General features: G+C 72.1%; 174 protein-coding genes, 3 tRNA genes and 3 pseudogenes. 106 read left to right on the forward strand and 74 right to left on the reverse strand.

Translation table 11 applies throughout. From position 1 onward, the window contains the following. Positions 1–169 precede the first annotated feature (169 nt). The 11 genes from A4V12_RS00750 to A4V12_RS34110 all read left to right on the forward strand — a co-directional run bounded on the left by A4V12_RS00750 (position 170) and on the right by A4V12_RS34110 (position 14377). Positions 170–1357, forward strand: coding sequence for a MinD/ParA family ATP-binding protein (locus A4V12_RS00750; protein ID WP_234372026.1), 1188 nt, complete (start codon positions 170–172; stop codon positions 1355–1357). Between the two features lie 14 nt (positions 1358–1371). Beyond that, positions 1372–5352: a type VII secretion protein EccCa gene (gene eccCa / locus A4V12_RS00755; protein ID WP_064067183.1), complete on the forward strand. Its 3981-nt coding sequence runs from the start codon at positions 1372–1374 to the stop codon at positions 5350–5352. A gap of 31 nt (positions 5353–5383) precedes the next feature. Next, positions 5384–6802 carry a DUF6177 family protein gene (locus tag A4V12_RS00760; RefSeq protein ID WP_064067184.1) on the forward strand — a complete coding sequence of 473 codons (1419 nt, stop codon included), beginning with the start codon at positions 5384–5386 and terminating at the stop codon, positions 6800–6802. A gap of 126 nt (positions 6803–6928) precedes the next feature. Next, on the forward strand, positions 6929–7261 hold the full coding sequence (locus tag A4V12_RS00765) for a hypothetical protein (protein WP_064067185.1): 333 nt from the start codon (positions 6929–6931) through the stop codon (positions 7259–7261). A 30-nt stretch (positions 7262–7291) separates the two neighbouring features. Beyond that, a complete protein-coding gene (locus A4V12_RS00770; RefSeq protein WP_064067186.1) occupies positions 7292–7606 on the forward strand; it encodes a pore-forming ESAT-6 family protein in 315 nt (104 codons plus the stop codon). Positions 7607–7629: 23 nt separating this feature from the next. Beyond that, positions 7630–8055, forward strand: coding sequence for a DUF6507 family protein (locus tag A4V12_RS00775; RefSeq protein ID WP_064067187.1), 426 nt, complete (start codon positions 7630–7632; stop codon positions 8053–8055). After that, positions 8052–11120, forward strand: coding sequence for a hypothetical protein (locus tag A4V12_RS00780; RefSeq protein ID WP_064067188.1), 3069 nt, complete (start codon positions 8052–8054; stop codon positions 11118–11120). Before A4V12_RS00775 ends, A4V12_RS00780 begins: the two co-directional genes overlap by 4 nt. Then, complete coding sequence (locus A4V12_RS00785; protein WP_064067189.1) at positions 11117–11977, forward strand: immunity 49 family protein; 861 nt, start codon at positions 11117–11119, stop codon at positions 11975–11977. The genes A4V12_RS00780 and A4V12_RS00785 overlap by 4 nt, the downstream gene beginning before the upstream one ends. A gap of 88 nt (positions 11978–12065) precedes the next feature. Further along, positions 12066–12929 (forward strand): immunity 49 family protein, encoded by an 864-nt coding sequence (locus A4V12_RS00790; protein ID WP_064067190.1) that lies wholly within the window; start codon positions 12066–12068, stop codon positions 12927–12929. A 287-nt stretch (positions 12930–13216) separates the two neighbouring features. Next, the gene (locus A4V12_RS00795) at positions 13217–14044 is read left to right on the forward strand and encodes an immunity 49 family protein (protein ID WP_234372027.1); all 828 of its coding nucleotides are present in this window, start codon (positions 13217–13219) and stop codon (positions 14042–14044) included. Between the two features lie 174 nt (positions 14045–14218). Next, entirely contained in the window at positions 14219–14377 is a 159-nt protein-coding gene (locus A4V12_RS34110) for an Imm49 family immunity protein (RefSeq protein ID WP_079136739.1), read from the forward strand. Between the two features lie 49 nt (positions 14378–14426). Here the strand turns inward: A4V12_RS34110 and A4V12_RS00800 are convergent, their stop codons facing one another. Continuing rightward, a complete protein-coding gene (locus tag A4V12_RS00800) occupies positions 14427–14918 on the reverse strand; it encodes a hypothetical protein (RefSeq protein ID WP_064067191.1) in 492 nt (163 codons plus the stop codon). 58 nt (positions 14919–14976) lie between these two features. Further along, the gene (locus A4V12_RS00805; protein ID WP_064067192.1) at positions 14977–15426 is read right to left on the reverse strand and encodes a lamin tail domain-containing protein; all 450 of its coding nucleotides are present in this window, start codon (positions 15424–15426) and stop codon (positions 14977–14979) included. A 172-nt stretch (positions 15427–15598) separates the two neighbouring features. Here A4V12_RS00805 and A4V12_RS00810 point away from each other — a divergent pair, with 172 nt between their 5' ends. Next, positions 15599–16855: a cytochrome P450 family protein gene (locus A4V12_RS00810; protein ID WP_064067193.1), complete on the forward strand. Its 1257-nt coding sequence runs from the start codon at positions 15599–15601 to the stop codon at positions 16853–16855. A 145-nt stretch (positions 16856–17000) separates the two neighbouring features. On the opposite strand, the gene A4V12_RS00815 is transcribed toward A4V12_RS00810, so the two are convergent. Beyond that, positions 17001–17771, reverse strand: a complete 771-nt coding sequence (locus A4V12_RS00815) for a DUF2470 domain-containing protein (protein WP_064067194.1) — start codon at positions 17769–17771, stop codon at positions 17001–17003. Positions 17772–18189: 418 nt separating this feature from the next. Here A4V12_RS00815 and A4V12_RS00820 point away from each other — a divergent pair, with 418 nt between their 5' ends. Next, complete coding sequence (locus A4V12_RS00820; protein ID WP_064067195.1) at positions 18190–19170, forward strand: DMT family transporter; 981 nt, start codon at positions 18190–18192, stop codon at positions 19168–19170. Between the two features lie 110 nt (positions 19171–19280). Here the strand turns inward: A4V12_RS00820 and A4V12_RS00825 are convergent, their stop codons facing one another. Next, the gene (locus A4V12_RS00825) at positions 19281–19661 is read right to left on the reverse strand and encodes a hypothetical protein (protein WP_064067196.1); all 381 of its coding nucleotides are present in this window, start codon (positions 19659–19661) and stop codon (positions 19281–19283) included. A gap of 17 nt (positions 19662–19678) precedes the next feature. Then, a complete protein-coding gene (locus tag A4V12_RS00830) occupies positions 19679–20254 on the reverse strand; it encodes a hypothetical protein (protein WP_064067197.1) in 576 nt (191 codons plus the stop codon). A gap of 336 nt (positions 20255–20590) precedes the next feature. Between A4V12_RS00830 and A4V12_RS00835 the strand changes: the two genes are divergently transcribed. Continuing rightward, the gene (locus tag A4V12_RS00835; protein ID WP_159028801.1) at positions 20591–22405 is read left to right on the forward strand and encodes a PspA/IM30 family protein; all 1815 of its coding nucleotides are present in this window, start codon (positions 20591–20593) and stop codon (positions 22403–22405) included. Positions 22406–22475: 70 nt separating this feature from the next. Here A4V12_RS00835 and A4V12_RS00840 read toward each other — a convergent pair whose 3' ends face one another. The 3 genes from A4V12_RS00840 to A4V12_RS00850 all read right to left on the reverse strand — a co-directional run bounded on the left by A4V12_RS00840 (position 22476) and on the right by A4V12_RS00850 (position 23663). Beyond that, positions 22476–22739 (reverse strand): hypothetical protein, encoded by a 264-nt coding sequence (locus A4V12_RS00840; RefSeq protein ID WP_064067409.1) that lies wholly within the window; start codon positions 22737–22739, stop codon positions 22476–22478. Between the two features lie 89 nt (positions 22740–22828). Next, positions 22829–23095 carry a hypothetical protein gene (locus A4V12_RS00845; RefSeq protein WP_159028802.1) on the reverse strand — a complete coding sequence of 89 codons (267 nt, stop codon included), beginning with the start codon at positions 23093–23095 and terminating at the stop codon, positions 22829–22831. A 4-nt stretch (positions 23096–23099) separates the two neighbouring features. Further along, the gene (locus tag A4V12_RS00850) at positions 23100–23663 is read right to left on the reverse strand and encodes a DUF5994 family protein (RefSeq protein ID WP_064067200.1); all 564 of its coding nucleotides are present in this window, start codon (positions 23661–23663) and stop codon (positions 23100–23102) included. Between the two features lie 253 nt (positions 23664–23916). On the opposite strand from A4V12_RS00850, the gene A4V12_RS00855 reads away from it, so the two are divergent. From A4V12_RS00855 to A4V12_RS00875, 5 genes are all read left to right on the forward strand, one after another. Beyond that, positions 23917–24441 carry a DUF5994 family protein gene (locus A4V12_RS00855; RefSeq protein WP_064067201.1) on the forward strand — a complete coding sequence of 175 codons (525 nt, stop codon included), beginning with the start codon at positions 23917–23919 and terminating at the stop codon, positions 24439–24441. A 333-nt stretch (positions 24442–24774) separates the two neighbouring features. Next, positions 24775–26073, forward strand: a complete 1299-nt coding sequence (locus A4V12_RS00860) for an ice-binding family protein (protein ID WP_064067202.1) — start codon at positions 24775–24777, stop codon at positions 26071–26073. A gap of 113 nt (positions 26074–26186) precedes the next feature. Beyond that, entirely contained in the window at positions 26187–26954 is a 768-nt protein-coding gene (locus tag A4V12_RS00865) for a DUF5819 family protein (RefSeq protein ID WP_064067203.1), read from the forward strand. 85 nt (positions 26955–27039) lie between these two features. Beyond that, positions 27040–28110 (forward strand): HTTM domain-containing protein, encoded by a 1071-nt coding sequence (locus A4V12_RS00870; protein WP_064067410.1) that lies wholly within the window; start codon positions 27040–27042, stop codon positions 28108–28110. Between the two features lie 273 nt (positions 28111–28383). Continuing rightward, positions 28384–29427 (forward strand): SMI1/KNR4 family protein, encoded by a 1044-nt coding sequence (locus A4V12_RS00875; protein ID WP_159028803.1) that lies wholly within the window; start codon positions 28384–28386, stop codon positions 29425–29427. A 1017-nt stretch (positions 29428–30444) separates the two neighbouring features. On the opposite strand, the pseudogene A4V12_RS34115 reads toward A4V12_RS00875, so the two are convergent. Together A4V12_RS34115 and A4V12_RS00880 are read right to left on the reverse strand one after the other, a co-directional pair. Then, positions 30445–30594 (reverse strand): annotated as a pseudogene (locus A4V12_RS34115) (DUF664 domain-containing protein); the annotation flags it as partial. Between the two features lie 281 nt (positions 30595–30875). Further along, entirely contained in the window at positions 30876–31340 is a 465-nt protein-coding gene (locus A4V12_RS00880; protein ID WP_064067205.1) for a hypothetical protein, read from the reverse strand. 252 nt (positions 31341–31592) lie between these two features. Here A4V12_RS00880 and A4V12_RS00885 point away from each other — a divergent pair. Both A4V12_RS00885 and A4V12_RS00890 read left to right on the forward strand, forming a co-directional pair. Continuing rightward, a pseudogene (locus tag A4V12_RS00885) lies at positions 31593–32258 on the forward strand (replication initiator); the annotation flags it as partial. Further along, positions 32258–32845, forward strand: a pseudogene (locus tag A4V12_RS00890) (tyrosine-type recombinase/integrase); the annotation flags it as partial. The pseudogenes A4V12_RS00885 and A4V12_RS00890, both read left to right, overlap by 1 nt. Before the next feature lie 51 nt (positions 32846–32896). On the opposite strand, the gene A4V12_RS00895 reads toward A4V12_RS00890, so the two are convergent. Then, positions 32897–32970 (reverse strand) — tRNA-Gly (locus tag A4V12_RS00895). 228 nt (positions 32971–33198) lie between these two features. Between A4V12_RS00895 and A4V12_RS00900 the strand changes: the two genes are divergently transcribed. The 3 genes from A4V12_RS00900 to A4V12_RS00910 all read left to right on the forward strand — a co-directional run bounded on the left by A4V12_RS00900 (position 33199) and on the right by A4V12_RS00910 (position 34532). Next, entirely contained in the window at positions 33199–33384 is a 186-nt protein-coding gene (locus A4V12_RS00900; RefSeq protein ID WP_064067206.1) for a hypothetical protein, read from the forward strand. A gap of 72 nt (positions 33385–33456) precedes the next feature. Then, positions 33457–34032 carry a dCTP deaminase gene (gene dcd / locus A4V12_RS00905; RefSeq protein ID WP_064067207.1) on the forward strand — a complete coding sequence of 192 codons (576 nt, stop codon included), beginning with the start codon at positions 33457–33459 and terminating at the stop codon, positions 34030–34032. Between the two features lie 2 nt (positions 34033–34034). Further along, positions 34035–34532 (forward strand): phosphoribosyltransferase, encoded by a 498-nt coding sequence (locus A4V12_RS00910; RefSeq protein ID WP_064067208.1) that lies wholly within the window; start codon positions 34035–34037, stop codon positions 34530–34532. A gap of 100 nt (positions 34533–34632) precedes the next feature. Here A4V12_RS00910 and A4V12_RS00915 read toward each other — a convergent pair whose 3' ends face one another. The 3 genes from A4V12_RS00915 to A4V12_RS00925 all read right to left on the reverse strand — a co-directional run bounded on the left by A4V12_RS00915 (position 34633) and on the right by A4V12_RS00925 (position 38743). Then, the gene (locus A4V12_RS00915) at positions 34633–35577 is read right to left on the reverse strand and encodes a Yip1 family protein (RefSeq protein ID WP_064067209.1); all 945 of its coding nucleotides are present in this window, start codon (positions 35575–35577) and stop codon (positions 34633–34635) included. A gap of 293 nt (positions 35578–35870) precedes the next feature. Then, on the reverse strand, positions 35871–38132 hold the full coding sequence (locus A4V12_RS00920) for a (Fe-S)-binding protein (protein ID WP_064067210.1): 2262 nt from the start codon (positions 38130–38132) through the stop codon (positions 35871–35873). An 86-nt stretch (positions 38133–38218) separates the two neighbouring features. Further along, positions 38219–38743 carry a sugar transferase gene (locus tag A4V12_RS00925; RefSeq protein WP_064067211.1) on the reverse strand — a complete coding sequence of 175 codons (525 nt, stop codon included), beginning with the start codon at positions 38741–38743 and terminating at the stop codon, positions 38219–38221. A gap of 254 nt (positions 38744–38997) precedes the next feature. Here A4V12_RS00925 and dnaK point away from each other — a divergent pair, with 254 nt between their 5' ends. The 5 genes from dnaK (at position 38998) to A4V12_RS00950 (ending at position 43975) form a co-directional block, all read left to right on the forward strand. Next, a complete protein-coding gene (dnaK, locus tag A4V12_RS00930) occupies positions 38998–40851 on the forward strand; it encodes a molecular chaperone DnaK (protein ID WP_064067212.1) in 1854 nt (617 codons plus the stop codon). Next, on the forward strand, positions 40848–41522 hold the full coding sequence (grpE, locus tag A4V12_RS00935) for a nucleotide exchange factor GrpE (RefSeq protein WP_064067213.1): 675 nt from the start codon (positions 40848–40850) through the stop codon (positions 41520–41522). The genes dnaK and grpE overlap by 4 nt, the downstream gene beginning before the upstream one ends. Positions 41523–41555: 33 nt before the next feature. Continuing rightward, entirely contained in the window at positions 41556–42746 is a 1191-nt protein-coding gene (gene dnaJ / locus A4V12_RS00940) for a molecular chaperone DnaJ (RefSeq protein WP_064067214.1), read from the forward strand. A gap of 1 nt (position 42747) precedes the next feature. Continuing rightward, positions 42748–43200, forward strand: a complete 453-nt coding sequence (locus tag A4V12_RS00945; RefSeq protein WP_064067215.1) for a heat shock protein transcriptional repressor HspR — start codon at positions 42748–42750, stop codon at positions 43198–43200. 100 nt (positions 43201–43300) lie between these two features. After that, positions 43301–43975, forward strand: coding sequence for a DUF4232 domain-containing protein (locus A4V12_RS00950; protein WP_064067216.1), 675 nt, complete (start codon positions 43301–43303; stop codon positions 43973–43975). 34 nt (positions 43976–44009) lie between these two features. Here the strand turns inward: A4V12_RS00950 and A4V12_RS00955 are convergent, their stop codons facing one another. Continuing rightward, complete coding sequence (locus A4V12_RS00955) at positions 44010–44990, reverse strand: helix-turn-helix transcriptional regulator (RefSeq protein ID WP_079136714.1); 981 nt, start codon at positions 44988–44990, stop codon at positions 44010–44012. 335 nt (positions 44991–45325) lie between these two features. Between A4V12_RS00955 and A4V12_RS00960 the strand changes: the two genes are divergently transcribed. Next, positions 45326–45643 carry a hypothetical protein gene (locus A4V12_RS00960; protein WP_064067217.1) on the forward strand — a complete coding sequence of 106 codons (318 nt, stop codon included), beginning with the start codon at positions 45326–45328 and terminating at the stop codon, positions 45641–45643. 180 nt (positions 45644–45823) lie between these two features. Here A4V12_RS00960 and A4V12_RS00965 read toward each other — a convergent pair whose 3' ends face one another. Next, positions 45824–46237 carry a pyridoxamine 5'-phosphate oxidase family protein gene (locus tag A4V12_RS00965; protein WP_064067218.1) on the reverse strand — a complete coding sequence of 138 codons (414 nt, stop codon included), beginning with the start codon at positions 46235–46237 and terminating at the stop codon, positions 45824–45826. 124 nt (positions 46238–46361) lie between these two features. On the opposite strand from A4V12_RS00965, the gene clpB reads away from it, so the two are divergent. Continuing rightward, positions 46362–48947, forward strand: a complete 2586-nt coding sequence (gene clpB, locus A4V12_RS00970; RefSeq protein WP_064067219.1) for an ATP-dependent chaperone ClpB — start codon at positions 46362–46364, stop codon at positions 48945–48947. A gap of 132 nt (positions 48948–49079) precedes the next feature. Then, on the forward strand, positions 49080–49613 hold the full coding sequence (locus A4V12_RS00975; RefSeq protein WP_064067220.1) for a YbjN domain-containing protein: 534 nt from the start codon (positions 49080–49082) through the stop codon (positions 49611–49613). 59 nt (positions 49614–49672) lie between these two features. Here the strand turns inward: A4V12_RS00975 and A4V12_RS00980 are convergent, their stop codons facing one another. Together A4V12_RS00980 and A4V12_RS00985 are read right to left on the reverse strand one after the other, a co-directional pair. Next, positions 49673–50833 (reverse strand): hypothetical protein, encoded by a 1161-nt coding sequence (locus A4V12_RS00980; RefSeq protein ID WP_064067221.1) that lies wholly within the window; start codon positions 50831–50833, stop codon positions 49673–49675. Between the two features lie 170 nt (positions 50834–51003). After that, a complete protein-coding gene (locus A4V12_RS00985; RefSeq protein WP_267893174.1) occupies positions 51004–51489 on the reverse strand; it encodes an aminotransferase class I/II-fold pyridoxal phosphate-dependent enzyme in 486 nt (161 codons plus the stop codon). On the opposite strand from A4V12_RS00985, the gene A4V12_RS00990 reads away from it, so the two are divergent. Further along, on the forward strand, positions 51388–51942 hold the full coding sequence (locus A4V12_RS00990) for a Uma2 family endonuclease (protein WP_064067223.1): 555 nt from the start codon (positions 51388–51390) through the stop codon (positions 51940–51942). The genes A4V12_RS00985 and A4V12_RS00990 overlap by 102 nt on opposite strands. 113 nt (positions 51943–52055) lie before the next feature. Here the strand turns inward: A4V12_RS00990 and A4V12_RS00995 are convergent, their stop codons facing one another. The 4 genes from A4V12_RS00995 to A4V12_RS01010 form a co-directional block, all read right to left on the reverse strand. Further along, positions 52056–53285: a pyridoxal phosphate-dependent aminotransferase gene (locus A4V12_RS00995; RefSeq protein WP_064067224.1), complete on the reverse strand. Its 1230-nt coding sequence runs from the start codon at positions 53283–53285 to the stop codon at positions 52056–52058. Continuing rightward, positions 53278–54555 (reverse strand): hypothetical protein, encoded by a 1278-nt coding sequence (locus tag A4V12_RS01000; protein ID WP_064067225.1) that lies wholly within the window; start codon positions 54553–54555, stop codon positions 53278–53280. The genes A4V12_RS00995 and A4V12_RS01000 overlap by 8 nt, the downstream gene beginning before the upstream one ends. Then, positions 54555–55952 (reverse strand): N-6 DNA methylase, encoded by a 1398-nt coding sequence (locus A4V12_RS01005; RefSeq protein ID WP_234372028.1) that lies wholly within the window; start codon positions 55950–55952, stop codon positions 54555–54557. Before A4V12_RS01005 ends, A4V12_RS01000 begins: the two co-directional genes overlap by 1 nt. A 104-nt stretch (positions 55953–56056) precedes the next feature. Further along, entirely contained in the window at positions 56057–56248 is a 192-nt protein-coding gene (locus A4V12_RS01010) for a hypothetical protein (RefSeq protein WP_064067227.1), read from the reverse strand. A 381-nt stretch (positions 56249–56629) separates the two neighbouring features. On the opposite strand from A4V12_RS01010, the gene A4V12_RS34120 reads away from it, so the two are divergent. The 15 genes from A4V12_RS34120 (at position 56630) to A4V12_RS01085 (ending at position 71253) form a co-directional block, all read left to right on the forward strand. Then, on the forward strand, positions 56630–56872 hold the full coding sequence (locus tag A4V12_RS34120) for a hypothetical protein (protein WP_079136715.1): 243 nt from the start codon (positions 56630–56632) through the stop codon (positions 56870–56872). Positions 56873–57504: 632 nt separating this feature from the next. After that, on the forward strand, positions 57505–58023 hold the full coding sequence (locus A4V12_RS01020; protein WP_064067228.1) for a DUF2617 family protein: 519 nt from the start codon (positions 57505–57507) through the stop codon (positions 58021–58023). A 54-nt stretch (positions 58024–58077) separates the two neighbouring features. Continuing rightward, positions 58078–59673: a polyamine aminopropyltransferase gene (locus A4V12_RS01025; protein WP_423563385.1), complete on the forward strand. Its 1596-nt coding sequence runs from the start codon at positions 58078–58080 to the stop codon at positions 59671–59673. Between the two features lie 61 nt (positions 59674–59734). After that, entirely contained in the window at positions 59735–60658 is a 924-nt protein-coding gene (locus tag A4V12_RS01030; RefSeq protein ID WP_064067229.1) for an SRPBCC domain-containing protein, read from the forward strand. A 10-nt stretch (positions 60659–60668) separates the two neighbouring features. Continuing rightward, positions 60669–61463 (forward strand): aldose epimerase, encoded by a 795-nt coding sequence (locus A4V12_RS01035; RefSeq protein WP_064067230.1) that lies wholly within the window; start codon positions 60669–60671, stop codon positions 61461–61463. A gap of 10 nt (positions 61464–61473) precedes the next feature. Next, complete coding sequence (gene pyrE / locus A4V12_RS01040; RefSeq protein WP_064067414.1) at positions 61474–62022, forward strand: orotate phosphoribosyltransferase; 549 nt, start codon at positions 61474–61476, stop codon at positions 62020–62022. Between the two features lie 166 nt (positions 62023–62188). Beyond that, complete coding sequence (gene fbaA, locus A4V12_RS01045; protein WP_267893175.1) at positions 62189–63229, forward strand: class II fructose-bisphosphate aldolase; 1041 nt, start codon at positions 62189–62191, stop codon at positions 63227–63229. A 107-nt stretch (positions 63230–63336) separates the two neighbouring features. Then, complete coding sequence (locus tag A4V12_RS01050) at positions 63337–63750, forward strand: DUF3151 domain-containing protein (protein ID WP_064067232.1); 414 nt, start codon at positions 63337–63339, stop codon at positions 63748–63750. Between the two features lie 252 nt (positions 63751–64002). Beyond that, positions 64003–64848 carry a tryptophan 2,3-dioxygenase family protein gene (locus tag A4V12_RS01055; protein ID WP_064067233.1) on the forward strand — a complete coding sequence of 282 codons (846 nt, stop codon included), beginning with the start codon at positions 64003–64005 and terminating at the stop codon, positions 64846–64848. Beyond that, a complete protein-coding gene (gene kynU / locus A4V12_RS01060) occupies positions 64841–66043 on the forward strand; it encodes a kynureninase (RefSeq protein ID WP_064067234.1) in 1203 nt (400 codons plus the stop codon). Before A4V12_RS01055 ends, kynU begins: the two co-directional genes overlap by 8 nt. A 91-nt stretch (positions 66044–66134) precedes the next feature. Next, positions 66135–67001: an alpha/beta hydrolase family protein gene (locus A4V12_RS01065; RefSeq protein ID WP_064067235.1), complete on the forward strand. Its 867-nt coding sequence runs from the start codon at positions 66135–66137 to the stop codon at positions 66999–67001. A 141-nt stretch (positions 67002–67142) separates the two neighbouring features. Next, positions 67143–67985, forward strand: a complete 843-nt coding sequence (locus tag A4V12_RS01070; RefSeq protein WP_423550085.1) for an NAD(P)H-binding protein — start codon at positions 67143–67145, stop codon at positions 67983–67985. A gap of 123 nt (positions 67986–68108) precedes the next feature. Then, positions 68109–69386 carry a sensor histidine kinase gene (locus A4V12_RS01075; protein ID WP_064067236.1) on the forward strand — a complete coding sequence of 426 codons (1278 nt, stop codon included), beginning with the start codon at positions 68109–68111 and terminating at the stop codon, positions 69384–69386. Beyond that, positions 69383–70042, forward strand: a complete 660-nt coding sequence (locus A4V12_RS01080) for a response regulator (RefSeq protein WP_064067237.1) — start codon at positions 69383–69385, stop codon at positions 70040–70042. Before A4V12_RS01075 ends, A4V12_RS01080 begins: the two co-directional genes overlap by 4 nt. 11 nt (positions 70043–70053) lie before the next feature. Further along, positions 70054–71253 (forward strand): cytochrome P450, encoded by a 1200-nt coding sequence (locus A4V12_RS01085; RefSeq protein ID WP_064067238.1) that lies wholly within the window; start codon positions 70054–70056, stop codon positions 71251–71253. Between the two features lie 27 nt (positions 71254–71280). On the opposite strand, the gene A4V12_RS01090 is transcribed toward A4V12_RS01085, so the two are convergent. Both A4V12_RS01090 and A4V12_RS01095 read right to left on the reverse strand, forming a co-directional pair. Further along, positions 71281–72780 (reverse strand): ABC transporter permease, encoded by a 1500-nt coding sequence (locus tag A4V12_RS01090; protein WP_234372039.1) that lies wholly within the window; start codon positions 72778–72780, stop codon positions 71281–71283. Between the two features lie 56 nt (positions 72781–72836). Then, complete coding sequence (locus A4V12_RS01095; protein ID WP_064067240.1) at positions 72837–73727, reverse strand: ABC transporter ATP-binding protein; 891 nt, start codon at positions 73725–73727, stop codon at positions 72837–72839. Positions 73728–73789: 62 nt separating this feature from the next. Here A4V12_RS01095 and A4V12_RS01100 point away from each other — a divergent pair, with 62 nt between their 5' ends. Then, positions 73790–74281, forward strand: a complete 492-nt coding sequence (locus A4V12_RS01100) for a GbsR/MarR family transcriptional regulator (RefSeq protein ID WP_064067241.1) — start codon at positions 73790–73792, stop codon at positions 74279–74281. Between the two features lie 21 nt (positions 74282–74302). Next, the gene (locus A4V12_RS01105) at positions 74303–74545 is read left to right on the forward strand and encodes a hypothetical protein (protein WP_159028804.1); all 243 of its coding nucleotides are present in this window, start codon (positions 74303–74305) and stop codon (positions 74543–74545) included. A 3-nt stretch (positions 74546–74548) separates the two neighbouring features. On the opposite strand, the gene A4V12_RS01110 is transcribed toward A4V12_RS01105, so the two are convergent. Continuing rightward, positions 74549–75352, reverse strand: a complete 804-nt coding sequence (locus A4V12_RS01110) for a hypothetical protein (RefSeq protein WP_064067243.1) — start codon at positions 75350–75352, stop codon at positions 74549–74551. 174 nt (positions 75353–75526) lie between these two features. Here A4V12_RS01110 and A4V12_RS01115 point away from each other — a divergent pair, with 174 nt between their 5' ends. Then, positions 75527–76810: an adenylosuccinate synthase gene (locus tag A4V12_RS01115; protein ID WP_064067244.1), complete on the forward strand. Its 1284-nt coding sequence runs from the start codon at positions 75527–75529 to the stop codon at positions 76808–76810. Between the two features lie 34 nt (positions 76811–76844). Here the strand turns inward: A4V12_RS01115 and A4V12_RS01120 are convergent, their stop codons facing one another. Next, positions 76845–78866 (reverse strand): serine/threonine-protein kinase, encoded by a 2022-nt coding sequence (locus A4V12_RS01120; protein WP_064067245.1) that lies wholly within the window; start codon positions 78864–78866, stop codon positions 76845–76847. 228 nt (positions 78867–79094) lie between these two features. On the opposite strand from A4V12_RS01120, the gene A4V12_RS01125 reads away from it, so the two are divergent. The 5 genes from A4V12_RS01125 (at position 79095) to A4V12_RS01145 (ending at position 85093) form a co-directional block, all read left to right on the forward strand. Then, positions 79095–79994, forward strand: a complete 900-nt coding sequence (locus tag A4V12_RS01125; RefSeq protein WP_064067246.1) for a glycoside hydrolase family 19 protein — start codon at positions 79095–79097, stop codon at positions 79992–79994. Positions 79995–80198: 204 nt separating this feature from the next. Then, entirely contained in the window at positions 80199–83204 is a 3006-nt protein-coding gene (locus A4V12_RS01130) for an FG-GAP-like repeat-containing protein (RefSeq protein WP_079136716.1), read from the forward strand. Positions 83205–83469: 265 nt separating this feature from the next. After that, positions 83470–84312: a hypothetical protein gene (locus tag A4V12_RS01135; protein ID WP_064067247.1), complete on the forward strand. Its 843-nt coding sequence runs from the start codon at positions 83470–83472 to the stop codon at positions 84310–84312. Between the two features lie 107 nt (positions 84313–84419). Then, positions 84420–84686, forward strand: a complete 267-nt coding sequence (locus tag A4V12_RS01140) for a hypothetical protein (RefSeq protein WP_234372029.1) — start codon at positions 84420–84422, stop codon at positions 84684–84686. After that, positions 84683–85093 (forward strand): hypothetical protein, encoded by a 411-nt coding sequence (locus A4V12_RS01145; RefSeq protein ID WP_064067249.1) that lies wholly within the window; start codon positions 84683–84685, stop codon positions 85091–85093. The genes A4V12_RS01140 and A4V12_RS01145 overlap by 4 nt, the downstream gene beginning before the upstream one ends. A gap of 49 nt (positions 85094–85142) precedes the next feature. Here A4V12_RS01145 and A4V12_RS01150 read toward each other — a convergent pair whose 3' ends face one another. Genes A4V12_RS01150 through A4V12_RS01160 form a run of 3 tightly spaced genes read right to left on the reverse strand, consistent with a single transcriptional unit; the run spans position 85143 to position 86636 of the window. Continuing rightward, a complete protein-coding gene (locus A4V12_RS01150; RefSeq protein WP_064067250.1) occupies positions 85143–85589 on the reverse strand; it encodes an SRPBCC family protein in 447 nt (148 codons plus the stop codon). Between the two features lie 34 nt (positions 85590–85623). Beyond that, positions 85624–85860, reverse strand: a complete 237-nt coding sequence (locus A4V12_RS01155) for a DUF397 domain-containing protein (protein WP_064067251.1) — start codon at positions 85858–85860, stop codon at positions 85624–85626. Beyond that, positions 85857–86636 (reverse strand): helix-turn-helix domain-containing protein, encoded by a 780-nt coding sequence (locus tag A4V12_RS01160; protein ID WP_234372030.1) that lies wholly within the window; start codon positions 86634–86636, stop codon positions 85857–85859. Before A4V12_RS01160 ends, A4V12_RS01155 begins: the two co-directional genes overlap by 4 nt. Positions 86637–86850: 214 nt before the next feature. Here A4V12_RS01160 and A4V12_RS01165 point away from each other — a divergent pair, with 214 nt between their 5' ends. Further along, positions 86851–87285, forward strand: a complete 435-nt coding sequence (locus A4V12_RS01165) for a hypothetical protein (protein WP_079136717.1) — start codon at positions 86851–86853, stop codon at positions 87283–87285. Here A4V12_RS01165 and A4V12_RS01170 read toward each other — a convergent pair. The 3 genes from A4V12_RS01170 to A4V12_RS01180 all read right to left on the reverse strand — a co-directional run bounded on the left by A4V12_RS01170 (position 87230) and on the right by A4V12_RS01180 (position 89320). After that, on the reverse strand, positions 87230–88054 hold the full coding sequence (locus A4V12_RS01170) for a putative protein N(5)-glutamine methyltransferase (protein ID WP_064067254.1): 825 nt from the start codon (positions 88052–88054) through the stop codon (positions 87230–87232). The two genes, A4V12_RS01165 and A4V12_RS01170, sit on opposite strands and share 56 nt — an antisense overlap. Positions 88055–88238: 184 nt before the next feature. Beyond that, positions 88239–88718, reverse strand: coding sequence for a MarR family winged helix-turn-helix transcriptional regulator (locus A4V12_RS01175; RefSeq protein WP_064067255.1), 480 nt, complete (start codon positions 88716–88718; stop codon positions 88239–88241). Further along, the gene (locus A4V12_RS01180) at positions 88715–89320 is read right to left on the reverse strand and encodes a type 1 glutamine amidotransferase family protein (RefSeq protein WP_064067417.1); all 606 of its coding nucleotides are present in this window, start codon (positions 89318–89320) and stop codon (positions 88715–88717) included. Before A4V12_RS01180 ends, A4V12_RS01175 begins: the two co-directional genes overlap by 4 nt. 224 nt (positions 89321–89544) lie before the next feature. On the opposite strand from A4V12_RS01180, the gene A4V12_RS01185 reads away from it, so the two are divergent. The 3 genes from A4V12_RS01185 (at position 89545) to A4V12_RS01195 (ending at position 92421) form a co-directional block, all read left to right on the forward strand. Beyond that, complete coding sequence (locus A4V12_RS01185; RefSeq protein ID WP_064067256.1) at positions 89545–90927, forward strand: aspartate aminotransferase family protein; 1383 nt, start codon at positions 89545–89547, stop codon at positions 90925–90927. A 66-nt stretch (positions 90928–90993) separates the two neighbouring features. Further along, positions 90994–91674 (forward strand): GntR family transcriptional regulator, encoded by a 681-nt coding sequence (locus tag A4V12_RS01190; RefSeq protein ID WP_064067257.1) that lies wholly within the window; start codon positions 90994–90996, stop codon positions 91672–91674. Between the two features lie 96 nt (positions 91675–91770). Further along, positions 91771–92421 carry a hypothetical protein gene (locus A4V12_RS01195; RefSeq protein WP_064067258.1) on the forward strand — a complete coding sequence of 217 codons (651 nt, stop codon included), beginning with the start codon at positions 91771–91773 and terminating at the stop codon, positions 92419–92421. A 24-nt stretch (positions 92422–92445) separates the two neighbouring features. Here the strand turns inward: A4V12_RS01195 and A4V12_RS01200 are convergent, their stop codons facing one another. Further along, positions 92446–93195: an SLATT domain-containing protein gene (locus tag A4V12_RS01200; RefSeq protein WP_064067259.1), complete on the reverse strand. Its 750-nt coding sequence runs from the start codon at positions 93193–93195 to the stop codon at positions 92446–92448. 304 nt (positions 93196–93499) lie between these two features. Here A4V12_RS01200 and A4V12_RS01205 point away from each other — a divergent pair, with 304 nt between their 5' ends. The 7 genes from A4V12_RS01205 (at position 93500) to A4V12_RS01235 (ending at position 100218) form a co-directional block, all read left to right on the forward strand. After that, positions 93500–93841 (forward strand): YbaB/EbfC family nucleoid-associated protein, encoded by a 342-nt coding sequence (locus A4V12_RS01205; protein ID WP_079136718.1) that lies wholly within the window; start codon positions 93500–93502, stop codon positions 93839–93841. A gap of 127 nt (positions 93842–93968) precedes the next feature. After that, positions 93969–94568, forward strand: a complete 600-nt coding sequence (gene recR, locus A4V12_RS01210; RefSeq protein WP_064067261.1) for a recombination mediator RecR — start codon at positions 93969–93971, stop codon at positions 94566–94568. Beyond that, on the forward strand, positions 94561–95220 hold the full coding sequence (locus A4V12_RS01215; protein WP_064067262.1) for a DUF5063 domain-containing protein: 660 nt from the start codon (positions 94561–94563) through the stop codon (positions 95218–95220). Before recR ends, A4V12_RS01215 begins: the two co-directional genes overlap by 8 nt. 331 nt (positions 95221–95551) lie before the next feature. Next, entirely contained in the window at positions 95552–96823 is a 1272-nt protein-coding gene (locus A4V12_RS01220; RefSeq protein ID WP_064067263.1) for an aspartate kinase, read from the forward strand. 142 nt (positions 96824–96965) lie between these two features. Continuing rightward, a complete protein-coding gene (locus A4V12_RS01225; RefSeq protein WP_064067264.1) occupies positions 96966–98024 on the forward strand; it encodes an aspartate-semialdehyde dehydrogenase in 1059 nt (352 codons plus the stop codon). Positions 98025–98320: 296 nt separating this feature from the next. Further along, on the forward strand, positions 98321–99031 hold the full coding sequence (locus A4V12_RS01230; protein WP_079136720.1) for a SigE family RNA polymerase sigma factor: 711 nt from the start codon (positions 98321–98323) through the stop codon (positions 99029–99031). Further along, on the forward strand, positions 99028–100218 hold the full coding sequence (locus A4V12_RS01235; protein WP_234372031.1) for a hypothetical protein: 1191 nt from the start codon (positions 99028–99030) through the stop codon (positions 100216–100218). Before A4V12_RS01230 ends, A4V12_RS01235 begins: the two co-directional genes overlap by 4 nt. Positions 100219–100634: 416 nt before the next feature. Here the strand turns inward: A4V12_RS01235 and A4V12_RS01240 are convergent, their stop codons facing one another. From A4V12_RS01240 to A4V12_RS01260, 6 genes are all read right to left on the reverse strand, one after another. Continuing rightward, the gene (locus A4V12_RS01240; RefSeq protein ID WP_064067265.1) at positions 100635–101432 is read right to left on the reverse strand and encodes an SURF1 family protein; all 798 of its coding nucleotides are present in this window, start codon (positions 101430–101432) and stop codon (positions 100635–100637) included. Between the two features lie 22 nt (positions 101433–101454). Further along, a complete protein-coding gene (locus A4V12_RS01245) occupies positions 101455–103275 on the reverse strand; it encodes a S9 family peptidase (protein ID WP_064067266.1) in 1821 nt (606 codons plus the stop codon). Between the two features lie 123 nt (positions 103276–103398). After that, positions 103399–103872: a DUF7144 family membrane protein gene (locus A4V12_RS01250; protein WP_423544132.1), complete on the reverse strand. Its 474-nt coding sequence runs from the start codon at positions 103870–103872 to the stop codon at positions 103399–103401. Positions 103873–104052: 180 nt separating this feature from the next. Next, positions 104053–104126, reverse strand: a tRNA-Pro gene (locus tag A4V12_RS01255). A gap of 28 nt (positions 104127–104154) precedes the next feature. Next, positions 104155–104289 (reverse strand): hypothetical protein, encoded by a 135-nt coding sequence (locus tag A4V12_RS39640; protein ID WP_350497991.1) that lies wholly within the window; start codon positions 104287–104289, stop codon positions 104155–104157. A gap of 256 nt (positions 104290–104545) precedes the next feature. Next, complete coding sequence (locus tag A4V12_RS01260) at positions 104546–105484, reverse strand: metallophosphoesterase (protein ID WP_064067268.1); 939 nt, start codon at positions 105482–105484, stop codon at positions 104546–104548. A 78-nt stretch (positions 105485–105562) separates the two neighbouring features. Here A4V12_RS01260 and A4V12_RS01265 point away from each other — a divergent pair, with 78 nt between their 5' ends. After that, the gene (locus A4V12_RS01265) at positions 105563–106027 is read left to right on the forward strand and encodes a GatB/YqeY domain-containing protein (RefSeq protein WP_064067269.1); all 465 of its coding nucleotides are present in this window, start codon (positions 105563–105565) and stop codon (positions 106025–106027) included. A gap of 277 nt (positions 106028–106304) precedes the next feature. On the opposite strand, the gene A4V12_RS01270 is transcribed toward A4V12_RS01265, so the two are convergent. Further along, entirely contained in the window at positions 106305–108557 is a 2253-nt protein-coding gene (locus A4V12_RS01270) for a transglycosylase domain-containing protein (RefSeq protein ID WP_064067270.1), read from the reverse strand. 646 nt (positions 108558–109203) lie between these two features. Here A4V12_RS01270 and A4V12_RS01275 point away from each other — a divergent pair. Continuing rightward, entirely contained in the window at positions 109204–109548 is a 345-nt protein-coding gene (locus tag A4V12_RS01275) for a WhiB family transcriptional regulator (protein WP_058940833.1), read from the forward strand. A gap of 210 nt (positions 109549–109758) precedes the next feature. Here A4V12_RS01275 and A4V12_RS01280 read toward each other — a convergent pair whose 3' ends face one another. Beyond that, positions 109759–111039, reverse strand: coding sequence for an ArsA family ATPase (locus A4V12_RS01280; protein ID WP_064067271.1), 1281 nt, complete (start codon positions 111037–111039; stop codon positions 109759–109761). After that, complete coding sequence (locus tag A4V12_RS01285; RefSeq protein ID WP_064067272.1) at positions 111036–111998, reverse strand: ArsA family ATPase; 963 nt, start codon at positions 111996–111998, stop codon at positions 111036–111038. The genes A4V12_RS01280 and A4V12_RS01285 overlap by 4 nt, the downstream gene beginning before the upstream one ends. A 343-nt stretch (positions 111999–112341) precedes the next feature. On the opposite strand from A4V12_RS01285, the gene A4V12_RS35990 reads away from it, so the two are divergent. From A4V12_RS35990 to A4V12_RS01305, 5 genes are all read left to right on the forward strand, one after another. After that, entirely contained in the window at positions 112342–112500 is a 159-nt protein-coding gene (locus A4V12_RS35990) for a DUF4177 domain-containing protein (protein WP_019992579.1), read from the forward strand. Continuing rightward, positions 112497–112967 (forward strand): RidA family protein, encoded by a 471-nt coding sequence (locus tag A4V12_RS01290; RefSeq protein WP_064067273.1) that lies wholly within the window; start codon positions 112497–112499, stop codon positions 112965–112967. The genes A4V12_RS35990 and A4V12_RS01290 overlap by 4 nt, the downstream gene beginning before the upstream one ends. 103 nt (positions 112968–113070) lie before the next feature. Further along, positions 113071–113940 (forward strand): NUDIX hydrolase, encoded by an 870-nt coding sequence (locus A4V12_RS01295; RefSeq protein WP_064067274.1) that lies wholly within the window; start codon positions 113071–113073, stop codon positions 113938–113940. Beyond that, positions 113937–114767, forward strand: a complete 831-nt coding sequence (locus A4V12_RS01300) for an MBL fold metallo-hydrolase (RefSeq protein ID WP_064067275.1) — start codon at positions 113937–113939, stop codon at positions 114765–114767. The genes A4V12_RS01295 and A4V12_RS01300 overlap by 4 nt, the downstream gene beginning before the upstream one ends. Positions 114768–114893: 126 nt before the next feature. Then, positions 114894–115778, forward strand: coding sequence for a prohibitin family protein (locus A4V12_RS01305; RefSeq protein WP_064067276.1), 885 nt, complete (start codon positions 114894–114896; stop codon positions 115776–115778). Positions 115779–115873: 95 nt separating this feature from the next. Here A4V12_RS01305 and A4V12_RS01310 read toward each other — a convergent pair whose 3' ends face one another. Further along, a complete protein-coding gene (locus A4V12_RS01310; RefSeq protein WP_014046869.1) occupies positions 115874–116548 on the reverse strand; it encodes a Crp/Fnr family transcriptional regulator in 675 nt (224 codons plus the stop codon). Positions 116549–116800: 252 nt separating this feature from the next. Here A4V12_RS01310 and nth point away from each other — a divergent pair, with 252 nt between their 5' ends. From nth to A4V12_RS01325, 3 genes are all read left to right on the forward strand, one after another. Continuing rightward, positions 116801–117865 carry an endonuclease III gene (gene nth, locus A4V12_RS01315; RefSeq protein WP_234372033.1) on the forward strand — a complete coding sequence of 355 codons (1065 nt, stop codon included), beginning with the start codon at positions 116801–116803 and terminating at the stop codon, positions 117863–117865. A gap of 639 nt (positions 117866–118504) precedes the next feature. After that, complete coding sequence (locus A4V12_RS01320; RefSeq protein ID WP_064067421.1) at positions 118505–119158, forward strand: NUDIX hydrolase; 654 nt, start codon at positions 118505–118507, stop codon at positions 119156–119158. 74 nt (positions 119159–119232) lie between these two features. Further along, a complete protein-coding gene (locus A4V12_RS01325) occupies positions 119233–120432 on the forward strand; it encodes a MarP family serine protease (protein WP_199831198.1) in 1200 nt (399 codons plus the stop codon). Positions 120433–120517: 85 nt separating this feature from the next. Here A4V12_RS01325 and A4V12_RS38210 read toward each other — a convergent pair whose 3' ends face one another. The 6 genes from A4V12_RS38210 to A4V12_RS01350 form a co-directional block, all read right to left on the reverse strand. Then, entirely contained in the window at positions 120518–120697 is a 180-nt protein-coding gene (locus tag A4V12_RS38210) for a hypothetical protein (RefSeq protein ID WP_079136721.1), read from the reverse strand. A 287-nt stretch (positions 120698–120984) separates the two neighbouring features. Next, positions 120985–121917 (reverse strand): alpha/beta fold hydrolase, encoded by a 933-nt coding sequence (locus tag A4V12_RS01330; RefSeq protein WP_064067278.1) that lies wholly within the window; start codon positions 121915–121917, stop codon positions 120985–120987. Next, positions 121914–122408, reverse strand: coding sequence for a phage holin family protein (locus A4V12_RS01335; RefSeq protein WP_064067279.1), 495 nt, complete (start codon positions 122406–122408; stop codon positions 121914–121916). Before A4V12_RS01335 ends, A4V12_RS01330 begins: the two co-directional genes overlap by 4 nt. Before the next feature lie 40 nt (positions 122409–122448). Beyond that, a complete protein-coding gene (gene nhaA, locus A4V12_RS01340) occupies positions 122449–123984 on the reverse strand; it encodes a Na+/H+ antiporter NhaA (RefSeq protein WP_079136722.1) in 1536 nt (511 codons plus the stop codon). A 328-nt stretch (positions 123985–124312) separates the two neighbouring features. Then, on the reverse strand, positions 124313–126268 hold the full coding sequence (gene acs, locus A4V12_RS01345) for an acetate--CoA ligase (protein WP_064067280.1): 1956 nt from the start codon (positions 126266–126268) through the stop codon (positions 124313–124315). A gap of 259 nt (positions 126269–126527) precedes the next feature. Further along, positions 126528–129218 (reverse strand): bifunctional SulP family inorganic anion transporter/carbonic anhydrase, encoded by a 2691-nt coding sequence (locus tag A4V12_RS01350; protein ID WP_423563401.1) that lies wholly within the window; start codon positions 129216–129218, stop codon positions 126528–126530. Positions 129219–129516: 298 nt separating this feature from the next. On the opposite strand from A4V12_RS01350, the gene A4V12_RS01355 reads away from it, so the two are divergent. After that, positions 129517–131028, forward strand: a complete 1512-nt coding sequence (locus tag A4V12_RS01355) for a hypothetical protein (RefSeq protein WP_234372034.1) — start codon at positions 129517–129519, stop codon at positions 131026–131028. Here the strand turns inward: A4V12_RS01355 and A4V12_RS01360 are convergent. After that, positions 131016–132005 carry an ATP-binding protein gene (locus tag A4V12_RS01360; RefSeq protein ID WP_064067281.1) on the reverse strand — a complete coding sequence of 330 codons (990 nt, stop codon included), beginning with the start codon at positions 132003–132005 and terminating at the stop codon, positions 131016–131018. The two genes, A4V12_RS01355 and A4V12_RS01360, sit on opposite strands and share 13 nt — an antisense overlap. A 112-nt stretch (positions 132006–132117) precedes the next feature. Between A4V12_RS01360 and A4V12_RS01365 the strand changes: the two genes are divergently transcribed. Then, positions 132118–132984, forward strand: coding sequence for a hypothetical protein (locus tag A4V12_RS01365; protein WP_064067282.1), 867 nt, complete (start codon positions 132118–132120; stop codon positions 132982–132984). A 421-nt stretch (positions 132985–133405) separates the two neighbouring features. On the opposite strand, the gene A4V12_RS01370 is transcribed toward A4V12_RS01365, so the two are convergent. Then, a complete protein-coding gene (locus tag A4V12_RS01370; protein WP_064067283.1) occupies positions 133406–134236 on the reverse strand; it encodes an HAD family hydrolase in 831 nt (276 codons plus the stop codon). Positions 134237–134930: 694 nt separating this feature from the next. On the opposite strand from A4V12_RS01370, the gene ssd reads away from it, so the two are divergent. From ssd to A4V12_RS38215, 7 genes are all read left to right on the forward strand, one after another. Further along, positions 134931–136034 carry a septum site-determining protein Ssd gene (gene ssd / locus A4V12_RS01375; RefSeq protein ID WP_064067284.1) on the forward strand — a complete coding sequence of 368 codons (1104 nt, stop codon included), beginning with the start codon at positions 134931–134933 and terminating at the stop codon, positions 136032–136034. Then, positions 136031–137179 (forward strand): TadA family conjugal transfer-associated ATPase, encoded by a 1149-nt coding sequence (locus tag A4V12_RS01380; RefSeq protein ID WP_064067285.1) that lies wholly within the window; start codon positions 136031–136033, stop codon positions 137177–137179. Before ssd ends, A4V12_RS01380 begins: the two co-directional genes overlap by 4 nt. Then, entirely contained in the window at positions 137179–138027 is an 849-nt protein-coding gene (locus tag A4V12_RS01385; RefSeq protein ID WP_064067286.1) for a type II secretion system F family protein, read from the forward strand. Before A4V12_RS01380 ends, A4V12_RS01385 begins: the two co-directional genes overlap by 1 nt. Beyond that, a complete protein-coding gene (locus A4V12_RS01390) occupies positions 138024–138788 on the forward strand; it encodes a type II secretion system F family protein (RefSeq protein ID WP_064067423.1) in 765 nt (254 codons plus the stop codon). The genes A4V12_RS01385 and A4V12_RS01390 overlap by 4 nt, the downstream gene beginning before the upstream one ends. Before the next feature lie 26 nt (positions 138789–138814). Then, entirely contained in the window at positions 138815–139021 is a 207-nt protein-coding gene (locus A4V12_RS01395; protein ID WP_079136744.1) for a DUF4244 domain-containing protein, read from the forward strand. Next, positions 139008–139373 carry a TadE family type IV pilus minor pilin gene (locus tag A4V12_RS01400; protein WP_064067288.1) on the forward strand — a complete coding sequence of 122 codons (366 nt, stop codon included), beginning with the start codon at positions 139008–139010 and terminating at the stop codon, positions 139371–139373. The genes A4V12_RS01395 and A4V12_RS01400 overlap by 14 nt, the downstream gene beginning before the upstream one ends. A 281-nt stretch (positions 139374–139654) precedes the next feature. Then, complete coding sequence (locus tag A4V12_RS38215) at positions 139655–139999, forward strand: Rv3654c family TadE-like protein (RefSeq protein WP_350497992.1); 345 nt, start codon at positions 139655–139657, stop codon at positions 139997–139999. On the opposite strand, the gene A4V12_RS01410 is transcribed toward A4V12_RS38215, so the two are convergent. Beyond that, a complete protein-coding gene (locus tag A4V12_RS01410; protein WP_079136725.1) occupies positions 139929–142418 on the reverse strand; it encodes a DEAD/DEAH box helicase in 2490 nt (829 codons plus the stop codon). The two genes, A4V12_RS38215 and A4V12_RS01410, sit on opposite strands and share 71 nt — an antisense overlap. A 78-nt stretch (positions 142419–142496) precedes the next feature. Between A4V12_RS01410 and A4V12_RS01415 the strand changes: the two genes are divergently transcribed. The 11 genes from A4V12_RS01415 to A4V12_RS01465 all read left to right on the forward strand — a co-directional run bounded on the left by A4V12_RS01415 (position 142497) and on the right by A4V12_RS01465 (position 158969). Further along, complete coding sequence (locus A4V12_RS01415) at positions 142497–142850, forward strand: STAS domain-containing protein (protein WP_003967428.1); 354 nt, start codon at positions 142497–142499, stop codon at positions 142848–142850. Positions 142851–143214: 364 nt separating this feature from the next. After that, positions 143215–143673, forward strand: a complete 459-nt coding sequence (locus A4V12_RS01420) for an ATP-binding protein (RefSeq protein ID WP_064067290.1) — start codon at positions 143215–143217, stop codon at positions 143671–143673. Positions 143674–143910: 237 nt separating this feature from the next. Further along, positions 143911–146301: a sodium-translocating pyrophosphatase gene (locus A4V12_RS01425; RefSeq protein WP_064067291.1), complete on the forward strand. Its 2391-nt coding sequence runs from the start codon at positions 143911–143913 to the stop codon at positions 146299–146301. Positions 146302–146546: 245 nt separating this feature from the next. Continuing rightward, the gene (locus A4V12_RS01430; protein WP_064067292.1) at positions 146547–147218 is read left to right on the forward strand and encodes a hypothetical protein; all 672 of its coding nucleotides are present in this window, start codon (positions 146547–146549) and stop codon (positions 147216–147218) included. A 118-nt stretch (positions 147219–147336) separates the two neighbouring features. Next, positions 147337–148875, forward strand: coding sequence for a DUF7059 domain-containing protein (locus A4V12_RS01435; RefSeq protein ID WP_064067293.1), 1539 nt, complete (start codon positions 147337–147339; stop codon positions 148873–148875). Positions 148876–149258: 383 nt separating this feature from the next. Then, entirely contained in the window at positions 149259–149456 is a 198-nt protein-coding gene (locus A4V12_RS01440; RefSeq protein WP_064067294.1) for a hypothetical protein, read from the forward strand. A 260-nt stretch (positions 149457–149716) separates the two neighbouring features. Continuing rightward, positions 149717–152566, forward strand: a complete 2850-nt coding sequence (gene topA / locus A4V12_RS01445) for a type I DNA topoisomerase (protein ID WP_064067295.1) — start codon at positions 149717–149719, stop codon at positions 152564–152566. Positions 152567–152779: 213 nt separating this feature from the next. Continuing rightward, positions 152780–155938 carry a dTMP kinase gene (gene tmk, locus A4V12_RS01450; RefSeq protein ID WP_064067296.1) on the forward strand — a complete coding sequence of 1053 codons (3159 nt, stop codon included), beginning with the start codon at positions 152780–152782 and terminating at the stop codon, positions 155936–155938. 82 nt (positions 155939–156020) lie between these two features. Further along, positions 156021–157226, forward strand: coding sequence for a DNA polymerase III subunit delta' (locus tag A4V12_RS01455; RefSeq protein WP_064067297.1), 1206 nt, complete (start codon positions 156021–156023; stop codon positions 157224–157226). 53 nt (positions 157227–157279) lie between these two features. After that, on the forward strand, positions 157280–158818 hold the full coding sequence (locus A4V12_RS01460; RefSeq protein ID WP_064067298.1) for an alpha/beta hydrolase: 1539 nt from the start codon (positions 157280–157282) through the stop codon (positions 158816–158818). Between the two features lie 77 nt (positions 158819–158895). Then, positions 158896–158969: transfer RNA gene (locus tag A4V12_RS01465), tRNA-Thr, on the forward strand. A gap of 45 nt (positions 158970–159014) precedes the next feature. Here the strand turns inward: A4V12_RS01465 and A4V12_RS01470 are convergent. The 13 genes from A4V12_RS01470 to A4V12_RS01530 form a co-directional block, all read right to left on the reverse strand. Next, positions 159015–160412, reverse strand: a complete 1398-nt coding sequence (locus A4V12_RS01470; protein ID WP_064067425.1) for a tyrosine-type recombinase/integrase — start codon at positions 160410–160412, stop codon at positions 159015–159017. Positions 160413–160475: 63 nt separating this feature from the next. After that, entirely contained in the window at positions 160476–160679 is a 204-nt protein-coding gene (locus A4V12_RS01475; protein WP_064067299.1) for a helix-turn-helix domain-containing protein, read from the reverse strand. 468 nt (positions 160680–161147) lie between these two features. Further along, complete coding sequence (locus tag A4V12_RS01480; RefSeq protein ID WP_064067300.1) at positions 161148–162623, reverse strand: hypothetical protein; 1476 nt, start codon at positions 162621–162623, stop codon at positions 161148–161150. Positions 162624–162626: 3 nt separating this feature from the next. After that, positions 162627–163463 carry a bifunctional DNA primase/polymerase gene (locus tag A4V12_RS01485; RefSeq protein ID WP_064067301.1) on the reverse strand — a complete coding sequence of 279 codons (837 nt, stop codon included), beginning with the start codon at positions 163461–163463 and terminating at the stop codon, positions 162627–162629. After that, entirely contained in the window at positions 163460–164191 is a 732-nt protein-coding gene (locus A4V12_RS01490; RefSeq protein ID WP_064067302.1) for a DNA cytosine methyltransferase, read from the reverse strand. The genes A4V12_RS01485 and A4V12_RS01490 overlap by 4 nt, the downstream gene beginning before the upstream one ends. 89 nt (positions 164192–164280) lie before the next feature. Further along, on the reverse strand, positions 164281–164709 hold the full coding sequence (locus A4V12_RS01495; RefSeq protein ID WP_064067303.1) for an NUDIX domain-containing protein: 429 nt from the start codon (positions 164707–164709) through the stop codon (positions 164281–164283). Between the two features lie 28 nt (positions 164710–164737). Then, positions 164738–165190, reverse strand: coding sequence for a hypothetical protein (locus tag A4V12_RS01500; RefSeq protein ID WP_064067304.1), 453 nt, complete (start codon positions 165188–165190; stop codon positions 164738–164740). Between the two features lie 203 nt (positions 165191–165393). Continuing rightward, positions 165394–167520 (reverse strand): FtsK/SpoIIIE domain-containing protein, encoded by a 2127-nt coding sequence (locus A4V12_RS01505; protein ID WP_064067305.1) that lies wholly within the window; start codon positions 167518–167520, stop codon positions 165394–165396. Between the two features lie 114 nt (positions 167521–167634). Continuing rightward, on the reverse strand, positions 167635–167952 hold the full coding sequence (locus A4V12_RS01510; protein WP_064067306.1) for a hypothetical protein: 318 nt from the start codon (positions 167950–167952) through the stop codon (positions 167635–167637). Position 167953: 1 nt separating this feature from the next. Next, entirely contained in the window at positions 167954–168301 is a 348-nt protein-coding gene (locus A4V12_RS01515) for an RRQRL motif-containing zinc-binding protein (protein WP_064067307.1), read from the reverse strand. Then, positions 168301–169419, reverse strand: coding sequence for a hypothetical protein (locus tag A4V12_RS01520; protein WP_064067308.1), 1119 nt, complete (start codon positions 169417–169419; stop codon positions 168301–168303). Before A4V12_RS01520 ends, A4V12_RS01515 begins: the two co-directional genes overlap by 1 nt. Then, positions 169416–169862, reverse strand: coding sequence for a Pycsar system effector family protein (locus tag A4V12_RS01525; RefSeq protein WP_064067309.1), 447 nt, complete (start codon positions 169860–169862; stop codon positions 169416–169418). The genes A4V12_RS01520 and A4V12_RS01525 overlap by 4 nt, the downstream gene beginning before the upstream one ends. Beyond that, the gene (locus A4V12_RS01530) at positions 169859–170128 is read right to left on the reverse strand and encodes a DUF6284 family protein (protein WP_064067310.1); all 270 of its coding nucleotides are present in this window, start codon (positions 170126–170128) and stop codon (positions 169859–169861) included. Before A4V12_RS01530 ends, A4V12_RS01525 begins: the two co-directional genes overlap by 4 nt. 653 nt (positions 170129–170781) lie before the next feature. On the opposite strand from A4V12_RS01530, the gene A4V12_RS01535 reads away from it, so the two are divergent. Both A4V12_RS01535 and A4V12_RS01540 read left to right on the forward strand, forming a co-directional pair. Beyond that, positions 170782–171540, forward strand: coding sequence for a helix-turn-helix domain-containing protein (locus A4V12_RS01535; RefSeq protein WP_064067426.1), 759 nt, complete (start codon positions 170782–170784; stop codon positions 171538–171540). 2 nt (positions 171541–171542) lie between these two features. Continuing rightward, complete coding sequence (locus A4V12_RS01540) at positions 171543–172016, forward strand: NUDIX domain-containing protein (RefSeq protein ID WP_064067311.1); 474 nt, start codon at positions 171543–171545, stop codon at positions 172014–172016. Here A4V12_RS01540 and A4V12_RS01545 read toward each other — a convergent pair. Continuing rightward, entirely contained in the window at positions 172004–172570 is a 567-nt protein-coding gene (locus A4V12_RS01545) for an HD domain-containing protein (RefSeq protein WP_107415285.1), read from the reverse strand. The genes A4V12_RS01540 and A4V12_RS01545 overlap by 13 nt on opposite strands. A gap of 1 nt (position 172571) precedes the next feature. Then, complete coding sequence (locus A4V12_RS01550; RefSeq protein WP_064067312.1) at positions 172572–173033, reverse strand: GntR family transcriptional regulator; 462 nt, start codon at positions 173031–173033, stop codon at positions 172572–172574. Positions 173034–173224: 191 nt separating this feature from the next. On the opposite strand from A4V12_RS01550, the gene A4V12_RS34145 reads away from it, so the two are divergent. Continuing rightward, a complete protein-coding gene (locus tag A4V12_RS34145) occupies positions 173225–174985 on the forward strand; it encodes an AAA family ATPase (protein WP_159028805.1) in 1761 nt (586 codons plus the stop codon). Positions 174986–175299: 314 nt separating this feature from the next. Here the strand turns inward: A4V12_RS34145 and A4V12_RS01555 are convergent, their stop codons facing one another. After that, positions 175300–175938 carry a vitamin K epoxide reductase family protein gene (locus tag A4V12_RS01555; protein WP_234372042.1) on the reverse strand — a complete coding sequence of 213 codons (639 nt, stop codon included), beginning with the start codon at positions 175936–175938 and terminating at the stop codon, positions 175300–175302. A gap of 127 nt (positions 175939–176065) precedes the next feature. Further along, a complete protein-coding gene (locus A4V12_RS01560; RefSeq protein WP_064067314.1) occupies positions 176066–176578 on the reverse strand; it encodes a DUF5949 family protein in 513 nt (170 codons plus the stop codon). Positions 176579–176754: 176 nt separating this feature from the next. Between A4V12_RS01560 and A4V12_RS01565 the strand changes: the two genes are divergently transcribed. Continuing rightward, positions 176755–177147 (forward strand): tyrosinase family oxidase copper chaperone, encoded by a 393-nt coding sequence (locus tag A4V12_RS01565; protein WP_064067315.1) that lies wholly within the window; start codon positions 176755–176757, stop codon positions 177145–177147. After that, entirely contained in the window at positions 177131–177997 is an 867-nt protein-coding gene (locus A4V12_RS01570) for a tyrosinase family protein (protein WP_064067316.1), read from the forward strand. The genes A4V12_RS01565 and A4V12_RS01570 overlap by 17 nt, the downstream gene beginning before the upstream one ends. Before the next feature lie 65 nt (positions 177998–178062). Here A4V12_RS01570 and A4V12_RS01575 read toward each other — a convergent pair whose 3' ends face one another. The 5 genes from A4V12_RS01575 to A4V12_RS01595 all read right to left on the reverse strand — a co-directional run bounded on the left by A4V12_RS01575 (position 178063) and on the right by A4V12_RS01595 (position 181079). Beyond that, positions 178063–178335, reverse strand: coding sequence for a chaplin (locus A4V12_RS01575; protein WP_064067317.1), 273 nt, complete (start codon positions 178333–178335; stop codon positions 178063–178065). A 181-nt stretch (positions 178336–178516) separates the two neighbouring features. Next, on the reverse strand, positions 178517–179041 hold the full coding sequence (locus A4V12_RS01580; RefSeq protein WP_064067318.1) for a hypothetical protein: 525 nt from the start codon (positions 179039–179041) through the stop codon (positions 178517–178519). Between the two features lie 235 nt (positions 179042–179276). Beyond that, positions 179277–179558, reverse strand: coding sequence for a hypothetical protein (locus A4V12_RS01585; protein WP_064067319.1), 282 nt, complete (start codon positions 179556–179558; stop codon positions 179277–179279). A 282-nt stretch (positions 179559–179840) separates the two neighbouring features. After that, the gene (locus A4V12_RS01590) at positions 179841–180569 is read right to left on the reverse strand and encodes a hypothetical protein (RefSeq protein WP_064067320.1); all 729 of its coding nucleotides are present in this window, start codon (positions 180567–180569) and stop codon (positions 179841–179843) included. Between the two features lie 270 nt (positions 180570–180839). Then, positions 180840–181079, reverse strand: coding sequence for a chaplin (locus tag A4V12_RS01595; RefSeq protein WP_064067321.1), 240 nt, complete (start codon positions 181077–181079; stop codon positions 180840–180842). 420 nt (positions 181080–181499) lie between these two features. Here A4V12_RS01595 and A4V12_RS01600 point away from each other — a divergent pair, with 420 nt between their 5' ends. From A4V12_RS01600 to A4V12_RS38220, 4 genes are all read left to right on the forward strand, one after another. After that, positions 181500–182852: a glycosyltransferase gene (locus tag A4V12_RS01600; protein ID WP_079136727.1), complete on the forward strand. Its 1353-nt coding sequence runs from the start codon at positions 181500–181502 to the stop codon at positions 182850–182852. Continuing rightward, positions 182849–184255, forward strand: a complete 1407-nt coding sequence (locus A4V12_RS01605) for a sugar transferase (protein ID WP_064067323.1) — start codon at positions 182849–182851, stop codon at positions 184253–184255. The genes A4V12_RS01600 and A4V12_RS01605 overlap by 4 nt, the downstream gene beginning before the upstream one ends. After that, positions 184255–185664, forward strand: a complete 1410-nt coding sequence (locus tag A4V12_RS01610) for an O-antigen ligase family protein (protein WP_079136728.1) — start codon at positions 184255–184257, stop codon at positions 185662–185664. The genes A4V12_RS01605 and A4V12_RS01610 overlap by 1 nt, the downstream gene beginning before the upstream one ends. Then, a partial coding sequence (locus A4V12_RS38220; RefSeq protein ID WP_350497989.1) for a lipid II flippase MurJ occupies positions 185657–186485 on the forward strand: 829 nt, incomplete at its 3' end. The genes A4V12_RS01610 and A4V12_RS38220, both read left to right, overlap by 8 nt.

Consider the following 186485-nt stretch of genomic DNA (forward strand, 5'->3'; position numbering starts at 1 on the left):
CCGCGCAGGCCCCCCCCGCCGCGCCGGCCCGCCCCGGCGGGCCAGACCCCGCTGCCCCGGGCGCCGCACGCCCCGGCCCAGGCCCAGGCCGGGCCCCCCGCCCGCGGGCGGGCAGCGGGGGCCCCGGGGGGGCCCCGCCCCCGTACCGCCGGCGCAGCCCGCCGGTCACGTGCCCCGGCAGCCCGCCCCGCACGCCGCCGCCCCGCACGCCCACCCGCCGCACACCGCACCCGATCCGCAGGCGCAGGCACGGCTCGCCCCGGCGGCCGAGGCGGCGCAGGCCCCGCAGGCCCCCGGCCGGCAGACCCCGGCACCGGCCCCCGCGCCCGCCGCCCACGCCCCCGCCGCCCAGGCCCCCGCGCACCCCCGGGCCCACGACGCGGCCGGCCACGCCCCCGCCGCCCAGGCCCCCTCCCCGTACCCCCAGGGCCCCGCCACGCCCGACTCCCGCCCCGTCGTGGACAAGGACCTCGCCGCCGCCGGGCGCAAGCCCCGCCGGGGCGAGCCGCTCGCCACCCGCGCCCTCCGCGCCGTGCGCCGTACCGTCTCCTCGTCCGCCGCCCGGGAGGTCGCCGAGACGACCCGGACCGCCGAGACGCTCCAGCAGCCGGTGACGACCGGACGGCAGATCGCCGTCACGTCCATCCGCGGCGGCGCCGGCAAGTCGACCGTCGCCGCGCTGCTGGGCCTCACCTACGCCCACTACCGGCAGGACCCCGTCCTGCTGGTCGAGGCGGACCCGGCGCTCGGGTCGCTGCCGCTGCGGCTCGGCGCCGAGACGCTGCGGTGGACCACCGGTGACGTCGCAGGCATCGTCGAACCGCAGATGTCGCTGCTGGACGTCACCGGCTACCTCGTCCAGCTCCCCGACAACGCCTGGCTGCTGCCCGGCAGCCAGGGCCGCATCGGCGCCATGCTGGACACCCGCGCGTACGAGCGGGTCATGGTCGCGCTGCGCCGCTACTTCGGCGTGACCGTCGTCGACTGCGAGACCCTGCCCGCCGAGGTCGCCCGCGTCGCGCTCTCCGCGGCCCAGGCCCGCGTCCTGACGACGCCCGCCACCCTGGAGGGCATCGCCAGCACCCACGCGGTGCTCCAGTGGATGCAGGGCCTGCCCCGCCACATCATCGCCGGCACCGTCGTCGTCCTCACCGAACTCGTGCCGCACACCGGACTGGACCTCGACGAGGCCACCCGGAAGCTCGCCGCCACCGGCGCGAGCGTCCAGGTCCTCCCCTACGACCGGCACCTGGCGGCCGGCGGCCCGATCCGCACCGAGCTGCTCGCCCACCCCACCCGGCAGGCCGCCACCCGGCTCGCCGCCGAGGTCTTCCAGCTGTCCCAGAAGCGCCACTGAGGGGGAGCGGACCGATGAGCACCCGACTGATACACCGCCCCGCCCGGACGACCCGCCCGCCCGCCGCCTCCGAGGCGCGCACCATCGAGGCCCCGCCCAACCTGCCCGAGGGCAAGGGCGGCAACGTCGCGATGTCGCTGCTGCCGGTGGCCGGCGTCATGTCGTCCGTCGTGATGATGACCGTCGTCCGCAACAGCCAGTTCGCCGCCCTCGGCGCGCTGATCCTCGTCATCACCGTCATCGGCTCGCTCGTCCTGGTCTTCTCGCAGCGCGGCAAGGCCCAGCGCACCCGGCGCACCCAGCGCGAGGCCTACCTCGCGTACCTGGAGGACCTGCGCGAGGAGCTGTCCGCCGAGGAGCGGGAGCGCCGCGAGCGGGCCGACGTGCTCAACCCGCCGCCGCACGCGCTGTACGACATCGTCCGCGACCCCGCGCGCCTCTGGGAGCGCCGCCGCCTCGACGCCGACTTCCTGCGCGTGCGCGTGGGCACCGGCGAGATGCCGGTGCGCGACCTGCGCATCGGCGACCAGGGCTCCTCCGTCCTCACCCCGCCCGACCGGTTCATGCTCAACGAGGCGTCGGCGCTGATGGACCGCTTCCGCACCGGCACCGAACTCCCGCTGACCGTCCCGCTCGACCGCGTCGGCAACATCAGCGTCGTCGGCCCCCGCCAGGACTGCCTGCGCGTCGCCCGCGCCCTGCTCGTGCAGGCCGCCGCCCTGCACGCCCCGGACGACGTGGGCGTGGCGCTCGCGGTGCCCGGGGAGCGGCTGGCCGACTGGGAGTGGGCCAAGTGGATGCCCCACCTGCTGGACGGCGACCAGTTCGACGGGCCCGTCGCGGCCCGCCGCATCGCGCCCTCCGTGCCGCAGCTCGCCCGGCAGCTCGGCCCCGAGCTGCGCCGCCGCGCCTCCTACGCCGCCGAGGTGCGCCGCGGCCTGTCCGGCAAGGACGCCCTGTCCATGTCGTCCCGCCTGCTGGTCGTCGCCGACGGGCACGGGGAGGACGCCGTGGACCTGCCGCGCCCCGACGACGCGGTGGGCCTGCGCGAGATGGGCGTGACCGTGCTGCACCTGCTGGAGCAGCGCGTCCAGGAGCCGGGGCACGTGGGCGTGCGGATCACCGTCGACGGCGACCGGGTCGCCATCGAGGACCTCCGCGAGGAGGAGCCGGTCGGCGCGCACGGCACCGTCGACGAGGTGTCCGTGCCGTTCGCCGAGGGCCTCGCCCGCATGCTGGCGCCGCTGCGGCTGTCCGCCGAGTCGCTCGGCGACGCGCCGCTGTCCGGGCCGGTCGACTTCGCCGACCTGCTCGGCATCGACGACGTGGCGCGGCTGGACCTGGCCACGCTGTGGGCACCGCGCGGGGAGCGTGCCTTCCTGCGCGTACCGATCGGCATCAGCGACGCCCACGAGCCGGTGCTGCTCGACCTGAAGGAGTCCTCCGAGCTGGGCATGGGCCCGCACGGCCTGTGCGTCGGCGCCACCGGTTCCGGCAAGTCGGAGCTGCTGCGCACCCTGGTGCTCGCCCTGGTGGCCACCCACCCGCCGGAGGACCTGGCCCTGGTCCTCGTCGACTACAAGGGCGGCGCCACCTTCGCGCCCTTCGCCGACCTGCCGCACGTCGCCGGTGTCATCACCAACCTGGAGAACCAGGCCGGCCTGGTCGAGCGCGTCCACGCCTCCCTCGCCGGCGAGGTCAAACGCCGCCAGCGGGTCCTCAAGGACGCGGGGAACGTCGCCGACATCGGCGACTACGCGGCGCTGCGCGCCGAGAAGCGGCCCGACCTGGACCCGCTGCCGCACCTGTTCATCGTCATCGACGAGTTCGGCGAACTGCTCACCGCCAAGCCGGACTTCATCGACCTGTTCCTGTCCATCGGCCGTATCGGCCGCTCCATCGGCGTGCACCTGCTGCTGTCCAGCCAGCGCATCGAGGGCGGCCGGCTCAAGGGCCTGGACACCTACCTGTCGTACCGGCTGGGCCTGCGGACCTTCTCCGCCGACGAGTCCCGCACGGTCCTCGACACCACCGACGCCTTCCATCTGCCGCCGCTGCCCGGCTTCGGCTATCTGAAGGTCGACACCAGCCACTACGAGCGGTTCAAGGCGAGTTACGTCTCCGGCGCCTACCGCGGCCCGGTGCGGCGCGCGGCGGACGAGGACACCGGTCCGCTGGCCCTGGAGTACGAGGCGTACAACACCCTGGGGCGGGCCGAGGAGTCCGGTCCGCAGGAGGCGCCGGTGCGCCGCCGCGAGACCGGTCCGACCGAGCTCGGCGTCATGGTCGAGCAGTTGGAGAACGCCCCCACCGACCCGGTGCGCCGCATCTGGCTGCCCCCGCTGCCCGGCGCGGTCGCCCTCGACCGGGTCGCCGGGCCCCTCCAGGCCGGCCCGCGCGGGATGCAGCTGTCCGCGCGGCGCGGCCCGCTCCAGGTGCCGCTGGGCCTGCTCGACGACCCGACCAGGCAGTGGCAGGGCGAGTGGTACCTGGACCTCACGGTGGCGGGCGGCCACGCCGCCGTCATCGGCGGCCCGCAGTCCGGCAAGACGACCCTGCTGCGCACGCTCGTCCTGTCGCTGGCCCTCACGCACACCCCGCAGGAGGTCGGCGTCTACGGCCTCGACCTCGTCGGCGGCGGCCTCCAGGCCCTGTCCGGCCTGCCGCACGTCGGCGGCATCGCGAGCCGCGCCGACCGCGAGCGGGCCTCCCGCACGGTCGAGGAGGTGCGGAACATGCTGGCGCTGCGCGAGGACCTCTTCCGCGAGCACAACATCGACTCCGTCGAGCAGCTCCGCACCCAGCACGCGGCGGGCCGGCTCCCGCAGCTGGCGTCCGCCGAGATCGTCCTGGTCATCGACGGCTTCGGCGCGCTGCGCGACGACTTCGACGAGCTGGACGACGCCGTCGTCGACATCCTGAAGAGGGGCGGCGGGTACGGCATCCACGTCGTCGCCGGCATGCTCCGCTGGAACGACGTCCGCATCGCGACCCAGTCGTACTTCGGCACCCGTGTCGAGCTGCGCCTCAACGACGCCACCGAGACGAGCATCGACCGCAAGCTCGCCGAGACCCTGTCGCCCGACGAGCCGGGCCGGGTGCTGACCGACGGCAAGCTGTTCGCGCAGGCCGCCCTGCCCCGTACGGACGGGCTGGCCGACAACACCGACCTGGGCACCGTCCTGGAGCGCACCGCCCGGCAGGTCCGCGCCGCCTGGAGCGGCGAGGTCGCGCAGCCGGTGCGGGTGCTGCCCCACGTCCTGGAGCCGCACCTGCTGCCGGGGCCGGTGGCCGAGCCCGGGCGGGTGCCGATCGGCCTGGACCAGACGGCGCTCGCGCCCGTGCTGCTCGACCTGTTCGAGCACGACCAGCACCTGCTGGTGATGGGCGACAGCGAGTGCGGCAAGACGAACCTGCTGAAGACGATCGCCGGCGGGCTGGTCGAGCGGTACGGCGAGGACGAGCTGGTCCTCGCCGTCATGGACCCGCGGCGGGGGCTGCGCGGTGTGGTGCCCGAGGAGTTCCTCGGCGGGTACGCGTACAACGCCAAGCTGTGCGGGGGACTGGCCGCCGGTATCGCCACGGAGCTGGAGAAGCGGCTGCCCGACGAGGGCGCCCGCCTGGAGGACCTGGAGCCGGGCAGCTGGGGCAGCGGCCCGCGGATCGTGGTGCTCGTGGACGACTACGACGTGCTGACGACGGCCGGCCAGGCGCCGCTCGCGCCGTTCCTGCCGTACATCCCCTCCGCCGTCGACATCGGTCTGCACTTCGTGCTGACGCGCCGTGTCGCGGGCGCCTCGCGCGGCATGTACGAGCCGCTGGTGCAGGGCCTGCGCGAGTCGGGGGCGTCGGCGATCCTCATGGCGGGTGACCGCAGCGAGGGCCAGCTGTTCCCGGGCGTGTACGCCTCGCAGCAGCCGCCCGGGCGGGGCGTGCTGATCCGCAGGGGCCAGTCGAACCGGCTGATCCAGACGGTGTTCACCCCCGAATCCTGATCCTGATGACTGCGAAGGACCGGACGACCCCATGACCAAGGACGTCATAGCCCTCACCGAGCGGATGCCGGACCCGTGGGCCGTGCTCGCGGGCCTGCTCTCCGGCGGCCCCGACAAGCTGGTGGACACGGCCGGCGAGGACGCCGTCGTACGGCTCTGCGACGAGCAGGGCCGCCCGCTCGTCTCCGTCGAGGCGCCGCTGCTGGTGCAGGTGCGCGGCGAGGCGGAGCGGCTGCTCGGTGCCACGCCGCCGCCGGTGCCGTTCTGGTGGACGGAGGCCCGTGCCACGACCGGGGTGGCGGAGGCGGAGCGGCTGGCGGGCACGTTCGCGGCCCGGCTGGTGTCGCTGACGGGCGGCTCGGCGTGGCCCCCGGAGGCGGCGCGGTCGCTGGCCGTGGTGGCGTCGGACGGGGTGGGCGTCGCGCCTCCGGCGTCCGCGCAGCCCGCGGTGGACGTCCTGACCGACAAGGTGGCCGTCGTCATCCAGGACCGGCCCGTGGTGGCCATGACGGCCTGGCTGGCGGACGCGTTCCGGGCGGCCGCCGAGGGCGGGCTCGGGCTCCAGGTGGTCAGCCCGGCGGGCACCACGCTCTCGCCGGCGGTGCGCGGCGCGCTGTCCGCGTGGCCGTCGCGCTGGGTGGTGCAGGACGAGCGGGACGGCTACTACGACGGGCTGACGGGCGCGGTGCTGGCGTGGCGGGACGGGATGTTCTTCCCGGTCGCCGAGCCGGACTCGACGGACGACGACCCGCGCGCCCGGGTGGCCGCCTCCTTCCAGGAGGGTGTCACCGACAGTGGTGAGCGGCAGCTGGCCCTGACGTTCCGCACGGTCCACCCGGCGGACGACCGGCTGGTGCTGGGCGGCGCGCTGGAGGCGGTGTGGCGGGAGCTGACCGGTGAGGCGCCGGCCGGGTGGGGCACGGCGGAGCCGGCCAACCTGCCGTGGTCGCTGCGGCGGTTGACGGACGTGGCCTTCGAGCGGGCGCCGGAGCCGACGTGGGTGGTCGTGGTCGGCAGCCCGGAGCGTCCTGGGCTCGCCACCGTGCGCGTGAGCCGGACGAAGGCGGGGGTGGAGGAGGAGGTGACGCTGGCGTTCGGGTACGGGCCGGACGAGGAGCCTCCGGTGGACGCCGTGCCGAGGGCCGCCGAGGTGCTGGCCACCCGTCACCGGCTTCAGTCGATGCTCGTACAGCTCCGCAAAGCGCGCCGTGACCTGGCGGTGCCGCCGCGGTTCGAGGGGCCGGGCGTTCCGCTGGCGTTCGTGCTGGGTGCGGAGGAGGTCCGGGCGATGCCGGGCGACCGGGCGCGGAAGACCCCGCTGGACCGGGTGCCGGTCCAACTGGGCCCGAAATCACGCCCGGCGCTGTACTACCCGCTGCCCGGCGACCCGTCGGACCTGTCGGGGTGGCAGGACTTCGAGCGGCTGGTGCGGCACCTGAAGGGCGAGTGATGTCATGTGTTCGTCGCAGAGGGCCGCGAGCCGGGGATTGCTGATTGCAGCAGCGACGCGTGAGTTGATAGGCATGTAGTCGTACATTCGATCCATACGATCGTCCATCGCAGCGGGGGTAGCCCGATGAAGTTCGATATGGGGGCGCAGGTCCTGTCGACCCTGATGTCCCAGTCGCAGGGGTCGAGCAACGACCTGGGCCTGCTGATCCGTCAGCTGGTGCAGGCCGCGGCGCCGTTGGAGGGCAAGTTCAACGGCGCGGGCAAGGTGGCGTTCGACTCGTTCAAGTCGCGCTCGGACGAGATCACGGCCGCGCTGAACGGCTCGCTGGCGGCCATCCTGGGCGGCCAGTCGGGCATGGAGTCGGCGTTCGGCTCCGGTGACCAGGAGCAGGGTGACAACGCGCGGACGCAGATGTCGTCGGCGAACTTCGACGCGGCGCGTTTCTCGGGCCGCTAGACCGATCCGTACACGGGGAGTTGATTGCTGATGGCTGCTGCGGGTAGCGACCGTCGTTCGTACGACACGGGTGCCTCGTCCGAGGCCCAGATGAACATCCAGGCGGTGATCGCGCGTCTGGAGCAGGTGATCTCCGCGCGTGACGCGCAGGTGAAGGCGGCGATGACCGACTTCGCGGCCGACGGCGTGGCGGACGAGTACCACGGCAAGGAACTGCGCTGGAACTCCGCCTCCCAGGAGGTCCGCAACATCATCCAGCTGCTCAAGACGACGCTGGAGAAGAACGACGCGACCGCGCAGACGACGCTGCAGCGCGCGAAGGCCGCGGTCGACAACATCGGCTGACGCGGGTACGGGGGAGCGTTTTCATGACGGCGTGGGACATCCAGCCCCAGGGGGTGCAGGGTCAGCTCAAGGTCGTCGGCACACACGCCGGTGAACTGGAGAAGGCCCTGAACGCCCTGGTCACCGACATGCAGCAGGCGGCGCAGGCGGCGGGTACGGCGGTGCCGGGCTCGGCCGCCGACATCCCGTTGCAGGGCCCGACGGCCTCGGGCGCGCCGCTGACGCAGAAGGCGACGGGCCCGGTGGGCGCGGCGCTGGCCGAGTACATGACCGGCCGGCAGAAGACGCACTTCGAGCCCATGGCCAAGCGCATCCAGGCGGCCGTCATCGGCGCGGCCACGGCGACCAACGAGTACGTCGAGGGCGACCTGACCCAGGCCAAGGAGGCCCAGGACGCGGCCCGACAGGTGCGACTGGACCTGCTGAAGGAGCTCGGGGGGAAGAAGTGAGCGAGAACCAGCCGGTCGACCCGGCCGAAGTACCGGTCTTCACCGGCAACCTCGAACTGCTCGACGAGAAGGTCAAGGCGCTGTCCGGCGTCGGTGGCAGGATCGCCACCGCCGCCGGCGACGTCCACAGCTCCTTCGGCGGGCTCAGCGCCTTCTACAAGGCCCCCGAGGCCGAGCAGCTGTTCGCCACCACCCAGCCGGTGAAGGACAAGGCGCTCGACATCAGCGGCGACATGTGCACCATCGCCGGCGCGCTCGGGACCTACGCCAGTGACATCCGCCCCCTGAAGCAGAAGCTGGACGACCTGCGCCGCGACGCCGTCACCTTCCGGCAGAAGATCGCCGAGGACGACAAGTGGCGTGAGGACGGCGACCTGGTCGAGGAGAACAACGACCGCCGCAACGAGATCGCCGAGGTCTGGACGCAGTTCCAGGCCGCCGAGCGCGCCGCCCACGCCAAGATCGTCGCCCTGGTCGGCGGCAAGGCGCTGAAGGTCAACGACGGCTCCAACGGCGAGGGCATGTACGGCTACGACGCCGAGGCCCTCAAGCAGGCCAAGAGCCTGCCCTGGGGCGACGCGGTCGAGGAGTCGACGCCGTGGTGGCAGGTGTGGGAGCACGCCTACGACTTCGGCAAGGGCGTCATCGTCGACGGTGTCTGGGGCACCATCAAGGGCCTCGGCACCCTGGTCGGCTTCCAGGGCTGGGACGCGGCCGGACAGGCCTGGAAGGGCCTGGGCCTGCTCGCCACCGGTCTGGTGATCACCGCGAGCCCGCTGGGCGCGGCGTACTGGATGGCCGACGACAAGCAGCTGCCCGGCTGGATCAGGGACTCCCGCACCGCCATGAAGGAGACCGGCAAGGCGCTGGTCGCCTGGGACCAGTGGGGCTCGAACCCCGCCCGTGCGGCCGGTGCGGTCACCTTCAACGTGCTCACCACCGTCTTCACCGGCGGCGCGGGCGGCGCGGTGTCCGGCGCGGGCAAGGCCGGCGCCGCGGCCCGGGCCCTCTCGTTCGCGGGCAAGGCCGGCCGGGCCATCGACCCGACGACGTACCTCTTCAAGGGCGCGGGCGCCGGCATCACGAAGATCGGCGACGTGATGGCCGGTCTCAAGGGCATGGGCAACATCAACATGCCGCCCCTCCCCGAGGGCACGGTCATCCTCCCCGAGGGCTCCCTGATGCGCCCCGACGGCACGATCCACCTCCCCGACGGCACCCCCCTGCCCGAGGGCGCCATCGAGGTCCCGCCCAACACGGTCCGCCTCCCCGAGGGCACGGCGGTCCCGCCCGGCGCGGTCGACCTGGGCGACGGCATGGTCAGGCTCCCGGACGACACCCCGGCCCCGGCGGGCTCGACGCCGCTCCAGGAGGGCACGGTCGCGGTGCCCAAGGACACCCCGACGCTGCCCGCGGACGCGACGCCGCTGCCCGTCAAGGACGGCGACCCGCCGCAGTTCCTGGACCGCGACGGCAACATCCTCGACGAGAACGGCAAGGTCGTCGGCGACGTCAAGAACTCGCCCACGGACGTGGTCGACCGGGGTACGAACCCCGATGCCAACCCCGCCGCGGGCGCGGACAACCCCCGGGTGGACACCCCGGCCAAGGTCCCGGCCATGGCGGGCGCGGCCGTCCACGCGGGCGACAACACCGCCGTCAGCCTCGGCAACAGCCTGGGCGACAACCTGGGCGACGTGGGCCGCGCCGGCGACGACGCCCAGGTCCGCGTCCCGGACAGCCCGGCGGGCCTCGCCGACAACACCCCGGGCGGCCTCGCCGACAACCTGCCCACGGGCCAGGCCGGCAACAATCTCCCGGGCGGCGGCGCGGGCGACAACCTGCCCACCAACAACCTCGACAACACCCCGGGCACCGGCGGCACCCGCCCCGCCGACACCACCCCGTCCACGGGCGGCGGCCGCGACGTGCCCCCCGGCGCCTCCACGGCCGACAACGCCACCCCCGGCGGTTCGTCCGCCGACAACGGCGTGCCCGGCACCTCGGGCGCCGACAACGCCACCCCGGGCTCGGGCCTCCCCGACACCCCGGGCACCGGCGCGGTGGACGACGCCGCGACGGGCGCGGACGACGCGGCCCGCACGGGCGACGACGCCTCGACGCCTCCCGCCGTGATCGAGCGGCCCAGCTTCATGCGCGACGGTGACAACCCGTACGGTCCTCGCGGGTCGCTCACGGACGAGCAGATCGCGGAGATCCAGGTCTACCGTGCCAACCACGAGGACGGGTACTTCGAGAAGTACTACGCGAAGGACGGGCGCCGCCTCAACACCAAGGTGTTCGACGAGAGCCTCCGCGTCCCGCCGCAACTGATCAGGGATACGCCGGACAGTCCCTGGATCTCGGCCAAGAACGCTCCTCCGCCCATCCCCGAGAGGTACTTCGACGGCGAGGGTGCCTCCGGCACGCGCAAGACGCACCTGGACGCGGAGACGCTCCGCGTGCTCGACGAGGCGGCCGGTCAGCGCAGGACCGCCATCGACGCGGCAACAGCGGCGGAGAAGGTCAAGGCGGCGCACTCCGGGCTGCCCGAGGACGACGCCCTGCGCGTGGACGCGCAGGAGAAGTACCGTGCGGCCGCGTACGAGCGGACCAAGGCCGCCGAGGCGTACGGTGAGACGGTCGCCGCGCAGCAGGTGGTGCCGCAGCACTACGACGACATCGTCCGGCGGGAGACCCTGCACGGGCCCGCGAACGGCAACGACCAGTTCGACCAGGTGTACCTGCGCGAGGACGGCAAGTACGTGGTCGTCGAGGCCAAGTCCAATGTCAACACCGACCTGGGATCGCGCAAGCTGCCGCAGGGTGGTCGGGCGATGCAGGGGTCGAGGGAGTACTTCCTCGACATCATCCGTGAGATGAAGGCGCGAGAGCGTGACTTCCCCAGCGAAGGGGAGTTGGCCGAGAAGCTCGAAACAGCTCTCGACCTGGGCAAGCTGGACTACATCGTGGTGAAGGGCAAGTCCGACGGCCCCCTGTACGGTGGCTACCAGATGGAAAAGTTCGATATTCGGAAGCGCGACGAGAACGGGAATCTGCTGTGACGGTGAACGTGATCCGGCATGGCTCGCCGGGGCCTGACGACCAGAGGTACGCGGAGTCACGCGGCAGGGACCTGCTGCGCACGGTCGCAGCCCTGGAGGAGTCTCCGGGCAGGCTCGACGGCGCTCTGGACACCGCGATGCTCCATCTCCAGGCACGACTGGCGGTCAATCCGGACGCGTCGGCTCTCCCGACGTGGGAGGCCACGGTCACGGCGATGCAGGTCGGCTCTGCGATGTTCGCCGTCGCCACCCGGTCCGAGGGCACTGTGGAGTGCCGGATCGCCGACGAGACGCGCACCCTGCGGGCGCTGGGTGCGGGGCTGCACGCGAACCCCGGCAATTGGGTCACCGCGTTCTGGCTGGCCGTCGTCTGTCGTGAGCAGGCGAGGATGACCGCGCTGTGCGAGGTGCCGCTCGATGTGCTGCGTGCTTCGGGTACGCAGTACGACGAGTTCGTCTACCTGTGGATCGACGCTCTCCAGGCGTACTGGCTGGAGCGTCCGGGGCTGGGTGAGAAGCTGCTGGCCGCGATCGAGGCGTCGTATCCGAACGCGATCGAGGTGGCGGACATGGAGCTGGTGGAGCGGATCCTCTATCAGCCGGTCAATCTCTTCCAGTGCTTCCTGCGCAAGGATCACGCGGCGTTCAACCAGGCGCTGGTCGAGGCGCTGGAGATGCACAAGCTGTACTGGACGGCTTCCGAGAAGCGGGAGCGCAGTGTCGCCGGGTACCTGGCGCTGGGCCCGCTCGCGATCGCCTGCCTGGCGTACGACGCCGGGTTCCCGATCGAGGTCGAGTCGGACTACCTGCCGAGCGAGCTGCTCAACCGCGCCTGGCTGGGCGAGTTCCCGACCTGATGCCGACGCACGCCCCGTGGGGCCGGCACTTCGACGACGCGGTGCCGGCCGACCGGACACGGCCGGCCACACGCGTGGGGACCTGCCCGTGACCCAGAACGTTGCGCGCCACGGCATCCCGTCGGGCCCCGGCGCCGAGGCGCTGGCGCAGCGTCTCGCCGACCACCTCGCGGGGGAGATCGACGGCCTGGAGTCCTCCACGGAGCTGATCGAGTCCACGTTCAGCACCTCGCTCCTCGTCCTCAACGCCCGCTGCGCCGTGGACCCACGGGCGGCGCAGGCGGAGACCTGGGACGCCGCGGTCAACGCCATGCAGCTCGGCTCGGCCGTGTTCGCGGTGACGGGTGTGCGTGAGGGCACGGTCGAGGTCCGTGTCAACCGCAAGCTCCGGACGCCGCCGGCCGCCGGGCCTTCCTCGATGGCCGACGCCGGGGCATGGCTGACCGCGTTCTGGCTGGCGGTCGTCTGCCGCGATCAGGAGCGGATGACGCGGCTGTGCGAGATCCCGCTGGACCGTCTGCGGTCACCGGACGGCCGTTATGACGACTACGTCTACCACTGGATCGACACGCTCCAGACGTACTGGCTGCGCAGGCCGGGGCTGGTGGAGAAGCTCACCGCCACGCTCCGGGCGTCGGACCCGGCCATCGCGCGGAACGTCCCCCGGGACATGTTGCAGAGCCTGCTCCACCCGCCGATCAACCTCTTCCACCACTTCGTCCGCAAGGACGAGGAGGGCTTCACCCCGGCCCTGGTGGAGGCGCTGAAGCTGCACAAGGCGTACTGGACGCTGACGGAGGACCGGTCGACCGACATCGACGGGGCCGTCGCACTCGGCCCGCTCGCCATCGCCTGCCTGGCGTACGACGCCGGGTTCCCGATCGAGGTCGAGTCCGAGTACCTGTCCAAGCACCTCCTGACGCACGGCTGGCTGGGCGAGTACCCGACATGAGCCGCATGCCGACACCGAGGCGCGGGGTGATGGCGTCTCGTGGTGCCGAGCAAGCCCGCGGCACGGCGGTCCCGCGAGGGGCCTGTGTGCCTGGCGGGGCCCGACATCGGTACGCGCCCCTGTCCGAGGAACCTCATGACGATGAAAGTGCGCCGGCACGGCGGTCCGGGGCCTGACGATCAGGGGTACGAGGAGTCACTGGGTGCGCACCCGCACCCCGACCGCCTGCCGGGGACGGACGGGAAGGGTGAGCGACCTACCGCAGGCCGAGGCCAAGGAGTGAGCAGGTGGGCACGCGCATCGTGCGGCACGGTTTCCGCACGGACGACGCAAGCGAGGCGATGGCACCGGTCATCAGGAGCGCGGAGGACGTGCTCGAGCAGATCGAGACCTCGGAGTTCGACCGCTTCGACGCACTCGACTACACGCTCTCCGCGGCGAAGTGGCGGTGCCTGACGGACCCGGAGGCCGCCGAGTTCCCCACCTGGGAGGCATGGGTCACGGCCATGCAGACCGGTTCGGCACTCTTCGCGGCGGGAACGGCGACGGAGGGGCACCTCCCGGCCACCGGGCCGCAGGACTACTTGCACGCGGCCAGCTGGCTCACCTCGTACTACCTGGCCGTGATCTGCCGGGAGAACGAGCGGGCCGATCGACTGGCGCACGTACCGGCCGCATTCCTCCGGGCGTCCGGGGCCGAGTTCGACGAGTACATCCACCCCTGGGTCGAGACCCTGCAGAACGCCTGGTTCCACCGGCAGGAGACGTGGGACTCCCTGGCCGAGGCGGTCGACGGAACCGACCCGGCACGCGCGCGTGCGGCGAGCGAAGAGCTGATGGTCAAGATCCTCCACCCGCCCATCGAGCTCTTCCGCCGGTACCAGCGCCGGGAGGCCGAGCAGTTCAACGCCGCGCTGGCGGACGCTCTGACATGGCACAAGGAGTACTGGACCGCGAACGAGGCGCGTGCCGTGAGCGGCGACGGACTGGTCGCCCTCGGCCCGCTCGCCATCGCCTGCATGGCGCACGATGCCGGTATGCCGATCGAGGTCGAATCGGAGTATCTCCCCAAGCATCTCCTCAGGCGTACCTGGGTCGGCGAATACCCGACGTAAGCCGTGCGGGGCGGAATTCGGGTCATGAAGTGGTCCTGCCGGCGAGCGGCCGTGCGGGCACCCTGCCTGCCTGCCGAGTCCGGAGAACCGGTCGGGCGCGTAGCGGTGTTGCTCCGACGAAGGCGTAGATGGCGTAGATGACGGTGAAAGTGACCGGGCACGGCTCCCCGGGCCCTGACGACCAGGGTTACGCGGACTCCTTGGTACCTGGCGCTGGGCCCGCTGGCCATCGCCTGCCTGGCGTACGACGCCGGGTTCCCGATCGAGGTCGAGTCCGAGTACCTGCCCAAACACCTCCTGACGCACGGCTGGCTGGGCGAGTACCCGACCTGACGGAGACGCGCGCCGGCCATGGCCCGGAGTCACCGGGACCCGACGGGCGTCAGACGCCGGCCGCGTCCCAGCCGGACGGCCAGGGCCACGCCACCGTGCCGTCCCGGACCATCAGGGCGTCGGGGCGGTCCTCCTCGTGGAAGCGGAGCGAGCCGATGTGGACGTGGTCCCCGGGGCGCCGGTGGCGGTCGGTCGCCCGGTCCGCCAGCCAGCCGAGCAGCTGACCGAGCTCGTCGGACACGTCCGGGTGGATCTCCTGCCGCGAGGTGAGGGCCCAGCCCCCCGAGGGGCGCCGGACCAGCGCGGAGGTGAGGGCGCCGCCCACCTTGTGCGCCCCGCCGAGGTGCCCCAGCAGCGCGAAGGGCTGCTCCTCCGTGACGGGCCGGCCGTCCTCGTCCTCGTACACGAAGGGGAAGGAGCGCACGATGGTCAGCGCTTCCGGCTGCGGGCCCAGCCCCAGGTGCCAGCGGAGTTCGGCCGTCTCCGCGTCGGAGAGGTCGCGCAGGTCGAGCGCGACCGTGAGTTCGTAGATGTCCGCCACGCGGGAAACCGTACCGGCGGGGCGCCCGCCGGTACGGAGAACGAGCGTGCCGGGCCCGTCAGCAGTACTTCGACGAGCCGGTGGAGCCCCACGCGCACGAGTCGACGAGCGTGCCCGACGCCTTGCGCAGGTAGGCGGTGTCGCCGTCGTTGTTCCACACGTACGCCGCCCGGCCCCAGTAGCGGTGCCCGGCGGTGTTGGTGCCCCGGCCGGTGTGGACCGTCACGTACCGCTTGGCGCCGATGGTGCCGCTGAAGGTGTACGTCCAGCCGGCCCGGTCCTTCAGCTTCCAGTTGCTGAGGGAGATGGCGGACGTGCTGGAGTTGTAGAGCTGCACCCACTCGGCGTTCAACGAGGTGTTGGTCCGGTTGTCCGTGCCGGGCGAGTTGTAGTACACGCGGTAGATGCTGACGCCCCCGGCGGCCTGGGCGGCCGGAGCGACGGTCAGCAGGCTTCCGGCGACGGCGGTGGCGACGACGGCTGCCGACGCGGCGAAGCGAACCTTCAAGAGTCCTCCCCAAGGTGAACCGTGTGTTCCACGGCGGGGAAAGCACACCATATGGTCATGTAGTTACTGGTCGGTTTCGCCCATTCGCGAGCGAACCGGTGCGGTCTCGTTCCGCGGCCTCGGCGCGCGTAGCGTGAAACGCCTCTGCCGGAGCCCGAGTTCAGGAGGCCCCATGCGCGACCCCGACCCCCTGGTGATCGACCCGACCGGCCGTGACATCCACGCGGAGGCCGCCCGGTTGCGGGAGAGGGGACCGGTCGCCCGGGTCCAGCTCCCCGGCGGTGTCACGGCGTGGGCGGTCAGCGGTTCCGAACCGCTGAAACGGCTGCTCACCGACCCTCGCGTCTCCAAGGACCCGCGGCAGCACTGGCCGGCCTGGATCAACGGCGAGATCTCACCCCAGTGGCCCCTGTTCACCTGGGTCGCGGTGGAGAACATGTTCACGGCGTACGGGGGCGAGCACAGACGCCTGCGCACCCTGGTCGCCAAGGCGTTCACCGCGCGCCGCACCGCCGCGCTGCGGCCGCGCGTGGAGGAGATCACGGCGGAGCTGCTGGACCGGATCGCCGGGGCCGGGCGGGACGGCGGGACGGTCGACCTGCGCGAGATGTACGCGTACCCGCTGCCCATCCAGGTGATCAGCGAGCTGTTCGGCCTCCCGGAGGAGAAGCGGGAGGAACTGCGCACCATCGTCGACAGCATCTTCCACACCGCCGCCGACCCCGACGAGGTCACCGCCACCTACACCCGGCTGTACGCCGTCATGGGCGAACTCGTCGCGGCGAAGCGGCAGTCACCGGGCGACGACATGACCAGCGGTCTGATCGCGGCGCGTGACGACGAGGGCGGCACCCGGCTGAGCGAGGAGGAACTGCTCGGCACCCTGGTGCTGATGATCAGCGCCGGTCACGAGACGACCGTCAACCTCATCGACAACGCCATCCACGCCCTGCTCACCCACCCCGAGCAGCTGGCGCACCTCAGGGCGGGGCGCGCCTCCTGGGACGACGTGATCGAGGAGACCCTGCGGTCGGACGCCCCGGTCGCCAGCCTCCCGCTGCGGTACGCCGTGGAGGACATCGCGCTCGACGGCGTGGTCATCCGCAAGGGGGACGCCATCCTGGCCGCGTACGCGGCGGCGGGCCGCGATCCCGGGCGGTACGGGAAGGACGCCGACCGGTTCGACGTCACGCGGGCCGACAAGGAGCACCTGGCCTTCGGCCACGGTGTGCACTACTGCCTGGGCGCCCCGCTGGGCCGGATGGAGGCGCGGATCGCGCTGCCCGCTCTGTTCGACCGGTTCCCGGACATGGAACTGGCCGTCCCGCCGACCGAGTTGCTGCCGGTCGAGTCGTTCATCTCCAACGGCCACCGGTCGCTGCCGGTGCGGCTGGGCGGCGGTGCCGGTGGCGGCGGTGGGGGCGTGTAGAGCGCCGCGGCCAGCGGGGCCGCGCGGATGATCGCCGCGACCTGGTCCCGCGAGCCCGGTCCGGGTCCGAAGCCGGGACGCGCTCCGGGCCCGGGGCCCGTTCCGGGCGCGGGGCCGGGGCGCGGCGGTCGTGCCGGTACGCGCGTCATGGCCGGGTGTGCAGGCTGCGGCGTCGGCGCGGACAGGCGTGGGCGGCGGCGAGCAGCGCCTGGATGCGGTCGCCGAACTCGGCGGCGTCGCGCAGCGGGACGGCGAACGGCAGCCGGACGTCGTCGTGGGTGCGGGCGTGCTCCAGCCGGAGGGTGATCCCGTACCGGTCGAGGCCCACGGGCACCACGCGCCGGACGCCGTGGAGGTGGCGCGGCTCGACCAGCCGGGCCAGCCGGGCGACCGCGTCCGGGTGGTCGTCGGTCAGGTGGATCAGCAGCGCCGCCTCGTGGCCCGCCAGCGGGTCCGCCCCGGCGAGGACCAGCTCGTCCAGGCCGACGCCCTCGGCGCCCTCCCCGGTGTCGAGGGTGGCGCGCACGGCGTCCAGCCGCAGGGCGACGCCCTCCACCGTCCCGTCCCCGCCCACGGCCCCGGCCGCTTCCGGCTCCGCCGACCCGTCCTCGGTGAGCCAGCCGGAGAGGGTCACCCTGGCCCGGACCCGGTCCCGTACGGAGGTCGGCGCCACGTCGGTGAACTGCAGCACGGCCGCGAGGTCGCCCCGGGGCGCGCATGCCACGGCCGCCGCCAGGTGGCAGTCGGCGGGCAGGCGCAGCGTCAGCCGGCCCCGCTCGTCGAGGCTGTGCGCACCGGCCAGGTCGCAGCGGTAGCCGTCGGTCGTCACCGTCAGGGACCGCGCGGCGGACAGCACGGAACGCACCCGTTCCGCGCGGGACGGCTCGGGTGGGCGGGCATCGGCGCGACTGCTCATCACTCACTCCTTAGGTTAGGCTTGCCTAACCTAGCGGTTCCGGCTCCCTCCCCGCCACCGCGCCCCGGAACGTCGGCCACTTCTCGCCACTCCACCACGCCTCGCCCGCCTCGCCCGCCTCGCCCGCCTCGCCCGCATCACCCGCCGCGCGACCGCCCCCTCGGCGCCACCCGCATCCCGCCCGCACGCGCCCCACCCGCATCCCGCCCGCACTCGCCCCACTCCCACACTCCCCACCCCACCCGCCGGGCATTACGCTGTGCGGGCCCGCCGCCGGTGCCGGGTTCCGAACGCCGCCCCGCCCCGGGCCCGGTGACCCCGGTGCGACGGAGCGGCCCGCTCACGCGCGGAGGCCACCCGTGCCGCACGCGGGGCCGCCGCCCCCGCCTGTTGATGGCCTTCCGCCCGAGGAGTCCCCATGACCGTCACCGCGGCCCGCCGTGCCTGGCTGACCGACCTGCCCGTACTGCTCGTGGCGGTGGTCTGGGGCTCCAGTTACCTCGCCGCGAAGGGGGTGACCACGAGCGGGACCGTCCTCGCCGTCCTGGTCCTGAGGTTCGCCGTCGTGCTGCCCGTCCTGGTGGCGACCGGGTGGCGCAGGCTGCGCGCGATGAGCGGCGCGCAGATGCGCGGGGCGGGGACCCTCGGCCTGATCCTCGCGGCCATCTTCGTCATGGAGACGTACGGGGTCGTGCACACCTCGGCGACCAACGCCGGGCTCATCATCAGCCTCACGATGATCTTCACGCCCCTCGCGGAGAGCCGGATCCGCGGTACGCGCCTGTCGCCCGCGTTCCTCGCGGCGGCGGGGCTCTCGGTGCTCGGCGTGGTGCTGCTGACGCAGGGGGCGGGCTTCAGTCGGCCGTCCCTGGGTGACCTGCTGATGCTGGGCGCGGCCGTCGCCCGTACGGTGCACGTGCTGGCGATGTCGCGGATGCGGTCGGTGGAGGGCGCCGACGCCATGTCCCTGACGACGGTGCAACTGGGCACCTCGGTGCTGGTCTTCGCCGTGCTGTGCGCCGCCCCGGGGACGGGCGCCACCCCGTGGGCCGCCGCTGCCGCATTCGGGGCGGGCGACTGGGCGTGGCTGCTCTACCTGTCGGTGTTCTGCACGCTGTTCGCGTTCTTCGTCCAGATGTGGGCGGTACGCCGTACGTCGCCCTCCCGCGTCAGCCTCCTGCTCGGTACGGAACCGGTGTGGGCGGCCGTGACCGGCATCGCCCTGGCCGGTGACCGGCCCGGTTGGGCGGGGCTGCTCGGTGTGCTGCTGATCCTGGCCGGCACGGCCTGGGGCCGCACGGCGGCCGCCGGGACGGAGCCCCCGCCCGCGACGCCCGCCCCGGCCGGCCCCGGCCTCGAACCCGCCGGCCCCGGCCTCGAACCGGCGGGCCGCCCGTAACCACCGGCCCGTGGTGGACCCGCCCGGCCACGGCCTCGACCCCGCCCGCCGGCCGCGCGCGTCCCGTGGCCCTCACGTCACGGCGGTGCCGTGAGGGCCACGGGACCGGGTCACGCCGCGCCCAGGTGGGCGGCCAGCGCCTCCACCAGGTGGTAGCCGCCCGCCAGGTCCATGTCGGTCCGCTCCCGCAGCAGCCTGATCGCCGCGTTGCGGTCGTCGCGGTGCAGCAGGACCGTCAACTCACCGACCAGCTCCGGGCACTCGTCCCGCAGCGTGCCCAGCGCCTGCTCGTACGAGGTGGGCAGCGGCCGTCCCTCGCCCAGCAGGTCCAGCGCGGCCGAGGCGGGGTGCAGACCGAGCCCCGAGTCCTTGCGGAGACGGGCGACCGCCTTCGACGTACGCCCCTCCTCGGCCAGGGCGCGGGCCTCGTCCTGGGCGTCCTGCCCGACCGGGGTGATCAGCGCGGTGATGCGCGCCTTGCTCGTGGTCATCGGGGCTCCCTCCGGGATCAGCGGCAGTGCTTCTTGATCATGTCGATGCCGAGGATCGCGGACGCGAGGCCACCCAGGGTGGCGCCCAGCTCGCTGATCTTCTCCTCGCCCTTCGACACGCGGATCAGCAGCGAGGCCGCCTCCTTCACCGAGCCGACCTTCTTGATGAACGCCTTGAGCTTCAGCAGCTTCGCCACCGGCACCGCGCCGCCGGCGATGGCCGCGGTGATGGCGGCACCGCACTTGAGCTTCTGCGTCCAGCCGAACGCCACCGCGCGGCGGTCGTCCTGGGGCAGCCGCTCGGCGAGGTACGCCTGCGCGGCCGCGTCGCCCTGGGCGAGGACGCTGTCCGGCATGGCGTCGAGGACCTTCAGCGTCTCGGCGAGCTTCTGCGCCTCGGCGGCGTCGACCGCGGCCGAGGCGGCAGCAGCGGCGGCGGCGGCAGCGGCGGCGGCGTCCGAGGCCGGTGCCGAGGCGGTGGCCGCCGGCCGGTCACCGCGGTCCGCCGCCATGGCGGAGCCGGACAGGCCCGTGCTGAAGATGGCGGCCGTCACCACGGCGGCGGTCACGGTCGTGATCTTGTTGATCTTCAAGTTGTTCCCCCAACGTTCTGATCATGCGCCCGGTCTGGTCGGACCGGACGGTGCGCGGCGTCCGCACGGCTGGTCAGGTCGTGCGCCCCACGCGCTGATGATCTTCACAACGCGTCCGTCGAACGCGCAATGGGCTTGAGGATCTTCTGAGGTCTCCGCCGCGCGGAACGGCGTACGGGACGCGTACGGAACGGCATACGGGAGCCTGCCGCACCGCCGGATCGTTACTTCGGGCCGGCGGAGGCACCACTCCGCACAGCACGCCCCGCGACCGGCCCCCGCTCTGCGATGCTGCTCGGTGAAGCCCGGCCGAGGATGCGATCACGCAGGAGGTCCGTGTTGATACCCACCCCGCTGGCCATGCCGCACCGCAGACCCGAGCCGCCGGCACAGCCACCCGGGCAGGGCGGAGCCGCGAGGGACGCCACCCGCGTCGAGAACCCGCTGGTGTACCGGACGGTGCTGCGGATCCAGCCGTACCAGCGGGACGAGATGTTCGCCATCGCCCGTGCGTGCTTCACCTCCTGGCTGGAGAGCAAGGAACTGGCGACGACGCTCTCCTCGGGCGTGCACCACCTCACCGGCACCTACACCCTCACGGTGACGGACTCGTACGACAGCGACGGACACCAGGCGGCGCTGCGCCTGCGGCTGCGCGAGAACAAGGAGGAGAAGCGGGAGGGCACGTGGCAGACGACGCTCACGTCCGCCGTCGACCGGGAGGCCGGCCCGGCCTACGTCGGCGTCGACCTCGAGCACTACCCCAGCCCAGGCGCCGGCCAGACCACGCCCTGCCCGCCCCGTCTCGTACGGGAACTGCTCGACCAGTTCGACGTCCTGGACGGCTCCACCCGCCTCTCCGCCGTCCCGCACGCGACCCACTCCGGCACCCTGGGCCTGCTGCTCGCGGCGCTGACCGACCCCGCCCGTGAACTGCCGCTCGTCGTGGCGGCCGTACCCTCCCACACCGACACGGCGTGGGAGAGGCTCCTGACGAAGCTGGCCCAGAACCTCGCGGGCATCGCCTCCGTGTACCGCCTGGAGAGGGACGCGGCCGCGGCGTTCGCGGCGAGCACCGGTGACGGGCACAACGTCTTCGCCGGGCAGATCCGCACGTACCTTCCCGGGGTCGTCCTCGGCTCCGGCGAGGACGGCCGCCGGCACCGCCTCCTGACGTACCGCCGCCTCAGCGACCCGCAGTTCCGCAACGCGGACACCCGGATCGCCCGCTACCCGCGGCTGCACGCGGTGACGACACCGCAGCCGGAACTGCTTGCGGAGGCGGCGTTCCCCGGCATCGAGGAGGCGTTGAAGAACCTGCGCGCGGCGCGTTCCGCGACGGCCCGGACCGACGGCGACGAGACGCTCGACTCGCTGCGCCGGCAGCTCGACTCCGCGAACCAGACGATCGACAAGGCCCTGGAGGAACTGAGCGAGGCCGCCAGCGCACGGGACCTGGCCGAACGCAGCAGGCGCGCCCTCGACCAGGAACGGAAGGACGCCGTCGACCGCTACGAGGACGAGATAGCCGACCACGACGCCACCCAGTCGGCACTGTCCGCGCTGCGCCACCAGGTGTCGGTGCTGCAACAGCGCCTGGTCGCCGCGGGCCGCGCGGACGACGCCTACACGCCGCCCGTCGAGGACCCGGTCCCCATGTCGTTCGCCGAACTCGGCGACCGCGCCCCCGAGCGGATGCGGCACCTGATCCTGACCTACGACGTCAGCAGGGCGGCGGACCTCGACGACGACCTCAAGAGCTCCACCTGGGCGTCGAAGGTGTGGGACGCCCTGCTGGCGCTGGACGCCTACGGTGGCGCCAGCACCGCCGAAGGAGGCTTCGAGGGGACGTTCCGCGACTTCTGCGAAGCCGCCCCCCAGGGTCTGCGCTGCTACCCCTCGGCACGCGTCGCCATGGTGGAGTCGGACACCGTCCGCAAGGACAAGAAGGGCCACCGCAGACAGCGCATCTTCCGCGTCCCCCCGGAAGTCGACCCGGCCGGCGAGCTGTTCATGGAGGCCCACATCAAGATCGACAGCAAGGGCCGCATAGCCCCCCGCGTCTACTTCTACGACGACACGGCCGGCGCCACCGGCAAGGTCGTCGTCGGCTACATCGGCCGCCACCTCTCCAACACCCGCACCAACTGACTCTCCGCGTCCACCGGCACGGCGCCGGTGTCCGTGCGTCCGTCACGGGCGTCACGAGCGGCTGATCGCCTCAGACCTCGTCCGTCCGGGTGCGGTCGTCGCCGGAGGGCCGGCTGGTGGACAGCCAGGATCGGGCGGGCTCGGCCGCGTTGCCGGTGTCGACGGTGAGGTGGAGGAGGGTTCCGCCGTTCATGGTGTCGACGGGGTAGCTGCGTTGTTCGGTGGCGGCGAAGCAGCGACGGAGGACCTCCGCGACCTGCCGGGCGGTCTCGGGCGACGAGGCGACGATACGGACGTCGGCGTGCCCGTGCGCGGGCAGTTCCGGTGGATGCATGGTGACCTCGTTCATGGGGGAAGTCCTGTGCGCGGCGGGTGCGACGCCGTCGTGCCGCACCCGCCGCGTCCGGTCGGGACGTGCCGATGTCATCCGCGGCCGCCCACACCTTGCCCGCGGTCGTCGGCGGCGGGCGGCCCGGCGGGTCCGGGCTCTGCCGGTCCGGGTCCTGGTCCGGCGGGTCCGGGTCCTGCCGGTCGCCGGTTCCTCCCGCGCGACCGGCCGATCCCCGGCAGGGGCTCGCTGTAGCGGAAGGCGGCGATCCGTGCCCCGTGCTGGGCGTTGAGCCGGTGGACGAGGGCGATCCCCGCGCCGATCATGGCGATGATCAGCACCACGGTGATGACGGTGCCCATGCCCTCACCCCTCTCGGGTGGCGTCGCGGCGCCGGTCCGGGCTTCCGCCCGCCGGGGCGGCACCGCCGTCGGTCTCCCAGTCTTCCTCCCGGTGCCGGGCCTCCGTCCCTTCGAGTGCTTCGTCCTCGCCGGCCATCAGCCCACTGGCGGTGAGCAGGCCCCCGGGAGCGCGGGCGGCGGACATGAGCCGGGCGGCCGTGGCCACGCCGGCCTCCGGCGGGATCACCAGAAGGTCCATGCGGCCGCGCGCGTAGGACAGGAGGATCAGCTTGTGCGGATCCTGTTCGTCGGTGAACCAGCCCACGTGCACGGTGTGCCCGGTCACGGCCACCTTGCGCGGGATCACGGGCCAGTGGGTGGGGTTCACCGTGACACGGGTGACCCGCCCCCACGGCACGTCCAGCGCATCGGTCAGGGCGGGCAGTTCCCGGGCGAGGTCGCGGGACCGGGGCCACCAGGCACCGTCCAGGAGACCGGGCACCGACCCCGCCGGCACCAGTGACAGACGGACCGGCGACGAGGACACGGGCCGCTCGGTGAGGGTCGTACGTTCGATGGTCGCGGTCATCACGCGAACCTGCCTCCGGGCTCGTCTGCGACGTCCCGGTGTTGTCGCTCGCCGGGAACGGCGCCGGCATCGGAGCCGGCGTGCGAAATGCTCCCGGTGCCTCCACCCTACTCCCGACGGCGGTCAGCAGGGCGTATGACCAGGCACTTTTCCTGCGGACCGGAGCCTTGCGCGCAGCCGGTCGGAGTACCGTGGAAGACGGATCACCTCGTTCGGCGAAAGCGCCGGACCTCCGCGGACGGGCGGGCACCCCATGGCCGACTCCGACGACCCCCGCGTCTCCCATCTGCTGCCGGACGCAATTCACCAGGCCGTGCGGCCCGGAACGGTGCTGCTGAGGATGGAGACGACACACGCCCGTGAGGGAATCCTCGACGGCGCGTGGTGGCCGCGATCACGTGACATCGCCACCGAGCTTCCCGGCCTGATCGGCGCCCTGACCGAGCACCTCGGCCCGGTCACGCGGGTCGGCCTGGACACCGGCGCCTGGGAGGAACTGCCCACCCGCCTGATCGTCGACGACCGCGTCGTGCACATCGACTCCTTCCCCGTGGGTGACGACACCGTTCTCATCACGCGCGGGGACCGGGACCACTTCTCGTTCCTCGTGGTCCCGCCGCACGCCACGCCGGACGCGGCCCGCGCAGCGATGGCCAGGGCCGTACGGGCCGACAACGTCACCGAGGCCGCACAGATCCTCATCGACACCGGCACGCGTCGGGGAAGCGCGATCGCCGCCGAGGAGCCGCGGCAGGGCCGGGAACGCCCCGAGGAGTAAGCACGCGGAAGCCCGTCGGGAGCATGTACGTGCGGCCGCGCCGCCGGGGCGCCTGGTGCGCGAGCATCTCGCGCGAGTGACTCCGAAACGGCGCCATTGCACCGACCCCGTAATTCCGGGACGGCCTCAAGGCGGCGCGCTCTGCCCTCCGAGTGACCGTCGGGTCAATTCTTCATATTTTCCATGATGCATATGGTGAGACCCGCTGAAATCACCCTGATGAATCGTAACCGGGGGAAGGTGTCTGCGTAATATGCCAGCCGACATAACCGGCGATTCCGGGCATCCGGTGTTCGCTGAACGGTCACCAATACCCCAGGAGCTGGCTTCTCGATGACGCTGAATTTCTTTGACGCGCCCCGGTGGCGCAGAACATCGGCCTGGTTGGCGGCGGTGCTCACTCTGGTGATCGCCGCAGCCGTCGTGGCGGTGACGCCGACCCGGGCGAACGCGATCGCCCAGCCCGTACCTCTGGGAACCGCCGAGAGCTTCGCGGTGCTGGCCGGTCAGTCGGTCACCAACACCGGGCCCTCGGTCATCACCGGAGATGTCGGGGTGCATCCGGGGACGGCCATCTCCGGCTTCCCGCCCGGAATCGTGAACGGGACGTTCCACTCCGCGGACGCGGTGGCCGCCGGGGCCAAGAGCGACCTGGTCGCGGCGTACAACAATGCGGCGGGACAGGCCTCGGACGGCGCGCTCCCGCCTGACGCCGGCGGTCTGACGCTGGTCCCGGGCGTGTACACGGCCTCGTCCACCCTCGGCCTCACCGGCACGCTCACCCTGGACGCGCAGAACGACCCCGACGCCATCTGGGTGTTCCAGGTCGGTTCGGGTCTGACGACGGCTTCCGCCAGCAGCGTCAGCCTCATCAACGGCGCCTCGCCGTGCAACGTGTTCTGGCAGATCGGCAGCTCCGCCACCCTCGGCACCAGCTCCGACTTCGTGGGCACCATCATGGCCATGACGTCGATCAGTGCCACCACAGGGGCGGACATCGCCGGCCGCGCCCTGGCCCGTAACGGGTCGGTGACGCTGGACACCAACACGATCGTCCGGCCGGAGTGCGAGGCCGGTACCACCGGCGGGACCACCGGTGGCGTGATCGCCGGCACCACCGGCGGGACCGCGACGGGTGGCGTGATCGCCGGCACCACCGGCGGGACGAACGGCGGCACCGCGACCGGCGGTACCACCGGTGGCGTCCTCGGCGGTGTGCTCGGCGGCGTCACGACGGGCGGCACCACCGGTGGCGTCCTCGGCGGCGTGCTCGGTGGAGTCACGACGGGCGGCCTCATCGCGGGGACCACGGGTGGCACCACGGGCGCGACGATCGGCGGCGTCCACGGCGGCACCACGGGCGGAGGCGGCCCCAAGCCGCCCCACAAGCCCGGCAAGCCCGGCAAGCCCGGTAAGCCGGGTAAGCCGGGGCACGGCAAGCCCGGCAAGCCCGGTAAGCCCGGCCACGGCCACGATCACGGCAAGCCGGGTAAGCCCGGTCATGGCCACGACGGCAAGCCCGGCAAGCCCGGCCACGGCCACGACGGCAAGCCCGGCGACGGCAAGCCCGGCGGTTATGGCGACCACGGGCACGGCAAGTCCGGTGAGCACGGCGGTCACGCGAACCGCTAGTTCGTCGCGGCGGACCGGCGCCGAGCCGGTCGCCCGGATGTGAGACGCGTGGCGCGCGGTGGACGGTCGACCGACCACATCGCGCGCCACGCGCGGAACCGGAAGAAGTGGAAATGAACAGCGGGACGGGAAGGCCGGGTGGGGCCGTGCTCAGCGGTGTCGAGCAGACGGAAGTGAAAGAACCGAATTCCTCCGGTGCCGGTTCGGCCGAGACAGGCCGCGGCGGTGATCCCCCGGCCTCCCATGGTGATGCGGGGCGGCCGCCCCGCTCGCTGAAAGCGGCCACGGGCGCGGCCGTCGTCCTGTGCCTGGCGGCAACGATCGTTCACGTACTCCTGGTCTTTCTGCATGTGGCGCCTGCGAATGCCATCTCGCAGCGGTACAGCAACCAGATCAACGCATGGGTCTATCCCGTCTTCGAGCAGAACTGGCGGCTTTTCGCCCCGGACCCGGAGTCGGTCAACCGGCAGATCTCGGCGCGGACCATGCGGATCGCCCCCGACGGCACTTCGCAGGTGAGCGGCTGGTTCGACCTGAGCGGCGTGGACAATTCCGCGATCGAGCACAATCCCTTCCCGAGCCATACGACGCAGAACATGCTGCGCCGGGCCTGGAGCTCGTACCTCGAAACGCTCGGCGGCGACGACCAGCCGCACTCGGAGCGGGCCGTGATGATCCAGCAGTACCTCCGCAACATCGCGGCGAAGCGCGTCGCCGACCTGCGCGGCGGCTCCTTCGACTCCATCCAGCTGCGGGTGGTCACGCTGCCCGTCGGTGCCCCCGGTCCGGCCGGGCGCAGCCGTCCGGCCACGGCCGCGCCCACACCCGTGGACACCCGTTACCTGCCCTGGTGGAAGGCGGCCCCCTATGGCACCGACTGAGCCGGTCCCCACCCCGGTCCCGGCGGCGGCACCCACGCCGTCGACGTGCGACACCGAACGCGCGGGCGCGAGCGCGGGTACGGCGATGCGCCGAACGCCCGACCGTGTCGCCGCCTTCTTCCGCCTCCTGATCGAGCGGCCGGTCTCCCTGTACGCGGCGGCCGTGCTGCGCATCGGCTACGGCTTGCTCTACCTCGTCTTCCTGCTGCGGGAGTTCCCGCACCGCGAAGAGATCTGGGGCCCCGGCTCGCCGTGGACCCCCGCGCTGGCGAGGCAGCTCTTCGACCAGACGGGCTGGGTCAGCGCGCTCACCCTGTCCGACGGCCGGGCGTACTTCGAGCTCTGCTACGCGGTGGCCGTCGTGACGTCCGCGTTGTTCATGCTGGGCTGGCGGACCAGGGCCGTGTCCGTGCTGTTCGCCGTCGTGGTGGCGTCGTTCCACGCCCGAGCGATCTTCATGACGGACGGCGGGGACAATCTCATCCTCCTCATGGCCGTCTACCTCGTGGCCACCGCCTGCGGCCGGCGCTGGTCCCTCGACGCCCGCAGAGCTCGGCTCCGGTCGGGCGCGGACCCGCGGTCACACCGCGCACCGGCGGCCGGGGCCGGGGTCGGGCGCCATCTCCGGGACGCCCGCCAGTGCGTGATCACCGTGCTGCACAACTGCGGGATGTTCGTCATCGCCGCCCAGGTCTGCTTCCTCTACGGGTCGGCGGGCCTGTACAAGGTGCAGGGCGGTACGTGGGGCAACGGCACCGCCCTCCACTACGCCCTGAACCTCCAGCTGTTCCAGCCCTGGCCCGCGCTCTCCGGGATGGCTGACGACCACGCCGTCCTGATCGCGGCCGCCTGCTACCTGACGGTACTGCTCCAGGTCGCCTTCCCCTTCGTCCTTTTCGGCAGGCTCAAGTACCCCGTGCTCTGCGCGCTGTTGGCCATGCATGTGGGCATCGCGGTGGTCATGGGCCTGCCGCTCTTCTCCGCCGCGATGATCGTCGCCGACGCGGTCTTCCTGCCGGACCGCTTCTACCGCGCCCTGGGCCCGCTCTGGCGGCGCGCGGTCCGACGCACCGGTGCCCACGGCCGGGGAGCATCGCCCGGGCCGGAAGCCGGCCTCGTACCGGCGCAGTCGGGACCGGCCGGCCAGCTCTATTGATCACGACCGCTGCCGACGGCGCCGGGCCCTGATCACGGCGAGGACCTCCGGTGTGGTGGACGCCTCCGGGCTCCGCACCACACAGGAGGTCTTCCCGGCCGGCAGGCGCCGCCGGTCAGCCCGGGCCTGCTCGGCGGGCTCCGGCAGGCCGTCTCGCCTCCGACGAAGGACGCTTGTGCCCGGCGCCGTTCGTCCTCGTCGATGTCAGTCGTGGATGTCAGCCGGGTCGCGGTCCCGGCTCGTTGTCCGTGGCATGTGTTTCACTCTCTGGCCATGGACGGACAGGAACTGCTAGAAGCCGTTACCTCATTGGTTCGGCCGGGCGGGCGGGAGTTGGTGTGCGGCCGGTCCGGTCACCTGGCGGGGCATGTGTGTCTGGTGGCTTCCGACGCGATCGACCTGTCCACTCTCCTCAAGGAGTTCAGCCGTCGGTACGGGCAGCTGCGCAACCTCGTCTCGAGCGGTTACGTCGATCCGACGGTGACCGAGCGGACCGGGCTGCCGCTCCTTGCTCCTTTCGCCGGGGAGCTGGTCGAGATGCGCGGCTGGGCGTCCGGCAGCCGGTGGCTCGGCTGCGGTGTGGTCCGTGCCGGGGACGGCGAGCAGCTGGTGGTGCTCGTGGCGGAGCGGGATGCACCGCCGGATGCAGCTTCCTGGGTGGACGACTCTCCCCTCCGTGTCACAGGTCGGGACGCGCGGAACGCCGCGCAGCCCCGGGCGGGAACCGAAGGGGAGGTGGGGAATGAACGGCCCGAGGATTGTCGTGCGTGGGTTCAGCGAGTGATCGAACTGACCGGGTGGGAGCCGCGCGGGATCCCCGTCGACTGGTCGGCGATCGAGGGAGAGCTGGGGGTACCACTGCCGGCGGACTACAAGGAGCTCTGCGAGGCGTTCGGCGGCGGCACCTTCAGTGATTCCGTCTCCTTCCTGGGATGCGACGAGGGCATCTCGTTCGACTTCCTGACGCGGTGGCGGGTCGCCCTGTCGGTCGACCGGGACAGCACACTCGGAACCGTCTCCGCCGTCGATCCCCATGCGATCTACGCGCCGGGCGGCAAGGGGGTGGTCACGTGGGGCTCCACCGAATGGGCCGACGAGTACTGCTGGCTGATCGACGCCGAGCGGCCGGGCGATTACCCCGTCCTTGCGCGGTCCCATGACGGCGGCCCATGGCACTGGTACGACATGTCCACCTCCGAGTTCCTCTACCGCGTCCTTGCTGATGCCGATTTCCAACCGTTCGGCATCGCGCAGTACGACCTCGGCACGACGTTCCAGCCCGGCTCCGGCGGCCCCTTCGGCGGCCGGCCGCTCTGACGAGAGGCGGGCCGTCTCATGTTCGTGGACACCAGCATCGGCACAGGAGCCCTGAGCTGGTCCGGACAACAGACAAGGCCGGACATGGCCGCCCGCCCTCCTGGGCTGGCCGTACTCACGACAGTCCGGGAGCGTCTTCGTCATGCGGCGCACCCTGCCGGAGCGACACCTTCGCCCCGAAGCAACGTGGGTGGGCCCTCGACGCTGCGATGGTCCGCAAGAGTCAGACACTCGCCGCCTCCGCGATGCGAACGACGGGCGGGGTGATCGCTGAGGTCTGCCGATCTGTTCGGTCGGTGGGCTGGGCCCATCACACGATGGCTGCTGTACTTTGCTGCTGTACGGCGGTCCGGTCGTCAGGGGGATCATGGCAGCCTTGGGTTTTTTCTTCATAGCTCTGCCGTGCCTCGCCATTGTCAGCTTTGTCTGCTTCGCAGCATGCCGAGCCCAGCGGCAGAAGCCTTTCAAGGCGCTGGCCAACGTATGCCTGTGCTTCGGCGTTGTCTGCACCCTCACTCCCATAGGAGTTGTTGGCTGGGCGCTGTCTCTGTAGATGCAGGAGCGCAGGGTGTGTCTGCTACGCCCGCAGGCTGGTGCGCGACGCCTGGCGTGGCCGGACAACAAGAAAGGCCCGGGTAATCACCGTGCTTCTGGGCGTAGTTGGCGCCCTGACCAGCGGCAACGGCTGTCAGGATGAGGCATTCGGCTCTTCCTGGCACCCGCTGTTGACCGTGGTTTACCGACCTGTCGGGCACGGATCGGGCACGGCTGCTGACCACCGCCTCAGAAGTTCGATCCGGTGGCCCTTCTTGGCCTGCATAGCGGCTTCGTTCCGCAGTTCGTGGGCGCGCCCTCAGCTGCACCGATGCGCTGGCGTTCGCGCCCGTTGGTGTCAGGAGTGGATGTCAGCCGCCTCGCCGACGTTCCTGACCCGCGGAGCACGCGGCAAAGGCGTGTGCGGGGACACCCGGTGTATCGCCTCCGTGTAGGGAGCGATACACCCTGCCGCGCCGCCGGCTAACCCATGGTCTTGGCGCCGTCCAGGGACTCGCGGATGATGTCGGCGTGGCCGGCGTGCTGGGCGGTCTCGGCGATGATGTGCATCAGTACCCGGCGGGCCGACCATCGTGCGCCCGGCTCGGACCACGGGGCCTTCGGCAGTGGTTGTGTGGCGTTTCTGACCTGCATGGTCGGAGAGACAAGGATGCTGAGGCTTGACCTGGGGTTTGACCTCTCGGGGCGGTGGAATCTCAATTCACGACCGCTTCGTCCCGAAGCAACTCGGGCCGGGCTGCTTCCTTGGGTTACTGCGCCTCTCACCTGCGCTGATGGTCCGCAGACGTTCGTGCTCGTCCGCCGCTGTTCGTCGGCGTTGTCACGCAGTTAGACACGCACCGCCCATGTCAGTGCCGGTCTTTAGAGGCGGTCCGACTACCAGACACCCAGCCTCAGAGGTGTTGCTTCGCTGCCCTTACTAGATGAGCGATGCCATCCCGTGTGTGCGTCCTTCGCTGATCCAGCTCTGACCGATTGTCTGTTTTGTGTACGGCTGTGATCTCGGCAAGCAAGCTTTCACCCTTGCGGCTCAGCGCTTCGTTGTCGGTGAGCATCTGCATCCGGAACAGAGCCTCCTGGGCCTTGGACCTGAGGTCGTATGCCCGGATCTGTACAGCCTCAGCGGCTTCCGGAGGGGGCTGCTCATGGGTACAAAACCAAAGGTGCACGAGACACCGCCGGTAGTTGATCAAAGCCGCCGCATAGGCCGTGTACGCGTCCAGCCGTTCCTGACGCAACTTCTCGTCCCGTGTGAACTGGTGGCCTCTCTCAGTGGTGCGCCGTTGGACTCCCAGGGTGATCCCCGAACCAAGCAGGGTGCCCAAGACGGCGATGGCGCTGGCGATTATGGCTTCCACCTCTGTAGAAGACCACGGTTGAAGGCGCTCTGTGATCGCTTTCGCAGGAGCTACTGGGGCGCATGTTGGGGGATTAATTCCTCTGCGTAGGGACGAGCTTGTGGGCCCCACCGAGTCTCTGCCCACCACCCGCGTACGGCGCCCCCGCCATCCCGGAGTCGGAGCGCCCCCGCCGGAGGCATGTCGGTGACGGAGAGGGAACCGCGGGCCGTTGGGGCTCGGCTCATGCCCTTGGGCCTATCCCGGCCGTAGGGGGACCGCCGCGCCTCCCGCTGCCCCGCCTGCGCCTGGATGTACGCGGCCGACACCTGCCACCTGATCCGCGCCGGACTCGCGGGCGACCAGGACAAGGACGTCCCCACCACCGTCCGCGACCACCCGCGCGTCTTCGCCACGCTCACCGCCCCCAGCTTTGGGCCCGTGCACAACCGCCCCGACACCGGCCGCTGCCGCTGCGGCACCGCTCATGCGCCGGACGACGACGCCCTCGGCACGCCGCTCAACCCGGACACCTACGACTACGCGTGCTCGGTGTTGTTCAACAACAACGCGGGACACCTCTGGCAGCGCTTCACCAACCGGCTGCGCCGTGAGATCGCCGCTCGCGCCGGGCTCACCCAACGCGAGCTGAAGGAAGCCGCCCGCGTCTCCTACGGCAAGGTCGCCGAGTTCCAGAAGCGCGGCGCCGTCCACTTCCACGCCGTCATCCGCCTCGACGGACCGGACGGCCCCGAGGACCCGCCACCCGCCTGGGCCACCGTGCAGCTGCTCACCGACGCCATCCGCGCCGCAGTCACCCACCCGTACACGACCGTCACCGTCCCGGCCGCCGCCGACCAACCCGCGCGCACCCTGCGCTGGGGCACCCAGCTCGACATCCGCCCCATCCGCGCCTTCGAGGCCGGCACCGACATCACATGGGGCCGCGCTGGCGGCTGATGGTCTACCTCGCCGCGCACGGTCCGGCCCGCCCGGAGGAACAGGCGGCCATGCGGCGTCCGGACATCGACATCAACACCCCCGGCGTCTGGGTCCGCAAGGCTGAGCCGGAGCTGACCACCGGTCGACGCGTCCAGGGCGACACCAAGTCGGAGGCCGGACGGCGCTTCATGGTCCTGCCCGCCTTCATGACGGAGGACCTCCGCCGACACCTGGACTGGTACGCGGAGAAGGAGCCGAACGGACTGCTGTTCGTGGGGGAGAAGGGGAAGCCTTTCCGGCGCTCCACCTTCGGGCGGAAGTGGCGCAAGGCCCGGACCGCCGTCGGCCTGCCCGAGGACTTCCGCTTTTACGATCTTCGTCATACCGGGCACACCCTGGCGACCCGGTCCGGCGCCACGCTCAAGGACACGATGGTCCGCGCGGGTCAGTCCACGGAGAAGGCCGCGCTGATCTATCAGCACTCCGACCATGACCGCCAAAGGGAGGTCGCCGCCGGCCTCGACCGGCTCGTACAGACCGAGCGCGAGAGGGCTTCGGGCACGCAACGGGCACGGGACCAGTGACCTGGTCCGGACAACAAGAAAGGCCCGGGTCGATGACCTGGGCCTTCTGCGTGGAGCGGGTGACGGGAATCGAACCCGCGCTCTGAGCTTGGGAAGCTCATGTTCTACCATTAAACTACACCCGCGTAGTACGAACCGGAGGAACCGGTGTCGTAACGTCGCTCACTGTACCTCATCGACAGGCCCCCGGTGTATCGCGCCGCGGGGTCTTTGTGCTGTGTGGGGGACGGATCCAGGTGCACGGGGCGGGAGTTGGGGCATACGGTGTGGGGGCGGAGTGCCGCGTGGAGCGGTGTCCCGTTGATCCCCTAATGTGGCTTTCTCGTCCACGCTTTGGTTGGGGAAGGGACTTGATGGACTCCATGGAGCACACCGTCGTCCGCTGTGCCGAGGGGCACGTGTTCAGTACCGCTTCGTTCCCGATGCAGCAGCTCGGTGCCGGCCGGATCGGGCCCGGACGGCTGCTGCGGTGTCCGCGGTGCGCGCGGCTGCGGCAGGCCGTGCCGGTGGCCGGGCGCGCGGAGCTGCAGCGGCAGTAGGGCGAGGTCGGAGGGGGCGCGCGGGGGCTGTCCGATTGGGGCGGGCCCGCGCGCTCTGCGTATCCTCGGGACGTGCTTCTCTCAGACAAGGACATCCGGGCCGAGATCGACGCCGGACGGGTACGCATCGACCCGTACGACGACTCCATGGTGCAGCCCTCGAGCATCGACGTGCGGCTGGACCGCTACTTCCGGGTGTTCGAGAACCACCGCTACCCGCACATCGACCCCGCGGTCGAGCAGGCGGACCTGACGCGGCTGGTCGAGCCGGAGGGGGACGAGGCGTTCATCCTGCACCCCGGCGAGTTCGTGCTGGCCTCGACGTACGAGGTCATCTCGCTCCCCGACGACCTGGCCTCGCGCCTGGAGGGCAAGAGCTCCCTCGGCCGGCTCGGTCTGGTGACGCACTCGACCGCCGGGTTCATCGACCCCGGTTTCTCCGGGCACGTGACGCTCGAGCTGTCGAACCTCGCCACGCTGCCGATCAAGCTCTGGCCGGGCATGAAGATCGGGCAGCTGTGCATGTTCCGGCTCAGCTCGCCGGCCGAGTTCCCGTACGGGAGTGAGCGCTACGGATCGCGGTACCAGGGACAGCGGGGGCCGACCGCCTCGCGGTCCTTCCAGAACTTCCATCGGACGCAGGTGTGAGCATGAGTGACGTACGGGAGAACCTGACCTACGAGAAGTTCGGCTCCGCCATCCGCGAGCTCGCGCAGACCATCGCGGACGACGGCTACGAGCCCGACATCGTGCTCAGCATCGCCCGCGGCGGCGTCTTCGTGGCGGGCGGGCTGGCGTACGCGCTGGACTGCAAGAACATCCACCTGGTGAACGTCGAGTTCTACACCGGCGTCGGCACCACGCTGGAGATGCCGGTCATGCTGGCGCCGGTGCCGAACGTGATCGACTTCAGCGACAAGAAGGTGCTGATCGCCGACGACGTCGCCGACACCGGCAAGACCCTCAAGCTGGTCCACGACTTCTGCCTCGGCGCGGTCGCCGAGGTCCGCAGCGCGGTGATCTACGAGAAGTCCCACTCGCTCGTGAAGTGCGAGTACGTGTGGAAGAAGACCGACGAGTGGATCAACTTCCCCTGGAGCGTCGAGCCGCCCGTGGTGCGGCGCGAGGGCCAGGTCCTCGACGCCTGAGCCGCGCGGACGTGCGCGAGAACGACGTGCGCGAGAACCACGAGAAGGGCCCCCGCCGGTGCGGGGGCCCTTCTGCCGTGCGTGTGTCCGGCCGGCGGACTCAGATGGTGCCCAGCTTGATCAGCGACAGCAGCGCCACCAGCTGGATCGCCGACGCGCCCAGGGCCTTCGGCCAGGGCAGGTCGTGGGACTTGCTGACCATCGACGTGAACAGCGCTCCGGCGGCGAGCCAGGACAGCCAGCCGATGACCTGGACGAGGGTGTTCTCGCCGCCCAGGAAGAGGGCGAAGACCAGGCGCGGCGCGTCGGTCATCGACATGATCAGCATCGAGAGGCCGATCGTGGGCTGCCAGGCCCCGTCGCCGCCCAGCTGGCGCGCCAGGGTGTGCGTCACGGCGCCGAGGATGGCGCCGCCGACGACGAACATGACGCCGGTGAGGAGGACCGACGGGATCGCCGTGGAGAGGGTGGCGTTGATCGTCTCCTCGCGGGCCTGGTCGAAGCCGAACAGGGCGAGCAGGCCGTAGAGGAACGTGACCACCAGCGCCGGACCCCACACGGCGTGGTCGCGCATCTGCCAGAACGTCGGGCCGGGGCGCATCACGATGCCGCTGAGCAGCTGCTTCCAGTGCAGGCGCGGGCCTGCCGGGGCGGCGGGGGCGCCGGACTGGTAGGTGGCGCCGTCGCCGTACGCGTCGGGTCCGGCGGCGTACGCCTCGTCGTGGATGCTGAACGCCCGGGTGTGGCCCGGGTTGTTCGCCGCGTACGGGTCGTGCGGAGGAGCGGCCTGCCCGTGCGGTGCGTGCCCGTGCGGTGGGTGGCCCTGCGGGGCGTGCCCTTGCGCGTAGGGGTCGCCGAAGTACTCCGGCTCTCCGTACGGCTGTTGCCCCTGGGGCTGCCCGTGGTGCTGCCCCTGGGGCCCCTGGTGCCACTGCTGCTGCGGGCCCGCGTACGGGGGCGGCGCCGAGGCGCCGCCGTAGGGCGCCTGCTGCCGTTGTTGCGGGGTGCGGTTGTCCCGGCCGCGTCCGATCCTGAATCCAGCCACGTCATCGAACGTACCCGGTCCCGCCGTGTCCGGTGGACGGGCCCGGGAACGAGGGGCTCCTTTGCTGCCGAGCTGTGACATCCCCTAAGGGTCGGAATCGTGGATCGGTGACCGGCTTGCCCGCGTATGCGGAGGTGTGTCTGGCATGTACGGGCATGTGGGGAGCGGCCCCCGGCCCCGGCGCACGGCCCCGACCCCGGCCGGGGGAAAACGGAGCGGCCGGACCCGTCCCCTCGGGGACAGGTCCGGCCGCTCCCGCCGTGCCCGTACGGCGACGGGCTGACGACGGCGGACTACTTCACCGGCTCCGGCTCGGTGTCCGTCTCCTCCGCCGGGGTCGGCTCCACCGGCTTCTTGACGGAGTCCAGCAGCAGCTGGGCCACGTCGACGACCTGGAGGCTCTCCTTGGCCTTGCCGTCGTTCTTCTTGCCGTTCACGGAGTCCGTGAGCATCACGAGGCAGAAGGGGCAGGCGGTGGAGACGATGTCCGGGTTGAGGGACAGCGCCTCGTCGACGCGCTCGGTGTTGATGCGCTTGCCGATCCGCTCCTCCATCCACATCCGCGCGCCGCCGGCGCCGCAGCAGAAGCCCCGCTCCTTGTGGCGGTGCATCTCCTGCTGGCGCAGGCCCGGGACGGCCGACATGATCTCGCGCGGCGGCGTGTAGACCTTGTTGTGGCGGCCCAGGTAGCACGGGTCGTGGTACGTGATGAGGCCGTCGACCGGCGTCACCGGGAGCAGCTTGCCCTCGTCGATGAGGTGCTGGAGCAGCTGCGTGTGGTGGATGACCTCGAACTCGCCGCCCAGCTGCGGGTACTCGTTCGCGATGGTGTTGAAGCAGTGCGGGCAGGTCGCGACGATCTTCTTCGCGGCCTTGGGCTTCTTGGTGGACTCGTCCTCGTCGTCCTCGCCGAACGCCATGTTCAGCATGGCGACGTTCTCCTGGCCGAGCTGCTGGAACAGCGGCTCGTTGCCCAGGCGGCGGGCGGAGTCACCGGTGCACTTCTCGTCGCCGCCCATGATCGCGAACTTGACGCCCGCCATGTGCAGCAGCTCCGCGAAGGCCTTGGTGGTCTTCTTGGCCCGGTCCTCCAGGGCGCCGGCGCAGCCGACCCAGTACAGGTAGTCGACCTCGGAGAGGTCCTCGACGTCCTTGCCGACGATGGGGACCTCGAAGTCGACCTCCTTGGTCCACTCCACGCGCTGCTTCTTGGCCAGACCCCAGGGGTTGCCCTTCTTCTCCAGGTTCTTGAGCATCGTGCCCGCCTCGGACGGGAACGCGGACTCGATCATCACCTGGTAGCGCCGCATGTCGACGATGTGGTCGACGTGCTCGATGTCGACCGGGCACTGCTCCACGCACGCGCCGCAGGTGGTGCAGGACCACAGCACGTCGGGGTCGATGACGCCGTTCTCCTCCAGCGTGCCGATCAGCGGGCGCTCGGCCTCGGCGAGGGCGGCCGCGGGGACGTCCTTGAGGGCCTCCTCGGAGGCCTTCTCGTCGCCCTCCATCGTCTTGCCGCCACCGGCGAGCAGGTACGGCGCCTTGGCGTGCGCGTGGTCGCGCAGCGACATGATCAGCAGCTTGGGGGAGAGCGGCTTGCCCGTGTTCCAGGCGGGGCACTGCGACTGGCAGCGGCCGCACTCGGTGCAGGTGGAGAAGTCGAGGAGGCCCTTCCAGGAGAAGTGCTCGACCTGGGAGACGCCGTAGACGTCGTCCTCGCCCGGGTCCTCGAAGTCGATCGCCTTGCCGCCCGAGGTCATCGGCTGGAGCGCGCCCAGGGCGGTCCCGCCGGTGGCGTCGCGCTTGAACCAGATGTTCGGGAACGCCAGGAAGCGGTGCCAGGCCACACCCATGTTGGTGTTGAGCGACACCGTGATCATCCAGATCATGGTGGTGCTCAGCTTGATCATGGCGAAGAGGTAGACCAGGTTCTGCAGCGCGCCCACGCTCAGCCCCTTGAGGGCGAGGACCAGCGGGTACGAGGCGAAGTACGCGGCCTCGTAGTGGTCGACGTGGTGCAGGGCGCCCTCGAGGCCGCGCAGGACGTAGATCGCGAGGCCGATGGTGAGGATGACGTACTCGACGAAGTACGCCTGGCCCATCTTCGAGCCGGCGAACCGGGACTTGCGGCCGGGGCGGGACGGCAGGTTCAGCAGCCGGATGACGATCAGCGCGGCGATGCCGAGGGTGGTCATCGCGCCGATGAACTCGATGTACAGCTCGTACGGCAGGAAGCCGCCGAGCAGCGGCAGCGTCCAGTCGGCCTGGAACAGCTGGCCGTACGCGGTGATGATCGTCGGGGGCAGCGTCAGGAAGCCGACGGCCACGAACCAGTGGGCGAAGCCGACGATGCCCCACCGGTTCATCCGCGTGTGACCGAGGAACTCCCTGACCAGGGTGACGCTGCGCTGGTAGGGGTTGTCGGTCCGGGTGCCGGCGGGGACCGGCTGGCCCAGCTTGAAGTGGCGGACGAACTGGCCGATGGCGCGGGCGAGCAGCGCAACGCCGACCACGGTCAGGGTCAGCGACACAATGATCGCGGCGAGTTGCATGGAGGCTCCTCGGGCCTGCGAGGGTGGGAGGGCTTAGGCACTACTACTAAGCGGTAACTTATTCAGTCCGTGCTGAGCGTACCCACTTATTCCGCCGCACTGTAGCCGCGCAGGCGGTGATCTGCGTCGCTCAGGTGAGCCTGACCGGGCACGGTCCGCAACGTGCGGAGCAGCAGCGCGAGGTCCAGGCCGATCCACTCGTGCTCCACGTAGTGCTGGTCGAGGAGCAGCGGCTCGTCCCAGGGCAGGGCGGAGCCCCGCCGGACCTGGGCCAGCCCCGTGAGGCCCGGCTTGACGCTCCGGCGCCAGGGGGCGGCGGCCGCGGGGTCGCCGGGGGGCAGCGGCGCCGGGCCGACCAGGGACATCTCGCCGCGCACGACGTGGGGCAGGCGGGAGAGCACGTCGATGCGGAAGCGGCGCACGGGCAGGTGGCGCAGGGTGAAGGGGCGCCCGCCCAGGCCGGTCACCGTCTCGGTCGCGAACACGCCGCCGGGCGGCCGTCTCGCGGCCGTGGCGACGGCGGCGGCGAGCAGCAGCGGGGCCGTGAGGGCGAGCAGGGCGGAGCCGAGGGCCAGATCGAGGACGCGCTTGGGGTGGGGGGAGGGGCGCATGGGACACACACCTGATGAATTGCGACGAATGCGGCTTTTGTTTCGTTGTTTGCACGATCGCACGGTTGTGTGTGAGGTGGTAGTGGTTCGGGGTATGCGGCGGGTCGGGGGTCGCACCGCCCCGCCCGCCGCATGCGTACTGCCATGCCTTCGTCCAGCGAAGTTGAGCGCGGTCGGCTCAACTCTGTTGACTCCGGTCGTCGGGTCGTGCATCCTTGAGCCTGTTCCACTCAAGTCAGCTGGAGGAATCGAAAATGGCACGTGCGGTCGGCATCGACCTGGGCACGACTAACTCCGTCGTCAGCGTTCTGGAAGGCGGCGAGCCCACCGTCATCACCAACGCCGAGGGCGCCAGGACCACGCCGTCCGTCGTCGCCTTCGCGAAGAACGGCGAGGTGCTCGTCGGCGAGGTGGCCAAGCGCCAGGCGGTCACGAACGTCGACAGGACCATCCGGTCCGTCAAGCGGCACATGGGCACGGACTGGAAGATCGAGCTCGACGGGAAGAACTTCAACCCGCAGCAGATCAGCGCCTTCATCCTGCAGAAGCTGAAGCGCGACGCCGAGGCCTACCTGGGCGAGAAGGTCACCGACGCGGTGATCACCGTCCCGGCGTACTTCAACGACTCCGAGCGCCAGGCCACCAAGGAGGCCGGTGAGATCGCGGGCCTCAACGTCCTGCGCATCGTCAACGAGCCGACGGCCGCCGCCCTCGCGTACGGCCTCGACAAGGACGACCAGACCATCCTGGTCTTCGACCTCGGTGGCGGTACCTTCGACGTCTCGCTGCTGGAGATCGGCGACGGCGTCGTCGAGGTGAAGGCCACCAACGGTGACAACCACCTCGGTGGTGACGACTGGGACCAGCGTGTCGTCGACTACCTGGTGAAGCAGTTCCACTCCGGCCACGGCGTGGACCTGTCCAAGGACAAGATGGCCCTCCAGCGCCTCCGCGAGGCCGCCGAGAAGGCCAAGATCGAGCTGTCCTCGTCCACCGAGACCTCGATCAACCTCCCCTACATCACGGCCTCCGCCGAGGGCCCGCTGCACCTGGACGAGAAGCTCACGCGCGCCCAGTTCCAGCAGCTGACCGCGGACCTGCTGGAGCGCTGCAAGACGCCGTTCCACAACGTCATCAAGGACGCGGGCATCCAGCTCTCCGAGATCGACCACGTCGTCCTCGTCGGTGGCTCCACCCGCATGCCGGCCGTCGCCGAGCTCGTCAAGGAGCTGACCGGTGGCCGCGAGGCCAACAAGGGCGTCAACCCGGACGAGGTCGTCGCCATCGGCGCCGTGCTCCAGGCCGGTGTCCTCAAGGGTGAGGTCAAGGACGTCCTGCTCCTCGACGTGACCCCGCTGTCCCTCGGTATCGAGACCAAGGGCGGCATCATGACCAAGCTCATCGAGCGCAACACCACGATCCCGACCAAGCGGTCCGAGATCTTCACGACGGCCGAGGACAACCAGCCGTCGGTGCAGATCCAGGTCTACCAGGGCGAGCGCGAGATCGCGGCGTACAACAAGAAGCTCGGCATGTTCGAGCTGACCGGCCTCCCGCCGGCCCCGCGCGGCGTCCCGCAGATCGAGGTCGCCTTCGACATCGACGCCAACGGCATCATGCACGTGACCGCGAAGGACCTCGGCACGGGCAAGGAGCAGAAGATGACCGTCACCGGCGGCTCCTCGCTGCCGAAGGACGAGGTCGACCGGATGCGTGAGGAGGCCGAGCGGTACGCGGAGGAGGACCACAAGCGCCGCGAGGCCGCCGAGAGCCGCAACCAGGGCGAGCAGCTCGTCTACCAGACGGAGAAGTTCCTCAAGGACAACGAGGACAAGGTCCCGGGCGACGTCAAGACCGAGGTCGAGACGGCGGTGAACGAGCTCAAGGAGAAGCTGAAGGGCGAGGACACCGCGGAGATCCGCACCGCCACCGAGAAGGTCGCGGCCGTCTCCCAGAAGCTCGGCCAGGCCATGTACGCCGACGCCCAGGCCGCGGGCGGGGCCGCCGGTGCCGGCGAGACCCCGGGCGCCGCCCAGGGTGCCGCCGCTGACGACGACGTCGTCGACGCCGAGATCGTCGACGACGAGAAGCCGAAGGGGGCCGCATGACGGAGGAGACCCCGGGCTTCGAGGAGAAGCCCGACGTCCCCTCCGGCGCCGCGCCTGACGACGCCGCCGAAGCCGCCGGTACCTCCTCCGCGAACCCCGCGGAGGAGGGCCCGGCGGCCCCGGCAGGGGACGCGACCGCAACCGTCGCCGGCCTGACGGCCCAGCTGGACCAGGCCCGCACCGCGCTCGGCGAGCGCACCGCGGACCTCCAGCGGCTCCAGGCCGAGTACCAGAACTACCGCCGCCGGGTCGAGCGCGACCGGGTCGCGGTCAAGGAGCTCGCGGTCGCGAGCCTCCTGACCGAGCTCCTGCCGGTGCTCGACGACATCGGCCGCGCCCGTGAACACGGCGAGCTGGTGGGCGGCTTCAAGTCGGTGGCCGAATCGCTGGAGACGGTCGCCGCCAAGATGGGGCTGCAGCAGTTCGGCAAGGAGGGCGAGCCCTTCGACCCGACGATCCACGAGGCGCTGATGCACTCGTACGCGCCGGACGTCACCGAGACGACCTGCGTCGCGATCCTGCAGCCGGGGTACCGCATCGGCGAGCGGACCATCAGGCCCGCCCGTGTTGCGGTGGCCGAGCCCCAGCCCGGCGCCGCGCCGGCGGCCCAGGCGCCCAAGGAGGAGCCGAAGGCGGCCGACGAGGAGAGCGGTGGCCCCGAGGAGGGCTGACGCGTTGAGCGGTAACCGGAAGGAGGGACGTCGATGAGCACGAAGGACTTCGTGGAGAAGGACTACTACAAGGTTCTCGGCGTCCCCAAGGACGCCACCGAGGCCGAGATCAAGAAGGCGTACCGGAAGCTCGCGCGCGAGTTCCACCCGGACGCCAACAAGGGTGACGCGGGCGCGGAGGCGCGCTTCAAGGAGATCTCCGAGGCGAACGACGTCCTCGGCGACCCCAAGAAGCGCAAGGAGTACGACGACGCCCGCGCCCTCTTCGGCAACGGCGGCTTCCGCGCCGGTCCCGGCGGTGGCGCCGGCGGCACGTTCAACTTCGACCTGGGCGACCTCTTCGGGGGCGCCCAGGGCGGTGCCGGCGGAGCCGGCGGGGCCGGCGGCTTCGGCGGCGGCCTCGGGGACGTGTTCGGCGGCCTGTTCAACCGGGGCGGCGGCGCGGGCACGCGCACCCAGCCGCGCCGGGGTCAGGACATCGAGTCCGAGGTGACGCTCAGCTTCACCGAGGCGGTCGACGGGGCCACGGTCCCGCTGCGGATGTCCAGCCAGCAGCCCTGCAAGGCCTGTTCGGGCACCGGCGACAAGAACGGCACGCCCCGCGTGTGCCCGACCTGCGTCGGCACCGGGCAGGTCTCGCGCGGCGGCAGCGGCTCCTTCTCGCTGACCGACCCGTGCGTGGACTGCAAGGGCCGCGGGCTCATCGCCCAGGACCCGTGCGAGGTCTGCCACGGCAGCGGCCGCGCCAAGTCGTCCCGCACCATGCAGGTCCGCATCCCCGCGGGCGTCTCCGACGGGCAGCGCATCCGGCTGCGCGGCAAGGGCGCGCCCGGCGAGCGCGGCGGACCGGCCGGCGACCTGTACGTGGTGGTGCACGTCGGCGCCCACCCGGTCTTCGGCCGCAAGGGCGACAACCTGACCGTGACGGTGCCCGTCACGTTCGACGAGGCGGCGCTCGGCGGCGAGATCAGGGTGCCCACCCTCGGCGGGCCCGCCGTCACGCTGAAGATCCCGGCCGGGACGCCCAACGGCCGGACCATGCGCGCCCGCGGCAAGGGGGCGGTCCGCAAGGACGGCACGCGCGGGGACCTGCTCGTCACCGTCGAGGTGGCCGTGCCCAAGGACCTGGGCGACAAGGCGCGCGAGGCGCTCGAAACGTACCGGGAGGCCATGGCGGGTGAGGACCCGCGGGCCGAGCTGTTCCAGGCCGCGAAGGGGGCTTGAGATGGACGGACGCCGTCGCAATCCGTACGAGCTGACCGACGAGACACCGGTGTACGTCATCTCGGTGGCGGCCCAGCTCAGCGGATTGCACCCGCAGACCCTGCGCCAGTACGACCGGCTGGGTCTGGTCTCCCCGGACCGTACGGCCGGGCGGGGCCGGCGCTACTCGGCGCGTGACATCGAACTGCTGCGGCAGGTGCAGCAGTTGTCCCAGGACGAGGGCATCAACCTCGCGGGGATCAAGCGGATCATCGAACTGGAGAACCAGGTCGCCGCCCTCCAGTCCCGGGTGGCCGAGCTGTCGGCGGCGGTCGAGGGCGCGGCGGCGGCGATGCGGCAGCGCGAGGCGCAGGTGCACGCCTCGTACCGGCGCGACCTCGTCCCCTACCAGGATGTGCAGCAGGCGAGCGCCCTGGTGGTGTGGCGGCCGCCCAGGCGCGGCGAGCACACCTGAACCACGCGGCCCCCGTCGGGTGGCCGCCGCGAAGGCCCCTTCCGCACCGGCGGAGGGGGCCTTCGCCGTCGTACGCCCGTGCGATGATCCGCGGGTGCGCATGACACGGGGAACCTCACGCGGCCGGCTGCGGGCCGGCGCCGTCCTGCTGGCCCTGGCCGCCCTCGCGGTGGGCTGCGACGACGAGACGGGCGACGCGCCGCTGCCGGAGCGGATCACGGCGAGCCCCACGTCCACGGCACCCCCCGCGGCCCCCGCACCACCCCAGGGCGCGCCCGAACCGCCCGGAGGCGGCGCCCCCGAGGCACCCGGGGCGTCCGAGGCACCCGGGGCGCGGCCCGCCGGCTGCCCGGCCTCCGGGGTGCGCGTCGAGGCGGGGACCACGGAGGCGGCGATGGGCCTGCGGGCGCTGGGGCTCGTCCTCCACAACTGCGGCGCGGAGCCGTTCCGGGTGAGCGGGTACCCGGAGGTGGCGGTGCTCGGGGAGCGCGGCGAGGCGCTGGAGGTCACGGTCCGCGAGGGGTCGAACGTCGACAGCACCGCCAGGCCGTCCACGTTCCTGCTCGCCCCGGGGCAGCGGGCGCGCGCCTCGGCGGTCTGGCGCAACACGGTGACCCGCACCGACGTCGTGGCGACGAACGGCACCCACCTGCGGGTGACCCCGGGAGCCGGCGCCGCCGCCCAGACGGTCGCCCCGGCCGACGGCGGCCCGCTGGACCTCGGCAACACCGGGACGCTGGAGGTCACGCCCTGGAAGCCGTACGACACGCCGTAGCTCCGGCGACGCGCCCGGCCGCGCCCCGCCGGGATCAGTGATCCTGCTCCAGGATGCCGGACCGGGCGATCAGATAACCCAGTTGTGCGCGGCTCCCGCTGCCGAGGACGGCGGCGAGCTTGGCGATGTGGGCGCGGCAGGTGCGGACGTTCATGCCGAGGCGGCGGGCGATCGCCTCGTCGACGTGGCCCTCGACGAGCAGCTTGGCGATGGAGCGCTGGACGCCGCTGATGCCGTCAGACTTCAGGTCGTAGGGGATCTGCTCGTTGATGGGCACGGCCAGTTGCCAGAACTGGTCGAAGACCCCGGCGAGGTAGGCGACCAGTCCGGGGTGGCGCAGCTCCAGGGCGACCTGGCGGTCGCTGCGCGCCGGTACGAAGGCGACCTCGCGGTCGACGATGATCAGCCGGTCGATGATCTGTTCCAGGGTGCGCACCTGCACCTCGGGGCCGACGTGTTCGAGGTACGTGAGCGTCAACTCGGTGTGCCGGGCGGTGTGCTGGTAGAGCGTGCGCATCCGGACGCCGCGGCCGAGGAGGGGCTTCACACGGCGCAGGGCCTCGCTCAGCGCCTGGGCGGGGCGTCCGCCGCCCGGCTGGACGGTGAGCAGTTCCTTCTCGCAGCCGGAGATGACGCGGTCCAGGGTGGCGTTGATCCGGTTGAGGCCCTCGAGCACGGTGATGGCGTGTGTGGTGGGAGCGTTCTGCGCGCTGATGGCCATGAATGGCTCGAACGCGTCGGACAGTTCGACGGTGAGGCGTCTACGCTCCAGGATCTCGCGCTCGATGGGCTGGAGCAGTTGCGCCAGGGCCGAGGAGGGCGGGACGGGGCGGAGCCACTGGGCGTCGTCCGGGTCCGGGTGGAGCAGCGCCAGGTCGAGCAGGCACGGCACCTCATCCGCCTCTGACCGGGGTATTCGTCCACTGCGCAAGGCGTTGGCGTAGAGCTCGGAACCCGCTTCGCACAGCTCGGTGTGGGAATGGGGGTGCCCCTGCTTGTCCCATTTCGCGCTCATTCGTACACCCCCAGGCTCCTGCATCTCAGGAACATGATGCCTGTCGTAGGTGGTGGAAGCGTGGAGAGTGAGCAATCGTCGTACCCGCGGGGGTTGGAAAGAGACGTTGCCTTCAAGTGAGGTTGCTCGGTGATGACGAAGAGACTCATACGCGCAGTGGTTGCCAGTGCGTTCATCGCTGCCGGCGCGGTAGGGGTTCTGGGGGTGGCCGAGGATCCGGGCTGGCACGCGGCTCCCGGGACCGCCGTGACCACGCCGCAGGACCCAGGCTGGCACGCCGCGCCCGCACCGTCGGGCCTGGCCGATACCGACCCTGGCTGGCACGTCCTCGGCGCATGAACGTTCCCGACGACTCGCGCTTCCGGCGCGAGATGGCATCCGCTTACCGGTCCGGGTGGCATTTCATCGACCTCGTCACTGCTGTGCCGCACAGTGGCGATTCGTTGATGGTCACCCTCTTCGGGGAGCCGATCGTCATCACGCGCGGAGAAGACGAGGACATCCGAGCGTACCGATGCCTCCGGCGGCCCCGCGGAGCTCCGCAGCCCGTCCGGTGCGCCATCCGGTACGGCATGATTTTCGTCAACCTCGACCAGCGTGATCACCAGCTGGTCGAGCCGGAGACCACCACCGCCACCCCCCGCAGCGCCTGAGCGGTTCCCCCGTCGTTGTAGATCGCTCAGGTGCTTCCCCCACACAGCGGCGCCATCGTGGACCTGAACACGGTGGCGCCGCTGTGCTGTCCGCGTACGCCCCGGCGTGCTCCGCGCCCGCGCCCCGCCGTGCGTCCGCGGGTACGCCCCGGCCGGCCGCGCCGCCCGGGCCGGGCCGCCTCAGGCGCGCCCCATCGCCCGGGTGAGGGCGATCTCGATGACGACCCGGTCCGGGTTGGGCGTCGGCGTGCGGCCGTAGCGGGCCGCGTACCGCTCCACGGCGTCCGCGACCGCCTCCGGCTCCGTCCGGATCCGCGCGACGCCCTCCAGCGTCGCCCAGCGCCCCTTGTCGACCTGGCACACCGCCACCCGTGCGCCCTCGGGGCCCGCGGCCAGCACGTTGGCGACCTTGCGGCTGTTCTTGTTGGTGATCACCCGGGCGATGCCCCTGTCGCCGCCCTCGGGGTCGTAGGTGACGCCCACGGCCACGACGTGGGGTGTGCCGTCCGGCCGGGGCGTGGTGAGCGTGCACATGTGGTACTCGCGCCAGAAGCCGAGATACGAGGTGCCGGGGTTCCGGGGGTCGATGGCCATGCCCGCGAACCTACCGGCGCCGGGTGTCCCGGACCACCATTGAGTGGAATAGACTCAACTTTACGTACGTTGGATGAGTCATACCCCCGTGGGACCCCGCAGCACCGAGGAGGAGAGACCGCCCGTGGATGCCGAGCTGACCAACAAGAGCCGGGATGCGCTGAACGCCGCGACCAGCCGCGCCGTGTCCGACGGACACCCGGACCTGACCCCCGCGCACCTGCTGCTCGCGCTGCTCGCGGGCCAGGACAACGAGAACATCGTCGACCTGCTCGCCGCCGTGGACGCCGACCAGGCCGCCCTGCGCTCCGACGCCGAGCGGGTGCTCGCCGCGCAGCCCAGCGTCACCGGCTCCACCGTCGCCCCGCCGCAGCCCAACCGGGACCTGCTCGCCGTCGTCGCCGACGCCTCGCGGCGCGCCAAGGAGCTGGGCGACGACTACGTGTCGACCGAGCACCTGCTCATCGGCATCGCCGCCAAGGGCGGCCGGGCCGGCGAGGTGCTGGAGCGGCAGGGCGCCAGTGCGAGGAAGCTGCTGGACGCGTTCGAGAAGGCGAGGGGAGGGCGCCGCGTGACCACACCGGACCCGGAGGGCCAGTACAAGGCACTGGAGAAGTTCGGTACGGACTTCACGGCCGCCGCCCGCGACGGCAAGCTCGACCCGGTCATCGGCCGGGACCAGGAGATCCGCCGCGTCGTGCAGGTGCTGTCCCGGCGTACGAAGAACAACCCGGTGCTCATCGGCGAGCCCGGCGTCGGCAAGACCGCCGTCGTCGAGGGCCTCGCCCAGCGCATCGTCAAGGGCGACGTCCCGGAGAGCCTGAAGAACAAGCGCCTGGTCGCCCTCGACCTCGGCGCGATGGTCGCGGGCGCCAAGTACCGGGGCGAGTTCGAGGAGCGGCTGAAGACCGTCCTGTCCGAGATCAAGGCCAGCGACGGCCAGATCATCACCTTCATCGACGAGCTGCACACGGTCGTCGGCGCGGGCGCCGGCGGCGACTCCGCCATGGACGCGGGCAACATGCTCAAGCCGATGCTCGCCCGCGGCGAGCTGCGCATGGTCGGCGCCACCACCCTCGACGAGTACCGCGAGCGCATCGAGAAGGACCCCGCCCTGGAGCGCCGCTTCCAGCAGGTCCTGGTCGCCGAGCCGAGCGTCGAGGACACCATCGCGATCCTCCGCGGCCTCAAGGGCCGTTACGAGGCCCACCACAAGGTCCAGATCGCCGACTCGGCCCTGGTCGCCGCCGCCACCCTCTCCGACCGGTACATCACCTCCCGCTTCCTGCCCGACAAGGCCATCGACCTCGTCGACGAGGCGGCGTCCCGGCTCCGTATGGAGATCGACTCCTCGCCCCTGGAGATCGACGAGCTCCAGCGTGCCGTCGACCGCCTCCGCATGGAGGAGCTGGCGCTGAAGAACGAGTCCGACCCCGCCTCCGTGCAGCGCCTGGAGAAGCTCCGCCGCGACCTCGCCGACAAGGAGGAGGAGCTGCGCGGCCTGACCGCCCGCTGGGAGAAGGAGAAGCAGGGCCTCAACCGCGTCGGTGAGCTGAAGGAGCAGCTCGACGACCTGCGCGGGCAGGCCGAGCGCGCCCAGCGCGACGGCGACTTCGACACCGCGTCCAAGCTGCTGTACGGCGAGATCCCGGCCGTGGAGCGGGAGCTGGAGGCGGCCAGCGAGGCCGAGCAGGAGGCCGCCAAGGACACCATGGTCAAGGACGAGGTCGGCGCCGACGACATCGCCGACGTCGTCGGCTCCTGGACCGGCATCCCGGCCGGGCGCCTGCTGGAGGGCGAGACGCAGAAGCTGCTGCGCATGGAGGACGAGATCGGCCGCCGTCTGATCGGCCAGACCGAGGCGGTACGGGCCGTGTCGGACGCGGTCCGCCGCACCCGGGCCGGGATCTCCGACCCCGACCGGCCCACCGGCTCGTTCCTCTTCCTCGGCCCGACCGGTGTCGGCAAGACCGAGCTGGCCAAGGCCCTCGCCGACTTCCTCTTCGACGACGAGCGGGCCATGGTCCGCATCGACATGAGCGAGTACGGCGAGAAGCACAGCGTCGCCCGGCTCGTCGGCGCCCCTCCCGGCTACGTCGGCTACGAGGAGGGCGGCCAGCTCACCGAGGCGGTGCGCCGCCGCCCGTACAGCGTGGTGCTCCTCGACGAGGTGGAGAAGGCCCACCCGGAGGTCTTCGACGTCCTGCTCCAGGTGCTCGACGACGGCCGGCTGACCGACGGTCAGGGCCGTACGGTCGACTTCCGCAACACCATCCTCATCCTCACCTCCAACCTGGGCAGCCACTTCCTGATGGACCCGGTGACCCCGGAGGAGCAGAAGCGGGAGCAGGTGCTGGAGGCGGTCCGGGCCTCCTTCAAGCCGGAGTTCCTCAACCGCCTCGACGACATCGTGGTCTTCTCCGCCCTCGGCCGGGACCAGCTCGCCCACATCGCCGGCCTCCAGATCGACCGGCTGGCGGCGCGGCTCGCCGAGCGGCGGCTCACCCTGGAGGTCACCCCGGCCGCCCTGGAGTGGCTCGCCGTCGAGGGCTTCGACCCGGCGTACGGCGCCCGCCCGCTGCGCCGCCTGGTGCAGACGGCCATCGGCGACCGCCTCGCCAAGGAGATCCTCGCGGGCGAGGTGACGGACGGCGACACCGTCCGGGTGGACCGCTTCGGGGACGACCTGATCGTGGGGCGGGCGGAGTAGGAGGCGCGCCGCCCGCGCACCCGCTGCCGGCGGCCGGTCTGTCCGCCGGCAGCGGATCGCCCGTGTCCGGGGTTGCCACTGACGGCCGGGGATGGGAGAGGATGGCAGGAATCGTTCGAAGGGAATTACACGGTGAGCATCGACCCCGGCTCGATTCCGAATTTCGGTGGCCAGCCCGAGCCCCAGCAGGCCGGACCGGCGGGCCCCGTCGTCCCGGACCAGGACCTCGTCAAGCAGCTCCTGGAGCAGATGGAGCTGAAGTACGTCATCGACGACGAGGGTGACCTCGCCGCGCCGTGGGAGGAATTCCGCACGTACTTCATGTTCCGCGGCGAGGAGGAGCAGCAGGTCTTCTCCGTGCGGACCTTCTACGACCGCCCCCACCCGGTCGAGAACCGCGCGCAGATCCTGGAGACGATCGACGACTGGAACCGCCGCACCCTGTGGCCGAAGGTCTACACGCACCTCCACGAGGACGAGCAGGGCGGCGCGACCGTCCGGCTCATCGGCGAGGCGCAGATGCTGATCGGCACCGGCGTCAGCCTGGAGCACTTCGTGCAGTCGACCGTCAGCTGGGTGCGCGCGTCCATCGAGTTCGACAAGTGGCTCGTGGAGCAGTTCGGCCTGGAGACCGAGGGCGACGAGAAGCCCGGCGACGAGGCCTGAGCGCCGCCGCGGGACCACCCGTCCGGCCGGACGGCCCGTCCGGCCCGGCCGGCGGCCCCCTAGAGCGCCATCGGGGCGAGCGTCAGCAGGTACGTCCCGTAGCCGTACGAGAGCCCGGCCAGGGCGGCGACCACCACGGCCGCCGCCCTGGGCCGGGCTCTGCGCAGGGCGCACGCCACCGGCAGCAGCAGCGGGAACGCCGGGAGCAGGAACCGCGGCTTGGACTCGAAGAACCCGGAGCCGCCCACCGCGATCACCACCAGCACCGCGGTGTACACCAGCAGCGGCAGCGGCGGCCGGTCCAGCAGGAGCAGCGCGAAGAGCACCACCCCCGCCGCGGTGATGAGCAGCGCACCGGTGAAGCCCAGCTCCATGGGCCGGGTCAGCACGGTGCGGGCGAAGCCGAAGGTGCCCACCCCGAAGTCGAACCGGGACGTCCAGCCGGCCTGCACCGCGAAGTAGCCGCGCAGCGGTTCGCCCCCGCGCACCCCCACCCACAGCACGTACCCGGCCCAGCCGGCCGGTGCCACCGCCGCCCCGGCCCACAGGCGCCAGTCGGTGCGGCGCTCGTCGCGCAGGAGGCGGTACGCCTCGCAGGCCGCCGCCGCGCCCACCGCCGCCGCGACGGCGATCCCGTTCGGCCGGGCGGCCCCCGCCAGCGCCGCCAGCGCGCCCGCCCACAGCCAGCGGCGGGTGAGGACCGCGTACAGCGACCAGGCGGCGAACGCCGTCAGCAGGGGCTCGGTGTACGCCATGGAGAGCACGATCGAGTGCGGCAGCAGGCCCCACAGCAGCACCAGCGCGGTGGCGGCCCCCCGGCCGTGCAGCCGCTCGCCGATCAGGAAGATCCCCCAGGCCGCCGCCCCCGCCGCCGTCCAGGACACCAGCAGGCCCGCCGTCCCGCCCGCCACCGGCAGCACGGTGGTCACCGCCCGGACGAGCGCCGGGTACAGCGGGAAGAACGCCAGGTCCGACTGGACCACCCCGTCGGGCCAGTACAGGGTCGTGCCGTAGCCGTACGCGGCGATCCCCAGGTACCAGTCGGAGTCCCAGGACAGGGCGAGCAGGGCGCGCGGCGAGCGGCCGGTGTGCCACGCCCACAGCGCCATCACCAGCATCCCGGTGAGCCGGGCGGCGGCGAACAGGCCCAGTGCCGGGGCCGCGCGGTACAGCGCCGCACGCCACCCCGGCACCGGCCGGGCGGATCCCGCGGCTGTCACGTGGTCGAAGGTCTCGGCGGACAGGGTGCACCTCCGTGCGCGCGTGAGCGGTCACCCCGACCCTGGGCGCCGGGCGCGCCGGGCGCGACCGCTGGCCGCCCGCCCGGGTGGTCCCCTCCGCCGGGCCCCGGCACGCGTGCGTGTCGCCGTGACACCGCGCACCGGAAGCGCTACAGGGCCGCCAGCCGCTCCACCGCGTCCCGCAGCACCTCGGTCCGCTTGCAGAACGCGAACCGCACGAACGGCGCGCCCTGCTCGCGGTGGTCGTAGAAGACGGCGTGAGGGATCGCCACGACACCGCACCGGCCCGGCAGCTCCCGGCAGAACGCGATGCCGTCGTGCTCGCCCAGCGGGCGGATGTCGGTGGTGACGAAGTAGGTCCCCTGGGGCCGGAACACCCCGAAGCCCGCCCGCGCCAGCCCGTCCGCCAGCAGGTCCCGCTTGGCCCGCAGGTCGTCGCGCAGCCCGGTGAACGGCCCGTCGGCCGTAACGGCGAGCCGCGGTGACGCGGCACCGGCCGTCGTATCCTGACCACACACGGGAAGGAGCCGTCCATGAGCGTCGACGCGATCGTGCACACCGAGTTCCCCAAGGGGTACACGGTCCTGTTCGGGGCCGACGGAAAGGTGATCATGACCCCGCAGAGCGAAGAGCACTCCAGCACCATCAGGTCGATGCAGATCGACTCCGCTCTTGCCCTCGGCCGTCACGCGAAGGTCACCTCCGACGTCTACATCGACTTCCCCGCCGACGAGAATTCCGCCCCCGACCTGGCGATCCTGCGCGAGGACGCCCGCCGGGAGGGGAAGCGCTACAGCTTCGAGGACGTCCTGTTGATCTCCGAGGTCGTCTCGACCTCCTCCGCGCGCAAGGACTACGACGACTGCACCGCGAAGTACGGCCGCTACGGCATCCCGGTCTACCTGGTCGTGGACCCGTACGCCCAGGAAGTCGTCCTCCACACCCAGCCGACCGCCACCGGTTACATCGCGGCACACACCCACAAGTACGGGACGGGCAAGCTCCCCATTCCTCTGGCCGACGGCCGCACCTTCACCCTCGACCTCGACGAACTCCCGCGTCCGGAGCCCGAGGCGGACGCCCGCTGACGCAGGACGCATTGCTGATCGGTTGACCGGCCCGGGCGCCGACGGGCCGGCCTGTCGGGCGTGCCGCCCGAGGAGTCACCGCCGGATGCCGCCCGTGGGCGCTGACATCTGTGTCAGGACGCGAGGCGGCGAAGGCGGTTGGTGGCCTCGTGGAGGACGTCGTCCTGCTTGCAGAAGGCGAACCGGACCTGGCTGCGGCCGGCGTCGGGGTCGTCGTAGAAGACGGAGTTGGGGATGGCGACGACACCGCAGCGCTCGGGGAGGGTGCGGCAGAAGGCGTAGGCGTCCTTCTCGCCCAGGGGGGTGATGTCGGTGGTGATGAAGTACGTGCCCTGTGGCTGGTGGACCTCGAATCCGGCCGCGCGCAGGCCGTCGCCGAGCAGGTCGCGCTTGCGCCGCATGTCGGCGCGGATGCCGTCGAAGTACGTTTCCGGCAGGCGCAGGGCTTCGGCGATCGCGTACTGGAACGGACCGGAGCTGACGTAGGTCAGGTACTGCTTCGCGGTGCGGACGGCTGCGACGAGGGCGCTGGACCCCGTGATCCAGCCGACCTTCCACCCGGTGAAGGAGAAGGTCTTGCCGGCGCTGGAGATGGTGACCGTGCGCTCGCGCATGCCGGGGAAGGTGGCGATGGGGATGTGCGGCGAGTCGTCGTAGACGAGGTGCTCGTACACCTCGTCGGTGACGACGAGCAGGTCACGCTCGACGGCGAGCGCGGCGATGGCGGCCAGTTCCTCACGGGTGAGGACGGTGCCGGTGGGGTTGTGGGGGGTGTTCAGGAGCAGCAGGCGGGTCCGCGGAGTGATTTTGGATCGCAGCTCGTCCAGGTCGGGTCGGAATGACGGGGCGCGCAGGGTGAGCGGTACGTGCTTCGCGCCGGCCATGGCGATGCAGGCGGTATAGGAGTCGTAGAAGGGTTCGAAGGCGATCACCTCGTCGCCCGGCTCCAGCAGCGCCAGCATGGCGGCGGCGATGGCCTCGGTGGCGCCGGCGGTGACCAGGACCTCGGTGTCGGGGTCGGGGGAGAGGCCGTGGAACCGCTCCTGGTGTGCGGAGATCGCGACGCGCAGTTCCGGGACGCCCGGTCCTGGCGGGTACTGGTTGCCCTTGCCCTCCCGCAGGGCACGGACGGCGGCCTCGCGGATCGCCTCGGGCCCGTCGGTGTCGGGGAAGCCCTGGCCCAGGTTGATCGCCCCGGTCGTTGTCGCCAGCGCCGACATCTCCGCGAAGATCGTCGTCCCGAACCCGTTCAGTCTGCGGTTGAGTAGCGGCCGCTCGGTGCTCACGTCTCCACCGTCCTCACTCGTGTATCCGTCGATACTCCGGGTGCCATCCTCACTCATGGCCGGTCCTGCCGACGCGTGGCGCGGGAATCCCAACGGGGTCAGGGGCCCCAGCGCTTCGCTTTGCCGACTTGCCGGTCGGCTCCCGGAGGATGCCGGCCCTTGCCGAGATGTCGCGCAGCAGCGCGTCCCGCAGGTCGTGCAGTGTCGTGATCTTGCAGGCCAGGAGCTGCGCCGCCTCGTGCAGGGGCCCTGCCGCTCTGTGGAATTCGGCGCGCGAGAACCGGTCCGGCCAGGTGATCTTCAGGCGCCTCAGGGCCAGGGCTGAGATCTCCCGGTTGTTCTGGCCTTGTGCCGCCCGAGCGATGTCGCTGCTTCGGCTTCTGAGCTCGTGGAGCAACCACCAACGGTCCTCGTCCTCGGCGGGTCGAATGGCAACGACGCTTCTGAGCGGTGTCGCCGGCCTGCTCAGCACGGCGACGTGTGCGCCGTCGGAACGAGTGCTCAACATGATGGTGCCGGACGGATGCAACTCTCCGACCCCGGCCGGGCCGCTCAGACGGAATCGCGGGACATGAGGAACGGGGAGGCCGTACAGGTCTTTGGGGGCGATCACATCGGCGGAGGGTTCCAGGGCCGGCGAAGGGAGCGAGCGCTCGGAGCCCTTGCCCGTCTTCGGCTTGGCGACCTCCGCGAGCGGGCGGGCTTCCCATGGTCCGCCCGAAGAGACCACGTCGTCGTGAAGTGCGTCTGCCAGTGCTACAGCCTTGCGTGCCGTCTCCCGGTAGAGGGAGATCATCTCCTCGATGAGGCTGAAAGCCCGGTGGTAGGAGTCGACGACATCCGGCGGGGGCAGTGGGAACAGCAGCTGACGGAGGGTGTCGAGGCTGATGGTCGGTTCGACGTGTGCCGTGACGTCCTCGTCGATCCGGGCCTTCGCCGTGGGCGTCTGCAGCCAGATGTGCAGCCAACGCACGATGAGCGGTTCTGCCCGGATGATGCCGATGGACCGAGCAGCCGTCCATCCCGCGTGTTCGGGGGTGACCAGAGCGGACTCGCCCACGCGTCGTACGAGTACGACGGCCAGATCGCCCTCCCTGAGGGTCGCCCGGGTGGGCGGAGTTTCGTCTGGCCGGCAGTCGTTGGCCGGGGGCGGGAGGATCCTGCCGTCCCGGACGAACGTTGAGCTGACGACTCCTGGGGTCTTGTCTGCGGTCTTCTCGTCGAGGAAGCCGCAGGTGGTGTAGATCTTTCGGGTTCCCTCACCCTCGATGGAGGTTGTTCGCCAAGTCGTCGTACCGGACCCGACGCCGTCGGCCTCGGCTTCCATCAGATCTCCTCCAAGACGTCCAGCAGCTGGAGTTCCAGGGCGTGCATCCGGTCGAACTGCTCGGACAGTTCGAGCTTGAGCTGTTCGATCCGGTTGTATGTGTTCCGTTCGGGAGCGGGAGCCTCCACGGCGTACGAAGTCGGCATCAGGCTGTACCCACGGTCGGCGATTTCCCTCGCGGAGCAGCTTCGGGACCATCCGACTGTGTCGCTGTACGGCGTTGCCGCCGCACCGTGCCCGGGAAGACCACGCCAGGCTGCGAGCGTGCTCAGGATCAGAGCCGTGTTCTTGTCGCCCAGTCTCCGCGCTCTCGACTGCGGAACCGTTTCGAAGGCCCGACGCGCGTTGATGAAGAGGGCTTGCTCGCGACGGTCCAGGGAGCCCCATCCGGGCCGTGCGCTCTTGTCCTTGTTGATCACCCACAGGCAGGCGGGGGCCTGGGAGTGCCCGTACACGCGGGGTGGCAGGGCGATGACGCACTCGACGAGATCGTCCCGCACCAGTCGTTCGCGGAGCCGTTTGGGCATGGTCTGTCGGCTTGCGGCCACACGGTCGGCCATCAAGAAGACGGCGCGGCCGGCCGGAGCCAGCGCATGAGCGATGTGCTGGATCCACGCGGAGTCGGCAGAACTCCGGGGTGGCGCCTCCTCCGGCCACCGGGGATCGGAAGGGACGGGTGGGCCCGGCCGGCTGCCGTGCTGCTCCGTCCCTTCCTCCTGCGTCCAGGCCCGCTGGTTGAGGGAAGGATTGGCCAGGACGATGTCGTACGGCTCGGGTTCGGGCCGCGCCAGGCTGTCCCCGGGCGGAAGGATGTCGGCCTTGATCCCCCGCACCGAGAGGTTCATGCGGGCCACCTGCGAGGTGGGGGCGTGCAGCTCTCTTCCCCGCAGAGACATGGTGGGGTTCAGCCCGACGCGCTCGCGGACGTAGCGGTGGCTCTCCACCAGGAGCCCGCCCGAACCGCAGGCCGGGTCAAGCACCCTGTGCCCGTCGTGGGGGACGGCCGCACCGACCATCAGACGCGCCATGTCCTCGGGTGTGAAGTAGTTGCTGCCGTCGGCCTGGGCCGACGAGAGGTCCCGCAGGCACTGGTCGAGCAATGGCCCGACCCGCTGGGTGGATCCGATGGCCCGAATGAGCCCGAGCAGGGGCCCTTCGGAGCCGGGGGGTGGAATGGGTACGAGGCTCGCCACGCCCGCTTCGGCGGCCGGATCCTCGATCGCTGGGAGGTGGTGGGCCAGGCACGTGATCACCGCGGAGCGGATTTCCCGGCCTCCTCCCGCCAGCTGGCTCAGCAGCCACGACCACGTCGGTACACCCGGGTCGGAGGCGGCGCGCGGAGCCCGGCTCAGGTAGAGCAGAGCGATAAGCAGTCGAGTTGCTTCGGTGGTGTTCATCACCCGCGAGAGGTGCGTGAGGTGCCGGCGCACTTTCGCGGGTGTCTCATCGGATGAAGTGGAGTGCGGGGCCTGTGCGCGTCCCCGTGGGGCCTTCGTGCCGCTCACGAGCCCACCACGCCCAACGCAGTCATGACGACGATGAGGAGCGTCAGAGCACCGGCGAAGGCGAGCGCGCCGGTCTTGAGGGCGACAGTGGGGCGCCCTCCTTCGAGGCGGGTCACGAAGCTGCCGGCGAGGGCGACGACAAGCGCCGCGAGGACCGCGATGATCACGTACATCAGCCTCAGCTGCACGTGGTTCCTTCCTGAGGTCGAGGGGGATCTCCCAGTGGCGAGTGAGTCGCGTGATCCCCGGCTTCAGGAAGGACAGTAGAAGGCGTATGCCGTGCGGCGCTTGGTGCACACTGTTTGGGATTTCCTTAGGCGCGCGCCCGGCAATCGAGCACTGTTGGCGAGTGCACTCCGTTTGGGTTTCTTGCCGCTGTGTTCGTGCACGGGTGCGGGCAAGGTGCGTACTGAAATGCGAAGGGGTGGGTCAGCAAGCGGCGGTCGTGTCATGGCGGCCGTCCTGGGGTGAAGCTCTGGAGTTGCTCAAGTGCGCTTTGGACCGTGATCACCCGGGGGATCTCCCTGCCACACGTTCGAATCATGGGAAAGAAAGGCAGGTGGGGGGCCATGATCGAGGCAGGAATCTTCGAGGTGTTCTTCCTCTTCGTCATCGTTGCCGCGGTGGTGGGGCTGGTCCGGTCGGCGATCGGCGGCGGCACGGGCAGGGGGCGCCGCGGCAGCTGGTGGGCGTCGTCCTCCTCGTCCTCCTCCCCGTCGTCGTCCTCGTCGTCCTCCTCCTGTTCGGGCTGGTCGTCCTGCGGGGGCGGCTCCGGCTCCTCGTGCGGAGGCGGATCGTCCTCCTGCAGCTGAACCTCTGGACTTCCTCAATTCGGATTGGGAGGGGTCGGCGCGGGGGCATCCCCCTGACACGTACGACACGGGGGAAGGTGACGCACATGGAGTTCCTTCTGGTCGCCGCCGGTCTGATCGTGGTGGTGGGGTTCCTCATCGCGATCGGTGCGGCGGGAGGGGGGAAGAGCCGGCGCCGGTCGCGCTCGGCCTCCGGCGCCTCCGGCGGTTCCGCCGGGGGCGGTTGGTGGGCCGGCGACGGGGGCGGGTCCTCCTGCGGGGGAGGGGGGTCGTCCTGCGGGGGCGGCGGCGGATGTGGTGGCGGAGGCAGCTGACACGGGGCAGCCGGTCCGCGACCACGGAGGGTGCCCGGCGGTGAACTTCCGCCGGGCATCCTGCCGTTGGCATTTGTGGGGCTACGCGGTCGGTTCCTGTTGAACAGTTGAACCGGCAGGCCCCCCAGGGGATGGAAACCACGTCAAGTTGGGTAAAAACGCTGTGACTCGTCCGCGGTTCATGATTCCCTCGCTGTCGAGAACATCCAGCCCTTGGACCCTTCGTGTGTGGATTTCGAGACGGAGATCCCCCAGTCCCCCGACGTCTTCCGGGACGCTCCCGGTCCACCCGTCAAACCATGTTTGCGGAGCCGACCCATGCTCACCACGCTCAAGACCTCCTACACCGACACGCGCGCCGCCGACCTGGCCTGGGCGCTGGGTCGGGAGGCGCTTCCCGCGCTCGCCGTGCTCGACCTCGAACTAGCGGGCGCCACGCTCCAGTTGAGGCTCCTCGGGGCCTCCCACCAGGTCCTGCTCGACGCCGAGCAGGGCCGCTGCTCCGAGACCGTCGCCTGCATGCCGGGCAGCAGCACCCCGCTGCCGCTGGGTGTGGCCAAGCGCATCGGTGGATGGGAGTACGAGTTCGCCGCCCGTGTCGAGACCCTGTCGAAAGGCTCGTTCGCCGGCCGCGCCCAGGAACTCCTGGCGCTCGTCGCCGACCACCCCAACGGGCTCGCCGGGACGTTCCCCGGCTCGCCGCACGCCTTCACGGCCATGCTCGCCCAGCGGCACGAGGGCCAGGTGCGGTGGCGCACATGGCACGCGTACCCGCAAGAGGGGCAGCTCGTGGTCACCAGGACCAGTGTGGGCGTCCGTATGCACGCACCCCTCTAGTTACACCCTTGTGGGTGACAAATGGTCATCAGGCCCTGACGTAGCGTTGATCGGGTGATCGAAGCGCCGCACGTGTCCGTCGCCGTGCCGCCCGCACCGGGAGGCCCGGCACCGCCGCCCGCGCGGCAGCGGGCGGGGCGCTTCCTCGTGCTGGCCACGGTCTTCATCTGCGCGGCGTGCGGCCTGGTGTACGAGCTGGAACTGGTCGCCCTCGCCTCGTACCTGATCGGGGACTCCGTCACCCAGGCGTCGGTCGTCCTGTCCGTGATGGTCTTCGCGATGGGCGTGGGCTCCCTGCTCGCCAAGCGGCTGCGCTGCCGGGCGGCCGTCGGCTTCGGACTGCTGGAGGCCGCGCTGGCGCTGGTCGGCGGCAGCTCGGCCCTGGTGCTGTACGCCACCTTCGCCTGGATCGGCGAGTCGCGGTACGCGCTGGTGGGGTTCTCCCTGGCCATCGGGGTGCTCATCGGGGCGGAGATGCCGCTGCTGATGACGCTCATCCAGCGCATCTCGCGGCGGGCCGAGCAGGACGCGGGCGGGACGGTCGCGGACCTGTTCGCCGCCGACTACGTGGGGGCCCTCGTCGGTGGCCTGGCGTTCCCGTTCCTGCTGCTGCCGTGGCTGGGGCAGCTGACGAGCGCGCTGCTCACCGGGGCGGTCAACGCCGTGGCCGGCGGGGCGCTGGTGCTGTGGCTGTTCGGGCGGGACCTGTCCGGCCGCGCGCGGTGGCTGCTGGTGGCGGCGAACCTGACGGTGCTCGGGGTGCTGGCGACCGCCACGGTGCTGGCGGACGACTTCGAGCGCTCGGTGCGGCGGGCGGTCTACGGGGAGCGGGTGCGCGTCGCCGTGCAGACCGACGTCCAGGAGGTGGTGCTGACCGGCGGGTCCGGCCGGCCGCCGGAGCTGTTCCTCGACGGCCGCCTGCGGGTCAGCGGGCGGGACGAGCACCGCTACCACCGGGCGCTGGTGCACCCCGCGATGCGCGGGCCCCGCGCGCGCGTGCTGGTGCTGGGCGGTGGCGACGGGCTGGCGGTGCGGGAGGTGCTGCGCCACGGCGGCGTGCGGTCCGTGACCGTCTTCGAGCTGGACCCCGGCGTGGTCCGGCTGGCCCGGCACGACCGCGCCCTGGCCCGGCTGAACGGCTACGCGTACGGCGACCCGAGGGTGCGGGTCGTGTACGGGGACGCGTTCACCCGCCTGCGGGAGGCGGCGGAGCGGGGCGACGCGTATGACGTGGTGGTCTCGGACCTGCCGGACCCGGGCATCACGGCCAGCACCAAGCTGTACTCGGCGGAGTTCTACGGCCTGGCCGCGCGGGTCCTCTCCGGCGGCGGGCGGCTCGCGGTCCACGCCGGGCCCATGGCGTCGCGGCCGCGTACCTACTGGACGGTGGACGCCACCCTGCGGTCGGCCGGCTTCACCACCCGGCCCTACCGCGCGACCGGCCGGCTCTCCGGGTTCGCCGCGGGCCCCGACCGGTCCACGGACGACGGGTCGGCCCCCCGCGACTGGGGCTTCGTCCTCGCCTCCCGGGACCGGGTGCCGCCGGACCCGGCGGGCGCGGGCGGGGCGCGACCGGTGGCGGCGGGGTCCGGGACGGGTCCGGCGGGCGTGCCGCCGTCGACGCTGGTGCACCCCAGGTACGGGGAGTGACTCCGTTTGGCGTTGCGTGCATGGGAGACGTCGGCGCCGGGCGTGGGTAGGCTCGGGCTCCATGGAGCATGAGGTGTTCGTTCCGGTCGACGTCGAGACCCTCCGCGCGGTGCTGGCGGACCCCGCCCGGGTCGCCCCGTGCGTACCGGGGCTCCAGCAGGACGCGGACGCGTCGGCCGGGCCCCTGACCGGCCGGCTGAAGGTGCGGGCCGCCGGGCACTCGATCACCTACCGGGGCGCCCTGCGCATCGCCGCCCGTGAGGACGGCGTCTACGCCGTGGAGGGCGAGGGCACGGAGGTGCGCGGCGTCGGGTCGGCGAAGCTGGCCCTGACGGTGCGGCTGTCCGGCGCCGACGGCGGTACGACGCTGCGCTTCGCCGGGACGACGAGCGCCGACGGCCGGCTGGCGGAGCTTCCCGACGACGCCGCGGTCTCGGCGGCCCACCGCCTGCTGGACCGTTTCGCCGAGTCGCTGGCCGCGGCGGCGACGTCCGCCGCGGGTGCGGCCGGGCCCTCCTTGGCCGACATGGCCGTCTCCGACCTCGCCGACGCCCGGCAGCTCGGGGAGGACCGGGACCTGGAGGGCCGGGACCTGGACGGCCGGGGCCTCGACGGTGAGGACCTCGACGACCAGGACGTGGACGACGACGGGGTGGACCAGGGCGCCGAGAGCGCCGGGTCCGTCTTCGACGCGCCCGTACCGCCGCCGTCGCTGGATCCGCTCGCGGACGCCGAGTTCGAGGTGCCCGACATCCCGGAGGGCGCGCTCGGTGATCCGGGCGCCGAGGCCGCGCATGCCCGGCGCACCATGATCGGCCGCAGCGCCGAGGAGGTCGACCACGCCCCGCCGCGCGGCCGGTACGCGCCCACGCCCGGCCCGCAGACCGCCTCGACGACCGCCACACTGCGGTGGCTCGCTCCTGCCGCCGCGCTCGCGCTGGCCTCCGCCGTGGTGGTGGGGCGCGCGCTGCGCCGCCGCAAGTAGTGTCGGTGGTGTGACCAGTAGCGAACAGAGCGTCCGGCTCGCGGCCGGAGACGTCGAGTTGACGGTGCGTCCGGACAACGGATGCCGCATCGAGAGCCTGCGGATCGACGGGACCGAACTGCTGCGGCAGGGCGAGAAGTACGGCTGCTTCCCGATGGTGCCCTGGTGCGGGCGGACCGCGAACGGCCGGTTCCTCGACGGGGCGAGCGTGCACCGGCTGCCGCTCAACTCCCCGCCGCACGCCATCCACGGCACGGGCCGGGACACCGCGTGGCGCATCGCCGTCGCGGACAAGAGCGAGGCGGCGTTCACCTACGAGCTCGCCGAGCCCTGGCCGTACCCCGGCCGGGTCACCCAGACCTTCCGGCTGACCGAGGACGCGCTCACGCTCCAGCTCGGCGTCGAGACGTACGGGGACTCCTTTCCGGCCCAGGCCGGCTGGCACCCGTGGTTCCGCCGCAACCTCGGCGGTGAGGACGTCACCCTGGACTTCGCGCCCGCGTGGCAGGAGGAGCGGGGCGATGACCACCTGCCCACCGGCCGCAGGATCGAGCCCACCCCCGGCCCCTGGGACGACTGCTTCGGGATGCCGGACGGCGTGGACGTCACGCTGACGTGGCCGGGCCGGCTGGAGCTGAAGGTGACCAGCCGCGAACAGTGGGTCGTGCTCTACGACGAGCAGGAGGAGGCGGTCTGCGTGGAGCCCCAGTCCGGACCGCCCAACGGCCTCAACACCACTCCCCGCCTGGTCACGCCCATCGAGCCGCTGGAGATCGCCGCGACCTTCGCCTGGCGGCGGCTTTAAGCTCATGGGCATGACTGACGTACGAGCCGATCTGCTCCAGCAGATCAAGGACAAGGCCGTGGTGCACGGCAAGGTGACCCTCTCCTCGGGTCTGGAGGCCGACTACTACGTCGACCTGCGCCGGATCACCCTGGACGGCGTGGCCTCGCCGCTCGTCGGACAGGTCATGCTCGATCTGACCGCCGACCTCGACTTCGACGCCGTCGGCGGCCTCACACTGGGCGCCGACCCGGTGGCCACCGCGATGCTGCACGCGTCGGCCGCGCGCGGCCGGACGCTGGACGCCTTCGTCGTCCGCAAGGCCGCCAAGGCGCACGGCATGCAGCGCCGCGTCGAGGGCCCGGACATCAAGGGCCGCCGCGTCCTGGTGGTGGAGGACACCTCCACCACCGGCGGCTCGCCGCTCACCGCCGTCGAGGCGGTCCGCGAGGCCGGCGCCGAGGTCGTGGCCGTGGCCACGATCGTGGACCGGGCGACCGGCGCCGGCGAGCGGATCAGCCAGACGGCCGGAGTGCCCTACCTGCACGCGTACACCCTGGACGAGCTGGGCCTGGCCTGAGCTGCGAGGGGCCTGACCTGCGGGTTCAGCGAGGGGCGGACTGTTTCACGTGAAACGGTCCGCCCCTTGTGGTACGCGGGGTGGAGCCCGCGGCGGAGTCTGGAAAGATGGGTGCGACGATGACGTCGCCCCCAGGTCAGGGATCAGCAACGCTAAGCAACCGCAGATCACAAGGAGCGGACAGATGCCCATCGCAACCCCCGAGGTCTACAACGAGATGCTCGACCGGGCGAAGGCAGGCAAGTTCGCCTACCCGGCCATCAATGTCACCTCGTCGCAGACTCTGCACGCCGCCCTCCGTGGTTTCGCCGAGGCAGAGAGCGACGGCATCATCCAGATCTCGACCGGTGGTGCGGAGTTCCTGGGCGGCCAGTACAGCAAGGACATGGTGACCGGCGCGGTCGCCCTGGCCGAGTTCGCGCACATCGTCGCCGCGAAGTACGACGTCACCATCGCCCTGCACACCGACCACTGCCCGAAGGACAAGCTGGACGGTTACGTACGTCCGCTGCTCGACATCTCCGCCGAGCGCGTCGCCAAGGGCGAGAACCCGCTCTTCCAGTCGCACATGTGGGACGGCTCGGCCGAGACCCTCGCCGACAACCTGGCCATCGGCCAGGAGCTGCTGGCCAAGGCCGCCGCCGCCAAGATCATCCTTGAGGTCGAGATCACCCCGACCGGCGGCGAGGAGGACGGCGTCACCCACGAGATCAACGACGAGCTGTACACCACCGTCGACGACGCCATCCGCACCGCCGAGGCGCTCGGCCTGGGCGAGAAGGGCCGCTACCTGCTGGCCGCCTCCTTCGGCAACGTCCACGGCGTCTACAAGCCGGGCAACGTCGTGCTCCGCCCCGAGCTGCTCAAGGACCTCCAGCAGGGCGTGGCCGAGCGCTTCGGCAAGGCCGACCCGTTCGACTTCGTCTTCCACGGCGGCTCCGGCTCCACGGCCGAGGAGATCGCCACCGCGCTGGAGAACGGCGTCGTGAAGATGAACCTGGACACCGACACCCAGTACGCCTTCACCCGCCCCGTCGCGGACCACATGTTCAAGAACTACGACGGCGTCCTGAAGGTCGACGGCGAGGTCGGCTCCAAGAAGACCTACGACCCGCGCACCTGGGGCAAGCTGGCCGAGGCGGGCATGGCCGCCCGTGTCACCGAGGCCTGCGCCGCGCTCCGCTCCACCGGCACCAAGCTGAAGTAACACCCCTGGTGCCACTCGGCGCCACCCGGTACGCCCCGGCACGACCTGGTGCGTCCGACACGGGCCCGGCATCGCGAACGCGGTGCCGGGCCTGTGACACTGGTGCCATGGGTATCCACGAAAACCTCCTGGGGGGACCTCCTCCCACCCACCTGCCCGACGACCCGGAGCCCCGGGAGCTGCTCGCGGGCGGCGCCGCCCCCGCGGACGTCGCGGCGAAGTACCCCGCCTCCTCGCTGGCCTGGGCCCAGCTCGCCGACGACGCGTTCGAGGCCGGCCGGGTCGTCGAGTCCTACGCGTACGCCAGGACCGGCTACCACCGGGGCCTGGACTCGCTGCGCCGCAGCGGCTGGAAGGGCCACGGCCCCGTGCCGTGGGAGCACGAGCCGAACCGCGGCTTCCTCCGCGCCCTCAACGCCCTCGCGCGGGCCGCGCAGGCCATCGGTGAGCAGGAGGAGTACGAGCGGTGCTCGACGTTCCTGCGCGACTCCTCGCCCCTGGCGGCGGACACCCTGAGCTGAACCGGGGACTACCTGACCTGCGGCGAGCCGGCCCTGGACCGACCGGGGCCGGCCCTGCACCGACAGCGGCCCCGGCCGGATGACACCTCCGGCCGGTACGTCGAACGTCCGCTCGTGTCATGATGCGACTGGGACCACGCGCACAGACCGTGGTCCCGAGGGGACCGGGGCCCCGCTCGGCTCTCGCGAGTGAACCGAGCGCCGAGAGAGGGGCAGACCGCTACCCGGTAGCACGCATTGATGGAGACAGCGATGTCTACTTCCCCCGATGCCTCCGTGCCCGGTTCGGACACCCCGAACCTGGAGTACACGGGCACGACGCCGTACGAGGACTACGTCCAGGCGGACGTCCTCACCCACCTCCAGCACCCGCTCTCGGACGATCCGGGAGAGATGGTCTTCCTGGTGACGACCCAGGTCATGGAGTTGTGGTTCACCGTCATCGTCCACGAATGGGAGACCGCGAGCCGCGCCCTGCGCGAGGACCGGATCCAGGTGGCGATGGACGCGCTGGACCGCTCAGTACGCGAGCTGGAGGCGCTGAACGGCTCCTGGAAGCCGCTCGCCCGCCTCACGCCCGCCCAGTTCAACTCCTACCGCAGCGCCCTCGGCGAGGGCTCCGGATTCCAGTCGGCGATGTACCGGCGGCTGGAGTTCCTGCTGGGCGAGAAGTCCGCGTCGATGCTGGTGCCGCACCGCGGCGCCCCGCGCGTCCACGCGGAGCTGGAGAAGGCCCTCCACGAGCCGAGCCTGTACGACGAGGTGCTGCGGCTGCTGGCCCGGCGCGGGCACCCCGTGCCGGACAGCGTCCTGCGCCGGGACCTGTCCCAGAAGTACGAGCCGTCGCAGGCGGTCGAGGACATCTGGGCGCGCATCTACGCCGACCCGGACCAGAACGCCGAACTGGTACGCCTCGGCGAGGCGTTGACCGACGTGGGCGAGCTGGTCTGGCGCTGGCGCAACGACCACCTGGTGGCGACCCGGCGGGCGATGGGCTCCAAGACGGGCACGGCCGGGTCCGCCGGAGTGGCCTGGCTGGAGAAGCGGACCCGCAAGAACGTGTTCCCCGAGGTGTGGACGGCGCGCAGCCATGTCTGACGACCTCGTGACCCGCGCCGCCGCACTGGACGCCGGCGACCAACTCGCCAAGCACCGGGAGCTGTTCGCGCTCGACGACGGCGTCGTCTACCTGGACGGCAACTCGCTCGGCGCGCTGCCCCGCCACGTGCCCGCCCGCATGGCCGACGTGATCACCCGCGAGTGGGGCGAGCTGCGCATCCGCTCCTGGGAGGAGAGCGGCTGGTGGACCGCGCCGGAGCGGGTCGGCGCCCGGATCGCGCCGCTCGTCGGCGCGGCGCCCGGCCAGGTGGTGGTCGGCGACTCCACCAGCGTCAACGTGTTCAAGGCGCTGGTGGGCGCGGTGCGGCTGGCGTCCCCCGAGCGGGACGAGATCGTGGTGGACGCCACGACGTTCCCCACGGACGGGTACATCGCCGAGTCGGCCGCCCGCCTCACCGGCAAGCGGCTGGTGGCCGCCGCCCCCGGCGACGTACCGGACACGGTCGGGCCGCGCACGGCCGCCGCGCTCGTCAACCACGTCGACTACCGCACGGGCCGGCTGCACGACCTGCCGGGCATCACGGCGGCCGTCCGCGCGGCGGGCGCCCTGGCCGTGTGGGACCTGTGCCACAGCGCGGGAGCGCTGCCGGTCGGCCTGGACGCGCACGGCGTGGACCTGGCGGTCGGCTGCACGTACAAGTACCTCAACGGCGGGCCCGGCGCGCCCGCCTTCCTGTACGTGGCCGAGCGCCACCAGGCGGGCTTCGACTCCCCGCTGCCCGGCTGGAACTCGCACGCCGACCCCTTCGCGATGACGCCCGGTTACGCGGCGGCGGAGGGCGCGGTGCGCGGACGCGTCGGGACGCCCGACATCCTGTCCATGCTGGCGCTCGAGGCGTCGCTGGACGTGTGGGACGGCGTGCCCGTCGAGGCGGTGCGGGAGAAGAGCCTGGCCCTGACGGACTTCTTCCTGGAGTGCGTCGAGGCGTACGTGCCCGGGGGCCGGGTCACCTCCGTGACGCCCGAGGCGCACGGCGAGCGGGGCAGCCAGGTCAGCCTGCGCTGCGCCGACGCCCACGCCGTGATGAAGGAGCTGATCGCCCGGGGCGTGGTCGGCGATCTGCGCCGCCCCGACGTGCTGCGGTTCGGCTTCACGCCGCTGTACGTCTCGTTCGCGGACGCGGAGCGCGCGGCGCGCGTCCTCGCGGACGTCCTTTCGGGGCGTACGGGCTGATGTTCGGGCCTGATCTGCGGGGGCGCGCGTGCTGGTACCGTCCCCCCGCAGGTCAGGCCGAACCGGCCCCGTCACCGAAAGGTTGAGCACCATGCCCGACCCCGCCGCGCGCGACGCAGCCGAGGAAGCGTCGGCCCTGTCGCACCCGCCCGTGGACCCGGACTCCACCGCCGCGTACGGCGATCACCCGGACCAGGTCGTGGACTTCTACGCCCCCCGCGGCGACGGCCCCGCGCCGCTCGTCGTCGTGCTGCACGGCGGGGCGTGGCGGGCGCCGTACGACCGGCGGCACATCACTCCTTTCGTGGACTTCCTGGCGCGACACGGCTTCGCCGTCGCCAACGTCGAGTACCGGCGCGGCGGTGAGATCCCCGCACCGCGCGGTGAGGGGCCCGTCGCCGGGCGGTGGCCCGAGACCTTCGACGACGTGGCCGCCGCGCTGGACGCGCTGCCCGCCTTGGCCCGCACGCACCTGCCGCAGGCGGACCCGCGCCGCACGGTCGTCACCGGCCACTCGGCCGGCGGGCACCTGGCGCTGTGGGCGGCCGCCCGGCACGTCCTGCCCACCGGCGCGCGGTGGCGGCTGGACGCCCCGCCCCCGCTGCGCGGGGTCGTCGCCCTGGCGCCCATCGCGCACTTCGAGCGGGCGGTGGAGCTGGACGTGTGCACCGGCGCGGTACGGCAGCTCCTCGGCGGTGACGCCGCCTTCGAGAGCCGCGCGGGGTACGCCGATCCGGCCGTGCTGCTGCCGACCGGGATCGCCACGGCGGTGGTCCAGGGCCGCGAGGACACCGTCGTCCCGCCGGCCGTCGCGGAGGCGTACGTGGACGCGGCGGCGAAGGCCGGCGAGATGGTCGGGCTGACGCTGCTGGACGGGGTGGGGCACTTCCCGCTGATCGACCCGGCCGCCGACGCCTGCGCCGTGGTGGCGGAGGAGATCGCCCAGCTCGCCTGGTGACCGGGGCGGCCGGGGAGTCCCGATGACCGGGGCGTCCCCGGCGGCCGGGGGGTCCCGGTGACCGGGGAGTTCCGGTCGCGTCGCCGAAGCGCCGGTGGTCGAGGACCGTGGCTGACCGCAACGGTTCATAGCGTCGGCCCCATGAAGACGAACCGCGACAACGACATGACCCTCGTGACCGGGGCGACCGGCACCGTCGGCCGCCAGGTCGTCGCCGAGCTGCTGCGCCTCGGCCGCCCCGTGCGAGCCCTGACCCGCGACCCCGCAAAGGCGGACCTCCCCGGCGGTGTGGAGGTCGTACGGGGCGACCTGACCGACCCCGAAAGCCTCACCGCCGCGCTGGACGGCGTGTCCGGCCTGCACCTGATCACCTTCGGCGGCGAGTACTTCGCGCCCCTGGAGACCGGCCCGCGCATCGTGGAACTGGCCCGGGAGGCCGGCGTACGGCGCGTCACGGTGCTCAACGGCGGCGGGCCGACCCCGCTGGAGGACGCGGTGCGCGCGAGCGACCTGCCGTGGACGGTGGTCACGCCGGTGGAGTTCATGGCGAACGCGCTGGAGTGGGCGGACGGCATCCGTACGCGCGACGAGGTGTGCGAGCCCTTCACCGGCCGGCTCAGTGCCATGGTGCACGAGGGCGACATCGGCGCGGTGGCGGCCGTGGCCCTCACCGAGGACGGTCACGCCGGGCAGGAGTACCTGGTCACCGGCCCCGAGCTGCTGACCGTCCGGGACAAGGCGGACGCCATCGCGGCGGCGCGCGGCCGGGCGGTCCGGCTGGTGGAGCTGTCCGAGGCGGAGGCGGTCGCGCGGTGGCGGGCGGAGGGCCGGCCGCAGGACGTGATCGACTTCCTGCTGGAGGTGTACGGGGACACCCCGCCGGAGGGCCGCACCGTCCTCGACACGGTCGAGAAGGTCACCGGCCGGCCGGCCCGCACCTTCGCCGAGTGGGCCCGGGCCCACGCCGGGGCGTTCCGCGCCTGACGGGCGCCTGCGGCAGGCACGCCGGCCGGCACGTGCGGGCGGCGCGTAGTACTCCAGGGGGACGCGGAAGGATCCGCATCCAAGGTGACGACCGCGTCCCCGCCCCCGCATACCGTTGCCGACGTGACCGACACCAAGACCCGCAGCCCCGAGTACCGGATGGCTCACGGCATGTTCATGGGCATGCGCCGCGAGCTGCTGGACGACGCACTCGCCTACCGGCCGCTGACACCCATGGCCACCGACGGCCCGGTGAGCAGGCGGCTGCCCCGCTTCATACGCGTGTACGTGGCGTGGTTCCCGCACGCCCTCGTGGTCGGGGCCGCCCTGATCGTCATGTCGATCGGGTACACCGAGGGCAGGCCGGTCACGGGCATCATCCCGGCCGGCGCCATCCTGCTGACCCTGGTCCGGCCCGTCGCCGCGTTCTGGGTGTCCCTGGCGACCGCCCCGTTCGTGAGCGTGATGTCGGGCTACTGGGACGGCTGGCCGTGGGCCCCGACCAGCTTCATCGGCCAGCTCACCGTCATGACGGTGGTCGCGGCCCGCACCCGCCCCCGCACCGCCGCCTGGATGTGGGCGCTGACGGGCGCGTTCGGGTTCTTCTGCGAGGTCTTCCTCAGCCGGGGCGGCAGCACGTCGACCTGGCCCCTGCTGGTCACCTCCGCCTTCGTGCTGCTGTGCGTCACGGTCTTCCACACCCGCCGCGCGGCGAAGGAGGAGGTCACCGCCCAGCAGACGGTCACCGCGCAGGAGCGGTCCAGGCGCACCCTGCTGGAGGAGCGCACCACCATCGCGCGCGAGCTGCACGACGTGGTCGCCCACCACATGTCGGTCGTCGCCATCCAGGCGGAGGCCGCGCCGTACCGCGTGGAGAACCCGCCGCCCGAGCTGGAGCAGGCGTTCGCCACGATCCGCGAGAACGCGGTCGCCGCGCTGGCCGAGCTGCGCCGCATCCTCGGCGTCGTACGGGCGGAGGACTACGAGGCGCCCGACGCGCCGCAGCCGACGCTCGCCGACCTCGAATCGCTGATCGCCAACGTCCGCGAGGCGGGGCTCACCGTGGACGCCACGGTGACCGGCGCGGCCCGGGAGCTGCCGCAGGGCGTGGAGCTGTCCGCGTACCGGATCGTCCAGGAGGCGCTCAGCAACGTGCTGCGGCACGCTCCCGGCGCGTCGGCCAAGGTGGAGGTGTCGTACGTGCTCGGCGGGCTGGGCCTGCGGGTGGTGAACGGGCCGCCGCGCGGCCTGGTCAAGCCCTCGCCGGGCGCCGGGCACGGGATCACGGGCATGCGGGAGAGGGTGGCGATGCTGGACGGCGAGATGACGGCGGAGACGACCGGGGACGGCGGCTACGAGGTGGCGGCGTTCATCCCGGCCCCGAGGCAGGAGTCGGCATGACCATCCGCGTACTGATCGTCGACGACCAGATCATGGTCCGCGAGGGCTTCTCGGTGCTGCTCAACGCGATGCCCGACATCGAGGTCGTCGGCGAGGCCGTCAACGGCCGGGAAGCGGTCCGGCAGGTGGAGGCACTCCGCCCGGACGTGGTCCTGATGGACATCCGCATGCCCGAGATGAACGGCATCGACGCCACCCGCGAGATCGTCGCGGCGGACGGCGACGCCAAGGTGCTCGTCCTGACCACCTTCGACCTGGACGAGTACGTGTACCAGGCGCTGCGCGCCGGTGCGTCGGGCTTCCTGCTGAAGGACGCCTCCGCGCGGCAGCTCGCGGAGGGGGTACGGGTCGTGGCGGGCGGCGAGGCGCTGCTGGCGCCGACCGTCACCAAGCGACTGATCACCGAGTTCGCCCGGACCGCCGAGACGGCCCGCCCGCCGGCCCTCGCCCAGGTGGGCGATCTGACCGAGCGGGAGACGGAGGTGCTGGTGCTGATCGCCCAGGGCCTGTCCAACGGCGAGATCGCCGCCCACCTGGTGGTGGCGGAGTCGACGATCAAGACCCATGTCAGCCGCATCCTGGTGAAGCTCGGGCTGCGGGACCGCACGCAGGCGGCGGTCTTCGCGTACGAGGCGCGGCTGGTGACCCCCGGCTAAGGTCTCCGCCCATGGATTTCGACCCGTGGTCCCCCGCCTTCGTCGCCGATCCCTACCCCGCCTACGCCGAGCTGCGCGCCCGCGGCCGGGTGCACTGGTTCGAGCCGACCCGGCAGTTCCTCGTCCCGCGCCACGCGGACGTGTCCGCGCTGCTGCGCGACCGGCGGCTGGGGCGGACGTACCGGCACCGTTTCACGGACGAGGACTTCGGCCGTACGCCGCCGCCCGCCGCTCACGAGCCGTTCCACACCCTCAACGACCACGGGATGCTCGATCTGGAGCCGCCGGACCACACCCGCATCCGGCGCCTGGTGTCGAAGGCGTTCACCCCGCGCACGGTCGAACGGCTGCGGCCGTACGTCCACCGGCTGGCGGACGACCTGGTGGGCTCCCTGGTCGCCGAGGGCGGGGGCGACCTGCTGGGCGCCGTCGCCGAGCCCCTGCCGGTCGCCGTGATCGCCGAGATGCTCGGCATCCCGGAGTCCGACCGGGCGCCGCTGCGGCCCTGGTCGGCCGACATCTGCGGGATGTACGAGCTGAACCCGGACGAGGAGACGGCGGCCCGTGCGGTCAGGGCGTCGGTGGAGTTCTCTGCCTACCTGCGGGAGCTGATCGCGGAGCGGCGCGCCTCGCCCGGCGACGACCTGATCAGCGCCCTGATCGCGGCCCACGACGAGGGCGACCGGCTCAGCGGGCAGGAGATGGTGTCCACCTGCGTCCTGCTGCTGAACGCCGGCCACGAGGCGACGGTCAACGCCACGGTGGGCGGCTGGTGGACGCTCTTCCGCCACCCGGAGCAGCTGGCCGCGCTGCGCGCCGACCCGGGGCTGGTCCCCACCGCCGTGGAGGAACTGCTCCGCCACGACACCCCGCTCCAGCTCTTCGAGCGCTGGGTGCTGGACGACATCGAGATCGACGGCACCGTCCTCCCGCGCGGCTCGGAGGTGGCCCTGCTGTTCGGTTCGGCCAATCGGGACGCGGACGTCTTCGACCGCCCCGACGTCCTGGACCTGTCCCGGGCGGACAACCCCCACATCTCGTTCGGGGCGGGCATCCACTACTGCATCGGCGCCCCGCTGGCGCGGATGGAGCTGGCCGCCTCGATGACGGCCCTGCTGCGGCGCGCCCCGGCGCTCCGGCCGGTGCGGGAACCGGAGCGCCGGCCGGGTTTCGTGATGCGGGGACTGGAGGGTCTGCTGGTCGAGGTCTGAGGCCGGGCCGGCCGGGGGCCCCGGTCCTCAGCTCCGCAGGTCCCGCCGCCGGAACCCGGCCAGACCGGCCGCCACCAGCGCCGCGGCCAGGCCGGTGAGGAGCACCACCGGGGCCCAGGCCATCTCCGTGCCCGGCAGTTTCGGCAGGTGGGCGTAGGGCGACAGCTCCAGCACCGCCCGCGGGAGGTCGAGGGAGGGGCCGATCCAGCCCAGGGCCAGGCACAGGCCCGCCACGCCCCACGCCGCGACGGCGGCCCCGGGCCACGCCCCGTACAGCAGCACCGTCAGGCCGCCGAGCACCCAGACGGCGGGGAGCTGCGCGAGCGCGGCGCCCAGCACCGGGCCGCCGTCCCGGCCGTACGCGAGGGTGAGCCCCGCCGCCGCGGCGGCCATCAGCACGGCCGCGCCGCCGAAGGCGACGGCCAGGTGGCCGGCGGCCCACCGGAGACGGCTGACCGGACCGGCCAGGACCGGTTCGGCGCGCTGCGACGTCTCCTCGCCGTGCAGGCGGAGCACCGATCCGACGATCCAGAGCGCCGCGACCATGCCGAACAGGCCGGTCAGGGTGGCCAGGAAGGCGTTCTCCAGGCCGGCCTGCCCGCCCATCCGCTCGAAGATCCGCCGCGCCTGCTCGTTGTCGCCGACCAGGTCGCTCGCGCCCTCCACCATGCCGCCGAAGACCACGCCCGCGACCAGGAAGCCGAGCGTCCAGCCGAGGAGGGAGCCACGCTGGAGCCGCCACGCCAGGCCGCCCGCCGTGGCGATGCGGCCCTCCGCCGGACCGGGCCGCGCGGGCAGGAAGCTCATGCCGACGTCCCGGCGCCCCGCGAGCCCGTACGCCACCGCGCCCAGGACGACGGCCGCCGCCGCCATGAGCGGCGGCACCCACCAGCGCTCGCCGGCGAAGGCGCGGACGTTCTGCGCCCAGCCGATGGGGGAGGCCCAGGTCAGGGCGGGGGAGTCACCCGCGTCCCCGGCCGCCCGCAGCACGAACGCGAGGCCGAGGACCGTCGCCGTGAGGCCCTTGGCGAGCCGGGCGCTCTCGGTGAGCTGGGCGACGACGGCGGCCACGGCGGCGAAGACCATGCCGGTGCCGCCGACGGCGAGGCCGAGGGCGAGGGCGCCGCCCGCGCCTTCGCCGGCGAGCCCGGCGGTGATGATCAGGGCGACCGCGGCGTCGGCCACGAGCGCGGTGAGCAGGGCGGCGGTCAGGGGTGCCCGGCGGCCGACCCGGCCGGCGGACAGCATCTCCTGGCGGCCCGTCTCCTCTTCCTCCCGGGTGTGCCGGACGACGATGATCAGGCTCATGACGGCGGCCAGCACCGCCGCGAAGGTGGTGTACCGCCAGGCGACCAGGGCGCCGGTCGAGTCGCCGAACACCGGCCCGTACAGCGAGCGCATCGAGCTGTTGGCGGTCATGGAGGCGGCGAGGGCGGCCCGCTCGGCGGGGGTGTCGTACAGCGCGCCCAGCGGTCCGGCGCCGCCGGCGACCATGCCGCCGGTCACCAGGGCCCACAGCGGCAGCATCAGCCGGTCGCGGCGCAGCGCCAGCCGGGTGAGGGCGGCGGTCCCGGTGTACGCGCTCACCGCCCGGTCTCCTCGTAGTGGCGGAGGAACAGCTCCTCCAGGGTGGGCGGGGTGCTGGTCAGGGACCGCACACCGCTCCGGGTCAGGCTCGTGAGCACCGCGTCCAGGCGGTCGCTCTCCACCTGGAGGCGGACGCGGCCGCCCTGGACGTCCAGGGCGTGGACGCCCGGCAGGTGGGCGAGCCCGTCGGGCGGTCCGGCGAGTTCGGCGGTGATGCTGGTGCGTGTGAGGTGGCGGAGTTCGGCGAGGGAGCCGGTCTCGACGGTGCGGCCCTTGCGGATGATGCTGACGCGGTCGCAGAGGCTTTCGACCTCGCTGAGGACGTGGGAGGACAGCAGGACCGTCCGGCCGCGTTCGCGCTCCTCGGCGACGCACCGCTTGAAGACCTCCTCCATCAGCGGGTCGAGGCCGCTGGTCGGCTCGTCGAGGATCAGCACGTCCACGTCCGAGGCGAACGCGGCGACGAGGGCGACCTTCTGCCGGTTGCCCTTGGAGTAGGTACGGCCCTTCTTGGTCGGGTCGAGTTCGAACCGGTCGACGAGTTCGGCGCGGCGGGCCGGGTCGAGGCCCCCGCGCAGCCGGCCGTACAGGTCGATGACCTCGCCGCCGGAGAGGTTGCGCCACAGCGTCACGTCGCCGGGGACGTACGCCACGTGCCGGTGCAGTCGGACGGCGTCGTGCCAGGGGTCGCGGTCCAGGAGCCGGACGGTGCCGGAGTCGGCGCGCTGGAGGCCGAGCAGGACGCGGATGGTGGTGGACTTGCCGGCGCCGTTCGGGCCGAGGAAGCCGTGGACCTCGCCGGTCGCGACGGTCAGGTCGAGCCCGTCCAGTGCGTGCGTCCGCCCGAAGGACTTGTGCAGTCCGGAGACGCTGATGGCGTTCGTCATGTTCGTGAACGTACGGTAGTTTCACAAACTTGTGAAGTTAAGGAACCGTATAAAGTCGACCCATGTCCCAGGAGCAGCAGAACGAGGAAACACCGGCCGCCCGCTTCGTCGAGCGCTTCGCCGCCGAGCTGACCGAGGCGGGCATGCAGCGCATGGCTGCCCGCGTCTTCGCCGCGCTGCTCGCCTCCGACAGCGGGGCGCTGACCTCCGCCGAGCTGTCGGAGCGGCTGCGGATCAGCCCGGCCGCCGTCTCCGGGGCCGTCCGCTACCTCACCCAGATCGGCCTGGTCGGCCGTGAGCGCGAACCGGGCTCACGGCGCGACCGCTACGTGGTGCACGACGAGCAGTGGTACGAGACCTTCGCCCGCCGCGACCAGCTGCTCACCCGCTGGGAGGCGATCCTGCGCGACGGCGCCGGGACGCTGGGGGCGGACACGGCGGCGGGCGCGCGGGTGGCCGACACGGCGGACTTCTTCGCGTTCCTCCGCGAGGGGATGGTGGAGCTGCTGGAGCGCTGGCGCGACCACCGCGCCGCCACCGCCCCGGACCGCTGATGCGATCATGGACGGATGTCCATGGCCTTGCGTCGTACCGCCGCCGTCATCGTCCTGCTCGCCGGAATCGCCCTCGGGTTCTGGGTCGTCTTCGGATCGCCCCACGACTGGGCGGGCGGCATGCGCCTGCTGAAGTTCGCCCTCGGACTGACGTCCCTGGGCATGATCACCGCCAGTGCCTGGCTGATGTTCCCCGGCTCCCCGGACGATGACGACGACGACATCTCCCCGCACCCCATGACGGGCCCGCTGGACGCGCTGTAGGGGTCATCCCACCGGCAGGGTGAGCGACCAGGCGGACGGCCGCAGCGTCCAGGTGCGGGTCCACACCGGGCCCGTCACCAGGGCGTCCGCCCGGTAGCGGAACGAGGCGCCCGAGACGGTGATCCGCGTCGCCTCCGCCCTGACCGGCTCGGCCGCCCGGGGGCGCACGACCACCTCGGCGACCCCGCCCCGGGACAGCACCGTCACGCCCTCGACCGGGTCGTCCAGGTCGCTGAGCAGCCGCCCGTCGGCCTCCACCCGCAACCGGTGCGCCCGCATCGCCGGGACGGCAGGGGCGGGGCGGACCAGCGTCCGCACCAGCGACCGGCAGGTCGTCCACACCGACGGCGGCTCGACCACCGCCAGACCCGCCGGCCCCGCCGGGATCCGCAGCCCCCGCACCACCACGCCGTCACTGTCGTCGACCAGCAGGTCCAGCCGCCGCGCCGCCCCGTCCAGCACGGCCCGCGCGGCGGCCACCGCACCCAGCGGCACCCCCAGCGCCCCGGCCAGCTCCACACCGGCGCGCGGACCCACCGGCACCAGCGACAACGCCCCGTCCGCCAGCTCCCGCTCCCGGTGGAGCTGCGCCACCGCCCGCAGCAGCGCCCGGTCGTCGCCGATGACCACCGGCCGCCGCGAACCCCGCCGCGCGAGGGCCCGGGCGAACTCCGCCGGGGTGTCGGCGAGGCAGATCTTCGCGCTCGCCCCGGCGCGGAGCACATCCCTCGCGATCCGTACGGACTCGCCGTCGTTCCGGCGCGCTACCGCGTCGATGACGACCAGCAGCTGGTCGGGAGCCGACACCTCGGTCCTTCCTCGGGTAGCATCTTTGTGCAAGAGCCCCTTGCGCTATTGCGCCAGGGGCTTCGTCTATTCCGGGGCACCCGGTCCGACGGCTCAGGTTGTGTCGTACACCGTCGTACGACGTCCGTACTCCCCGCGCCTTGGACATGCCCCGCCCGGAAGGGGTGTACGCCTGTGCCCGCACTTGTGCTGCTCGGTGCTCAGTGGGGTGACGAGGGCAAGGGAAAGGCCACCGACCTCCTCGGTGGATCCGTTGATTATGTGGTGCGCTACCAGGGCGGCAACAACGCCGGCCACACGGTCGTCGTCGGCGACCAGAAGTACGCGCTGCACCTTCTCCCTTCCGGAATCCTCTCCCCGGGGTGCACCCCGGTGATCGGGAACGGAGTCGTCGTCGACCCGGCGGTCCTGCTCTCCGAGCTGAGCGGACTGAACGAGCGCGGCGTCGACACGTCGAAGCTGCTCATCAGCGGTAACGCGCACCTGATCACTCCGTACAACGTCACCCTCGACAAGGTGACGGAACGGTTCCTCGGCAAGCGCAAGATCGGCACGACCGGGCGCGGCATCGGCCCGACGTACGCCGACAAGATCAACCGCGTCGGCATCCGCGTCCAGGACCTCTACGACGAGTCCATCCTGGAGCAGAAGGTCGAGGCGGCGCTGGAGCAGAAGAACCAGCTCCTCGCCAAGGTCTTCAACCGCCGCGCCATCGAGCCGGGCCGGATCGTCGAGGAGATGCTCCAGTACGCGGAGCAGATCAAGCCCTTCGTCGCCGACACCACCCTGATCCTCAACAACGCCATCGACGAGGGCAAGGTCGTCCTCTTCGAGGGCGGCCAGGGCACCCTCCTGGACGTCGACCACGGCACGTACCCCTTCGTGACCTCCTCCAACCCGACCTCCGGCGGTGCCTGCACCGGCGCGGGCGTGGGCCCCACGAAGATCAGCCGCGTCATCGGCATCCTGAAGGCGTACACCACCCGCGTGGGCGCCGGCCCGTTCCCGACCGAGCTGTTCGACGAGGACGGCGAGGCGCTGCGCCGCATCGGCGGCGAGCGGGGCGTCACCACCGGCCGTGACCGCCGCTGCGGCTGGTTCGACGCGGTCATCGCCCGGTACGCCACCCGCGTCAACGGCCTGACGGACTTCTTCCTCACCAAGCTCGACGTCCTCACCGGCTGGGAGCAGATCCCGGTCTGCGTCGCGTACGAGATCGACGGCAAGCGCGTCGAGGAGCTGCCCTACTCGCAGACGGACTTCCACCACGCGAAGCCCGTCTACGAGTACCTGCCCGGCTGGTCCGAGGACATCAGCAAGGCGAAGACCTTCTCCGACCTGCCGAAGAACGCGCAGGCGTACGTGAAGGCGCTGGAGGAGATGTCCGGCGCGCCGATCTCCGCGATCGGTGTCGGCCCCGGCCGCACCGAGACCATCGAGATCAACTCCTTCCTCTAGGCACACCCGCCCGGACCCGTGACGGGGAGCCCGGTCAGTTCTCCTTGGAGAACTCACCCGGCTCCCCGTCCGCGTCCATCCCGTACACCAGCAGCCGCTCCTTGCCCTGCACGCGCTGGATCCGCAGGTTGGTGGACGCGCCGGACGCCGTGCACTCCCGGTCGGACGCGGCGGTGTCCACCGTGGCCGGGCCCAGCACCAGCAGGCCGCCCGCGCCGCCGAGGACGGCGGTCTCGGCGCAGTTGACCGTGCCGGACAGCGGCTCGCCGGTCTCCTCGTCGGTCCGCGGGTAGCTCTGCTGGAACCGGACCAGCGGCGCCCCGACCGGACCCTGGGTGATGATCACCTCGTGGCTGTAGAGGTCCTGCCGCGGGTCCGACACGTCCGGATTCGGGACGTCCTTCCAGTGCCCGAGGAACTCCTTCGGCACGACACCCGGCCCGGACCGCGCCCGGCGGAACGTGGCGGTCGCCGCGCCCGACGACCACTCCAGCACCTCCGGTGAACGGACGGTCAGCTTCTGGTGGGCCGCCGGTGTGCAGCGCCCGGCCGGGACGCTGGTCGTCACGTCGCTCTCCCCGAACACGATCCGGTCCTCGTCCACCGAGACGAGCGTCGACCGCCCCATGCACAGCCGCTCGCCGCCGACGTGGACGTACACCCCCGCCTTGTCGCCCGGCGCGCCCTGGGCGATCTCGATACGGGCGGTCTCGTACGGAGCGGTGTCGGTGCCCCGCAGGACCCCCTCCCAGGCGCCGAGGAACGTGGCGGGGACGGCGTTGCGGGGCTTGTCCTGCGCGGTCGCGCCCCCGGTGGGCGCGTCCGGTGTCCCGTGGCGTTCCACCAGGCCGTACGCCACGGCGGCCGCGGCGGCGACGGCTGTCACGGTGCCGGCCAGCAGCAGCCGCCGCCCCCGGCGCGGACGCGGGCGGGAGCCGTCGTTGCGGGTCGGGTCGCCGCCCCCGGCCCGGTCGCCGCCCGGCGAGGCGGTGGCGTCCTGCGCCGGACCCCGGCCCTGCCCGGCGCCCGCGCCTTCCGACGCGTCCGCGCCGCCGCCTCCGTGCCGTGCCGGGTCACCGTCCCGTGCCGCGTCCGCGTCCCCGTCCCGCCCGGCGTCACCGTCCTGCCCGGTGTCCCCGTCCCGCGCGGGTGCGCCGTGCGGCGGGGTGCCGTCCTCGTCCAGCAGCCGGGCGGCCATCCTGCCGAGCTGGGCGAGCAGTCCGGCGGGCAGCCACGGGTCGGCGGCCTCGATGTGCGCGGCCAGGTGGGCGGCGGTGGGGCGGGCGGCCGGGTCCTTGGCGAGGCAGCCGCGCACGAGGTCGTCCAGCTCGGCGGGGAGCCCGGCGAGGTCCGGCTCGTCGTGGGCGATGCGGAACATCACGGCGTGCACGCCGCTTTCGGCGGCGCCGAACGGGGCGCGGCCGGTCGCCGCGTACGCCAGGACCGAACCGAGGCAGAAGACGTCCGACGCGGAGGTGACGCGCTCGCCGCGCACCTGCTCGGGCGCCATGAACCCGGGCGACCCGACGACCGCCCCGGTGCCGGTCAGCCCGCCGTCGGTGACCGTGTCGACCGCGCGGGCGATGCCGAAGTCGATGATGCGCGGCCCGTCCACGGTGAGCAGGACGTTCGCCGGCTTCAGGTCCCGGTGCACCAGCCCCGCCGCGTGGATGTGCTCCAGGGCGCGGGCCAGCCCGACGGCCAGCGCCCGCACCGACGCGGCGGGCAGCGGCCCGTACTCCTTCCCCACCACGGTGCGCAGCGACGGTCCGGCGACGTACCCGATGGCCACCCAGGGCGACTCGGCCCCGGTGTCCGCCGCGAGCACGGGCGCGGTGCCGGCGCCCCCGACCTTCTCCAGCGCGGCGACCTCGCGGGCGAAGCGGCGCCGGAACTCGTCCTGGGCGGCGAGCTGTGCGTGCACGACCTTCACCGCGACGGTCCGGCCACCCGCCGACCGGGCCAGGTACACGCGCCCCATGCCGCCGGACCCCAGCCTGCCCAACAGGCGGAACGGGCCGATCCGGACGGGGTCTTCACCAGTCAGAGGGTCCACGCGAACAGAGCATGCCAGAGCCCTCGCGGCCGTCACTCCCCGCCACACGGGCCCGCGGCCGGCTCACCGGCGGGCCGGGCGGCCGGAAAGCCGCTCCGGTCGTCGTGAATGACCGCCCCGCACGCGGGAGTTCGGTGACATCCCCAGCCAAGAAAAGTTGGTCTAGACCTTGACAGGTACAGACCACTCGCGCTTCGGTATGGCCATCCCCCACGGAAGGGCATCCTTATGCTGCGACGCCTGTTGACCCCCTTCGCCGCCTTCGCGGCACTCGCCATGGCCATCGGCCTGGCCGTCCTCCTCCCCGCCACCACCGCCTCGGCCGCCGAGTGCGCGGCGCCGTGGAGTTCCTCCACCGTCTACACGGGCGGCAAGACCGCCTCGTACAACGGCCGCAACTGGCTGGCCAAGTGGTGGACCCAGAACGAGCGCCCCGGCTCGTCCGACGTCTGGTCCGACCAGGGCACCTGCGGCGGCGGCACCGACCCCGGCCCCTCCCCGTCCCCCTCGGGCTTCGTGGTGAGCGAGGCGCAGTTCAACCAGATGTTCCCGAACCGGAACGCCTTCTACACGTACAGCGGCCTGACCGCCGCGCTCAGCGCGTACCCCGGCTTCGCCAACACCGGCAGTGACACGGTCAAGAAGCAGGAGGCCGCCGCCTTCCTCGCCAACGTCAGCCACGAGACGGGCGGCCTGGTCCACATCGTGGAGCAGAACACCGCCAACTACCCGCACTACTGCGACCGCAACCAGCCCTACGGCTGCCCGGCCGGCCAGGCCGCCTACTACGGCCGCGGCCCGATCCAGCTCAGCTGGAACTTCAACTACAAGGCGGCCGGCGACGCCCTCGGCATCGACCTGCTGAACAACCCCCACCGCGTCGAGCGCGAGGCGCCCATCGCCTGGAAGACCGGCCTCTGGTACTGGAACACCCAGAACGGCCCCGGCACCATGACGCCCCACAACGCCATGGTCAACGGCGCCGGCTTCGGCCAGACCATCCGCTCCATCAACGGCTCCCTGGAGTGCGACGGCAAGAACCCGGCGCAGGTGCAGAGCCGCATCAACAACTACCAGCGCTTCACCCAGATCCTGGGCGTCCCCACCGGCTCGAACCTGAGCTGCTGAGACGTCCGGTGAGGGGCGGCCACCGGCGGGTGGCCGCCCCTTCGTCGATCCCGCCCGAAAGTGCCTGACGTGACGCCCGGGGCCGCTGTTACGATCGCCGCGTCTTGTGGGGGAGGGTGCGGCCGGGGGGCCGGGCAGGACACGTCAGCCGTGGCGAGTCGCCGCGCCGTCTTCCCCGCTTCTTCGGTTCCTGGGAGGGGCCCCTTGCCACGTCACGCCCTGACGCGCTCCGGCGCGTCCGTCGTCCTGTCCGTCGCCCTGGCCGGCACCCTCGTGCCGCTCTTCCCGGGCGCGGCGCTCGCGGCGGACGGCCCTGCCGCCGAGGTCGTGGTGCCCGCGCCCGTCCGCTACCAGCCGCGCGCCGACACCGTGCTCGAAGCGGGCGCCGACGGCTTCCTGCACCAGCGGGAAGGCACCAGCGGCACCCTCTGGACGGAGTACGCCACCGGCGCGACCACCCCCCTGACGGCCACCGGCGACGGATACGCCGGCATGCGCGCCGCCCTCGACCCCGCGACGCCGGGCGCGCCCCGGACGGTGAGCATCACCGCGCTGGGCTCCACGGAGACCCGGAAGGTGGAGGTGCCGGAGGGCGCGAGCTGGACCGAGGGCTTCACCGCCGACTCGGTGCTGGTGGCACGGTCGGCGGCGGACGGGTCGCTCGCCTCGCTCGGTGTCGTACGGATGCGGGACGGCAAGGCGGTCGAGCAGCCGGTGACCGGCGTGCCCGGTGGCTTCCGGCTGATGCACGGCGTGGCCTATCAGCGGACGGCCAAGGGCGCGGTGGTGTTCCTGGCCACCCCCGACGGGGCGGTCGAGAAGGAGTACCTCGTCGACTACGCCACCGCCGAGCTGCGTGAACTGCCCGACCACGGGGACGTCGATCTCGAACAGTTCGGCGACCGGCACCTGCTGGACCGGTACGGCGGCGACACCGTGCTCCACCTCCGGACCGTCCCGCGCGACGACCCGATGGCCACGCCCGTGGTGACGAAGCTGCCGTCCCCGCCGCAGGGGTACCGGGTCGACCCCGTCTGGCCGACCCTGATCGGCGACTGGATCGTCTTCGGCTGGTCCCCGGAGAGCTGGGCGACCAAGCTGCCCGGCGTCCGGCTCCAGGCGATACCCGTGGGCGGCGGCGAGGTCCGCTCCCTGCTGGCGCACTCCACCGCGGCTCCGCAGGCCGCCCCCGACGGCAGCCTGCTCGTCACGGGCGGCGCCGGCGCGACGGACTGGGCCGTGCGCCGGATCGGTCTCGACGCGGCCGGCGTACCGGTGGTCACCAAGGTCGATGACGTACCGCCCGCCACCACGACCGTCGACGGCCTCACCCTGGGCGCCGGGGCGCTGCACTACCGGGCCACGTCCGACGCGTCCCCCTACCCGGCGCTGTACGAACGCCTCCTCTCGGTCACGGGTACGCCCACGGCCGGGAACCGGATCCTGCGCCGCTCCGTCCCGGCCGCCGTCGACGCTCTCGTGCCGCTCGGCAACGGCGAGTCGGCGCACCAGACCGGCAGTGACGTCCTCGCCGCGTCGGGCGAGCACGCGGACGGGATGTACGGACGGCTGTCCGGCGGCTCCGGCCGGTACGTCGTGTCGGGCACCGCCACCACCCAGTACGTGGGTGACCTCCAGCGGCAGTTCGGTACGCGCTCCTTCAGCGGCAGGGCCGCGTCCGCGGTGTGGGGCACCACCGTCTGGCTGTCCGACCCCGCCAAGCCCTCCACCGTCTCCTGGTACGACGTGAAGACCAAGGCCACCTCGGCCGCCCTCGCGATCGGCTCCGGCTGCACCCCCGACCGGCTCCAGGCCGTGGGCCGCTGGATCCACTGGAGCTGTGCCAAGGGCGCCAAGGCCGGTGTCTGGGACCAGAAGACCCGGCTGAGCACCCCGGTGCCTTACGGCGACACACAGCTCGGTGACGGGTTCGTGGTGCGCAAGGACGGCGCGGCCGGGAAGCTCACGCTCACCGACGTCCACACCGGCGACCCGGCGGCCGTCAGGACGACCGACTTCGCCTCCGTCCCGGTCGGCGCCGACTGGTCCGTCGACAGGTTCGGCGGCCACGTGGCGTTCACGGACGCCGAGGAACGCATCCACATCAAGCCGGTGACCGTGCCGCGCTCCCCGATCGCCGTCATCGAGGACCGCGTGGACGCCACCGTCCTGAACGTCGCGGACGGCAGGGACGGCGCGTGGCACGGCACGTGGCAGCTCTCGCGGCCCGCCGTCCGCACCAGCATGGAGATCAGGAACCGGGCCGGCGCGACCGTGGCCGCCTGGAGCTCCGGCGACCGCTCCGGGGCGCGGTTCTCGATGGCCTGGGACGGCCGAGGCGGTGCGGACCGCGCCTTCGTGCCCGCCGGCCACTACACCTGGACGCTCAGCGCCGATCCCGGCGACGGCAGCGGCCCGCGCGCGGTGCGCACCGGGACCGTCCAGGTCGCCGACGTGCACCTGCCGTTCCGGGACTACGACCGCGACGGCATCGGCGAGCTGTTCTCACGCAGCGGCAGCGGGCTGACCGCCCACGAGCCGGTCAGGGCCGCGTCCACGACGTCGACCGGCTGGACCGGCGTCAACCACGTCGTGCCGTTCGGCGACCTGGACAACGACGGCTGCAACGACGTCCTCACCCGCGCCACCACCGGCGACCTCTACCGCCACAGTGCCAAGTGCGGCGGAGTCGTCACCCCGACCAGCCCCAAGGCGAAGATCGGTGCGGGCTTCAACGCCTTCGACGCGCTGCTCAGCCCCGGTGACATGACCGGCGACGGCCGTCCCGACCTGCTGGCCCGCGTGCGCTCCACGGGCGACCTCTACCTGTACGCCGACAATGCGGCGGGCGGCATCGGGGGCGGCGTCAGGATCGCCGGGAAGTGGAACGGCCTCACCCTGATCGGCGCGGGCGACCTCGACGGCGACGGCCACGCCGACCTGCTCACCCGTGACGTCGGCGGCGAGCTGTGGCGTCACCGCAGCACGGGCACGGGCGCCTTCCACCCCCGGGTCCTCGTCTTCAGCGACTGGGGAGCGGGACGCGACGCCATCATCGGGGCGGGCGACGTCGACGGTGACGGGAAGAACGACCTCGTCTCCCGCGACGCCAACGGCAAACTGCTGCGCAACAGCGGCCGGGGCGACGGCACGTTCGGCCCCACGGTCCAGATCGGCTCGGGCTGGGGAGCGCGCGGCGCGCTCTACTGAGCCTCACCGGGCCTCACCCGTAGGGGTGAATTCGGCATATGACACAGGGGTGGCCACCGGCGGGTGGCCACCCCTTTTTGCTGCATAACCGCAGGTCCCACCGGAAACCGGTTTTCCCGTCCCCGGATTTCGAATGACCGTATGACCAACGGTCGTTGATTGCGGTGATCGCTTCGCGTGGCGCTACATTCGCGGCACGACAAAACGAAATGCCCCCGCGATGGGCCAACATCCGGGGGCGTGACACCAGGAGCACTACCTCCCGATGCGTGTTTACCGTACCGCGCCCACGCGTGCCTTCACCATCTTCAGCAACGCCCTCCTGCGCGACGCCACCATCTCGTGGTGCGCGGTGGGCCTCCTGACCTACCTCGTCAGCCTCCCCAACGGCGCCAAGGCGTCCATCCGCAAGCTCTCCGAGCAGCGCAAGGAAGGCCGCGACCGGATCGGCGCCGCCCTCCAGGAGCTGGAGGACGCCCGCTACCTCCGCCGCCTGACGCGCCGGGACCGCAAGGGGCAACTGCGAACGGAGTACGAGGTCTTCGACACCCCGTACGATCCCGACGCCCCCGCCGAAGCCCCCGCCGGCGCCCCCGTCCCGGCCCCCACCACCGGGCCCGTCCCTGAAACGGCCGGAAACCCGGCCTCCGGTGGCCCGGACCACGGCGCTCCTGGCCCGCTCCCTCCGGGAGAAAAAACGAGGGTGAAAGAACCTCCCTCCCCGGCGGCCCAGTTGCTCACCTCACTGGGCCGGAGCGATCCACGGCTCGCCCTGGGGGCGGGCGAGGCGGAACGGCTGAGGACCCTGGTCGAGGAGTGGTGGGCGGTCGGAGCCAGTGACGCCCTGATCCGCGAGGCGCTCACCTCCGGCCTGCCCGCCCGTATCCACGCCCCCGCCGCCCTGGTGGCCGACCGCCTCCGCCGCAAGAAGCCCGCACCGCGCCCGCCGGCCCCCGTGCGCCCCGAGTGCGGCGTCTGCGGCACCCCGGTGCCCGAGGGGGCCTCCTGCGCCCGCTGCGACCCCGCCACGCCCGCCGTCGCCGGGTTCGTCGCGGCGGCACTGCGCGGCGGCGCGTCGGTCCGCCAGGTCCTGCGCCGCCGCTGCTGAGAACTCCCGGCCGCCGATCGGCGGCCGGGTCCATCGAAAAGAAACGGAGTGCCATGACCATCGCACTCGAACGCCCCGAGGTGGTATACCGCCGGTATACTGTCACGGTGGCAGACACGACGATCAAGGTTGACCCCGCGGTTCGCGACCGCCTCCAGGAGCTCGCCCGGGATCGCGGTATCACCATGCGCGATCTGGTCGCTCAGCTCGCCGGTGCGACGCCGACCAAGGAAGAACTGGCGAAGCGGCGCGAGGAGACCAAGGCGTACGTCGAGGAGCACTTCCTCGGCGGGCCGTACACGGAACAGGACGCGCTGGCCGGGCGGCAGCTCTGGGACGACGTGGTGTCCGGACGCATCGGGGAGGTCCAGTGAAGCGGGACCAGTACCCGCTGCCGCGCGCGATCGTCTTCGACGACACCGCCGTGCTGGCACTGGGCGGCGGCAACCGCATGGCTTCGCGTCTCGTCGTGGAGGCCGAGAACGACGCCACGCTGAGGATCTGCATCCCGGCCCTGTCCCTGACGGCGGCCGAAGGCGAACGAGCGGGCGTCGCGGAACACGTCGGCGCCCTGCCGTCCGTGGACATCACCGCTCTGGATTTCGCGGGCGCGGCGGCGGTCGGCAAGCGCCTGCGCGTCCAGGGCGACGAATGGAGCAGTGCGCACGCCGTGCATCTGGCCCAGCCCTCGGTCGAATGGCCCCGGGGGCGGCCGGTCCTCAGCGCTGACCCCAAGCGCTACCGAGGGACCGGCGTACGGGTGATCGCCATCGAGCGGTAGGCCCGACGACGACTGTGGGGCCCGGAGCGCGCCCGGGCCCTGTGGCCGGCTACGGGCGTGCCTCCAGAATGTCCTTGAGGTGCTGCTCGTTCTTCGGCATTTCCTTCCTCGCGCGAGTCCGGACGACCAGCGGTACGAGCACCTTCCCGATGCCGTGCGACTCGAAGTTCAGGTCCAGCGTCACGCGCGACCGCTCGCCGTCGCCGATCGGCTCGACCGTCCCGCGCACATGGCCCCGGACGGGGCCGTCGATCCCGTCCATGCGGAAGCTGCGCGGCGGGTCGTACTCGCTCATCTCCATGGTCATCGGCATCCGCCGGTGGCCCACCTGCCGGGTCACCCTGACCCGGGAGCCCAAGCCGCCGGAGACGCGTCCGACCGGGCTGACCGACAGGGCGCTCTCCTGCCATTCGGGCAAGTGGGAGGTGTCGGTCATGTAGGTGAAGACGTCCTCGGGACGACGCGAGATCTCGACGCTCTGCCTGATCGCGGACATGTCGCCCCCTTTCGGGTGATTCCTACCAGTAACCCTACTCGGCCCAGTCGAGGAAGGACCCCCAGGCCGCCGGGGCGACGGCGAGGACGGGCCCGCCGGGGTTCTTGGAGTCACGGACGTGGACGGTGTGGGGGCAGGCGGCCACCTCGACGCAGTTCCCGCCGCTGTCATCGCTGTACGAGGACGTGAGCCAGTCGAAGGCCACCTCGACGCACTCGCCGCCGCCGCTGTCGCTGTAGCTGGACTTGAACCACCGCAGGGTGCTGCTCATCTCTGCTCTCCTGCCAACCGCTCGATGAGGCCCAGCGATTCACGGGTGTCGAGGGCCTGTGCTCGGATCCTCGCATACCGCTGCCCGTACGTACTGACCTTCGCACGGTCCTTGATCAACAGACTCTCGCCCTGAATCTCCAGGTACACGAGGTGGTCGTGCTCCGGTGTCTCCACCAGGGTCATGCCGCCTCGTTCGCCAGCGTGCTCCCCGCTCAGCCCGCAGTCCAGTGGCAGCACCTGAACCGTCACGTTCCGCCTCCGCGCGCACTCCGCGAGGTGCAGCAACTGTCCGCGCATGACCTCCGCGCCGCCGATCGTGCGGCGCAGCACCGACTCCTCCAGGACCAGCTCGACCAGCGCCACCGGCTCCCGCTCGAACAGCTCCCTGCGTGCCATCCTCGCCTCGACCAGCTCCTCCACCCGCCGCTCCGGCAGCGGCGGGTACCCACCGCCGATCAGCGCCCGCGCGTACGCCTCCGTCTGGAACAGCCCGTGCACCACCAGCGTGGCGTAGAGCGACAGGCTCACCGCCTTCTGCTCCAGCAGCGCGTAGTTCTTGAACTGCTCCGGATACTTGTCCAGCCGCACGTACAGCCGCGCCTGCTCGAACAGGCCGAGCCCGTCGCCCAGTACTTTCTCCAGTTGCACCAGCATCGCGTCGCTCGCCGGCTGGGCACAGGTCTCCATGGCGCTCACCGCCGCGCCCGTGAAGCCGATCTCCTTGCCGAGCTGGTCCTGTGTCCACCCTTTCCGGACGCGCATCTTGCGCGCCATGTCCGCCACGAGTCGCGTCGCCGGACCCGCCGTTTCCTTGTTCTCGGTTCGCGCCAAATTGCGTCACCGCCTCGATTCAACCGGTCTCAACCGGTCACAACCCGTCCCCGCCGAATTCGACTGCTGTTGGACGCCCTTTTCCGCAGGTCAACGCGCTTTCTACGGGCTTCCGCAGTCGTGGGGAACGCTAGCCGCGACGGTCCACGATGTCCCTGTGAATGCGCCAAGTTGCCACACAAGAATCGACTGGATTCCGGCGTCCGGATTCCAACTCCGCAAGGCGGGCGTCCAATTCGACGCCGTACGCGTCGACGGGGACGACGGGCGCCGTGCCGCCGACCTCCTGGAGCACATGACCGGCGGCGACCCGGGGCCCGTCGTCATCGAGGCGAACGGGCGCCGGGGTGTGTACTTCCTCCTCCCTCCGGGCGGTACGGCGGGCCGCGCCTGGCCCGCCGGCGCGATGCCGTTCAACGCCTGCCGGGGAACGGTCAGTTATGTGCCGGTGCCCGCGCGCGGCGGGCGTACCTGGCCGCTCGCGTGGCGGTGCCCGCCGACCGCTGCCGACCGGTTCGTCCACCCGTTCCTGCTGCTCAACGTCCTGCTTGCCGTCGAGCGGGCGGCCGCTGCGCCGCCCGGGTCGCGATGAGCACCGTGGCGTACAGGTCCTCGCAGGTCACCACGTGCGGGACGAGTCCGTCGGCGGCGACGACCGCCGCGGCCGCGGACGCCTGACGCTCGCTGGTCTCGAACAGGAGGCTGCCGCCCGGTGCCAGCCAGGCGGCGGCCTCGGCGGTCACCCGGCGCAGCACGTCCAGCCCGTCCGCGCCGCCGTCGAGCGCGACGCGGGCCTCATGGACGCGCGCCTCGGCGGGCAGCAGCTCCACCTCCTCCGTGGGGACGTACGGCACGTTGGCCAGCAGTATGTCGACGCGGCCCCGCAAGCCGGCCGGGAGCGGGTCGTACAGGTCGCCCTCGTAGACCCGCCCTCCCGCCGCCGTGACGTTCCGCCGGGCGCAGCGCACGGCCGCCGGGTCGATGTCGGACGCGTGCAGTTCGGCCCCGCCCAGGGCCGCCACGAGGGCGGCGCCGAGCGCGCCGGTGCCGCAGCAGAGGTCCACCACCACGGGCCGGGGCGGTGCGAGGCCCGCGGCCCGCGTGACGAGGAACTCGGTGCGTCGGCGCGGGACGAACACGCCTTCGTCCACGGCGACGTGCAGACCGTGGAACTCGGCCCAGCCCAGCACGTGTTCGAGGGGATGCCCGGCGACGCGGCGCTCGACCATGGCGTCGAGTTCGTCCGGCGTGCGGGCGGTGGACAGGAGCAACTCCGCCTCGTCCTCGGCGAAGACGCAGCCAGCGGCACGCAGCCTGGTGACGGTGGTGGAGGACGGAAGAGGGGACGGTGTGGCGGACATGGGGGAAGCACAAGCCTTTCGGGACGCCTGTGGGCGCTCCCGTGCGACTCGACGACCCGTGTCTACGAGGTGCGGGAGGGGAGAGCCCTGCCTGACCTGGCGCTGATGGGTCTCACCTCCTCGGTGGGTCTCCTGCCGAACGCGGCAACATTACCCGAAGACCGCCCGGCGGCCACGTGGTTCGTCAGGGACGCGCGGGCTCCTCCGGGGGTCCGGCCGTGACGGAGTCCAGTGCCTCGGACAGCCGCTCCAGGACCCGCGCCGTCTCGGCGAAGGCGTCCGCCCCCAACTCGGCGGCGAGCCGGGCCGCGAAGTCCGCGTGGCCCGGTTCTATGCGGGCGATCGTCCCCCGGCCCAGCTGCGTCGGGGCGAGGAGTTTGGCGCGCCGGTGGGCCGGGTTCGGCAGGTACTCGGCCAGGCCCTCCTGGACCAGCAGGTCCGCGATCCGCTGCACGCTCTGGCGGGTGATGCCCATGGCGCGGGCGATCCCGGAGACCGGCAGCGGCTCGGCCAGCACGGCACCGAGGACCTGCCACCACGAGGCGGTCAGCCCGGCCGGCCTGGCCAGCTTCTCGGAGACGGCGAGGAACTGGCCGTTCAGCCGGAACACGCCCAGTGCCGTCCGGCTGAGGAGGTCCTGGAGCTCCCTTTCCGCTCGGGTCATGAGTTCAGTTCCTCGTAGGCGGCCGGGTCGGAGTCGTGGAACAGGCGGTACCAGGCGTCCAGCCGGCGGCCCTCGAACGCGCCCATCCTGCCCAGCACCTCGCGGGCGAACGCGACCGGTTCGGTCGGCCCGGCCGTGATGAGGTCCCCGTCGGTGACCGCGTCCGCGTCGACGTAGTGCTCACCGCCCTTGTAGCCGGTGGCAGCCAGGTGGAAGGACACGGCGCTGGTGTGCGGGCGGTCGTCGAGCAGGCCCTCCCGGGCCAGTCCCGCCGTCGCCCCGCATATGGCGGCCACGGGCACGCCCGCGTCGAGGAAGGCGCGCGCCTTGGCGGCGAAGGGCGCCAGGTCGTCACCGGAGTCCCAGAGGTCGGCGCCGGGCAGGATCAGCAGCGCGCTGTCCTCGGGCCGCAGCTCGTCGAGGGCCAGGTCGGGGGTGACGCGCAGCCCGCCGATGCTGGTCACCGGGCCCGTGGTGGGGCCGACCGTGCGGATGTCGTAGCCGCTGCGGGCGAGCCAGGCGGTGGCGTGTCCCGTCTCCCAGTCGGCGAGCGTGTCGTAGACGCCGAGGTGAACGGTCTTGCGGGGGTTCGTGCCGGACATGGTGGCCTCCAGAGTGCGCGCGTCCACGGCGGACGCACGGTGCGATGGATCCCGCTCAGTCGTTCGAGCTATGACAGAATGCTGTCATTACGACAGGAGGCTGTCAACCCCTCCGGTGGTGCCACCGGCGGGTCCGTCGCCCCGACACCCTGCCGATCCCGGCGGCTCTCGGCATACAAGATGGCCATACCGGCGCCCGTCGGCGCCTCCTTACCCTGAGCGGCATGACCCCTCATGCCGACCCCGCCGCCTCCGCCGCTCCCGCCGACCCCGCGGCCGGCGCCGCCGTCAAGGCGGCCGACCGCGCGCACGTGTTCCACTCCTGGTCCGCCCAGGGACTGATCGACCCGCTCGCCGTCGCCGGCGCCGAGGGGGCGTACTTCTGGGACTACGACGGAAACCGCTACCTCGACTTCACCAGCGGCCTCGTCTACACCAACATCGGCTACCAGCACCCCAAGGTCGTCGCGGCGATCCAGGAACAGGCCGCGAGGATGACCACCTTCGCGCCCGCCTTCGCCATCGACGTGCGCTCCGAGGCCGCACGCCTCATCGCCGAGCGCACGCCCGGCGACCTCGACAAGATCTTCTTCACCAACGGCGGGGCCGAGGCGGTCGAGAACGCCGCCCGGATGGCCCGGCTGCACACCGGCCGCCCCAAGATCATGAGCGCCTACCGCTCGTACCACGGCGCCACCTCCACCGCGATCAACCTCACCGGCGACCCGCGCCGCTGGGCCTCCGACACCGCCTCCGCCGGCGTGGTGCACTTCTGGGCGCCGTTCCTCTACCGCTCGCCCTTCTACGCCGAGACCGAGGCGCAGGAGTGCGAACGCGCCCTCCAGCACCTGGAGGACACCATCGCGTTCGAGGGCCCGCAGTCCATCGCCGCGATCATCCTCGAAACCGTCCCCGGCACCGCCGGCATCATGACCCCGCCGCCCGGCTACCTCCCCGGCGTCCGCGCGATCTGCGACCGGTACGGCATCGTCCTCGTCCTCGACGAGGTCATGGCCGGCTTCGGCCGCACCGGCGCGTGGTTCGCGGCCGAGCACTTCGGCGTCGTCCCCGACCTGCTCACCTTCGCCAAGGGCGTCAACTCCGGGTACGTGCCCCTCGGCGGCGTGGCGATCTCCGCGGAGATCGCCGCCACCTTCGACAAGCGGCCCTACCCCGGCGGCCTCACCTACTCCGGCCACCCCCTCGCCTGCGCCGCCGCCGTCGCCACCATCCGGGCCATGGAGGAGGAGAAGGTCGTCGAGCAGGCCGCCCGCCTCGGCGAGAACGTCCTCGGCCCCGGCCTGCGCGAGCTGGCCGAACGCCACCCCGCCGTCGGGGAGGTCCGGGGAATGGGCGCCTTCTGGGCGCTGGACCTCGTACGGAACAGGGAGACGCGCGAGCCCCTCGTCCCGTACAACGCGACGGGCGAGGCGAACGCCCCGATGGCCGCCTTCGGCGCGGCCTGCAAGAAGAACGGCCTGTGGCCCTTCATCAACATGAACCGCACCCACGCCGTCCCCGCGTGCAACATCACCGAGGCGGAGGCCAAGGAAGGACTCGCCGCCCTCGACGCGGCGCTCACCGTCGCCGACGAGTACACCGTGTAACCGCCTCCATGCGCCCCCTCCGCCTGGCTTAAGGTGTGCGGAACCGGACGGAGGGGGCCAGAAGCCATGCCCGCGAGCGGAGCTGTGACCCGCAACACCCTGCGGCAGCAGATCGCGGACGCGCTGCGTGACGAGGTGCTCGCGGGGCGTCTCCAGCCCGGGCAGGAGTTCACGGTCAAGCACATCGCGGACCAGTACGGAGTGTCGGCGACGCCCGTACGGGAAGCGCTGGTCGACCTCACCGCCCAGGGCCTGCTCGACTCCGACCAGCACAAGGGCTTCCGCGTCCACCGGTTCTCGGTCGACGACTACCGGGGCATGGTCGAGGCTCGCGCCCTCATCGTGGACGGCATCTTCCGCCGCCTGGCCGAGCGGGTCGGCCCACCGCACGCGCACGGGGCACCGCTGGTGTCGGTACGGCGGCGGGCCGAGGAGGCGGCACGGGCGGCGCGCGCCGGTGACCTGGACATCCTCATCGGCTACGACCTGCGGTTCTGGCGGGAGCTCAGCGGCTTCGTCGCCAACCGCTACATCGCCGACTTCCTGCACCGGCTCCGCGTCCAGGCCTGGGTGTTCGCCGTCCCCCACCTGCGGACCGCCCGCGAGCCCGGCGCCTGGCTGTGGAACGGCCACGAGGAGCTGGTCGACGCGGTCACCCTCGGCGACCCCGACGCCGTGATGGCGGCGATCGACGCGTACAACGCGCACTCCCTGCGGTGGGCCGACCATCTGGACGGGCTGCGCTGACGGCTCTTACCGCTCATGACGGGTGGGTAGGGGATGTGCACCCGCGCCGCGCACTACCCTGTCCCGCCGAAGCAACTGATGGAGAGCGAGTCTCCCTTGGCCTGTGACCTGTGGTTGGTCCCCCTCGTCGACGTGCTGTGCCACAGCCCCGACAACCCCTTCGCCGAAGAGATCGCCGTGTACGACAAGGCCCTCACCGCGGCGGGCCTGCCGACCGTGCCCGTCTTCGCGTACATGCCCGGCCTGTCGGGCGACGTCGCGCCGGTGGCCGGCTTCGACTACGACGCCCTGCACTTCCTGCGCCGCGCCTACCTGCTCCAGATCTGCGGTCTCGCGGTCACGCCCGTCGACGAACTGGGCGGGGACTACGAGCAACTGCTGGAGATGTTCGAGTCGACGGCCCAGCAGTCGCACCTGGTGTGGCACTACGACCACGCGGGCGCCTACGTGCCGGTCGACTTCCCCACGCCGCTGTCCAACGAGGAGCTGCTGGCGGGCGGCGGCCCGCTCGGCTCCGCCCAGGGCCTGCTGCGGGAGCTGGAGTACGTCGCCCCCTCGATCGGCATCGACCCGGCGAACCCCCCGGCCGCGCCCCACCCTCCGGAGCGCCCCACGGCCCTGGAGGAGCCCGCCGGGCCGATCCCGCACGACGACAGCCCCTTCGCCCGCGAGCGGCACGTGTGGCTCGGCCTCCACGCGGCGGCCACCCGCAGCCTGGGCCAGGGCTCGATGATCATTTTCAGCTGACGCCCGACGGGGCTCCGCCCCTGATCAGCGGGGCTCCGGCGGACGCTGCCGCGGCATGTTGGGGCGCGTGCCCGGAGGGAGCGGGAACCGCCCGGAAGGGTGGCTGCCCTCCGTCCGGGGCGGCGCGCAGGCCAGCGTCGACTGCATCACCAGCGGCGCGGGCCCCGACCGGAACTCCACCATCCAGTCCGCCGTCTCCGCCCGCACCAGCTCCGTCACGTCCTCCGAGAACCGCCGCAGCACCCCCAGGCACCGCTCCGCGGCCTCGCTCGCCGTGCCCTCGGTCGGGCCCAGCACCTCCCGGATGCTCTCCGCCGCCCAGTCGAACTGGAGCGCCTGGAGCCGCCGCTGCACCGCCTGCGCCGTCGCCACGTCCCGCATCCAGCCGGACGTGAACCCGAAGTACCGGTCGCACGCCAGGCACGCGGCGGCCAGCAGCAGGGACAGGTACCCCCAGCCCGACGCCCCCTCCAGCGCGCCCGTCAGGTCCAGCAGCGGCAGCCCGGCCCCCGCGATCGCGCCCAGCGCCGTACCGATCCGCAGCGTCCGGGCGCCGCGGCGCTTCCAGGCCCGGTCCTCCAGGTACCACTCGGCCGTACGCAGCGCCTGGCCCTCGACCCAGCGGTACAGCTCGTCCAGCCGCTCCGCCGGCTCGCCCCAGTCCCCGAGCGGAAAGGGCCGGCCGGTCAGATCGCCACCGGGGCCGCCGTACCGGTCATGGCTGTCGCCCTCCCCCCGGGCGGGGCCCCCGGGCTGCATCTCCGGCTGGCTCACCGGGGCACTCCTCTGCGCTCTGCGTGACAATCCGTGACGTGCGGTCTGCGGGTCTGCGGGTCCGTAAACGTGCGGGCGGTGCGGTGCGCGTGTGCGTACTGGTGCGCATGCCCTTTCCTACCGCCGAATGGTGGGCCGGGAGCGCGGAATCCCGGTATTTCCGCCCGCAAGAGGGCCTTGATCAGCTAGGGGGCGCGCCAGGATTCCACCCGAAGGAGTGAAGGCCGGTGGGTGGGGCGGACCGTCCGGCGACCACGTAGGCTCGGCATACCGAATACTCATCGTCGAAATGCCAGGAGTGACCGTGATTCCCGGTGGTGGCCAGCCCAACATGCAGCAGATCCTCCAGCAGGCCCAGAAGATGCAGCAGGACCTCGCCCGCGCCCAGGAGGAGCTGGCGCAGACCGAGGTCGACGGGCAGGCGGGCGGCGGCCTGGTGAAGGCCACCGTGACCGGCGCCGGCGAGCTCCGCTCCCTGGTCATCGACCCCAAGGCGGTCGACCCGGAGGACACCGAGACCCTCGCCGACCTCGTCGTCGCCGCCGTCCAGGCCGCGAACGAGAACGCGCAGGCGCTCCAGCAGGCCAAGCTCGGCCCGCTGGCCCAGGGCCTGGGCGGCGGCGGGATCCCGGGCCTCGGTTTCTAGCCCCCGGACGGGGGCACGGTCCGCCCCGCGAGGACGGTCCGGCGGGGCGGGCTCCGGCGCCCGCCCTTCTAACCCGTACGCATTGCAACTACCGTAAGCATCACAGCACTCCACGAGAGGCGTTCCGTTGTACGAAGGCGTGGTTCAGGACCTCATCGACGAGCTGGGCAGGCTGCCAGGCGTCGGTCCCAAGAGCGCCCAGCGGATCGCCTTCCACATCCTGCAGGCCGAGCCCACCGACGTACGCCGCCTCGCCCATGCCCTCCTCGAGGTCAAGGACAAGGTGCGGTTCTGCGCCGTGTGCGGCAACGTCGCGCAGGAGGAGCGGTGCGGTATCTGCCGGGACCCGCGCCGTGACGAGGCGGTCATCTGCGTGGTCGAGGAGCCGAAGGACGTCGTCGCGATCGAGCGGACGCGCGAGTTCCGTGGGCGGTACCACGTGCTCGGCGGCGCGATCAGCCCGATCGAGGGCGTCGGCCCGGACGACCTGCGGATCCGCGAGCTGCTGGCCCGTCTCGCGGACGGAACGGTCACCGAGCTGATCCTCGCGACCGACCCCAATCTGGAGGGGGAGGCCACCGCGACGTACCTGGCGCGCATGGTCAAGCCCATGGGCCTGAAGGTCACGCGCCTCGCCAGCGGACTTCCCGTTGGCGGAGACCTGGAATACGCCGACGAGGTCACGCTCGGGCGAGCGTTCGAAGGGAGACGACTCCTCGATGTCTGACGCCACACTGCACGCGCACTCGCTGGACCCCGACAGTTTCGCGGTCCAGATCGCCGACTCGATCGAGTCCTTCATCGTCGCCACCACCGAGGTGGCCAAGGGCGACGAGCCCGACAGCGCGGTCCCCTTCCTGCTGCTGGAGGTCTCCCAGCTGCTGCTCACCGGTGGCCGGCTGGGCGCGCACGAGGACATCATCCCGGAGGAGCGGTACGAACCGGACACCGGTCCGGACGTGGACGTCGACGAGCTGCGGATGCGGTTCGCGACCATGCTCGACCCGGTGGACGTCTTCTCGGAGGTCTTCGACCCGTACGAGCCGCGCAAGGCGCCCGTGCCGTGCCGCATCTCGGACAACCTGGCCGACATCGTCATGGACCTCCGCCACGGGCTGGCCCACTACCGGGCGGGCCGCACCACGGAGGCCCTGTGGTGGTGGCAGTTCTCGTACTTCTCCAACTGGGGCCCGACCGCGTCGGCGACCCTGCGGGCCCTCCAGTCCCTCGTGTCCCACGTACGCCTCGACCAGCCGCTGGAGGAGCTGGACGGGCTCGACACGGACGAGGACCTCACGGAGGACGCCCTGGCGGAGGAGGCGGGCCGCGTGATGGCGCAGGAGATCCTCGGCCCGCTGGGCATGCGCACGGTCAAGTAGCCGCCGCCCCGCTTTCCAGGCCTCCCGGAGCCCGGCCCGGACCCCGACCCGGACCCGGACTCCGACCCGGACCCGGTCACGCCCTCGCCCGCGTGCCGGGTCCGCGCCATGTTCTGAGGCGTGGGCGGCGCGGCGTGCGGCCGTCCGAGGTGACCCGGCACACATTCCGCGTACGCCCGGCGGTGACGGGCAGGTACTGGCCGAGCGGCCGTGAAGCGCCCCACGATGATCACGTCGTGAGCGGGACATCTCACGATGTGGTATGGCGGGGGCGTTTCCCGGCCGCTCGTTAGACTGAGCTGACCGCAAACGGACTGAGCGAGGAGCGCACGTGGGCCTTGTCGTGCAGAAGTACGGAGGCTCCTCCGTTGCCGATGCCGAGGGCATCAAGCGCGTCGCCAAGCGAATCGTCGATGCCAAGAAGAACGGCCACCAGGTGGTCGTCGTGGTTTCGGCGATGGGCGACACGACGGACGAGTTGATCGATCTCGCCGAGCAGGTATCCCCGATCCCTGCCGGGCGTGAGTTCGACATGCTGCTGACCGCCGGAGAGCGGATCGCCATGGCCCTGCTGGCCATGGCGATCAAAAACCTGGGCCACGAGGCCCAGTCGTTCACGGGCAGCCAGGCAGGCGTCATCACCGACTCCGTCCACAACAAAGCGCGCATCATCGATGTCACGCCGGGCCGGATCCGTACGGCGCTCGACGAGGGCAACATCGCCATCGTCGCGGGCTTCCAGGGCGTCTCCCAGGACAAGAAGGACATCACCACCCTCGGGCGCGGCGGGTCGGACACGACCGCCGTCGCGCTCGCCGCGGCGCTCGACGCCGAGGTGTGCGAGATCTACACCGACGTCGACGGTGTCTTCACCGCCGACCCCCGGGTCGTGAAGAAGGCCCGGAAGATCGACTGGATCTCCTTCGAGGACATGCTGGAGCTCGCCAGCTCCGGCTCCAAGGTGCTGCTGCACCGCTGCGTCGAGTACGCACGCCGTTACAACATCCCGATCCACGTCCGGTCGTCCTTCTCGGGACTCCAGGGCACGTGGGTCAGCAACGAACCGCGAGGGGACCGCAAGGTGGAGCAGGCCATCATCTCCGGTGTCGCCCACGACACGTCCGAGGCGAAGATCACCGTCGTCGGGGTGCCGGACAAGCCGGGCGAGGCCGCCGCGATCTTCCGCACCATCGCGGACAACGAGATCAACATCGACATGGTGGTGCAGAACGTCTCCGCCGCGTCGACCGGGCTGACCGACATCTCCTTCACGCTGCCCAAGGCGGAGGGCCGCAAGGCCATCGACGCCCTGGAGAAGCAGAAGGCCCTCATCGGCTTCGAGTCCCTGCGCTACGACGACCAGATCGCCAAGATCTCCCTGGTCGGCGCGGGCATGAAGACCAACCCGGGTGTCACGGCCGGCTTCTTCGAGGCGCTGTCCGACGCGGGCGTGAACATCGAGCTGATCTCGACCTCCGAGATCCGCATCTCGGTCGTCACCCGCGCCGACGACGTCAACGAGGCCGTCCGCGCCGTCCACACCGCCTTCGGTCTCGACTCCGACTCCGACGAGGCCGTGGTGTACGGGGGCACCGGGCGGTGACGAGCCGCTGGGACCGGTCGCCCGGGTGTGACCGGTCAGGCTTGTCCGGCCCGTCGGACCTGCCGGGCCTCTCCGGGCGGGCATACCTGTCGGGCCGGTCGGACCTCTCCGGCCTGGCGTACCTGTCCGGCCGGTGGAGCCGGTGACGCACCGCAAGCCGGCGCTCGCGGTCGTGGGAGCGACCGGGGCCGTCGGCGCGGTGATGCTGCAGATCCTGTCGCAGCACGCCGACATCTGGGGCGACATCCGCCTGATCGCCTCCCCGCTCTCGGCCGGCCGCAAGCTGACCGTGCGCGGCGAGGAGGTCGAGGTCCTCGCGCTGTCCGAGGAGGCACTGGAGGGCGCCGACGTGGCGCTGTTCCTGGTGCCCGAGGCGGTCGCCGCCCAGTGGGCACCGGTCGCCGCCGCCAAGGGGACGGTGGTGGTGGACACCTCACCGGCGTTCCGGGCGGACCCGGACGTCCCGCTGGTCGTCCCCGAGGTCAACCGGCACTGCGTACGCGTCCGTCCGCGCGGGATCGTCGCCTGCCCCGGCGACACCACGCTGGCGCTGATCGTCGCGGTGGGCGCGCTGCACGCCGAGTTCGGCCTGACCGAACTGGTCGTCTCCGCGTACCAGGCGGCGAGCGGCGCCGGGCAGGGCGGTGTCGCCGCGCTGCGCGAACAGCTGTCGGTGGTCGCCGGTACGGAGCTGGGCACCTGCCCGGGCGACGTGCGCCGCGCCGTCGGCGACGACACGGGGCCCTTCCCCGCCCCGCTGGCGCTGAACGTCGTGCCCTGGTCGGGTTCCCTCCAGGAGGGCGGCTGGTCCTCGGAGGAGCTGCGCGTACGCGGCGAGACCCGCAGGATCCTCGACCTGCCGCAGCTGCCGGTCGCGGCGACCTGCGTCCGTGTGCCCGTGGTGCACGCCCACTCGGTGTCCGTGCACGCCCGCTTCGAGACCGAGGTGTCGGTGGGGCGGGCGCACGAGATCCTGGCGACCTCGCCGGGCGTGGTGCTGTACGACGACCCGTCGTCCGGGGACTTCCCGACGCCGGCCGACGTCGTGGGCACCGACCCGACGTGGGTGGGGCGCGTACGGAGGTCGCTGGACGACGAACGGGCGCTGGAACTGTTCGTCTGCGGCGACAATCTGCGCAAAGGCGCCGCTTTGAACGCCGCTCAGATCGCGGAGGCCGTGGCCGCCGAGATCTCGGCCTGATCCGGGGCGGAATCCCCGGTGAACGCCCCATCAGATCTTTGTAGGATCTGTGAACGCCCTGTGAGCAAGTCTTCGGCCTGTGCCGCTTGAACTGGGGTGATGGCATGTTCGACGATGCATTCCCCCTTGCTGCAACCGGTGGTCGGGCGGGAAGCGTCTATGCGGTCGTCCCTTCGCGGCGCCCGTGACATTCGGGGCATTGGGGAAGAGCGGGTACGCATGAGGGCAAACGTCGCACCGTCAAAAGCGGCTGCGTGCGCGTACAACCCTGACGGGGGGAAGCGTGTCCAACAGGCGTGGCAGAGGTACTCGACATCGCAGCGGTGGTCCCGCTCCGCACCCGTGCGGCCGGAGCCGGGGCGGTCGTCGGCGTGGGCGCGGTACGCCCGCTCCGGCGTCCCCGTCAGCCCGGCGGCATGCCGGTGATCGCGCCCATGCCCGCTGCTAGGCGCACGACCCGTATCCCGTCCCAGCGCGGCGCCGCCCTGAGCGCCGACGAGACGACGGTGGCCGCGGGGACGACCGTCGATCACCTCACCGAGACCTACCGCGCCCACTACCGGTCGCTGCTGGGTCTCGCCGCGCTGCTGCTGGACGACACCGCCTCGTGCGAGGACGTCGTCCAGGAGGCGTTCATTCGCGTCCACTCGGCGCGGCGCCGCGTACGTGACCCCGAGAAGACCCTCGCGTACCTGCGCCAGACCGTGGTCAACCTGTCCCGGTCCGCGCTCCGCCGCCGCATCCTCGGTCTGAAGCTGCTGTCCAAGCCGATGCCCGACATGGCGAGCGCGGAGGAGGGCGCATACGACCAGCTGGAGCGCGACGCGCTCATCAAGGCCATGAAGGGCCTCCAGCGCCGTCAGCGCGAGGTCCTGGTGCTGCGGTACTTCGCGGACATGACCGAGGCGCAGGTCGCGGAGACGCTGGGCATATCGCTCGGCTCGGTCAAGGCGTACGGGTCACGTGGCATCGCGGCGCTGCGCGTCGCCATGGAGGCCACGGCATGACGGAACAGAGGCACGGGTTCGGGCAGGACCGACCCGACGGGCCGGACGGGCCGTTGAACGAGAACGACCGGACTGGGAACGGAATTGTGAACAACGGGCCGGAAAACGACCTCCCGGACCACGACGAGTTCGTCGTCGACGAACTGGCACTGCGCAGCATGCTGCAGGGCGCCGTGCAGGACCTGCGGCCCGCCGACGGCACCCTGGACCACCTCCGCCGGGCGGTCCCCGCCCGCCGGGCGCGCAAGCGGCAGGCCCTGGTGGGCGTCGCCGCGGCCGCGCTGCTGTTCGGCACGGCGGTCCCCGCGTTCGTGCACGTCGCGGGCGCCGACGGCACCTCCGACGACCGGCCCGTGAACGCCGGCCACGGCGAGCAGGTGCAGGGCGGCACGGGCGAGGAGGCCGACGACACCCCGGGCGGACCGGGCGGGCCCAGCACCGGAGCCGGCCAGGGCACCAGCGGCGCCGGCGAGGGCGGCGAGGCCACCCCCGACAAGCCCGGCGAGCCCGCGGCCGGCACCTCGGACGGCACCGTGGGCGGGACGGCGGCGCCCGGCAGCGCGGTACCGGACACCGTGGCCCCGTGCGAGGCGGGCCAGCTCGGCGTGACCGCCGCGGAAGCAGGCCAGCCCGACGCCGAGGGCAAGGTGTACGGCACCTTCCGCATCGCGAACGTCTCGGGCACCGACTGCTCGATCACCGGCGCCGGCGGCGTGGCCTTCCAGGCGGCGGGCGCGGCGGACGCGGCGAAGATCTCGGTCGTCGGCCACACGGCGGGCGACCCGGCGACGGGCCTGCCCGACCCGTCCGTCGAGGCGGCCGCCCCGCTCCTGCTGAAGCCCTCGAACGCCTACGAGGTGAAGTTCGCCTGGGTGCCCAGCGAGACGTGCCCGATCAACGGCGGCGGCAGCGGCGGCACCGGCGGGGCCACCGGCGGCGGCGAACCCACCCCGGACCCGTCACCGTCGTCGGACGACACGGCGGCCGGCTCGGCCGGCTCCGACCCCACCGCCGGGACGGCCGTGGAGCCGCAGCTCGCCAAGGCGGACGACGGCGACGGCACCCGCGCGGAGGGCAGCGTCACGGTCACCCACACCGCGGAGCCGGGCGGTCCGTCCGCCGAGACCACGATCCCGAACGCCTGCGCCGGCACCGTCTACCGGACGGGCCTGCTGCCCACGCAGTGACCCACCGGCCGGGCGCCGGGCCACAGGCCCCGCCCGGCCGCGGTCCCACCCCCACGCGCTGCCCGCCGCCGCATCCGCCGGCGGCCTCGCCCACCCACGGACACCCGCCGGCCGCAGCCGGCCGCACAGCATCCGCAGCCACAGGCATCCGCATGCACCCACAGGCGTCGGAGCCCCGCAGCCGGCGGCACGCACCCACAGGCATCCGCCAGCCACAGGCGTCCGTCAGCCGCAGCTGGCCGCATGCACCTACAGGCGTCCGCCAGCCGCAGCCGGCCCACAGCATCCGCAGCCACTGGCACCCACAGGCATCCACATCACCCACAGGCGTCCGCAGCCGCAACCGGCGGCACACACCCGCAGGCCTCCGCCGACCGGACCGGCCGCACGCGCCCAGCCGCGGCTGTCGCAACCCGCTAGACGGACCCCGCCCGCTCCACCGGGGCGGCGGCCGGTGCGGCCTCGGCGGCCGGCGCGAGGCCGAGGGCCTCGTCCCGGGCCTGCTCGGCCTCGCGGCGGAACAGGCGGAACCACATGAAGAGCACGAAGCCCGCGAAGGCGAACCACTCGCCGGTGTACCCGAGGTTCTGGAACGCCTTGAGGTCCAGCCCGCTGCCCTCCGGGGCGGTCGCCGGGACGGGCGTCAGACCCGCCGGCGCGGCCGTCAGGGTCACCCAGGCGTCGTACACGTCGTCGTCGACGACGTTCACCAGGGACGCCGCGCTGATCATGCCGACCTGACCCCGCGGCAGCGCTCCCGCCGCGTGGACGCCCGCGCTCCCGGTGTGCTCCGAGGCCTGGAGCGCACCGGTCACGGTGACCTCCCCGGCCGGCGGGGCAGGCACCTTGCCGCCCGCGGGCAGCCACCCGCGCACCACGGGCAGCGACTTCCCGCTGCCGGTGCGCAGCAGCGTCAGGACGTACGACCCCGGCCTGCCGTCCAGCTCGCGCTGCGGCACCAGGAACTGCTCCCCGTACCGCCCCGTCGCCGTGGCGTGGCGCCCCGAGGTCTCCTTGTCGACCGGCAGCAGCTCGTCGAGCGGCGCGGCCTTCACCGTGCCCGGGTCGGGCCGCCGCTCCGCCTCCTGGTGCGAGTCGACGCGGTCCTCGAACCTGCCGAGCTGCCAGGTCCCCATGAAGACGCAGAAGGGGATCGCCAGCACGACGAAGATGTTGATCCCCCACCAGCGGGGCGTCGTCAGGAACCGGTACACACCCCCACGGTACGGAACACCGTCACCTCCCCTCCGCGCGGGTCCCCGGCTGCGGCAGGTGCCGGGCGGCGAAGGCCAGCTCCAGCCGCACCTGCTTGATCCGCTCCTCCACCACGAGCGAACCGTGCCCCGCGTCGTACCGGTACACCTCGTGCACCGCGTCCCGGGCGGCGAGCCGGTCCACGTAGTTGTCGATCTGCCGGATCGGGCAGCGGGGGTCGTTCACGCCCGCCGAGATGTACACCGGAACCCGCACCCGGTCGACGTACGTGATCGGGGACGATGCCTCGAACCGCTCGGGCACCTCCTCCGGCGACCCGCCGAAGAGGGTGCGGTCCAGCGCCTTCAGGGCCTCCATCTCGTCGTGGTACGCGGTGACGTAGTCCGCGACCGGGACGGCGGCGATGCCCAGCGCCCAGGCGTCGGGCTGGGTGCCGAGCCCGAGCAGGGTGAGGTAGCCGCCCCAGGAGCCGCCCGTGAGGACCAGCCGGGCGGGGTCGGCCAGACCGGAGGTCACCGCCCACTCCCGTACCGCCGCGATGTCCTCCAGCTCGATCAGGCCCACCCGGTGCTTCAGGGCGTCCGTCCACTCCCGCCCGTACCCGGTCGAGCCCCGGTAGTTGACCCGGACGACCGCGTACCCGTGGTCCACCCAGGCCGCGGGAGCGGCGGCGAAGGCGTCGCTGTCGTGCCAGGTCGGCCCGCCGTGGATCTCGAACACCGTCGGCAGCGGCCCCCGGGCGCCGGCCGGCCGCTGCACGAGCGCGTGGATCCGCCCGCCCGGCCCCGGCACCCACACGTCCTCCACCGGCACGGAGGCGGGGGGCTTCATCCCCGGCGGCTCCAGCACGACACCGCCCGCCGTGGACCGCACCACCGGCGGACGCTCGGCGGAGGACCACAGGTACTCCACGGCACCGTCCGGACGCGCCGTCGCGCTCGACACCGAACCGGCCGGGGTGTCCACCCGCACCTGGCGGCCGGTGGCGATCTCGTACCGCCACAGCTCGCTGCGCGCCTCGAAACTGTGGACGATCAGCAGCCCGGACCCGTCCGGGTACCACTCCGCCGACACGTCACCGGGCAGGTCGAGCCCCAGGTCCGTCTCCGCGCCGGTCGCCACGTCCCACAGCATCGGCTCCCAGCGCCCCCGCCGCTGGTGCCCCACGAGCAGCCGGGTGTCCCCGTCCACCGGCGCGAAGCCCAGCACGCCGAGCCCGAGGGCCTCCGTGCCCCCCTTGCTGTCGTCCAGCTCGGCCACCACGGCACCGTCCGGCCGGACCACCCGCAGCGCCGCGTGCATGGCGTCACCGTGCTCCGTGTGCTCGATCGCGATGAGCGTCCCGTCGTGCGACAGGTCGCCGACCCCGGCCGACTCCCGGTGCCGGTAGATCTCCTCCGGCGGCCGCCCGGGCCGTACGACATGGATCGTCGAACCCTCGTCGTCGGTGGACCGCCCCACCACGGCGGTGCCGTCCCGGCCGATGGCCAGGCCCCCGGGATACGAGGCCGCCAGTCCGGGCGCCGCCGGTACGTCCTCCCCGCCGGCGAACGGCTGGCGCATCCACACCCCGAACTCGTCGCCGTCCGTGTCCGAGAACCACCAGATCCACTCGCCGTCCGGGGACAGCACCCCGTCCGTCGTCCCGTTCGGCCGGTCGGTGACCTGCCGCTGCCCGCCGGTCTCCCTGTCCCACGCGTACAGCTCGTACGTCCCGGTCGCATTGGACACGAACAGCGCCCGGCTCGGCGCGTCCCACGCCCACTCGGGCAGGGACACCCGCGGAGCCCGGAACCGCTTCTCCCAGTCGGGCATGGCCTGCGTATCTGTCGGCTCAGTCATGCGTCCATGTAACCCGATCGCCCCGACAATCCGTCCGCCCCGTCCGCAACCTGTGGATAACCTCCACCACGGACCCGGGAGGCGCGGGCCAAAGCCGCCCCGCGAACCGGGGACGACCGGGGCCTAGCGCCCCTTCGGCGCGGCGGGTCCCGTGTCCTCGGCGCACAGCGCCCAGATGACGAAGATGCCGATCGCGATCGAGACGATGGCCCACACCGGCTGGTAGGGCAGCCAGATGAAGTTGGCGATCACGGCGAGCGCGGCCAGCGCCACCCCGCCCGCCTTCGCCCACTCCGCCCCGCTCAGGATGCCCGCGCCGACGACGGCCACCAACAGCCCGAGCACCAGGTGGATCCAGCCCCACGCGCTGACGCTGAACTCGAAGACGTACTCCCCGACGCGCCCGTAGACATCGTCCTCGGCGATGCCCGCGATGCCCTGGAGCATGCCGAGCACGCCCTCCACCATCATCAGTACGCCGGCGAACATGACCCCACCGGTCGCCCACCCGCCCCCACCGCGGGGCTCGCCGTGGGCGTCGTGATGGGCGTACGCGTGCGGAACCGGACCACTGGGTCCTTCGGACGGGTTGCTCATCCCCCGAGCGTGCCGCCCCGCCCCCCACCCGGCGACCCCACGCCCCCAACCGGGTGACGCGCGGCCACGACACCAGGGGCTCGTACGTCTTGACGGGGAGCCGTCGGGCAGCTGGCGGCACACAACGAATCAGGGCCGGTTTCCCGTGAAGGAAACCGGCCCTGATCAGTAACTCAGCTGTCGGGGTGGCGGGATTTGAACCCACGACCTCTTCGTCCCGAACGAAGCGCGCTGCCAAGCTGCGCTACACCCCGATGTCGCCGTGTGTCCCGGCGACGTCGTTTACTTTAGCCCACCGGCGCCCGGAGACGAAATCCGATTCTCGCGGGCCCGCAGGCTGGGGCGGATCCGGTCCAGGGCGATCAGGGCGAGGGCCAGGGCGTGGAAGAGGAGGCCCAGGACCAGGGCGCGCTGCAGGACGCCGGGATAGCCGTGGGCGGTGACGTCGAGGAAGGGGTACGGGTAGCGGGCCGGGGTGCCGGGGGAGAGGAGGGCGCCGCGGGCGGGCCGGCTCGGCCAGGGGCAGGTCGATCACGATGCCGGTGACCGCCGCCGCCGCGATCAGCAGGCGGAAGGCGGCGGCGTACGGGCGGCGGACCGGCGGGACGACCGCCGATGCGGGCACATGCGTCGAAAACGGGGCAGTCATCACTCCACGGTAGGGGGAGGGTGATCAGTCCCGGGGGGTCAGGGTCAGCAGCGTGGCCTCGGGCGGGCAGGCGAAGCGGACCGGGGTGTAGCGGTTGGTGCCGCAGCCCGCCGAGACGTGCAGGTACGCGGTGTTGCCCGCGGCGCGGTGCGTGGACAGGCCCTTCACCCGGTCGGTGTCCAGGTCGCAGTTGGTGACCAGCGCCCCGTAGAAGGGGATGCACAGCTGCCCGCCGTGCGTGTGGCCCGCCAGGATCAGGGGGTAGCCGTCGGCGGTGAACGCGTCCAGGGAGCGCAGGTACGGGGCGTGGACCACGGCCAGGGACAGGTCGGCGTCCGGCTCGGGGCCCCCGGCGACCCTGTCGTACCGGTCCCGCTTGATGTGCGGGTCGTCGAGGCCGGTGAAGGCCAGCTCCAGGCCCTCCAGCTTGAGGCGGCCGCGCGCGTTGGTGAGGTCCAGCCAGCCCGCCGTGTCGAAGGCGTCGCGGATGTCCTCCCACGGGTTGTGCACGGCGCCCACGGCCGGCGCGTTGCCGTTCAGCCCGTGCCGCCCCTGGGCCTTCTCCAGCAGGTAGCGGGCCGGGTTGCGCAGCTTCGGGCCGTAGTAGTCGTTGGAGCCGAAGACGTACACGCCGGGGAAGTCCAGCAGCGGGCCGAGCGCGTCCAGCAACTCCGGTACGCCGTTCGGGTCGGACAGGTTGTCACCGGTGTTCACCACGAAGTCCGGGCGCAGTCCCGCCAGCGACTGGAGCCACGCCCGCTTCTTGCGCTGTCCGCCCACCATGTGGATGTCCGACACCTGGAGCATCCGCAACGGCCGCGTGCCACGCGGCAGTACGGGAACGGTGATCCGGCGCAGCCGGAAGGAGCGGGCCTCGAACCCGGCGGCGTAGGCCAGACCGGCCGCGCCGACCGCCGCGACTCCTGCGGTGACTTTCAGGGGAACTCCGTATCGCGCGCGCATGCCTCCATCGTCCCAGAACGGCGGTGGCGCGGGAAATGCGCGGGCGTGCAGGTCATCGCACCTGCCACACTTGTCCGCATGACCACGCTCAAGTCCAAGCTGCAGGAAGACCTCAACGCCGCGATCAAGGAGCGCGACGAGCTGCGCTCCTCGACGCTCCGGCTGACCCTCGCCGCCATCACCAAGGAGGAGGTCGCGGGCAAGGAGAAGCGCGAGCTCTCCGACGACGAGGTGCAGAAGGTGATCGCCAAGGAGGCGAAGAAGCGCCGCGAGGCGGCCGAGGCCTTCGGACAGGGTGGCCGTGCCGAGCAGGCCGAGCGTGAGCGTGCCGAGGGCGTCATCCTCGACGCGTACCTGCCGCAGCAGCTCGGTGACGACGAGCTGAAGCAGATCGTCGCCCAGGCGGTCGAGGAGGCCAGGGCCGCCGGCGCCGAGGGCCCGCGGGCGATGGGTGCCGTGATGAAGATCGTGAACCCGAAGGTCGCCGGCCGCGCCGAGGGCGGCCGCGTCGCCGCGGTCGTCAAGCAGCTGCTGGCCGGCTGAGGCCGCTCGCCGGGGGCCCTCGCCGAGCGCTCGAAGGACGGTCGGTGGTTTCCCGTGGGCGGCGGGTCCGGTCCGTACGGCCGTCGCTGCCAACCGGTGACCGGGCCCCCGTGACCGGCGGTCCGTGACCGGCGGCCCGTGATCCGGCGGTACGTGATCCGGCGGTACGTGGCCCAAGGCCCGGGCCGCCGCGCGACCCGCGCCAGGGCCTCGGACGACAAAAGGGGCGCCCCACCGGTGTGTACCGGTGGGGCGCCCCTTCGCGTCGGACGGGGCGTCAGCGCCAGCCGCCGTTGCCCTGGCCGCCCCGCTGGTTCCCGCCGCCGATCAGGTCCGGCGGGATGGTGATGCCGTCCCACGGGTCACGGGGCTCGTCGTCGTCACCGCCGCCGTCACCGCCACCGCCGCCGGTCCCGCCGCCGGGCTTGTTGTCGCCGCCCGGCTTGTTCTTGTCCGCGGGTTCCTTGGGCGCGTCGGGGATGTGGATCTTGACGAAGTCGGGCGCCTCGTGGCCGTCCAGGGCTCCGGTCATGGCGTCCTTCCAGATCGGGCCGGGCACCTTTCCGCCGAAGACCTTGTCGTGGTACTCGCCGCCGATGGTGATGTACTCCATCTCGACGTCCTGGCTCGGCGAGCCGACCCACACGGCGCCCGACAGGTTCGGGGTGTAGCCCACGAACCAGGCGTTCTTGCGGCCGTCCGTCGTACCGGTCTTGCCGGCGTTGTCGCGGCTGCTGAGGCCCGCGGACTGGCCCGTACCGGAGTCGATCACACCACGCAGCAGGTTGTTGATGGTGTCGGCCGTCCGCTCCGACATCGCCTTGGAACAGTCGGTCTTCGGCACGGCGAGGCTCTTGCCGTCCGCCGTGCTGATCGACTCGATGGCGGTCGGGGTGCAGTACTTGCCGCGGTTGGCGAAGGCCGCGTACGCCGACGCCATGTTCAGCGGCGAGATGCCGTTGGAGCCGAGGGTGAGGCTGGACGGGCGCTCGGGCAGCTTCTCGTCGTTGCCCATGACCACGTCGAGCTTGTCGGTCATCTCCACGACCGGGCACATGCCGATCTCGCCGATCATCTGCACGAAGTACGTGTTGACCGACATGGCCATCGCGTCCTTGAGGTCGTACGGGCCGACCTCCGACTCGTTCTCGTTCTCCACGGTGTCCCCCTGGTTGACCCAGGGCTTGCCGCTGCACGTGGAGACGGACGACGGGTAGGGCATCTGGTACGGCGACGGGTACACCTGCGTCGGCGGCTTGCCCTGCTCTATGGCGGCGGCCGCGACGAAGGGCTTGAACGTCGATCCGGTCGGGAAGCCGTAATTCGAGCCGCCCATACCCTTGTTGACCGAGTAGTTGATCTGGGTCTCGTTCTTCCCGAAGCCGTACGGCCGGGACTGGCCCATCGCCAGGATCTTGCCCGTGCCGGGCTGGACCATCGTCACGGCCGTGGCGACCTTGTCGGTCTGGTAGACGTGCTTCCGGATCGACTCCTGCGCCGACTTCTGCGCCTGCGGGTCGAGCGTCGTCTTGATCGTCAGGCCGCCCTGGTTCCAGACCTTGCTGCGCTCCTCGCGGGTCTTGCCGAAGACCTTGTCGGTGAGGAAGACCTCGCGCACGTAGTCGCAGAAGAAGCCGGCGCCGTCGACGGCGGTGATGCAGCCGTTCTTCGGCTTGCTGACCTTCAGCTTGATGGGGATGGACCGGGCGCGCTCCGCCTCCGCCTCGCTGATGTCACCGACGGCCGCCATGCGCGTGAGCACGACGTTGCGGCGCTTGGTCGCCTCCTCGACGTCGTTGACGGGGTCGTAGCGGCTCGGCGACTGGACGATGCCGGCCAGCATCGCCGCCTCCTCCAGGGTGAGGTCCTTGGCCCGCTTGGAGAAGTACCGCTGGGACGCGGCCTCGATGCCGTACGCCTGCTGCCCGAAGAAGGTGATGTTGAGGTAGTTCTCGAGGATCTTCTTCTTCCCGAGCTCCTCCTCGACCTGGATCGCGTACTTCAGCTCCTGGATCTTGCGGCCCAGGGTCTGCTGGGTGGCCTGGGCGACCTTGTCGGGGTCGTCGCCGGCCTCCTCCACGAACACGTTCTTCACGTACTGCTGGGTGAGCGTCGAGGCGCCCTGCGCGACACCGCCCGACTGGGCGTTGCGGTTGAGCGCGCGCAGCACGCCCTTGAGGTCGATGGCCCCGTGCTCGTAGAAGCGCGAGTCCTCGATGGCGACGATCGCCTTCTGCATGTACGGGGAGATGTCCTTGAGGTCCACGACCGTGCGGTCACGGGAGTAGACCGTGGCGATCTGACCGCCCTGCGCGTCCAGGATCGTGGTGCGCTGGCTCAGCGGGGGGCGCTTGAGGTTGGCCGGGATCTCGTCGAACCCCTGGACCGTGCCCTTCGCCGCGAGCCCCAGCGCTCCCGCGGCGGGCAGGGCGATGCCCGCCAGTACGGCTCCGGCGAGCACGCTGACACCGACGAACTTGGCGGCCTGCTGGGTCCCGGTCAGACCACCGCCCGAGCGCTTCTTTGGCATGGGCCAAGCCTAATCCGTCGAGGGTGGCGTTCCGCGGGAGCGGGGGCCTCATGGGACGTACGCGTACCAGGTTGTGACATGGGCCGAAGGGGTGAGTGGGCGAAACGGGCGCCTCGCGCCGCGGGCGGCGGCCGGCGGGGGAGAGGCGAAGGTGCCCGGGAGGACGGGGGTGACCCGGGAGCGGGCAGGGCGGCCCGGGAGCGGGCAGGGCGGCCGGACGGGGAGGGCCGGCCGGGAGGGGGAGAGCCGGGAGGGAGCGGGGGCGGGGCGGGCGGCCTCCCTCGTTTTCCGGACACGCGTACAGGCCTTGGCCTAAGCTGGTCACAACTGTCACAGCAGTTGCACCCCCTGCACGAACCCCGCGTTCCCGAGCCGCGGTGGTCCCTGTCCGTTTCCCCCTGATGCGTCGGCCCGCGCCCCTTCTGGCTCAACCAGTACGCCCGGTGCTGCGTCATTTATGACGCATGTCCTTCGCTCACTCCCCTGGGTGATCTGCCGCCTACGCATAGTCCGTTCGGACCATTCAAGATTGGGCCCGAAGGGGGTGTTGCGCTGTGCCCACCTTCCGTAACGTCCTCAACTGGTGGCGGTGAATATGCCGCTGCCGCCGTGGGGGAGCCTCGATTCGGGAGAGGACGGCGCCGGTATGGGCTGGGTAGCTGACTGGAGTGCGCAGGCCGCCTGCCGCACTACCGATCCGGACGAACTGTTCGTACAAGGAGCGGCGCAGAACCGGGCCAAGGCGGTGTGCACCGGGTGCCCGGTGCGGACCGAGTGCCTGGCCGACGCGCTGGACAACCGCGTGGAGTTCGGCGTGTGGGGCGGTATGACGGAGCGTGAGCGCCGCGCGCTGCTGCGCCGGCGGCCGACCGTCACCTCGTGGCGCCGGCTGCTGGAGACGGCGCGTACGGAGTACGAGCGCAGCGCGGGCATCCTGCCCGTCGCGCTGGACGACGACGAGACGTACGAGACGTACGCCGCGGTCGGATAGGACCCCGGTCAGGCCCCCGTCCGGGTGACGAACGGTCCGTCACGGCGAACGCGCCGGGCGTCCGTAGGGCGAGCGTCGGACCGCAGGCGTTCGTACCGGGCGTGCCGTGATCCAGGCATGTCGTCGTCCCGCAGGCGGCTCACGGCCGTGGGCACGGGTGCGTGTGCCGTACGGCCCCGGCGCCGGTGGACCGGCGGCGCTGACGGCCGGTCAGTGCCGGCCCGCCGCCAGTCGGTCCCCGATGGCGCGTAGGCCCTCCAGGTCGTGCACGTCACCCGGGAACGCGGGTACTTCGGCCACCGCCACCTCGGGGTGGAGCGCGGCGAACCGCTCGCGCGTGCGCTGTTCCCGCGCGAGCACCTGCATGCGCTCGGCGTGCAGCCGCAGCAGGCCCGCGGTCAGTTCCGCGACGGCGGGCGGTGGGGCGACGACATCCGTGCTGGTAGTGGTGGCGGCGTCGTGGGGTGCCGCCGTGGTACGGGGTGCCCCGGGCTCGGGAGAGGTCGCCTCGGGGCCACGAACACCAGTCTTCCCGGGCCCCTGATCCACAATGCGGCCCTCTTCAAGATTTTCCGCGGCGGCCAGGGCGCGCTCGGCGGACAACCGGGCGGCCCCGCTGCCGTGCACCCGGTTCAGCATCAGCCCCGCCAGCGGCATCCGCTCCGCAGCCAGCCGCTCCACGAAGTAGGCGGCCTCCCGCAGCGCGTCCCGCTCCGGCGCGGCCACCACCAGGAAGGCCGTACCCGGGGCCTGGAGGAGCCGGTACGTGGCGTCGGCCCGCGTCCGGAAGCCGCCGAACATGGTGTCCATCGCCGCCACGAAGGTCTGCACGTCGCGCAGCAGCTGACCCCCCAGCAGCTTCCCCAGGGTGCCCGTCATCATCGACATGCCGACGTTCAGGAACTTCATCCCCGCCCGGCCGCCCACCTTCGCCGGCGCCATCAGCAGCTTGATGAACTTCCCGTCCAGGAACGACCCCAGCCGCTTCGGCGCGTCCAGGAAGTCCAGCGCAGACCGGGACGGCGGGGTGTCGACCACGATCAGGTCCCACTCCTCGCGCGCCCTCAGCTGCCCCAGCTTCTCCATCGCCATGTACTCCTGCGTGCCCGCGAAGCCGGCCGACAGGGACTGGTAGAACGGGTTGGCCAGGATCGCGCGCGCCCGCTCCGGATCCGCGTGCGCCTCGACGATCTCGTCGAAGGTGCGCTTCATGTCCAGCATCATGGCGTGCAGTTCACCGTCGCCCTTGATGCCGTCGACCCGGCGCGGCACGTTGTCCAGCCGGTCGATGCCCATCGACTGGGCGAGCCGGCGGGCCGGGTCGATGGTCAGGACGACCACCTTGCGGCCCCGCTCGGCGGCGCGCACGCCCAGGGCGGCGGCCGTCGTCGTCTTGCCGACACCGCCGGCGCCGCAGCACACGACGATGCGCGTCTCCGGGTCGTCGAGCAGCGGGTCGACCTCCAGGCCGGGAGCCCCGTCGAGAGTCATGCGCCCACCCCGAGCTTCCTCAGTTCCTTGGCCAGCCGGTAGACGCCGGCGATGTCCGCCCCTTCCCCCAGGAAGGGCAGTTCGTACGTCGGGACCTGGAGCTTCGCCAGCGCCTCCCGCTGCTCCCGCTCCAGCTCCACCCGCTGGGCGTGCTCGGCGGCCTGGTCCAGCAGGGGGCCCACCAGCCGGGCGGACCCGCTCACCCCGGCCGCGGCCAGCGCCTGGGTGATGCCCTTGCGGTGGTCGCCCGACGCCGCCCGTACCGCGTCCTCGTCCAGGACGTGCGGCCGGACCATGTTGACCACGACGCCCCCGACCGGGAGGTCGGCCTCGCGCAGTTCGGCGATGCCGTCGGCGGTCTCCTGGACCGGCATCTCCTCCAGCAGGGTCACCAGGTGGACGACCGTCTCGGGCGACTTCAGGACCCGCATCACGGCCTGCGCCTGATTGTGTATCGGGCCGATCCGGGCCAGGCCCGCCACCTCGTCGTTGACGTTCAGGAAGCGGGTGATGCGGCCGGTGGGAGGGGCGTCCATGACGACGTGGTCGTACACGAAGCCCCCCTGTTTCTCCCGCCGGCGGACCGCCTCGCACGCCTTGCCGGTCAGCAGGACGTCCCGTACGCCCGGCGCGATGGTGGTGGCGAAGTCGATGGCGCCGAGCTTCTTGAGGGCACGGCCCGCCGAACCCAGCTTGTAGAACATCTGGAGGTAGTCGAGGAGGGCGCGTTCGGCGTCTATGGCCAGCGCGTACACCTCCCCGCCGCCCGGTGCGACGGCGATCTTCCGTTCCTCGTACGGCAACGCCTCCGTCTCGAAGAGCTGTGCGATGCCCTGCCTGCCCTCGACCTCGACGAGGAGCGTCCGCCTGCCCTCGGTCGCGAGGGCGAGCGCGAGGGCGGCGGCGACCGTCGTCTTACCGGTTCCGCCCTTGCCGCTGACGACCTGGAGCCTGCTCACGTATTCGAGCCTAACCAGTCGTACCGCGCGCCGGGCGCCCGCGGGTCGGATTGGGCGGGTCAAGGCGCGATCCCCGGCGCCAGGACGGGCCCCTGGGCGGCGATGGCGGGCCGCGGTGCCGGGCGGGCGGGGTCCGGGGCTGCGGTCGGGCGGGCCGCGGTCCGGTGGTCGGGCGGGCCCGCGCGGCCGGCCGGCACGCCCGCGGACGCCCGGCGACGCCCGGAAGGCACCCGGCCACGCCCGGGGGGTGCGGAGCGACGCCCGGGGGCGCGGAGCCGCGCGTGGGGGCGCGGGGCGACGCCTGGGCAGGAGCCCGCCCCTGGCAGCGGATACAGTCGGGCCCATGACCAAGTGGGAATACGCGACCGTGCCCCTTCTCGTGCACGCGACCAAGCAGATTCTGGACACCTGGGGCGAGGACGGCTGGGAGCTCGTCCAGGTCGTTCCCGGCCCGAACAACCCCGAGCAGCTCGTGGCGTACCTGAAGCGGGAGAAGCCGTGACCGGCCGCGTGGAGGCGACGCTCGCCGAACTCGGCCTGACCCTGCCCGACGTGGTGCCGCCGCTGGCGTCGTACCAGCCGGCGGTCCGGTCGGGCGTGTACGTGTACACGGCGGGCCAGCTTCCGATGGTGGACGGCAAGCTGCCGGTCACCGGCAAGGTGGGCGGCGAGGTCACCCCCGAGGAGGCCAAGAAGCTCGCACGGATCTGCGCGCTGAACGCGCTGGCCGCCGTGAAGTCGGTCGCCGGGGACCTGGACCGCATCGCGCGCGTCGTGAAGGTCGTCGGCTTCGTCGCCTCGGCGTCGGACTTCACCGGGCAGCCCGCCGTCCTCAACGGCGCCAGCGAGCTGCTGGGCGAGGTGCTCGGCGACAAGGGCGTGCACGCGCGCAGCGCGGTCGGTGTCGCCGTCCTGCCGCTGGACGCGCCGGTCGAGGTCGAGATCCAGGTGGAGCTGGTCCAGGACTGAGCGGACCGGCCGCCTCCGGCCCCGTGCCCCGGGTGGGTGCGGGGCCGTTGCCGTATCCACCTTTCCTCTCGAACATCTCGGCGGATGCGCATAGCATCCGGCCATGTCCAATGGTCAGTGGTATCCCCCGGAGTGGCCCGACCGGATCCGCGCGCTCGCGGGCGGCACGCTCACGGCCGTGACGCCCAGGCGGGCCGCGACCGTCCTGCTGCTGCGCGACGGCGCCGCGGGACCCGAGGTGCACATGCTGCGCCGGCGCGCGTCCATGGCCTTCGCCGGCGGCGCGTACGCCTATCCGGGCGGCGGCGTCGACCCGCGCGACGAGCACCCGGTGCGCTGGGCGGGCCCGGCGCCGGCCGAGTGGGCCGCCCGGCTGGGGCTCGCCGGGCCGGCCGAGGCGCAGGCCGTCGTGTGCGCGGCGGTGCGCGAGACGTACGAGGAGTCCGGCGTCCTGCTCGCCGGTCCGACCGGCGACTCCGTGGTCGCCGACACGACGGGCGACGACTGGGAGGCCGACAGGGCGGCCCTGGTGGCCCGCGAGCTGGCGTTCGCGGACTTCCTGGACCGGCGCGGCCTGGTGCTCCGCTCCGACCTGCTGGGCGCCTGGGCGCGCTGGATCACGCCCGAGTTCGAGCCGCGCCGCTACGACACCTGGTTCTTCGTGGCCGTACTCCCCGCCGGGCAGCGGGCCTCCAACGCCTCGACGGAGGCCGACCGGACCGTCTGGATCCGCCCCGCCGAGGCGGCGGCCGGCTACGACCGGGGCGAACTGCTCATGATGCCGCCGACGATCGCCACGCTCAGGTCGCTGGAGCGGTACGGGACGGCCGCCGACGCCCTGGCGGGGGCCCCGGACCAGGACCTCGCCCCGGTGCTGGCGCAGGCGCGGCTGGAGGGCGACCACGTGGTGCTGAGCTGGCCCGGGCACGACGAGTTCACGAAGACGGTCGGCACGGGGGGTGGGGAGGCATGACCGACGCCGCCGCCCTCCCGGGGCAGCCGCGCGGCGCCGTGGTCTCGGGCCCGGCGACCGAACGGGCCGTCAACGTGCTGGCGCCCAACCCGTCCGTGATGACGCTCGACGGCACGAACACCTGGATCCTCTCCGAACCGGACTCGCCGCTCGCCGTGGTGGTCGATCCCGGGCCCCTGGACGAGGCGCACCTGCGGCACGTGGTGGACACCGCGGAGAGCCTCGGCAAGCGCGTGGCGCTGACGCTCCTGACGCACGGGCACCCCGACCACGCGGAGGGCGCGGGGCGGTTCGCCGAGCTGACCGGGACGGCCGTGCGGGCCCTGGACCCGGCGCTGCGGCTGGGCGATGAGGGCCTGTCGGCGGGCCGGGCGATCGAGGTGGGGGGCCTGGAACTGCGGGTCGTGCCGACGCCGGGGCACACCGCCGACTCGCTCAGCTTCCACCTGCCGGCCGACCGCGCGGTGCTGACGGGCGACACCGTGCTGGGGCGCGGTACGACGATGGTGGCGCACCCCGACGGGCGGCTCGGCGACTACCTGGACTCGCTGCGGCGGCTGCGCTCGCTGACGGTCGACGACGGCGTCCGCACGGTGCTGCCGGGTCACGGGCCGGTCCTGGAGGACGCCCAGGGGGCGGTCGAGTACTACCTGGCCCACCGCGCCACCCGGCTCGCCCAGGTGGAGACGGCCGTCGAGAACGGTCACCGCACGGCGGCGGAGGTCGTCGCGCACGTGTACGCGGACGTGGACCGGTCGCTGTGGCCGGCGGCCGAGCTGTCGGTGCGGGCGCAGCTGGAGTACCTCTCGGAGCACGGGCTGATCTGACGGCGGGACAGGACGGGGCGGGGGCGGGACAGGAGCCCGGCGGCGGAGATGAAGGCGGAGGCGTAGGCGGAGGCCCATGCTTTACGCTCCGCTTACTTCTGTGCTTCGTCCCTGGGGGGATTCTTCGTGTTCGTCCTGTCCATCCTGTTGCTCATCGCCGCCGTGGTGCTGTTCTTCGTCGCGCGCGGCACCGAGAACCGCGGTCTCAAACTCGGTTCGGCCGGCGCCCTGATCGCCGGCCTGTTCACCGCCGTGACCAGCTGCGTACACGTGATCAGCGCCTACGAGGTCGGCGTCCCCGTGACCTTCGGCAAGGTCGGTACGCCGATGACGTCCGGCATGAACCTCACGTCGCCGTTCACCAACGTCACCACCTTCTCCACCCGCCCGGTCGACCTGAACCTGTCCGACAAGGACGTCGTCGAGGTCCGCTCCTCGCAGGGCGGCGTGATGTACGCGGAGGTGACCGTGAAGTGGGCGGTCACCCCGGCCAAGGCGGTCGAGCTGTACAAGCTGGCCGGCAGCGAGGACGCGATCCAGCAGCGGCTGGTCTTCCCGGACAGCCGGGAGATCATCCGGAACGTGTTCGCCCGGCACACCAGCGAGGAGGGCTACGCCTCCGCCCGTGAGCAGATCAACACCGAGATCGGCGACCTGATCAAGGAGCGCCTCGCCCCGCGCGGCATCGCCGTCACGACGGTCAACCTGCGCAACGTGAAGCCGTCCGACCAGCTCCAGAGCCAGATCGACCGCAAGATCCAGCAGCAGCAGGCCACCGAGCGGGCGACCGAGGCCGCGCGTACGGCGAAGGCGGAGTCGGAGCGGCGCCGGATCGAGGCGGAGGGCATCGCCCGGGCCAACAAGATCCTCAACGACTCGCTGAGCGACAAGGTCCTGATGAACCAGTGCATCGACGCCTACAGGGAAGCCGCCGCCAAGAACCCGGTGTACGCGGTGCCCTGCGGCGGCGGCAGCGGCAACCCGCTGATCGTGGACGGCACCAAGAAGTGACCTCATGACGATGGGCCGCCCCGGTGACCGGGGCGGCCCATCGTCGTACGGCGTGCTCGCCGCGGCGTACCCGACGCCGCGGCCCTCTGCCCGGCCTAGCGCGAGCGCTTGGCGAGCCGCTCGACGTCCAGCAGGATCACGGCGCGCGCCTCCAGGCGCAGCCAGCCGCGGCCGGCGAAGTCGGCCAGCGCCTTGTTGACCGTCTCGCGGGAGGCGCCGACCAGCTGGGCCAGCTCCTCCTGCGTGAGGTCGTGCACGACGTGGATGCCCTCCTCCGACTGCACGCCGAACCGGCGCGACAGGTCCAGGAGCGCACGGGCGACACGGCCCGGGACGTCGGAGAAGACCAGGTCGGACATCTGGTCGTTGGTCTTGCGCAGGCGGCGGGCGACCGCGCGCAGCAGGGCGGTGGCCACCTCGGGGCGGGCGTTCAGCCAGGGCTGGAGGTCGCCGTGCCCGAGACCGAGGAGCTTGACCTCGGTCAGGGCGGTCGCCGTGGCGGTGCGCGGCCCCGGGTCGAACAGGGACAGCTCACCGATCAGCTCGCCGGGGCCGAGGACGGCGAGCATGTTCTCGCGCCCGTCGGGCGAGGTGCGGTGCAGCTTCACCTTGCCTTCGGTGACCACGTAGAGCCGGTCGCCCGGGTCGCCCTCGTGGAAGAGCGCATCGCCACGGGCGAGCGTCACCTCACTCATCGAGGCGCGGAGCTCCGCGGCCTGCTCGTCATCGAGCGCCGCGAAGAGCGGGGCGCGCCGCAGAACGTCGTCCACGAGTTCTCTCCTATGTCGACCTGCTCAGGGAGGGTGGGTCCCATGATGCCGGACGGTAAAACAGTGCGATCAATCACAACAAGTTTGACGCACTGGTACGCGTGTCCGTACGGCAGGGCCCCGATTGGGTCGTGATCCACTGCGGCCGGGGCGAATGTCGTCGGTGGCCCTTAGGCTGGCCGGGTGTCCAATTCGCCGGTGAGAGCGCAGGCCAAGGGGGCCGGGAGAGTGTCCGGGGAACAGAATTCCGCTGTGGGCGAACAGGTGTCGCCGGATTCGGCAAATGCCACACATGCGGACAAAGCAACAAAGGCGGTCAAGCCGAACAAGGCGTCGAAGCCGGTCGGGGCCGCCGGGACGGGCAAGCCCGCCCGGCCCGCGGGCAAGGCTTCCGGCACCGGAAAGGCGGCGGGCGCCGGCAAGGCCGCCGGAACCACCGGCAGGACCTCCGGCACCACCGGCAAGGGCAAGGCCGGGAAGTCGCGGGGGGCCGGCGGTGCCAAGGGCGACGAGGCGACGCCGAAGAAGACGGTGAAGCCCTGGAAGCCGGAGTCGCGGCTCGCGATGGTGCGCCGCGCCCGGAGGATCAACCGCGAGCTGGCCGAGGTGTATCCGTACGCCCATCCAGAGCTCGACTTCCGCAACCCCTTCGAGCTGCTCGTGGCGACCGTCCTGTCGGCCCAGACGACCGATCTGCGCGTCAACCAGACGACCCCCGCGCTGTTCGCCAGGTACCCCACGCCCGAGGACATGGCGGCGGCGGCTCCGGAGGAGCTGGAGGAGATCATCCGGCCGACCGGCTTCTTCCGTGCCAAGTCCAGGTCGCTGCTGGGCCTCTCGGCGGCGCTGCGCGACGAGTTCGACGGCCGGGTGCCGGGCCGCCTGGAGGACCTGGTGCGCCTGCCGGGCGTCGGCCGCAAGACGGCGAACGTGGTCCTGGGCAACGCCTTCGGAGTGCCGGGCATCACCGTGGACACCCACTTCGGCCGGCTGGTGCGGCGGTGGAAGTGGACCGAGCAGGAGGACCCGGAGAAGGTCGAGGCGGAGATCTGCGAGATCTTCCCCAAGTCGGAGTGGACGATGCTCTCCCACCGGGTGGTCTTCCACGGCCGGCGCATCTGCCACTCCCGCAAGCCCGCCTGCGGCGCCTGTCCGATCGCGCCGCTCTGCCCCGCGTACGGGGAGGGCGAGACGGACCCGGAGAAGGCGAAGAAGCTCCTCAAGTACGAGATGGGCGGCTACCCGGGCCAGCGCCTGGCCCCGCCGCCGGACTACCCGGGCCGCCCGGCGGCGCCCCTGGGCACCGGCGACGAGTAGACGATCGGCGGAACGAACCAGTGGCCGGAACGCGTTGTGAAGCCGGGGGTGCCTATGACGCGCGCTGAAGAACATCCGTACGACCACGGGGCCGACCGCCCGGCCGGGTCGGCCACGCCTCGGCCGACCCCGCCGCCGGGCATCGAACCCACCGCGCCCCGCGCGCCGCGCCGCCCCGCGGCGCCCGCCGCCGACCGGGAGGCCCCGCGCACCGCGAGCCCCGCCCGTCCACGGCCCCCCGCCCCGCAGGCCGCACCGAACCCCCAGGCGAACCCCCAGGCCGCCCGCGCCGCGCAGGCTTCGCATTCCGCCCCACAAACCGCCGTGTCCCGCCAGGCCGCCCCGTCCGCCCCGTCCACGTCCGCCACCGGGACGACGACTCCCTCCCCGCGGCCCACCTCCGCCCCACGGCCCGGCCGGCCGCACACCAGCGCCCACCGGCCCACCGCTGCCCGCGACAACACCGGCCCCGCGGCCGCCGCCGACAACACCGGCCCCGCAACCGCCCGCGACAACACCGCCCGCGACGCCGACCCCGTGGCCGCCCCCGCCCGCCCGACCGGTGCGGCGCCCCCGGCGCCCGCCGGGGGCGAAGGGGACCGGACGGTCGCCGGGGGCGCGTCCGACCGGCCGGTCGCCGTGACCGAGGAGGGGCTGCCCGAGTGGCTGGAGCCGGTGGCCCGCGCGGCGCGCACGGTGGCGCCCGAGCAGCTCAGCCGGTTCCTGCCCCCGGAGCGCGGGGGCCGCCAGTCCGCCGTGCTCATCCTCTTCGGCGAGGGCGCCCACGGCCCCGAGCTGCTGCTCATGGAGCGCGCCGGCAGCCTCCGCTCGCACGCCGGGCAGCTGTCCTTCCCCGGTGGCGCCCTCGACCCCGAGGACGGCGACCCGGACGGCGACGGCCTGCTGCGGGCCGCGCTGCGCGAGGCCGAGGAGGAGACGGGCCTCGACCCCGCCGGCGTACAGATCTTCGGCGTGCTGCCCCGGCTCTACATCCCCGTCAGCGGCTTCGTCGTGGCGCCCGTCCTCGGCTGGTGGCGCTCCCCGAGCCCGTTCCACGCCGTCGATCCGGCCGAGACCGCCCGCGTCTTCACCGTCCCCGTGGCGGATCTCACGGACCCCGCCAACCGCGCCACCACCGTCCACCCCAGTGGCCACCGCGGTCCGGCATTTCTGGTCGAATCGGCCCTGGTCTGGGGGTTCACCGCCGGTGTGATCGACCGGATCATCCACTTCGCCGGCTGGGAGCGCCCCTGGGACCGGGGGAAGCAGGTCCCGCTCGACTGGCGGTCATGACAGGCTGACGCTGTGCTCCGCAGCCGAACGGGGCGGCTGGGGCGACCGGAGACGAATCTGCGAGGCTAATGACGGTGAACGTGCTGGACATTCTGCTGCTGGTCGCCGCCGTGTGGTTCGCGATCGTCGGATACCGCCAAGGCTTCGTCGTCGGCATCCTCTCGGTGATCGGCTTCCTCGGCGGCGGGCTCGTCGCGGTCTACCTGCTCCCCCTCGTCTGGGGACCGCTGACGGACGACGCCAAGGTGTCGACGACCGCGGCGATCGTCGCCGTCGCCATCGTGATCGTCTGCGCCTCGGTGGGCCAGGCCTTCACCACCCACCTCGGCAACAAGCTGCGCCGTCACATCACCTGGTCGCCCGCCCGCGCGCTGGACGCGACCGGCGGCGCCCTCGTCAACGTCGTCGCCATGCTGCTCGTGGCGTGGCTGCTCGGTTCCTTCCTGGCCCAGACCACCCTGCCGACCATCGGCAAGGAGGTCCGCAACTCCAAGGTGCTGCTCGGCGTGGACCGGGCGCTGCCCGGGCAGGCCGACACCTGGTTCACCGACTTCTCCTCGGTCCTCAAGCAGAACGGCTTCCCGCAGGTCTTCAGCCCGTTCGCCAACGAGCCGATCACCGAGGTGCGGGCCCCCGACCCCGCCCTCGCGGGCAGCCCGGTGGCCGCCCGCGCCAAGAGCTCCATCGTCAAGGTCGTCGGCACGGCGCCCAGCTGCGGCAAGGTCCTCGAAGGCACCGGGTTCGTCTTCGCCGAGCGCCGGGTCATGACCAACGCCCATGTCGTCGGAGGGGTCGACGAGCCGACCGTCCAGATAGGCGGTGAGGGTCGGCGGTACGACGCGAAGGTCGTCCTGTACGACTGGCAGCGCGACATCGCCGTACTGGACGTCCCGGACCTGAAGGCCAAGCCGCTCCGCTTCACCGACACGGACGCCCGCAGCGGCGACAACGCCATCGTCGCGGGCTTCCCGGAGAACGGCGCGTACGACGTCCGCTCCGCGCGGGTGCGCGGGCGGATCAACGCCAACGGCCCGGACATCTACCACCGCGGCGAGGTGCGCCGCGACGTGTACTCGCTGTACGCGACGGTCCGCCAGGGCAACTCCGGCGGACCGCTGCTCACGGCGGACGGCAGGGTGTACGGGGTGATCTTCGCGAGGTCGCTCGACGACCCGAACACCGGTTACGCCCTGACGACCGACGAGATCCGCCAGGACATCGAGCTGGGCCGGACCGCCAGCCAGCAGGTCGACAGCCAGGGCTGCGCTCTGTGAGGTCGTGGGCCCTGCCCGGCGCAAGCCCTGCCGCCGACAGCGGCGGCGGGGCGCCTGCCGATCCGGCTGATCGCCGAGGCGGGCCTCAGTCGCGCGTGTGCCGAAGGCGCGCCGAGACCCAGCGGGCCCGGCGGCGGAGGATACGGGGAATCCCGAGTCGGGGGTCCGGTCCCTGGGCGACCGGCGGACCGCTCCTCGGGGGAATCGGCGCAGAGGCCGAGCGGCGGTTCCTTGCTGAGTCAGCGTAGTCGTGCGTCCAGCCCATACCCCGACGTCTGCCCGGGCCCCAAGGTCGGTAACCGCCCCGGGGGCGGCCAATTGGCGTATGCGCCGGGCAATTGGCTGTTCGTCACACAACCGTCTCGCCGTATGACCGTGTGATCGTCCGGCAGGTCCTCACGGCTCCGTGACTCGACCGCCGGCCCGACCGACGGATCGACGGCCCGACCGACGGACCCGTTCCCCGACCGACCGACCGACCGACGGACCGGCCGACCGACCGACGGACCGGCCGACCGACGGACCGGCCGACCGGCCTGCCGTCCGTCGCTCCTAGCGGTCCGGCTCGGGGTCCTTCAGCCAGTTGATGAGCTCGGTGGAGAACGCCACCGGGTCCTCCTCGTGGGGGAAGTGCCCCAGCCCGTCGAACAGCCGCCACCGGTACGGGGCTTCGACGTACTCGCCCGACCCGGCCGCGCTCCGCGTACGCATCGCCGGGTCCAGGGAGCCGTGCAGATGCAGCGTCGGCACCCGTACCGGGCGCTTCATGCGCCGGTTGAACTGGATGCCGTCCGGGCGGGCCAGCGACCGCACCATCCACCGGTACGGCTCGATCGAGCAGTGCGCCGTCGACGGGATCGTCATCGCCCGCCGGTACGCGTCGATCGCGTCCTCACCGGGCTCCTGTCCCGGCCCCGACCAGTCGCGGATCAGCCGCCCCACCAACGCCGCGTCGTCCGCGACGAGCTGACGCTCCGGCAGCCAGGGGCGCTGGAAGCCCCACACGTACGACCCGGCGCGCGACTGGGCGAAGTCCGACAGCATCGCGGACCGCCACCGCCGGGGGTGGGGCATCGACGAGACGGCCAGCCGGCGCACCAGCTTCGGCCGCATCACCGCCGCCGTCCACGCCAGGTAGCCGCCGAGGTCGTGCCCGACCAGTGCGGCGTCGGGCTCGCCGAGCGAGCGCACCACGCCCGTGATGTCGAGCGCCAGGTTCGCCGGGTCGTAGCCCCGGGGCGTACGGTCACTGCCGCCCACGCCCCGCAGGTCCATGGCGACCGCCCGGAACCCCGCCTCGGCGAGCGCCGGCAGCTGGTGCCGCCACGTCCACCAGAACTGCGGGAAGCCGTGCAGCAGCAGCACCAGCGGGCCGTCGCCCATCTCGGCGATGTGGAAGCGCGCCCCGTTGGCCGCCACGTCACGATGCGTCCACGGACCATCGATGCGTACGGGGCTGCCGGTGCTGCTCTCAGGGACGGTCATGCAGACGAGCGTGCCACAACCTCGGCGTCGTCCTTCACCGGAAGGGCGGGACGAATCGGACGACCGGCGGCCTCGCGCGGGTGCGGCTTGGCGTTGCCGAGCACGGCGGCCGTCTGCTTGGCCGAGGCGATCGACCGCTCCGGAGGCTTGACCTTCTTGAACTTGGTCACCGCGAGCAGCGCCAGCAGACCCGCCAGCACCAGGTAGGCGGCGCCGACGATCAGGAAGGACCAGGCGAGCCCGAGTCCCAGGTTGTGGATGCCGTACGCCGCGGCGAAGCTGAGCACGGGGAGCGAGAAGAGGGCGAAGACACCCGCGACGCTGATCGCCGCCCCGCCCATCGCGCCGCGCTTGACGTCCTGTCGCAGTTCGGCCTTGGCCAGCGCGATCTCGTCGTGCACCAGCGCGGACATCTCGGCGGTCGCCGAGGCGACCAGCTGGCCGAGACTGCGCTCCGCACCAGGTCCACCGTTGTCGGCGGGGTAGCTCATCGTCTCGCTCCCTCTTCTTCTCCTACGGTCCGACCTCAGATCATGCCGGACGGTCGCCGTCGGTGCGCGCTGCCCCCGCCACTTCCGTGTCCTCGGCCTCGTCCCCAGCCGATGGCGCCACGCCCGGACCCGCCCCCGGACCAGTCCCCGGATCGGCCGCCGGGTCCACCCCCGGGTCGGCCGCCGCCGCTGCCGCCGCCCGGGCGAGCCGCCGGTGCTCGGCGGCCTTCTTCTCGTGGATCTCCGCCATGCGCAGGTGGTACGCCGGATCGTGCTCCTCGTACACGTCGGGGATGCCGTCCATGTCGTCGTCGCGCTCCTCCTCCGCGAGCAGCGCCCGGTACCTGCGTACCCGCAGCTTCAGCAGGATCGCGGCGAGTACGGCGGCGATGAGCGACCCCATCAGGACGGCCGCCTTGATCTCGTCCGTCAGCGCCGCGTCCCCGGTGAAGGCCAGCTCACCGATGAGCAGCGAGACGGTGAAGCCGATCCCCGCGAGGGTGGCGACGGCGAAGAGGTCCGCCCAGGTCAGGTCCTCGTTGAGCGACGCCCTGGTGAAACGGGCCGCGAGCCATGTACCGCCGAAGATGCCGACGGCCTTGCCGACCACCAGGCCGAGCACCACACCGAGGGTCTCGGGCGAGGTGAACACATCGGCCAGCGCGCCGCCGGAGACGGACACGCCCGCCGAGAACAGCGCGAACAGCGGCACCGCGAGACCGGCCGACAGGGGCCTGACCAGGTGCTCGATGTGCTCGCCCGGAGAGTGCTCCTCCCCCTCGCGGCGGGTGCAGCGCAGCATCAGGCCCATGGCGACGCCCGCGATGGTGGCGTGGACGCCGCTGTTGTACATCAGGCCCCAGACGACCAGGGCGAGCGGGACGTACACGTACCAGCCGCGTACGCCGGTGCGCAGCAGCACCCAGAACACGGCGAGGCCCGCGACGGCGCCGCCGAGCGCCGCGAAGTTCAGGTCACCGGTGAAGAAGACCGCGATGATCAGGATGGCGAACAGGTCGTCCACGACGGCGAGCGTGAGCAGGAAGGCGCGCAGCGCGGACGGCAGCGAGGTGCCGATGACGGCGAGGACGGCCAGGGCGAAGGCGATGTCGGTGGCGGTCGGCACCGCCCAGCCGGCCAGGGAGCCGTCGCCGGCGAGGTTCACCAGCGCGTAGACGAGGGCGGGGGCGATCATGCCGCAGAGCGCGGCGATCACGGGGAGCGCGGCCGCCTTCGGGTCGCGCAGCTCGCCCGCGACCAGTTCGCGCTTGAGCTCGATGCCCGCGACGAAGAAGAAGACGGCGAGCAGTCCGTCGGCCGCCCAGTGCTGGACGGACAGGTCCAGGCCCAGGGCGGCCGGGCCTATGTGGAAGTCGCGGACGGACTCGTAGCTCCCGCTGACCGGGGTGTTCGCCCAGACGAGGGCGGCGATGGCGGCCAGCAGCAGCAGGACGCCGCCGACGGTCTCCGTGCGCAGCGCGTTGACGACGTAGGTCCGCTCGGGAAACGGGAGACGGGCCAGGAACGTGCGCGGGGCGCTCTGCGTGGGCGGGGTGCTGGGCTTCGGCGCGGCCACGGTGGTGGACCTCCGGTCGGTTCGGCGGGCATGACGGAACGCATTGCCGACCAGACTTCCCGGCGCACCTGTGTCTCGCTGCCGTACGCACCTGCTGCCGTACGGGCTGTCGTACTCGTCGTCATCGTGCTGACGCGGTTGTCACCCTACCCGCTGCACGCCAGGTCATATCCGGCGAATGCCACCTTATGTGCGGAGAGGGCACCCGGCGCGCCGGCGCCGGACGCCCTCTCCGGAGACTTCCCGGTGGCCGGCCTCACAGGCCCACCGACCGGCCGTATCGACCTGCCGGCCGCACCGGCCGTGCCGACCTGCGGACCGTGCCGGATCAGTCCTCGCTGGAGGCCGTCGGGAGCTTGGACTGGATCAGGTCCATGACGGAGGAGTCGGTGAGCGTGGTGACGTCACCGAGCTGCCGGTTCTCCGCGACGTCCCGCAGCAGACGGCGCATGATCTTGCCGGAGCGCGTCTTGGGCAGCTCGGCCACCGGGAGGACGCGCTTGGGCTTGGCGATCGGGCCCAGCGTCGCGCCCACGTGGTTGCGCAGGTCGTCGACGAGAGCCTCGTCCTCGCTCGCCGTACCGCGCAGGATCACGAACGCCACGATGGCCTGGCCCGTCGTCTCGTCGGCCGCGCCCACGACCGCCGCCTCGGCGACCTTCGGGTGCGACACGAGCGCCGACTCGACCTCCGTCGTGGAGATGTTGTGGCCGGAGACCAGCATGACGTCGTCCACCCGCCCGAGCAGCCAGATGTCGCCGTCGTCGTCCTTCTTGGCACCGTCGCCCGCGAAGTACTTGCCCTCGAAGCGCGACCAGTAGGTGTCGATGAACCGCTGGTCGTCGCCCCAGATCGTGCGCAGCATCGAGGGCCACGGCTCGGTGAGGACCAGGTAGCCGCCCCCGCCGTGGGGGACCTCGTTCGCCTCGTCGTCCACCACGGTCGCGGAGATGCCCGGCAGCGGGGTCTGCGCGGAGCCCGGCTTGGTGGCGGTGACGCCGGGCAGCGGCGAGATCATCATCGCGCCGGTCTCGGTCTGCCACCAGGTGTCGACGATCGGGGTCTTCCCGGCGCCGATGTTCTCCCGGTACCAGATCCACGCCTCGGGGTTGATCGGCTCACCCACCGACCCGAGGACCCGGAGGCTCGACAGGTCGAACTTGGCGGGGATGTCGTCGCCCCACTTCATGAACGTGCGGATGGCCGTCGGAGCGGTGTAGAGGATCGTGACGCCGTACTTCTGCACGATCTCCCAGAACCGGCCCTGGTGCGGGGTGTCCGGCGTGCCCTCGTACATCACCTGCGTCGCGCCGTTGGCCAGAGGCCCGTAGACGATGTACGAGTGGCCCGTCACCCAGCCGATGTCGGCGGTGCACCAGTAGACGTCGGTCTCCGGCTTGAGGTCGAAGACCGCGTGGTGCGTGTACGCCGCCTGGGTGAGGTAGCCGCCGGAGGTGTGCAGGATGCCCTTGGGCTTACCCGTCGTCCCCGAGGTGTAGAGGATGAAGAGCGGGTGCTCCGCGTCGAACGCCTCAGGGGTGTGCTCGGCGGACTGGCGGGCGACGATGTCGTCCCACCACACGTCCCGGTCCTCGGTGAACGCGGTGTCCTGGCCGGTGCGGCGCACCACCAGCACGTGCTCGACCTGCGGGCACTTGGCGACGGCCTCGTCGATGGCCGGCTTGAGCGCGGACGGCTTGCCGCGCCGGTACCCGCCGTCGGCCGTGATGACCAGCTTGGCGTCGGCGTCCTGGATACGGGAGGCGACGGCGTCGGCCGAGAAGCCGCCGAAGACCACCGAGTGCGCCGCGCCGATCCGCGCGCAGGCCAGCATGGCCACGGCGGCCTCGGGGATCATGGGCATGTACACCGCGACCCGGTCGCCCTTGCGCACGCCGAGCTCGGTCAGTGCGTTGGCCGCCCGCGAGACCTCGTCCTTGAGCTCGGCGTAGGTGATGGCGCGGCTGTCGCCGGGCTCACCCTCGAAGTGGATGGCGACGCGGTCGCCGTGGCCCGCTTCGACGTGGCGGTCCACGCAGTTGTACGCCACGTTGAGCGTGCCGTCGGCGAACCATTTGGCGAAGGGCGGGTTCGACCAGTCGAGGGTCTCGGTCGGCTCGGTGGCCCAGCTGAGGCGACGCGCCTGCTCGGCCCAGAAGCCAAGCCTGTCCGCCTCGGCCCGCTCGTACGCGGCCGCCGTCACATTGGCGTTCGCAGCCAGCTCGGCGGGCGGTGCGAACCGCCGCTCCTCCTTCAGAAGGTTGGCCAGGCTCTCGTTGCTCACGACATCTCCCATTCCCGGGGCGTCCGGTGTGTCCCAGCCCATAGCTCATCAGCCAGATGCCCGGGTGACAAGAGCTTCCAGGCCATTGGTTTAGACCTCTTGGGCGACAGCTCGTGCGGGTGTCGGCTGATGGGGTGAACGGGACCGGATGGTCAAGTGACCCCTCCTCCCCGGGCGGTGGGGAGAAGGGGCCACCGTCCACTCCCACGGATGCGGCCCGCCGAAGGTTCAGGCCCGGGGGAGACGGCCCGGGAAGCGGTCAGGCCGGTGCGCCCTCCTTGGGGGACCGCCGGGCCGCGGCGGGGGCGGGCGAGGCGGGGGCGGGCGAGGGGGCGTCGGCCGCTGTCGAGGAAGGCCCGGACGGCGCGGACGGCACCGATGGACCGGACGGAGCGGACGGACCGGAGGGCCCGGGTGTCGGGGACGGCCCGGACGTCGGGGAGGGCGAAGGGGCTGACGGCGTCGTGGGAAGCAGCGCGGATGACGGAGGGGACGTGGGAGACGTGAGGGGCGCGGGGGACGAGGGATAGCGGGAGCGGCTCGGTACCGGCTGCGCCGAGGGGGCGACCCAGTCGAAGACGGCGCTCTCCCCGCCCGTCCGCCCGTCCGTCACGCGGCTGTCGGTGTCCGCCAGGAGGTACGCCTGGGCCTCGCCCACGTGGAAGTACATGCCGTGCAGCTCCAGCGTGCCCTCGGCGAGCCGCCGCGCCACCGCCTCATGGGCCTTCAGGTGTTCCAGCTGCTGCACCACATTGGTCAGGCACAGCTGTTCCGCCGCGTCGGCGGGCAGTCGGCCCGCTCCGTCGCAGGTCGGTCCCCCGGAGAGCCGGGCCCAGGTGCGGTGGGCGCTGCGCATCCGCTCCAGGCTCGGCATCCCGTGCCGCAGCCACCGCCGCAGCGGGGTCTCGGGCGCGTCCGGGTTGCTGCTCAGCAGGGTCTGCATGGCGCCGCAGTCCGAGTGCCCGCACACGGTGATGGACTGCACGCGCAGCACGTCCACGGCGTACTCGATCGCCGCCGCCACCGAGTCGTCCCCGCTCTCCGCACCCGGCAGCGGCACCAGGTTGCCGACGTTGCGCACGGTGAACAGGTCGCCCGGCCCACTGGCCGTGATCATGCTGGTGACGAGCCGGGAGTCGGCGCACGTCAGGAAGAGCTGCGACGGCCGCTGCCCCTCCCGGGCGAGCCTGGCCAGCTCCTCGCGGACCAGCGGCGCGGTGTTGCGCTGGAAGGAGCTGAGACCGCTGGCCAGCTGGTGACCTTTCATCCGGCGCTTGGGCTCGGCCACCGGGTGTTCCCCGCAGTGGTGGTTGCGCCAGGGCGTCCACGGGCGGCAGCAGGCGTGCGCCCCCGCGCCGGGCTCGGCGATGCGTACACCGGTTCGGCCGGTCATCTCGACGTGCCCGCCCCGTGCCACATGGGACATCTGCCAGTCCTGCAGCGTCTCGTACGCCGCGTGGTCCATGAACGACCCGTCGAGCTCCACGACGGCGCTCGCACCCGGCGGCACCTGGTGCAGGGCCCGGCTCAGCCGGGGTACGGCCAGGAAGGTCAGCTGCCCCCGCACCTTGATGTGCTCGACGTCGCCCTTGGTCTCCTTGGTGATCCGCGTCCTGGTGAGCCGGTGCATGGCGACCGCGCCGGCGACGACGATGCCCAGCGCGACGCCCTGGAGGATCCCGATCAGCACGACTCCGGACACCGTCACGGCGTACACCAGCACCTCGCGGTGGCGGGTGACGCTGCGGATGTGGGTGATGCTGACCATCTGGATGCCGATGACCATGACGAGCGCGGCGAGCGCCGGCAGCGGGATCAGGTCCAGCACGGGGACGAGCACGAGGGCGGCCAGCACCACCCACAGGCCGTGCAGCATGGTGGAGTGCCGGCTCACCGCGCCCGCCGACACGTTGGCCACGCTGCGCACGGCCACGCCCGCGACCGGCAGGCCGCCGAGCGCGCCGGAGACGATGTTCGCCGCTCCCTGGCCCGCCAGCTCGCGGTCGAGGTTGGAGCGCGGCACATGGACGGTGGTGTCCTTGCGCGCCGCCACCAGCTTGTCGACGGCGACGGCCGACAGCAGCGACTGGACGCTGGTGACGAGCGTGATGGTGAGGACGCCCAGGGCGATGCCGAGGACGGGCCCTTCCGGCAGTCCGGGCAGTGCGTGACTGCTCCACGACGGCAGGTCCACGCGCGGTACGCCGATCCCGGCGGCGATGGCCAGGACGGTCGCGGCGGCCACGGCGGTGAGGGCCGCCGGCACCTTCCGCAGCACGCGGCCGGCCCCTCCCGGGAGCCGGGGCCACGCGAGCAGGACGACGACCGTCACCGCGCTCACCGACACCGCCGCCACGTGCAGGTCGGCCAACTGGGCGGGCAGGCCCAGGAAGTTGTGCACGGCCGAGCTCTGCGGCGTACCGCCGAGGACGACGTGCAGCTGGGCGAGCGCGATGGTGACACCGATGCCCGCCACCATGCCGTGCACGATCGCGGGGCTCACGACGAGGGCGGTGCGCGCCACCCGCAGTGCGGACAGCGCGAGTTGGGCGAGCCCCGCCAGGACGGTGATGGCGCAGGTGGTGCGCCAGCCGTACCTCTGGATCAGTTCGGCGGTGACGAGCGTCAGCCCCGCCGCGGGTCCGCTCACCTGGAGCGGCGCGCCGCCGAGCCGGCCGGCGACGAGCCCGCCCACGGCGGCGGCCACCAGCCCGGCCTGGAGCGGCGCGCCGGTGGCGAGCGCGATGCCGAGGGAGAGCGGCAGCGCGATGAGGAAGACGGCGATGGAGGCGGAGACGTCGGCGCCCGCGATGCGGAACCGGCCACCGCCTCCGGTCGGTGGTGGGCTGTGCGGCTTCTGGGAGTGGGGCCTCACGGCGGCACGGAACATGCGGCCGGAGCGGCCGGGCTGGCCGGTGCGGCTGGTGCGGGCCGGGGTGCAGGCAGTCATGGTTCCCGTCTCCTCCGGGGCGGCGCGGTCGCGGTACGTGCGGGTCGAACGAACGTCGGGTCGCGGCCGTGGGTCACGGCGTGCAGTGGCGGGAGTGTGCCAACTCTCTGTAAACAGATCGTAATGGAGAGTAAAGACTCCGGCATTATTTTCGATGCATAAGGGGCAATGTTTCACCTGATGTGGTGATAAGTCTTTCTAGTACGGCTTGTCGTATCTTCACACCTCCTTCCGTGGTGCGACGTTGACGGCGCTCGCAGCAGAGACCTCCGTTGACCACGAGAAGGGTGGGCGGAAGATGGCCGCCACGAAGAAGACCCCCGAGAGCGGGCTCGCCGCCCGCCGGAACGCCGTCCGCCGCTACGCACTCGACGCCCTGCGCGCCGCCGCCTCCCGCCTTCGCGCCACTCGCGCCACCGGCGCGGTACGGGCGGGAGCCGTGCGGCGCGCCGTCCAGGCCATGCCCGCGCCGGTCGCGCCCGCCTGTTCCGCCGCCCCCGCCGCCCCCGCCGCGCCCGTGCCGGTCGCTCCGCCCCGGCGGCGGCGCTCCGCCGGGGCGGTCACGGTCGCGGCGGGCGTCGCGGTGGCCCTGGCGGCGGGGACGGCCGGATGCACCGGATCGGACGAGGACACCGAGGGTGCGGCCGGCCCCAAGCGGGTCAAGGCGCCCAAGAGCGTCGTCCGCCTCATCGGGGACGGCTCCACCGCCTACACCGGCGCCCAGCCGGGGCTGAAGAAGCCGCAGCGCCTCAAGCCCGGTGAGAAGCCGCCCCAGTTCGTCGTCTTCTCCTGGGACGGGGCCGGCGAGGACAGCCAGAAGCTCTTCTCCCACTTCCGCAAGGTGGGCAAGCGCCACGGCGCGACGATGACGTACTTCCTCAGCGGCGTCTATCTGCTGCCGGAGCAGAAGTCGAAGCTGTACGTGCCTCCCGGCCACGCACCCGGCCGCTCCGACATCGGCTTCAACGACACCGAGGGCATCCGGGACACCGTGCGCGAACTGCGCGGTGCCTGGCAGGAGGGCAACGAGATCGGCACCCACTTCAACGGCCACTTCTGCGGCCCGGAGAGCGGTGTCGGCACCTGGTCCGTCGAGGACTGGAAGAGCGAGATCTCCCAGGCCAAGGCGTTCGTCAAGAACTGGAAGACCAACTCCGGCCTGGCGGCCGAGAAACCGCTGCCCTTCGACTACGACACCGAACTCATCGGCGCCCGCACCCCCTGCCTCGAAGGCCGGGACAACTTCGTGCGCGCCGCGAGCCAGCTCGGCTGGCGCTACGACACCAGCGGCGTCAACAACCAGGTGTGGCCCGGGAAGGACGAGGGGTTGTGGGACCTCTCGCTGCAGATGATCCCCGTCCCTGGTCGGGCCTTCGAGACGCTGTCCATGGACTACAACTTCCTGGTCAACCAGTCCGGGACGACCAAGGGCGCGCCGTCCATGCACCAGTTCTGGGGCAACCAGTTCCGTGACGGGATGATCCAGGCCTTCGAGCGCGCGTACAACGGCAACCGCGCCCCCCTGATCATCGGCAACCACTTCGAGTCCTGGAACGGCGGCGCGTACATGCGCGCCATCGAGGAGACGATCGCCAGCGTCTGCGTCCGCAGCGAGGTGCGGTGCGTGTCGTTCCGGCAGCTCGCCGACTGGCTCGACGCACAGGACCCGGCCGTCCTGGCCAAGCTGCGCACCCTGAAGGTCGGCGAGGCCCCCAAGGACGGCTGGCCGGCCTTCCTCGCGGCCCGGCCGGCCACCGCCGCCTCGCCGGCCGTCCCGGCCGGTGCCCCCGCCCGGCGTCAGGCGGGCTGAACGGCGGCGCCGAGCCCTTCACCGAGCACGAAGCCGGGGTCGACCTGCGCCGCCAGGTCGGCCCCCGTCTTCGCGTTGCCCCAGCTCTCCGCGTTCTTCAGGTGGAAGTGCACCATCTGGCGCGTGTAGCGCTCCCAGTCGCGGTGCCGGTACGAGTCGTCCGCCGCGTTCTGCAGGGACTGCAGCGCCATCCGGTTCTCGGCCTCGAGCAGCTCGAAGCGCGCCGGGCGGCCCTTCTCCCTCGACCGCACCCAGTTCGAGTGGCCGACCGTGACCAGCAGGTCGTCACCGATCTCCTCGCGCAGGAAGTCGATGTCCTCCATGCCCTGCACCTTGTTGCCGACGACCCGCAGCGCGACACCGAAGTCCCGCGCGTACTCCTTGTACTGCCGGTAGACGGAGACGCCCTTCAGGGTCGGCTCGGCGACCAGGAACGTCATGTCGAACCGGGTGAACATCCCCGACGCGAACGAGTCCGACCCGGCCGTCATGTCGACGACGAAGTACTCGTCCGGGCCGTCGACCAGGTGGTTCAGGCACAGCTCCACCGCGCCGACCTTCGAGTGGTAGCAGGCCACACCGAGGTCCGCCTCGGTGAACGGCCCCGTCGCCATCAGCCTGATCCCGCCGTCGTCCAGCTGTACGGGACGGGCGCAGGCCTCGTAGATCGGGTTGTCCTCGACCACGCGCAGCAGCCTCGACCCCTCGCCCGGCGGAGTCGTCTTGATCATCGTCTCGGCGGACGGGATGCGCGGGTTCGTGCCGCGCAGGTACTCCTTGATCAGCTGCAGGTGCGCGCCCATCGCCGGCAGCCCGGCCGCTTCGGTCTCGTCGAGACCCAGCGCGGCCCCGAGGTGCTGGTTGATGTCGGCGTCCACCGCGAGGACGGGGACCTCGTTGGCGACGAGGTGGCGGATGAAGAGGGAGGACAGCGTCGTCTTGCCGCTGCCGCCCTTCCCTACGAAAGCGATCTTCATGTTCAGATAGCGTAGCGGTGCGTAGTGCCGCGATCGCCTCGCGTTGCCGACATGTATGACGAAGGCCACTCCAAGGTGGGTCGCCGGTGCCGGGCGCGTAGCCTCGCTACCTATGAGTACGAATGCCGCTGACCCCCTGGTCGCGCTGGGGGCGCTGCCCGGTGTGCCGGACGCCGTGGACTCCGTTCGCAAGGCCGTCGACCGGGTCTACGGGCACCGCGTGATGCGGCGCCGCAGCAATGAGGTGACCTCGGAGGCGGCCCTGCGCGGCGCGCGCGGCTCCGCCGCCCTGTCGGGCGCCGACTGGGCCCTGGAAGAGGTGCGCCGGCGTACCGACTTCGGCGGGGACGAGGAGGCGCGGACGGTCGGCGCCGCCTTGCGTCTGGGCGCCGAGGCGGGCCAGCTGCTGTCGATCTGGCGGCAGTCGCCGATGCGGGTGCTGGCGCGGCTGCACCTGGTCGCCGTGGGCGACCCCGGCAGCCCGGCCGAGGTGGCGGCGGGCGGCGGACCGGCCGGGGCGCCGGCCGACTCCGTGGGCCGCCCGAGGCGGGACGGCGAGCCCGTCGACGAGCCGCTGATCGAGGCTCCGCTGCCGCCCGCCGCCGAGGTCGCGGGCCGGCTGGAGGGGCTGGCCGGCCTGATCGTCGCGGGCAGCGAGGCCCCGGCGCTGGTGACGGCCGCCGTGGTGCACGGCGAGCTGCTGGCGCTGCGGCCCTTCACCACGTACAGCGGACTGGTGGCGCGGGCGGCCGAGCGCATCGTCCTGATCGGGAGCGGGCTGGACCCCAAGGCCATCTGCCCCGCCGAGGTCGGCCACGCCGAGCAGGGGCGGGCGGCGTACGTGGCGGCGTTCGAGGGCTACCTGTCCGGTACCCCGGACGGCATGGCGGCGTGGATCGCCCACTGCGGGCGGGCGGTGGAGCTCGGGGTACGGGAGTCGACTGCCGTGTGCGAGGCGCTCCAGCGCGGAGCGGCGTAGCGGCTCACGGCCGGGGCGGGAAGTCCGTCCTCCGGTCACAGGCCGGGTGCCTGCCGGGGGCATGTGACGGCGCCCGACAGGGTTGCGGCGGTACCGCCTGAACGGTACCGCCGCTGGCACGTCCGCCGAGTTACCATGCGTCCTCGATATGTGCCCATCAGGCGGGGACTTTGCCCGACGCCTGGTGCGGCTGGCCCGTAATCGACGGGTCGACGTCGCGTGGGTGCTCAGCTTTCGTGCTGTTCGGTCCGTGGGGCCTTGTTGCTCAACAGGAGATCCTTTCGGAGGTCCCTGGTCTCGCGGGCCGTTAAGTCCTTTGTACTCCCGTCCGGGGGGATTCGAAAGCCCTGCCTCCAGTTTTTACCCTTGCGGCCACTTGCGCCGGACGGTCGCGGTCCTCCCCATTCGCCCCCGGGTTGCTTCACGCCGTCTGCCGGCGCCTGCTGGCGTACCAGACCAGTCCCGCCGTGGCCGCCGCCGCGCCCACGGCCGCGGCGGCCACCAGTGCGGGGCGCGGCGGCATCCGGAAGGCGGGCAGGCGCTGCTTCAGTCGGACCGGGCGGTTGAAGAGGAGAACCGGCCAATCCCGCGCGGCCGCCTCGCGGCGCAGCGCGCGGTCCGGGTTGACCGCGTACGGGTGGCCGACGGCCTCCAGCATGGGCAGGTCGGTGGCGGAGTCGCTGTAGGCGTAGCAGCGGGAGAGGTCGTACCCCTCCGCCTCCGCCAGCTCCCGGATCGCCTCCGCCTTGGTGGGGCCGTAGGCGTAGTACTCCACCTCCCCGGTGAAGCAGCCGTCGTCGCCGACGACCATGCGCGTCGCCACGACCCGGTCGGCCCCGAGCAGCTCGCCGATGGGTTCGACGACCTCCGAGCCGGAGGTGGAGACGATGACGACGTCGCGCCCGGCTGCGTGGTGCTCCTCGATGAGGGACGCCGCCTCGTCGTAGATGATCGGGTCGATCAGGTCGTGCAGGGTCTCGGCCACCAGCTCCTTGACCTGCTGGACGTTCCAGCCCTTGCAGAGCGCGGACAGGTACTCCCGCATCCGCTCCATCTGCTCGTGGTCGGCACCGCCGGCCAGGAAGACGAACTGGATGTAGGCAGTCCGCAGTACGGCACGGCGGTTGATCAGGCCGCCTTGGTAGAAGGACTTGCTGAAGGTCAACGTCGATGACTTCGCAATGACCGTCTTGTCCAGGTCAAAGAAGGCTGCTGTGCGCGGCAAGGAGTGGTTTTCCACGAGCCTGAGCATAGGTGCCCGCCATTCGGCGTACGCTGGCGCGTGTGGGTTTGCCTGAGAAGCCTCTCGGGTACACCATGGAAGTCACGGATCGTTCGCGACCGTGCTAACCCGGTCCGGCTCCTCCCCCCCCGAGTCGGCCGGAGAGACGACCCCCGCTCTCCCCCCCGGCGGGGGTCGTCGCATGTCCGGACGCGTTTTCGTCCGTTTCCGACGGCTCTGATCGTTCATTCCGTTCTCTCCCCCCTCGCTGCGGCCGGGGTCGCGGCCAACCCCTTCGCGTCACTCAGCGTAGCGGAAGCGCTGCTCTGCGGAAGTCGCTGGTATGGGCGAACGGGATATTCACAACCGGTGAGTTGTCCACAGATTTAAGGCAAGATCCACTTCTTTTCCGGAAGTCGTTCATCGTGATTCCGGCTGCGAAGTCCGCGGATGAAGGAATCGCGGATCTCTCGTCGTACGAAGGCGGGAGGGGGCCTGTGCCGAGCTTGTCCCGGGGGCGGGCGGACCGTATGCGGAACGCGCGGTCCGCCCCAGCGCCGAGGACCGGCTGCCCTCGCCCCGGTGGCCGCCGACGGCGGATGCCACGGCGGACGCCGGACCGGCACGACGGGCCGGCACGACGGGCCGGTGCACCGAGGCACGGCGCATGACCGATGCGCACCCGCGAGAGGCGCCGAGAGACGTACGGGGACAGGGGGAGATCATGGCCGGATCCAGCACATCGGAACGGGCGCCGACCGCCGAGGGGCGGCGGCCGGGACCGCTGATCGTGACGGAGGACGCGGGGCTGCTCGACGACCTGCTGCGGCTGTGTGCCGCGGCCGGCGCGCATCCGCAGGTGTACCACGCGGTGCCCGAACAACGCGCGAGCTGGGACGCGGCACCGCTGGTCCTGGTCGGTGACGACGCGGCCGCCCGGTGCGGCGGCGCGACCCGCAGACGGGACGTGCTGCTCGTGGGGCGCGGTCTCGACGACCCGGGGGTGTGGCGGCGGGCGGTCGAGATCGGCGCGGAGTGCGTGCTGCGGCTGCCCGACGCCGAGAGCTGGCTCGTCGACCGGATCGCGGACGTCGCCGAGGGTTCGGGCCGACGGGCGCTGACCGTCGGGGTGATCGGCGGGCGCGGGGGTGCCGGGGCGTCGACGCTGGCCTGTGCGCTGGCCGTCACGGCGGCGCGCGAGGGGCGGCGGACGATGCTCGTCGACGGCGACCCCCTGGGCGGCGGCCTCGACGTACTGCTGGGCGGCGAGCAGACGGAAGGGCTGCGGTGGCCGGATCTCGCCGCTTCCAGGGGGCGGGTCGCCGGCGGTGCGCTGGAGGAGTCGCTGCCGTCGCTGCGGGGTCTGCGGGTGCTCAGTTGGGACCGGGGGGAGCCCGTGGCGATCAGGCCGGAGGCGATGCGTTCGGTGCTGGCCGCGGCCCGCAGGCGCGGCGGTGTCGTGGTCGTCGACCTGCCGCGCCGGGTCGACGACGCCACCACGGAGGCGCTGGCCCAACTGGACCTTGGGCTGCTGGTGGTGCCCGCCGATCTGCGGGCCGTCGCCGCTGCCAAGCGGGTGGCCGACGCGGTGGGCACGGTGCTGCGCGAGCTGCGCGTGGTGGTCCGCGGCCCGTACGCCGCCGGGGTCGAGGACCAGTGGGTCGCGGACGTGCTGGGCCTGCCGCTCGTGGGCCAAGTGCCCGAGGAACCCGGCCTCATGGCGGCGCTGGACGCGGGTGTGCCGCCCGGCGACAGCGGGCGAAGCCCCCTCGGCCGGTTCTCCGCGGCGTTCTGGGAGCGGGCGCTGGCCGAGGAGAGCGTGTCGTGACGGCCGGGCTGCTGGAGGCCGTTCGGCAACGGCTGGTGGAGAGCGGCACCGATCCCACGCCGGCCGGTGTGGCGGCGGCGCTGCGGGCGCAGGGGCGGGTGCTCGGCGACACGGAGGTGCTCGGCGCGGCGGAGGAGTTGCGGTGCGAACTGGTGGGGACCGGTCCGCTGGAACCGCTGCTCGCCGATCCCGCGGTGACGGACGTGCTGGTGTCCGCTCCGGACCGGGTGTGGGTGGACCGGGGCGCGGGGCTTGAGCTGTCGGGTGTCGCCTTCCCCGACGCGGCGGCGGTCCGCAGGCTGGCGCAGCGGCTGGCGGCGGTCGCGGGCCGGCGGCTGGACGACGCCCGGCCCTGGGTGGACGCGCGGCTGCCGGACGGGACGCGGATGCACGCGGTGCTGCCCCCGGTGGCGGTCGGGTCGACCTGCCTGTCGCTGCGGGTGGTCCGGCCGCGGGCCTTCTCGCTGCGGGAACTGACGGAGGCCGGGACGGTGCCGCCGGGCGGGGACCAGGTCTTGCGGGCCCTGGTCGAGGCTCGGGTGTCGTACCTGGTCAGCGGCGGTACGGGGTCGGGGAAGACGACTCTGCTGTCGACCTTGCTGGGGCTGGTGGGCGAGCGGGAGCGGATCGTGCTCGCCGAGGACTCGGCCGAGTTGCGGCCGGACCACCCGCACGTGGTCCGCCTGGAGGCCCGCCCGCCGAACCAGGAGGGCGCCGGCCGGGTGATGCTGCGGGACCTGGTGCGGCAGGCCCTGCGCATGCGTCCCGACCGGCTGGTGGTGGGCGAGGTGAGGGGCGCCGAGGTGACGGACCTGCTGGCCGCCCTGAACACGGGACACGAAGGCGGTTGCGGGACCGTGCACGCCAACACCGCCGGCGATGTGCCGGCGCGCCTGGAGGCACTGGGGACGGCCGCGGGGCTCGACCGGGCCGCCCTGCACAGCCAGGTGGCGGCGGGCCTCTCGGTGGTGGTCCACCTCGCCCGTGACAGGGCCGGGCGCCGCCGGGTCGCCGAGGTGCACGTGCTGGACCGCGACGAGCGGGGGCTGGTCGTCACCGTGCCCGCTCTGCGGTGGGCGGCCGAGGGGTTCCGGTACGAGAGGGGCTGGGAGCGGCTGCGGTCGCTGATCGGGGGTGTGCGGTGATGAGGGGACAACCGGTGGTGGCGGTGGTGTGCGCGGGTGCGGCGGCCTGGCTGGTGCTGAGCCGGCAGCGGGAACTGCGGCGCGCGCGGCTGCTGTTCTCGGGTGGTGAGGCGGCCCCGTGGGAGGCGGAGGCATGGCGGCGGTGGGTGCCGGCGGCGCGGGCGCGGTTCCGGCCGGAGTGGCTGTGCCTGGTGGGGGCGGCGGCTCTGGCGGTGTTGAGCAGGTCGGTGCTGCCGCTGGTCGCCGGGGCGTGTGCCGTGCCGCTGGTCGGACGGCGGCTGAGGGCCGCGGAGCGGTCCCGGGAGCGGGACCGGCGCGCCGAAGCGGTGATCGCCCTGTGCGGCGCGGTCGCCGGGGAGCTGCGGGCCGGGTGGCAGCCCGGACAGGCGCTGTTCTGGGCGGCGCGCAGCACCGGAGCGCTGGGCGGGGACGAGGCGGCGGTCCTGGCGGCGGCGCGGTTCGGGGGTGACGTACCGGAGGCGTTGCGGAGCGCGGCGCGGGAGGACGGCGCGGAGGGCCTGGCCGGGCTGGCGGCCTGCTGGCAGGTGGCCGTGGACGGCGGGGCCGGTCTCGCCGCGGGGGTGGACCGGCTGGAGGCGGCCCTGCGGGAGCGGCGCGACCAAAGAGAACGGCTCAGGGCCCAGGTGGCGGGTGCCTGGGCGACGGTCGGGTTGCTGGCGCTGCTTCCGGTGGTGGCGCTCGCCATGGGCTGGGCGCTCGGTGCCGATCCGTTGCGGGTGCTGTTCCACACCCCGGCGGGCCTGTGCTGCCTGGCCGTGGGGGGCCTCCTGGAGGCCGTCGGCCTGTGGTGGGCGGGGCGGGTCGTGCGGGCCGGGGAGGCGCCGTGAGCGGGCGGCTGTTCCAGGGCGTGGCGGCGTCGGTGGCCCTGGTGGCCGGGGCGGGGTGGCTCGCCGGCGCGGTCGCCGCCCGGCGGCGTGAGCGCCGCGCGCACCGGCGGACCGCCGCGCTGCTGGGGCCCGGGTGGCGGCGGGACCGCTCCCGGCGGTGGCAGTGGGCGCGGTGGATGCGGCAGTGGTCGGCGCCGGCGGGAGCGGCCGTCTGCGGCTGGGTCCTGGTCGGCGGGGCCGCCGGGTGCGCGGTGGGCGTCGCCGTCGCGTATGGCGTGCTGAGGTGGCAGCGGCGGCCGCGCCCGGCCGGGGAGGAGGACGGCGAGGCGGCGGCCCGGGAGCTTCCGATGGCGGCGGATCTGCTGGCCGCGTGCCTGTCGGCGGGGGTGGGACCGCGCGAGGCGGCGGAGGCCGTCGGGGAGTCCCTGGGCGGCCCGGTAGGCGACCGGCTGGCGAGGGCCGCGGCCGAACTGCGCCTGGGGGGTGAACCGGGCGAGGTGTGGAGCCGGTTCGGTTCGATACCGGGCGCCGGGCCGCTGGCGCGCTGTCTGGAACGGGCGAGCACCTCGGGTGCCCCGGCGGCCGAGGCGGTCTCCCGGCTGGCCGCGGGGCTCCGCGCGGATCAGGCCCGGCAAGCCACCGCCCGTGCGCAGCGGGCACAGGTGCTGATCACCGCTCCGGTGGGCCTGTGCTTCCTGCCCGCGTTCCTGGCGGTCGGGGTGGCGCCGGTGGTCGTCGGACTGGCGGCGGAACTGTTGTGACGGAACGACATCTCATGGGGGTTGGTATGGGAAACCGGCTGCTGAAGGCTCTGATGGCCCGGGTGCGCCGCACCGCGGTGCGCGCGGACGGGGGAATGTCCACCGCCGAGTACGCGATGGGGACGCTCGCCGCCTGCGGGTTCGCCGCCGTGCTCTACAAGATCGTCACCAGTGACGTGGTGTCGGGCAGGCTCCAGGCGCTGATCGGGAGGGCGCTCGATGCCCCGTTCTGACGCCGGGGGCGACCGGGGGTCGGTGACCGCCGAGGCGGCCACGGCCCTGCCGGCGCTGGTGCTCTTCACGATGGCGCTCGTGTGGGCGCTGATGGCGGCCGCCGCACAGATCCAGTGCGTGGACGCGGCGCGGGTCGGCGCGCGGGCGGTGGCGCGTTCCGAGCCGCGGGCCGAGGCGGTGGCGGCGGCACGGTCGGCCGCACCGGGCGGCGCCCGGGTGGCGGTCGAGCGTACGGGGGACCTGTGGCGCGTCCGGGTGGAGGCACCCGCGCCCGGCCCCGGCTCCCTGCGGCTGACGCTCCGCGCCGAGGCGGCCGCCCTGGCCGAGGACACCGTGGGGGTGGTGCCATGACGGCCCACCAGCTGGCGCGGGGCCCCGGGAGAGGCGCCCCGCACCGGGGCACGCCCGCATCCGGTGGCCGGCACGGCCGGCCCCGCCCCTGGGGTACGAGGGCTCGGTGCCCGGAGCCCGGCACCGAGCCCCGCGGCGGAGCCGGGGCGGAACGCTCACCGGGCCGTACGCCAAGGCCGGGGCCGGCAAGCGCGTGGGCCAGGCCCGCGGTTGCGGCGGGCGGCCCGGTGGCGCGGCGGACCCCCGCCCGGGATCCGGGCGCCGACCGCGGTGCGGCGACCGTGTGGGTGGCGATGGCCGCCGCCGTGATGTGCGTGGTCTTCGCGGCGATCCTCGCCCTGGGACAGGCGGTGGCCGCCCGGCACCGGGCCGGGGGCGCCGCCGACCTGGCGGCGCTCGCCGCGGCGGACCGGGCGCTCCGGGGAGCGTCCGCCGCCTGCGGGGCGGCCGGCCGTGTGGCGCGGGCCCAGGCCGCGGAGGTGGTGCGGTGCACGGTGCGCGGCGAGGTCGCGGACGTGACGGCGCGGGCCCGGTTCGGGCCGTACGCACCCGAGGTCAGGTCGCGGGCGGGGCCTGCGCGGACGCCTCCGCGGACGCTTCCGGGGCTCCCCGCAGCAGTTCCGTGAGGAGCCGGACGGCGCCCCGCTTGTGCAGCGGATCGTTGCCGTTGCCGCACTTGGGGGACTGGATGCAGGAGGGGCATCCCGCGTCGCACTCGCAGGAGGCGATGGCGTCACGGGTCGCGGTCAGCCACTCGCGGGCGGTGTGGAAGGCGCGCTCCGCGAAGCCCGCACCTCCCGGGTGGCCGTCGTACACGAAGACGGTGGGCAGCAGGGTGTCCGGGTGCAGCGGGACCGACACCCCGCCGATGTCCCAGCGGTCGCAGGTGGCGAAGAGGGGCAGCAGGCCGATGGAGGCGTGCTCGGCGGCGTGCAGGGCGCCGCCCAGCTGCTCCGGGTTCACCCGGGCGGCGTCCAGCTGGTCCTCGGTGACGGTCCACCACACGGCGCGGGTGCGCAGGGTGCGCGGCGGGAGGTCGAGCTTGGTCTCGCCCAGCACCTCCCCGGTGATCAGGCGGCGGCGGAGGAAGGACACGACCTGGTTGGTGACCTCGACGGAGCCGTAGCACAGCCGCCCCTCGCCCCACGGGATCCCGGTGTCCGTCTCCAGTACGGAGATGGCGGTGGTGTCGCGGGCGGTGGTGGAGTACGGCGGGTCGGCCTCCTCGACGAGGGCGACCGACTCCTCCAGGTCCAGCTTCCTGACCAGGTAGGTGCGGCCCATGTGGAGGTGGACGGCACCCTCGTGGACGGCGGCGTGGGCGGCCGGCTCGTCGACCGTGCCGAGCAGCCGCCCCGTGCCCGCCTCGACGATCTGCACCGGGCTGCCGCCCCCGCCCCGGATGTCGGCGAGGTCCGCGGCGCGCTCCCGGCGGGTCCAGTACCAGCCGGACGCGCGCCGCCGCAGCAGGCCGGCCGACTCCAGCTGGGGCAGCAGCTCCGGGACGGCCGGGCCGAACAGCGCCAGGTCGGGTTCGGTGAGCGGCAGTTCCGCCGCGGCCGCGCACAGGTGGGGGGCGAGGACGTAGGGGTTGTCGGGGTCGAGGACGGTCGACTCCACCGGCTGGCGGAACAGCGCCTCCGGGTGGTGGACGAGGAAGGTGTCCAGCGGGTCGTCGCGGGCGACCAGCACCGCCAGCGCGCCCTGCCCCGAACGTCCGGCGCGGCCCGCTTGCTGCCACAGGGAGGCCCGCGTGCCCGGGTACCCGGCGATCACCACGGCGTCCAGGCCCGACACGTCGATGCCGAGCTCCAGGGCGCTCGTCGCGGCCAGCCCGAGCAGTTCCCCGGAGTGCAGGGCCCGCTCCAGGCTCCGGCGTTCCTCCGGCAGGTAGCCGCCCCGGTAGGCCGCGACCCGCGCGGGCAGCGAACGGTCGACCTCCGCGAGCCGCTCCTTGGCGATCACCGAGATCAGCTCGGCACCCCGCCGGGAGCGTACGAAGGCCACGGAGCGGACGCCCTGGACGGTCAGGTCGGTCAGGAGGTCGGCGGTCTCGGCCGTGGCGGTGCGGCGCACCGGCGCGCCCTGCTCACCCTGGAGCTCGGTGAGCGGCGGCTCCCAGAGGGCGAAGACCAGCTCACCCCGCGGCGATGCGTCGTCGGCGACCTCGCGGACGGGCAGGCCGGTCAGCCGCCCGGCCGCGAGGGAGGGCTGGGCGGCGGTCGCGGAGGCGAGGAGGAACACGGGGGAGGAGCCGTAGCGGGCGCAGACGCGGCGCAGCCGGCGCAGCACCTGGGCGACGTGCGAGCCGAAGACGCCGCGGTAGGTGTGGCACTCGTCGACGACGACGTAGCGCAGGGCGCGCAGGAAGGCGGACCAGCGCGGATGGGAGGGGAGGATCCCCCGGTGGAGCATGTCCGGGTTGGTCAGGACGTAGTTGGCGTACTGGCGGACCCACTCGCGCTCCTCGACCGGCGTGTCGCCGTCGTACACGGCGGGCCGGATCCGGTTGCCGAGAGGTGCGGCGAGGGCCTTGACCGAGCGTCGCTGATCGGCCGCGAGGGCCTTGGTGGGCGCGAGGTACAGCGCGGTCGTCCCGCGGCCGTTGGGGGCCTCGGAGCCGTCCAGCAGGGCGGTGAGCACCGGCGCCAGGTAGGCGAGGGACTTGCCGGAGGCGGTGCCGGTGGCGATGACGACCGACTCGCCGTCCAGCGCGTGCTCCGCGGCCGCCGCCTGGTGGGCCCAGGGGTGCTCGATACCCGCCGTTCGGATGGCGTTGATCACCTCTGGGCGGATGCGATCGGGCCAGACGGCATGCCTTCCCGCTCTTGGGGGCAGGTGCTCCGTATGAGTGATGCGCGCAGCCCGGTTCGCCCCTGCGGCGAGCCGGTCGAGGACCGTTCCGGGGGTGGGGCGGGTGTCCCCGCTCTCGGGTGGTCGACTGGGGCGGTGATTCATGGCCATCGGCACCGAGTGTGTCACCGGCGTGACGGACAATGCTCCCAAGGCGTCGTGCATGGCTGCTGGTAAGTGATTGAATGCCATCGCGGCTGGCGATCCGTCCCCTGGCTCCGCCGGAGAATCCGAGGGGCGACCGCTCGATAGCAAGGTGCTGGAGGATCCGTGGACCTGTCCCTGTCGACTCGCAATGTGTCCGGCCCTGGTGGCGACCGTACGGTCGTCGAGGTCGGTGGCGAGATTGATGTGTATACCGCGCCCAAGCTGCGCGAGCAGTTGGTCGAGTTGGTGAATGACGGCAGCTACCACCTTGTCGTCGACATGGAGGGCGTGGACTTCCTCGACTCGACCGGCCTCGGCGTGCTGGTGGGCGGCCTGAAGCGCGTGCGCGCGCATGAGGGATCGCTGCGCCTGGTCTGCAACCAGGAGCGCATTCTCAAGATCTTCCGAATCACCGGTCTGACCAAGGTGTTCCCGATCCACACCACGGTCGACGAGGCCGTCGCGGCCACCGACTAGTCGGTTCGCCGCACCGGCCGGTGACCCGGTCCCGGCGCGAGCCCGGCCGGGCCGGACCGTTCGGCTCCGGTCGGCGTCCGGCCCGTGCCGGGCGCGGCCCGGACCGTGGCCGTGGGCCCCTCGGGGCCCCCGCCCTCGGCTCCGGCGCCCGGGCGTCCGGTCGGCGACGTACGGAGCCGCGTCCGGCCCCGGCCGGAGACCCTCCGGCCGGCCCGCCGCCGATGGCGACCCGCCGCCGTCGGCGACCCGGCGATGTCGGCGACCCGCCGCACGGCCGGTCCGGACGATCCGGGAGGAAGAGCAGGGTGCCGGGCGTCCAGCCCGGCTCTCTGGGAGGCACGCCCGCACGACCGAGGGGGACCGCATGGCCACCGTTGAACTCCGCTTCAGCGCCCAGCCCGAGCACGTCAGGACCGCCCGTCTGGTGGCGGCCGCCGTGGCGCGCCGGGCCGGGGTCGACGAAGCCGTGCTGGACGAGGTCCGGCTCGCCGTCGGCGAGGCGTGCTCCCGTGCCGTGGGGCTGCACCGCAGCAACCACGTCGCCTCCCCGATCCGGGTCATGCTCACCGAGGAGGAGAAGACGTTCTCCATCGAGGTCGGCGACGAGGTCCCGGGCGCGGGTGTCGCGGCGGCCGACGCCGCCGGCGTGCCGGGCTCCCGCAGCGCCGCGCCGGTCGAGGAGTTCGACGACGCGGAGGGCGAGGACGAGATGGGCCTCGCGGTGATCACCGGGCTCGTCGACGACGTCGAGGTGTCGGCCGGCGAGTCGGGCGGCGTCATCCGGATGACCTGGCCGACGAATCCCGCTGCCGTGCTGCCCTGACCTCATCCGCGACATCCGGAAAGGCCCTGCTGAGCAGGGCCTTTTTGCATTTCGTCGATCACGCGCCTCCGCGTCAATGGTCCAAAGTCATTACTGCTTTCGAGTGGATTTCGCGCATCGCGCATTTGCCGACTGGCAAGCAAAGGTCAATTCTGTTCTACGGCGCTCTGTTTTGATCAGGTTCTGCTCCCTACAATCCGTCCACGTCTTGAGCTCTTCTGACGTCAAGGAGGACGAATGGCGGGGCTCTTCACCACAAACGTGTCCGACCACCCCACTTCAATCGCGGCCGCGGTTCTCACCGATGGCAACCGGATCATCGTGGCCGTCATCGCGGCCGTGGCCCTGGCCGCCCTGATCGTCGCCCAGCTGCTCGTACGACAGGTGCTGGCGGCCGGTGAGGGCACCGCCGCCATGAAGAAGATCGCGGCGGCCGTCCAGGAAGGCGCGAACGCCTATCTGGCCCGCCAGCTGCGGACCCTCGGGATCTTCGCGGTCGTCGTGTTCTTCCTGCTCCTGCTGCTGCCCGCGGACGACTGGTCGCAGCGCGCCGGACGATCACTCTTCTTCCTGGTGGGTGCGCTTTTCTCGGCGGTCACCGGATACATCGGCATGCGCCTCGCCGTCCGCGCCAACGTACGCGTGGCGGCCGCCGCGCGTGAGGCCACTCCGGAACCCGGACAACCGGAAAAGAATCTGACGGCCGTCTCGCACAAAGCGATGAAGATCGCTTTTCGTACGGGCGGTGTCGTCGGCATGTTCACGGTGGGCCTCGGCCTGTTCGGCGCCTCCTGCGTGGTCCTCGTGTACGCCGCCGACGCCCCCAAGGTGCTGGAGGGCTTCGGTCTCGGTGCCGCGCTGATCGCGATGTTCATGCGTGTCGGCGGCGGCATCTTCACCAAGGCCGCGGACGTCGGCGCCGACCTCGTCGGCAAGGTGGAGCAGGGCATCCCCGAGGACGACCCGCGCAACGCCGCCACCATCGCCGACAACGTCGGGGACAACGTCGGCGACTGCGCGGGCATGGCCGCCGACCTCTTCGAGTCGTACGCCGTCACCCTGGTCGCCGCGCTGATCCTCGGCAAGGCGGCGTTCGGCGACCTCGGCCTGGCCTTCCCCCTGATCGTTCCGGCGATCGGCGTGGTCACCGCGATGATCGGCATCTTCGCGGTCGCCCCGCGGCGCGCCGACCGCAGCGGGATGGCCGCGATCAACCGCGGGTTCTTCATCTCCGCGGTGATCTCCCTGGCCCTGGTGGCCGTCGCGGTCTTCGTCTACCTCCCCTCCTCGTTCGCCTCCCTCGAAGGCGTCACCGAGGCGGCCATCAGGACGCACGGCGGCGACCCGCGCGTCCTCGCCCTGGTGGCGGTCGCCATCGGCATCGTCCTGGCGGCCCTGATCCAGCAGCTGACCGGCTACTTCACCGAGACCACCCGTCGTCCCGTGAAGGACATCGGGAAGTCCTCCCTCACCGGCCCCGCCACCGTCGTGCTCGCCGGCATCTCCATCGGCCTGGAGTCCGCCGTCTACACCGCGCTGCTGATCGGCCTCTCGGTGTACGGGGCCTTCCTGCTCGGCGGCACGTCGATCACCCTGGCGCTGTTCGCCGTCGCCCTGGCCGGCACCGGCCTGCTCACCACGGTCGGCGTGATCGTCGCCATGGACACCTTCGGCCCGGTCGCCGACAACGCCCAGGGCATCGCCGAGATGTCCGGCGACGTCAAGGGCGCGGGCGCCCAGGTCCTCACCGACCTCGACGCCGTCGGCAACACCACCAAGGCCATCACCAAGGGCATCGCCATCGCCACGGCCGTACTGGCGGCGGCCGCGCTCTTCGGCTCGTACCGGGACGCCATCGCCACCGCCGTGCGCGACGTGGGGGCCAGGGCCACGGAGATGAACCTGACCATGGACATCTCCCAGCCCAACAACCTCGTCGGGCTGATCCTCGGTGCCGCGGTCGTCTTCCTCTTCTCCGGGCTGGCGATCAACGCGGTGTCGCGGTCGGCCGGGGCGGTGGTCTACGAGGTGCGCCGGCAGTTCCGCGAGCACCCCGGGATCATGGACTACAGCGAGAAACCGGAGTACGGGCGGGTCGTCGACATCTGCACCAAGGACGCCCTGCGCGAACTGGCCACACCGGGTCTGCTCGCCGTCATGGCGCCCATCGCCGTCGGGTTCACGTTCGGGGTCGGCGCCCTGGGGGCGTACCTGGCGGGCGCCATCGGCACCGGCACCCTGATGGCCGTGTTCCTCGCCAACTCCGGAGGGGCCTGGGACAACGCCAAGAAGCTGGTCGAGGACGGCCACTACGGCGGCAAGGGCAGTGACGCGCACGCCGCCACGGTGATCGGCGACACGGTGGGCGACCCGTTCAAGGACACGGCCGGCCCGGCCATCAACCCGCTGCTGAAGGTGATGAACCTGGTGGCGCTGCTGATCGCCCCGGCGGTCGTGCAGTTCAGCTACGGCGACGACGCCAGCGCGGGCGTACGGGCGGCGGTGGCGACGATCGCCATCCTCGTCATCATCGGCGCGGTGTACGTGTCCAAGCGGCGCACGGTCTCCATGGGCGACGAGGACGGCAACCCCGCCGAACGGGTCACCAGCAAGGCGGCGACCCTCTAACGCCTCATCAGGCCACGGGCGGGCGGAACGCGGTGACGTTCCGTCCGCCTCTCCGTGCGCCCCGTCCTCTCCCGTCCCTCCATCCGGCACCCCGCCCGTCCGCCCATCCGGCTGAATCGACGGTGAGCCTTCTCTCTCTTGGTGCAAATGGTGGCAAGAGCGTACGAAACGGTCGCACGACAAGCGAATGTCGCCCACTTGGCGTGTATGTTCCGGGGCCGAGAGCCTTGGAAGGGACCAAACCGGTGAACAAGAAGCTTGCGGCCGCACTGTCCGGCGGTGCGGTACTGGTGCTCGCACTGTCGGGCTGCAGCAGTGACGAAGAGGGCGGCGAGAACAAGGTGGACGCCTGGGCCAAGAAGGTCTGCGACCAGGCGCAGCCGCAGATCCAGAAGAGGGCCGACGCCCAGCAGACCATCATCTCGACGGCGGCGGACGGCAAGCCCGCCGACATCCAGGCCGCCGACTCGAAGGCCTTCCAGGACATCGCCGACGCGGACAAGGCGCTCGCCAAGGCGGTGCAGGACGCGGGCGTACCGCCCGTCGACAACGGCGAGAAGCTCCAGCAGGACGCGGTCAAGGAGCTCAACTCCACGGCCACGGCGTACGAGGGCCTGAAGAAGCAGGTCGACGCGCTCGACCCGAAGGACCAGCAGAAGTTCGCCGACGGGCTGCAGAGCGTCGCCGAGGGCCTGAAGAAGATCGAGAAGATGGACCAGGACGCGCTGGCCAAGCTCCAGTCCGGGCAGCTCGGCCAGGCGATGGCCAAGCAGCCGGGCTGCCGCAAGGCCGAGGCGTCGGTGTCGCCGAACGTGCCGCCGGCCAGGCCGGGCCCGGCCGCGTCCGCCTCCGCGGGCAAGTCCGCCCCCGCGTCCCCGGCTTCGTCCCCGTCGCGCCCCGCCGCCGCGTCCTCCTGACCCCCGGCCCTCCCGGCGCCCCTCGTGAAGGGCCGCCGGGAGGGAAACCGGCCCGGTTCCCCGCGTCCTGGGGCCGGGCCGTGCGCCGAATGTCAGTGGCGGCGGTCACAATGGGCAGGTGAGTACGACCAGCCTTACCGCCAGCCTCCCGGTGCCCGACCGCGCCGACCGCCTCCGCGACGCCCTGCTCGCCGTCGACTTCACCGCCGACGGCCTGCTCGAGCTGCTCGGCGCACCCGCCTACGCCGCGCTCGCCCGCAGTGAGACGGTCCCCGCCCTGCGCGCCACCCGGGCGGACGGTCCGCTCGCCACGCTCGTCCGCCTCTTCCTCCTCCAGCGGCCCGTGCCGCGCGAACGGGCGCGTACGGTCCTGCCGCTCGACGAGGCGCTCGCCGACGGATGGGTGGTGGAGGACGGCGACGCGGTCCGCGCCACCGTGGACGTACGGCCGTACGGCGGCCCCGAGGGCCAGGACTGGTTCATCGTCTCCGACCTCGGGTGCGCCGTCGGCGGCGCGGCCGGGGCGAGCGGCCACGGCGAGGGCGTGGTCCTCGGCGTGGGAGGTGCGTCCACCACGCTCGCCGGGATCACGGTCCGTACGCCCGTCGCCTCGGCCCTCGACCTGGGCACCGGCTCCGGCATCCAGGCGCTGCACGCCGCGCAGCACGCCACCCGCGTGACGGCCACGGACCTGAACCCGCGGGCCCTGGAGTTCGCCCGGCTCACGCTGGCGCTGTCCGGCGCGCCGGAGGCGGACCTGCGCACCGGCTCGCTCTACGAGCCGGTGGCGTCGGAGACGTACGACCTGATCGTGTCCAACCCGCCGTTCGTGATCTCTCCCCTGGCCTCCGGCACGGGGGAGCCCGGCACCCGGCTGACCTACCGGGACGGCGGGATGGGCGGTGACGACCTGTGCCGGTCGCTCGTCCAGCAGGCGGGGGAGCGGCTGAACGAGGGCGGGTTCGCGCAGTTCCTCGCCAACTGGCAGCACGTGGAGGGCGAGGACTGGCAGGAGCGGCTGCGATCCTGGGTGCCACGGGGATGCGACGCCTGGATCGTGCAGCGCGAGGTGCAGGACGTGACGCAGTACGCGGAGTTGTGGCTGCGGGACGCCGGTGACCACCGCGACGACCCGGAGCGGTACGCGGCGCGGTACGCGGCGTGGCTCGACGAGTTCGAGGCGCGCAGGACCAGGGCGATCGGCTTCGGCTGGATCACCCTGCGCAAGTCCGGCGCGCAGGAGCCGTCCGTCGTCGTCGAGGAGTGGCCGCACCCGGTGGAGCAGCCGCTCGGCGAGGCGGTACGGGCGCACTTCGCGCGCCAGGACTACCTCCGCACCCGGGACGACGCCGCGCTCCTCGGCGACCACTTCGTCCTGGCGCCCGAGGTGATGCAGGAGCAGGTCGGGCTGCCCGGCGCGGAGGACCCGGAGCACGTGGTGCTGCGGCAGAACCGCGGCATGCGCCGCGCCACCAAGGTGGACGCCGTGGGCGCGGGCTTCGCCGGCGTCTGCGACGGGACGCTCAGCGCGGGGCGGATCCTGGACGCCATCGCCCAGCTGATGGGCGAGGACCCGGTCATGCTGCGGGACCGCACGCCCCAGGCGATCCGGCTGCTGGTGGAGGAGGGCTTCCTGGAGCCGGCGCAGGGCGCCTGAGCAGCCGCGCCCGTCCCGGCGGCGGGGCGGGGGGCGCGAACCGGCCAACATCTGCCGCGTTCCCGACATGTCCGCCCCCGCCCCCGGGCCGGCCTCGCTCCCGGGCGGGCCCCGCCCCCGCCGCGCCCGGGACGCCGCCCCGTTCCCTGTGCCGCGCATCACCGCCTCCGGCCGCGCCGCGCCCGGGACGCCGCCCCGCTCCCTGTGCCGCGCATCACCGCTCCCGCCCCCCGAGCGGGACCCCCCCCGCCCCGCCCCGCCGCCTGAGTGAACCGGGGGCGCGCGGTCCATGGCGTTCACCCGCAATTCGCGCTCACGACGCCCGCAGGTGTCAGCCTCGCCCCAGGGGCAACCAGGGGATCACCGAGGAACGGGGTACGGACATGGAGAGCGGACCGGCCATCTTCGCCGGCGCGGCGTTCACGCTGTTCGGAGCGGGGCTGCTGCTGTGGACCGGGACACGCGCGCTGCACCGCGCACCGGTCGCGCACGGTGTGAGCCCGGCGGCGGCGATCACGTTCGCGGCCTCCATGGGAGCGGCGTTCGTGATCCTCGGCATGTGGTGTTTCGGCCGCGTCTGACGACAGCGCGGAATCAGGCGCTCCGGAGCCTGAGGGGAGTCCGGGCGGCAGGAATGCCCGGACTCGGGTTACCGTTCGAGTGGCCGTTGCGGTCTTTTGCCGTTTGACACGGGGGCGGGTTGTACCGTCACACTCCGCAGCGACAGCAGCGTCAGAGCACGGCGTCACGTCACAGCAGTGCGCAGTGCGCCAGGAGTGCACGCGGTGGGATCCACCGCGCCGCACGCGCCACCGAGCGTCGACCGGAGAGAAGAGCGAAGTTGTCCCCGACCAGCGAGACCGCACAGGGCGGCCGCCGACTCGTCATCGTCGAGTCGCCTGCCAAGGCGAAGACGATCAAGGGCTACCTCGGCCCCGGCTACGTCGTCGAGGCGAGCGTCGGGCACATCCGCGACCTCCCCAACGGCGCCGCCGAGGTGCCCGAGAAGTACACCGGCGAGGTGCGCCGCCTCGGGGTGGACGTCGAGCACGACTTCCAGCCCATCTACGTCGTCAACGCCGACAAGAAGGCCCAGGTCAGGAAGCTCAAGGAGCAGCTGGCCGAGTCCGACGAACTCTTCCTCGCCACCGATGAGGACCGCGAGGGCGAGGCCATCGCGTGGCACCTGCTGGAAGTCCTCAAGCCCAAGGTCCCGGTCCACCGGATGGTCTTCCACGAGATCACCAAGGACGCCATCCGGGCCGCCGTCGCCAACCCGCGCGAGCTGAACAAGCGCATGGTCGACGCCCAGGAGACCCGCCGCATCCTCGACCGCCTCTACGGCTACGAGGTCTCGCCGGTCCTGTGGAAGAAGGTCATGCCCCGGCTGTCCGCCGGCCGGGTCCAGTCCGTCGCCACCCGCCTCGTCGTCGAGCGGGAGCGCGAGCGCATCGCGTTCCGTTCCGCCGAGTACTGGGACCTGACCGGCACGTTCGCCACCGGCCGCAGCGGTGACGCGTCCGACCCGTCGAACATCGTCGCCCGCCTCGCCGCCGTCGACGGCCGCCGCGTCGCCCAGGGCCGCGACTTCGGCCCCGACGGCCGGCTGAAGGCCTCCTCCGGCCAGGTGCTGCACCTCGCCGAGAGCGACGCCCGCGCCCTGGCCGCCGCGCTCGCCGACACGTCGTTCGCCGTCCGTTCCGTCGAGTCGAAGCCGTACCGCCGCTCCCCGTACGCGCCGTTCCGCACCACCACCCTCCAGCAGGAGGCCAGCCGCAAGCTCGGCTTCGGTGCCAAGGCGACCATGCAGATCGCGCAGAAGCTGTACGAGAACGGCTTCATCACGTACATGCGTACGGACTCGACCATCCTGTCCGACACCGCCGTCGCGGCGGCCCGGGCCCAGGTCACGCAGCTGTACGGCGCCGACTACCTGCCCGCCGCCCCCCGCGTCTACGCCGGCAAGGTCAAGAACGCGCAGGAGGCGCACGAGGCGATCCGCCCCTCGGGTGATCGTTTCCGCACGCCCGCCGAGACCGGCCTGACCGGTGACCAGTTCCGGCTGTACGAACTGATCTGGAAGCGGACCGTCGCCTCCCAGATGAAGGACGCCGTCGGGAACTCCGTCACCGTCAAGATCGGCGGACGGGCTGCCGACGGCCGGGACGCCGAGTTCTCCGCGTCCGGCAAGACGATCACCTTCCACGGCTTCATGAAGGCGTACGTCGAGGGCGCCGACGACCCGAACGCGGAGCTCGACGACCGTGAGCGCCGGCTGCCGCAGGTCGCCGAGGGCGACGCGCTGACCGCCGAGGAGATCACGGCGGACGGCCACGCCACCAAGCCGCCGGCCCGCTACACCGAGGCCTCGCTGGTCAAGGAGCTGGAAGAGCGCGAGATCGGCCGCCCGTCGACGTACGCGTCGATCATCGGCACGATCCTCGACCGCGGCTACGTCTTCAAGAAGGGCACCGCCCTCGTCCCGTCCTTCCTCTCCTTCGCCGTCGTCAACCTGCTGGAGAAGCACTTCGGCCGGCTCGTCGACTACGACTTCACCGCGAGGATGGAGGACGACCTCGACCGCATCGCACGCGGCGAGGCGCAGGCCGTGCCGTGGCTGAAGCGTTTCTACTTCGGCGAGGGGGACGGCGCGGCCGGCCGCGCCGCCGAGGCCGGCAACGGCGACGGCGACCACCTCGGCGGCCTGAAGGAACTGGTCACCGACCTGGGCGCGATCGACGCCCGCGAGATCTCCTCCTTCCCCGTCGGCAACGGCATCGTGCTGCGCGTCGGCCGCTACGGCCCGTACATCGAGCGCGGCGAGAAGGACACCGACGGCCACCAGCGGGCGGACGTGCCGGAGGACCTGGCACCCGACGAGCTGACGGTCGAGCTCGCGGAGGAACTGCTGGCCAAGCCCAGCGGCGACTTCGAGCTGGGCACGGACCCCGCGACCGGCCACCAGATCGTCGCCAAGGACGGGCGCTACGGCCCGTACGTGACGGAGATCCTGCCCGAGGGCACCCCGAAGACCGGCAAGAACGCCGTGAAGCCGCGCACCGCCTCGCTCTTCAAGTCGATGGCGCTGGACACGGTGACCCTCGAGGACGCGCTGCGCCTGATGTCGCTGCCGCGCGTGGTGGGCACCGACGCCGAGGGCGTCGAGATCACCGCGCAGAACGGCCGCTACGGCCCGTACCTGAAGAAGGGCACGGACTCGCGCTCGCTGGAGAACGAGGAGCAGCTCTTCACCATCACGCTCGACGAGGCGCTGGCGATCTACGCCCAGCCGAAGCAGCGTGGCCGCGCGGCCGCCAAGCCCCCGCTCAAGGAGCTGGGCACGGACCCGGTCAGCGAGCGCCCGGTGGTCGTGAAGGACGGCCGCTTCGGACCGTACGTCACGGACGGCGAGACCAACGCGACGCTGCGGACCGGCGACAGCGTGGAGACGATCACGCCGGAGCGCGGCTACGAGCTGCTGGCGGAGAAGCGGGCCAAGGCGCCCGCCAAGAAGACGGCCAAGAAGGCGGCGGCCAAGAAGGCGCCGGCGAAGAAGACGGCCGCGAAGAAGACCACGACCGCCAAGAAGACGGCCGCGAAGAAGACGACCACCGCCAAGAAGACGACGGCGAAGAAGACGACCACGGCGAAGACGGCGGCCGCGGCGTCGAAGGCCTCGTCCGAGGACTGACGGCACGAGGGGCCGGGGTGACGTTCGCGTCGCCCCGGCCCCTCGCGCGTCCGCGAGCACCGACGGACCGGGTCCCGGTCCCGGCGCGGTCCCGGGCCCAGGCACGGCCCCGGCACCGTCCCGGCCCGCGGCGGAGGACCCTCCGGGGCCGCTGCCAGTCGTTTGTTCAGGCGGGGACGACTGGGTGTCACTCCGTCCGGATAGGCTGAGGGGATGACGCGAGCCGAGCAGCCAACGGTCTTGAGCCCCACCTCAGACTCCGACGCCGCACTTGCCGCGGACTCCCGCGAGCGCGCCGTACGGGCCCTGTTGCGCAACCCGCCGCTGAAGCGGCTGTGGAGCGCGCAGCTCGTCGGCGGCGTCGGCGACGCCCTCGCCCTGCTCGTCCTGGTGCTCCTGGCGCTGCAGGCGGCGGTCGTCGAGGGAGCCTTCGGAGGCGGGTACCGGGGCGCGGCCTTCGCGGTCGCCGCGGTCTTCGGGGCCCGGATCCTGTCCACACTCCTCTTCGGCGCCGTCCTGCTCGGCCCGCTGACGACGCTCACCGCCCCCAAGGGCCCGCTGGACCGCCGCTGGACCATGGTCGGCGCCGACGGCGTACGGGTCGCGCTGCTGGTCGTCGCCCCGCTGTGGATCGACTGGACCCCCGGCAAGGCCCTCGCGTTCCTGCTGGGCACCGCGTTCCTGGCCGGCGTCGCCGAGCGGTTCTGGACCGTCGCCCGGGAGGGCGCCGCCCCCGCCCTGCTGCCCGCCCCGCCCCCCGAGGGCGCCGTGGTGCGGCCGCTGCCCGACCACATGGACGCGCTGCGGCGCCTGTCGCTGCGCACCGGCTTCGCCGCCGTCCCCGGCGCGGCCGCCGCACTCCTCGTCGCCACGCTCGTCGGCAACCTGCTCGGAGCCGGCATCGACTGGTTCTCCACCCACCAGGCCGCCCTCGGGTCCTACGTGGCGGCCGGGCTGTTCGCCGCGTCCGTCTCCGTCCTGTACTTCCTGGAACTGCCCGACAGCCAGACCCCGCGCCCCCGCTCCCCGCTGGAGGGACTGCGCCGCCCCTCGACCGGGAGCGGCGTCGACAAGGGCCGTACGGGAGCGATACCGCTGCTCGTGCTCGCCTGCGCGGCCGTGGCCGGGGCCGTCGCGTCCGCCACCGCCGTCGCCGCCCTGCACGCCAGGGACCTCGGCGGCGGCCCGGTCGCGTTCGCGCTGCTCGTCCTGGCGCTGATCGGCGGCACCGGCCTCGGCATCCGGCGCGCCCCGGCCGTACTGCCCGCGCTCTCCCGCCGCCGCCTGCTGGCCCTGGCCACCGCCGTCACCGGTGTCGCTCTCCTCGCCCTCGGGCTGGTGCCCGACACCGCGACCGTGCTGTTCATCGCCCTCGGCACCGGCTTCGCGGCCGGCGTCGCGGCCAACACCGGTCACACCCTGCTCGACCAGGAGACCGAGGAGTTCCGCAGGCCGCGCCTCACCGAGCACCTCCACGCCGTCGTACGGGTCTCCATCGCGCTCGGCGCGCTCGCCGCCCCGCTGCTCGCGGCCGCCATCGGCCCGCACCGGCTCGCCGGCGGCGGGTTCGTCTTCGCCCACGGCGGCGCCGCCTTCACCCTCATGCTGGTCGGCGCCCTGCTGCTGCCCGTCGCCGCGCTGGTGCTCGCCAGGACCGACGACCGCTCCGGGGTGCCGCTGCGCCGCGACCTCCGGGACGCGCTCCGCGGCGCCGACCCGGCCCAGGCCCCGTCGGCGACCGGATTCTTCATCGCCCTGGAGGGCGGCGACGGCGCCGGCAAGTCCACGCAGGTGGAGGCGCTCGCCGAGTGGATCAGGGCCAAGGGCCACGAGGTGGTCGTGACCCGCGAACCGGGCGCCACCCCCATCGGCAAGCGCCTGCGCTCCATCCTGCTGGACGTGTCCAGCGCCGGACTGTCCAACCGCGCGGAGGCGCTGCTGTACGCCGCCGACCGCGCCGAACACGTCGACTCGCTGGTCCGCCCGGCCCTGGAGCGCGGCGCGATCGTCATCTCCGACCGGTACATCGACTCGTCCGTGGCCTACCAGGGCGCCGGCCGCGACCTGTCCCCGACCGAGATCGCCCGCATGTCGCGCTGGGCGACCAGCGGCCTCGTCCCGCACCTGACCGTCCTGCTGGACGTCTCGCCGGAGACCGCGCGGGAGCGGTTCACGGAGGCGCCGGACCGGCTGGAGTCCGAGCCGGCCGAGTTCCACCGGCGCGTACGGGCCGGCTTCCTCGCCCTCGCGGCGGCGGACCCGGGCCGGTACCTGGTGGTGGACGCGGGCCAGGCCCCCGAGACGGTCACCACCGTCGTACGCCACCGGCTCGACCAGATGCTGCCCCTCTCCGAGGCCGAGGTGAAGGCCATGGAGGCGGCGCGCAGGGCGGCCGAGGAGGAGGCCCGGCGCAAGGCCGAGGAAGAGGCCGCGCGCAAGGCCGAGGAGGAGCGCCTGGAGCGCGAGCGCCAGGAGCAGCTCGCCAAGCTGCGGGCCGAGGAGGCCGAGCGCAAGCGCCGCGAGGAGGAAGAGGCGCGGCAGCGCGAGGCCGAGCGCCAGGCCGAGGAGGCCAGGCGGCGGGCGGAGGAGGCACGCCGGCTCGCCGAGGAGGAGCGGCGGCGCCGCGAGGCCGAGGAGAAGGCACGCCGCGAGGAGCAGGAGCGGCTGCGCAAGATGAAGGAGGAGCAGGAGCGGCTGCGGGCCGAGGCCGAGGCACGGCGGCTGGAGAAGCAGCGCAAGGCCGAGGAGGCACTGCTGCGCGCCGAGGAGGCGCGCAAGCTCGCCGAAGCGGCGGCCGCGGCGTCGGCGGCCGCGTCGGTGGCGGCGTCCGCCACCGAGACGACGGTGCCGACACCGGTGGTCCGCCCGGACCAGGAGACCGAGGAGGTCCCGGCCCCGCGCGTCAACATGCGCAAGGACGACGCGGAGACCACCCTCCTGCCGCGCGTGCGGGACGAGGCCCCGGCCGACGACGAGACGACCGTCCTGCGGCCGGTGCGCGACACCGGGCCTGCCGCCGCCGCTCCTGCCGACGCCGAGGAGACCGCGGTCCTCCCGCCCGTACGGGACACCGGGCCTGCCGCCGCCGGTCCCGCCGACGCCGAGGAGACCGCCGTCCTGCCGCCCGTACGGGACGCCGGACCGGCCGCCGACCGTGTGCCGCCGGGGTTCTTCCGGGACGAGGAGCCCGGCAGGGCGGGCGCCGAGCGGACCCGTGAGCTGCCGCAGGTCGACGACCAGGGCAGGCCCCGGCGCCGCTCGGACTGGGCGGAGGAGACCCCGCTCGACGACCTGCCGACCCTCGCGGACGAGCTGCTCGGACCGCACGACGACGACGAGGACCGCGGGCGCGGCGGCGGCCCCCGCCGCTGACGCCGGCGGGCGGCGTCCGCTGTCGTACCCCTGCCTCACAATGGGAAGCCGGATCGATACGCAAGCAGGAGGGCGGTGACCCATGCCCGTGTGGGACGACCTGGTCGGCCAGGACCGCGTCCAGGAGCAGTTGCGGGCCGCCGCCCGTGACGCCGACGCGCTCGTCACCGCCGACGCGGGCGGCACCGCGGGGCCCGAGGCGTCGAAGATGACCCACGCCTGGCTGTTCACCGGTCCGCCCGGCTCCGGGCGGACCACCGCCGCCCGGGCGTTCGCCGCGGCCCTCCAGTGCGTCAGCCCCGACCGCGCCCTGGGCGGCGAACCGGGCTGCGGGTTCTGCGACGGTTGCCACACGGCCCTGGTGGGCACCCACGCGGACGTCTCGACGGTCGCCGCCGTGGGCACCCAGATCCTGGTCGACGACATGCGGGACACGGTCCGCAAGTCGTTCACGTCACCCGCGAACGGCCGCTGGCAGGTCATCCTCGTCGAGGACGCCGAGCGGCTGAACGAGAAGTCGGCCAACGCCGTCCTGAAGGCCGTGGAGGAGCCCGCGCCCCGCACGGTGTGGATCCTGTGCGCCCCGTCCATCGAGGACGTCCTGCCCACCATCCGCTCCCGCTGCCGCCACCTCACCCTGCGCACCCCGCCCGTCGAGGCCGTCGCCGACGTCCTGATCCGGCGGGACGGCATCGAGCCCGACGCCGCGTACGCCGCCGCCCGCGCCACCCAGGGCCACATCGACCACGCCCGGCGCCTCGCCACGGACGAGCGCGCCCGGACCCGCCGGGCCACCGTGCTCAAGCTGCCCCTGCGCGTCGAGGACGTCGGCGGCTGCCTCAAGGCCGCCCAGGAACTGATCGACGCGGCGTCCGAGGACGCCAAGGAGGTCGCCGAGGGCACCGACGCCAAGGAGACCGAGGAGCTGAAGGCCGCCCTCGGCGGCACCCCCGGCGGGCGGATGCCGCGCGGCACCGCCGGTGCGATGAAGGAGCTGGAGGACAAGCAGAAACGCCGCCGCACCCGTACCCAGCGCGACAGCCTCGACCTCGCCCTCGGCGAGCTGACCAGCTTCTACCGCGACGTCCTCGCCCTCCAGCTCCGCGCGGCCACCGCCCTCGCCAACGAGGACGTGCGGGACGCGCTGGAGCGGGTGGCCCGCGACTCGACGCCCGAGCGGACGCTGCGCCGGATCGAGGCGGTCCTCGCCTGCCGCGAGGCCATGGACCGCAACGTCGCGCCGCTGCTCGCGGTGGAGGCCATGACCATGGCGCTGCGCGCGGGGTGACCCGTCCGAGTGGTCGCGGACACAAGGAGTCAGCGGACGGCTACGCTCCGGTCATGGACTCACGTCGTCTGTTCCGCACGTCCGCCGTCACCCTCTCGGTCTTCGGCCTGCTCATCGCGGGCTGCACGGAAGGGGGCACGACACCGGCCGCCTCCGCCCCGGCCCCGCCATCGGCGGCCCCGGACGAGCGGCTCCGCGAGTTCTACGGCCAGCGGCTGATCTGGCGCGCGTGCGGCGTCCCCGGCTTCGAGTGCGCCACCATGAAGGCGCCGCTCGACTACGCCGACCCCGGCGGTGAGCAGATCAAGCTGGCCGTCTCCCGCATCAAGGCCACCGGCCCCGGCAAGCGCCTCGGCTCGCTGCTGGTCAACCCGGGCGGCCCGGGCGGCTCGGCGGTCGGCTACCTCCAGGGGTACGCGGGTGTCGGCTACCCCGCCCCGGTCCGGGCCCGCTACGACATGGTCGCCGTGGACCCGCGCGGCGTGGCCCGCAGCGAGCCCGTCCGGTGCCTCGACGGCCCGCAGATGGACGCCTACACGCAGGTGGACCAGACGCCCGACGACGGCGGCGAGACCGCCCGCCTCGCCGCCTCCTTCAAGGCCTTCGCCGCCGGGTGCAAGAAGCGCTCCGGCCGCATCCTGCCGCACGTCTCCACCGTCGAGTCCGCCCGTGACATGGACATCCTGCGCGCGGTGCTCGGCGACAAGCGGCTGAACTTCGTGGGCGCCTCCTACGGCACGTTCCTCGGCGCCACGTACGCCGAGCTGTTCCCCTCCCGCACCGGCAGGCTCGTACTGGACGGGGCGATGGACCCGTCCCTGCCCACCGCCCAGCTCAACCGCGACCAGACGGCCGGCTTCGAGACGGCCTTCCGGTCCTTCGCCGCCGACTGCGTCGAGCAGACGGACTGCCCGCTGGGCACCGGTTCGCCCGACGAGGCGGCCGACCGCCTCAAGGCCTTCTTCGCCGAGCTGGACGCCAAGCCCGTCCCGACCGGCGAGAGCCGCCCGCTCGGCGAGGCCCTGGCCACCACCGGCGTGATCGCCGCCATGTACGACGAGTCCGCCTGGCCGCAGCTGCGCGAGGCCCTCACCCGGGCGATGGGCGGCGAGGGCTCGGCGCTGCTGGACCTGGCCGACAGCTACTACGAGCGCGAGGACGACGGCACGTACTCGAACCTGATGTACGCCAACGCCGCCGTGAACTGCCTCGACCAGCCGCCCGCCTTCACCGGCCCCGCCGAGGCCGCCGCCGCCGTACCGTCCTTCGAGAAGGCGTCACCCGTCTTCGGCGAGGGACTGGCCTGGGCCTCCCTGAACTGCGCGTACTGGCCGGTCGAGGCGACCGGCTCCGCCCACCGCATCCAGGCGGACGGCGCCCCGCCCATCATGGTCGTCGGCACCACCCGCGACCCGGCCACCCCCTACAAGTGGGCGAAGTCCCTCGCGGCCCAGCTCTCCTCCGGCAACCTCCTCACCTACGACGGCGACGGCCACACGGCGTACGGCCGCGGCAGCGACTGCGTCGACACCGCGATCAACACCTTCCTCCTGGACGGCACGGTCCCCCCGCCCGGAAAGCGCTGCACCTGACGCGTGTGCGAGGCACCCCCCGGACCTGTGTAGACTTGTCCCCGCTGCTGCACCCACCAGTGGGTTCGCAGGGCGGTGCCGCCTTAGCTCAGTTGGCCAGAGCAACGCACTCGTAATGCGTAGGTCTCGGGTTCGAATCCCGAAGGCGGCTCACTCAAAACCCAGCTCAGACCTAGTCTGAGCTGGGCTTTTTCGTTCAGCGGATCCGGCGACGGCGCAGGGAGCGTGCCGCACGGGTGTCGGTGGTCTCACTCTTGGTCTCAGTGGGGCCCGGACTCGGGGCCAACTGCGGCGGTACGAAGAACTCGCCCATGCGCCGCATGGCGTCCCTCGACAGGTGGGATCGGCCCTTCACGTATCGCCGCGTCTGGCTGATCTGGGTGTGCCGCAAGATCTCCATGATCGTGGGCATGTCCACACCCAATTCGTTCAGGATCGTGCCGGCGGTGTGACGGCTCCCGTCGTACAGGCGGCGGTCATCGATCCTGGCTGCCTGGAGGAGTTCTTTGAACTCCTCATAGTCGGCGCGCGGGTCGAGCGGCCGGCCGTCCGGGCGCGAGAACACGACGTCGTGCTCCTGCCACAGTTCCCCGGCGGCTTCCCGTGCCGCTTCCTGCTGGGCCTTGTGGTCGTGAAGGAGGGGGACGAAGACGGGCGGGATCGGCACGGCGTTCCGGCTCTTCTTGGTCTTGGGACGGGTGAAGGTGAGCCCGCCTTCCTTGCGCTTCGGGCAGGCGCTCGCATGCTTGGTGCACGTTTTGGTGCACGGCTTCGGGCAGCCTCGCTTGTAGCCCTTGTGCGTGGTGCAGTTCGGCGGGCAAGGCTCAAAGCGGTGCAGTCGCCCCCCACAGGTGTGCGGGTCGTCGCAGCCGTGTCGCCACGTGAGGCGCTGAAGCTGCCATTCGGGGCGGAACAGCTCTGCTTCCAGGTCGACGTACGACCAGCGCAGTCCAAGCGTCTCGCCCTGCCGGAACCCCATGCCGACACCGACGATCCACCGCATGAAGGTGGGCCGCTTCGACGCGGCCTCGAGGAACGCTTTCGCTTCCTCCTTGGTGAAGGGGTTGGCCTCGGTCTCGTCGATGCTCGGCGGGTCCACGAGCGTGGCCACGCTCTCGCCGACGATGCGGCGACGGTGGGCAATCTTCAAGGCGCGGGACAGGATGCGGTGCACCTTCACGACGTGCGAGGGAGCGTGGCCGGCGTCGAGCATGGACCGGTACATCCGCTCAAGGTGCTCGGGTTGCAACTTGTCGATGCGGTGCTTGCCGACGCCGGGGATGATGTCGTTGCGGGTCTTGGACCAGTAGTCGTCGAGCGAGCGCGGTTTGAGCTTCAGGCTCGCGATGCCGGTGAGGTAGGTCTCCATCCACGCGGCGACGGTCGGCTTACGGGCCGCTGCGGGTGCGCGCCCCTGATCCCGTTGGCGCTCCAGCTCCTTCACCTTGCGCTTGATCTCGGCCTCGGTCCGGGCCCGGCGGTGGCGTCGGTCGGGGCCGCCGTCGCCCTTGACGCCCATCGTCACTCGGCCGTGCCACCAGCCATCGGCACCGAAGTAGATGGACGACTCCATGTTGGGCTTGCGGGGACTCATGTGCTCCTCCATGCGGGAGGCGCCCCTAGCACGATGCTCGGGGCGCCTCAGGGCGTGCTCGGGTCAGTTGTGCTGTGGTTCGAGGCTGTCCACGAACGCTTCGAGATCGCGCCGCTTGATGCGGCGGCAGCGGCCCAACTTGGTGTAGGTCAGAACTCCGTCTGCCATCAGCTCGTAGACGGTCGAGCGGCCAATGGCGAGCACTTCGGCAGCCTCTTCGGGCTTGTACAGGAGTCGGTCGACGGGAGCAGCGATCGCGGTGCTCATCGGGGTGTCTCCTAGGGAGCAGGATCTTGGGCAGTTGTCAGAGCTTGCGCCTGTCCGAGGTGCGGATTTCTGCGTCACTGCGTCATCTGCGTCACGTCATGCCTCTGAGCTGTGGTTTCGCGTGACGCAGCGGGTAGTGGGTTGCGTCATGGGTGACGCAGGGCTTGCGTCACCCATGACGCAGGTGACGCGGGATGACGCAGCCGTCGTCGTCTGCGTCATTCCTGTTGCGGCAGGTCAGGGGCCACTTTGTGCCCTGGGGTGACGCAGGTGACGCAGCGTCTCTTCCTCTAGGACAAAGGAAGGGTTGTCTTGTTGTAGTGCGTCGCGGCTCAGAGAGCGAATGCGGAGCCGCTTCGCGGCGCGACCACCGGCGGCGGCGAGCCGCCGAACTGCAAGAGGAGCACGTCCGCGCGGCGCCCGGTGCTCCTCTTGCTTGTCCGCGCCGCGCCGTCGTGGTGCGGCAGGTCAGGTCAGCGCTTCCTGCTGGTGGGCGGGAGGCGTGGGCGGGCGGGTCATGGCGATGTACCGGGCGGAGCCGGTGCGGCCCCAGTCGATGAGCACGCCCCGGGCGGCCAGCGTCGGTTGGAGGCGCTTGAGGCGGTCGGAGAGGACTTTGCCGGTGGTGGGCCACCCCTTGGGCAGGGGACGGCACTCCTCACCGCTGTAGAGGCCGGTGAGGGCATACAGCCACTCCGAGGACGTCATCCGGGTCTCGCTGCCCGGCATCATGCCGGCGGCGTGCTTCAGCACGGTCTGAGCCAGCAGGTCGCCTTCGATGACGTCGTCGTTGAGGTCGTCCAGGCTGGCCCGGTAGGCGTCCAGCGAGCCGAAGCCAGTCGCGGCGTCGAGCTGTGCGCATAGGTGCGCGAAGTCGGCCATCCGCAGGTCGGTCGGGATGTCCGCTTCGGCGGCCCGCACCTTCACGGTCAGGTCCAGGAGCGAGCCGAGGATGACGGGCAGCACCTGCTCGTACTCCGCCCACAGCTCTGCCTCGGTGCGCCGCACGCGCGGACGCTCAAGCCGCAGCGGGAGGAGCCGTTCAGCGAGGTCGGGGCGGATAACCCCGACATCGATGCCGGTCAGCAGCATCGGACGGCGGTAACCGATGCGGAAGACGTCCCCGTCGGTGAACAGGGCCCGCTTGACGTCTTCGGCGCCGGTGACGATGCGGCACATGGCGTCGGAGAGGTCCGGGGTCATGTGGGAGAGGTTGTCCAGGGCGGTGACCCACCCGGCGGCCACGGTCGTGGTCAGGTTCTCCTCATCCTTCGGGGCGCGGCGCAGGTCGCCGCTCATGCCCTCGATGATCCGAACCAGCATCCGCCCGGCCGTGGACTTCCCGGCGCCCTGGGGGCCGGTGAGGAACGGAGCGGGGACGGGGACAGAGGGGCCGAGGCAGCCGATGAGCCAGGCGACGGCCAGGCACTCGGTCTCCGCAGTGGCGAAGTTCGTCAGCCTCAGCAGCAGGTCGATGCCCTTGCCGTCGGTGTCCTTGGCGGGCAGGGGCAGCTCCCCGGTGAGCTGGGTACGGCGCCAGCACACCTCACGCGGATCCGGGACAGCGATATCCCACCCGGTGGGGTGGATACGGACCGACTGCCCATCACCGCGGCCCAAGTCCAACCAGGTGGCACCGTCCAAGCCGGGCGCCACGCGGATGTGCACGGGCTGGGTGCCCTCGGTCAGCGCCAGCGCTTCGATCAAGTCCAGGGCCTCCTTGAGTGCGGTGCCGTTGAACACGCCGATGCCGTCCTTGAACAGGCCGACCATGAGTTCCTGCCGGTGGCTGCCCGTGGTGCCCTGGGAGCGGATCGGCCGGGCCACGGGGTGGCCATTCCTCTGCGCGTACACGGTCCCGTCAGCGGTGCGGAAGTACCGGAAATGCTTCTGCGCATAGTCGGTGATGATCTGGCGAGCAGGGGTCTTCTCGTCCTCGGACATGGCTCACATCCCCAGGGCGGTGCGGGCGTTGGCCCACGCGTCGGTGCAGTGCCGGACGGTCTCGCCCATGGACTGCGCGGCGGTGAACAGCCGCGTGATGTGGGTGTCGGTCAGGCAGCCGCACCGGCCGTGCGTGGACAGCACCGCGAGGAACGTCCGGTACACGGTCGCGTGCACCGCGCTTGTGGTGCTGGTGATGCGCTGCTCCGCCATGGTGATGCCCCGTTCCAGGTAGGCGGGGGTGCGGTGAGGGCACTGCCCGCCCAGGGCCGACGTGGGCACGGTGGAGGCGTGCGCCGTCCGGGCCGGGCGGGGCTCCTTCACGGTCAGGGCGCGGACGGTGTCGGGCAGGGCGGTCATGGTGCCGGTGCCGGGGCCGAGGTAGCGGGCGTAGGCCATGGTCGACTTGATGTCCACGCCGGGCCGTACGGCGTTCGCCGACCGCATCGTGCCTCGGTAGATCCAGTGCTCGCCGCGCGTCGTCGGCACGGTCCACGTGGCGGGCAGGGCGGTGCGGGCCCAGGCGACGGCTTCGTCGTCGTCCAGGTCCACCACGGTCACCCCGGCTCCGCCCGGGTGGTAGGCGACGGCGGCGGCCCTGCGCCACTTCGGCGCCCAGGCGGGCGAGGTGATGACGGCCGGGTCGGTGGTGGCGGCGGCCCAGCCGTGACAGACGCGCGGGCACGCGCAGGTCCCGGCGGTCTTCATGGTCGGCCGGCCGCCGCAGGCGTTGTCCCGGCAGTCGGGGCAGTTGCCGAACGGGACCTTCCCGGCCCGCAGCGGCAGGACCGGCACCCTCGCCGCGGCGAGCCCGAGCCCGGTGTTCAACAGGTCGCTCATGCCGCCACCCCCACCGAGCGGAGGGAGGTGTGCAGGGCGCGGCCGATGTGCTGGGAGTAGGCGGGCGGGATGGCTTCGGTCAGCTCCTCGCGCACGTCGGTCCAGGTGATGCCCATGGCGTTCTGCATCTCCGCGATGGTGGCCTTGCCGCCTCCGGAGCCGTAGGCGGCGACGTAGGGGCCGTCGTAGAAGCGGCCGTGCCGGTAGCCGCGCACCCGGCCCCGGTGCTTGGGGTGCGCCGGTCGGGCCATGGTCCAGCGGCCCAACTCGAAGTTGCGGTGCCGCAGGACCCCGAGCCCGAACATCTCCCCGCACAGCGAGAGGTCTTTGCGGATGGCGGCGCGGCCGTTGGGCTGTTCGATCACGTACGGCAGGCCGGTCCGCTCCAGCAGGGCGCGGGTGGGGGCGACCAGGTCGATGTGGGTGCCGCCCCAGCCCTGGGAGCGGTTGGTGCCCACCGTGAGCGCGCACTTGTTCTGGCAGGGCGGGGAGGCGTGCACGGCCGCGTACCGGCGGATCTCCCCCGACGCGATCAGGTTGGCCAGGTAGGTGAGGGCGTCGCCCTGGTGGAAGGTGAAGGGGTAGTTCGGGCGCGGGGCGATGTCGACGCCGACGACGTCGAACCCGGCCCGCCGGTAGCCCATGGCCGCGCCGCCGGCGCAGCAGAACAGGTCCAGCAGCAACGGCCTTACGCGGCCTACTCGCCGGATCACGGTCGGTTGAGTCATGCTGGGAGACCTCCAACAGGTCTGTAGCGGACTGGAGACAAGGGCGGCCCCGGTGTTCTTGGCGGAAGCGGGGGCCGCCCTTGGCATAGCTAGAGCGGGGCGTTCTGTCGGCGCCGCGCGGCGGCGGCCACGATCTGTCCGTGGTCGAACGCGAGAGGGCCGGTGTGGTCGAGCGGCACCCAGCGGATGGCGGCGGCGTCGTCCCCGGCGCGGGCGGTGGTGTCGTAGGGGACGGTCACCAGGTAGGCCGCGGTGACGTACCGGCCGCGCGGGTCGCGGTCGGGGGCGTCGTAGATGCCGATCAGGTCCAGGTCGTCGGCGTCGACGCGGACGCCGGTCTCCTCCAGCAGTTCGCGGGCGGCGGCGGCGCGGGAGGTTTCGCCGGGGTCGACGTGCCCGCCGGGCAGGGCGAGCTGTCCCTTGTGCGGCGGCCATCCCCGCTCGATCAGCAGGACGGCACCGTCGCGGATGCACACCACGTCGGCGGTGTAGCGGATGGTCTCGAAGGTCTCGGTCATTCGGGTTTCGCTCCTTGGTCGGGTCGGTTCAGCCGTGGAAGTGGTTGCGCTTGAACGTGGCCTTGCGGATGTTCACGGTGGTGCCGCCCTGGTGGCCGCTCGGGCTGAGGACCTGGGCGGCGATCCATCCGCCGAAGATGACGGCGGCCAGGGTGATCAGTTGGGTGATGAACGCGGTGAGCGCGGCGATGAACGAGGTGAGCAGGAGCAGTCCGCCGCACACCGCGAGGAACCCGACGCCGCCGAGGGCGACGTTGATCGCCGTGCGGGAGACGGCGGGCTTGGCGGTGACCGGCTCGGGGCGGTGCGGGTCGATGGCGTAGCCGGTGATGACGCGGCCGTCCGGCAGGACGATGCTCGCCACGGTCGGGACGGCGGCCGGCTGCACCGGCACGACCGGCGACGGGTGGCCCGCGGTGGGCGGGAGCGGGGTCGGGTGGTGGACCTCTACGGCCCGCTGGTGGACGTGGTCGGGGTACATGCGGAATCCATTCCGGTGCTCGGTGGGGGAGGCGGCGGCACGCCGTTCGGGGTGCCGTGTGGAGGGGGTTTCGGGGGTCTGAGCAGGCAGGCTCCCCGCCTCCCCGAAGTGGTGTTTTCGCTGATCAGCGTGGGGGAGACGGTTCGGGGAGGGGGTTGGGGAGTTCTCCCCGCCTCCCCGGGCCGGGTGGCTGTGCTTCCCCGCTACTCTGCGGCGGAAGTGGAACCGTCCGTGTCGCGGTTGGCGAGTGCTCGCAGGACGTGATCGCGGTGGACGACCATGACGCCGTGCGACTTCTTCGGCTCCTCGCCGTGCTCCTCCAGCAGGCTCTTGAGCCTGTCGTTGGTCCACTGGTCGCCGTAGACCTTCGGGGCCAGGGCGTGCAGCCGCTTCAGCACTTCGTTGGTCCGCAGCCGGGGCGCGTCGCCGATGACGTCGGCGACGTCGGCGAGCGCGTCACGCTCTTCGTCCTGCTCGACCACGCGCAGGGTGGTGACACCGTCGCGCAGGGTCTTGGCCCGGTCGGCGACTTCGGCGGCCGGCTCGTCGTCGATGAAGTGGGTCCGCACCGTGATGGACGCCTGCCCGGCAGGGATCGTGATGCCGTCGGAGGCGATGACCAGGGTTCCCTTGTCCAGGCCCTGGCGCAGCAGGTGCGGGGCGGCGCCGGCGTTGACGGCTTTGTCGCCCAGCGCCATGCGGGCCTGCGACTCGGTGCCGACCACGAGGGAGGCGCGGGTGTGGGCACCCTCGCGGACCAGCTTGGGCAGGTTCTGGTCGGTGGGGTCCTGCGTGCCCTGCCACATCAGCACGTCCACCGCACGCCCCTGGTTGTGAATTTCGCGGACGGCCATGAAGTACCGCGACGTGGCTTTGGCGCCGCCGTAGGGGCGTCCGTCCTCGCCCTTGGCCGGGCACATGAACGCTTTCTGCGCCTCATCCACCAGCACGATCAGCGGCGGGAACCCGAGCGACGGGTCCTTGCGGACCGCCTCGATCCTCCGGTTCATCTCCTCCACCGCGTCCTCGACCATCTCGGTCGCCTGAATGCAGTGGCCGTCGGAGGGGCCCTCGATCAGCACCTTCGCGATGCCCTCGAACATGGCCCAGTCGCCGACACCCTTCAGGTCGGCGATCCAGAACTGCACGGAGCGGTCCAGGGCCAGCCACAGGGCGAGTGCGCGCAGGGCTGCGGTCTTGCCTTGGTTGGACAGGCCGGTGACCAGCAGGTGGCGCTGATACAGGCTGATCGCGGCGGCGTCACCGCGCAGGTCCTGTCCCCACGGGGCTTTGCCGGTCTTGTAGTTCGCGGTCATCGTCTCGTCGGTGACCAGCGGGGACGGGCCGATCGGCTCGTCCAGCGCTCCGGAGTCGGCGATCCACAGCCGCACCGTGCGGGCGGCGGTCGGGATGGTGATGAACACCTCGTGCTCGTGGCGGGTCAGGTTCTCGGCGAGCTTGCGCCGCCGGTTCTGCACCTCGTTCGTGGCCACCCCGGACGGCAGCGTCACGTCCACCTCGACACCGCAACCGGCGATCCGGATCGGACCGAGCATGCTCGCGCCGGCGTCGCCCATCTCCTTGATGGCGTTGCGCAGGGCGGGCACGCCGAGGTCACGCAGGGCCTTGACGACGATGGACGGCGTGATCGGCTCCCCCTCGCCCGACCGTGCGTTCGCCGGAAGCGCCCAGGCGGGTGCGGCCTGCTGGTGCCGGCCGACGCCCCACAGGGCGAGTAAGGCGAGGAACGGGCCGATCGCGAGCGCCGGACCCCACACGATCTGCACGATGCGGATGAGCAGGGCGATGAAGTCGATCGTCGCCGCCAGGGGCGTGATGACCTCCCCGACCCGACCGGTGTTGATGGCCATCACCACGCCGAGAGCCACCAGCACTCCGACGCTCATCCCGGCGCCGACGGCGACACTCTTGGCGGCATCGAGCGGGGAGTGCAGCAGGTCCATGCGGCGACGGTGGCGCGCTTCGCGGAAGCGCTGCCCGCGCTCCTCCCACTCGGCAGCCGCTTCCATGTTCCCCGCGGCTTCCGCCGCGCGCATGTAGCGCTCGTAGCGGGCTGCGGTCCGCCCGTCCCACGTACGGCGGGCCACGATCCGCGCCCCGCCCACCACGTAGAGGCTGTGCCGTGCCACCGCACGCGCGGCCGTGGTGGTGCGCTCGTCGGTGGCCAGCCGCTTGATGGCCCGGCCGGAGCGCACCCACAGCGGCACGAGGGCGGGCGGTGCGGGGTCGGGGACCACGGTCAAAGTGGTCACGTTGTCGGCGGGCGGGAGGTCGGTGTTCTTGCGCAGGTGAACGACGTTGTCACCCATGAGGGGAAGACTCCTGACTGCCCCAGGCGGGGCGGAAGATGAGAGGGCGCGCTGGGGTGGCCGGGACCGTGGCAGGAACGGCCACCCCAAGCGCGCGTCATACGGCGCGGGCGGTCACCACCAGCTGGAGGACTTCTTGGCAGCCTTCGCCTTCGCGGCCTCGTTCACGACCCGCTGCCTCTCCGTGGTGAGCGCGGCGATCTCGGCGATCAGCCGCGTCTCGGCCGACGCCCAGGCGGTGTCCAGCTTGCGTTCCGCGCGGGCGGAGCTGCCACCGCGCGCGACGCGGTAGGAGCCGCTGGCCGCACTGGCGAGGATCGCGCGGCGCTCGCGGCCGTCCAGCGGCCACAACTCGCGGTTTTGCACCGCTGCGAGCTTCCGGCTCGCCTCCTGGATGGCGCGGTCCAGGCGGCGGGTGTCGGGCTTACCCATGTCAGACACTCCTCGGACAGTCGGAAGGTGTGGGGAAGGCGCACGGCACACACGTGCCGAGCGAGGGCGGGATGACGTAGCCGGCATCCCGGCGGCACTGCGGGCAGGTGCGGCGCGCGGCATTCGCCTTGGCCAGAGCCGCCCGTTTCGCGTCCGTCATGGGCCTCACCGGCTTGGCCAGGTCGACGCGGTAGAGGTAGGCGACCAGCGGGCCGCGCCGGCGGCGCGGCCGTTCGAGCTGAGCTGCCACGTCCTGGCCGCCGGGCCGAAGACCTTGTGCGCGGAGTTGGCGACGGGTGGCGTAGCCGTCCGGGGCCAGGCGCCACCGGAACACCGGCAGCGCCCCCATCACGCCACCTCAGCCGATGCGGCGCGTTCAGCGAGCAGGGTGTCCCGCAAGATTCGGGCGTTCGCGGGCGAGGTGCGCACCGTGCGGCGGATGCCTTCGGCGGTCACCTTCGCGTCCGGCCAGTCGGCCGTCGCCGCCCGCGCTTCGGCGAGCAGTTCGGCCGGGGTGCGCTTCGGACGGGTCGACTTCGCCACCGCTGGCAGACGGCCGGTGGTGCGGCGCGGCCGGATCGACTCAGCAGCAGCGACCGCCCGCCGCTCGATCGAGGCCACCGGAGCAGCCACGGCCAGCGGGAACGGCTTGAGGGGCGGGGTCGACTTGCCCAGGTCGACCGCGACCGGATCGGGCACCGTCAGCCGGGTCAACGTGACCACCGGGCCCGGGGTCGATTCGGGCAGGTCAGCCGTAGACCGTTTCCTGATGAACTGGGTGGATTCCTCCGCATTCAGTTCCGGACTGGAGTCGAGTGCGGGGGCGAGGGTGGTGCCGCCGAACATCGAGGCCAGCGCGGCGTCCGCACCGGCGGTGACACGCTCGCGCTGAACGTCCAGCAGCCTCGATCCGAGCGCCGCGTCCCCGACCCCGACTTTGCGGGCCAGCCGCCACGATGCCCGGTCCGAGCGCTTGCGCACCCGGTCGCTGGGGTGCTGGGTGGCGCGGGCGCGGTGGTAGGCGAGCGCCTGGACCAGATCGGCGGTGCGGCGCTCGTTCTCCGCGTCCCGGCCGTCGGTGTGCACCACGATCCGCCGGGCCAGGAACGCCATGCCCTCGGCCGAGACGGACATGCCCATCGGGGTCAGGGCGTAGATCACGGTCCGCCCCGGATCGGGGGCGGCCATCGCCCCCATGACGGCGGCGGCGGCCGGCAGCGCCCACAAACCGGCGCGGACGATGCGCGGGGAGGACTGCCCCAGCATGGTCAGACCCAGCAGGACCAGGGCGAGCACAGCCGTGGCGCCCTCACCGGCGGCGAGCGCACCGAGCGCGGTGCCCTTGCCGTAGGCGTGGCCGATGTTGCTGTAGGTGCCGATCCCGCCGAACACGCCCGTGGCCAGCATCGGCACGAACGCCGCCGCCAGGACCCCGACCTGTACGCGGGTGAGCTTCGCGCCGGTCATCGCACACCCCCGGCGGTGAGCAGGGCGGCGAAGAAGAGCAAGCCGCCGGCGGTCAGGGTGAGGTCGACCGCCTGGCGCAGGCAGGAGAACTTGGCAACCGCCAGCCGGGACAGGCCGGCGATGTCGGCGGCCAGGTCCCCCGCGACGGCGGCGGGGATCTCCTCCGGGGTGAGGGTGGCCCACAGGGGGAAGCCGTGCCGGCCGCCCAGGTTCGGGCGGGTCGAGCGCAGCAGCAGACCGGCCGCCGCCACCAGCAGCCCCACCCCGAGCCCGCCGGCGAGGATGGCGGGCCAGTACAGGGGCAGGTCCCGGGCGAGCAACCAGGTACCGCCGAGCACCGCGCCGACGAACACCAGCAGCAGCGCGGCTTTGGTGTCGGTCCGCGCGATCTCCGCCTTCACCTCGGCGTGCGCGGCGATCAGATTGCGGTCGGTGGTACTCACGCGGCACCGCCGGTAAGGCTCGTGCCGGCCGCGCGGTTGACCAGCGCGACCCGGGCGGCCAGCGCGCGGCGGCGGGCCCGGCGGATGCGACGCTCGTCCAGCTCGGTCGGCGTGCGGTCGAGGGTGACGATGTGCGCGTCCAGCAGGTCGACGTCCGCGAGGATCACGGGCATCTCCCGCTCGATCGCGTCCAGCTCCGCGACCGTCGGCTCCATGAAGTCGGCGAACGCGGTAACAGCGTCCTGAACAGTGACGATGTGGTTCATGGGTCGTGGTCTCCCTAGCAGGTGAAACGGCCCGAACAGCACCCCCGGAGTAGCCGCTCCGGGGGTGCACGCCGTTGGAACCAGCAATCCGGCTCCCCTCGGCCCCACCCGTACGGCCAGCGGGCCGGACGGGCGGGGGAGGCAACCGGCCGCAGCAATGCGACTGCAGGGGTCAGGTGACGCGGTGGGCGTGGTCGCCTCGCCGGTCCAGCGGTGGCGGCACCTGAAGTCTTCGTCGGAGCACCGAAGCCTCCTTGGTTTCGAACAACGGGGATGAAGCACTGCAAGGGGGACCTATATCCCCACCCTCCGGCCGTTGCTCGCGGTCACCGGGCCACCTCGCCAGTACGGGCCGAAACCCTGTTCCACCTGGCCTTTAGCGGGATTGCAGCGTCCCCGCCCTCTGCACGTGCGGCATCAGCCGCCATCCAGCCGAGCGGTTCCCGCCCTCGCTGGGATGCAGTACCTGTTTTACAGGTATTGCATGGGTCCTCGTCAAGTACGTCGACGGAATCGCATGGCTTTGCGCCGGAACTTCCTGGCGCACAATCAGCATCGGTGCAGGTGAGGGGAGTTGGTTACCCCATGCGTAGACAGCTCAGGGAGTTCTGGCTACCGTCAAGAAGTCCCTAGACGTCCCATCGGGGGTGCAGATGTCCAACGAACGCCTGCGGTCGGCTCTGTTAGCCCGTGGCATGACCGTCCAGGGATTGGCCGATGAGATCGGAGTCAACCCAAAAACGATTGAGCGCTGGATCACGCAGGGCAAAGTGCCGTACCGGCGGCACCAGTACGCAACGGCCACAGTGCTCAATGTCGACGTCACGACCCTGTGGGACGACAGGCGCGCGGTGGACAGCGCGACAGACCTGACCAAAGCGGAGATCGTCGCTGTCTACCCGCATCGGCACACCGTGCCGCCCGGCCTCTGGCGTGAGCTGTACGCGCGGGCGGGGAGGAACCTTGACGTGCTCGTCTACTCGGGGCTCTTCCTGTCCGAGGACCCTTCGTTTCTGGATCTTCTGAAGAAGAAGGCTGAGGCGACCACGCAGGTACGCGTCCTGCTGGGGGACCCCGACTGCGAAGCGGTCCGGCAGCGTGGCATGGACGAGGGCCATCGAATCATGGACGGGAAGATCCGGAACGCGTTGGTGAACTATCGGCCTCTCTTCAAAAGCTGTCCGGAGATCCGCTTCCGTCTGCACGCAACTACGCTCTACAACTCCATCTACCGGTCCGATGACGAGATGCTCGTCAACCCCCATGTCTACGGCATCGGTGCCTACATGGCGCCGGTCTTCCACCTACGGCGGATGCCGGGCGGCGGTCTATTCGACACCTACGCGAATAGCATCGAACAGACCTGGGGAGGCGCACGCCAGATCACGGACCGCGACGTCACGGGAGCATGAACATGGGACGCATCGACTACTTGCACGACCCTGACGCTCCGCCGGCCAACTCGGTCGTCCCGTCTGTCGTGGCCTTCGTACAGAACGATGCGGGTCAGGTGCTGGTGATCCAGCGGTCCGACAATGGGCGCTGGGCGTTGCCCGGTGGAGGTCACGACGCAGGCGAGTCGATCAGTGACACCGTGGTGCGCGAAGTCTGGGAAGAAACCGGCATCAAGGCTGAAGTCGTCAGCATGTCGGGGATCTACACCGACCCGGGTCACGTGATGCAGTACGACGACGGAGAGGTTCGCCAGCAGTTCAGCATCTGCTTTCGCGCGCGCCCCGTCGGGGGTGAGCTGCGTACGAGCAACGAGACGACACAAGTCCGCTGGGCTGACCCAGCGGACTTGTCGAAGTTGGACATCCACCCCACCATGCGGCTCCGGATCGAGCACGCCATGGATCGCGCGCGGACAACCCCCTACATCGGTTGACGCTTGGCGGTAGCGACCCGTTCCAGCACGCGCGAGGTGCTCGCGAGGATCTCCGGCTCTGCCCGGCGGATGAACGTGCCGATCAGGCTGTCCGGCCCGTACCTTCCGGCGATCTCGTTGACTCGGTCGATCGGGTTCGTGGGCGTACCGTCCGGCGTCGTGTTCATGTCGCAATAGCAGAGCGCGTCGTTCAGGTGCGGGCTGTCACGGGGGAACTTGGATTCCAGTTCCTCTCGGAGCCCTCTCGCCTCTGCCTCCATCCACGCACACGAGTGGTGGGCTACCAGGTTCACGACCCGTTCGTCAGCGCGAGCCACGTCCCGGAGGTAGCGGGCGCCGTCCAGCGGGTGGAAGCCCGTCTTGGCAAGACCTGGCGAGTACCCGATGTCATGAAGGACGGCCGCCGCTTCCAGCAGCTCGGCATCCTCTCCGAGGATGCGCGCGATACTGCGCGCCCGCTCAGCGACCCCCAAGCAGTGCTTCCAGCGGCGTGGCAAGGGCTCGGCAAGCAGGGACTCCGCCAAGGGGTAGGCCCACTCCGTCAGCTCCGACAAGCTACGAACGCTCCTCTCGAATCGGCACAGCACGGACCGTCCGCGCCTTGCCCTGCCCCCCGCTCGCCAGCACGCCGGCGGCCTCCAACTTGTCCAGAGCCTTGGTCACGGTGGGACGAGAGATACCGAACCGCGCTGCCAGAACGGAAGCGCTGGGAAAGGCTGCCCCTACTTCGAGACCTTCCTCCGTGACGATGTCTGCGATTCGATCGACCAGCGGGCGTCGATCGGCTTGGTTCCCTGCTCGTATCACGCGCCATCGTCCGCCAGGCACTGGCTCGGCGATGCCATCCCGTTGGAGAACACTGAACGCCCGGAGCGCCACCCCACGCGAGATCTTGTAGTCGCGCATGAGGTCAGCAGCAGATGGAAGCTCCACCATGTCCGGGTCCGCCTCGATACGGGTCCTCACCGCATCCGCAACCTTCAGGAAGGTCCCCCGTGGGCTAACTTGCTGCGGCACTCGCTCCTCCTGCTCTACCGACCGTCGTGCCGCCCCAGCTTCCCACGCCATGGCCTACACCGGGAGGACCGTTCATCACCTCCGCCCTGAACGGACCGCCAACTCGGTCATCTGAAAGTTTCGATCTCGCTCCCATGAGGAACTGGACGGATATATCGTTGCTTGGAGCGTTGAAACTGAGAGGGGTCCTGATGGAATCAACCGAATCGGCGGGGAATGCTGAAACTTTCTCAATTCGCGTTTCGTCTGTAAAGCTTCTAAGTGGTGACGTGATCACCCTTCCTCGGGCGGGCGTAACTGCCATCGTGGGGCCTAATAATGCGGGCAAGTCGACACTTATTCGAGAAATGTCGACCCACATCAGATTTGGTCCTGTCAACGCACCCCTACACGGCACCTCCTTTATTGTAGAAAACGCTCCACTGGAATGGTCAGGAAGTGAGGAGGATGCCAAGGCTAGAATTTTGCAGCACGCGAAAGTGGTCAATATCGGCGGGCAGAATAACTTCGTTCGCCCTGGTGCCCAAGTGCCCATTGATGCGATTAGCTGGCGCCTTTCGTTCGATGCGATTGAACATGGGTTGCAGGAGATGTGGGATCTCCTGGTGTTCTATGGAGACGCATGGCAAAGAATTCACAGCGCGGCTTCGGTGGAGATGCGTAATGTTTTCGACGACCCTGCCGTGTCTCCTCTTCATGTCCTCCAGGACCGCTCTGACCTCTTTGCGGAACTGTGCAATCTCTCCATGGAGGTGTTTGGTCAACCTCTCACGCTTGACCGCCTTAGCAAAAATATTAATCTACGAGTCGGTGAAACGGGTATCCCTTCACCAAGGGTGGATGAAATTAGCGCGGAGTACCGAACCGCTCTGTCGTCGCTGCCTACGTTGATGGAGCAAGGGGATGGCATGAAAAGCCTCATCGGGCTTCTCGTCTCCTTGGTGACATCTGTCTATCCAATCGTTTTCATTGATGAGCCTGAAGCGTTTCTTCACCCGCCACAAGCCATGGCCTTGGGTAGAATCCTCGGTGAACAGGCTAGGGTAAAGAATACGCAGATTGTCCTGGCGACTCACGATCGCAATATTCTCTCTGGTTTGCTGCAATCGGAGGCGGATGTGTCGATTGTCCGCCTTGAAAGAGCGGCTGGCGATAGAACGCGAGCGCGTCAACTTAACGTTGAGGAGCTAAGGAGTATTTGGAACGATCCGGTTCTGCGGTACTCGAACGTTCTAGATGGGCTCTTCCACAAGGCTGTCGTCCTCGCTGAAGCTGAGCGGGACTGTACTTTTTATTCGTCCGCCCTGGAAGAGTATGCACCAAGGGGTGGGCTCCCTATTCTTCCCGGTGATGTATTGTTCGTGCCTAGTGGTGGTAAGGATGGGTTCCCTCGGCTCGCGAAGGTGTTGCGTTCGGTCAGCGTTCCTGTGGTCGCCAGCCCGGACCTAGACGTCTTGAACGACAGAGGTAAGATGCGAGTTCTCGTTCAGGCTATGGGGGGAGAGTGGTCGCATCTCCAATCCGACTACGACAAGGCGACCGCAGAGTTCAGGCAACCTCGCGAGGCCACCCATGTAGCTGACGTTCTTGCAGCATTGAACGGCGTTTTTTCTTCTAGGGGAGAAGATTACTTTACGGCGGACGTTCGGCGAGAGTTCATGGCGCAGTTGAGAGGCAAGGGAAATCCATGGTCCGCATTGAAAGACTACGGAGAGTTGGCCTTTCGCGGCGATCCAGTGGCGGCTCAGTCTCTTCTCCAAAAGCTTGATTCGATGGGGATCGTCGCGGTGAGGGTGGGCGAGCTGGAGCGGTTCGCGCCGAATCTGGGAGTAGCTAAAGGAGCTGGATGGTTGCCTGCTGCTGTCGCAGCCGGATGCCATAGGGAAGACGCGGTCCGGAAGCACGTCGCCGCCCTTGTGAAGGCTGCCGCTATCGTAGACGCCGCCACCTAGGGGGAATGGGGGCACCGCGATGGCGCCGAAGCAAGGTCTCAAATGTGGTCTCAATGGCCGCCGATTCCGAGATTGTCCGCTGTCGTCCACAGGAATCCAGCAACCCTTCTGACCAGGTAAGCAGCGGTGATTGCGAACGTCCCTGAACAACCCCGGACCAAGACCGGACAACTCGTAATGCGTAGGTCTCGGGTTCGAATCCCGAAGGCGGCTCAGACGAAGGCCCAGGTCACGCAGGTGCGACCTGGGTCTTCTGGTGTCACGGGGCCCCGGGCCCGCACCGGACGGTGCGGGTGGGGCCGCCGGTCGGCGGATCAGCCGGTCCAGAAGTCCCACCAGCGGGTCAGGATCAGCATCCCGATGCTCCCGGTGTGCAGGACGGGCGGCACCCAGGTGAACTCGTCCAGGAAGCCGCGGACCGCGCGCGGGGCCGGGAGCAGGCCGGTGCGCACGTTGTGCGAGGTGACGTACCAGAACATGACGAGCGTCGCGAGCCAGGCCGAACAGCACCAGAGGCACAGCGCGTTGATCTCGTACAGCGACTGCTGCATCAGCCAGGTGCAGAAGCCGACGCCGAAGAGGGTGCCGGCGTTGAGTCCGAGCCAGAACCGGCGGCGGAAGCGCGCACCGGCGAGGAGGGCGGCGCCGACGGCGACGACCATGCCGTACGTCACCAGGCCCAGCATCGGGTTGGGGAAGCCGAAGACCGAGGCCTGGTCGCTCTTCATGATGCTGCCGCAGGAGACGACCGGGTTCAGGCTGCACCCCGGCGTGAAGTTCGGGTCCTCCAGCAGCTTGAACTTGTCCAGCGTGATCACCCACGCCGCCAGCAGCCCCACCGCACCGGTGATCACCAGCATCCAGCCGAACGCCCGGCCGGCGCCCACCGCCGTCGGGGGCTGTTCCGCCTGCTCGCTCCGGGCGAGGGGTGCCTCGTCCTTCACACGCGTCATCGTCATGCGGCGACGCTACACGCGGAATCCTTTCATCGCGGTTTTCCCCGTTTTCTTCCACCGGAACGAGGGAAAGCCCCGGCGACGGGTCAACCCTTCCCGCGCCGGGGCCCCTTCCGTCCGGATGTCAGGTACGCACCCTGCGCACCGGCAGCAGGCAGTGCGCGCTCTGCGCCACCATCTCCTCGTCGGCCAGGAACGCCCGCAGCCGCTCCTCGCCGACCGGCTTCCCGTGCACGGCCTCCGGCCAGGGGCGCAGCGCGCAGATCAGGTAGGCCTTGCCGCTTTCGTGGGCGGCCTTCTCCCACTCCGGCGGCACCGGGCACTGCACCTTCATGAACGGCATGTTGAGCACCGCCTGCTCGGCCTCCACCAGCAGCGTGATCGGGATCCGGGTCTCCCGGGCGAGGTCCGCGACCCGGTCGCCGATCGTCAGACCGATCTTCTCCAGCTCCCCGCGGAACGCCTCCGCCCCGGCCTCGGGCCCGTCGCGGCCGTCGCCGAGGGAGTACACCATCAGGAACGGCGTCACGGGCGCGTCGGCCTCGGACTCCGGTTCGTTGGCCCAGGGGATGACGGTGAGGGTGCCCAGGAGCGATTCCTGCCGGCCCGGCGTCGTGGCGGTGGTGGAAGAGGTCATGGGGCCGGATGCTAGTGCCGCCCCTTGGGCCCTTCGTGAGCGTTTCCACCCGTTCGGCCCATATGACGGGGCGATGATTCACCTGGCCGGGTAATGGACGCGGTGACACCCTCCGGAACGGTTCACGATCAGGGTCGTTGGTCCGGGGGAGCCACGACGAGCAGGGAGCCCGATCGATGAGCGTCGCACAGCCGTTGTCCCGACTCCTCCCGCGCCGGCGCACCGTCCTGCGGTCGCTCTTCGCGCTGACCGTCACCGCCTTCACCGGCGGGGCGCTCGCCCACGTCGCCACCACGCGGGCCGACGGGGCGGGGCGGGCGGCCGCGGGCGGGTTCGACGAGATGTACCGGGGGCGGCACATCCAGGGGCGGCCGGTGGCCGGCGCGGGGTTCGACGTGCGCGTCGACGGCCGGCCCCTGCACCTGATGCGGTGCGCCGGCGGCGGCTACCTGACGCCCGTCGACCACTACTCGTCGTACCCGACCCCCCTCGCGGCCGCCCGCGGCGCCGTGGACGAGCTGGGTTCCGCCCGACTGGCACTGGGAGCGCACCATGGTGTACGTCCGTAAGAACCAGCGCGACCTGACCGCCGCCGAGCGCAGGAAGTTCGTCGGCGCGGTCCTGGAGCTGAAGAGGAGCGGGCGGTACGACGACTTCGTCCGCACGCACGTCCGGTACTACAGCGCGGACGGCGACGACGACCTGCGGGTGGCGCACATGGCGCCGTCGTTCCTGCCCTGGCACCGCCAGTACCTGCTGGAGTTCGAGCGGGCCCTCAGGAGCGTCGACCCCACGGTGACCGTCCCCTACTGGGACTGGACCCGCGACAACACCCCGGCGGCGTCCCTGTGGGGCGAGGACTTCATGGGCGGCAACGGCCGGCGCGGCGACCGCCAGGTGACCACCGGGCCGTTCGCGTACGAAAGGGGCGACTGGCCGATCACGGTCGGCGTGACCGAGAGCCCGTTCCTCACCCGCAACTTCGGCAACCCCGCCAACCCGATCGAGCTGCCCACCGCGCGGGAACTGGCCCGGGCGACCGCCGAGACGGTCTACGACTCCGCCCCCTGGGACTCCACCAGCCGCACCGGCTTCCGCAACGCGCTGGAGGGCTGGACGCGGGAGGCGGGCAACGGCCGGTGGCGCAACCACAACCGGGTCCACCGGTGGGTGGGCGGACTGATGCTCGGCGGCGCGTCGGTCAACGACCCGGTCTTCTGGCTCCACCACTCCTTCATCGACCTCGTCTGGTCGCGCTGGCAGCGCAAGAACCCCGAGGCCCGCTACCTGCCCGCCTCCCCGCCCCCGCCCGGTTCGGCCCAGTACCGGCGGGTCGTCGCGCGGCACGAGCCGATGCCGCCGTTCCGGGCCACCCCGGACGACGTCGCCGACCACCGCCACCTCTACCGCTACGCCTGAGGGGTCCGCGGACGCGGAACGGCCCCCCGGCCGGTGGGCCGGGGGGCCGTACGCGCTACGGACGGTCAGTTGCCGTAGCCGCCGTGCTTCTTGTGGTCGTCGACGTTGGCGCACTGGTTGCCGAACGCCGGGTTCAGCAGACCGATGATGTCGATGGTGTTGCCGCACAGGTTGATCGGGATGTGGATCGGGACCTGGACCGCGTTGCCGGAGATGACACCGGGGGACTCGACGGCTGCGGCGTCGGACCGCGCGTCGGCGACGGCCATGCCGGTTCCGCTCAGGGCGACAGCGCCCGTGCCGACGATGACGGCGGCAGCCTTCGCGATGCGAGACATCAAAATCTCCTTGTACGTGGAAATCCGACCGCGGACCTGCGGTCGTCACTCCCCTACAACGCCACTCGTCAGGCCGGGTAACGGCCGCGCCACCCCAACAACCGGTCGTGGCACGGCATTCGCTCTTTTGGCCCCGGGGATTGCGCGGAACGGGTGACCGGCCGGCGGGAAGGGCGGCGGATCAGTCTTTCGGCCCGTCGAGGCCGAGCGTGGAGTCCAGGCCTCCGGTCACGCTGGGCGACAGGAGACCGGCCTGCGGCAGCTCGGCGCCGGGCATGCCGAGCGTCTCGGCGCGCGGCGGCGTGACCGGCAGGCCGAGGATCGCGCCCGGGGTCGTCGCCCGGAGCTCCGAGGCGGGGGCCGCCACCAGGGCCCGGCCCGTCGGGTCCTCGCCGACGGCGTCCGGCAGCGGGGCGCTGACCAGCGTCTCCGGGACGCCCGACGTGACCGGGAGCTGCGGCAGGAGGACGGGCTGGAACCTGCCCTCACCGTGTCCGGTGAGCCCCATGGGCGCCCCCGGGAGCGGGATGGGCACGCCGGTACGCAGGGTCGGGGTCTCGGTGGGGAGTACGGTGCCGAGGCCGTGCAGCGGCACGTCGACCGGCGCGACCGGTACGGTGGTCGCTGCGGCGGCGGGCGACGCCATCGCCGCGGATGCGAGGCACGTGACGAGAATCCCCATGCCGGCCTGAGATTTCAGGTTCATTTGCTGCGTACGCCTTCCCGGGCTGTGAGTACGGTGCTGCCCAAAAGAACGAGCACGCGCCGAAAAACGCGTCAGGATTCCCCTGGTTGCAGCAATGGCGACGGCGGTGTTGACGGGCGGGTCCGGAAATGCCGAAAGGCCGACGGAAACGTGGTCGTTTCCCGTCGGCCCCGGCAGCGTCGTCCACGCGGCCGCACTCCTTCCGCGTGTGTCGCCGGGCGTGTGCCCCGGCGTACTACTTGCCCAGCGCGGGCAGTCCGCCGAGGAGCGGCTGGGCGGTGTCCTTGGCGCCGTCCAGGCCGCCGGTGGCGCCCTGCACCTTGTCGACGGCCTTGCCGTCGGTGACCTTGCCCACCGCGTCGGTCGGGACGGCCTCGGTCAGACCGCGCTTGCCCAGCGCTTCGACTCCTCCGTTGAGGCTGGACGGGGTGAGGCTGTCGACGGCGAAGGCCGGGGCGGCCACGCCCAGAGCCATCATGGAACCGGCGACGACCGCAGCAACCTTGGTGGGCTTCATGGGGATGAGTCCTTCCTGGAACGGCGTCTGTTCGCTACAACTCGGCCGCCGCACAAGCCACTTGATGCGTCCTGGGCGGGGCTCTGTCCTCTGTAACGAGCCCTCCGCCCGGGGGAAACTCCATCGGTCCGGAATTCTGGCCACTGCACTCGAACGATACGGAGCGGTCCTATTCTCGGATGAACGTGCGAGTGGCCGTGCGGGCAACGGCCGGCGGCCGTGTCCGCCCGGCGGGACCGGGGCGGCACGGCCGCGGGGGGTGGGAGCGTACGGCCGCCGGGTTCAGCGGGCGGCGACCGGCATCTGCGGGGTCGAGGTGGCGGGCAGGGTGGTGGCGGGCAGGGTGCTGACGCCCGTCGCCGGGGTGTCCGTCATCTTGGCGACGTCCTTCATGATGGCGTCCATCAGGGTCTGGGTGGCCGCCTGGACCTGGGACGCCGAGGTGGTGGCCTGACCCTTCGCCGCGGCGGCGACCAGGTCGTCGATGGCCTTGTCCATGGCGGCGAGGGCCTTGTCCACGTCCGTGTCGGTGGCGTCGGCGGCGGGCTCGGCGGCCGGGTCGGTGACGTCCGGGGCGTCCGTGCCGCCCGCGGGCTCTACGGGGGCCTCGTCGGTGGCCGCCCAGGAGTCGGCGCCGCCCGTGGTGCCGGACGTGCCCGTGGTGGGGACGGTGGTGGCGGCGGTGCCGGTGGTGCCGGTGTTCGTCTTGGTGTTCGCCTCGGCCATCGCCTTGCGCAGGGCCTCGATGGCGGCCGTCAGCTCCTTCATCTCCTGGTTCGTCCCGGCGGAGGGGAGCGACTGCGTGCTGCTCGTGCCGGAGGCGGTGGCGAGGACGGAGTCGACCACGCCTCCGATCGAGCCGAGGATGTCGCTGATGTCCTCCGGTGCCTCGGCCCGCTGGGCGGGGGCGAGGGGGGCGGAGTGGGCGGCGAGTGCGGGTCCCGCCGTACCGAGCGTGAGCGCGGCGCAGAGTGCGGTGACCGCCACACGGCGGGGTGTCAGGAGACGCATGCCTTGTCCTTCCAGTGACGCGTCGGAATGTGACATCACCGTCGGTCCGCCCATTGCGCCCCGCAAACGCGTGCGCGGCAAGCGCGCGTGGGCCCGATGGGTGAACCGGGCCGTCTGACCTGCCGGAAAAGGCCCCGGGCGGGCCGTCGCCGGGAAATGGCGCGGCGCCGCCGATGGGGTGGCCGGCCCCCTCCCGCACACGACGAAGTGCGCCGTTCCCGGAGGAACGGCGCACTTCTCGTCGCGTCGGGCCGCCCGAGCGGGCGGACGTCAGTCGTTGACGCAGACGTTGCCGAAGGTCGGGTTGAGCAGACCGATGATGTCGATCGTGTTGCCGCACAGGTTGACCGGGATGTGGATCGGCACCTGGACCACGTTGCCGGAGATGACGCCGGGGGACTTCACGGCCGCGGCGTCCGCGTCGGCGTCGGCGTGCGCGACGCCGGTGGCGCCGACGACCGAGGCGGCGACGGCGGAGGTCAGGACGGCTGCCTTCGCGATACGGGACATGGTGGGGAACTCCTAGGTCGGTGAGGCTCTGCGGCCGACGTGGTCGGCTACACCAACAACGCCGCAGCATTTCGGCGGTTGCGCGACCGAACGGGTGACGCGCGCCCCCGCGGCTCGCCCGCGACACGCCGCACCGTCAACGCGGCACCCCGGCAGGGAAGTTGCTCCATGGGTGTTTCGCGTGCTTCTGGTCCGGTTTGTTGAGTTATAACGTACATCTCGCTGGACGCGGTCCTCACTCGTCGAAGCGGAGAACCGGGATGGGGAATGCAGAGGTTCTTTCAGTGTGGGAACGCCCGAATCACGTGCGCCGCTGACATTCGCCCGCGCGCCGGAAAGCGCCGGGACCGACGACCTTGCCGACTCCGCCGAACCCTCCTGCCGCCCGCTTCGTGGAAAGCTTCGTAGAAAGGGTCACGCGTGCGTTCCCCACTCACCGCATTGCATGTTGTCCAGCCGGGTGACGGCGGGGTGGCCCGCGTGGTCACCGACGTGATCGGAGCGCAACTGGACCTGGGCATGCGGGTCGCCGTCGCCTGCCCGCCCGGTACGCCGCTGGCGGTGGCGGCCGGCGCGCGGGGCGCCGAGGTGCACCCGTGGCGGGCCGGCCGCGAGCCGGGCCCGCGCCTGGTCGCGGAGAGCCGCCGGGTCGCCGCGCTGGTCGACCTCGTACGCCCCGACCTGGTGCACGCGCACAGCGCGAAGGCCGGACTGGCCGCCCGGATCGCGGTGCGCGGCCGGATCCCCACCGTCTACCAGCCGCACGCCTGGTCGTTCGAGGCGGTCGACGGGGTGACCGGCGCGCTCGCCAGGCGCTGGGAGCGCTGGGCGGCCCGCTGGACCGACCGGGTCATCTGCGTGAGCGAGGCGGAGCGGCGCCGCGGCGAGCACGCCGGGGTGCGGGCGCCCTGGTCCGTCATCCACAACGGCGTGGACGCCCGCCGGTTCACCGCCGGACCGGGCAGGGCAGCCGCCCGCGCCGCGCTCGGCCTCCCGCCCACCGCGCCCCTCGTGGTGTGCGTGGGGCGGCTGTGCCGCCAGAAGGGGCAGGACGTGCTGCTGGACGCATGGCCCGCCGTCCTCGCCCGCGTACCGGACGCCCGGCTCGTCCTGGTCGGCGACGGCCCGGAGGCCGAGGCACTGCGCACGGCCGCCGCCGGACTGTGCGTCCCGGCCGCCGGGTTCGCACCGGGCACCGGGCTCGCACCGGGCACCGGGCCCGGCCCGCGCGCGGCGGCCGGCCCGCGCACGGAACCCGGCCCCGGCCCCCAACCCGGCCCCGAGCCCGGCCCCCGCACGGCCGCCGCAGCGGGTACGGCCACCGCGTCCCGTACCGCCGCCGCCCCGTGCGGCGCGGCGGACCGGACGGTCACGTTCGCGGGCGCCGTCACCGACACGGCGCCCTGGTACCGGGCCGCCGACCTGGTCGTCCAGCCGTCCCGCTGGGAGGGGATGGCCCTCGCGCCGCTGGAGGCGATGGCGGGCGGACGCCCCGTCCTCCTCACCGACGTGGACGGCGCCCGCGAGAGCCTGCCACCCGGCCAGGAGGCGCACTGCCTGGTCCGGCCGGACGACCCGGCCGCCCTGGCGGACGCCCTCACCGCCCTCCTGCGGCGCCCGGTGCTCCGCGAGGCCCTGGGGCGCCGGGCCCAGCAGTACGTACTGCGCCGCTTCGACGTGCGGCGCGCCAACGCCGCCCTCGCGGACGTGTACCGCGAGGTGACCGCCGCACCGCGCCACCGCCACGAACTCGGGGAGCCGATCTCCCAGTGACCACGGAAAGCACCAGCCCGGCCACCCCCACCGTCGTCCCGCCCCGAGGGGCGGTGGACCGGGCGGCCCCGCCGCCGCGCCGCCCGGAGCCCGCACCGCCCTTCGTCTCGTCCCTGGTCGCCGCCGACTGCGCCGCCGTCCTGCTCGCCGCGCTGCTGCTCGACCCCCAGCAGCGCGGCGCCGCCCTGCTGATGCAGCTCACCGCGTGCCTGGCCGCGCTCAACGCGTACGCCGGCCTCTACCGGCCCGGTGCCGTGGCCTCCGTACTCGACGAACTGCCCGCCCTCGCGGGGCGCGCGGCGATCGCGTGGTGCGCGGCCGCCGCGCTGCTGGCCGCGCAGTCGCCCCGGCACGCCGTCGGCCCGGTCGCCCTGGCCGCCGTGTACGCCGTCCACCTCGCGTTCGTGTGCGGGTGCCGTGCCGTCCTGCACCACCGGCGGCGCGCCGCCGCCCGCGCCCATCCGCGCTCCGCGCTCGTCGTCGGCTCCGCACCCGACGCCCAGCGCCTCGCCGGCACGCTCGCCGGACACCCCGAGTACGGCATCCGGCCCGTCGGCGTCGTCGCCACCCAGCGGCCGGACGGCCCGGCCGAATCGTCCCTGCCGGTGCTGGTCACCCCCGAGGAGATCCACCGGGCCGTGATCCAGAACAGCGTCCGCGACGCGGTGTTCACCGGCGCCGCCCGGCCCGACCTCGTCGCCCTGCTGCGCCACCACGGCTGCGCCGGCTGGCTGGTGGGGGAGGTCGACGACGGCACGCGCCCCACCCCGATGAGCCAGCACCTGTGGGGCCATGCCTGCCGGCGCCTGGACCCGCCGCCCGCCCACCGGAGCCCGCTGTCCAAGCGGGTCCTGGACGTCACGGTCGCCGGGCTGATGCTCGCCGCGCTCTCCCCGGTCCTGCTGCTGTGCGGGGCCGCGATCCGGCTCTCGGACGGACCGGGCGTGATCTTCCGTCAGGAACGCGTCGGACAGGACGGCCGGCTGTTCACGCTGCTGAAGTTCCGCACCCTGCGCGCCGACGACGAGGAGGCGGCCACCCGGTGGAGCGTCGCCCACGACGAGCGGATGAGCACCGTGGGGACGTTCCTGCGCCGGTCGTCGCTCGACGAGCTGCCGCAGCTGTGGAACGTGCTGCGCGGCGACATGAGCCTGGTCGGCCCCCGCCCGGAACGCCCGTACTTCGTCGCCGAGTTCAGCCGCGTCCACCCCCGTTACGCGGCGCGGCACCGGATGCCGGTCGGGCTGACCGGGCTGGCGCAGGTCCACGGGCTGCGCGGCGACACCTCCATCGAGGACCGCTGCCGCTTCGACAACCACTACATCGACCACTGGTCGCTCTGGCAGGACGTGTGCATCCTGCTGCGCACGGCGGTCTCGCTGCTCCGGCCGGCGGGCAGCTGATGCCCGTTCCGCCCCGGGCGCACCTGGTGCCCCTGCTCGCCGTCGTCGCGCTGCTCGCCGTACCGCCGCCGCACGGGTCCTCGGGCACCGGCACGGTGGCGGACGCCGCCTCCGCCGTCCTGGTGGTGTGCTGCGCCGTACGGGTGGTGCGGGACCGGGTGCGGCCGCTGTCGCGGACGGCGGCCGTGGTGCTGGGCCTGCCCGTGCTCGGCATCTGCACGGCGGCCGTCGCGTCCCACGACCCGGCGGCGAGCCTGCCGGGGGTCGCGCGCTACCTCCAGGTCTTCGTCCTCGTACCGGCGGCCGTGGTGCTGACGGTGCGCGACCGGCGGGACTTCGCCGTGGTGGCCTGGGCGGTGATCGGGCTGGCGCTCGCGCAGGGCGCGGTGGGCGTGGCGCAGTACCTGACCGGCACGGGCGCCTCCTACATGGGGGAGGACGTCCGGGCGGTGGGGACGTTCGGGCCGACGGACGTGATGGGCATGGCGACGGTCGTCGCGTACGGGATCGTCGCCGCCACCGGGATCGCGCTCGGCACCCCGGGGCGCCGCTCCCGGACGTGGGCGCTGGTCTGCGGCGGGCTGCTGGCCGTGCCGCTGGTGGTCTCGTTCAGCCGGGGCGCCTGGATCGCGACGGCGGGGGCGTGCGCGCTGCTGCTGGCGCTGTGCGGGGTGCGCCGGGCGGTGCGGGTGGGGCTCGCGGCGGGCGCGCTCGGCGTCGTGCTGGTGGCCGGACTCGGCATCGGCTCGCAGCTGGTGCAGGAGCGGGTGGCCAGCATCTCGCAGGTCACCGCCGCGCCCGACCGGTCGGTCACCGACCGGTACACCATGTGGGCGGCGGCCGCCGGGATGTGGCGCGCCGAGCCCCTCACCGGCGTCGGGCTCAAGGGCTTCCCCCACTACCGGGACAGCCACGCCTCGCTGGCCCTGTCGTCGGGCAGCGACACCGCGGGCGCCGGCCGGGGCTTCCAGCGGCAGCCCCTGCTGTCGCCGCACAACATGTACCTGCTGGTGCTGGGCGAGCAGGGCCTGCTCGGCCTGCTGACGGTCGCGGGCAGCTGGCTCGCCCTGCTGGGATGCGCCCTGCGACGCCTGGCGGACACCCGCCGCGCCGACACCCGCCGGGCGGGGACGCTCCCGGCCTGCGGGCTGGTCGCGGTGGGCCTGCTGGTGTGGCAGCTCGTCGACTTCGCGTACGCGGACATCGGCGGCCCCGCGACGGTCCTCACCGCCCTGGTGCTGGGCATGGCCGCCTGGTGGTCCTTCGCCCCGCACCGGCCGGCCGGCGGTCCCGCCACCGGCACGGGCACCACCGGCACCGGCACGGACACCGGCACCCCCGCCGGCCCGGTGCCGCCCCGCCGCGGCGCGCCCGCCCCGCCCGCCACCGCGGGGGCCCGGCATGGCTGACGCGCCACGGCCGCCGGTGGCGGTGGCCGCGCGGCCCGCGCCCGACGCGGACCGCCCGTCGCCCGGTGCGCCGTCCGGCCGCCTCCTCGCCCGGGCGGCCGCGCTCACGGCCGCGCTGACCGCGCTGGGCGCCCTGCTCGGGCTGTTCCGCGACCAGTTGCTCGCCCGCACGTTCGGCGCGGGGACCGGCACGGACGCCTTCCTCGTCGCCTGGACCGTCCCGGAGTTCGCCGCCACCCTGCTGATCGAGGACGGCATGGCCCTGGTCCTCGTGCCAGCGTTCGCCGCCGCCCTCGCGCGCCGGGGCGCCGCCCCGCCGGCCGCCGGCCCCGACCCGGTGCACGCGCTCGTCAGGGCGACCCTCCCCAAGGCGGCCCTCGGGACGGCCGCGGCGGCCGGACTGCTGGTGCTCGCCGCGCCCCTCGTCGTCCCGCTGCTCGCCCCGGGGCTGCCGGACCGGCAACTGGCCGTCGACTGCACCCGGCTGACCGCGACCTGCCTGTTCTCCTTCGCGCTCGCCGGGTACTGCAGCGCGGCGCTCCGGGCCCACGGCCGGTACCTCGCGCCGGCCGCGATCTACGTCGCGTACAACACCGGCATCATCACGGCCGTCGTCGTCCTCGACCCCGCTGACCACGGCGTCCGCGCGGCGGCCGCCGGGGTGGCGGCGGGCGGCGCCCTGATGGTCCTCGTCCAGGCCCCCGTCCTCTGGCGCCAACTGCGCACCCCGCCCGGCCCGCCGGCCTCCCCGGCCCCGTCCGCCCCTCAAACACCGCCCGTCACCCCGGCCGCGGCGCCCGCCGCCCCTCCCGGAGCCCTCG

The organism is Streptomyces noursei, assembly GCF_001646665.1.
In the GTDB taxonomy this organism is placed as follows: domain Bacteria; phylum Actinomycetota; class Actinomycetes; order Streptomycetales; family Streptomycetaceae; genus Streptomyces; species Streptomyces lavendulocolor.

Coding starts and splice junctions, on each gene's coding strand:
- eccCa (WP_064067183.1), top strand. CDS start 1,372: ATGAGCACCCGACTGATACACCGCCCCGCCCGGACGACCCGCCCGCCC.
- A4V12_RS00760 (WP_064067184.1), top strand. CDS start 5,384: ATGACCAAGGACGTCATAGCCCTCACCGAGCGGATGCCGGACCCGTGG.
- A4V12_RS00765 (WP_064067185.1), top strand. CDS start 6,929: ATGAAGTTCGATATGGGGGCGCAGGTCCTGTCGACCCTGATGTCCCAG.
- A4V12_RS00770 (WP_064067186.1), top strand. CDS start 7,292: ATGGCTGCTGCGGGTAGCGACCGTCGTTCGTACGACACGGGTGCCTCG.
- A4V12_RS00775 (WP_064067187.1), top strand. CDS start 7,630: ATGACGGCGTGGGACATCCAGCCCCAGGGGGTGCAGGGTCAGCTCAAG.
- A4V12_RS00810 (WP_064067193.1), top strand. CDS start 15,599: ATGCGCGACCCCGACCCCCTGGTGATCGACCCGACCGGCCGTGACATC.
- A4V12_RS00815 (WP_064067194.1), bottom strand. CDS start 17,771: ATGAGCAGTCGCGCCGATGCCCGCCCACCCGAGCCGTCCCGCGCGGAA.
- A4V12_RS00820 (WP_064067195.1), top strand. CDS start 18,190: ATGACCGTCACCGCGGCCCGCCGTGCCTGGCTGACCGACCTGCCCGTA.
- A4V12_RS00825 (WP_064067196.1), bottom strand. CDS start 19,661: ATGACCACGAGCAAGGCGCGCATCACCGCGCTGATCACCCCGGTCGGG.
- A4V12_RS00840 (WP_064067409.1), bottom strand. CDS start 22,739: ATGCATCCACCGGAACTGCCCGCGCACGGGCACGCCGACGTCCGTATC.
- A4V12_RS00845 (WP_159028802.1), bottom strand. CDS start 23,095: ATGGGCACCGTCATCACCGTGGTGCTGATCATCGCCATGATCGGCGCG.
- A4V12_RS00850 (WP_064067200.1), bottom strand. CDS start 23,663: ATGACCGCGACCATCGAACGTACGACCCTCACCGAGCGGCCCGTGTCC.
- A4V12_RS00855 (WP_064067201.1), top strand. CDS start 23,917: ATGGCCGACTCCGACGACCCCCGCGTCTCCCATCTGCTGCCGGACGCA.
- A4V12_RS00860 (WP_064067202.1), top strand. CDS start 24,775: ATGACGCTGAATTTCTTTGACGCGCCCCGGTGGCGCAGAACATCGGCC.
- A4V12_RS00865 (WP_064067203.1), top strand. CDS start 26,187: ATGAACAGCGGGACGGGAAGGCCGGGTGGGGCCGTGCTCAGCGGTGTC.
- A4V12_RS00870 (WP_064067410.1), top strand. CDS start 27,040: ATGCGCCGAACGCCCGACCGTGTCGCCGCCTTCTTCCGCCTCCTGATC.
- A4V12_RS00875 (WP_159028803.1), top strand. CDS start 28,384: ATGGACGGACAGGAACTGCTAGAAGCCGTTACCTCATTGGTTCGGCCG.
- A4V12_RS00900 (WP_064067206.1), top strand. CDS start 33,199: ATGGACTCCATGGAGCACACCGTCGTCCGCTGTGCCGAGGGGCACGTG.
- A4V12_RS00910 (WP_064067208.1), top strand. CDS start 34,035: ATGAGTGACGTACGGGAGAACCTGACCTACGAGAAGTTCGGCTCCGCC.
- A4V12_RS00920 (WP_064067210.1), bottom strand. CDS start 38,132: ATGCAACTCGCCGCGATCATTGTGTCGCTGACCCTGACCGTGGTCGGC.
- A4V12_RS00925 (WP_064067211.1), bottom strand. CDS start 38,743: ATGCGCCCCTCCCCCCACCCCAAGCGCGTCCTCGATCTGGCCCTCGGC.
- dnaK (WP_064067212.1), top strand. CDS start 38,998: ATGGCACGTGCGGTCGGCATCGACCTGGGCACGACTAACTCCGTCGTC.
- grpE (WP_064067213.1), top strand. CDS start 40,848: ATGACGGAGGAGACCCCGGGCTTCGAGGAGAAGCCCGACGTCCCCTCC.
- dnaJ (WP_064067214.1), top strand. CDS start 41,556: ATGAGCACGAAGGACTTCGTGGAGAAGGACTACTACAAGGTTCTCGGC.
- A4V12_RS00945 (WP_064067215.1), top strand. CDS start 42,748: ATGGACGGACGCCGTCGCAATCCGTACGAGCTGACCGACGAGACACCG.
- A4V12_RS00950 (WP_064067216.1), top strand. CDS start 43,301: ATGACACGGGGAACCTCACGCGGCCGGCTGCGGGCCGGCGCCGTCCTG.
- A4V12_RS00955 (WP_079136714.1), bottom strand. CDS start 44,990: ATGAGCGCGAAATGGGACAAGCAGGGGCACCCCCATTCCCACACCGAG.
- A4V12_RS00960 (WP_064067217.1), top strand. CDS start 45,326: ATGAACGTTCCCGACGACTCGCGCTTCCGGCGCGAGATGGCATCCGCT.
- A4V12_RS00965 (WP_064067218.1), bottom strand. CDS start 46,237: ATGGCCATCGACCCCCGGAACCCCGGCACCTCGTATCTCGGCTTCTGG.
- A4V12_RS00990 (WP_064067223.1), top strand. CDS start 51,388: ATGAGCGTCGACGCGATCGTGCACACCGAGTTCCCCAAGGGGTACACG.
- A4V12_RS00995 (WP_064067224.1), bottom strand. CDS start 53,285: ATGAGTGAGGATGGCACCCGGAGTATCGACGGATACACGAGTGAGGAC.
- A4V12_RS01000 (WP_064067225.1), bottom strand. CDS start 54,555: ATGGAAGCCGAGGCCGACGGCGTCGGGTCCGGTACGACGACTTGGCGA.
- A4V12_RS01005 (WP_234372028.1), bottom strand. CDS start 55,952: ATGAACACCACCGAAGCAACTCGACTGCTTATCGCTCTGCTCTACCTG.
- A4V12_RS34120 (WP_079136715.1), top strand. CDS start 56,630: ATGATCGAGGCAGGAATCTTCGAGGTGTTCTTCCTCTTCGTCATCGTT.
- A4V12_RS01020 (WP_064067228.1), top strand. CDS start 57,505: ATGCTCACCACGCTCAAGACCTCCTACACCGACACGCGCGCCGCCGAC.
- A4V12_RS01030 (WP_064067229.1), top strand. CDS start 59,735: ATGGAGCATGAGGTGTTCGTTCCGGTCGACGTCGAGACCCTCCGCGCG.
- pyrE (WP_064067414.1), top strand. CDS start 61,474: ATGACTGACGTACGAGCCGATCTGCTCCAGCAGATCAAGGACAAGGCC.
- A4V12_RS01050 (WP_064067232.1), top strand. CDS start 63,337: ATGGGTATCCACGAAAACCTCCTGGGGGGACCTCCTCCCACCCACCTG.
- A4V12_RS01055 (WP_064067233.1), top strand. CDS start 64,003: ATGTCTACTTCCCCCGATGCCTCCGTGCCCGGTTCGGACACCCCGAAC.
- kynU (WP_064067234.1), top strand. CDS start 64,841: ATGTCTGACGACCTCGTGACCCGCGCCGCCGCACTGGACGCCGGCGAC.
- A4V12_RS01065 (WP_064067235.1), top strand. CDS start 66,135: ATGCCCGACCCCGCCGCGCGCGACGCAGCCGAGGAAGCGTCGGCCCTG.
- A4V12_RS01070 (WP_423550085.1), top strand. CDS start 67,143: ATGAAGACGAACCGCGACAACGACATGACCCTCGTGACCGGGGCGACC.
- A4V12_RS01080 (WP_064067237.1), top strand. CDS start 69,383: ATGACCATCCGCGTACTGATCGTCGACGACCAGATCATGGTCCGCGAG.
- A4V12_RS01085 (WP_064067238.1), top strand. CDS start 70,054: ATGGATTTCGACCCGTGGTCCCCCGCCTTCGTCGCCGATCCCTACCCC.
- A4V12_RS01090 (WP_234372039.1), bottom strand. CDS start 72,780: ATGCTGCCGCTGTGGGCCCTGGTGACCGGCGGCATGGTCGCCGGCGGC.
- A4V12_RS01095 (WP_064067240.1), bottom strand. CDS start 73,727: ATGACGAACGCCATCAGCGTCTCCGGACTGCACAAGTCCTTCGGGCGG.
- A4V12_RS01100 (WP_064067241.1), top strand. CDS start 73,790: ATGTCCCAGGAGCAGCAGAACGAGGAAACACCGGCCGCCCGCTTCGTC.
- A4V12_RS01105 (WP_159028804.1), top strand. CDS start 74,303: ATGGCCTTGCGTCGTACCGCCGCCGTCATCGTCCTGCTCGCCGGAATC.
- A4V12_RS01125 (WP_064067246.1), top strand. CDS start 79,095: ATGCTGCGACGCCTGTTGACCCCCTTCGCCGCCTTCGCGGCACTCGCC.
- A4V12_RS01135 (WP_064067247.1), top strand. CDS start 83,470: ATGCGTGTTTACCGTACCGCGCCCACGCGTGCCTTCACCATCTTCAGC.
- A4V12_RS01150 (WP_064067250.1), bottom strand. CDS start 85,589: ATGTCCGCGATCAGGCAGAGCGTCGAGATCTCGCGTCGTCCCGAGGAC.
- A4V12_RS01155 (WP_064067251.1), bottom strand. CDS start 85,860: ATGAGCAGCACCCTGCGGTGGTTCAAGTCCAGCTACAGCGACAGCGGC.
- A4V12_RS01160 (WP_234372030.1), bottom strand. CDS start 86,636: ATGGCGCGCAAGATGCGCGTCCGGAAAGGGTGGACACAGGACCAGCTC.
- A4V12_RS01170 (WP_064067254.1), bottom strand. CDS start 88,054: ATGTCCGCCACACCGTCCCCTCTTCCGTCCTCCACCACCGTCACCAGG.
- A4V12_RS01175 (WP_064067255.1), bottom strand. CDS start 88,718: ATGACCCGAGCGGAAAGGGAGCTCCAGGACCTCCTCAGCCGGACGGCA.
- A4V12_RS01180 (WP_064067417.1), bottom strand. CDS start 89,320: ATGTCCGGCACGAACCCCCGCAAGACCGTTCACCTCGGCGTCTACGAC.
- A4V12_RS01185 (WP_064067256.1), top strand. CDS start 89,545: ATGACCCCTCATGCCGACCCCGCCGCCTCCGCCGCTCCCGCCGACCCC.
- A4V12_RS01190 (WP_064067257.1), top strand. CDS start 90,994: ATGCCCGCGAGCGGAGCTGTGACCCGCAACACCCTGCGGCAGCAGATC.
- A4V12_RS01215 (WP_064067262.1), top strand. CDS start 94,561: ATGTCTGACGCCACACTGCACGCGCACTCGCTGGACCCCGACAGTTTC.
- A4V12_RS01235 (WP_234372031.1), top strand. CDS start 99,028: ATGACGGAACAGAGGCACGGGTTCGGGCAGGACCGACCCGACGGGCCG.
- A4V12_RS01245 (WP_064067266.1), bottom strand. CDS start 103,275: ATGACTGAGCCGACAGATACGCAGGCCATGCCCGACTGGGAGAAGCGG.
- A4V12_RS01250 (WP_423544132.1), bottom strand. CDS start 103,872: ATGAGCAACCCGTCCGAAGGACCCAGTGGTCCGGTTCCGCACGCGTAC.
- A4V12_RS01260 (WP_064067268.1), bottom strand. CDS start 105,484: ATGCGCGCGCGATACGGAGTTCCCCTGAAAGTCACCGCAGGAGTCGCG.
- A4V12_RS01265 (WP_064067269.1), top strand. CDS start 105,563: ATGACCACGCTCAAGTCCAAGCTGCAGGAAGACCTCAACGCCGCGATC.
- A4V12_RS01270 (WP_064067270.1), bottom strand. CDS start 108,557: ATGCCAAAGAAGCGCTCGGGCGGTGGTCTGACCGGGACCCAGCAGGCC.
- A4V12_RS01275 (WP_058940833.1), top strand. CDS start 109,204: ATGGGCTGGGTAGCTGACTGGAGTGCGCAGGCCGCCTGCCGCACTACC.
- A4V12_RS01280 (WP_064067271.1), bottom strand. CDS start 111,039: ATGACTCTCGACGGGGCTCCCGGCCTGGAGGTCGACCCGCTGCTCGAC.
- A4V12_RS35990 (WP_019992579.1), top strand. CDS start 112,342: ATGACCAAGTGGGAATACGCGACCGTGCCCCTTCTCGTGCACGCGACC.
- A4V12_RS01295 (WP_064067274.1), top strand. CDS start 113,071: ATGTCCAATGGTCAGTGGTATCCCCCGGAGTGGCCCGACCGGATCCGC.
- A4V12_RS01300 (WP_064067275.1), top strand. CDS start 113,937: ATGACCGACGCCGCCGCCCTCCCGGGGCAGCCGCGCGGCGCCGTGGTC.
- A4V12_RS38210 (WP_079136721.1), bottom strand. CDS start 120,697: ATGGGCTGGACGCACGACTACGCTGACTCAGCAAGGAACCGCCGCTCG.
- A4V12_RS01330 (WP_064067278.1), bottom strand. CDS start 121,917: ATGACCGTCCCTGAGAGCAGCACCGGCAGCCCCGTACGCATCGATGGT.
- A4V12_RS01335 (WP_064067279.1), bottom strand. CDS start 122,408: ATGAGCTACCCCGCCGACAACGGTGGACCTGGTGCGGAGCGCAGTCTC.
- A4V12_RS01350 (WP_423563401.1), bottom strand. CDS start 129,218: ATGACTGCCTGCACCCCGGCCCGCACCAGCCGCACCGGCCAGCCCGGC.
- A4V12_RS01355 (WP_234372034.1), top strand. CDS start 129,517: ATGGCCGCCACGAAGAAGACCCCCGAGAGCGGGCTCGCCGCCCGCCGG.
- A4V12_RS01360 (WP_064067281.1), bottom strand. CDS start 132,005: ATGAAGATCGCTTTCGTAGGGAAGGGCGGCAGCGGCAAGACGACGCTG.
- A4V12_RS01365 (WP_064067282.1), top strand. CDS start 132,118: ATGAGTACGAATGCCGCTGACCCCCTGGTCGCGCTGGGGGCGCTGCCC.
- A4V12_RS01370 (WP_064067283.1), bottom strand. CDS start 134,236: ATGCTCAGGCTCGTGGAAAACCACTCCTTGCCGCGCACAGCAGCCTTC.
- ssd (WP_064067284.1), top strand. CDS start 134,931: ATGGCCGGATCCAGCACATCGGAACGGGCGCCGACCGCCGAGGGGCGG.
- A4V12_RS01385 (WP_064067286.1), top strand. CDS start 137,179: ATGAGGGGACAACCGGTGGTGGCGGTGGTGTGCGCGGGTGCGGCGGCC.
- A4V12_RS01395 (WP_079136744.1), top strand. CDS start 138,815: ATGGGAAACCGGCTGCTGAAGGCTCTGATGGCCCGGGTGCGCCGCACC.
- A4V12_RS01400 (WP_064067288.1), top strand. CDS start 139,008: ATGCCCCGTTCTGACGCCGGGGGCGACCGGGGGTCGGTGACCGCCGAG.
- A4V12_RS01410 (WP_079136725.1), bottom strand. CDS start 142,418: ATGGCATTCAATCACTTACCAGCAGCCATGCACGACGCCTTGGGAGCA.
- A4V12_RS01420 (WP_064067290.1), top strand. CDS start 143,215: ATGGCCACCGTTGAACTCCGCTTCAGCGCCCAGCCCGAGCACGTCAGG.
- A4V12_RS01425 (WP_064067291.1), top strand. CDS start 143,911: ATGGCGGGGCTCTTCACCACAAACGTGTCCGACCACCCCACTTCAATC.
- A4V12_RS01440 (WP_064067294.1), top strand. CDS start 149,259: ATGGAGAGCGGACCGGCCATCTTCGCCGGCGCGGCGTTCACGCTGTTC.
- tmk (WP_064067296.1), top strand. CDS start 152,780: ATGACGCGAGCCGAGCAGCCAACGGTCTTGAGCCCCACCTCAGACTCC.
- A4V12_RS01455 (WP_064067297.1), top strand. CDS start 156,021: ATGCCCGTGTGGGACGACCTGGTCGGCCAGGACCGCGTCCAGGAGCAG.
- A4V12_RS01460 (WP_064067298.1), top strand. CDS start 157,280: ATGGACTCACGTCGTCTGTTCCGCACGTCCGCCGTCACCCTCTCGGTC.
- A4V12_RS01470 (WP_064067425.1), bottom strand. CDS start 160,412: ATGAGTCCCCGCAAGCCCAACATGGAGTCGTCCATCTACTTCGGTGCC.
- A4V12_RS01475 (WP_064067299.1), bottom strand. CDS start 160,679: ATGAGCACCGCGATCGCTGCTCCCGTCGACCGACTCCTGTACAAGCCC.
- A4V12_RS01480 (WP_064067300.1), bottom strand. CDS start 162,623: ATGTCCGAGGACGAGAAGACCCCTGCTCGCCAGATCATCACCGACTAT.
- A4V12_RS01485 (WP_064067301.1), bottom strand. CDS start 163,463: ATGAGCGACCTGTTGAACACCGGGCTCGGGCTCGCCGCGGCGAGGGTG.
- A4V12_RS01490 (WP_064067302.1), bottom strand. CDS start 164,191: ATGACTCAACCGACCGTGATCCGGCGAGTAGGCCGCGTAAGGCCGTTG.
- A4V12_RS01495 (WP_064067303.1), bottom strand. CDS start 164,709: ATGACCGAGACCTTCGAGACCATCCGCTACACCGCCGACGTGGTGTGC.
- A4V12_RS01500 (WP_064067304.1), bottom strand. CDS start 165,190: ATGTACCCCGACCACGTCCACCAGCGGGCCGTAGAGGTCCACCACCCG.
- A4V12_RS01505 (WP_064067305.1), bottom strand. CDS start 167,520: ATGGGTGACAACGTCGTTCACCTGCGCAAGAACACCGACCTCCCGCCC.
- A4V12_RS01510 (WP_064067306.1), bottom strand. CDS start 167,952: ATGGGTAAGCCCGACACCCGCCGCCTGGACCGCGCCATCCAGGAGGCG.
- A4V12_RS01515 (WP_064067307.1), bottom strand. CDS start 168,301: ATGGGGGCGCTGCCGGTGTTCCGGTGGCGCCTGGCCCCGGACGGCTAC.
- A4V12_RS01520 (WP_064067308.1), bottom strand. CDS start 169,419: ATGACCGGCGCGAAGCTCACCCGCGTACAGGTCGGGGTCCTGGCGGCG.
- A4V12_RS01530 (WP_064067310.1), bottom strand. CDS start 170,128: ATGAACCACATCGTCACTGTTCAGGACGCTGTTACCGCGTTCGCCGAC.
- A4V12_RS01535 (WP_064067426.1), top strand. CDS start 170,782: ATGTCCAACGAACGCCTGCGGTCGGCTCTGTTAGCCCGTGGCATGACC.
- A4V12_RS01540 (WP_064067311.1), top strand. CDS start 171,543: ATGGGACGCATCGACTACTTGCACGACCCTGACGCTCCGCCGGCCAAC.
- A4V12_RS34145 (WP_159028805.1), top strand. CDS start 173,225: ATGGAATCAACCGAATCGGCGGGGAATGCTGAAACTTTCTCAATTCGC.
- A4V12_RS01555 (WP_234372042.1), bottom strand. CDS start 175,938: ATGACGCGTGTGAAGGACGAGGCACCCCTCGCCCGGAGCGAGCAGGCG.
- A4V12_RS01560 (WP_064067314.1), bottom strand. CDS start 176,578: ATGACCTCTTCCACCACCGCCACGACGCCGGGCCGGCAGGAATCGCTC.
- A4V12_RS01565 (WP_064067315.1), top strand. CDS start 176,755: ATGAGCGTCGCACAGCCGTTGTCCCGACTCCTCCCGCGCCGGCGCACC.
- A4V12_RS01570 (WP_064067316.1), top strand. CDS start 177,131: ATGGTGTACGTCCGTAAGAACCAGCGCGACCTGACCGCCGCCGAGCGC.
- A4V12_RS01575 (WP_064067317.1), bottom strand. CDS start 178,335: ATGTCTCGCATCGCGAAGGCTGCCGCCGTCATCGTCGGCACGGGCGCT.
- A4V12_RS01580 (WP_064067318.1), bottom strand. CDS start 179,041: ATGAACCTGAAATCTCAGGCCGGCATGGGGATTCTCGTCACGTGCCTC.
- A4V12_RS01585 (WP_064067319.1), bottom strand. CDS start 179,558: ATGAAGCCCACCAAGGTTGCTGCGGTCGTCGCCGGTTCCATGATGGCT.
- A4V12_RS01590 (WP_064067320.1), bottom strand. CDS start 180,569: ATGCGTCTCCTGACACCCCGCCGTGTGGCGGTCACCGCACTCTGCGCC.
- A4V12_RS01595 (WP_064067321.1), bottom strand. CDS start 181,079: ATGTCCCGTATCGCGAAGGCAGCCGTCCTGACCTCCGCCGTCGCCGCC.
- A4V12_RS01610 (WP_079136728.1), top strand. CDS start 184,255: ATGCCCGTTCCGCCCCGGGCGCACCTGGTGCCCCTGCTCGCCGTCGTC.